This is a genomic window from Novosphingobium sp. BL-S-20, from assembly GCF_055521635.1.
In genome coordinates this window covers 517,702-748,387 of record NZ_CM145493.1, presented here as the reverse complement: position 1 = coordinate 748,387, position 230,686 = coordinate 517,702, and the positions used below count along the sequence as shown (strand labels likewise).

At 65.7% G+C, this 230,686-nt stretch carries 181 protein-coding genes (2 of these 181 running past the window's edge); 83 read left to right on the top strand and 98 right to left on the bottom strand.

Annotation, left to right across the window (positions count from 1 at the left end; translation table 11 throughout):
• The 6 genes in view from ACZ1II_RS03275 to ACZ1II_RS03250 are tightly spaced (at most 26 nt apart) and all read right to left on the bottom strand, a layout consistent with a single transcriptional unit that may run on beyond the window.
• Positions 1 to 427 carry the beginning of a GH35 family beta-galactosidase gene (locus tag ACZ1II_RS03275; RefSeq protein WP_465144371.1) on the bottom strand. The gene continues 1,253 nt to the left of window position 1, outside the view, so 427 of the gene's 1,680 nt are visible here — the first part of the coding sequence; the start codon lies at positions 425 to 427; its stop codon lies beyond the left edge, outside the window.
• Positions 424 to 1,884 (bottom strand): mannitol dehydrogenase family protein, encoded by a 1,461-nt coding sequence (locus ACZ1II_RS03270; RefSeq protein WP_465144370.1) that lies wholly within the window; start codon positions 1,882 to 1,884, stop codon positions 424 to 426. Before ACZ1II_RS03270 ends, ACZ1II_RS03275 begins: the two co-directional genes overlap by 4 nt.
• Positions 1,881 to 3,308: a glucuronate isomerase gene (uxaC, locus tag ACZ1II_RS03265; protein WP_465144369.1), complete on the bottom strand. Its 1,428-nt coding sequence runs from the start codon at positions 3,306 to 3,308 to the stop codon at positions 1,881 to 1,883. The genes ACZ1II_RS03270 and uxaC overlap by 4 nt, the downstream gene beginning before the upstream one ends.
• Positions 3,305 to 4,594, bottom strand: a complete 1,290-nt coding sequence (locus tag ACZ1II_RS03260) for an MFS transporter (RefSeq protein ID WP_465144518.1) — start codon at positions 4,592 to 4,594, stop codon at positions 3,305 to 3,307. The genes uxaC and ACZ1II_RS03260 overlap by 4 nt, the downstream gene beginning before the upstream one ends.
• Positions 4,595 to 4,620: 26 nt before the next feature.
• On the bottom strand, positions 4,621 to 5,832 hold the full coding sequence (gene manD, locus ACZ1II_RS03255; protein ID WP_465144368.1) for a D-mannonate dehydratase ManD: 1,212 nt from the start codon (positions 5,830 to 5,832) through the stop codon (positions 4,621 to 4,623).
• Positions 5,833 to 5,843: 11 nt separating this feature from the next.
• On the bottom strand, positions 5,844 to 8,225 hold the full coding sequence (locus ACZ1II_RS03250) for a glycoside hydrolase family 3 N-terminal domain-containing protein (RefSeq protein ID WP_465144367.1): 2,382 nt from the start codon (positions 8,223 to 8,225) through the stop codon (positions 5,844 to 5,846).
• 243 nt (positions 8,226 to 8,468) lie between these two features.
• Here ACZ1II_RS03250 and ACZ1II_RS03245 point away from each other — a divergent pair, with 243 nt between their 5' ends.
• On the top strand, positions 8,469 to 10,565 hold the full coding sequence (locus ACZ1II_RS03245) for an alpha-glucuronidase family glycosyl hydrolase (RefSeq protein WP_465144366.1): 2,097 nt from the start codon (positions 8,469 to 8,471) through the stop codon (positions 10,563 to 10,565).
• A 108-nt stretch (positions 10,566 to 10,673) separates the two neighbouring features.
• Entirely contained in the window at positions 10,674 to 11,732 is a 1,059-nt protein-coding gene (locus ACZ1II_RS03240) for a LacI family DNA-binding transcriptional regulator (RefSeq protein WP_465144365.1), read from the top strand.
• 101 nt (positions 11,733 to 11,833) lie between these two features.
• Here the strand turns inward: ACZ1II_RS03240 and ACZ1II_RS03235 are convergent, their stop codons facing one another.
• The 6 genes from ACZ1II_RS03235 to ACZ1II_RS03210 form a co-directional block, all read right to left on the bottom strand.
• Positions 11,834 to 13,390, bottom strand: a complete 1,557-nt coding sequence (locus ACZ1II_RS03235) for a sugar porter family MFS transporter (protein WP_465144364.1) — start codon at positions 13,388 to 13,390, stop codon at positions 11,834 to 11,836.
• Entirely contained in the window at positions 13,332 to 14,192 is an 861-nt protein-coding gene (locus tag ACZ1II_RS03230; RefSeq protein WP_465144363.1) for an SMP-30/gluconolactonase/LRE family protein, read from the bottom strand. Before ACZ1II_RS03230 ends, ACZ1II_RS03235 begins: the two co-directional genes overlap by 59 nt.
• Position 14,193: 1 nt before the next feature.
• Entirely contained in the window at positions 14,194 to 14,946 is a 753-nt protein-coding gene (locus ACZ1II_RS03225) for an SDR family NAD(P)-dependent oxidoreductase (RefSeq protein WP_465144362.1), read from the bottom strand.
• Positions 14,947 to 14,959: 13 nt separating this feature from the next.
• Positions 14,960 to 16,063, bottom strand: a complete 1,104-nt coding sequence (locus ACZ1II_RS03220; protein WP_465144361.1) for a fumarylacetoacetate hydrolase family protein — start codon at positions 16,061 to 16,063, stop codon at positions 14,960 to 14,962.
• Between the two features lie 152 nt (positions 16,064 to 16,215).
• Positions 16,216 to 17,421, bottom strand: a complete 1,206-nt coding sequence (locus ACZ1II_RS03215) for a glucose-1-phosphate adenylyltransferase family protein (protein WP_465144360.1) — start codon at positions 17,419 to 17,421, stop codon at positions 16,216 to 16,218.
• 115 nt (positions 17,422 to 17,536) lie between these two features.
• The gene (locus ACZ1II_RS03210; protein ID WP_465144359.1) at positions 17,537 to 18,679 is read right to left on the bottom strand and encodes a glycoside hydrolase family 130 protein; all 1,143 of its coding nucleotides are present in this window, start codon (positions 18,677 to 18,679) and stop codon (positions 17,537 to 17,539) included.
• Positions 18,680 to 18,996: 317 nt separating this feature from the next.
• Between ACZ1II_RS03210 and ACZ1II_RS03205 the strand changes: the two genes are divergently transcribed.
• Positions 18,997 to 20,184 carry a mechanosensitive ion channel family protein gene (locus tag ACZ1II_RS03205; protein ID WP_465144358.1) on the top strand — a complete coding sequence of 396 codons (1,188 nt, stop codon included), beginning with the start codon at positions 18,997 to 18,999 and terminating at the stop codon, positions 20,182 to 20,184.
• Between the two features lie 73 nt (positions 20,185 to 20,257).
• Here ACZ1II_RS03205 and ACZ1II_RS03200 read toward each other — a convergent pair whose 3' ends face one another.
• On the bottom strand, positions 20,258 to 21,292 hold the full coding sequence (locus tag ACZ1II_RS03200; RefSeq protein ID WP_465144357.1) for a class 1 fructose-bisphosphatase: 1,035 nt from the start codon (positions 21,290 to 21,292) through the stop codon (positions 20,258 to 20,260).
• Between the two features lie 360 nt (positions 21,293 to 21,652).
• On the bottom strand, positions 21,653 to 22,129 hold the full coding sequence (locus ACZ1II_RS03195; protein WP_465144356.1) for a MarR family winged helix-turn-helix transcriptional regulator: 477 nt from the start codon (positions 22,127 to 22,129) through the stop codon (positions 21,653 to 21,655).
• Positions 22,130 to 22,241: 112 nt separating this feature from the next.
• Here ACZ1II_RS03195 and ACZ1II_RS03190 point away from each other — a divergent pair, with 112 nt between their 5' ends.
• From ACZ1II_RS03190 to ACZ1II_RS03180, 3 genes are read left to right on the top strand one after another with little or no spacing between them, the layout of a single operon-like run.
• Complete coding sequence (locus ACZ1II_RS03190; RefSeq protein WP_465144355.1) at positions 22,242 to 23,393, top strand: HlyD family secretion protein; 1,152 nt, start codon at positions 22,242 to 22,244, stop codon at positions 23,391 to 23,393.
• A complete protein-coding gene (locus tag ACZ1II_RS03185; RefSeq protein WP_465144354.1) occupies positions 23,390 to 24,937 on the top strand; it encodes an MDR family MFS transporter in 1,548 nt (515 codons plus the stop codon). The genes ACZ1II_RS03190 and ACZ1II_RS03185 overlap by 4 nt, the downstream gene beginning before the upstream one ends.
• Before the next feature lie 8 nt (positions 24,938 to 24,945).
• Positions 24,946 to 26,388: an efflux transporter outer membrane subunit gene (locus tag ACZ1II_RS03180; RefSeq protein ID WP_465144353.1), complete on the top strand. Its 1,443-nt coding sequence runs from the start codon at positions 24,946 to 24,948 to the stop codon at positions 26,386 to 26,388.
• 76 nt (positions 26,389 to 26,464) lie between these two features.
• On the opposite strand, the gene ACZ1II_RS03175 is transcribed toward ACZ1II_RS03180, so the two are convergent.
• Positions 26,465 to 27,769, bottom strand: coding sequence for a methyl-accepting chemotaxis protein (locus ACZ1II_RS03175; protein WP_465144352.1), 1,305 nt, complete (start codon positions 27,767 to 27,769; stop codon positions 26,465 to 26,467).
• A 380-nt stretch (positions 27,770 to 28,149) separates the two neighbouring features.
• Between ACZ1II_RS03175 and ACZ1II_RS03170 the strand changes: the two genes are divergently transcribed.
• The 4 genes from ACZ1II_RS03170 (at position 28,150) to ACZ1II_RS03155 (ending at position 32,922) form a co-directional block, all read left to right on the top strand.
• A complete protein-coding gene (locus ACZ1II_RS03170) occupies positions 28,150 to 29,508 on the top strand; it encodes an amino acid permease (protein WP_465144351.1) in 1,359 nt (452 codons plus the stop codon).
• Positions 29,509 to 29,574: 66 nt separating this feature from the next.
• The gene (locus ACZ1II_RS03165) at positions 29,575 to 30,492 is read left to right on the top strand and encodes a LysR family transcriptional regulator (RefSeq protein WP_465144350.1); all 918 of its coding nucleotides are present in this window, start codon (positions 29,575 to 29,577) and stop codon (positions 30,490 to 30,492) included.
• Between the two features lie 161 nt (positions 30,493 to 30,653).
• Positions 30,654 to 32,003, top strand: coding sequence for an MFS transporter (locus ACZ1II_RS03160; protein ID WP_465144349.1), 1,350 nt, complete (start codon positions 30,654 to 30,656; stop codon positions 32,001 to 32,003).
• 28 nt (positions 32,004 to 32,031) lie between these two features.
• Positions 32,032 to 32,922 (top strand): shikimate dehydrogenase, encoded by an 891-nt coding sequence (locus tag ACZ1II_RS03155; protein ID WP_465144348.1) that lies wholly within the window; start codon positions 32,032 to 32,034, stop codon positions 32,920 to 32,922.
• Positions 32,923 to 33,003: 81 nt separating this feature from the next.
• On the opposite strand, the gene ACZ1II_RS03150 is transcribed toward ACZ1II_RS03155, so the two are convergent.
• Genes ACZ1II_RS03150 through ACZ1II_RS03130 form a run of 5 tightly spaced genes read right to left on the bottom strand, consistent with a single transcriptional unit; the run spans position 33,004 to position 44,022 of the window.
• Complete coding sequence (locus ACZ1II_RS03150; protein ID WP_465144347.1) at positions 33,004 to 34,935, bottom strand: alpha-L-fucosidase; 1,932 nt, start codon at positions 34,933 to 34,935, stop codon at positions 33,004 to 33,006.
• A 24-nt stretch (positions 34,936 to 34,959) separates the two neighbouring features.
• On the bottom strand, positions 34,960 to 36,405 hold the full coding sequence (locus ACZ1II_RS03145; RefSeq protein WP_465144517.1) for a glycoside hydrolase family 125 protein: 1,446 nt from the start codon (positions 36,403 to 36,405) through the stop codon (positions 34,960 to 34,962).
• An 11-nt stretch (positions 36,406 to 36,416) separates the two neighbouring features.
• Positions 36,417 to 39,008: a glycoside hydrolase family 3 C-terminal domain-containing protein gene (locus ACZ1II_RS03140; protein WP_465144346.1), complete on the bottom strand. Its 2,592-nt coding sequence runs from the start codon at positions 39,006 to 39,008 to the stop codon at positions 36,417 to 36,419.
• On the bottom strand, positions 39,008 to 41,551 hold the full coding sequence (locus ACZ1II_RS03135) for a beta-mannosidase (protein WP_465144516.1): 2,544 nt from the start codon (positions 41,549 to 41,551) through the stop codon (positions 39,008 to 39,010). Before ACZ1II_RS03135 ends, ACZ1II_RS03140 begins: the two co-directional genes overlap by 1 nt.
• A gap of 53 nt (positions 41,552 to 41,604) precedes the next feature.
• Positions 41,605 to 44,022, bottom strand: a complete 2,418-nt coding sequence (locus tag ACZ1II_RS03130; RefSeq protein WP_465144345.1) for a beta-N-acetylhexosaminidase — start codon at positions 44,020 to 44,022, stop codon at positions 41,605 to 41,607.
• Between the two features lie 178 nt (positions 44,023 to 44,200).
• Here ACZ1II_RS03130 and ACZ1II_RS03125 point away from each other — a divergent pair, with 178 nt between their 5' ends.
• Together ACZ1II_RS03125 and galA are read left to right on the top strand one after the other, a co-directional pair.
• A complete protein-coding gene (locus tag ACZ1II_RS03125; RefSeq protein WP_465144344.1) occupies positions 44,201 to 44,941 on the top strand; it encodes a GntR family transcriptional regulator in 741 nt (246 codons plus the stop codon).
• Positions 44,938 to 47,868 (top strand): beta-galactosidase GalA, encoded by a 2,931-nt coding sequence (gene galA / locus ACZ1II_RS03120; protein ID WP_465144343.1) that lies wholly within the window; start codon positions 44,938 to 44,940, stop codon positions 47,866 to 47,868. The genes ACZ1II_RS03125 and galA overlap by 4 nt, the downstream gene beginning before the upstream one ends.
• 59 nt (positions 47,869 to 47,927) lie before the next feature.
• Here galA and nagE read toward each other — a convergent pair whose 3' ends face one another.
• The 5 genes from nagE to ACZ1II_RS03095 form a co-directional block, all read right to left on the bottom strand.
• Positions 47,928 to 49,655 (bottom strand): N-acetylglucosamine-specific PTS transporter subunit IIBC, encoded by a 1,728-nt coding sequence (gene nagE / locus ACZ1II_RS03115; RefSeq protein ID WP_465144342.1) that lies wholly within the window; start codon positions 49,653 to 49,655, stop codon positions 47,928 to 47,930.
• On the bottom strand, positions 49,652 to 52,249 hold the full coding sequence (gene ptsP / locus ACZ1II_RS03110; RefSeq protein WP_465144341.1) for a phosphoenolpyruvate--protein phosphotransferase: 2,598 nt from the start codon (positions 52,247 to 52,249) through the stop codon (positions 49,652 to 49,654). Before ptsP ends, nagE begins: the two co-directional genes overlap by 4 nt.
• 28 nt (positions 52,250 to 52,277) lie before the next feature.
• Positions 52,278 to 53,411, bottom strand: coding sequence for an N-acetylglucosamine-6-phosphate deacetylase (nagA, locus tag ACZ1II_RS03105; protein WP_465144515.1), 1,134 nt, complete (start codon positions 53,409 to 53,411; stop codon positions 52,278 to 52,280).
• Positions 53,408 to 54,454: an SIS domain-containing protein gene (locus ACZ1II_RS03100; RefSeq protein WP_465144340.1), complete on the bottom strand. Its 1,047-nt coding sequence runs from the start codon at positions 54,452 to 54,454 to the stop codon at positions 53,408 to 53,410. Before ACZ1II_RS03100 ends, nagA begins: the two co-directional genes overlap by 4 nt.
• 166 nt (positions 54,455 to 54,620) lie before the next feature.
• Positions 54,621 to 55,496, bottom strand: a complete 876-nt coding sequence (locus tag ACZ1II_RS03095) for a copper homeostasis protein CutC (protein WP_465144339.1) — start codon at positions 55,494 to 55,496, stop codon at positions 54,621 to 54,623.
• Positions 55,497 to 55,740: 244 nt separating this feature from the next.
• Between ACZ1II_RS03095 and ACZ1II_RS03090 the strand changes: the two genes are divergently transcribed.
• The 4 genes from ACZ1II_RS03090 to ACZ1II_RS03075 all read left to right on the top strand — a co-directional run bounded on the left by ACZ1II_RS03090 (position 55,741) and on the right by ACZ1II_RS03075 (position 65,318).
• On the top strand, positions 55,741 to 58,425 hold the full coding sequence (locus tag ACZ1II_RS03090; RefSeq protein ID WP_465144338.1) for a TonB-dependent receptor: 2,685 nt from the start codon (positions 55,741 to 55,743) through the stop codon (positions 58,423 to 58,425).
• Positions 58,426 to 58,556: 131 nt separating this feature from the next.
• Positions 58,557 to 60,881 (top strand): GH92 family glycosyl hydrolase, encoded by a 2,325-nt coding sequence (locus tag ACZ1II_RS03085; protein ID WP_465144337.1) that lies wholly within the window; start codon positions 58,557 to 58,559, stop codon positions 60,879 to 60,881.
• 273 nt (positions 60,882 to 61,154) lie between these two features.
• Positions 61,155 to 62,150, top strand: a complete 996-nt coding sequence (locus ACZ1II_RS03080; protein WP_465144336.1) for a N(4)-(beta-N-acetylglucosaminyl)-L-asparaginase — start codon at positions 61,155 to 61,157, stop codon at positions 62,148 to 62,150.
• Between the two features lie 144 nt (positions 62,151 to 62,294).
• Entirely contained in the window at positions 62,295 to 65,318 is a 3,024-nt protein-coding gene (locus ACZ1II_RS03075; protein ID WP_465144335.1) for a TonB-dependent receptor domain-containing protein, read from the top strand.
• 132 nt (positions 65,319 to 65,450) lie between these two features.
• Here the strand turns inward: ACZ1II_RS03075 and ACZ1II_RS03070 are convergent, their stop codons facing one another.
• Entirely contained in the window at positions 65,451 to 66,179 is a 729-nt protein-coding gene (locus ACZ1II_RS03070) for a DsbA family protein (protein ID WP_465144334.1), read from the bottom strand.
• A gap of 690 nt (positions 66,180 to 66,869) precedes the next feature.
• On the opposite strand from ACZ1II_RS03070, the gene ACZ1II_RS03065 reads away from it, so the two are divergent.
• The 3 genes from ACZ1II_RS03065 (at position 66,870) to ACZ1II_RS03055 (ending at position 71,112) form a co-directional block, all read left to right on the top strand.
• Positions 66,870 to 69,269: a DUF3772 domain-containing protein gene (locus ACZ1II_RS03065; RefSeq protein WP_465144333.1), complete on the top strand. Its 2,400-nt coding sequence runs from the start codon at positions 66,870 to 66,872 to the stop codon at positions 69,267 to 69,269.
• 52 nt (positions 69,270 to 69,321) lie between these two features.
• Positions 69,322 to 69,528: a hypothetical protein gene (locus ACZ1II_RS03060; protein ID WP_465144332.1), complete on the top strand. Its 207-nt coding sequence runs from the start codon at positions 69,322 to 69,324 to the stop codon at positions 69,526 to 69,528.
• 144 nt (positions 69,529 to 69,672) lie between these two features.
• Positions 69,673 to 71,112, top strand: coding sequence for an NAD-dependent succinate-semialdehyde dehydrogenase (locus tag ACZ1II_RS03055; RefSeq protein WP_465144331.1), 1,440 nt, complete (start codon positions 69,673 to 69,675; stop codon positions 71,110 to 71,112).
• A gap of 48 nt (positions 71,113 to 71,160) precedes the next feature.
• Here the strand turns inward: ACZ1II_RS03055 and ACZ1II_RS03050 are convergent, their stop codons facing one another.
• Positions 71,161 to 72,114, bottom strand: coding sequence for a MipA/OmpV family protein (locus ACZ1II_RS03050; RefSeq protein ID WP_465144330.1), 954 nt, complete (start codon positions 72,112 to 72,114; stop codon positions 71,161 to 71,163).
• 18 nt (positions 72,115 to 72,132) lie between these two features.
• Positions 72,133 to 73,053 (bottom strand): M14 family metallopeptidase, encoded by a 921-nt coding sequence (locus tag ACZ1II_RS03045; protein WP_465144329.1) that lies wholly within the window; start codon positions 73,051 to 73,053, stop codon positions 72,133 to 72,135.
• Between the two features lie 292 nt (positions 73,054 to 73,345).
• On the opposite strand from ACZ1II_RS03045, the gene rutB reads away from it, so the two are divergent.
• The 4 genes from rutB to rutA are packed head-to-tail and all read left to right on the top strand — an operon-like array spanning position 73,346 to position 76,326.
• Positions 73,346 to 74,080 carry a pyrimidine utilization protein B gene (gene rutB, locus ACZ1II_RS03040; RefSeq protein ID WP_465144328.1) on the top strand — a complete coding sequence of 245 codons (735 nt, stop codon included), beginning with the start codon at positions 73,346 to 73,348 and terminating at the stop codon, positions 74,078 to 74,080.
• A complete protein-coding gene (rutC, locus tag ACZ1II_RS03035; protein ID WP_465144327.1) occupies positions 74,080 to 74,463 on the top strand; it encodes a pyrimidine utilization protein C in 384 nt (127 codons plus the stop codon). The genes rutB and rutC overlap by 1 nt, the downstream gene beginning before the upstream one ends.
• A complete protein-coding gene (gene rutD, locus ACZ1II_RS03030) occupies positions 74,456 to 75,259 on the top strand; it encodes a pyrimidine utilization protein D (protein WP_465144326.1) in 804 nt (267 codons plus the stop codon). Before rutC ends, rutD begins: the two co-directional genes overlap by 8 nt.
• A gap of 2 nt (positions 75,260 to 75,261) precedes the next feature.
• Positions 75,262 to 76,326 carry a pyrimidine utilization protein A gene (gene rutA / locus ACZ1II_RS03025; protein ID WP_465144325.1) on the top strand — a complete coding sequence of 355 codons (1,065 nt, stop codon included), beginning with the start codon at positions 75,262 to 75,264 and terminating at the stop codon, positions 76,324 to 76,326.
• Here the strand turns inward: rutA and ACZ1II_RS03020 are convergent.
• Entirely contained in the window at positions 76,323 to 77,630 is a 1,308-nt protein-coding gene (locus ACZ1II_RS03020; RefSeq protein ID WP_465144324.1) for an N-succinylarginine dihydrolase, read from the bottom strand. The two genes, rutA and ACZ1II_RS03020, sit on opposite strands and share 4 nt — an antisense overlap.
• A 94-nt stretch (positions 77,631 to 77,724) precedes the next feature.
• Between ACZ1II_RS03020 and ACZ1II_RS03015 the strand changes: the two genes are divergently transcribed.
• The 3 genes from ACZ1II_RS03015 to ACZ1II_RS03005 all read left to right on the top strand — a co-directional run bounded on the left by ACZ1II_RS03015 (position 77,725) and on the right by ACZ1II_RS03005 (position 80,105).
• Positions 77,725 to 78,657 carry a LysR substrate-binding domain-containing protein gene (locus ACZ1II_RS03015; protein ID WP_465144323.1) on the top strand — a complete coding sequence of 311 codons (933 nt, stop codon included), beginning with the start codon at positions 77,725 to 77,727 and terminating at the stop codon, positions 78,655 to 78,657.
• A 92-nt stretch (positions 78,658 to 78,749) separates the two neighbouring features.
• On the top strand, positions 78,750 to 79,604 hold the full coding sequence (locus tag ACZ1II_RS03010) for a hypothetical protein (protein WP_465144322.1): 855 nt from the start codon (positions 78,750 to 78,752) through the stop codon (positions 79,602 to 79,604).
• A gap of 225 nt (positions 79,605 to 79,829) precedes the next feature.
• Entirely contained in the window at positions 79,830 to 80,105 is a 276-nt protein-coding gene (locus ACZ1II_RS03005; protein ID WP_147217766.1) for an HU family DNA-binding protein, read from the top strand.
• Between the two features lie 56 nt (positions 80,106 to 80,161).
• Here ACZ1II_RS03005 and ACZ1II_RS03000 read toward each other — a convergent pair whose 3' ends face one another.
• From ACZ1II_RS03000 to ACZ1II_RS02985, 4 genes are all read right to left on the bottom strand, one after another.
• A complete protein-coding gene (locus ACZ1II_RS03000) occupies positions 80,162 to 80,758 on the bottom strand; it encodes a DsbA family protein (RefSeq protein WP_465144321.1) in 597 nt (198 codons plus the stop codon).
• 124 nt (positions 80,759 to 80,882) lie between these two features.
• Positions 80,883 to 82,220, bottom strand: coding sequence for a M1 family metallopeptidase (locus ACZ1II_RS02995; RefSeq protein WP_465144320.1), 1,338 nt, complete (start codon positions 82,218 to 82,220; stop codon positions 80,883 to 80,885).
• A gap of 56 nt (positions 82,221 to 82,276) precedes the next feature.
• The gene (locus tag ACZ1II_RS02990) at positions 82,277 to 83,293 is read right to left on the bottom strand and encodes a LacI family DNA-binding transcriptional regulator (protein ID WP_465144319.1); all 1,017 of its coding nucleotides are present in this window, start codon (positions 83,291 to 83,293) and stop codon (positions 82,277 to 82,279) included.
• Positions 83,290 to 84,549: an MFS transporter gene (locus ACZ1II_RS02985; RefSeq protein WP_465144318.1), complete on the bottom strand. Its 1,260-nt coding sequence runs from the start codon at positions 84,547 to 84,549 to the stop codon at positions 83,290 to 83,292. The genes ACZ1II_RS02990 and ACZ1II_RS02985 overlap by 4 nt, the downstream gene beginning before the upstream one ends.
• Positions 84,550 to 84,749: 200 nt before the next feature.
• On the opposite strand from ACZ1II_RS02985, the gene ACZ1II_RS02980 reads away from it, so the two are divergent.
• Genes ACZ1II_RS02980 through ACZ1II_RS02970 form a run of 3 tightly spaced genes read left to right on the top strand, consistent with a single transcriptional unit; the run spans position 84,750 to position 91,050 of the window.
• Positions 84,750 to 87,215 carry a TonB-dependent receptor gene (locus ACZ1II_RS02980; RefSeq protein WP_465144317.1) on the top strand — a complete coding sequence of 822 codons (2,466 nt, stop codon included), beginning with the start codon at positions 84,750 to 84,752 and terminating at the stop codon, positions 87,213 to 87,215.
• A gap of 17 nt (positions 87,216 to 87,232) precedes the next feature.
• The gene (locus ACZ1II_RS02975) at positions 87,233 to 88,786 is read left to right on the top strand and encodes a tryptophan halogenase family protein (protein WP_465144316.1); all 1,554 of its coding nucleotides are present in this window, start codon (positions 87,233 to 87,235) and stop codon (positions 88,784 to 88,786) included.
• The gene (locus ACZ1II_RS02970) at positions 88,783 to 91,050 is read left to right on the top strand and encodes a beta-glucosidase (RefSeq protein ID WP_465144315.1); all 2,268 of its coding nucleotides are present in this window, start codon (positions 88,783 to 88,785) and stop codon (positions 91,048 to 91,050) included. The genes ACZ1II_RS02975 and ACZ1II_RS02970 overlap by 4 nt, the downstream gene beginning before the upstream one ends.
• A 36-nt stretch (positions 91,051 to 91,086) precedes the next feature.
• On the opposite strand, the gene ACZ1II_RS02965 is transcribed toward ACZ1II_RS02970, so the two are convergent.
• A complete protein-coding gene (locus tag ACZ1II_RS02965) occupies positions 91,087 to 93,258 on the bottom strand; it encodes a putative bifunctional diguanylate cyclase/phosphodiesterase (protein ID WP_465144314.1) in 2,172 nt (723 codons plus the stop codon).
• A 427-nt stretch (positions 93,259 to 93,685) separates the two neighbouring features.
• Between ACZ1II_RS02965 and ACZ1II_RS02960 the strand changes: the two genes are divergently transcribed.
• The gene (locus ACZ1II_RS02960) at positions 93,686 to 94,288 is read left to right on the top strand and encodes a M17 family peptidase N-terminal domain-containing protein (protein WP_465144313.1); all 603 of its coding nucleotides are present in this window, start codon (positions 93,686 to 93,688) and stop codon (positions 94,286 to 94,288) included.
• Between the two features lie 66 nt (positions 94,289 to 94,354).
• Here the strand turns inward: ACZ1II_RS02960 and pyrC are convergent, their stop codons facing one another.
• The 4 genes from pyrC to ACZ1II_RS02940 form a co-directional block, all read right to left on the bottom strand.
• Positions 94,355 to 95,392 carry a dihydroorotase gene (gene pyrC / locus ACZ1II_RS02955; RefSeq protein WP_465144312.1) on the bottom strand — a complete coding sequence of 346 codons (1,038 nt, stop codon included), beginning with the start codon at positions 95,390 to 95,392 and terminating at the stop codon, positions 94,355 to 94,357.
• A gap of 71 nt (positions 95,393 to 95,463) precedes the next feature.
• A complete protein-coding gene (locus ACZ1II_RS02950) occupies positions 95,464 to 96,585 on the bottom strand; it encodes a Ca2+-dependent phosphoinositide-specific phospholipase C (protein ID WP_465144311.1) in 1,122 nt (373 codons plus the stop codon).
• A complete protein-coding gene (locus ACZ1II_RS02945; protein ID WP_465144310.1) occupies positions 96,585 to 99,224 on the bottom strand; it encodes a TonB-dependent receptor in 2,640 nt (879 codons plus the stop codon). The genes ACZ1II_RS02950 and ACZ1II_RS02945 overlap by 1 nt, the downstream gene beginning before the upstream one ends.
• A gap of 157 nt (positions 99,225 to 99,381) precedes the next feature.
• Positions 99,382 to 99,834, bottom strand: a complete 453-nt coding sequence (locus tag ACZ1II_RS02940; protein WP_465144309.1) for a tRNA (cytidine(34)-2'-O)-methyltransferase — start codon at positions 99,832 to 99,834, stop codon at positions 99,382 to 99,384.
• Positions 99,835 to 100,224: 390 nt separating this feature from the next.
• On the opposite strand from ACZ1II_RS02940, the gene ACZ1II_RS02935 reads away from it, so the two are divergent.
• Together ACZ1II_RS02935 and ACZ1II_RS02930 are read left to right on the top strand one after the other, a co-directional pair.
• Positions 100,225 to 102,360, top strand: coding sequence for a TonB-dependent siderophore receptor (locus tag ACZ1II_RS02935; protein ID WP_465144308.1), 2,136 nt, complete (start codon positions 100,225 to 100,227; stop codon positions 102,358 to 102,360).
• Between the two features lie 171 nt (positions 102,361 to 102,531).
• Complete coding sequence (locus ACZ1II_RS02930) at positions 102,532 to 103,461, top strand: 2-hydroxyacid dehydrogenase (protein WP_465144307.1); 930 nt, start codon at positions 102,532 to 102,534, stop codon at positions 103,459 to 103,461.
• Positions 103,462 to 103,529: 68 nt separating this feature from the next.
• On the opposite strand, the gene ACZ1II_RS02925 is transcribed toward ACZ1II_RS02930, so the two are convergent.
• Together ACZ1II_RS02925 and ACZ1II_RS02920 are read right to left on the bottom strand one after the other, a co-directional pair.
• Entirely contained in the window at positions 103,530 to 104,699 is a 1,170-nt protein-coding gene (locus tag ACZ1II_RS02925; RefSeq protein WP_465144306.1) for a M20 aminoacylase family protein, read from the bottom strand.
• Positions 104,700 to 105,000: 301 nt separating this feature from the next.
• Positions 105,001 to 105,366, bottom strand: coding sequence for a hypothetical protein (locus ACZ1II_RS02920; protein ID WP_465144305.1), 366 nt, complete (start codon positions 105,364 to 105,366; stop codon positions 105,001 to 105,003).
• On the opposite strand from ACZ1II_RS02920, the gene ACZ1II_RS02915 reads away from it, so the two are divergent.
• The 3 genes from ACZ1II_RS02915 to ACZ1II_RS02905 all read left to right on the top strand — a co-directional run bounded on the left by ACZ1II_RS02915 (position 105,356) and on the right by ACZ1II_RS02905 (position 108,218).
• Entirely contained in the window at positions 105,356 to 106,690 is a 1,335-nt protein-coding gene (locus ACZ1II_RS02915) for an NAD(P)/FAD-dependent oxidoreductase (protein WP_465144304.1), read from the top strand. The genes ACZ1II_RS02920 and ACZ1II_RS02915 overlap by 11 nt on opposite strands.
• A 152-nt stretch (positions 106,691 to 106,842) precedes the next feature.
• Complete coding sequence (locus ACZ1II_RS02910) at positions 106,843 to 107,511, top strand: haloacid dehalogenase type II (RefSeq protein WP_465144303.1); 669 nt, start codon at positions 106,843 to 106,845, stop codon at positions 107,509 to 107,511.
• Positions 107,508 to 108,218 (top strand): cupin domain-containing protein, encoded by a 711-nt coding sequence (locus tag ACZ1II_RS02905; RefSeq protein ID WP_465144302.1) that lies wholly within the window; start codon positions 107,508 to 107,510, stop codon positions 108,216 to 108,218. Before ACZ1II_RS02910 ends, ACZ1II_RS02905 begins: the two co-directional genes overlap by 4 nt.
• Positions 108,219 to 108,385: 167 nt before the next feature.
• Here the strand turns inward: ACZ1II_RS02905 and ACZ1II_RS02900 are convergent, their stop codons facing one another.
• A complete protein-coding gene (locus tag ACZ1II_RS02900) occupies positions 108,386 to 109,576 on the bottom strand; it encodes an acetyltransferase domain-containing protein (protein WP_465144301.1) in 1,191 nt (396 codons plus the stop codon).
• Positions 109,577 to 110,029: 453 nt separating this feature from the next.
• Between ACZ1II_RS02900 and ACZ1II_RS02895 the strand changes: the two genes are divergently transcribed.
• The 11 genes from ACZ1II_RS02895 (at position 110,030) to ACZ1II_RS02845 (ending at position 122,358) form a co-directional block, all read left to right on the top strand.
• Complete coding sequence (locus tag ACZ1II_RS02895; RefSeq protein ID WP_465144300.1) at positions 110,030 to 111,565, top strand: ABC transporter substrate-binding protein; 1,536 nt, start codon at positions 110,030 to 110,032, stop codon at positions 111,563 to 111,565.
• Entirely contained in the window at positions 111,565 to 112,560 is a 996-nt protein-coding gene (locus tag ACZ1II_RS02890) for an ABC transporter permease (RefSeq protein WP_465144299.1), read from the top strand. Before ACZ1II_RS02895 ends, ACZ1II_RS02890 begins: the two co-directional genes overlap by 1 nt.
• A complete protein-coding gene (locus ACZ1II_RS02885) occupies positions 112,560 to 113,381 on the top strand; it encodes an ABC transporter permease (protein ID WP_465144298.1) in 822 nt (273 codons plus the stop codon). Before ACZ1II_RS02890 ends, ACZ1II_RS02885 begins: the two co-directional genes overlap by 1 nt.
• Complete coding sequence (locus ACZ1II_RS02880; RefSeq protein ID WP_465144297.1) at positions 113,378 to 115,201, top strand: ABC transporter ATP-binding protein; 1,824 nt, start codon at positions 113,378 to 113,380, stop codon at positions 115,199 to 115,201. The genes ACZ1II_RS02885 and ACZ1II_RS02880 overlap by 4 nt, the downstream gene beginning before the upstream one ends.
• Before the next feature lie 126 nt (positions 115,202 to 115,327).
• Positions 115,328 to 116,179, top strand: coding sequence for a GNAT family N-acetyltransferase (locus ACZ1II_RS02875; RefSeq protein ID WP_465144296.1), 852 nt, complete (start codon positions 115,328 to 115,330; stop codon positions 116,177 to 116,179).
• Entirely contained in the window at positions 116,179 to 117,651 is a 1,473-nt protein-coding gene (locus tag ACZ1II_RS02870; RefSeq protein WP_465144295.1) for an NAD-dependent succinate-semialdehyde dehydrogenase, read from the top strand. Before ACZ1II_RS02875 ends, ACZ1II_RS02870 begins: the two co-directional genes overlap by 1 nt.
• A 33-nt stretch (positions 117,652 to 117,684) precedes the next feature.
• A complete protein-coding gene (locus ACZ1II_RS02865) occupies positions 117,685 to 118,758 on the top strand; it encodes a tartrate dehydrogenase (protein WP_465144294.1) in 1,074 nt (357 codons plus the stop codon).
• A gap of 111 nt (positions 118,759 to 118,869) precedes the next feature.
• The gene (locus ACZ1II_RS02860) at positions 118,870 to 120,285 is read left to right on the top strand and encodes an aminotransferase class III-fold pyridoxal phosphate-dependent enzyme (RefSeq protein WP_465144293.1); all 1,416 of its coding nucleotides are present in this window, start codon (positions 118,870 to 118,872) and stop codon (positions 120,283 to 120,285) included.
• A gap of 27 nt (positions 120,286 to 120,312) precedes the next feature.
• Positions 120,313 to 120,801, top strand: a complete 489-nt coding sequence (locus ACZ1II_RS02855; protein WP_207080363.1) for an Lrp/AsnC family transcriptional regulator — start codon at positions 120,313 to 120,315, stop codon at positions 120,799 to 120,801.
• A gap of 317 nt (positions 120,802 to 121,118) precedes the next feature.
• A complete protein-coding gene (copC, locus tag ACZ1II_RS02850) occupies positions 121,119 to 121,499 on the top strand; it encodes a copper homeostasis periplasmic binding protein CopC (RefSeq protein ID WP_465144292.1) in 381 nt (126 codons plus the stop codon).
• A 4-nt stretch (positions 121,500 to 121,503) separates the two neighbouring features.
• The gene (locus tag ACZ1II_RS02845) at positions 121,504 to 122,358 is read left to right on the top strand and encodes a CopD family protein (protein WP_465144291.1); all 855 of its coding nucleotides are present in this window, start codon (positions 121,504 to 121,506) and stop codon (positions 122,356 to 122,358) included.
• A gap of 37 nt (positions 122,359 to 122,395) precedes the next feature.
• On the opposite strand, the gene ACZ1II_RS02840 is transcribed toward ACZ1II_RS02845, so the two are convergent.
• The 4 genes from ACZ1II_RS02840 to ACZ1II_RS02825 are packed head-to-tail and all read right to left on the bottom strand — an operon-like array spanning position 122,396 to position 125,909.
• Positions 122,396 to 122,743, bottom strand: a complete 348-nt coding sequence (locus ACZ1II_RS02840; RefSeq protein WP_465144290.1) for a RidA family protein — start codon at positions 122,741 to 122,743, stop codon at positions 122,396 to 122,398.
• A gap of 23 nt (positions 122,744 to 122,766) precedes the next feature.
• Positions 122,767 to 124,017, bottom strand: a complete 1,251-nt coding sequence (locus ACZ1II_RS02835) for a D-amino acid dehydrogenase (RefSeq protein WP_465144514.1) — start codon at positions 124,015 to 124,017, stop codon at positions 122,767 to 122,769.
• 2 nt (positions 124,018 to 124,019) lie between these two features.
• Positions 124,020 to 125,156 carry an alanine racemase gene (gene alr, locus ACZ1II_RS02830; RefSeq protein WP_465144289.1) on the bottom strand — a complete coding sequence of 379 codons (1,137 nt, stop codon included), beginning with the start codon at positions 125,154 to 125,156 and terminating at the stop codon, positions 124,020 to 124,022.
• 30 nt (positions 125,157 to 125,186) lie between these two features.
• A complete protein-coding gene (locus ACZ1II_RS02825) occupies positions 125,187 to 125,909 on the bottom strand; it encodes a cupin domain-containing protein (RefSeq protein WP_465144288.1) in 723 nt (240 codons plus the stop codon).
• Between the two features lie 383 nt (positions 125,910 to 126,292).
• On the opposite strand from ACZ1II_RS02825, the gene ACZ1II_RS02820 reads away from it, so the two are divergent.
• The gene (locus ACZ1II_RS02820) at positions 126,293 to 127,621 is read left to right on the top strand and encodes an NAD(P)/FAD-dependent oxidoreductase (protein ID WP_465144287.1); all 1,329 of its coding nucleotides are present in this window, start codon (positions 126,293 to 126,295) and stop codon (positions 127,619 to 127,621) included.
• Between the two features lie 71 nt (positions 127,622 to 127,692).
• Here the strand turns inward: ACZ1II_RS02820 and ACZ1II_RS02815 are convergent, their stop codons facing one another.
• The 16 genes from ACZ1II_RS02815 to ACZ1II_RS02740 form a co-directional block, all read right to left on the bottom strand.
• Positions 127,693 to 129,156 carry an aldehyde dehydrogenase family protein gene (locus ACZ1II_RS02815; RefSeq protein ID WP_465144286.1) on the bottom strand — a complete coding sequence of 488 codons (1,464 nt, stop codon included), beginning with the start codon at positions 129,154 to 129,156 and terminating at the stop codon, positions 127,693 to 127,695.
• A 208-nt stretch (positions 129,157 to 129,364) separates the two neighbouring features.
• Entirely contained in the window at positions 129,365 to 130,801 is a 1,437-nt protein-coding gene (locus ACZ1II_RS02810; RefSeq protein ID WP_465144285.1) for a TolC family protein, read from the bottom strand.
• Positions 130,791 to 131,876: an HlyD family secretion protein gene (locus tag ACZ1II_RS02805; protein WP_465144284.1), complete on the bottom strand. Its 1,086-nt coding sequence runs from the start codon at positions 131,874 to 131,876 to the stop codon at positions 130,791 to 130,793. Before ACZ1II_RS02805 ends, ACZ1II_RS02810 begins: the two co-directional genes overlap by 11 nt.
• On the bottom strand, positions 131,860 to 133,584 hold the full coding sequence (locus ACZ1II_RS02800; RefSeq protein WP_465144283.1) for an ABC transporter transmembrane domain-containing protein: 1,725 nt from the start codon (positions 133,582 to 133,584) through the stop codon (positions 131,860 to 131,862). The genes ACZ1II_RS02805 and ACZ1II_RS02800 overlap by 17 nt, the downstream gene beginning before the upstream one ends.
• A gap of 133 nt (positions 133,585 to 133,717) precedes the next feature.
• Positions 133,718 to 134,641 carry a xanthine dehydrogenase accessory protein XdhC gene (gene xdhC / locus ACZ1II_RS02795; RefSeq protein WP_465144282.1) on the bottom strand — a complete coding sequence of 308 codons (924 nt, stop codon included), beginning with the start codon at positions 134,639 to 134,641 and terminating at the stop codon, positions 133,718 to 133,720.
• Positions 134,638 to 136,947 (bottom strand): xanthine dehydrogenase molybdopterin binding subunit, encoded by a 2,310-nt coding sequence (gene xdhB, locus ACZ1II_RS02790; protein ID WP_465144281.1) that lies wholly within the window; start codon positions 136,945 to 136,947, stop codon positions 134,638 to 134,640. Before xdhB ends, xdhC begins: the two co-directional genes overlap by 4 nt.
• Entirely contained in the window at positions 136,940 to 138,364 is a 1,425-nt protein-coding gene (gene xdhA, locus ACZ1II_RS02785; RefSeq protein ID WP_465144280.1) for a xanthine dehydrogenase small subunit, read from the bottom strand. The genes xdhB and xdhA overlap by 8 nt, the downstream gene beginning before the upstream one ends.
• A gap of 1 nt (position 138,365) precedes the next feature.
• Positions 138,366 to 138,698: a hydroxyisourate hydrolase gene (gene uraH, locus ACZ1II_RS02780; protein WP_465144279.1), complete on the bottom strand. Its 333-nt coding sequence runs from the start codon at positions 138,696 to 138,698 to the stop codon at positions 138,366 to 138,368.
• On the bottom strand, positions 138,695 to 140,125 hold the full coding sequence (locus ACZ1II_RS02775; RefSeq protein WP_465144278.1) for an FAD/NAD(P)-binding protein: 1,431 nt from the start codon (positions 140,123 to 140,125) through the stop codon (positions 138,695 to 138,697). Before ACZ1II_RS02775 ends, uraH begins: the two co-directional genes overlap by 4 nt.
• A complete protein-coding gene (uraD, locus tag ACZ1II_RS02770; protein ID WP_465144277.1) occupies positions 140,122 to 140,562 on the bottom strand; it encodes a 2-oxo-4-hydroxy-4-carboxy-5-ureidoimidazoline decarboxylase in 441 nt (146 codons plus the stop codon). The genes ACZ1II_RS02775 and uraD overlap by 4 nt, the downstream gene beginning before the upstream one ends.
• Complete coding sequence (gene hpxZ, locus ACZ1II_RS02765; protein WP_465144276.1) at positions 140,562 to 140,942, bottom strand: oxalurate catabolism protein HpxZ; 381 nt, start codon at positions 140,940 to 140,942, stop codon at positions 140,562 to 140,564. Before hpxZ ends, uraD begins: the two co-directional genes overlap by 1 nt.
• Entirely contained in the window at positions 140,939 to 141,820 is an 882-nt protein-coding gene (gene puuE / locus ACZ1II_RS02760) for an allantoinase PuuE (RefSeq protein WP_465144275.1), read from the bottom strand. The genes hpxZ and puuE overlap by 4 nt, the downstream gene beginning before the upstream one ends.
• Positions 141,817 to 142,998: a pyridoxal-phosphate-dependent aminotransferase family protein gene (locus ACZ1II_RS02755; RefSeq protein WP_465144513.1), complete on the bottom strand. Its 1,182-nt coding sequence runs from the start codon at positions 142,996 to 142,998 to the stop codon at positions 141,817 to 141,819. Before ACZ1II_RS02755 ends, puuE begins: the two co-directional genes overlap by 4 nt.
• Before the next feature lie 43 nt (positions 142,999 to 143,041).
• A complete protein-coding gene (locus ACZ1II_RS02750; RefSeq protein ID WP_465144274.1) occupies positions 143,042 to 144,337 on the bottom strand; it encodes an allantoate amidohydrolase in 1,296 nt (431 codons plus the stop codon).
• On the bottom strand, positions 144,331 to 145,944 hold the full coding sequence (locus tag ACZ1II_RS02745) for a gamma-glutamyltransferase family protein (RefSeq protein ID WP_465144273.1): 1,614 nt from the start codon (positions 145,942 to 145,944) through the stop codon (positions 144,331 to 144,333). The genes ACZ1II_RS02750 and ACZ1II_RS02745 overlap by 7 nt, the downstream gene beginning before the upstream one ends.
• Positions 145,920 to 147,278: an AtzE family amidohydrolase gene (locus tag ACZ1II_RS02740; RefSeq protein ID WP_465144272.1), complete on the bottom strand. Its 1,359-nt coding sequence runs from the start codon at positions 147,276 to 147,278 to the stop codon at positions 145,920 to 145,922. The genes ACZ1II_RS02745 and ACZ1II_RS02740 overlap by 25 nt, the downstream gene beginning before the upstream one ends.
• Positions 147,279 to 147,714: 436 nt before the next feature.
• Between ACZ1II_RS02740 and ACZ1II_RS02735 the strand changes: the two genes are divergently transcribed.
• The 4 genes from ACZ1II_RS02735 to ACZ1II_RS02720 all read left to right on the top strand — a co-directional run bounded on the left by ACZ1II_RS02735 (position 147,715) and on the right by ACZ1II_RS02720 (position 152,236).
• Positions 147,715 to 148,830, top strand: coding sequence for a sialidase family protein (locus ACZ1II_RS02735; protein ID WP_465144271.1), 1,116 nt, complete (start codon positions 147,715 to 147,717; stop codon positions 148,828 to 148,830).
• A 116-nt stretch (positions 148,831 to 148,946) separates the two neighbouring features.
• A complete protein-coding gene (locus ACZ1II_RS02730) occupies positions 148,947 to 149,963 on the top strand; it encodes an LLM class flavin-dependent oxidoreductase (RefSeq protein ID WP_465144270.1) in 1,017 nt (338 codons plus the stop codon).
• A gap of 222 nt (positions 149,964 to 150,185) precedes the next feature.
• The gene (locus tag ACZ1II_RS02725; RefSeq protein ID WP_465144269.1) at positions 150,186 to 151,205 is read left to right on the top strand and encodes an IS110 family RNA-guided transposase; all 1,020 of its coding nucleotides are present in this window, start codon (positions 150,186 to 150,188) and stop codon (positions 151,203 to 151,205) included.
• Positions 151,206 to 151,531: 326 nt separating this feature from the next.
• Complete coding sequence (locus ACZ1II_RS02720) at positions 151,532 to 152,236, top strand: response regulator transcription factor (RefSeq protein WP_465144268.1); 705 nt, start codon at positions 151,532 to 151,534, stop codon at positions 152,234 to 152,236.
• A gap of 6 nt (positions 152,237 to 152,242) precedes the next feature.
• On the opposite strand, the gene ACZ1II_RS02715 is transcribed toward ACZ1II_RS02720, so the two are convergent.
• The 3 genes from ACZ1II_RS02715 to ACZ1II_RS02705 are packed head-to-tail and all read right to left on the bottom strand — an operon-like array spanning position 152,243 to position 153,635.
• Positions 152,243 to 152,413: a DUF1289 domain-containing protein gene (locus ACZ1II_RS02715; RefSeq protein ID WP_465144267.1), complete on the bottom strand. Its 171-nt coding sequence runs from the start codon at positions 152,411 to 152,413 to the stop codon at positions 152,243 to 152,245.
• Positions 152,410 to 153,348 carry a CDF family Co(II)/Ni(II) efflux transporter DmeF gene (gene dmeF, locus ACZ1II_RS02710; RefSeq protein ID WP_465144266.1) on the bottom strand — a complete coding sequence of 313 codons (939 nt, stop codon included), beginning with the start codon at positions 153,346 to 153,348 and terminating at the stop codon, positions 152,410 to 152,412. Before dmeF ends, ACZ1II_RS02715 begins: the two co-directional genes overlap by 4 nt.
• Positions 153,349 to 153,359: 11 nt before the next feature.
• The gene (locus tag ACZ1II_RS02705) at positions 153,360 to 153,635 is read right to left on the bottom strand and encodes a metal/formaldehyde-sensitive transcriptional repressor (RefSeq protein ID WP_465144265.1); all 276 of its coding nucleotides are present in this window, start codon (positions 153,633 to 153,635) and stop codon (positions 153,360 to 153,362) included.
• 140 nt (positions 153,636 to 153,775) lie between these two features.
• On the opposite strand from ACZ1II_RS02705, the gene ACZ1II_RS02700 reads away from it, so the two are divergent.
• From ACZ1II_RS02700 to ACZ1II_RS02635, 14 genes are all read left to right on the top strand, one after another.
• Complete coding sequence (locus ACZ1II_RS02700) at positions 153,776 to 154,759, top strand: MBL fold metallo-hydrolase (protein ID WP_465144264.1); 984 nt, start codon at positions 153,776 to 153,778, stop codon at positions 154,757 to 154,759.
• Entirely contained in the window at positions 154,756 to 155,250 is a 495-nt protein-coding gene (locus tag ACZ1II_RS02695) for a DNA-deoxyinosine glycosylase (protein WP_465144263.1), read from the top strand. Before ACZ1II_RS02700 ends, ACZ1II_RS02695 begins: the two co-directional genes overlap by 4 nt.
• 37 nt (positions 155,251 to 155,287) lie before the next feature.
• Positions 155,288 to 156,403 carry a zinc-binding dehydrogenase gene (locus ACZ1II_RS02690; protein WP_465144262.1) on the top strand — a complete coding sequence of 372 codons (1,116 nt, stop codon included), beginning with the start codon at positions 155,288 to 155,290 and terminating at the stop codon, positions 156,401 to 156,403.
• 40 nt (positions 156,404 to 156,443) lie between these two features.
• Entirely contained in the window at positions 156,444 to 157,352 is a 909-nt protein-coding gene (locus ACZ1II_RS02685; protein ID WP_465144261.1) for a LysR family transcriptional regulator, read from the top strand.
• A gap of 148 nt (positions 157,353 to 157,500) precedes the next feature.
• Positions 157,501 to 158,550, top strand: a complete 1,050-nt coding sequence (locus ACZ1II_RS02680) for an NAD(P)-dependent alcohol dehydrogenase (protein ID WP_465144260.1) — start codon at positions 157,501 to 157,503, stop codon at positions 158,548 to 158,550.
• A gap of 99 nt (positions 158,551 to 158,649) precedes the next feature.
• Entirely contained in the window at positions 158,650 to 159,315 is a 666-nt protein-coding gene (locus ACZ1II_RS02675) for a hypothetical protein (protein ID WP_465144259.1), read from the top strand.
• A gap of 368 nt (positions 159,316 to 159,683) precedes the next feature.
• Positions 159,684 to 160,343 (top strand): hydrolase, encoded by a 660-nt coding sequence (locus ACZ1II_RS02670; RefSeq protein ID WP_465144258.1) that lies wholly within the window; start codon positions 159,684 to 159,686, stop codon positions 160,341 to 160,343.
• Positions 160,344 to 160,467: 124 nt separating this feature from the next.
• The gene (locus ACZ1II_RS02665) at positions 160,468 to 160,740 is read left to right on the top strand and encodes a DUF1427 family protein (protein WP_465144257.1); all 273 of its coding nucleotides are present in this window, start codon (positions 160,468 to 160,470) and stop codon (positions 160,738 to 160,740) included.
• 92 nt (positions 160,741 to 160,832) lie between these two features.
• Positions 160,833 to 162,677: an amidohydrolase gene (locus tag ACZ1II_RS02660; RefSeq protein ID WP_465144256.1), complete on the top strand. Its 1,845-nt coding sequence runs from the start codon at positions 160,833 to 160,835 to the stop codon at positions 162,675 to 162,677.
• A 211-nt stretch (positions 162,678 to 162,888) separates the two neighbouring features.
• Entirely contained in the window at positions 162,889 to 163,809 is a 921-nt protein-coding gene (locus ACZ1II_RS02655) for a glyoxalase (RefSeq protein ID WP_465144255.1), read from the top strand.
• A 3-nt stretch (positions 163,810 to 163,812) separates the two neighbouring features.
• Complete coding sequence (locus tag ACZ1II_RS02650; RefSeq protein ID WP_465144254.1) at positions 163,813 to 164,241, top strand: DoxX family protein; 429 nt, start codon at positions 163,813 to 163,815, stop codon at positions 164,239 to 164,241.
• 208 nt (positions 164,242 to 164,449) lie between these two features.
• Positions 164,450 to 165,784 (top strand): alginate export family protein, encoded by a 1,335-nt coding sequence (locus tag ACZ1II_RS02645; RefSeq protein ID WP_465144253.1) that lies wholly within the window; start codon positions 164,450 to 164,452, stop codon positions 165,782 to 165,784.
• A gap of 118 nt (positions 165,785 to 165,902) precedes the next feature.
• Positions 165,903 to 166,628 (top strand): YoaK family protein, encoded by a 726-nt coding sequence (locus ACZ1II_RS02640; RefSeq protein WP_465144252.1) that lies wholly within the window; start codon positions 165,903 to 165,905, stop codon positions 166,626 to 166,628.
• 114 nt (positions 166,629 to 166,742) lie between these two features.
• Complete coding sequence (locus ACZ1II_RS02635) at positions 166,743 to 169,640, top strand: sensor histidine kinase (protein ID WP_465144251.1); 2,898 nt, start codon at positions 166,743 to 166,745, stop codon at positions 169,638 to 169,640.
• Positions 169,641 to 169,686: 46 nt separating this feature from the next.
• On the opposite strand, the gene ACZ1II_RS02630 is transcribed toward ACZ1II_RS02635, so the two are convergent.
• Positions 169,687 to 170,319, bottom strand: coding sequence for a response regulator transcription factor (locus ACZ1II_RS02630; protein ID WP_465144250.1), 633 nt, complete (start codon positions 170,317 to 170,319; stop codon positions 169,687 to 169,689).
• 109 nt (positions 170,320 to 170,428) lie between these two features.
• Between ACZ1II_RS02630 and ACZ1II_RS02625 the strand changes: the two genes are divergently transcribed.
• On the top strand, positions 170,429 to 171,082 hold the full coding sequence (locus ACZ1II_RS02625) for a response regulator transcription factor (protein WP_465144249.1): 654 nt from the start codon (positions 170,429 to 170,431) through the stop codon (positions 171,080 to 171,082).
• A gap of 58 nt (positions 171,083 to 171,140) precedes the next feature.
• Here ACZ1II_RS02625 and ACZ1II_RS02620 read toward each other — a convergent pair whose 3' ends face one another.
• Genes ACZ1II_RS02620 through ACZ1II_RS02605 form a run of 4 tightly spaced genes read right to left on the bottom strand, consistent with a single transcriptional unit; the run spans position 171,141 to position 174,312 of the window.
• Positions 171,141 to 172,169, bottom strand: a complete 1,029-nt coding sequence (locus ACZ1II_RS02620) for a DUF2891 domain-containing protein (RefSeq protein ID WP_465144248.1) — start codon at positions 172,167 to 172,169, stop codon at positions 171,141 to 171,143.
• Positions 172,170 to 172,180: 11 nt separating this feature from the next.
• Positions 172,181 to 173,131, bottom strand: a complete 951-nt coding sequence (locus ACZ1II_RS02615; protein WP_465144247.1) for a DUF979 domain-containing protein — start codon at positions 173,129 to 173,131, stop codon at positions 172,181 to 172,183.
• Positions 173,128 to 173,796: a DUF969 domain-containing protein gene (locus ACZ1II_RS02610; RefSeq protein ID WP_465144246.1), complete on the bottom strand. Its 669-nt coding sequence runs from the start codon at positions 173,794 to 173,796 to the stop codon at positions 173,128 to 173,130. Before ACZ1II_RS02610 ends, ACZ1II_RS02615 begins: the two co-directional genes overlap by 4 nt.
• Before the next feature lie 6 nt (positions 173,797 to 173,802).
• Positions 173,803 to 174,312 carry a winged helix DNA-binding protein gene (locus ACZ1II_RS02605; RefSeq protein WP_465144245.1) on the bottom strand — a complete coding sequence of 170 codons (510 nt, stop codon included), beginning with the start codon at positions 174,310 to 174,312 and terminating at the stop codon, positions 173,803 to 173,805.
• 104 nt (positions 174,313 to 174,416) lie between these two features.
• On the opposite strand from ACZ1II_RS02605, the gene ACZ1II_RS02600 reads away from it, so the two are divergent.
• Positions 174,417 to 177,992, top strand: coding sequence for a hydantoinase B/oxoprolinase family protein (locus ACZ1II_RS02600; protein WP_465144244.1), 3,576 nt, complete (start codon positions 174,417 to 174,419; stop codon positions 177,990 to 177,992).
• 60 nt (positions 177,993 to 178,052) lie between these two features.
• Here ACZ1II_RS02600 and ACZ1II_RS02595 read toward each other — a convergent pair whose 3' ends face one another.
• The 3 genes from ACZ1II_RS02595 to ACZ1II_RS02585 all read right to left on the bottom strand — a co-directional run bounded on the left by ACZ1II_RS02595 (position 178,053) and on the right by ACZ1II_RS02585 (position 182,960).
• A complete protein-coding gene (locus ACZ1II_RS02595; RefSeq protein WP_465144243.1) occupies positions 178,053 to 180,695 on the bottom strand; it encodes a TonB-dependent receptor plug domain-containing protein in 2,643 nt (880 codons plus the stop codon).
• A 655-nt stretch (positions 180,696 to 181,350) separates the two neighbouring features.
• Positions 181,351 to 182,097 carry a class I SAM-dependent methyltransferase gene (locus ACZ1II_RS02590; protein WP_465144242.1) on the bottom strand — a complete coding sequence of 249 codons (747 nt, stop codon included), beginning with the start codon at positions 182,095 to 182,097 and terminating at the stop codon, positions 181,351 to 181,353.
• On the bottom strand, positions 182,097 to 182,960 hold the full coding sequence (locus ACZ1II_RS02585) for a hypothetical protein (protein WP_465144241.1): 864 nt from the start codon (positions 182,958 to 182,960) through the stop codon (positions 182,097 to 182,099). Before ACZ1II_RS02585 ends, ACZ1II_RS02590 begins: the two co-directional genes overlap by 1 nt.
• A 287-nt stretch (positions 182,961 to 183,247) precedes the next feature.
• Here ACZ1II_RS02585 and ACZ1II_RS02580 point away from each other — a divergent pair, with 287 nt between their 5' ends.
• Together ACZ1II_RS02580 and ACZ1II_RS02575 are read left to right on the top strand one after the other, a co-directional pair.
• A complete protein-coding gene (locus tag ACZ1II_RS02580; protein WP_465144240.1) occupies positions 183,248 to 185,497 on the top strand; it encodes a TonB-dependent siderophore receptor in 2,250 nt (749 codons plus the stop codon).
• A 473-nt stretch (positions 185,498 to 185,970) separates the two neighbouring features.
• On the top strand, positions 185,971 to 186,570 hold the full coding sequence (locus tag ACZ1II_RS02575) for a calcium-binding protein (protein WP_465144239.1): 600 nt from the start codon (positions 185,971 to 185,973) through the stop codon (positions 186,568 to 186,570).
• An 82-nt stretch (positions 186,571 to 186,652) separates the two neighbouring features.
• Here the strand turns inward: ACZ1II_RS02575 and ACZ1II_RS02570 are convergent, their stop codons facing one another.
• From ACZ1II_RS02570 to ACZ1II_RS02500, 15 genes are all read right to left on the bottom strand, one after another.
• On the bottom strand, positions 186,653 to 186,925 hold the full coding sequence (locus ACZ1II_RS02570) for a hypothetical protein (RefSeq protein ID WP_465144238.1): 273 nt from the start codon (positions 186,923 to 186,925) through the stop codon (positions 186,653 to 186,655).
• Complete coding sequence (locus ACZ1II_RS02565) at positions 186,900 to 189,419, bottom strand: calcium-binding protein (protein WP_465144237.1); 2,520 nt, start codon at positions 189,417 to 189,419, stop codon at positions 186,900 to 186,902. Before ACZ1II_RS02565 ends, ACZ1II_RS02570 begins: the two co-directional genes overlap by 26 nt.
• Positions 189,420 to 189,605: 186 nt before the next feature.
• Complete coding sequence (locus ACZ1II_RS02560; protein WP_465144236.1) at positions 189,606 to 191,273, bottom strand: flotillin family protein; 1,668 nt, start codon at positions 191,271 to 191,273, stop codon at positions 189,606 to 189,608.
• A gap of 166 nt (positions 191,274 to 191,439) precedes the next feature.
• Complete coding sequence (locus ACZ1II_RS02555) at positions 191,440 to 192,066, bottom strand: YqiJ family protein (RefSeq protein WP_465144235.1); 627 nt, start codon at positions 192,064 to 192,066, stop codon at positions 191,440 to 191,442.
• Entirely contained in the window at positions 192,059 to 192,787 is a 729-nt protein-coding gene (locus tag ACZ1II_RS02550; protein ID WP_465144234.1) for a hypothetical protein, read from the bottom strand. The genes ACZ1II_RS02555 and ACZ1II_RS02550 overlap by 8 nt, the downstream gene beginning before the upstream one ends.
• Before the next feature lie 18 nt (positions 192,788 to 192,805).
• Positions 192,806 to 194,020, bottom strand: coding sequence for a toxic anion resistance protein (locus ACZ1II_RS02545; protein ID WP_465144233.1), 1,215 nt, complete (start codon positions 194,018 to 194,020; stop codon positions 192,806 to 192,808).
• Positions 194,021 to 194,109: 89 nt separating this feature from the next.
• Positions 194,110 to 194,946: a formate dehydrogenase accessory sulfurtransferase FdhD gene (gene fdhD / locus ACZ1II_RS02540; RefSeq protein WP_465144232.1), complete on the bottom strand. Its 837-nt coding sequence runs from the start codon at positions 194,944 to 194,946 to the stop codon at positions 194,110 to 194,112.
• Positions 194,947 to 194,981: 35 nt separating this feature from the next.
• Complete coding sequence (locus ACZ1II_RS02535) at positions 194,982 to 195,878, bottom strand: formate/nitrite transporter family protein (protein WP_465144231.1); 897 nt, start codon at positions 195,876 to 195,878, stop codon at positions 194,982 to 194,984.
• A gap of 42 nt (positions 195,879 to 195,920) precedes the next feature.
• Positions 195,921 to 196,910 (bottom strand): aldo/keto reductase, encoded by a 990-nt coding sequence (locus ACZ1II_RS02530; RefSeq protein ID WP_465144230.1) that lies wholly within the window; start codon positions 196,908 to 196,910, stop codon positions 195,921 to 195,923.
• Positions 196,910 to 197,866, bottom strand: a complete 957-nt coding sequence (locus ACZ1II_RS02525; RefSeq protein ID WP_465144229.1) for a Gfo/Idh/MocA family oxidoreductase — start codon at positions 197,864 to 197,866, stop codon at positions 196,910 to 196,912. Before ACZ1II_RS02525 ends, ACZ1II_RS02530 begins: the two co-directional genes overlap by 1 nt.
• Positions 197,867 to 197,936: 70 nt before the next feature.
• Entirely contained in the window at positions 197,937 to 198,836 is a 900-nt protein-coding gene (locus ACZ1II_RS02520) for a class III extradiol dioxygenase subunit beta (protein WP_465144228.1), read from the bottom strand.
• A gap of 1 nt (position 198,837) precedes the next feature.
• The gene (gene ligA / locus ACZ1II_RS02515; RefSeq protein ID WP_465144227.1) at positions 198,838 to 199,275 is read right to left on the bottom strand and encodes a protocatechuate 4,5-dioxygenase subunit alpha; all 438 of its coding nucleotides are present in this window, start codon (positions 199,273 to 199,275) and stop codon (positions 198,838 to 198,840) included.
• Positions 199,272 to 200,297 (bottom strand): amidohydrolase family protein, encoded by a 1,026-nt coding sequence (locus ACZ1II_RS02510; protein WP_465144226.1) that lies wholly within the window; start codon positions 200,295 to 200,297, stop codon positions 199,272 to 199,274. The genes ligA and ACZ1II_RS02510 overlap by 4 nt, the downstream gene beginning before the upstream one ends.
• A gap of 2 nt (positions 200,298 to 200,299) precedes the next feature.
• The gene (locus tag ACZ1II_RS02505; protein WP_465144225.1) at positions 200,300 to 201,163 is read right to left on the bottom strand and encodes an NAD(P)-dependent oxidoreductase; all 864 of its coding nucleotides are present in this window, start codon (positions 201,161 to 201,163) and stop codon (positions 200,300 to 200,302) included.
• 224 nt (positions 201,164 to 201,387) lie between these two features.
• Positions 201,388 to 202,542, bottom strand: coding sequence for a LysR substrate-binding domain-containing protein (locus tag ACZ1II_RS02500; protein ID WP_465144224.1), 1,155 nt, complete (start codon positions 202,540 to 202,542; stop codon positions 201,388 to 201,390).
• A 101-nt stretch (positions 202,543 to 202,643) separates the two neighbouring features.
• Between ACZ1II_RS02500 and ACZ1II_RS02495 the strand changes: the two genes are divergently transcribed.
• The 3 genes from ACZ1II_RS02495 to ACZ1II_RS02485 all read left to right on the top strand — a co-directional run bounded on the left by ACZ1II_RS02495 (position 202,644) and on the right by ACZ1II_RS02485 (position 205,011).
• On the top strand, positions 202,644 to 203,717 hold the full coding sequence (locus ACZ1II_RS02495; protein WP_465144223.1) for a 4-oxalomesaconate tautomerase: 1,074 nt from the start codon (positions 202,644 to 202,646) through the stop codon (positions 203,715 to 203,717).
• A 116-nt stretch (positions 203,718 to 203,833) separates the two neighbouring features.
• Positions 203,834 to 204,343 (top strand): c-type cytochrome, encoded by a 510-nt coding sequence (locus ACZ1II_RS02490; RefSeq protein WP_465144222.1) that lies wholly within the window; start codon positions 203,834 to 203,836, stop codon positions 204,341 to 204,343.
• Positions 204,340 to 205,011 carry a cytochrome b/b6 domain-containing protein gene (locus tag ACZ1II_RS02485; RefSeq protein WP_465144221.1) on the top strand — a complete coding sequence of 224 codons (672 nt, stop codon included), beginning with the start codon at positions 204,340 to 204,342 and terminating at the stop codon, positions 205,009 to 205,011. Before ACZ1II_RS02490 ends, ACZ1II_RS02485 begins: the two co-directional genes overlap by 4 nt.
• Before the next feature lie 62 nt (positions 205,012 to 205,073).
• On the opposite strand, the gene ACZ1II_RS02480 is transcribed toward ACZ1II_RS02485, so the two are convergent.
• From ACZ1II_RS02480 to ACZ1II_RS02470, 3 genes are read right to left on the bottom strand one after another with little or no spacing between them, the layout of a single operon-like run.
• The gene (locus ACZ1II_RS02480; RefSeq protein WP_465144220.1) at positions 205,074 to 206,864 is read right to left on the bottom strand and encodes an acyl-CoA dehydrogenase C-terminal domain-containing protein; all 1,791 of its coding nucleotides are present in this window, start codon (positions 206,862 to 206,864) and stop codon (positions 205,074 to 205,076) included.
• 55 nt (positions 206,865 to 206,919) lie between these two features.
• Entirely contained in the window at positions 206,920 to 209,244 is a 2,325-nt protein-coding gene (locus tag ACZ1II_RS02475; protein WP_465144219.1) for a 3-hydroxyacyl-CoA dehydrogenase/enoyl-CoA hydratase family protein, read from the bottom strand.
• Entirely contained in the window at positions 209,241 to 210,377 is a 1,137-nt protein-coding gene (locus ACZ1II_RS02470; protein WP_465144218.1) for a thiolase family protein, read from the bottom strand. The genes ACZ1II_RS02475 and ACZ1II_RS02470 overlap by 4 nt, the downstream gene beginning before the upstream one ends.
• Positions 210,378 to 210,564: 187 nt before the next feature.
• Between ACZ1II_RS02470 and ACZ1II_RS02465 the strand changes: the two genes are divergently transcribed.
• The 5 genes from ACZ1II_RS02465 (at position 210,565) to ACZ1II_RS02445 (ending at position 215,396) form a co-directional block, all read left to right on the top strand.
• Positions 210,565 to 210,999, top strand: coding sequence for a DUF2147 domain-containing protein (locus ACZ1II_RS02465; RefSeq protein WP_465144217.1), 435 nt, complete (start codon positions 210,565 to 210,567; stop codon positions 210,997 to 210,999).
• A 59-nt stretch (positions 211,000 to 211,058) separates the two neighbouring features.
• Positions 211,059 to 212,357 carry an OmpP1/FadL family transporter gene (locus ACZ1II_RS02460; RefSeq protein WP_465144216.1) on the top strand — a complete coding sequence of 433 codons (1,299 nt, stop codon included), beginning with the start codon at positions 211,059 to 211,061 and terminating at the stop codon, positions 212,355 to 212,357.
• Positions 212,357 to 214,066 (top strand): long-chain-fatty-acid--CoA ligase, encoded by a 1,710-nt coding sequence (locus tag ACZ1II_RS02455; RefSeq protein ID WP_465144215.1) that lies wholly within the window; start codon positions 212,357 to 212,359, stop codon positions 214,064 to 214,066. The genes ACZ1II_RS02460 and ACZ1II_RS02455 overlap by 1 nt, the downstream gene beginning before the upstream one ends.
• An 83-nt stretch (positions 214,067 to 214,149) precedes the next feature.
• Positions 214,150 to 214,527 carry a MerR family transcriptional regulator gene (locus ACZ1II_RS02450; protein ID WP_465144512.1) on the top strand — a complete coding sequence of 126 codons (378 nt, stop codon included), beginning with the start codon at positions 214,150 to 214,152 and terminating at the stop codon, positions 214,525 to 214,527.
• A 5-nt stretch (positions 214,528 to 214,532) separates the two neighbouring features.
• Complete coding sequence (locus ACZ1II_RS02445) at positions 214,533 to 215,396, top strand: acyl-CoA thioesterase (protein ID WP_465144214.1); 864 nt, start codon at positions 214,533 to 214,535, stop codon at positions 215,394 to 215,396.
• 3 nt (positions 215,397 to 215,399) lie between these two features.
• Here the strand turns inward: ACZ1II_RS02445 and ACZ1II_RS02440 are convergent, their stop codons facing one another.
• Positions 215,400 to 215,786 (bottom strand): cupin domain-containing protein, encoded by a 387-nt coding sequence (locus ACZ1II_RS02440; RefSeq protein WP_465144511.1) that lies wholly within the window; start codon positions 215,784 to 215,786, stop codon positions 215,400 to 215,402.
• 490 nt (positions 215,787 to 216,276) lie between these two features.
• On the opposite strand from ACZ1II_RS02440, the gene ACZ1II_RS02435 reads away from it, so the two are divergent.
• From ACZ1II_RS02435 to ACZ1II_RS02425, 3 genes are read left to right on the top strand one after another with little or no spacing between them, the layout of a single operon-like run.
• Complete coding sequence (locus tag ACZ1II_RS02435) at positions 216,277 to 219,120, top strand: TonB-dependent receptor (protein ID WP_465144213.1); 2,844 nt, start codon at positions 216,277 to 216,279, stop codon at positions 219,118 to 219,120.
• A gap of 58 nt (positions 219,121 to 219,178) precedes the next feature.
• Positions 219,179 to 220,180, top strand: coding sequence for an alpha/beta hydrolase (locus ACZ1II_RS02430; RefSeq protein ID WP_465144212.1), 1,002 nt, complete (start codon positions 219,179 to 219,181; stop codon positions 220,178 to 220,180).
• A 46-nt stretch (positions 220,181 to 220,226) separates the two neighbouring features.
• Positions 220,227 to 221,870, top strand: coding sequence for a family 43 glycosylhydrolase (locus ACZ1II_RS02425; protein ID WP_465144211.1), 1,644 nt, complete (start codon positions 220,227 to 220,229; stop codon positions 221,868 to 221,870).
• A 46-nt stretch (positions 221,871 to 221,916) separates the two neighbouring features.
• On the opposite strand, the gene ACZ1II_RS02420 is transcribed toward ACZ1II_RS02425, so the two are convergent.
• The 7 genes from ACZ1II_RS02420 to ykgO form a co-directional block, all read right to left on the bottom strand.
• Positions 221,917 to 222,671 (bottom strand): IS5 family transposase gene (locus ACZ1II_RS02420; RefSeq protein ID WP_465144210.1). Its coding sequence is split into 2 segments (ribosomal slippage): positions 221,917 to 222,341 and positions 222,341 to 222,671, totalling 756 coding nucleotides; the frame shifts between segments, so codons are not numbered across the junction.
• Between the two features lie 241 nt (positions 222,672 to 222,912).
• Positions 222,913 to 223,662 (bottom strand): proteasome-type protease, encoded by a 750-nt coding sequence (locus tag ACZ1II_RS02415; RefSeq protein WP_465144209.1) that lies wholly within the window; start codon positions 223,660 to 223,662, stop codon positions 222,913 to 222,915.
• A gap of 60 nt (positions 223,663 to 223,722) precedes the next feature.
• The gene (locus tag ACZ1II_RS02410) at positions 223,723 to 224,586 is read right to left on the bottom strand and encodes a transglutaminase family protein (RefSeq protein WP_465144208.1); all 864 of its coding nucleotides are present in this window, start codon (positions 224,584 to 224,586) and stop codon (positions 223,723 to 223,725) included.
• A gap of 14 nt (positions 224,587 to 224,600) precedes the next feature.
• Positions 224,601 to 225,548 (bottom strand): alpha-E domain-containing protein, encoded by a 948-nt coding sequence (locus tag ACZ1II_RS02405; RefSeq protein ID WP_465144207.1) that lies wholly within the window; start codon positions 225,546 to 225,548, stop codon positions 224,601 to 224,603.
• A 10-nt stretch (positions 225,549 to 225,558) separates the two neighbouring features.
• A complete protein-coding gene (locus ACZ1II_RS02400) occupies positions 225,559 to 226,995 on the bottom strand; it encodes a circularly permuted type 2 ATP-grasp protein (protein WP_465144206.1) in 1,437 nt (478 codons plus the stop codon).
• A gap of 182 nt (positions 226,996 to 227,177) precedes the next feature.
• The gene (locus ACZ1II_RS02395; RefSeq protein ID WP_465144205.1) at positions 227,178 to 227,807 is read right to left on the bottom strand and encodes an HAD-IA family hydrolase; all 630 of its coding nucleotides are present in this window, start codon (positions 227,805 to 227,807) and stop codon (positions 227,178 to 227,180) included.
• Positions 227,808 to 227,904: 97 nt separating this feature from the next.
• Complete coding sequence (gene ykgO, locus ACZ1II_RS02390; protein ID WP_004210176.1) at positions 227,905 to 228,030, bottom strand: type B 50S ribosomal protein L36; 126 nt, start codon at positions 228,028 to 228,030, stop codon at positions 227,905 to 227,907.
• Between the two features lie 232 nt (positions 228,031 to 228,262).
• Between ykgO and ACZ1II_RS02385 the strand changes: the two genes are divergently transcribed.
• The 3 genes from ACZ1II_RS02385 to ACZ1II_RS02375 all read left to right on the top strand — a co-directional run.
• The gene (locus ACZ1II_RS02385) at positions 228,263 to 229,015 is read left to right on the top strand and encodes a DUF4136 domain-containing protein (protein ID WP_465144204.1); all 753 of its coding nucleotides are present in this window, start codon (positions 228,263 to 228,265) and stop codon (positions 229,013 to 229,015) included.
• A gap of 65 nt (positions 229,016 to 229,080) precedes the next feature.
• Positions 229,081 to 229,704 (top strand): DUF4136 domain-containing protein, encoded by a 624-nt coding sequence (locus ACZ1II_RS02380; RefSeq protein WP_465144203.1) that lies wholly within the window; start codon positions 229,081 to 229,083, stop codon positions 229,702 to 229,704.
• On the top strand, positions 229,701 to 230,686 hold the 5' portion of the coding sequence (locus tag ACZ1II_RS02375) for a M14 family metallopeptidase (RefSeq protein WP_465144202.1). 172 nt of this gene lie beyond the right edge of the window; the window shows 986 of its 1,158 coding nt (coding positions 1-986); the start codon lies at positions 229,701 to 229,703; the stop codon falls past the right edge of the window. The genes ACZ1II_RS02380 and ACZ1II_RS02375 overlap by 4 nt, the downstream gene beginning before the upstream one ends.

Sequence of the window (230,686 nt, the reverse complement as noted above, 5' to 3'; positions counted from 1 at the left end):
GCGGGAAGCGCTGCTGGTCGCGCTTCACCCAGGCGGGCACGTAAGTGGACATGGAGTTCTTCCAGGCGCCGAACCACAGGATCACCAGCTTGAGATCGTTCGCCCGTGCCGCCTTGAGCTGCGAATCCACCGAGGACCAGTCGAAGGTGCCTTCGACCGGCTCGATGAGTTCCCACGACACCGGCGTCAGCACGGTGTTGAGGTTCATGTCCTTCAACCGCTTCCAGTGCGGCTCCATGTAGGTCGCGCTGGAGGAGGCGGAATTGCTCAGTTCACCCGCGATCATCAGCATCGGCTTGCCATTGACGATCAGCTGCTGGGTATCGCCTTTGGCCTCCAGACGCGGAGTGTCGGCAAGCGCGGGAGCGGCAAGGCACAGGCTGGCGGAAAGGGCCGAGACTGCCATGAGGGCAGTGCGGAAGGTCATGCGTTCTCTCCCAGGAAGGCTGCGATCGCGGCGCGGGCGCCGGACTCTTCGAGATGGCTCAGATGCGCGGTCACGGCGTCGAGCACGGAAGTATCGGGGGTGAAGCCAAGGACGCCCAGCGCAGCGACCACGCGCGCTCGCGGGCTTTCGGCACCGCGCAGGGCATCCGCCAGCGCGGCGGCAGCGGGATCGTCGACGGTGAAGGTCTCGCCCGCGTCGGTAGTCCCCGCCTGCCAGCGCACCCATGCCGCAACGGCGAGCGCGAGGGCGGCGAAGGAACCGCCCTGCCCGCACACCGCGTCCAGCGGGGCAAGCAGGCGCTGCGGCAGCTTCTGCGAACCGTCCATGGCGATCTGGCGGGTGCGGTGCTGGAGCGCGCTGTTGGCGAAGCGCGCCATCAGCTCGCGGCGATAGGCGGGGATATCCAGCCCGGCAGGCGGATCGAGCGTGGGCGCGACTTCGTCCCATAGCCGCTCGACGAAGAGCAGGCCCTGCGCGGTACCGACGAACTCGTGCACGAATAGGTCTCCAGCCAGACCGCCAAGATAGGCGATGGCCGAATGGGCACCGTTGAGCAGGCGCAGCTTGGCTTCCTCCCACGGGGCGACGGCATCGGTGAGCTGCACGCCGAAGCTTGTGAACTCAGGTCGCTCGCCCGCGAAGCTGTCTTCGATCACCCATTGCAAGAAGGGTTCGGCCTTGACCATCGCCCGGTCCTCGACAGCGATCAGCGCGGCGAGACCGGCAATGTCCTCGTCAGTAGTGGCGGGGACGATGCGGTCGATCATCGTGGCAGGGAACGTGCAGTTTTCCGCGACCCAGGCGGCCAGCGCGGGATCGTGCGCCTCGGCCATCGCGAGCACGGCACCTTTCAGCAGCGCGCCATTGTGCGGCAGGTTATCGCAGGAGAGGATCGAGAGCGGTGCCAGCCCCTCGGCGCGCCGACGCGCGAGCGCGGCGACGAGGAAGCCTGCCGCCGTGCGCGGACGCTCCAGCCCGGCGAGATCGGCGGCGACGTCCGCATCCTCGGCCATGAGCCTGCCGGTCTTGCGATCGAGGCAATAGCCCTTCTCGGTGACGGTCAGGGTGACGAGGTGCGTATCGGAGGAGGCCAGCGCGGCGATCACCGCTTCCGGGTCTTCCGGGGCGACCAGCACCCGCTGCACCACGCCCATGATCTGCGGCGTCTGCTTTTCGCCCTCGCGCACCAGCAGAGTGTAAAGCCCGTCCTGCGGGTTCATCTGATCCTGCACCGAGGCCGAGCGCAGCGAGACGCCGACCACGCCCCAGCGCAAGTCGCCCGAGGCCAGCGCCGCCTCGAAAACGGCGGCCTGATGCGCGCGGTGGAAGGCGCCAATGCCGAGGTGGACGACGCCCGCCTTGACCGCCGCGCGGTCATAGGCGGGGCGAGCGACGGCAGCCGGAACCTGGCCGAGGGTCTCGTTCGAAAGCCTCACAGCTTGTACGCCGCCTTGACCAGATCGTAGGCAAGCGCGCGCGCCACTTCGTGTGCCTCGTCCTCGAGCAGCCGATGTTCGGCCACGAGCTGCGCCAGCCAGGCGCAGTCCATGCGGCGGGCCACATCGTGGCGCGCCGGGATCGAGAGGAAGGCGCGGGTATCGTCGTTGAAGCCCACGGTGTTGTAGAAGCCGCCGGTCTCGGTCGCGCGTTCGCGGAAGCGGCGCATGCCTTCCGGGGAATCGTGGAACCACCAGGGCGGGCCGAGCCGCAGCGAGGGATAGTGCCCGGCCAGCGGCGCCAGTTCGCGCGAATAGACGTCCTCGTCCAGCGTGAAGAGGATCAGGGTCAGGCGCGGGTCGTTGCCGTAGCGGTCGAGCAGCGGCTTCAGGGCCTGCACGAACTCACCCGCCATCGGAATGTCGCCGCCCTTGTCGCGACCGAAGCGATCGAGCACGGCCTGGTTATGGCTGCGGTGGACCGCTGGGTGGAGCTGCATGACCATGCCATCCTCCACGCTCATCCCCGCCATTTCGGTCAGGATCTGGGCGCGGAACAGTTCGGCATCTTCCTTGCCCGCGCCTCCCTCACCCACTCCCGCCAGCACCCGCTGGTAGAGCGCCTCGCAATCCTCCGGCGAAAGATCGGCGGTCAGCGAGCTGGGATGGCCGTGATCGGTCGAAGTGGCCCCGGCCTCGCGGAAACGGGCGCGGTGGAAACGGTGCGCCGCCAGATAGCCCGCGTAAGTCGAGACATCCTCGCCAGCCATCTCGCCGAACTTGGCGACCTTCGCGGCGAAGCCCGGCGTTTCGGGATCGACCACCGGGTCGGGGCGATAGGCGGTGACGACGCGGCCGCTCCAGCCGCTTTCCCGGATCGCGCGGTGATGGACGAGCGGGTCAAGCGGGCCTTCGGTAGTGGCGATCGCCTCGATGCCGAAGCGCTCGAACAGGGCGCGGGGACGGAAGGCCGGGGTCTTGAGCGCGGCGTCGATCACTTCGTAGTATTGGTCCGCCGTGGTCTCATCCAGCAGCACATCGAGGCCGAAGACTTCGGCAAAGACCCAGTCCAGCCACATGCGCGAAGGCGTACCGCGAAACAGGTGGTAGTGCTGTGCGAAGAGGTTCCAGATCTTGCGCGGGTCCTGCTCCACCGGGCTGCCGTCGACGCTCGGCACGCCCAGCGATTCCAGCGGCACGCCCTGCGAATAGAGCATGCGGAACACGTAGTGGTCCGGCACGATCAGCAGCGAGGCGGGGTTGGGGAACGGCTCGTCATAGGCGAACCAGGCCGGATCGGTGTGCCCGTGGGGGCTGACGATCGGCAGGTCCTTCACCCGCTCATAGAGGGCGCGAGCGATGGCGCGGGTGCCCGGATCGGCGGGGAACAGGCGGTCGGGATGGAGTGTGAGAGGACGGGTCATGCTGTGACTTTCTCAGCGTCCGGATCGGCGATCTGGTAACGGGGAAGGATAAGGTGAATGACGGCGAGCGCCACGAGATAGGCGCAGGAGGCGACCACGAAGATCGGCCCGTAGCTGCCCACGCTTTCGAGGATCGCCCCTGCAAACTTGGCCATGAGCATCCCGCCGACCGCGCCCGCGAGCCCGCCGAGGCCGACGACCGAGCCGGTCATCCAGCGCGGCATGGTGTCACCCGGCAGGGCGTAGAGATTGGCGGAGAAGCCCTGATGCCCGGCGCAGGCAAGGCCGACCAGCGCCACGGCCGTCCAGAGGCCCGGCGCATGCGGCGCCATGGCGATCGGCACGGCGCAGAGCGCGGCGAGGAACATCGCCGTCTTGCGCGAGCGGTTGACGCTCCAGCCCCGGCCGATGAAGCGCGAGGAAGCCCAGCCGCCCAGCACCGAGCCAACATCGGCCAGCAGGTAGACCGCGATCAGCGGCGGGCCGAAGTCCAGCATCTTCACGCCGAACTGCTTGTTGAAGAAGTCCGGCAGCCAGAACAGGAAGGTCCACCAGACCGGATCGATCAGGAAGCGGCCCAGCATATAGGCCCAGGTCTGGCGATAGCCGAACAGCACGCGCCACTTGACCGGGCGCGGCTTCTCCACCGGATCGGCCTCGATCCAGGCCAGTTCCTCGGCGCTGAGGCTCTTCTTTTCGCGCGGGCGGCGGTAGAAGCCGAGCCACGCCGCCAGCCACAGGACCGTGAGCAGGCCGGTGAGGATGAAGGCCCAGCGCCAGCCGAGCGTCAGCGCGATCACCGGCACCACCAGCGGCGTCAGGATCGCGCCGACGTTGGAGCCGGCGTTGAAGATACCGATGGCAAAGGCGCGCTCGCGCTTGGGGAACCATTCGTTGGTGGCGGCGATGGCGGCGGGGAAAGTCCCCGCCTCACCGATGGCCAGCGGAATGCGGGCGAGCAGCATGCCGCTGGTGGAGGTGAACAGCGCATGCGCCATATGGCCGACGGTCCAGAGCGTCACCGCCAGCGCATAGCCCGCCCGCGCGCCGATCCGGTCGATCAGGCGGCCGAAGAAGACATAGGCAATGCCGTAGCCCGCCTGGAACCAGATCGCGAGGTCGGCATAGCCGCTCTCGCTCCAGCCGTAGCGCGCCTGAAGCTCGGGCTTGAGCGTGGGCAGGACCAGCCTGTCCACATAGCTCAGCACCACCGCCGCAAAGAGCAGCGCGCAGACGATCCAGCGAATCCGGCCCGAGGGTTTCCCCGGACCGGTCGCGGTTTCCATGGAAGGCGTCACGCCGTGCACCACGCTCACCAGTTGTACATCGTGCCGTCTTCGAGGCGGTTCACCGGCAGGAAGGCGCGGCTATATTCGTAACCGGCGGCCAGTTCCTCATCGATGTCCACGCCCAGACCCGGTGCGTCGCCGGGATGCATCATGCCGTTCTCGAAAGTATAGGCATGGGGGAAGACCGCGTCCGTCTCCGGCGTGTGGCGCATATATTCCTGCACGCCGAAGTTCGGCACCGAAAGGTCGAAGTGCAGCGCGGCGGCCATACAGACCGGCGAGAGGTCGGTGGCGCCGTGGCAGCCGGTGCGGATCTGGTAGAGATCGGCCAGCGCGGCAATGCGGCGCAGATGGGTGATGCCGCCCGCGTGGACCACGGTAGCGCGGATATAGTCGATCAGCTGGTTCTGGATCAGGTCCTTGCAGTCCCAGATCGAGTTGAAGATCTCGCCCACGGCCAGCGGCGCGGTGGTGTGCTGGCGGATCAGCCTGAACGCCTCCTGGTTCTCGGCAGGGGTCGCGTCTTCCAGCCAGAACGGGCGATAGGGCTCCAGGTCCTTGCCAAGACGGCCTGCCTCGATGGGAGTCAGGCGGTGGTGGATGTCATGCAGCAGATGGACATCCCAGCCCAGCGCCTCGCGCGCGGCCTTGAACAGTTCGGGCACCACGCGCAGGTACTTCGCGGTGTTCCAGACGTTCTCGGTGGGCAGGTCAGCGTCGGCGGGCTCGTAGAAGTACTTGTCCTTGGAGACGCCGTAAGTCGAGGCCATGCCGGGCACGCCGCACTGGATGCGGATCGCCTTGTAGCCTTGCGCCTGATACTCGAGCGCGACGTTGACGGTGTCCTCGATAGTCGTGCCGTTGGCGTGGCCGTAGACCATCACGCCTTCACGGCTCGCACCGCCGAGCAGCTGGTAGACCGGCAGGCCCGCGATCTTGCCCTTGATGTCCCAGAGCGCCATGTCGACGGCGGCGATGGCGGTCATCGTCACCGGGCCGCGGCGCCAGTAGGCGCCCTTGTAGAGATACTGCCAGACGTCCTCGATGCGGTGCGCATCGCGGCCGATCAGGCAGGGGATCACATGGTCGGTCAGATAGCTGGCGACCGAAAGTTCGCGGCCGTTGAGGGTCGCGTCGCCAACGCCGGTGGTGCCGTCGTCGCACGTGATCTTGAGCGTGACGAAATTGCGTCCCGGCGAAGTGATGATGACTTTGGCATCGACGATCTTGGGCATTGCGGGAATCCTCAGGCGATTTCGAGAGTGGTGGTCTTGAGATCGGCGCTGCTGGCGCCGACCAGAATATCGAACAGGCCGGGTTCGACGACTTCGCGCATGTCCTCGTTCCAGAGGCTGAAGTCGTCGGGACCGAGGGTGAATTCGATCCTGCGCGTCTCGCCGGGCTTGAGCGTGACGCGGCGGAAGCCGCGCAGTTCCATGACCGGGCGGGTGACGCTGGCGGCCTGGTCGTGGACATAGAGCTGCACGACCTCGTCGCCCACGCGCTGGCCGGTATTGGTCACGTCCACCGATACGGTGACATTGCCCGCCGTGCCGATGCGCGCCGCCGATAGGCTCGGCGCGCCCACGGTGAAGGTGGTGTAGCTGAGGCCGAAACCGAAGGGATAGAGCGGTGCGGTCTCGGCGAAGAGATAGCCGCGCTTGGCCGAAGGCTTGTGGTTGTAGAAGAAGGGCACCTGCCCGACGTCCTTGACCACGGTGACGGGCAGCTTGGCGCCGGGATTGACGTCTCCGAACAGTGCCTCTGCCATGGCAGTGCCGCCTTCCTGCCCGAGATACCAGCATTCGAGGATCGCATCGGCCTCACCGGCCACGGTCGGCCACGAAGGCGGGCGGCCGTTGAGCGCGACGACGATCACCGGCTTGCCGGTGGCCTTGAGCGCGGCGAACAGTTCGTTCTGCTCGCCCACGAGGTCGAGGTCGGTGCGGTCGCCAAGGTGGTTCTTCGCATAGCCTTCGCGACTGGTCTGCTCGGTATCGCCAATGGCGAGCACGATCACGTCGCTGCCCTTGGCGACCTCAACCGCCTCGGCGATCAGCGCGCGGTTCTTCGCCGGATCGGCCAGCAGGACCTCGTTTGCCGAGCGGTCCTCGCTCTGCGTAATGAACACGCCCTGCGCAAAGACGACTTCGGCCTTGCCCGCCACGCGCGCCTTGATGCCTTCGACGAGGTTCACGCTGGAACGCGGCTCGGAGGAATAGCCACCCAAACGGGTGACATTGGCGTTCGGGCCAATCACCGCGATGCGCTTCTGCGCACCCGCCGTCAGCGGTAGAATTCCGCCGTTCTTGAGCAGGCAGATCGACTTGCGCGCCGCTTCCAGCGCCAGCGCGCGGGCTTCGGCATTGGCGGTGAGCTTTGCGGAGGCCCTGGGATCGACCGGCCCTGCCTCGAACATGCCCGCGCGGAACTTCAGCGTCAGCATGTGGCGGCAGGCGGCATCGACGGCGGCAAGCGGCACCAGCCCCTTGCGGACCTGATCGGCCAAAGTGCGATAGGCCTCACCGTCGGGCAAGTCGCAATCGACGCCTGCGTGGAGGGCAAGGCGCGCCGCGCCCTCGATATCGCTGGCGAGGTGGTGGAAGCTCGCCAGTTCGCCGATCGCCGCATAGTCGCTGACCACGGCGCCATCGAAGCCCCATTCGCCGCGCAGCACGTCGTTCAGCAGCCAGCGGTTGGCGTGGCTGGGGATGCCGTCGATCTCGTTGTAGGAGGGCATGACCGCGGCGATGCCGGTACGACGCACCACTTCGCGGAAGGACGGGAAGAAGCTGTCGTAAAGCTCGCGCTTGCCGAGCGGGGCCGGGGCGACGTTGTTGCCTGCCTCGGGCTGGCCGTGGCCGGTCATGTGCTTGAGCGTGGCGAAGACCTTGCCCTCGGCCAGTTCCTTGCCCGGCCCTTGCAGGCCGCGTACGGCGGCGACGCCCATTTCCCCGCAGAGATAGGGGTCTTCCCCGAAGGTTTCCTCGATACGGCCCCAGCGCGGATCGCGGGCGATATCGACGACCGGCGAAAGCGCCAGGGTAGAGCCGTGCGCGCGCACCTCACGGCCGATCACCGACTGGACCCGCTCCACCAGATCGGTGTCGAACGTGCCCGCCATGGCAATAGCCTGCGGGAAGCTGGTCGCCTCGGGCGCCATGTAGCCGTGAAGCGATTCCTCATGGAACAGCACCGGAATGCCGAGGCGGGTCTGCTCGCGCGCCCACTTCTGCGTGGCATTGACGAAAGCGATGGTATCGGCGGGCTTACGCCAGCGGCCGGTCACTTCGGTGCCGGTGTTGTTGGCCGTGGCTGCACCGCCCCGGTCGGAGGGGCGCGCGATCTGGCCGATGCCGTCGGGATGGGCCTTGCTGGCGCGCATCGGATCGAAAGCGCGCGATTCGTCCATGATCTCGCGCTTGCGGGTGGACAGGGTGACGAGCTGGGCCACCTTCTCGTCCAGCGTCATGCGCGCCATCAGGTCCTTGACGCGCAGATCGACGGGAACCTTGGGGTCCTTGTAGATCGGCGTCGCGGCGCGCGCGGAGACCGGCAGGAAGGCCAGCATCGAGGCACCCGCACCCCAACGCAGCAGTTCGCGGCGCTTCACGGGGGCGGCGATCATGCGCACACCGCCGCAGGAATAAGGCGCGATCCCACAAGCGACAGACAAACCGGAAAAATCATCTTCCTCCCCTGCATCCCCAGCCGCTGTTCGGCCCATTTCCCAAACGGGCGGCAAAGTATGTTGCCTGCCCGGAACTTTGTGTGTTAGCGGTATCATGCGCGACAACAAACGGGCTTGTCAATGGCATCGACGCGCTAAATACGTTCGGCCACCGGGCCGTGATATGGGACACAGGGGAGGATGATGAAGAAGCGGCTTCTGACGATCGGCGTATGCGTGACGGCACTGGGCTTCGCGACCGCACCGGCCCTTGCAAACGATGGCTACGACCTCTGGCTGCCCGCTGCGAGCAGCCCTGCCGCCACCGAAATCCGCGTAATCGGCCAGTCGGAAACGCTGGATCGCGCCGCCGGTGAACTGCGCCGCGACCTGGCCGCCTCGCCGCTCCCGGTGGTTCTGGCCAAGGCGGGCGACCCGGCGCTTTCCGCACTGCGCCTGCCCGCGGCATCGCTGGGCGAGGAAGGCTACCTGATCCGCAGCGCCACGCTCGATGGCCGCAAGGTGCTGATCGTCACCGGCAAGACCGACCGCGCCGTGCTCTACGGCGCCTTCGCGCTGATCCGCGCCCAAAAGACCGGCGCCGATCTAGCCGCAATCGATCTTCAGTCCGCCCCGAAGATCGGGCTGCGCGTACTCAACCACTGGGACAACCTCGACGGCTCGGTGGAGCGCGGCTACGCGGGCCAGTCGCTGTGGGACTGGTGGACCCTGCCGGACTTCAAGGACCCGCGCTATACCGACTACGCCCGCGCCAATGCGGCGCTCGGCATCAACGGGATCGTCCTGAACAACGTCAACGCCAAGCCCGAAAGCCTGACCGCGCCCTATATCGCCAAGGCCAAGGCCCTTGCCGAGGTGTTCCGCCCCTGGGGCATCAAGGTCTATCTCTCGGCCCGTTTCTCCGCGCCGATCGAGGTCGGCCACCTCAAGAGCGCCGATCCGCTCGACCCCGAAGTGCAGGCCTGGTGGAAGGCCAAGGCGGACGAAATCTATGCCGAGATTCCCGATTTCGGCGGATTCCTGGTCAAGGCCAACAGCGAAGGCCAGCCCGGCCCGCGTGACTATCACCGCAGCCATGCGGAAGGCGCCAACATGCTCGCCGCCGCCGTCGCGCCGCACGGCGGCATCGTCATGTGGCGCGCCTTCGTCTATGCCGAGACCGACCCGGACGACCGCGCCAAGCAGGCCTATACCGAGTTCAAGCCGCTCGACGGCAAGTTCGCCGACAACGTGCTGGTGCAAGTGAAGAACGGCGCCATCGACTTCCAGCCGCGCGAGCCGTTCCATCCGCTGTTCGGCGCCATGCCGAAGACGCCGATGATGCTGGAATTCCAGATCACCAAGGAATACTTGGGCTTCGCGACCCACCTCGCCTATCTCGGCCCGCTGTTCGAGGAAGTGCTGGAGGCCGACACTCGTGCCAAAGGCAAGGGATCGACCGTGGCCAAAGTCGTCGACGGTTCACTCTACGGGCACAAGCTCAGCGGCATTGCCGGTGTCGCCAATGTCGGGCGCGACCGCGACTGGTCGGGTTCGACGTTCAACCAGGCCAACTGGTACGCCTTCGGCCGCCTCGCCTGGGACCCGACGCTTTCCGCCGATGCCATCGCCCGCGAATGGGCGCAGCAGACCTTCGGCAACGACCCGCGCGTGGTCGATACCGCGGTGAAGATGATGATGGCCTCGCGCGAGGCGGTCGTCGATTACACCGGGCCGTTCGGCCTCGCCCATCTCATGGGCACCGGCCACCATTACGGTCCCGGCCCGTGGATCAGCGATCTCGCCCGTCCGGAATGGAACCCGGTCTACTACCACAAGGCGGACAAAAACGGTATCGGCTTCGACCGTACGAAGAGCGGCAGCAACGCCGTCGCCCAGTACGAACCGGCCGTCGCGAAGATGCTGGCCGATCCGCGCACGACGCCGGAAAGCGAACTGCTGTGGTTCCATCACCTGCCGTGGGACTGGAAGATGAAATCCGGCCAGACACTGTGGCAGGAGATGGTCGCACATTACGATCGCGGTGTCGCCACGGTCGCGCAGATGCAGTCCGAATGGCAGGGCGTGAAAGGCCTCGTCGATGCCGAACGCTGGCAGAAGACCGCCAGTTACCTCCAGATCCAGCACAACGAGGCCAAGTGGTGGCGCGATGCCAGCCTGGCCTACTGGATGTCGGTCAACGGACTGCCTTTGCCCGCAGGCGTGGCCGAACCGGAGCACGATCTGGCCTGGTACAAGGCTCAGGACTTCCCGCTCGCGCCGGGGCATCCTCACTGACCGGCGCCAGAATAGCGCGGCGGTGGTTGCGCTATCAATGCGACTTGTGGTGTTAGCGAACATTTCCCGGCGCCCTTGGTGGGTGCCGGGACTTCACCGGGAAACCAGATGAGCAGCCAGACCAGAGTTCCGCGCAAGCAGCGCGCCAGCGCCAAGATCGACGACGTTGCGCGTCTGGCCGGTGTCTCGCCGATGACGGTCAGCCGCGTCATCAACAAAGGCGCCAATGTCCGCGAGGAGACCCGCCGCAAGGTGGAAGCCGCCATCGCGGAATTGAACTACACGCCCAGCAATGCCGCGCGGATACTGGCAGGCGGCGAGGACATCAGGATCGGCCTGCTCCATTCGAACCCGAGCTTCGCCTATCTCAGCGAGTTCCTGGTCGGCGCGCTGGAGGAAACCAGCACGGCGAACGCCCAGCTTCTGGTCAAGCCCTGCAACGAGGAAGGCGGCGAGGCCAAGGCGGTGGAGAAGCTGCTGCGCACCCGCATCGACGGGGTGATCCTGCCGCCGCCGCTCAGCGATTCTCCTGCCGTATTGGAAGCGCTGCGCCATGCCGACGTGCCGGTCGTGGCCGTCGCCACGGGGCGCGCGCCGGAATGGGCGCTATCGGTGAGCATCGACGACCGTGAGGCAGCTTTCACGATGACCCATCACCTCGCAGCGCTCGGCCATCGGCGGATCGGCTTCATAACTGGTCACCCTAACCAGACCGCCAGCGCCGAGCGCCTCGACGGTTACCGCGAGGCGCTTTCGGCGCTGCACCTGCCGTTCGATCCGGCGCTGGTGGCGCAGGGCTACTTCACCTACCGCTCGGGGCTGGAAGCGGCGACGAAGCTGCTCGACCTCGCCGCACCGCCGACCGCGATCTTCGCCTCCAACGACGACATGGCCGCCGCCGCCGTGACCGTGGCGCACAGACGCGGTCTGGACGTGCCGCGCCAGCTCACGGTCTGCGGCTACGACGATACCGCGCTGGCCATCTCGGTCTGGCCCGAACTCACGACGATCCGCCAGCCCACCACCGACATGGCAAGGCGGGCGGTGCGCCTGCTGATCGGCGAGATACGCTCTCGCAATGCCGGAACATCAGCGGGCGAATATCCGCACGTCGTCGCGGAGTTCAAGCTGATCCGCCGGGATTCGGACGCCGGTCCCGCCGCCTGATCCAACGCTTACGAACGGAAAACGCCCCTTTCGACGGATCGCAAGGGGCGTTTTCCGTATCGCTTGACGATGCGGGAGGCCTCAGGCCTCCCGCGCTCGCTTCAGCCTTCCATCTCTTCCAGCTCCCGGCCCTTGGTCTCATTGACCATGGCGCGGACGAAGAAGAACGACACGGCCGCGAAGAAGGCATAGCCGGTGTACGTAACGGCGAGGCCGGGACTGACGGCCAGTGCCGGGAAGCTCACCGAGACCGCCGCATTCGCGATCCACTGCGCGAAGCCCGCCACCGCGAGGCCGGAGCCGCGAATCTGGTTGGGGAACATCTCGCCGAGCATGACCCACATGATCGGGCCCCAGCTCATATTGAAGAAGATCACGTAGAGATTGGCGGCGACCAGCGCGATCACGCCGTTGTGGCCGGGTAGCGAAACCGCGCCGTCGGCGCCGGTGACGGCGGTGGAGAAGGCATAGGCGACGGTCGCCAGCGTCACGGCCATGCCCGCCGAACCGATCAGCAGCAGCGGCTTGCGGCCGATGCGGTCCACCAGCGCGATCGTCGCGAGGCAGGCGCCGATCGAGAGCACGCCAGAAAGGATGTTCGTCTGCAGCGCATAGTCTTCCGAGAAGCCGACCGCCTCCCACAAGGTAGCGCCGTAGTAGAACACCACGTTGATGCCGACGAGCTGCTGGAACACGGCAAGGCCGATGCCCGCCCAGACGATCGGACGCACGCGGCCGGTGGTCTTCTCGATCAGGTCGGAAAGCTTGGGCTTGTGGTGGTCCGCGGCGAGGCTGGCGCGGATTTCGGCGACCTTGCGGTCGGCCTCTTCGCTGCCGAACAGCTTGGTCAGCACGGCATGGGCGCGCGGTTCCTGGCCTTTGACCACGAGGTAGCGCGGGCTTTCAGGAATGATGAGCAGCGCCAGGAAGTAGATCGCCGCCGGAATAGACTGGAGCCAGAACATCCAGCGCCAGGCCGGAAGGTCGAGCCAGAGCGGCGCGGTGGAACCGCCAGCATAGCGCGCGAGCACGAAGTTGGCGATGAAGGCGCCGGTAAGGCCGCTGATGATCATCACCTGCTGCACGCTCGACAGACGGCCGCGAATGGCGGCGGGCGTCACTTCCGAGATATAGACCGGCGAAATCACGCTGGCCGCGCCCACGCCGAGGCCGCCGATGATGCGGGCGATGATGAACACGGCCGAGGAACCGGCGGCACCGGCCACCAGAGCGCTCACGAAGAACAGCACAGCGGAGAGCATCATCACGCCGCGGCGACCGATCACGTCGGCCATGCGACCGGCGGCGAAAGCGCCGATCGACGAGCCGACCAGAATCGCGCCGACATTGAAGCCGATACCCAGCTTGCCGAGATCGAAGGCGGCCTCAAGCCCCTTCTGGGTGCCGTTGATAACGCCGGAATCGTAGCCGAACATGAAACCGCCGATCGTGGCGACAGCCACGATGGCGACGATGAACGCCATGTTGATCCGGCTTTCCGAACCGATCGCCGGTCCAGTCTGCGCCGCAGTCATTCCTCTTTCCCCTTCATCGAGATGCGCGATATTATTTTTGGCGCCCGAAATCAGTTGCCGGGACTTAGCTGTTTGCGGGGGACACCGGCAAGCCGGAAACACCCGGATCGAAAGCAAAAACATTGCCCGCCAGTGGTTGCTGTTCCAGCTCCGCCGCCGACAGGCCCTTGCGCGCCGTCGTCGCATAGGCGGTGCGCAGGTCCGGGCCACCGAAGGCAATCTTGGTGATATTGGCGACCGGGAATTTCACGGTCTCCATCAGCTTGCCCGCCGGATCGTAACGACGCACGCCCCAGCCGCCGAAAAGGCCGGTCCAGAGGCAGCCCTCGGCATCGATCACGCAGCCGTCGGGCCAGCCCGCACCGTCCTCGATGGTGACGAACAGTTCGGGCTTGCCGAGCGTCCCGTCCTCATCGACGGCGACGCGCCAGATCGTCTTGCCGAGCGTGTCGGTGTGCCACAGCGTCCTCCCGTCGGCGCTGATCGCGGGGCCATTGGTGATGACCACCTCGGCCAGACCGGCGTGAATGCAGTGCCCCCTGTCGAGGCGATAGAGCGCACCCGAAGCCTCGGTTTCCTCGTCGTGCATCGAGCCGAGCCAGATACGGCCCGCAGGATCGGTTGCCGCATCGTTCAGCCGGTTGTCCGGACGGGTCGGCTCCGGGTTGTGCAGCAGCGAGAACGCGCCGGTTTCCGGGCTGAAGCGATGCAGTCCGGTCTTCACCCCGGCGATCATGTCGCCCCGCTCGGTCGGCAGCGCCCAGCCGATCTGGTCGGGCGCATGCCACATGTCGAGCATGCCCGTCGCCGGATCGTGGCGGTAGAGCCGGTGCTCCTTGATATCGACGAACCACAGGCGGTCGCCGGTCCAGACCGGCCCCTCGCCCAGCGTGGCGCCGATGGAGAGGACGGATTCCGGCTTCATCTCAGCGCCACCCGGCATCGACGAAATAGTCGTGCCCCGTGCACATGGCGCCGTCGTCCGAGGCCAGGAACAGGCAGAGCGCGGCGACGTCGGCAGGCTGGATACGCGCCTTCAGGCACTGTGCGGCCATGATCTCGGCCTCGCCCTCGGGCGTGTACCACTGCTTCTGGCGCGGGGTATCGACATTGCCCGGAACGATCGTGTTGACGCGGATATTGTCCGCACCCAGATCGCGCGCCATCGCGCGGGTCATGCCCTCGATGGCCGCCTTGGCGGTCTGGTAGAGCACGAGGTCGGGCAGGCCGAGGTGCCAGCTGATCGAACCGAAGTTCAGGATCACGCCCGAGCCTTGCGCCTTCATGCCGGGGAGCACGGCCTGCGCCACGAAGAACTGGTGGCGCAGGTTGGTGGCCATGCGATCGTCCCAATAGGCGGGCGTCACATCGTCGATCGTATGGCGATCGTCGTTGGCGGCATTGTTGAGCAGCACGTCGACGCCGCCCAGCAGGCCTGAAAGCTCGGCCAGGGTCGCGGCGGTGGCGTCAAGGTCGCGAAGGTCGCAGACGCGGAAATGCGTGCCAGGCAGCGAGGCGGAAAGCGCCTCGCCGGCGGCAGCATTGATGTCCACGAAAGCGACCTGGGCGCCCTGCGCGGCGAAAGCCTCGACAAGGCCCGCACCGATGCCGGTGCCGCCGCCCGTGATGACCACGCGCTTGCCCTTGAGGCTGGGATAGATGGCGGAATGTTTGGTCATGGATGGGCCTTCATCAAGCCTTGAGCAGGCCGCGCGAGAGCAGATTGGCGTAGAGCGCGGTGATGCCGGTGCGCCAGGGCGCGGCGTCGCGCGAGGTGACGACACGGTTCCGAAGCTGGCCGAGCTTGTCGCTCTCGATGGTAACGACGTCGCCCACCTTGTGGGTGAAGCCGCGGCCTTCCTCGTCGCGGTCCTGTACGGGCGCGAAGAGAGTGCCCAGGAACAGCACGAAACCATCGGGATACTGATGTTCGCTCAGCGTCTGGCGCACGAGATCGAGCGGATCGCGGCTGATCTCGGCCATGTTGCTGGTGCCGCGCAGGACGAACTGGTCCTCGCCGGTGATCGAGAGGCGCACTTCGGCGACGCGCACGTCGTCGATGGTGAAGCTGTCGTCGAAGATGCGGACGAGCGGGCCGAGCGAGCAGGAGGCGTTGTTGTCCTTCGCCTTGCCCAGCAGCAGGGCCGAACGGCCTTCGAAATCGCGCAAGTTCACGTCGTTGCCGAGCGTGGCGCCCACGGCCTGGCCGTCGCTGCCGACCAGCAGGGCGATCTCCGGCTCGGGATTGTTCCAGCTCGAATCCGAACGCACGCCGATCTCGGCGCCGACGCCGACGGTGGAGAGCACGGGTGACTTGGTGAAGACTTCCGCATCGGGGCCGATGGCGACTTCGAGATACTGCGACCAGAGGCCGTCCTCTATCAGCGCGGCCTTGAGCGCAGCAGCGCCTTCGGAGCCGGGCACGACCGAGCGAATCTGGCCGCCTATGCGCGATTCCAGACGCTCGCGGATGGCGGCGGCAGCGCTCCAGTCCCCGCGGGCGCGTTCCTCGATCACGCGCTCGATGGCGGACGTGGCAAAGGTGACGCCGCAGGCCTTCACGCACTGGAGATCGACCGGGCTGAGCAGGTTCACCGCTTCCGGATCGAACGCGCCGAGGGGCTTACCGCCAGTGCCGGAAAAATCGCCAGCCTCGACCAGCGCCGAAACAGTGGGCGCCACAGCGGACATGTCGATCAGTTCGCCGCGAACGACGAGAATCGGGCTGGGGCCTTCGCCGAAGTCGGCGCGTCCCAGAAATGTACCGGAAGTCCAGTCGGCAGGCATCAACGACATGCAGTCTCGGGATTCGCCACGGATTCCCCCTCCCATGTTTCTTTGAGTGATAGCGCTACCAATTGTCGGATCGGGGGGCTTTGTCAAGACCGATCGAGCAGGCGCGACACGGCCGGGCGGGGAGGTCGCCGCGACTTATGGAAATAAGGGGTTCAGAGGAAAGAGGGGGGCGAAGCCGCTCTTGCCCGGCGAGACTGCCGATCCGGCTCACTGAACCCGCTGCCCGACAACCGATCGGACCCCCGCCGCCGCGAAGCCAGCCGCTGGAGCGCTCTCGTGGAGATCACCCGGATGCCGCCTTCAGAGATGGCGCACCACGTGCCGTGCTCGGCCAGTTCGGCATCGAGGTCGAAGCCGTCAGGAACCACGGCATCGGCCAGGACGATCGCATCGCAGATCGTCACCCCCCGCCCGATCCTGGCTCCCGGCAACAGCACGACATTGCGCAAGGTCGATCCGAAGCCGATCGCCCGGCGATCTCCCAGGCCATGGAGCACGGGATGTTCGAGCGGCCAGGCAGGATCGAGCGGCAGCGAGCCGTCGAGCAATTGCCGCTGCACGCCGTGATAGGCATCGAGCGTGCCGAGATCACGCCACAACGGCTCCCGCCCCTGCCGTCCGGGCAGGGCATAAGCGAAGGCCGTGCCGCAGGACACGAGCGCGGGAACGATGCGCCTGCCGAAATCGAGATCGGCCACGGTGCCCTCGATTTCCTTCAGCAGGTCCCGCAAGAGCGGCCATGCGAAGACGTAGATGCCCATGGAAGCGAGCGCGAAGCCCGGCCGGCCAAGCGCGGGCGGCGCGGCGAAAGGCTTCTCCACGAAGGCGGTGATACGCCAGGCGGCATCGACTTCTAGCACACCCAGCCCCTTCGCCTGCTCCTGCGCAACGTGAACGACACCCAGCGTCACTTCGGCGCCGGTGGCGATATGGCGGTTCACGAAAGGCCGGTAATCCATCTGGTAGAGATGGTCTCCGGCCAGAATCACGACATGGCGCGGCGCGATAAGATCGATCTCGCCGACTATGCAGGAAATCGCCGCGGCCGTGCCTTCGTAAGGACCATAGTCGGCGCCATCGAGGATCGAGATGCCAGGCTGCGCGGCTTCGGCCTGCCAGCTTTCCAGCAGGTGGCGATGGAGCGTATCGGGCTGATACTGGGTCAGCACCATCGCCTCGCCGAAGCCGGAATTGACGACATTGGCGAGGGTGAAATCGATCAGCCGCGCACGCGGACCGATCGGCAGCGCCGGTTTCGCCTCATGATCGGTCAGGTCGTGAAGACGGCTTCCCCGCCCGCCCGCGAGGATGATCGCGAGGACATTTCCGTTGCGGTCTTCTGAAATGGCACGGCCCATTCGCCCCTCTTCGTCGCAGCACGCCTGCGGTGCCTGACCAATGAGGGCCTAATCGATGAGAAAAGGCCCCGGTTCCGCCGTTCCGCGCACGGTTCGTCGCATTCGCGGCACGCGCTCAGGCGGCGTGGAACCGCGGCTTGGGAACATGGGTGATGCGGCAGGCGAGGTCGGCCTCCCCCGAGGCGACAATGTAGTGGTCTCCGGCATCGGCGATTCCGGTCGTGAAAACAACGTTGTGAAGGTACATCTGCGCCTCCAGCGGGTGGGTGAGCGCCGGGTTCGCCTCGATCAGCGGCCCATCTCCGGAGCGCAGGAGGCGGGAAGGATCGTCGCGGTCGAGGAGCGACCAGTATGTGCGATAGATGCCGACGACGTCCTTCGGCTCCACCCCGTGCCAGAGCGTCAGCCAGCCCTCGTCGGTGAGGATCGGCGGCGCGCCCCCACCCATGCGCGCGGTGGCAAGCGTGTCGGAACGGGGCCGGATGCCGGGCCTGTGACAGGGCTTCCAGAACCGGGCATCCGGCGAGTGGGCGAGGTTGATCGACGGCCCCGCGCACCATTCACTGCCGGGTGGATAGGCGAAGTAGAGGTCGCCCAGGGGCCGCGTCTGCGCCCAATAGTGCCCATCGATCAGCCCCTCGAAGATCAGCATGTCCTTGTTCTGGTGATCGAGCACCATATCCTCGAAGCGCCAGTCCAGCCCGTTGTCGGAAGCGTAGAGCGTCGTCGACTGGCGCTCCGGGCTGACCGAGCAGGTCGTCATCAGCCAGCCTGCACCCACCTTGCTGATCCGCGCGTCCTCCACACCGTAGCATTGCAGGCTGGTGCGCGGCGCCACCGCGCGGTCGTAGTGGACGGCCAGTACCTCCAGCCCCTCTGGATCGAGTTCGACCGGGAGCAGCCAGGACAGCGAGGTCAGCGCCATGACCTTCCAGCCGCCGCCGCGCAGCATGAACTTGCGGGGATCGGCGGTGTCGGCCTGTTCGAGCGGCCAGGCGTCGAGCACATAGCAGCCCTTGGTTCCTTCCTCGCCCTCCCAGCGGATGGCGTGGACATGGCCGTCCCGGATCGGCTCGCGCAGCGCCTCGGCAACGCGGACCAGCATCAGCAGATTGCCGGAAGGCAACCGTGTCAGCCCCGGATTGAACGCACCCAGTACATAAGTCTCGACATCGAGGTGCCCGGCCAGCGGCGAGCGTGCGAGGTCCACGTCATCGGGCACGAAGACGAGGCGATCCTCGGGAAACGGGTCTGCCATCGTCGCGAACGCTCCCAAAGCGGATGGAAGAGTGCATCCGCAAGGCAAACGCGCCAGAACCCGCCCAGTGCCCGAGGGCGATCGGTTCTGCCGATCGATCGCCACCCATGCGAACGGCGAACGGGGTATGATCCGGAACGTTTTACGCTACATCCATCGGGAACAAATTCATCGGCATAGCCATTGATCCGGCTTGCAGGATGTCCGCGCAGCAACCGGCGCGGCATTCGCGCAAGGTCGCTTTGGCGGATCGCCCGACCGGCGGGAGCATGCTCTAAGGGCACCCAGCCGGTAGCACACCAGAACGAAGAGTACCCATGGCTGCAAGCACCCCCTCCCCCACCGGAACTCCCACCTCGCCGCCCCAACCTGCCGCGCCCGACGTGCAGGCGCAGATTCAGGACCTCACCCACTCGACGCTGGGCTGGTTCCAGACCTACTGGCTCCAGATCATCATCGCCGGAGCCATCGCCTTCGGCATCGTCACCGCGCTCTATGCCTTGCGCAGGCTCGGCGCCCGGCTCTGCCGCCCCGAACATGCGCGCGGTGCCTGGCTGACCGTGGTGGGCCGGGTGGCGGCCAAGACAACCAACTATTTCATCATCATGGTCGCCATCAAGGTGGTCGACAACTACGCCCAGACCCCGCCGATGCTGGACAATCTGGTGACCTTCCTGTTCACCGTCGCCGCCGTGCTGCAATGCGCGATCTGGGCGCGGGAGCTGATCCTCGGCGCCATCGAGCACAAGACCGCCAGCGAGCACTTCCAGGGCGAAACGATCATCAACGCGATGGGCCTGATCCGGCTGCTGGTGAGCGTGGTGGTCTTCGCGGTCGCCGCCGTGGTCCTGCTGGACAATCTGGGCGTCAACGTGACGGGTCTCGTCGCCGGTCTCGGCGTCGGCGGCATTGCCATCGGCCTTGCCGCACAGGGCATCTTCGCGGATCTCTTCGCGGCGCTGGCGATCATCTTCGACCGGCCCTTCAGCAAGGGCGACCAGATCAGCTACGGCACCAGCACCGGCACGATCGAGGCGATCGGCCTCAAGTCCACCCGCATCCGCGCCTATACGGGCGAACTGCGCGTGATCTCCAACAAGGCCCTGCTCGACCAGGAACTGCTGAACGTCACCAAGCGCGACCACATCCGCATGCCCTTCACCATCGGCATCGCCTACGAGACGCCGCCGGAAACGCTGGCGCGGGTTCCCGCCATTCTCCGCGAACTGGTCGAAGCCGAGGGTGCCAAGGCCGCGCGGGCCGGATTCGAGACCTTTAGCGCCAGTTCGCTGGACTTCACCCTGCTGGTAGACGTGCCGGGCGCGGACTGGTCCGTCGCCCACCCGCTGCGCGACCGGCTGCTGGTGGCGATCATGAAGCGCTTCGCGGCGGAGGGAATCTCGATCCCCTATCCCACCCAGACCACATACACGGCGGCGCCGGACGGCAGGCTCATCATGCCTTATCTGGACGGCGCCAGCACCCAGCCCGTCGAACGTCCCTGAACGCACGAAGCCCCGGCCGCCATGGCGACCGGGGCTTCGCTTGAACCGGAAAACGGCTCAGGAAACGGCAGAATCAGGAAACGGGCGCGTCCTGACGGTCCAGCGCCAGCGAAAGCTCGCGCACGGCCGCAACTTCCACCGGATCGCCCAGCACGACGCCGACGCGCTGGTGCAGGCCGATCGCCTCGACATCGAGAATCCGGTCACGCCCGTCGGTGGCGGCACCGCCGGCCTGCTCGATCAGCATCGCCATCGGATTGGCTTCATAGAGCAGACGCAAACGCGCCTTGCCCGGCTTGGCATAGTCCGAGGGGTAGAGGAACACGCCGCCGCGCTTGAGGATGCGGTGCACGTCCGCCACCATCGAGCCGGTCCAGCGCATGTTGTACTGGCCTGCCAGCGGCCCTTCCACGCAGCCCACGCGATCGTCGATGTAGCGCGTGATACCGGGCGACCACTGGCTGCGACGCGCCATGTTGATCGCGACCTCAGGCGTGCCGGAGGTAACCTTGAGCGGCCCATCGGTCATGCGCCAGGCGCCGACCTCGCGGTCGAGCGTGAACTCGTAGACGCCGTTGCCGATGGTCAGCACCAGCAGGGTCTGCGGGCCGTAGATGGCATAGCCAGCGGCGACCTGCTCGTGCCCCTTCTGGAGGAAGTCCGCCTCGGTCACTTCACGCCCCGATGCGCCTTCGGGAGCCTTGAACACCGAGAAGATCGTGCCGACCGAGAGGTCGACGTCGATATTGCTCGAACCGTCGATCGGATCGTAGAGCAGCAGGTATTCGCCCTTAGGGTAGCGCCCCGGAATGCGGTGGATGGTCTCCATCTCTTCCGACGCCAGAGCGGCAAGGTGGCCGCCCCACTCGTTGGCATCGACCAGCAGGTCGTTAGCGATGACGTCCAGCTTCTTCTGCACTTCACCCTGGACGTTCTCGGAGCCGAGGCTGCCGAGCACATCGCCCAGCGCGCCCTTGGAGATCGCCTGGGCAATCACCTTGCAGGCGCGGGCAACGGTCTCGATCAGGAGGCGCAGTTCGGCGGGACAGGCGGAATTGGGCTCCCGTTGCTGTTCTATCAGAAAACGGGTGAGCGTAGTCGGCTTCATGGTCGGTTCCCTGCCTGACGGTATTAGAGGCGATTACGGCCTGAAAGTGTGAGACGCGGCGGCCGAATGGCCTCCGGTTCGCCATCCTTAGCCCAAGCCGCGCCGCGCGGCCATCGGCAAACGCCGGAATGAAGGATTAGAAAGACGGACTTTTCGGATCACTCCGCCGGGGCCCGTGCCACGCCCCACTCCGCGCTGGATGTGCGCACCGGCGAGTGGTATCCTCACAACAACCGCCGAAGAGCGGGTAAACAGGAGAGCGCCATGGAACGGTTGGAATCCGTATTCTGCGTCTGCGAGTTCCGGGCCTTGTGCGCGGCGACGTTCTGCTCCGGCAGCCTTGCCCTCGCCACGATCCTGCTACTGACCTGATCTGTCCTCGGGACAGCCGATCCCCAGCGTGCTGGGCGCGCCCATCTCGACGATGCGTGCGTTCAACCGCACCAGAATCGACAGGTATGCCTCCAGATCCTGCTGCGGCAGGCATTCGAAGAATTCCGCCGCGAACACGTCCCGGTAGGGCTCCACTTCGCGGATGACCGCGTGCCCCGCTTCCGTCAGATTGATACGCTTGGCCCGCCGATCGTTCGGGTCGGGGGTCCGCACCACCAGCCCGTCCCGCTCCGCGGCATCCACCGCTTCCGTCACCGTACGCGGCGCCTGGCCGAGCGCATCGGCGATGTCGGTCGAGCGCATCTGTCCGCAGCGCTTTATCAGCATCAGCAGCTTGAGCTGGGCAAGCGAGGCCCCCTGCGCCCGCATCCGGTCGTTGAAGAGCCGGTGCATCCGCATCTGCAGATCGCGCATCTGTTCCAGAATGTCGTTCTGGGTGCTCATGGCAAGAAATGTTGTGGTACCATATTAAATGGCATTGCCATATGCGTCGCGACAGTGCAAGTGCGAGGCTTATCACTGCTGCGACGCAGCAATAAGGCACGAGTAAGAACCGATGGCAGACGACGTGACCGAGTCGCAGGAAAACCCCAAGACGCAAAGCCCCACCACGCAGAAGAGTTCCCGCACACGCTTCGTGCTGCTGGGCGGCGTAGCCGTGGCGATCATCGCCGGCGGCGCCTGGCTGCTGCACTACGAAACCCGCGGCAAATATCTGGAAGACACCAACGACGCCTATATCCAGGCCGATGCGGTCACCGTCTCGCCCCGGATTTCCGGCTATGTCGATGCCGTGCTGGTGGGCGACAACCAGAACGTGAAGGCCGGGCAGCCGCTCGTGCGCATCGACCCGCGCGACTATGACGCGCAGGCCCAGCAATATCAGGCCCAGATCGACGTCGCCAAGGCCAATGCCGAGAACGTCCGCGCCGGTATCAGCGAGCAGGAAGCCGGAATCGCCCAGGCCCGCGCCCAGCTCGCCTCGGCCGAGGAAGATGCCCGCTATGCCGAGCGCGAAGCCGCCCGCTATGCCCCGCTCGCCGCCAGCGGCGCCGAAACGAAGCAGCAGCTTGCTTCCTTGCGCAGCCAGGCTGCCAAGGCCCGCGCCGCTGCCGACGCCCAGCGCGCCGCCCTGCTTTCCGCCGAGCGCCGGATCGGCTCGCTCAAGGCGCAGATCCGTCAGGCCGAGGCTCAGGGTGAAGCCGCCAAGGCCCAATTGGCCGCCGCCCACGTCAATGTCGGCGCCACCGTGCTCAAGGCCAGCGTCGATGGCCGCATCGGCGATCGCACCGTGCGCGCCGGGCAGTTCGTGCAGGCGGGCACCCGCCTGATGTCGGTCGTGCCGCTGAACAAGCTCTACGTCACGGCCAACTTCAAGGAAACGCAGATCGGCCTGATGTACCCCGGTCAGCCCGCGACGATCGAGGTCGACGCGCTGGACGGCACCAAGATCGCCGGTCACGTCGAAAGCATCTCGCCGGGCACCGGCGCGCAGTTCTCGTTGCTGCCGCCGCAGAACGCCACCGGCAACTTCACCAAGATCGTCCAACGCGTGCCCGTGCGCATCGCCATCGACGCCGGGCCGGAAGCCCGCCGCGTACTGGTGCCCGGTCTCTCGGTGACGGTCACCGTCGATACGATTTCGGCCAAGGGCGCGCAGCACAGCATCGCCCGCGAAGAGAAGGCCCTGCGGGACAAGCGCCAGTGAGCACGCCCCCCGCGCTTTCCGGGAGCGCCCCCGTACCGGAACAGCGTGCCGATGCCGCCGCCTGGCTGGCGGTGGCGGCGGGCACGCTGGGCGCGCTGATGGCGACGCTCGACGTCTCCATCGTCAACAGCTCGCTACCCACGATCCAGGGCGAGATCGGCGCCAGCGGCACCGAAGGCACCTGGATCGCCACGGCCTATCTGGTGGCGGAAATCGTCATCATCCCGCTGTCCGGCTGGCTGGAGCGCCTGCTCGGCCTGCGGACGCTGCTGCTGATCGCCTCCGGCCTGTTCACGCTGTTCTCGGTGATGTGCGGGCTTTCCACCACCTTGCCGATGATGATCGTCGGCCGCATTGGCCAGGGCTTCACCGGCGGTGCGCTAATCCCCACCGCGATGACCATCGTGGCGACACGATTGCCCCGCGCGCAGCAGCCGATCGGCAATGCCCTGTTCGGCGCCACCGCGCTGCTCGGCCCGGTGGTCGGCCCGGTGCTGGGTGGCTGGCTGACCGAGAACGTCAGCTGGCACTATGCCTTCTTCCTGAACCTGCCCGTCGGCATCGCGCTCGCGACCCTGCTGCTGGTCGCGATTCCGCACCAGAAGTCCAACCTCAGCCTCATTCGCGAGGCCGACTGGCTGGGCATCGTCGGCCTCGCGCTCGGCCTCGGCGGACTGACGGTGGTGCTGGAGGAAGGCGAGCGTGAACAGTGGTTCTCCTCAGAGCTGATCGTCATGCTCACGGGCGTCACGATCCTCGGGCTGGTCATGATCGGCCTGGGTCAGGTCTTCGCGCGCAAGCCGGTCATCAAGCTCAGGCTCCTGCTGGACCGCCAGTTCGGCAGCGTCGTCGCCATGGTCACCGTGGTCGGCATGGTGATCTACGGGACGTCCTATGTGATCCCGCAGTTCCTCTCGACGATCGCGGGCTACAACTCGCTGCAATCCGGACAAGTGGTGATGCTCTCGGGCATTCCCGTCATGATGATGATGCCGGTAACGCCCTGGCTGATCCGCAATGTCGATATTCGGCTCTCGGTGGGCTTCGGCCTTTCCATGCTCGCACTCAGCGCCTTTCTGGAGACCGGCCTCACACCGCTCTCCGACGGTGCGGACTTCGTGGAATCCCAGCTCATGCGCGGCATGGGCACGGTGTTCTGCATGATGTTCCTGAATCAGGCGGCGATCCGCTCAGTGCCCAAGGAAGAGGCAGGCGACGCCTCGGGCCTCTACAACGCGGCGCGCAACCTCGGCGGCTCCTTCGCGCTGGCGGGAATCGCGGTGATCCAGGACCAGCGGTTGTGGCTCCATGCGCGGCGACTTGAGGAGAGCCTCAACGCCAATTCCGTCGCCGTGCAGGACTATGTCGCCGCGCAAGGCGCCGGAGTCCTGCGCTCGCTCGAATCGACGATCCAGATCCAGTCGCTGACGATGACTTACGCCGACATGTTCTGGATGATGTCGGTGGGCATCGTCTTCGTCATTCCGCTCGTTCTGTTCCTTCGCCCACTGCCCAAGAATGCGCCGCTGGCGACCGGACATTGAGGTATACCATGCGTTCCTATCTCCTGCTGCCCCTGATGACCGGCATTCTGGCGGGCTGCACCGTCGGCCCGAACTATGCCGGTCCTCCCAAGGCCGTTCCCGATGCGGCGACGCCCGCCGCCTTCGTGCGCGCCGATGCCGCTGCCGTGACCGAGGCCCCGCCGGTCGCCGACTGGTGGAAGCCGCTCGGCGATCCGCTGCTGGACGACCTGATCACCCGCGCGCTCGCGAACAACACCGACATCAAGGCCGGTGAGGCCCGCCTGCGCCAGGCCCGCGCCGCGCTCGGCGAGAGCCGCGCCAATCTCGCCCCCAAGGCCAATGCCTCGGCAGTCTACGCCCATGCCCACGTACCGGGTCTCGACCTCGGATCGGGCGACAGCAGCTCGGGATCGGGCGAGGAAAGCGGCGGCGGCAGCAGCGACTTCAACCTCTACAACCTCGGCTTCGACGCCAGCTGGGAAATCGACCTGTTCGGCGGCCAGCGCCGCGCGGTGGAAGCCGCCCGCGCCGGCCTCGAAGGCGCCGAGGCCAGCCTCGCCGACGTACAAGTCAGCCTCTCGGCCAATGTCGCGCAGTCCTATCTGAACTTGCGCGACCGCCAGCAGCGCATTGCGCTCGGCGAACAGTCGATCGCACTTCAGGAAGAAGCGCTCGGCCTCACCCGCCAGCGCTTCGAGCGCGGCACCGCTACCGCCATGGACGTGGCGCAGGCGGAAGGCCAGCTTGCCTCGACCCGCGCGCAGATCGCCCCGCTCGCCGCCGAGCGCGATGCCTACATGAATGCGCTGGCAGTGCTGACCGCGCAGGAACCGGGCGCGCTCGATGCCAGCCTCGCCACCGCCGGAGACATCCCGCTGCCGCCCGCCTCGGTGCCGATCGGCGATCCGGCCCGCCTGATCGCCAACCGCCCCGACATCCGCGCCGCGGAACGCGAACTTGCCGCCGATACCGCCAAGATCGGCCAGGCCGAGGCCGCGCGCTTCCCGCGCCTCTCGTTCATGGGGCTGATCGGCATCGGCGGCACCAAGATCGGCGATCTCGGCAAGCTCGACGATTTCACCGCGATCGCCGCGCCCCAGCTCAGCTGGAGCTTCCTCGATTTCGGTCGCAACAAGGCCAAGGTCCGCCAGTCCGAAGCCGTTCGCGACGAAGCCGAAGCCCGCTATCGCGGCACCGTGCTGACCGCGCTGCGCGATGCCGAGGACTCGCTGGCCCGCTACCGCGAAGGCCGCGTCACCGTCGCCGCCCTCGCCCGCGCGCGGGACAAGGCCGCACTGGCCGAAAGCCTTACCGAGCAACGCTTCCAGGCGGGAACCACCACCAAGGTCGCCTTGCTCAAGGCCCGGGACGACCGCAATACCGCAGAGCAGAACCTCGTCTCCGCCCGCGCGACACTGACAGCGGACTATGTGGCGATCCAGAAGGCGCTCGGCCTCGCTTGGAAATAGTTGGCCTGGAAATAAACGGAAAAGGCTCCCCGGCCAAACCGGCCGGGGAGCCTTCGCGCACCCGCGGTGGAACAGTTCAGCCGTGCCGCGAGATAAGTCGCAGGCCCGGCGTCGCCGGTCCCATCCGGAAACGATCGGCCTCCGCCGCCAGGGCGACGATTTCCGAAGAAAGGTTGCGGGCCGCAGCCGAGGTCTCCTCGACCATCGCGGCATTCTGCTGGGTCGCGTGATCCATCGCACCGACCGCCGTGTTGATCTCGCCAATGGCTGCAGCCTGAGCATCGTTGTCGGCGGCGATCTGCCCGGCCAGCCGCGTCACTTCCTCGCCTGACGTGGAAATCACCCCGAATGCGGAATCGACCTTCCGCACCGCCTCCACCGCCGCTTCTATATCGGTCTGGGTGACCCCGAGCTGGTCGCGCGCGCGCTTCGATTCTTCCTCCGCCCGCATCGCCAGTGCCGAGACGAGATCGGCCACGACGGCAAACCCGCGCCCGGCATCCCCCGCGCGCCCCGCCTCGACGGCGGCGTTCATGGCGAGCACGCGGGTCTGGAAGGCGATCTTGTCCAGCCCTTCGATGACCCCGTCGATACCCTTGGCACTGTCGCTGACGCGGCTCATCGCCTGGACCGCCGCATCGGTGCGCGCGCGCCCTTCCAGCACGGCGCCCATTGCCTGCTCCGAAGTCGCCACCGAGCGCGTAGCCGCCTGCGCGGTGGCCCGCAGCCGGTCGTCGATCTGCTGGATCGCCGCCGCCGTCTGTTCGAGGCTGGCAGCATTGCTCTCGGTCCGCCGCGCGAGGTCTTCCGAAGCTTGCGCGATCTCACGCGAGCCGGTCAGGCTGTTCTGGGTGCTCGCCTTGACCGAGCCGAGCAGCCCCCGCAGGCTGGCCAGCGCCTCGTTGAAGCTGTCCTTCAGCGCCGCATATTGCGCCGGATAATCGGCCACGATGTCCGCCGTCAGATCGCCTTCGGAAAGACTGCGGAAGTTCTCGGCCATGCCCTGCACGACGAGGGCATTGCGCTGGGTCTCTTCGTTGGCGGCGATTTCCGCCTGCGCGGTGGCGCGGAACTGGAACATCGCCTGCGTCAGGCGGCCTACGCAGTCGCGATAGTCGGTGAATTCGATCGGGCTTTCGAGATCGCCTGCCGCCAGCCCTTCCATGCGCACCACGGTCGTGACGTAAGGCCCGGCGATAGCCTCGCGGTAGAGCACTGCGAGAAGCGCCGCCACCAGGGTTGCGCCCAGGGCCACCCAGTGCGCGGCGCTTTCGTCCACGAGCAATCCCGCCCCTCCGGAAATCGCCACAAGCGCCACGAAGCTGCCGAAGGCAATCAGCAATTTCAGACGGATCGGTGCATTGGCCTTGAACCATTCCATTCGGATTTCCCCCACCCCTGAGTTGTTCGACCGTTGGGGCAAAGACCTCCATCCGGACGAAAGTATCCATTCGACATTATAGAGGAAACGCGGTGCTCGGACGCACTTCTTGAAATTTATGTCCAAATATCTGCAATTTTGCACATTAAATCTATATTATTGATATCGTATAAAGTTGACTTATTCCACGCAATCGATTGCTCAATTCACGCCGTTGAAAGAAAATTTCTCTGTTTTCAAAGCAGTATGCATTCACTCGAAGCCGCAGAGCGAAATCACCGTGCATTCGCGCGCGACGCGGAAAGGCCGCCACAAACGAACTTGCGCAGCGCTTGTCGAATGCTAGGGCCGGTCCCGTACCCGAGAGGATAAGAAGCCAAATGACCGCTCCTGCACCGGCTCCGGCCGCCCTTCCCAAGACCCTGTCCTGGCCGCACCTGCTGGCGCTTGGCGTCGGCTCCATCGTCGGAACCGGCATCCTGACGCTGATCGGCGTCGGTGCCGACCGTGCGGGACCGGCAGTGCTGGTATCGTTCGCCATCGCCGGTGCCATCTGTGCCTGCGCCGCACTCGCCTATGCCGAGCTGTCGACGATGATGCCCACCGCAGGCAGCGCCTACAGCTACAGCCACAAGGTGCTGGGCAGCACGGTGGGCTGGATCGTCGGCTGGAGCCTGATCCTCGAATATTCGCTGGTGGTCTCGACCGTCGCGGTCGGCTGGTCGGGTTATGCCGCGCCGCTGCTGCACGGACTGGGCTTCCCCAAAGCACTGACCGAAGGACCGGAGCTGGGCGGCCTCATCAACCTGCCCGCCATCGTCATCATCGCGGTGGTCGCGGGCCTGCTCGCCTTCGGCACGCGGGAGAGCGCGCGGGTCAACACCGTGCTGGTGGTCATCAAGATCCTGACGCTCAGCCTCTTCGTAGCGGTCGCCCTGCCTGCCTTCGACGCATCGCACCTCTCGCCGTTCATGCCCTTCGGCTTCGGCAAGTCGATGAGTCCGGACGGCGTGGAGCGCGGGGTCATGGCCGCTGCCGCGATCATCTTCTTCGCCTTCTACGGCTTCGACGCGATCTCCACCGCCGCCGAGGAAACCCGCAACCCCGGCCGCGATCTGGTGATCGGCATCATCGGTTCACTGGCGATCTGCACCCTCGTCTACGTCCTTGTCGCCGCCGCCGCGATCGGTGCCATGCCCTTCACGCGCTTTGCCGACAGCCCGGAACCGCTGGCGCTGATCCTGCGCCAGATGGACCGTGGCGGCGTGGCGCAAGTCGTGGCGATCGCCGCCGTGATCGCCCTTCCCACGGTGCTGCTGGGCTTCCTCTACGGCCAGAGCCGCATCTTCCTGGCGATGGCCCGCGACGGCTTCCTGCCCGCCTCGCTGGCGAAGCTCTCCTCGCGCGGGACCCCGGTGCGGGTGACGACGATGACCGCGGTGATCGTGGCGACCCTGGCCGGAATCCTGCCGATCTCGGAAATCGCCGCGCTTGCCAATGCCGGAACCCTGATCGCCTTCGCGGCGGTCGGCACCTGCCTGATCGTGCTGCGCAAACGCGAACCGGAAGCGCACCGCCCGTTCCGCGTGCCCGCCGGGATTTTCGTCGGTGCAGCAACCATCCTCGGCTGCCTCTATCTCTTCGCCAGCCTGCCGACCAAGACGCTGGTGGCCTGCCTTTGCTGGAACGCACTGGGCGCGGCGCTCTACCTCGTTCGCGGCCGGCGGCGCGCTGGCTGAGTCCGTCGAAGAGAGCAGCGCAACCGATCAGTTGGCGCGAGGACGGCGGCGTGCTAGCCGCAGGCCATGCTGACCATCAGGCAGATCGAGATTTTTCGCGCGGTAATGATCACCAAGACGGTGAGCGGCGCCGCGCGGATGCTGGGCACCTCGCAGCCGGGTCTCAGCCGCATGCTCGGGCACATGGAGGACAAGCTCCACTTCCGCCTGTTCGACCGCACGCGCGGAAGGCTGGTTCCCACGTCCGAAGCCCGCGTGCTGTTCGAGGAAATCGAGCAGATCTACAAGGGCTTCAGCGACCTCGAACATGTCGTCCGCCGACTGGCCAAGGGCGAGGATCGTACCTTTCGGGTCGGCGCTTCGCCCTCGCTGGGCCATTCGGTGGTGCCGCAGATGCTCTCGCGCCTCACCACCAACTATCCCGACCTGACCATCCAGTTCGACATTCTCTCGGTTGAGCAGGCCGACGACTGGCTGGCGCTCCAGCGCGGCGACTATGCGCTGACGGTATTTCCGATCGACCATCCCAACGTGCTCTCCAGCCGCATCGGCAACGGCCGCATGGTCTGCGCAGTGCCTGCCGGGCACCGGCTGGCCGATCGCGAGCGGATCACCGTGGCGGACCTCAAGGGAGAGCGCATCCAGTCGTTCCGCGAGGACACCCCCCACGGCCGGATCATCGCCCGGATGTATGCCGACGCAGGCGAGGAACTGGAAGTCTCCACCTATATCCGCTTTGCCGAGACTGCCGTGGCCTTCGTAGCCCAGGGCATGGGCATCGCCCTGGTAGACAGCTTCACCGCCATGCAGCCCCATGCCGAGACCGTACGCTTCCTGGAGTTCGAGTCGCCGGGTCTCCTGCCCGTCTACGTCAGCCGGAACCTCGACGTCGCGCGCACTCTTGTCGGCGAAACCTTCGAGGAAATCGCCCGCAACATCCTGATGAATTTGCCAAGAGTTATCACCCATAACATAACGCTATAAGTCACAGTCCCGCAATGTCTGGCAAAGCGCCCCCGGATCAAACACCGTGGTCTGACGAGCAAAGTTTGGCCCGCAAGGTTCAGACAAGTCCCGGCGCCGAACCGCCGGACAACAACAAAGGCGCAGGGCAAGCGCCGCTTGAGGATGTGAAAGGCGTTACCATGGCCAGCTATTCCGCCGCCGGATCGGTTTCCGTGCGTCCTTACGTGACGGTCGGCGAGTCCGCCTCGCAGAATGTCGACGGCTGGACCGCGCGGCAGGTTCTCGTGGTCGCCATCTGCTTCCTGCTCAACATGCTGGACGGCATGGACGTGCTCATCCTCTCCTACGTCGCGCCGGCGCTTTCCGCTGACTGGAAGATCAGCCCCGAGAGCCTCGGCGTCGTGTTCAGTTCCAGCCTTGCCGGCATGGCCGCAGGCGGGCTGCTGATCGCACCGCTGGCTGACAAGTTCGGCCGCCGCAAGCTCATCATCGCCTCGCTGGTGATGATGACGGTGGCGATGTTCGGCTCTGCTATCGCCGGATCGATCGCCGAACTGATCGTTTCGCGCTTCGTCGTCGGCATCGGCATCGGCACCGTGCTCGCCAGCATGGCCGCACTGACCGCCGAATATGCACCGGCCAAGCACCGCACTTTCGCGGTGGGCTTCCTCCAGGCCGGATATCCGGTCGGCGCGACGCTGACCGGCTTCATCGTCGCCCACCAGATCGACACCCACGGCTGGCAGGCCATGCTGCTAGGCGCAGCGACGCTCTGCCTGCTGGCGCTGCCGCTGGTCTGGGCGCTCCTGCCGGAATCGGTCGATTTCCTGCTGGCCCACCAGCCCAAGGGCGCCCTCACCAAGGCCAATCGTCTGCTCGCCTCGCTCGGCCGTCCGACCCTGGAGACCCTGCCCGAGCGCCGCACTGCCGAGAGCCATTCGGTCGGCCTGCGCGGCGTGCTGGGTGAAGGCCGCACGATGGGCACGATCCTGCTCTGGACCGCCACGATCTTCGGCTTCATGACGCTCTACTTCGTCATCAGCTGGATTCCCAAGCTCGCGGTGGAGGCCGGTCTGCCCTCGACCCAGGCGATCTACGCCGGTGCAGTCTACAATATCGGCGCCTTCATCGGCATCACCTCGATCGGCCTGATCGCCAGCCGTATCGACCTGCGCCGCCTGATCCTGCTCTACATGGTGCTGGCAGCCGTCGCTCTCGTCGTGTTCGGCGCGGTCTCGATGACGATCGCCGCGACGCTGGTGACCGCCTTCTTCATCGGCGCCTTCATCCAGGGCGGCTTCAACGGCTGCTACCCGCTCGCCACCAGCTTCTACCCGCCGCAGGTGCGCAGCACCGGCCTCGGCTGGGCAATGGGCGTGGGCCGCATCGGCGCGGTGATCGGCCCGATGCTGGGCGGCGTGCTGCTGGCCGAGAAGGTCCCGCTTTCCGCCATCTTCGCGATCTTCGCCGTGCCCGCCGTCCTGGCAGGCCTGGCAGTCACCCTGATCCGCATGCCCAACCAGCGCTGAGCGCTCTCCCGTTACCAAGGACTTTGACATGACCACGCCCGCGACGGCTCCTTCGCGCCCGTCCATTCCCGGGTCCATCCTGTGCGGCCTTATCGGCTCCGGCATCGGCGGCTCGCGCAGTCCGGCGATGCACCAGACCGAAGCCAGGGCGCTCGGCCTGCCGCTGGTCTACCGCATCCTTGACAGCGACGTGATCGGCTTCGGCGCCGACGACCTGGGCGATTTTCTGAAGACCATGGCCGCGCTCGGGTTCGACGGCACCAATGTCACCCACCCCTTCAAGCAGGCCGTCGTACCGCTGATGGACGAGCTTTCGGAAGCCGCCGCCAAGCTCGGCGCGGTCAATACCGTTCTTCTGCGGGACGGAAAGCTGATCGGCGACAATACCGACTGGTCGGGGTACCGCGCCAGCTTCCTCGCCTCGCTCGGGGTGCTGCCGCGCGCGAAAGTCGCGATGATCGGCGCGGGCGGCGCGGCCTCGGCGGTCGGCTATGCCCACCTCGACCTCGGCGCCCAACGGCTGGCGATCTTCGACCCCGCCGCCGAGCGTGCGGAAGCCCTCGCCAAACGCCTCGCTGCGCTGTTCCCCGAAGCCGAAGTGGTCGCCGCCAGCTCCGCTGCCGAGGCGATCTCGGGCGCGGACGGCGTGGTCCAGTGCTCGCCGGTCGGCATGCTCAGCCACCCCGGCCTGCCCTTCGACCCAGCGCTGCTGACCCGCGACATGTGGGTTTCCGACGTGATCTACTTCCCGCTCGAAACCGAACTGCTCAAGGCAGCAAGGGAAATCGGCTGCGCCACGCTGAACGGCGGGGGCATGGCAGTGATGCAGGCAGCGCACGCCTTCGCGCGCTTCACCGGGCAGGAACCGGACATCGAGCGCATGCTCGCGGACTTCGCCGCGGCCAGCAAGGCCGCCTGACCCACCGATTTCGCACTGGCAGCAAAAAAGCCCGAAGCCCCGTAACGGGACTTCGGGCTTTTTTATGGCGCGTCGATGGCCTTAACGCGCGACGAAACCGCCAATTCCCGCCACCACGAGATTGCCCGCCGGAAGCGCCGTTTCCGCGAAGTTCAGGCGCAGATAGCGCGCATCGACCGGCTTGGCGAAAGCGATCCGCTGGGTAGCCAGAGCATAAGCGATATTGCCGAACTCGCCCGTCCCCGCGCGCGTCCACGTCTTGCCGTCGAGGCTGGTCTCCGCGACGTAGCCCTTGGGCGGCGCGGAATCGGCCATGACCTGCCGCGAGGGCGTCAGCGTGAACCCGGCGAGCGGGGTGCGCGCGCCGAGATCGAGCGTCACGCTTGCCGGCTTGCCCGGCTTGGGCGCGGGCTGCTTCCAGATAGTCGCCGCATCGTTATCGAGCAGGCGCTCGGCACCCGGCGTGCTGGCCGCGACGATCGACCACTTCGTAGTGTCGAGCACGGTCGGGTCGGTCGAGACGATTGCCGGAACATCGACGGGTGCGACGCTGGCAAAGAGTGCGAACTCGGAAATCGCTGGAGCCGCGCTGCCTTCGAGCACGACCAACCGCACCCGGCGCGGCGCGATCGGCTGCGGCAGACGGATGATGCGCTGGGCGCTAATGCACTCCTTCTCGGCCAGACGCTGCCACTGACCGTCGATTTCCGCCTCGACCGCGAAGCGGGTCACGCGGATGCCGAGGGGAAGGTATTCGCGCAGGCGCACGACATCGAAGCGCGTGCCCGGTGCGAGGTCGAGCGTCAGCGTCGGGGTCAGCACGCTGTCGGGCGTCGACCAGTAGGTCTCGCGCTGGCCATCCAGCACGTTGGCGGGCGCGAAGCGGCTGCCGCGCGAGGCGCTGGCATGGGCGACACTGCCCTGCGCGAGGTCCTTCGCGAAGGTCGCGCGGATCGCATCGCCGAACGACTTGAGGATTTTCACGTCCTGATCGGCGATCCGGCCCCGGCGGTCGGGCGGCAGGTTCAGGTTGAGGTTGGTGCCCCGGCCCACGGATTCGTCGTAAAGGCGGATCAGACGCGCCGGGCTCTTGACCTTGGAGTCCTCGTCGGCGTGATAGAACCAGCCGGGACGGATCGAGACATCGGTCTCCGCCGGCCACCAGATTTCGCCGCCGCGCAGACCGGAGTTGCCGACATCCTGTTCATAGGGGACGTTCGGCATCGTCGGCCAGCAGGGATCGCCAGCCACGCCGTCCTCGTTGCCGACCCAGCGCACATCGGCGCCGAGCGGGTCGAAGGTGCAGGCATCGGGCTGGAGTTCGTGGACCAGCTTCACGATCGAGGGCCAGTTGTAATACTTCGGCGCGTCGATTTTGCGCGCCTCGCGGGCGCCGCCGTAATAGCCGTCACCGCCGTTGGCGCCGTCGAACCAGACTTCGAACAGCTTGCCGTAGCGCGTGCAGAGTTCGGTCAGCTGCTTGCGGTAGTAATCGATATAGGCCGGACGGCCGTATTCGGCGTGGTTACGGTCCCACGGCGAGAGATAGAGGCCGAACAGCATGTCCGCCTTGCGGCAGGCTTCCGACATTTCCGCGACAATATCGCCCTTGCCCTGTTTGTAGGGACTGTTGCGGATCGAGTGCTCGGTGAGCTGGGTCTGCCAGAGGCAGAAGCCGTCATGGTGCTTGGCAGTCAGGATGACGCCGCGCATCCCCGCAACTTTCGCCGCCGCGACGATCTGATCAGCGTTGAAGTCGGTCGGGTTGAACCACTTGGGGTCCTCGTCGCCGTAACCCCATTCCTTGTCGGTGAACGTGTTCATCGCGAAGTGCACGAAGGCGTACATTTCGTGAGCATGCCAGTTCCACTGCCGCGCCGAGGGGACTGCGCCCGACGGCAGCGGCGCGGCGGCCTCACCGGCGGCGCGGCGCGCGGCCTGCGCGGCATCGGCGGTCAGCGCAGTCGCCGCGACGGCGGAAGTGGCGAGGAAACGGCGGCGGGAGAAGTCCATCGATAAGTCCTTGATACGCGCGCGTCAGAGCGGCGCGGAAAGCAGTTCGGGCCGGGTATCGGCCAGCTTGACCAGCAGTTCGCCGAAGAGGCCGTTGGCCCAGGCGAACCAGTCGCGCGTGAATTTCGACGGGTCGTTGCTGTCCACCGCCTCGTGGATGAAGCCGGTGCCCGCGTCGGTATCGCGCAGCATGCGCAGCATCGCACGGATCACCTGCGGGTCACTGCTCGACAGCGCGCGCACGATCAGGCTCATCGGCCAGACCTGCCCAAGCCCGACATGCGGCCCGCCGATGCCCTCGATCTTCGAGCCCCGGAAGAAGTAGGGGTTCGCCTCCGACCAGCAGGAATCCGCCGTGGTTTTCCAGAGCGGATCGCTTTCCGGCACGCATTCGAGGAAGGCGAGGCCCAGCAGCGAGGGGACGTTAGCATCGTCCATGAACATCGCGTTGCCGAAACCGTCCACTTCGTAGGCCCAGACCCGGCGACCGTCCGGCAGCAGCATCGTGCCCCACTGGCGCAGCGCCGCTTCCACTTCGTCCGCCAGAGCGCGGGCATCGGCGGCAAGCGCCGTGTCGCCGCGCGCCTGTTCGGCCACGGTCGCCATCTCGCGTAGCGATGTCACCGCGAAGAGGTTGGCCGGGATCAGGAACGGATACGTGCAGGAATCGTCCGAGGGGCGGAAACCGCAGTGGATCAGCCCGACCGACCGGCTCGGTGCGCCCCAGCCGTCGAGCTGCATGGTCTCGGTCGGCCGGTTGCTGGTGCGCAGGAAGCGATAGGGTCCGGGCGATCCCTTGCGCTGCTGTTCGCGCAAAGTGCGCACGCAGGCGCGCGAGGCCTCGGCCCAGGTCTGGTCGAAGGGCAGCTTGTCCCGCGTCTGGCGCCAGTAACGGAAGCCGAGCCGCATCGCGTAGCAGAGCGAATCGATCTCCCATTTGCGCTCGGCGACGCCGGGCTTCATCTCGGTCTGGTCCTTCAGCGCCCACGACAGATTGGTCTTCGCCGAAGGATCGCGCATGAAGGCATTGGCGTAAGGATCGATCATGATGGAGCGCGACTGGCGGGCGATCAGCCCCCGGAACAGCGCGGTCAGCGCCGGGTCCTTGTTCACCAGATGGAGGTAGGGCAGCACTTGCGCGGTGCTGTCGCGCAGCCAGAGGCAGGGGATGTCGCCGGTGATGACGAAAGCATCGGGGCGACCGTCCACGCTGTCCATGTAGACGGTGGTATCGAGCGTGTTCGGGTAGCAGCCCACGAACATCGCGCGCAGCTTGGGATCGGCGATCTTGCGCGATACGCGGTCGATCTCCGCCTCCACCGCGCGGCTGACGTAGCGCCGTTCGGAGACCGGCGGACGGCCTCCGCCTTGCGGCATCGGAATGGTCGCGGCCTGAGCCGTGGCCGGAAGGGCGAACGCAGCGGCGCCTGCCATGGCGCCGGCCAGCGTGCTGCGGCGATCGAGGTTCATCGTGTCATTCTTCACTTCGGCAGCTCCTGCGCCTGTCCGGTCAGGGTGAATTGTACCCATGCGCCCGCGCCGTCACCCGGCTGTCCGCCGCCGATCCACACTTTGTAATCGCCCGGAACGACCTTGCGCGTGCCCCGGCGGTCCACGACCGAAAGGCTGCGCGGATCGATGGTCAGCGAAACTTCCCGCGACTTGCCCGCCGCGAGCGGAACGCGCGTGAAGGCGGCAAGCTGGCGCTGCAATACGCCCTGCGTCATGATCGGACGCGGCTCGATCACCGGCGGCACGACATAGGCCTGCACCACTTCCTCGCCCGCCATGCTGCCCAGGTTGCGCAAGGTCGCCGTGACCGTCACCGGCTGGCCGAGAGCGGGTGCCGATACCTTGGCGCCTTCGTAGCCGTAAGTCGTATAGCTCAGGCCATGGCCGAAGCCCCAGAGCGGTTTGCCTGTGAAGTATCGATAGGTCCGCTCCTTCATCGAATAATCGACGAAAGCAGGCAGGTCGCTGGTGGACTTGTAGAACGTCACCGGCAGGCGGCCCGAGGGATTGTTGGTCCCGGCGAGCGTCTCGGCAATGGCAGTGCCGCCCGCCTCGCCCGGATACCATGCGGTCATCACGGCATCGGCCATGGCCGGATCGACCGAGACCGCGCTGCCGTTCGTCAGCACGACGATCACCGGCTTGCCGGTGGCATGGAGCGCCGCCAGCAGTTCGGCCTGCGGCTCGGGCAGCGCAATATCGCTACGGTCGCCGCCGACGAAGCCCGGCACCTGCACCTGAAGTGCCTCGCCTTCGAGATCGGGCGAGAGGCCAAGCACGGCGACGATCGCGTCCGCTTGCGAAGCCGCTTTCACCGCCTCGGCACGCTGGGCTTCGGCGGGCGGCAGCCACATGAGGCGCAGGCCCTCGTCCTCGCCGTAATGGTCGAGTTCGAGGGTGATCGGCTGCGGCGTGCCGTCGGAGGTAATGTCGAATTCGACCCGCTGCTTGCCGAGCACGCCGCTGTGCAGTGCATTGCCACCGACGCTCAGGCGCACGTCGTCATGACGCGTGCAGTCCTTCCAGCAGGCCGGAATGTCGAGCGCGAGGCGATAGGTCCCCGCTCCCGGCGGCACCAGCGAGCCGCTCCAGCGCACCTTGAAACCCTTCGCATCGAGCCCTTTCGGCGCGGTGCGGGTGAGGTTGAAGTCCACACGGCGATCCTGTCGCACGAGCACGCGCTTGCCCGACATGTCGAGGTATTCGGCGCGCAGGCCCGGCTTGCCGTCCGCGACCAGCGCGGTTTCCGGCACGACCACGGGCGCGCCCTCGGCCAGCACCGAGCCTTGCGCATAAGCGACGTTCGCCGCGCCGAACTGGCGGCGAATGCCTTCCAGCGGCGTCACGGCGTCAGCGGCGGTGCCGTGGTAATTGGCCTCGATCACCGAGAGATCGTCGGCATTGGTGCCGATCACCGCAAGCCGGGTTCCGGCCTTGAGCGGCAGGCGACCGTTCTCGTTCTGGAGCAGGACCACCGACTTGCGCGCGGCCTCCAGCGCGAGAGCGCGATGCGCGGGGGTGTTGACCTCACCCGGCTTGATCTTGCCCCACGGATTCTTCGCACCGAAGGCAATGCCGAGCTTGTAGCGGGCCTCCAGCGAGCGGGCGAGCGCGCGGTCCACCTCGGCCTCGGTCAACAACCCGCGCGCCACCGACTGGGTGAGCGCGGCATATGTCGTCCCGCAGTCGAAATCAGTGCCCGCCTTAATCGCCGCAGCCGAAGCCTCGGCGGCGTCGTAGCGGTAATTGTGGAACATCCAGATGTTCGCCACCGCATCGCAGTCCGACACGACGAAGCCCTTGAAGCCCCAATCGCCGCGCAATGTATCGTTCAATAGCGCGCTATCGGCGCAGACTGGCACGCCGTGGGTCGAGTTGTAGGCGCACATCAGCGAGAGCGGCTTCGCCTCGGTCACGGCCTTGCGGAAGGCGGGCAGGTACGTCGCCTCGCGGTCCTGCGGGCTGACATCCACGTCGAAGCTGTCGCGCCCGGCCTCGGGACCGGAGTGGACCGCGAGGTGCTTGGGCGTCGCGATCACGCGCGGATGGAGCAGATCGGGACCTTGCAGACCCTTGATGAAGCCCACTGCCAGCGAGCCGGTGAGGAACGGGTCCTCGCCATACGTCTCCTGCCCCCGGCCCCAGCGCGGGTCGCGGAAGATGTTGATGTTGGGCGACCAGATCGTCAGGCCCTCGTAGATGCGCCGGTCGGCGTTCACGGGCCTGGCGTTGAACTTGGCGCGCGCCTCGGTCGAGACGACAGTGCCGACTTTCTCCATCAGCGCCGGATCGAAAGTCGCGGCAAGGCCGACCGCCTGCGGGAACACCGTCGCCACGCCATTGCGGGCGAGGCCGTGCAGCCCCTCGTTCCACCAGTCGTAGGCGGGCAGGCCCATGGCCTTGGCGGCGGGCGCGGTGCTCTGGAGCTGGTCGGCCTTCTCGGCGAGATCGGCCTTGGCGATAGCCGCGAGCACGGCGGGATCGGCCTCACCCGCCAGGTCCTGAGCGGCGGCAGGCGCGGCCAGAACCATGGCGAGGGTGATCGGGAACAGCGCCTTCATCACTTGTCTCCCGCGAGGGTACGCAGCACCAGCGCCTTGCGCAGCGCCGCCACATCGGCCTTCGAGGTGATCTCGATCCGCACGCTCTCACCCGGCAACAGGTCGAAGCCATTGTCCGAAGCCTGCGCATCCACCGCACCGAAATCGAGCATGACCGCGCGGGCCAGCGCCTTGGCGGTGATCGTCACCGCCTTGCCGTCCCAGCTCATCGAAAGGCCGGGTGCGGGGTAGGCCATGGCCTTGGGCAAGGCGCGCTCGACGATCTGACGCGAGACGGTCTTGCCGCCGATCACCAGTTCCGCCACCGCATAGCTCGCCTCCGCCGGAGCACTCGCGAAGACTTGCGCGTCCGACACATCGGGAACGGACGTAGCGGTAGTCGGAGCGAGCGTCACCGCCCCGCCCGCTGCGCCCAGCTTCGTGCCGTCCATGGCATAGCCCGTCAGGCGCCACTCCGCCGCGACCGGGCTGGTCGCATCGGACGCAAACGTGACCTTGGTGGCGCCGCCCTTGTGCTCGGCCACCACCGCCTGCGGGGCGAAGAAGCGCCGCGCGGCATAGTGCAGCAGCTTCCAGCGGCCATCATGGTCCACGCTCGCCCACGAGATCGAAGGCCAGACATCGTTGAGCTGCCAGTAGAGCGACCCCAGCGTCACCGGCGCGCAGGCGCGGTGATGGCGCGCGGCCATGTCGATCGCCTGCGCCTGGTTGACCTGCGTGAGATAGACGAAGTCCGCCAGATCCTTCGCCGGGCGCAGCCTTGCGTCGAGGTAGAACTTCAGGCGCTCGTTGCCCTCGCCCGCGAGGAACTTCTGGTGCGCCTTCATCACCGGGCTGTCCGGCGCCTGCGCAGCGTCACCCGCGAAACCGCGGATCGTCGCCATGACCGGCATGGCCTGGAACCCGTATTCCGACATGAAGCGCGGGCAGGACAGCGTGTAGTTCTCGACCGGCTTGGAGCCGGACCAGACATCCCAGAAATGGCGGTCGCCCGCGGCATCGGTATCGACCGGACCTTCGTAATCGGTCGAAGGCGAACCCGGCCAGTACGGCGTCGTCGGCGCGTGATCGGCCACGGCCCCGCGCAGCACGCGGTCGAACAGCACCGTCATCGAGATCGCCGTGCGCTCGTGTTCATCGGCGCCGATGGCCTTCTTCCACGCCTTGCGGTCGCTCCAGTTCTCCCAGCCGGAGAGCACTTCATTGCCGCCCGCCCAGATCACGATGGAGGGGTGCGAGCCGAGCCGCTCGACCTGCTGCTCGGCCTCGATCCGCACGTTCTCGCGGTAGGCCGTGTCGGCGGGCGGCACCGCACCGCCGAACATGAAGTCCTGCCAGACCATCAGGCCCATGCGGTCCGCCATGTCGTAGAAGCTGTCCGGCAGATAGTTGCCGCCGCCCCAGACGCGGATCATGTTCATGTTCGCCGCGCGGGAATCCTCCAGCAGCGACTGCATCTTCGCGTCGGTAACGCGCGAGGGGAACATGTCGAAGGGAATGAGGTTCGCGCCCTTGGCGAAGACCGTCACCCCGTTCACCCGGAAACCGAAAGCCCCCCCTCCGCGCACGAGTTCAACCTCGCGCAGGCCGATATTGCGCGCCGCCTTGGCTCCGGCACCCGCCCCGGAAGCGATCTCGCCCGAGACCTTGTAGAGCGGCTGATCGCCGTAGCCGACCGGCCACCAGCGCTTCGGCGCGGCGACGGTCAGCGGCACGGTGACGACGCTCTCGCCCGCATCGAACGACGCTTCGCGCGAAACCGGGGCGAGCGCCTGCCCGTCCGGTCCGGTCACGCGCGCGGTGAACTGCGCCTTGCCCGGCTTGTCGGCAAAGACACGGAACTTCGCCACGAGCCGCGCCTCGTCCTTGCCGAGCGCTTCCTGCACGACTTCGAAAGCACCGAGCCGCGCCTCGTCCCAGGCCTCCAGACGCACCGGCCCGGAAATGCCCTGATTGACGATGCGCGGGCCCCAGTCCCAGCCGTAGTGGTACTTGGCCTTGCGGATATAGGCGGAGGTCTGCTTGCCCTTCGGCTCGTCCCCGAAGGCGGAATCGTACTCGCCCGGCAGCGGATGCGCCTCGGCCAGGACCATAGGCTGCAGGGTGCGGATCGGCGAGGCAAAGCGCACGAGGATTTCGTTGCGGCCCTGCTTCAGGAATTCCTTGGCAGCGACGCGCCATTGCCGGTGCCCGTTGTCGGCCTTGAGCACCTCCTTGCCGTTGATGAAGACGGTGGCGAAGGTGTCCAGCCCGTCGAACACGAGGTCGAGATGCTCGCGGCCCATGGCCTCGACGCTCACGTCCAGCGAGCGGCGCAGTTCCCAGTCGGTCAGACCCGCCCACTGGATCGCCGCCTCGTTGGTGCCGAGGAAGGGATCGGGCACTTGCTTCGTGGCGATCAGGTCCTGCTGCACCGTGCCCGGGACTTGCGCGCGGAACCAGCGCACTGCCTTGGGGTGAGCCTTGACCGCATCGGCATCGCTCGGCGCGACGCGGACCTGCCAGTCGCCGTCCAGCGAAGTCACCGACGGCGGCGCAGCCATGACCGCACCCGAAACGCCCGCGAGCCAGAGCGCCAAAACCTTGCTTGCGAACTTCACTTCGCCTTCTCCCCGTAAACGACTTTTTCAACCGCGTAGAATGGATCGGACAGCGGCGATGTGAATTGGAAGCAGGCATCCGTCTCGTCCCCGAGTTCGGGGCGATCGGGCAAGGCTGCGGTAAAGGTGAACTGCTGCGGCGCGACCTTGGGGTCGGGCAGCGGGAACGTGGCGAGCACGGTCGCACCCGGCATCGGCGCATGCTCCTTCTGCTTGCGGTCGGCGCTCTTTTCCGCCGCGCGGCAGCCCGCGCTGATGACGAGTTCGCCATGCGGGGTCACGGCATAGTGCCCGATCACCGCCGATTCCTCATGCGCGAGGCCCCAGTTGCGCGGCAGACGGGCAACCGAGACAGTGATCGTCTTCGCATGGGCCAGCGGCGCATGGTCGTCGGCCTGGCAGGTGTCGAAGATATTGACGTTGTAGGCCGGGCCGTTGCTCGTCGCATCGGCGTTCAGCGGGATGCGCAGTCCTTGCGAGCCGCGCGGGCAGGCGGTGAGCGTCGAGGCGGTCGACGTCAACAGCGTCTCGCGCGCGGTATCGTAGCGGCGCGGTGCGGAAAGCGGCGATCCGTCCGGCGCGAAGCTGGCGGCAGTCACGACCGTGCCCGGCTTCACCGCAAGCGCCTTGGCATAAGCGGGAGACTTCGCGCCCGGTGCCTTGCCGTCCAGCGTGTAGCGGATCGTGCCGTAAGGCGCCTGCGTCGCCAAAGTCACACCGATACTCTTCGCATCGAGTGCCGCGCCGCGCGTCTGGGCGGGGGTGAAGGCCACGGCGAAGGCGCTGTCGGAGACTTCGAAACCGTCCTGCTTCCAGCGCCGGATCTGCGGCGTCAGGCGCGCGAGGAAGCCTGCATAGTCCTTCGTGCCCGCGACTTGCGGCGACCATGCGGTCTCGGCAATGGCGCCGACGCGCGGGAACAGCTTGTGCTGCAACTGCCAGGGCGTGACGATGTACTCGCTCCAGGCATTGCCCTGCACGCCCATGACATGCTTGGCCTTGGCCGCATCGATCCCCTTGGGCATCGGATCGTAGCGATAGACCGTCTCCATCGACTGGATCGAGATGCGCCCCGGCGCCTCGTCCGGCAGGCTGGATTCCAGATTGTCGAGATAGAGCGTCGGCGCGGGCGAGAGCACCACGTCGTGCCCGGCATTGGCCGCATCGACCGCGCCCTGCTCGCCGCGCCAGCTCATCACCGAGGCCGAGGCGGGCAGGCCGCCTTCGAGAATTTCGTCCCAGCCGATCAGGCGTCGGCCATGCTGCGCGAGATATTCGCCGAACTGGTCGATCATCCAGCTCTGCATCGCGTTCTCGCTCTTGATGCCGAGCTTGCGCATCTGCGACTGGACTTCTGGCGAACGCTCCCACTGGTCCTTGACCGCCTCGTCGCCGCCGAGGTGAATGTACTGGGAGGGGAAGATCTCCATCACTTCGTCCAGCACATTGCGCACGAACGTCATCCCCGCCTCGTTCGGGTTGAACAGCCAGGGGAAGATGCCCCAGCCGTTCGACACTTCGGGACGCGCACGCGGCACGCCGAGTTCGGGATAGGAAGCGACGAGCGCCTGCGCATGGCCGGGCAGGTCGATCTCCGGCACGACGGTAATGCCGCGCGCGGCGGCATAGGCGACGAGCGCTTTCAGCTGCTCCTGCGTGTAGAAGCCGCCGTTGCGCTCGCCCGGTCCATGGCCGGTGTCGGGGCCATTACGCCAGGCGCCGATACGGGTGAGTTCGGGGTAGCGCTTGACCTCGAAACGCCAGCCCTGATCGTCGGAGAGGTGGAAGTGCAGGGTGTTGAGCTTCACCTCGACCATGCGGTCGACGATGGCATAGATCGATTCGATCGGCTGGAAGTGACGGCAGGGATCGACCATCACCCCGCGCCAGGCGAAGCGCGGCGAATCCTGGATCGTGAGCACCGGAACCGAGACCTGCCTGACCGCCGTGCCGGGTTCGGCCGTGAGCAGCTGCATCAGCGTCATCGCGCCGTAGAGGAAGCCGGACTTGCCCGAAGCGGCAATGACCGCGCCAGTCGGGGTGACAGTCAGCCGATAGGCTTCGGCGCCCGAGATTGCCGGATCGCGTTCGAAGCGGATCGGACCAGCATTCGCCGAAGTGGTCGAAAGCACGAGGCCGTTGGCGCGCTTCGCATGATCGACAAGGAGCTTTGCCGCCTCGGCCGCATCCGCATCGCCGGAGGGCACGGCCACCGCCGATCCCGCCGCGACCAGCAGCTTGCCGCTACCCTGCTCGACCGAAGCGGGCCACGGCGTCAGCAAAGGGGGGGGCGTCAGTGCAAGAGACGAAGATTGCGCCTGCGCGGGCGCCGAAAAAGCCAGCCCGGCAAGGATCGACGCGGTCGCCATGGCCCCTGCGTGAAACGCCCGCTGTCCCTTGGTTCTGGTGCCCATCGCTGCCCCTCATTGTCTTGTACCTTGAGTGGACAGGTAACCAAAATATATCCTTTCTCGCAATAGGTCTTATTCCTTTCCTGCAAATTGAGGTTGAATTGCGACCATTTGCTGCGATTGTCAGCCTGACAGGACCAATGTAAAGCCATTCGCAGGGAATGGGCCGAAGGGGGATCGAATGTCATTTTCCGACCGGATTGGTCGTCTGCGCGAGGACAATGCTGCGCCGCTCTATATCCAGCTCCAGCAGCTGATCCGCGATGCCATATCCGAAGGCGTGCTCAACCAGAACGAGGCGATCCCACCGGAACGCAACCTGGCCGTCGAATACGACGTCTCGCGCATCACCGTGCGCAAGGCTATCGCCGGGCTGGTCGAGGAAGGCCTGCTGACGCGGCGGCGCGGCGCGGGCACTTTCGTCGCCTCCCGCGTGGAGAAGAGCTTCTCCAAGCTGACCTCGTTCAGCGAGGACATGGCCGCGCGCGGCAAGCGCGCCTCCAGCGCCTGGGTCTCGCGCATGACCGGCGCGGTCAACCCGGAAGAATCGATGGCGCTGGGCCTTGCCCCCGGCAGCACGGTGCTGCGCTTCACCCGCATCCGCTATGCCGACGACGAGCCGCTGGCGCTCGAAATCTCGACGATCGCCGGGTATTGCCTCGCCAGTCTCGATGTCGTCGAGGACTCGCTCTATGTCGCACTGGAGAAGAGCGGCAACCGCCCGGTCCGCGCGCTCCAGCGCCTGCGCGCGGTGCCCTTCGGCACAGAGCACGCCAAGATGCTGGGCGTCGAATCCGGCCACGCCGGTCTGCTGATCGAGCGCCATGGCTTCCTGCGTGACGGGCGCATCGTCGAATTCACCCGCTCCTACTATCGCGGCGACTCCTACGACTTCGTTGCCGAGCTGATCGAGGGTTCATGAAAAGACGCGAATTGCTGCTGCGCGGCGCCTCCACCGGCGCCGTCGCCCCCCTGTTACCCGCCCTTTCGACTGCCACTTTCGCGGCATCCAAGCCCGAGTTCGGACCCGGCCTGCCGGACGGACTGCCGATGCCCGCCCCCCTGCCCGGCCCCTCGCCGCGCCTGCCCGAAACCGACCCCTCGCGCACCCTGCTCGAACGCGGCTGGCGCTTCCACGAGGGCGATGTCACGGCCCCCGAACCGGCCGACCACAATGCCACCTACCTCTCGGTCAAGGCCGGCAATGCACGCGGTGCAGCTGCTTTGGCCTTCGACGATTCCGACTGGCAGACCGTCGATCTCCCGCATGACTGGGCCATCGCCCAGGACGTGAGCGAAAGCGCCAATGTCTCGCAGGGCTATCGCCCGCGCGGGATCGGCTGGTATCGCCGCCTGCTGCGGCTGGACGAAAGCCAGAAAGGCCGCCGCCTCGAACTTCATTTCGACGGCATCGCCACCCATGCCACGATCTGGATCAACGGCAGCGAAGTGGCCCATTCGTGGTCGGGCTACAGCAGCGTCATCGTCGATCTTACCCCCTTCGCCCGCTTCGGCGACGAAGTGAACTGGATCGCCGTGCGCGTCGATGCCACGGCACGCGAGGGCTGGTGGTACGAAGGCGCCGGGCTTTACCGCCACGTCTGGCTGGTCAGCCGCCCGGCCCTGTCGATCGAGACGGACGGCGTCTATTGCGACCCGGTCCATCAGGACGACGGCACCTGGCGCGTGCCGGTAGAAGTCAGCCTGTCGAACGTCGGCGAAGAGACCGGACAGGCCGAGATCGCCGCCCGCCTGCTCGACCCCGAAGGCCGCGAGATCCACCGCACGAGTGGCAGCACGGCTGTCGCGCCGTTGGAACAGGCCAAGGTCACTGCCCAGCTCACCCCCGGTACGGTCCAGCTCTGGTCGCCCGACAGCCCGGTGCTCTACAGCGTCGAGGTGGACCTGGTGCACGAAGGCAAGGTCGTGGACACGCGGCGCCAGTTCATCGGCTTCCGCACGGTGCGCTTCGATCCCGTGCGCGGCATGGTGCTCAACGGGGTGGAGACCAAGCTCAAGGGTGTGTGCATCCACCAGGACCACACCGGCGTCGGCACCGCCATCCCGGACGCGCTGGCGCTCTGGCGCCTGCAACGCCTGAAGGCGATGGGCTGCAACGCCATCCGCATGTCGCACAATGCCCCCGCCAAGGAAGTGCTCGACTGGTGCGACCGGCTCGGCTTCGTGGTCATGGGCGAGAACCGCCTGTTCAACCCGGCGCCGGACTATCTGGCGCAGCTCGAATGGATGGTCCGGCGTGACCGCAACCACCCCTCCATCGTGCTCTGGTCGGTGTTCAACGAGGAACCGATGCAAGGGACACACGCAGGCGTGGAAATGGTTCGCCGCATGCGCAAGGCCGTGCGCGAACTCGACACCCAGCGCCCGGTGACGGCGGCGATGAACGGTTCGTTCTACAATCCCGAGAACGTCTCCACCGTCGTCGATGTCATGGGCTTCAACTACTACCAGGCCGACTACGACAAGTTCCACGCGCTGCACCCGGACAAGCCGATCACCAGTTCGGAAGACACCAGCGCCTACGAGACGCGCGGCGCTTTCGAGAGCATTCCGGCACAGCAGATCATCACCTCTTTCGACAAGGAAGCCGCCTCCTGGGGCGCAACCCACCGCGAGACCTGGAAGATGATCGCCGAGCGGCCTTTCGTGGCGGGCGGCTTCGTCTGGACCGGCTTCGACTATCACGGCGAGCCGACGCCTTATGCCTGGCCCTCTACCAGCAGCTTCTTCGGCGTGATGGACCTCTGCGGCTTCCCCAAGACCGCCTTCGGCATCCATTCCGCCCACTGGCGCGACGACGCCCCGGTGATCTGGCTGGCCCCGCACTGGACATGGCCCGAATACGAACAGAAAGGCCGCGAAGGGCAGACGCTGGAGGTCTTCGCGATCACCAATGCCGAGGCCATCGAGCTGCGCCTCAATGGCGAAGTGATCGAGCGCGTGCCCGCCGCCGACCGGATCATGGGCCACACCTTCCAGGTGCCCTATCGCCCCGGCCGGATCGAGGCGCTCGCACTGCGCGGCGGCAAGGTCGTGGCCCGTGCCGTCCATGAGACGGTCGGCGCGCCGGTCGCGCTGCGCCTGACGTCTGCCCGGCAGGCCCTCGCCAGCGACGGCGAGGACGTGCAGGCGATCACCGTCGACTGCGTGGACGCGCGCGGCCGCCATGTGCCGACCGCCAACCTGCCGGTCGATTTCACGATCTCCGGCGGGCGGATCATCGGCCTCGGCAACGGCAATCCGAACGATCACGCGAGCGAGAAAGGCAGCAAGCGCGCCCTGTTCAACGGCCTTGCGCAAGTCATCGTCGAAGGCGATGCCAGCGGCCAGCGGCTGACGCTGGCGGCGAATGCAAGCGGCCTGCGTTCCGCGCGCCTCAGCCTCGCCCGCGCGCCGCGCGAACCGCGCGCGCAAGTCGCGGTCGTCCCGGCGGAAATGCCGATCACCGACTGGCGCCGCTCGGCGCTGTTCCCGCAGAAGCCCGATCCGGCGCTCGCCCCGGTCGACGGCGACAACAACTCGTGGGACTTCGTGCGCTCGGGCGTGGCCGCGCCTGCCGGAAGCGCGGGATGGCGCAGCTATCGCATCCGCTTCACGCCGTGGAAGAAAGTCGCTGCCGAGGGCGGCACCCTGCACTTCGCCGGGATCACCGGCGCGGCGGAAGTCTGGCTCGACGGCAAGCTGGCCGCGCGGAAGACCAATGCCGCTGCGGGCGCTCTGACCGTGACGATCCCTGCGGGCAGCGGTGCGCGCACGCTCGTCGTTCTGGTTCAGGCGGCGGAAGGTCAGCCGAGCGGACTGACGGGCAGGGTCTACGTTTCGACCTGATTGATTAAGCCGCCCGCACTTCGCAGCTAATCGGAGTGCGGGCGGCTCGATAGACTAACTCAGGCAGCGATCCGGTCGAGATCGGCCACGGCGAACAGCAGATGTACCGCCGCGCCTTCGGTCGTACCGACGGCACGGACTCCGGCGGCGGTGAGCGCCGCTTCGTCGATCGCCGTGCTATCCGCCAGTTCGACTCGCAGGCGGTTGCCATAGCGCACCGCGCTGCGCACATTGCCTTCACCGCCAAGCGCCCGCACGATGTTCGCCGGAAGCTGCATCTGCGCCGCGCTCTCGGCAGCAGCCGGTACGGGAGCCGCACGCGGAGCACTCGCCGCCGGACCTGCCGCGATAGCCTCGCGGATTTCCACCGAAACGATATCCGCCACCGGGCCGAGGATCACCTGAAGCGCCTTGTCCGAAGGCCGCACGATGCCCCGCGCGCCGAGCGCCTTGAGCCGCGCCTCATCCACCGCGCCGTGATCGACGATGATGAGGCGCAGGCGCGTGGTGCAGGCGGAGACGTCCACGAGGTTGTCGCTGCCGCCCAGCGCCGCGAGATAGGCATGCCCGCGCGTCACTTCCGCCGATGCCTCGGCCTGTGCGGGGGCGGCGAGATCCTCGTCCTCGCGACCGGGAGTCTTGAGATCGAGCTTGCGGATCGCGAAGGAAAACACACCGTAGTAGACCGCGAAGTAGACGAGCCCCACCGGCACCAACAGCAGCGGGCGCGTCGCCTTGCCGAAGTTCAGCACGTAGTCGAACAGGCCCGCCGAGAACCCGAAGCCCAGATGCATGCCCAGCGCGTCGGTCAGCCACATCGAAGCGCCGGTCAGCACCGCGTGGATCGCGTAGAGCACCGGGGCGAGGAACATGAAGCTGAATTCGATCGGCTCGGTCACGCCGGTCAGCAGCGAGGTCAGCGCGAGGCTGAAGAACATGCCGCCGACCGCCTTGCGCCGCTCCGGCCGCGCCGCGCGGTACATCGCGAGGCAGGCGGCCGGTAGGCCGAACATCATGACCGGGAAGAAGCCGGTCATGAACGGTCCGGCGGTCGGGTCGCCCGCGAAGAACCGGCGGATGTCGCCGTGGGCGCCGTTATAATCGCCGAAGACGAACCAGAACAGGTTGTTGAAGACGTGGTGCAGTCCCGTCACCAGCAGGAGCCGGTTGATGAGGCCGAACAGGAACAGGCCGAAGCCGCCCAGCCCGGTGATGCCGTGGCTCACCCCGTCGATGCCGGTGACGATCGGCTGGAACCCGAGGCCGACCACGCTGGCGATCACCAGACCGGCCACGCCCGAGACGATCGGCACGAAGCGGCGGCCGCCGAAGAAGGCGAGGTATTCCGGCAGCTTCATGGCCGAGAAGCGGTTGTAGAACAGCCCGCCGACAAGGCCCGATATGATGCCGATCGGCACGTCGAGCCGCCCGATGGCCTGGCTCTTGGCCGCCGCCACGGCCGCCGCGAAAGCGTCCTTGGCTAGCGCGGGATCGATCCCCGGCGGCACCGGCATCAGCACTTTGGCGCCTTCGGTGGCAACGAGGAAACAGACGATGCCCGCGAGGCAGGCGGCGCCGTTGCCGTCGCGCGCATAGCCGGTGGCGACGCCGATCGCGAACAGCAGGCCGAGGTGCGAGAACAGCGCATCGCCCGCCGCGCTCAGCAGCGCGATATCCAGCAGGTCCGGCTGGCCGAGCCGCAGCAGCAGCCCCGCCACCGGCAGCACCGCGATCGGCAGCATGAGCGCACGGCCCAGCGGCTGCAACGTTTCGAGAACCCGCCTCATGCCCCCTGCTCCTTCAGAAATTCGCGTACAAGCTCGCGGACTTCCGCCGCCGAGCCGCATTCCAGCGCCTGCGCGGCGAGCGCGCGGCAGCTGTCGATGGTGAGACCCGTCACCAGCGCCTTGATGTCCGGCACCTGGGCAGGCGTCGCGGAAAGTTCCGCCACGCCGAGGCCCAGCAGCAGCGGCACCGCCAGCGGGTCGGAGGCCAGCGAGCCGCAGACGCCGGTCCAGCGGCCATGCCGCGCACCGCCCTCGCAAGTGAGCGCGATCAGGCGCAGCACTGCTGGGTGAAGCCCGTCGATGGCCGAGGCCACCGCCGCATTGCCCCGGTCCATGGCAAGGGCATATTGGGTGAGATCGTTGGTGCCCACCGAGAGGAAATCGGCCTCGCGCGCCAGAATGTCCGCCGTTGCGGCGGCGGCGGGCGTCTCGACCATGATGCCCAGCGACACCGGCTCGGCCAGACCCAGCCGTGCCGCCACGCTATCCACCACCGCTCGCACCGCGCGCAGTTCGGAAAGGCTGGCCACCATCGGCACCATGATCCGGCACTGCCCGACAGGACGAACGCTCAGGATCGCCTCGACCTGGGCTTCGAGAATTTCAGGGTAAGCAAGACCGACGCGGATGCCGCGCAGGCCGAGCGCCGGGTTCTCCTCGGGCGCTATCGGCAGGAACGGCGCGGGCTTGTCGCCGCCGATGTCGAGCAGGCGCACGATCAGCGGTCGGCCTTCCAGCGCATCGGCGATGACCTGATAAGTCTCCAACTGCTGTGCCGCGCTCGGTGCCTGGGCGCGCTCCACGAAGAGAAATTCGCTACGCAAGAGCCCGCTGCCTTCGGCGCCGTTGGCCATGGCCTGACGGGCATCGGCGAGCGAGCCGAGATTGGCGAAGACCTCGATCCGGCTGCCGTCAGCCGTGTGGCACGGCCCTCTGGCTTCGAGCGCGGCGGCGCGGCGGGCGGCCTGGGTGGCCAGCTGCTCGCGAACGCCGTCGATCCGCGCCTGCGAAGCGCCGGTTTCGAGCCGCGCCGCAGCGGCATCGACGACCAGCGCCGTACCCTCGGCGATGTCGTCGAGCGCGGTTCCCATTGCCACCAGCATCGGCACACCGAGTCCGGCAGCGAGAATGGCGACATGCGAAGTCGGGCCGCCGTTGACGAGGCAGATCGCCTCCAGCCGCTCGGGATCGAGCGCCATGAGCTGCGACGGCAGCAGGTCCTCGGCGATCACGACGGCGTTCTCGGGCAGCGCAAAGCCCATGGCGTCGCCGCCGATCAGCGCACAGAGCACCTGTCGTTCTAGGTCGCGCATGTCGTCCACGCGCTCGGCAAGGCGGGCGTCGCCCGAGCGCAGCAGGAGATCGACTTGCGAGCCAATCGCCAACCGCCAGGCCGCCCCGGCGCTCTCCCCCTTCGCCATCGCCTCATGCGCGGCGGCGAGCAGGTCCTCGTCCTCCAGCATGACCGCATGGGCCGCTAGGATCGAAGCCGCATGGTCCGGCGCGCCTTCGCTTTCCTGCGCGATTCTGGCGCGTAGCTGCGCCAGCGTGCCGTCCAGCAAGACACGTTCGATAGCGGGATCGCCCGAACCTTCGGCGATCTCGACTTCGCCAAGCCGGTAATGGACCGCCTGACCCACCGCCACGCCGGGCGCGGCGACGACGCCTGCCAGCGTACCGTCTGCCGCAATCGCCGTGACGCGGCGCGTGACAGGCGCGGGCGTGGCGGCGCGCACCGGCTGCGGTGCGGGCTGTTCGTCGCCATGCGCCAGTTCGCCCATGCCGCTGGCGATCAGGGCCTCCAGCGCATCGAGCACGTCACCGGCCTGCGTTCCGCGCGCGTGGAGCGAGATACGGTCGCCGAGCTTGATCCCCAGCGCCAGCACGCCGACCGGGCTGCGCAGGCTGGCAGACTTGCCCGCGATCTCCATGCGCACCACCGCGTCGAACGACGTCGCCACCTGCCGCAGACGCGCGGCCGGACGGGCATGAATGCCGTGGCGCAGCGGAACGGAAAGTTCGCGCACCAGCTCCTCATCGGGCGATGCCGAGGCTTCCGACGTAGCACCACCTTCGGCGGCCACGCGGCGCAGCGTCATCACCGTATCCCCGACTTTGATCGGGCCGGGATCGCGCTTCGATTCCAGAGCCCATTCCTCGCTGGCGAGCAGGAGCACCGGCGTCATCGCACTGGCCGCCCCCGTCACCACGGCGTCGAGGTCGAAGCGCACCAGCGGATCGCCCGCTGCCACGCTCTGGTCCTGCGCCACGAGGGGCGTGAAACCACGCCCTCCCATCGCCACGGTATCGACGCCGAGATGGACCAGCAGCTCCGCCCCGCCTTCGAGGCGCAGGGTCACGGCATGGCCGGTCGCGGCGAGCGAGGCCACGGTGCCCGCGCAAGGTGCGTGCAGCACCGAGCCGGTCGGGTCGATGGCGACGCCGTCGCCGAGCATCCCCCCGGCGAAGACCGGATCGGGAATTTCAGAGAGCGGCGCCAACCAGCCCTCCAGCGGAGCCTTGATGGCGATAGTTTGCCCGGCGGGTGTCATGGTCCGGTCGGCGGTCATGGTAGAGGAAACGGAGGCAGTCATGATTGTGGCTTGTCTCCAGAAATCGATATCAGAATGCCCGTTCGCCGGCGATCCACGTCGCCTGCGGCGCCATGGCGCGGTCGAGCTGGACGAAATCGGCGGTATATCCGGCGGCGATCACGCCCCGTTCCGAGCCGAGGCCCAGGAATTCGGCCGGTTGCACGCTGGCCATGTCGACCGCCTGCCCCACCGAAAGCCCCGCCATGTCCACGGCATTGCGCACGGCGGCGGCCATGTCGAGCGAAGCGCCCGCCAGCGTCCCGTCCGCGCCGACGCAGCGCCCTTCCGCGACGATTATCTCGCGGCCATCAAGCTCGAAGCTGGTCAAGTCGGAGCCGACGCAGGACATCGCGTCCGTCACCAGCACGAAGCGGTCGAGCGGGCGGCTCGCCAGCGCGACGCGCATCGCGGCGGGGTGGACATGATAGCCGTCGGCGATGATGCCGCACCAGGCCGTCCGGTTCTCCAGCGCCGCACCGACCATGCCGGGGTTGCGGTGATGCAGCGCCGACATCGCGTTGAACAAATGCGTCACGCCCGTCACGCCCATGTCGAAGGCGGCGCGCGCGGTCTCGTAGTCGGCGTCGGAGTGGCCCATCGCCAGCACGACCCCGGCTTCGAGCAGCGCCTTGGCCTGATCGGCGTGGAGATATTCGGGCGCAATCGTGAACAGCACTTTGCCCGCACGAGGCCGCGTCAGCAGGTCGACCATCTCGTCGTCCAGCTTGCGCAAGTTGCCCTCGGAATGGATGCCACGCCGCTTCGCGTTGAGCACCGGGCCTTCGACGTGAATGCCGATGCAGCCGGGCACGCCTGCCACAATCGCCTCATCGGTGGCATCGAGACCGCGCGCGATCACGTCCGGGGTGGCGCTGATGAGCGTCGGCAGCAGCGCGGTCGTGCCGAACCGCGCGTGCGCGGCGGCGATCGTGGCGATGCCTTCGCGAGTCGGCGCATCATTGAGCAATACGCCGCCGCCGCCGTTGACCTGCACGTCGATGAAGCCCGGCACCAGCCAGCCGCCGTCGAGGTCGACGACTTCGTCTGCCTCATCGCCCCGCTGCGCGGTGACGATGCGCCCCTGCTCCACGCTCACCACGGCATCGCGCGCCCAGGCGCGATCGAGATAGACGTTGCCGTTGACGAAAGCGATTTTCATCAGAGAGTCTCTGTTACCTTGCGCAAGTGAGCAGGATTATCCGGGTCCAGGCCACGCGCCAGCGACAGCGCGTTCACTTGCGGATAGAAGGTCTGGATCATCAGCAGCGGCTCCAGCGCGGCATGGCCCGCGAGCGCGGCCAGCGTGCTGTCAGCGAAAGGCTGCTCGGCATCGAGCAGCGCGACTTGCGCGCCGCGACCGGCGAATTCCGCCGCTGCCCCGCGCACGCTTTCACCGCTGGCGTCCGAGGTCGCGAAAGCGACGATGGGGAAGCCTTCGTTGATGATCGTCATCGGGCCGTGGCGCACTTCGGCGGCGCTATAGGCCTCAGCGTGGAGCGCGCAGGTCTCCTTGAGCTTCAGCGCGCCTTCCTGGGCGATGCCGAAACCGTAACCGCGCGCGATCACGAAGAGATTGTTCGCCTGCGACAGCTGGCCGACGAGATCGAAGGGCGCAGTATTCGCGGCCACTTCCAGCCCTTCCGGCAGGCGCTCCAGCGCGAGGCCGAGCTGGGCATCGCCGGTCCAGTGCGCCACCACCGCGGCGACGCCAGCGAGCGAGGCGATATAGGACTTGGTCGCAGCCACCGACTTTTCGGGACCGGCATGGAGCGGCAGCACCCAGTGCGCCAGATCGGCCAACGGCGCGGTCTCGTCGTTGACGAGCGCGACGACGCGGGCGCCCGCCCGGCGATGCGCCTCGACGGCGGCGAGCAGGTCCGGGCTGCGCCCGCTCTGCGAGATCGCGATTACCAGGACCCGGCCCGGCTGCATCTCGGCACCGAATACCGAAGAAACGCTGAGCGCCGACGAAGAAACCGGCACGCCTGCCAGCGTCTCGATCAGATATTTGGCGTAAGTCGCCGCATTGTCGGACGAGCCGCGCGCACAGGTCACCACCACCGAGGGCGGATCGTCGCGCAGTTCCTGGGCCAGCTTCATGAGAACGGTGCGGTTGTTCTGCAGGAAGCTGCGCACGGCCTGCGGAGCCTCGGCGGCCTCACGGGCCATCAGGGAAAGCGAAGGGTTTGCGGCGTCGGACTGCATGTCTGGGACTCTCCTGCATATCGAGGCCGGTCGGCGAAAGGAGCGCCAGACCGGAACGACTGCTTACCAATATCGGCATAAGTTCTATATTGGTATTCCCGAACTCCGGGCGATGCGCAATTGGTTTCGCGCAAACCCCGCTTTTTTCTTTCGGGTCTACCGCGCCTCAGCCCTGCTCGATAGCCGCCTTGAGGCGCGCAACTTCCGCCGCATCCGTCATTGCCCGCAGTCCTTTCTGGAAACCCAGCTCTTCCAGCCGCGCCGCTCCAACGGGATCGGCCGCTTCGCCGACCTTCCGGCAGGACGCATGGAACTCGGCGATCCCGACCGCGCGCAATAGCGGGACGGCCTCCGCAGAGACACCGGAACCTGCAAGAATCACGATTCGGCCCGCTGCCAGTTCGTGAAGATGCGCCAACATGCGGGCACCATCAGGCGCCCGGACGGCTCCACCCGAAGTCAGGATGCGATCGAAGCCCATCGCGACTGCCTGCTCCAGGCCGTTTTCCATGTCATCGAGCAAGTCGAACACCCGGTGCAGCGTCAACGACAGACGCGCGCCCCGCTTAGCGCCGGCATTTCGGGCATGGCCCAGCCATTCGCCCAATATGCCAAGATCGAGTCCACTCGAAGATCCCGCACCGATCACAATTCCCGCCAGCCCCGCCTCTGCCGCCAGATCTATGTCGTCCCGCACCTGAGCGACTTCTCGCGCATCGTAGACGAAGTCGCCTTCGCGCGGGCGGCAGAGCATATGCACTGGAATTGGTACGGCCGCAGCAAGGCGAACCAGCGATCGCGACGGCGTCAGTCCGCCCAGTGCCAATGCACTGCAAAGCTCGATGCGATCGCCCCCACCTGCAACCGCCGCGGCAACGCCCGCAGCATCTTCGACACAGACCTCAAGCACTTCGCCGGTTCCCCCATGATTCCGCCAGCGCATCGCACGACTGTGCGATTCGCGATCGCGCGAATTGGACATACTTTGGCCTGCTACGCCACCCCACAGCCCGCCTTGGGGTTCCTCACCGGTACCCACCACGCCCGAAACCGCTCGATTCCCGCCAACATTTCCTCAATTCAGCGCGCCAAACCACCTCTTCCACAAGAAGGAAAAAATTTCCGATGGACAGGAGGACCTATTTTGGTGACATTCAATTGCGACATTGGAATGATATTGGCATTCAACAGGGAAACTTTCAGGGCACAGGAAGATTTCGGCGCGCCTTCGACAAGCGACAATCGCTGAAGCGCGCATTCGGGTTCGGGTCATGAGGATAACAACGATGAAATTTGTACGCGCGATGTTGCTTGCCACCAGCGCCACGGTGGGCTTTGCCGCCCCGGCGCTTGCCCAGGATGCCGCACAGGAACCCCAGGATCAGGACGGCGCGATCGTCGTCACCGGCATTCGCGATGCCCTGACCAATGCCATCAACGTCAAGCGCAATGCCGACGCCGTGGTCGACGTGATCACCGCCGAAGGCATCGGCAAGTTCCCTGACCGCAACGTCGCGGAATCGCTGTCCCACATTCCCGGCGTCAGCGTCGACCGCCAGTTCGGCATCGGCGAGCGCGTCTCGATCCAGGGTACCGACCCGGCGCTCAACCGCGTCCTGATCGACGGCCACACGATAGCCTCGGCCGACTGGGGCGGCAACTCGGGCGACGTGACCGGCCGCACTTTCAACTACTCGTTGCTGGCGCCCGAAATCGTCTCGCAGATCGAGGTCTTCAAGTCCCCCGAACCGCGTATCGACGAAGGTTCGCTCGGTGGCACCGTGATCGTGCGCACCCGGAAGCCGCTCGATCTTGCCGCCAACACGATCAACGGCTCGATCGGCTACGGCTACAACGACCGCTCGGAAATCGGCAATCCGCGCGGCTCGCTGCTCTATAGCTGGAAGAACGACAGCGCGACCTTCGGCATCCTCGTTGCAGGCACTTACGACAGGGATTCGCTGGCCCGCGCGGGCGTCGAATATTTCGGCTACAACAGTGGCTCGGACTTCACGTCGACCGACGCGGACGGCAATGTCACGCTGAACAACCCGAACGCGGTTCTCACCGGCGGCACCCCCGCAGACCTCGCCAACGCCCGCTATCCCTACGGCATCAACCATGCCTACTTCAAGCAGACCCGCGAACGCATCGGCGGCCAGTTCGCCGTACAGTGGGCGCCCAGCGACCGTCTCGAATTCAACCTGACGGGCCTGCATATCGAAGGCACCTACAACAACTTTAGCCAGTCGATGTACGTGGTGCCGACCTGGGCTGCCGGGTCGCTGGAATCGGCGACGATCGCCAACGGCCTCATCACCAACGCCTCTTTCGGCGCGACCAATCTGCCTTCGACCAGCTCGCAGCTGGACATGAACTACCGCAAGACCAAGGTTCGCACCGACAGCTACAATCTCGCCTCGTCCTGGAAGGCCACCGATCGTCTGACCCTTTCGGGCAACGTCGGCTGGACCAAGGCAACGGGCGGCACCAATCCCGAATACCTGATGAACCTCCAGTCCAACATGCCCTTCAGCTACAGCTACGGGCAGAACCAGACTTCGGTGACGTTCTCGACCCCGCCGACGGACCCCAATGCGTTCTTCCGGTCCGACTTGCGCAATGTCACCCTTCCCGACGGCAGCACGATCCAGGCCTATCAGATCGGCGGCATCGCCACCTCGCGTCAGCGCGACAAGGAATACTACGGCCAGCTGGACGCCAAGTGGGAAGTGGACGACGCCTTCTTCAAGTCCGTTCGCATGGGCGTGAAGGCATCCGATCACGTCAACAGCCTGCGCGCCACCGGCTCGCAGGTATATCTCACCGATCCGACCAGCCTGGCCGACTACAACTACACGCTGACGCCTTCGGGCCTGTTCAGCGGTCTCGGCTCGGGCGGCAATGCCAATCAGTTCGCCACGCTGCGCAGCGGCGATGTTATCAACACGCTGGAGAACGGCATCTACGTCGATACCGGACTTGACGAAGGCACTTCGTTCAAGGTCCGCGAAAAGGCCGCTGCAGCTTACGTCCAGCTCGACTTCGAAACCGGGCCGATCCGCGGCAACGTGGGCTACCGCGCGGTCTACACGCAGGACATCTCGGACTATTACCTCTATACTTCCGAAAGCGACAGCTACGCACCGACCCGCGCGAAGAACGACTATCTGAAGGGCCTGCCCAGCATCAACGTAAGCTGGGACGTCAACGACCAGATCAAGGTTCGCGGCTCGGTTGCGAAAGTTCTCGCCCGTCCGCGCTACGGCCAGCTGGCAGGCGCCTTCAGCCGCAACGACACCCAGCTTACGGCAGGTGGCGGCAACCCCGACCTGAAGCCTTACGCATCGACGAACTACGAGCTTTCGGCCGAATGGTACTTCGGCCACAGCGCGCTGCTTTCGGCTGAGTATTTCCGCCGCGAGATCTCGTCGTACATCGTCACCACCACCAACGAACAGGTGCTGTTCAACAATCTGACCCAACAGAACGAGACTTACATCGTCTCCAGCCCGATCAACGCCTCTAACGCCACCGTCAATGGCGTCTCGCTCGGCTTCCAGACGCCGATCTGGGGCGGTTTCGGCATCCTGACCAACTACACTTTCGCCGATGCCAAGGGCGGCCGGGACGTGGACGGCAACGTGCTCAACCTGCCCTATCTCTCGAAGCACACGATCAACGTGATCCCCTACTTCGAGAAGGGTCCGTTCCAGGCCCGCGTCAGCTGGAACTGGCGCAGCCACTACTTCACCGGCATCGGCCGCCTGAATTCGGTGGATTCGACCGATGGGTATCACCAGCTCGACGCCTCGATCTCCTACAAGATCAACGAGCACTTCACGGTCCAGGCCAATGCCCAGAACCTGCTCGACTCGACGTACTATTCGTATAGCGGCGTGAAGTCGGCGCCGACCGCGTTCTACAAGAACGGCCGCGTCTTCGCCGCGACGGCCCAGTTCAGCTTCTAAGTCCCGTGCAAAAGCGTGTAGGTCCCTCTCCTCCTCATTAAGATCTGCATGCACACGGGCCGGCGCCTGTCCCGAAGGTTTTTGACCTGGCGGACAGGCGCCGTCCTTTTAAATATAAGGGGATGCCAGATATGACCGCCTTCAGCCGCCGCCGCCTGATGTCCGGCTCCTGCCGCCTCGCGCTGCTGGCCGCCGCCGTGCCTGCCGGAGCCACACGCGCGCTCGCCGCCGAGGCCGAACCCGCCGCGAAAGTCGATCCCTTCATCGGTACCGGCGGCGACGGCCACACGTTCCCCGGCGCCACCCTGCCCTTCGGCATGGTCCAGCTCAGCCCCGACACCGACACCGCGCGCTGGGACACCTGTTCCGGCTACCACCACGGCGACGCCTCGCTGCTCGGCTTCTCGCATACGCACCTTTCGGGTACCGGCATCGGCGACATGCTCGACGTGCTCGTCGTGCCCTGCCGGGGCGAAGTGCGCCTCACCCCCGGACCTCTCGACCGTCCGGACGAAGGCTATCGCCTGCGCTACAGCGACGAGGCTGCAGAGCCGGGCTATTACCGGGTCCAACTCGAAAACGGCGTGGCGAGCGAACTCACCACGACGCTGCGGACCGGTATCCAGCGGCACGTCTATCCGGTCGGTAGCGGCCACCTGCTGATCGATCTCTCGCATCTGGTACTGGACTCGTCCGACAAGTACCCGCTGATCGACGATGCCGAAATGACGCTGGATGCGGACGGCACCCTCACCGGCCAGCGGCGGGTGTTCCGCTGGGCCAAGGGCCGCCACATCTATTTCGCGATGCAGTTCTCGCGTCCGCCAAGCCGGGTGGAATTCTTCGGCGACGACGACGCACCCCAGCCGAAAAGCAGCACCGGAGTAAAGGGCCGCCGCCTGAAGGCCGCGATCCATTTCGACGATGCGGGAAGCGCGCCGATCGTGGTGCGCACCGCGGTTTCCGCCGTGGACGTGGCCGGCGCCCGCGCCAACCTTGCCGCAGAGGCCACGCACTTCGACTTCGAGACCTATCGCCAGGCTGCCGCCCGCGCCTGGACCGAGGAACTCTCGCATATCGCCGTGACCGGCGGCAGTGCCGAACAGCGCACGATCATGGCGACCGCGCTCTATCACGCCGCCATCGGGCCGACGCTGTTTTCCGACGTGGACGGGCGCACCATGGGCCTCGACCGCAAGGTGCACCAGCTAGCGCCCGGCGAGAAAGCCTACAGCGCCTACTCGCTCTGGGATACCTACCGCGCCTTCCACCCCCTGCAGACGCTGATCCGGCCCGCGCGGGTCGGGGAATTCGTCGCCGATCTCATCCGCCAGACCCAGCAAAGCCCCTATGGGCCACCCGTCTGGCCGCTCCAGGGCGTGGAGACCGGCTGCATGATGGGCTGGCACTCGGTGCCGGTGCTGGCGGAAGCCATGGCCAAGGGCATTCCCGGTGACTACGCCGCGGCCTGGCCCAATATCCGCCGCCGTTCGTTCGACTTCACGATGCCCGTGCTCGACAATGCGCGCGGCATTCCGGAGTACGACGCGAAGGGCTACGTCCCTGCCGACAAGGTCTTCGAAAGCGTCAGTCGCACGCTCGAATATGCCTATGACGACTATGCCGCCGCACACATCGCCAAGGCGGCAGGCGCCACGGACGATGCCGCGCGGCTGAAGGCCCGCTCGGGCAACTGGAGGAACGTGTTCGACACGCAAACCGGCTTCGCCCGCCCGCGCCTCGACAGCGGCGCCTGGACCGAACCCTACGATCCGGTCGAACTCGGCCATTCGGACAAGTGGCGCGACTTTACCGAGAGCAACGGCTGGCAGGCGACTTTCCTCAACCAGCACGATGTCCACGGCCTTGCCGAGGCGATGGGCGGCCCGGCAGGCCTCGAAGCCAAGCTCGACGCCTTCTTCAACGCACCCTCGACCCTGCCCAAGAACGCCCCGCCGGACATCAGCGGCATGGTCGGCCAGTACGCCCACGGCAACGAGCCTTCGCACCACGTCGCCTATCTCTATGCCTGGACCGGTGCCCACTGGAAGACCCAGGCCATGGTGCGCCGCCTGCTCGCACTGATGTACCGCGACAGACCGGCGGGCGTGATCGGCAACGACGACTGCGGGCAGATGAGCGCCTGGTACGTACTCTCGGCGCTCGGCTTCTATCCGGTCGATCCGGTCAGCGGCATCTACATCTTCGGCAGCCCGCTGTTCGAGGAGGCCCGCGTGCGGCTCGGCAACGGGCGCGAGCTCGTCGTCAGTGCGCCGGGCAACCGTTCGGACCGGCCCTACTACGGACGCGTCGAGTGGAACGGCAAGGCGCACGACCGCTGCTGGATCAGCCACGAGGAACTCATGAAGGGCGGCAAGCTGACCTTCCACATGCAGAACGTGCCGGAACTGTCCTTCGGCCAGGCCCCGCGCAACCGGCCTCCCCGCCAAGGGTAAAACCAAAACACAACCAAATCGAAGAACCCGCGGGGAGGACGCGCCTCCCCGCGGGTTTTTGCTGCATGTGAGCTATGTGTGAGACCAATTAGCGACATATTTGCGCGTCAATCACAAAAATGTAATGCCAATTTGATTTTTGGAATTGAATTTATTTAATACCTATGACAGCCCTGTTGCAGGGCAAGCTTTGGGAAGGGCAAGCCGATTCAACCGCCGAAAACCGCTCCGGCCTGAAATCGAAGCGGTCCGATTGGCTGAGGGAAAATGGGCATGGGAATTTCGCGTCGCGATACCTTGGGGCTTGCCTTGGCCGGAGCGGCCGTCGCCGGAACGGCGCGCGCTGCGGCCCCTGCGAAAAATGCGGGAAATGCGGCTCTCGTGGTCTCAACCTGGGACTTCGGCGCCGCGGCCAATGCCGCTGCCTATAGCCGCTGGAAAGCCGGCGGCACGCTGGTCGATGCGGTCGAGGCCGGCGCACAGGTGCCCGAAGCGGACCTGTCCAACCATTCCGTGGGCATGGGCGGCTATCCCGACCGGGACGGCCATGTCACGCTTGACGCCATCATCATGGACGATCGCGGTCATGCCGGAGCCGTCGCCGCGCTCGAAGGCTATGTCCATGCGATCTCGGTCGCCCGCCGCGTCATGGAGCGCACGCCGCACACGATGCTGGTCGGCGAAGGCGCCGCGCAGTTCGCTCGCGAACAGGGCTTCGCCGCCCAGAACCTGCTGACGCCCGAAGCCGAAGCGGCCTGGAAGGAATGGCTCAAGACCGCGCATTACAAGCCGGTCGCCAATATCGAGAACCAGCGCGGAACGGCGCTCGACCATGACACCATCGGCATTCTCGCACGCAGCCCGGACGGTCGTCTGGCCGGCGCCTGCACGACTTCTGGCATGGCCTTCAAGCTGCGCGGTCGGGTGGGAGACTCCCCGCAAGCGGGTTGCGGCCTGCTGGTCGAACCCGGCGTCGGCGCGGCCACGGCCACCGGCGTGGGCGAGGAAGTGACGCGGATTGCCGGGGCTGCACGAGTGGTCGGCTCGATGCGCATGGGCATGTCCGCCATGGCCGCCTGCCGCGAGGCGGTGGAGCACATCGTCAAGCTGCGCGGCGATGCCGTGAAGGATGCCCAGGTGGCCTTCCTGGCGATCGACAACAAGGGAGAAGTCGGCGCTTTCGCGATCCTGCCCGGCTTCACTTACGCGGTGACCGACGCCAGCGGGCACACCACGGTCCACCCGTCGCAGAGCCTCCGACGCGCCTGAACGAGCGCCTGAACGCAGGGACGCCAATACCCATACCGCAAGAGAACATGCCGGCAACGACCGGCAACGGCTGAGTACAACCTAAATTCGGGCCGAACACGCTTCGAACCGAGAACACATCAGGGAAGAAAAAGGGGTTATCGAATGAGGAAGATTACCAGGATACTGTTGGCGACGACCTGCATTGCAGGCCTTGCCACTCCGGCGCTGGCGCAGGACAATGCACCCGACGATGCCGAAGCGGGCGCAAGCGCCTCCGGCTCGATCGTCGTCACGGGTTCGCGCATCAACCGCCCGAACTCGACGGCTGCAGCACCGATCACCTCGGTCACCAACGAAGCGATCCGCGCCCAGGCCGCGGTCAACATCGAGGAAGTGCTCAACCGCATTCCCCAGATCGCGCCGGACAGCCAGCAGAACTATTCGGACTCCGACGGCCGCCAGCGCATCAAGCTGCGCAACCTCGGCTTCGAGCGCACCCTCACGCTGATCGACGGCAAGCGCGTCGGCACCATGAACGGCGTCGACGCCAACATGATCCCGACCTCGCTGATCAAGCGCGTCGACGTGCTGACCGGCGGCGCCTCGGCGGTCTACGGTTCGGACGCGGTTGCAGGCGTCGTCAACTTCATCATGGATGACGACTTCGAGGGCATCCAGCTCAACGGCAACTACAACTTCTACCTCCACAAGAACAAGCGCACGCTGATCTCGGACGTCGCCAGCCAGTACGGCTTCGACCAGCCCGCGCGCGGCACCGCCATCGACGGCGGACGCAGCGACATCTCGCTGACGGTCGGCAAGAAGCTGTTCGACGGCCGCTTCCACATCAGCGGCTACGTCAACTACCGCGAAGCAGCCCTGGTGCCGTTCTCGGCACGCGAGACGGCAGGTTGCCAGCTGACCGAAACCGTCAAGGACGGCCCGCTCTCCTGCACCACGCAACCCTACACGCCCTATGGCTACATCTCGCCCGGTGCCGGCACGGCCAGCGGCAATCAGTACGTCAACAATCCCGACGGTTCGCGTACTTTCGTTCCGTATAGCGATGCGATGGCCGCCAATCCCTATGACGGATATTCTTTCCAGCGCGCCGACAAGCGCTGGAACGCGGGCGGCTTCACTTCGTTCGAAATCTCCGACGCTGCCGAACTCTACAGCAGCGTCATGTGGTTCCGCGACCGCTCGACCAACCCCTATCCCGCGCGAGTCTTTGCCCCAGGCGCCTACGGCGATGACGCCGAGGGCAATCCACTAAAGTATTATGTAAACTGCAACAATTCTCTGATGTCAGCTTCTCAAGCGCAGACCATCTGCGGTGCGAACGCAGGCACATCAGCGCTTGCGCCAATCGACGTTCGCTACCGCTTCAACAATGCAAACCAGATCGAAGACGTCTACCTTAACAAGGGCCTGCGCGCGACCGCCGGCGTGCGCGGCCAGTTCGCGCAGGGCTGGAGCTACGACGTGGGCGGCGTCTATGCCCGCAACCGCATGGACACGACCTGGGGCCAGCCCGACTACGACCGCGTAAACAACGCGCTCAACGTCGTCAGCGTCAACGGCCAGCTCCAGTGCGCCAGCGGCACGGCAGACGGCTGCCTTCCCTTCGACGCCTTCAGCGCCAATTCGGCAACCAACAATCAGGCACTCTACGACTACCTGACTGCGGGCGGCTTCGGCACCAGCACGACGATCAACTCGCTCTACAACGCGGTTGCCACCGTGCAGGGCGACCTCGCCACTTACGGCATCCAGTCGCCCTGGGCCGAGCAGGGCGTGGCCATCGCCATCGGCGCGGAGTTCCGTGAGGACAAGCTGAAGAGCTATGCCGACGACGTCTGGCGCAACAACGTCGGCGGATCGGACAGCAACCTTTCGCAGCACGTCTGGGAAGGCAACGTCGAACTTCAGGTGCCGATCATCGAGCACAAGCCCTTCGCGGACCTGCTGCAGTTCAACGGCGCATTCCGCATGTCGAAGTACAGCTCGAACCCCGATACCTTCTCGACCTGGAAGGCCGAGGCGATCTGGGCGCCGATTCCGGACATCACGTTCCGCGGCTCGATCAACAAGGCGCAGCGCGCACCGACGGTGGTGGAAGCCTATCAGGGTTCCAACATCAGCTATGACAACATAACTATAGCCTACAACGACATCTGCGCACCGACGGTCACCTACACGACCGATCCAGTCACTGGTCAACGAACTCCGGTCTACGGTGCCCCCGCCGCTTCGCGCGAGGTTTGCACGGCGACTGGTCTTGCAGATAGCCTCTATGGTAGCCCTACCTTGGTCTGCCCCGACGACAGAGGCTGCACGGTTCGCCACGGTGGCTACACGGTCAACCCTGAAACCGCCTATACCAAGACCTTCGGCGTCGTGCTGAAGCCATCGTTCCTGCCGGGTCTCGTCATCTCGGCGGACCGCTTCCTGATCGATCTAAACGACTCGATCGGCTACAACAATTATGACTACTTCTCGAACGGTTGCCTCCAAACTGGCAGCGATTTCTTCTGCTCAGCATTTGTACGCAATGCGGACGGCACACTTTCGAGTCCCAAGGATAGCAACCCGACCACAGGCTATATCCGCGGCGGCACTACCAACTACTACAAGAGCAAGTCGCACGGCTGGGACTTCCAGGGCCAGTACTCGACCGGCCTCGGCAAGTATGGCACTCTCGCGTTGGACTTCGCCGGCTCGCTGACGACGCTGGCGGGCGGCCAGGACTCGCCGATCCTGGCGAAGTACAACTGTGCCGGATACTACGGCGGCACCTGCGGCCAACTGATCCCGAAGTGGACCCACAGCCTGCGCGCCACCTACACGACCGAGGATCGTTTCTTCAACGCCTCGTTCAACTGGCGCTATGTCGGCCCGCTGACCAACGTCAGCAACTCGAACGACCCGGCGCTGGGCGGAACCGCCAGCACCGAGCGCGAAACGTTCTACCGCATCGGCGCGCAGAACTACTTCGACCTCGCGCTGACGTTCCGCGTCGATGCAGCCTATTCGTTCCGCATTTCCGCGAACAATATCTTCGACAAGCTGCCGCCGCTGCTGCCGAACTCGTACGGCTACGGCCTGTCGCGCAGCAACACGCTCTCGGCCCGCTACGACTCGCTCGGTCGCCAGATCGCGGTTGGCGCGACCATCAACTTTTAACATGACACTGCGCCGGAATGCCAAGCGCGTTCCGGCGCAAAAACAACGCCATAATTGCGGCAGTACAGTTCAGATCGAACAAATCACTAATGCGGTCGATCTTATAAACTCAAATTAATTGTAAAATTTTCATTAAGATAGCATTTTTCGAAATGCCTCCTCACTCCAACCTCGCATTATCTTATTATTTATTATTATGGCAGGAGTGCCTTCTATTTTTAAATTTTTTGCAAGATCGCCATCTTTCTTCAGATAATCTCTCACAGCATCACTGTCGCGAAGTTTTATTACAAGCTCTCGACTAAAACCGGCCTTCTCAAGAAAAGCAAAGCCATCCTGCTCATTCGGGTGGGCAATCTCAAGCATTGCAGCTCTAAATCCTCGATAAACTCCTAGACGACTAGCGACAACAGACAGCTTCGCAACATCAATCGAAGATTGTGATATTATCGGCAATTCATGATAAATAATTTTTCTATCCCCTACCAATTCTATAAGACTAGTATGAATAGCCAATTCAGCCGATTTGCAAAACACGCAATTATAATCAGAAAATATTACTATGGGCATCTGAGAGCTTTTGGAATCATTTTCAGAAATTCCTGCAACTATTTCTTTTTTATATTTCTTTATTAGGGCAGTATTTTCAGCTTCATCTGAAGTTGATTTATTTGAATTTCCATTAATAATTGATAAAACAAGCCTAGGATTATTTTTTATATACAAATTTATTCTACTATCTATGTACAGTGGTAGAAATTTTCCCAGCAATATCAAAGAAAATACTAACAGTGCTGCGAAAAACACCCACTCCTTCAGAGATTTATGCACACCAAAGCGTTCATTTTTCAAATGAAACACAACAAACTCCTAAAAACAAACAACACAGACAACTACTAACGTCATTTCACCGCATAATCCGCCCTAACATAAATTTTAATAAATTTTCAATGCCTGCAAAATGTAAATCATATCGTCACGTCATGCGATTAACAATATTTAATTTATAATTAAATCATTGATAATCATCCCCATGTTTGTATTATTGATTCGCACATCAACACTTCATGAAGTGCAAATACAAAGGGATTAAAAAATGAAAATCAAACTTGCATTTTCAGTTTTTGTTGGCGCAGCCTCCTTATCAATAGTAGCACAAGCTCAAACCTCCTCCAACAACTACCAGGCCTGCGTAAATGCATGTCTTAGCCAATATTATGCAGCGATAAACCTTTGCAACCGATCGAGTAATCCTACAGTTTGTACGGAAAAAACTCAGACGGCACTTTCAGAGTGTCGCTACGAATGCGTGCCCGATTAATTAACTAATAATCGGAATCCCTGCTGTCGAATTTAACACAGTGGGGATTCCCTGTAGGCCGAGCCGGAATTTGGCGTAAAATGCTGTTTTGGGTAAGCAAATGAATTTTTCGCCACGCCCGAATGACACCATGTCGTATTGCGCGTTCCGGATGCCCTCTAAGTCTGGTTTTTATTACGCATCCATGCTTTAGCGCCGGTGTTGCAACTTGCCCTAGAGATACTTGTCAGATGCGCTTCCTGTTTCGTGCGATTCTTCTCGTGTTCGCCGCCGCCAGCCTGCCCGCTGCGGCCCAGATCGCGCCGCCCGCCGATCCGGCAACCCAGATCGTGCAGGCCGAAACGGAACTTCGCGCGATCGACCGTGGCCTCGACACCCGGCTCTCTGTCGACGAACGATCGGACTTGCGCGCCAGGGCATCGGCCGCGCAGCAGGCGGCGAAATCGTCCGCCAGTCAGCTCGACGACCAGCTGGCGCTCGTCGATGCCCGCATCGCCGGGCTCGGCCCCGTCACCGAAGGCGTCGCCGAAGCACCCGAAATCCAGCAGCAGCGCAAGCGCCTCGCCAGCGAACGGGCCAAAGTCGATGCCGCAATCAAGCGCGGTCGTCTCGCCGATGTCGAGGCGCAGCAGCTGATCGACGAAATGGATCGCAGCCAGGCGGAACAGCTCAACGAAACGCTGGCCACTCGCCTCGATTCCCCCCTCGCCCCGGCGTTCTGGAGCGAGTTGCTTGCCGCCTTCCCCCGCGATCTTCGCAAGGTGGACCTGTTCCTGTCGCAAGGCGCGGAGCAGATCGCAAAGCACTGGCACGGCGGCCTGCCGTGGCAGGCGCTGCTCGGCATGGTGCTCGCTTTCCTGCTGCTGTTCCCGCTGCGCCTTGCCGCACGCAACCTCGGGCAGCGCCATCTGATCGGCAGCGCGCCGGGCCACCGCATCCGCCGCTCGGTCTTTGCGCTCTGGCGTATCGTCGTCGGCACCATCGCACCGCTGCTCGCAGCCGTGGCGCTCGTGCAGGGCTTCCGCTGGGCAGGCCTATTCCCGGAGCGATGGACCGACCTAACCGGCGGCTTCGTGGCGGCGGCGGGCTTTGCCGCCTTCACCGCCTCTCTCACCGGCGCGCTGCTGATGCGCGGGCAGGCATCCTGGCGCATCCTTCCGATCGGTGACGAGACCGCGGCGAAGATTCGCCCGCTGACCTGGATACTCGCGGGCATCGCTTTCGCGAGCATTCTGGTCGAATCCTTCAACAAGTCCGTCGATGTCAGCCGCGCTACGATCGGCGCCTGGCAGATGGTGGAAGCCCTGCTCCACTTGCTCTGGATCGGCGCCTTCCTGCTGATGCTGGGCCGGATGCGGGCGGCGCGCGCCGCCCGCGAAGAGCAGGGCGACCTGCCGACCGGCGCGGGCCTCGCGATGGTGACGCTGGTGACATGGGCGCTGGTGATTCTCGCCCTGCTCGCGCTTGCGCTGGGCTACGTCAGCCTCAGCCTGTTCACCGCGCGCATCGTCATCTGGCTCGGCATGGTGGGCGGCGCACTCTATCTGCTGCTGGGCACGGCCGACGATGCCGCGACCCTGCTGTTCAACCGCGACAGCAGGCTCGGCATTGCGCTGGTACGCAGCGTCGGCCTGCGCGGCAGCCTGGTCGACCAGTTCGGCGTGCTCGTCTCGGGCGTGCTGCGCCTCACGCTGGTCCTGCTGGCGCTCGCCATGCTGATGCAGCCCTTCGGCGGCGGTGACGGCATCGGCAGCGTCTTCAGCCGTGTCGCCACGGCAGCGCAGGGCATCGACATCGGCGGCGTGGCGATTTCGCCGGGCGCGATCCTGCGTGCCATCGTCGTGCTGACGATCGGCCTAGCCCTCGTCCGCGCCTTCATGAGCTGGCTGGAAAAGCGCTACCTGCCCGCCACCGACCTCGACGGATCGGCGCAGAACTCGGCCAGCCTGGTCGCGCGCTACGTCGGCATTGCCTTGGCAATCATCTGGGCGCTGGCCTCGCTCGGCATCGGCGTGGAGCGCATCGCCCTGCTGCTCTCCGCCCTCTCGGTCGGCATCGGCTTCGGCCTTCAGGCGATCACCCAGAACTTCGTCTCGGGCCTCATCCTGCTGGCCGAGCGCCCGATCAAGATCGGCGACTGGGTCCGCGTCGGCACCGACGAAGGCGACGTGAAGCGCATCAGCGTGCGCTCCACCGAAATCACCCTGGCCGACCACTCGACGCTGATCGTTCCCAATTCGGAACTCATCACCAAGTCAGTGCTGAACAAGACGCTCTCCAGCCCGCTCGGCCGCATCCAGATCCAGTTCTCGGTCACGCTGGGCACCGATATCGACACCGTGCTGGGCATCGTGCTGGGTACATTCGCCGGGGAGAGCGCGGTGATCGAGACGCCCGCGCCTGCCGCCTACATCGACTCCATCACCGACGGACGGGTCTTCTTCAACTGCTTCGCTCATGTCGGCTCCCCGCGCGACGTGTACCGCGCCCGCAGCCGGATCTTCATCGAGCTGCTCCGGCGCTTCGCCAAGGCCGGGATCGATATCGGCACCGCCGCGCAGCGCCTCGAACTTGCGCCGGGCGAGCACTTGTCCTTCGCGCCGCCGGAAGCCGCCGACCCCGCCGGTTGAGGCGGAACCATCGGCCAGTTCGCGCGCTATTTTCGGCAAAGGAGATCACGATATGCTGGGCAAGATCATCGGAGGAATCGCGGGCAAGCGCATCGCCAAACACGTATCGGGCGTGGACGAGACCGGCGGCGCGATCGCCGGGGTCGTGGCCGCGACGGTGCTGCGCCGCTTCGGGCTGGCCGGGATCGCCGCGGCCGCGCTCGGCGGCTATGCCGCGAAGAAGATCGCCGAGAAGCGCCGGGGTGGCAAAGCGCCTTGACGCGTTCGTTTGCATCGAAGCAGATGCAAAAAGCACAATCCCATGAACTCCAATCGCACGGGACCGGCCGGTTGCGGGCGCGCCTCATGGTCCCGATATGACCGGGCCGGCCGGTTCGCCCGCCGCGCGTAAAGGAGTTCTTTGATGGCCTATCCGGATACCCAGCTTTTCATCAATGGCGAATGGCGCGATGCCGCCGATGGTAAAACGCTGGCGGTGGAGAACCCCGCCACCGGACAGGAAATCGGCCGCGTCGCCCATGCCGGTCGCGCCGACCTCGACCGGGCGCTGGAGGCCGTGGATCGCGGCTTCGAGGTCTGGCGCGACTACACCCCCGCGCAGCGCAGCACGATCATGCGCAAGGCCGCCGCCCTGATGCGCGAGCGCGCCGACGAGATCGCCCGCGTGATGACGCAGGAACAGGGCAAGCCGCTGATCGAGGCCAGGGGCGAGGCGATGGCCGCCGCCGACATCATCGAATGGTTCGCGGAAGAAGGCTTCCGCGTCTACGGCCGCCTGGTCCCGCATCGCAGCGACATCACCGTGCGCCAGATGGTCATCAAGGACCCGGTCGGCCCGGTCGCCGCCTTCACGCCGTGGAACTTCCCGATCAACCAGGTGGTCCGCAAGATCGGCGCCGGTCTCGCCGCCGGATGCTCGATGATCGTCAAGGCACCAGAGGAAACCCCGGCCAGCCCCGCCGCCCTGATCCGCGCCTTCCAGGACGCGGGCATCCCCGAGGGCGTGCTCAACCTGGTCTACGGCAATCCCGCCGAGATTTCCGAATACCTGATCGCCAGCCCGGTGATCCGCAAGATCACTTTCACCGGCTCCACCCCGGTCGGCAAGCTGCTCGCCGCGCAGGCGGGCAAGTACATGAAGCGCGTGTCGATGGAACTCGGCGGCCATGCCCCGGTCATCGTCTGCGAGGATGCCAATATCGACCTTGCGGTACGCAGCGCCGGTCGCGCCAAGTTCCGCAATGCCGGTCAGGTCTGCATCTCGCCGACGCGCTTCCTAGTCCACAACAGCGTCAAGGAACAGTTCGCCGAAGCTCTGGCCGAACTGGCCAAGGGCGTCGTCGTGGGTGACGGTCTGGACGAGGGCACGCAGATGGGGCCGCTCGCCAACAACCGCCGCCTTGCCGCCATGGCCGAATTCCAGCAGGACGCCGTGGCGCGCGGCGCCCGCGTGCTGGCAGGCGGCGCACGCATCGGCGAGGCGGGCAACTTCTGGCAGCCCACCGTGCTCGCCGACGTGCCGCTCGACGCCCGCCTGTTCAACGACGAGCCGTTCGGCCCGGTCGCAGGCATTCGCGGCTTCGACAAGCTGGAGGAAGCGATTGCCGAGGCCAACCGCCTCTCGTTCGGGCTGGCAGGCTATGCCTTCATCCGCTCGCTGGCCAATGCCGACCTGCTGACCCGGCGCGTCGAAGTGGGCATGCTCTGGGTGAACACGCCCGCGGCCTCCACGGCGGAACTGCCCTTCGGCGGGATCAAGGATTCCGGCTACGGCACCGAAGGCGGTCCCGAAGCACTAGACAACTACCTCAACACCCGCGCGGTCGTGATCGCGAACGTCTGATTGACAGAAGAGCCGCTCCGCAAGGGGCGGCTCTTTTCCCTCCGCGCATTACCGGAACGTATATTCCAGCCCCACCGCGCCGCTCCACTGATTGCGGTTGCCGACATCGGCAACGAGTGGCGACCGTGCATAAGCGCCGAGCAATCGCTGATAGCCACCGGTAATGAAGACTCCCACGCCGTGGAGCAGGTTGCCGGAAATCGAATGCACGGCCATCGTGCTGAGGTTCCAGTCCTTCCACCCGGCCCGGTCGGCCCCGTCATAGGCCGGAAGCCCGCTCGCCAGACTGCCTGCGTCGTCCACGTCGTAATAATAGCGTCCGAATCCCCGCCCCACATAGTCGGCGGAAGCGGAGAACGAAACGAAGGCATGCTCGGACAGCGGCGTATCGTAATCGATCTCGGGGCTGGCGACATAGCTGGAATGGGCGCCCGCCACATCGTGCTGCCAGGACATGCTGAGCGAGAGCGTATCGTAGGGGCTGGTCAGGACGCCGGTGCGCTGGACGCCGATCGAACCGCCCAGTTCCACCGCCTTGTCGAGCTTGCCCAGCGCACGCACCGCCGGATTGCCGAAGGCCCCGGTCCGCTCCAGCCGCAGCGCCGCCAGCGGGCCGAGTTCCAGCTTCCAGCCGGGCTTGCCGGAAGACGGTACGGCATCGACATAGATCGCCGTCCCCTGGGTATTGAAGCTGATCCCGGAGACTTCCCCCTGCACCGCCGCCATCGGCACGATCCGGGAACTGTCGGAGCCGACATAAGTCGGGGTGGAAGCAATGCCCAGCCCCACCGAGACCCGGTCGCCGCCGATCTTCAGGTCGTCCGGTCGGCCCGACACGTCCTGCGCCGCGGCGGGCCGGGCGCCCAAACCCGTCGCAGCGGCGCAGACCACTAACGCATGAAATGCAGCAATCGCGGTTTTGCGCCGCAGCGGGCGTCTGTGCAGGATGACCATGGCCGCCGCTTTCGCAGGTGGCAGCTTGCCCTTGCGTGGCGGCTCCATGAAATCACCGTAACGAACTCAGGCCCGTGCCAGCGCATGGTCCAGCGCCGCGCAGACCGCCGCGACTTGCGCCGCGTTGCATTCCTCCGGCGTGGTGCGGGGGCTGTCGGGATAGACTTCGGTGGTCGTCGTGAAGCGCGCACCGGTTACCGATGCGCACATGGCGTAGCGCGCCTGCGGATATTCGATCACGCCATGCGCGACCACCGGCGTGCCGATGATATCGCCGTTGCCGTCCGGCGGGGCGATATGCGTGACATTTGCCACCGCCGCGATGATCGCCTGCTGGAACTCCGGCTGCGGGTTTTCGGCATCGTCGACGAGGTAGAAACCGTCGGGCACCACGTCCGGCTCGTAGGCCTTGCCGTCGCGCGCGGAAAGGGCGGGACGGAACTCGCCTTCGTCGCTGTCGGTGGTCTCGTGCAGGTCGATATGGAGCAGGAACGGACCCGGCTGCGCGGCGACGAGATCGATCAGCGCCGCCGCTTCCCCGGCCTCGCTGCCCGCACGGAAGCTGCGATTGGGATCGATCGCATCGTAGTTCCAGCGGTTGATCCGCTCGTAGCCCCAGGGGCTGACGCAAGGCGCAACCAGCAGATTGACCTTGCCCGCATAGTCGCCCCCACGCTTTTCGAGGAATTCGAGCGCGCCCATCACGCCGCTGGTCTCGTAGCCATGGACGCCGCCGGTCACGAGCGCACTCGGCAGGGCGGGATCGTAAGCGGGGCTGCGCAGGGCGAAGAGCGTGTAGCGCTCCCCCGCATAGTCGAGCGCGCCATAGGCGATCCGCTCATAGCGCTGCGCGAGGGCCTCGATGCGCGGCACCACGTCCTCGTCGTAGCGGCGGCGGCGGATTTGCCGCGCGCGCCACTCGTCGCGCTCCACCGCGCCCCAGGGCTGGCCGGGCGTGCCGATCGGATAGAATGCAGTGTCGGTCATGGTGTTCTCGCTGAAAAGGGCAAACGGCGCGGCCTCCCGCTTTCGGAATCGCCGCCGGGCCTGCTCTAGGGCCTGTGGGGATTCAGTCCAGGTGGAGCCGAGAATGGTGGGCTTTCGTGACCCGGAGCGCAGCGTACTTTAGGTACGTGAGCACCGGAAGCGCGAAAGGCCGCCGTTCGCAGGCCCGCATGGGCTGAAGCCCCGCAGGCCCTAGCGGAGATGCCCTGCACTCGGCAAAGACCTTTGCATCCCGCCTCTTGCCATCCTTTTGCAACTGCACAATAGTATCGGCGTGAACGAAGCGATCGTCGATCCCGTCCCCGCCGGCACCGGTCCCTCGGTGACCCTGCCGGCACGCCCCGAACCGATCCGGCTGCACCCGGACAGCACCGCGATCATCGTCGTCGACATGCAGAACGCCTATGCCAGCAAAGGCGGCTATGTGGACGAGGCCGGGTTCGATGTCGGCCCCGCCGCCGAGACCATCGGCAAAGTCGCCGAAGTGCTGGACCTCGCCCGCCGCGCCGGAATGCCGGTGATCTTCCTCCAGAACGGCTGGGACGCGGACTATGCCGAAGCGGGAACTCCGCAATCGCCCAACTGGCACAAGTCCAACGCCCTCAAGACGATGCGCAAACGGCCGGAACTCGCCGGAAAGTTCCTCGCCCGCGGCGGCTGGGACTACGAACTGGTCGAGGCACTCACCCCGCACGAAGGAGACCTGCGCGTCCACAAGCCGCGCTATTCGGCCTTCTTCAACTCGCAGCTCGATTCCGTGCTGCGCGCACGCGGCATCCGCACGCTGGTCTTCACCGGTATCGCCACCAATGTCTGCGTCGAATCCACCCTGCGCGACGGCTTCCACCTCGAATATTTCGGCGTAGTGCTGGACGACGCGGTGCATCACCTCGGGCCGGACTTCATCCGCGAGGCCAGCCTCTACAATATCGAGAAGTTCTTCGGCTGGGTGAGCAACGTGGCCGATTTCCGCACCGCCGTCGGCCAGTTGCCGCCAAAGGAGTCGTGATGCCTTTCGAAGCGATCAATCCGCCGCAGTTCCCCACTCCCATCGCGCCCTATTCGGCAGGCACGAAAGCGGGAAACACGGTTTATGTCTCGGGCATGCTGGCGCTCGGCGAAGGCGGTACGGTGCTGCATGTAGGCGACGCCGCCGCGCAGACGCGCCACATTCTGGAGGCGATCAGGATCACCGTGGAAGCGGCGGGCGGCACGATGGCCGACGTGGCCATGAACCATATCTTCCTGAAGGACTTGGCCGACTATGCCGCCTTCAACGCGGTCTATGCCGAGTATTTCCCCGGCGCCAAACCCGCGCGCTACTGCATAAAGTGCGAGTTGGTGAAGCCGGACTGCCTGGTCGAGATCGCCTCGGTCGCCCATCTTGGCTGAAGCGACTGGGTCCTACGAAGCGGCTGGGCTCTACTACGAAACCCACGGCAGCGCCGATGCCCCGCCGCTGATCCTGTCCAGCGGCCTCGGCGGTTCGGCCGCTTACTGGGCGCCGAACCTTGCCGCCCTCGCCGCCGGGTTCCGCGTCATCACCTACGATCATCGCGGCACCGGACGCAGCGACCGCACCTTGCCGGAAAGCACCTCGGTCGAAGAGATGGCGCGCGACGTCATCCTGCTGATGGACACCCTCGGCATCGCGCGCGCCCATTTCATCGGCCATGCGCTGGGCGGCGCGATCGGCATCGAGACCGCGATCCGCACCGGACGGATCGACCGCCTCGTCGTCGTCAACGGCTGGCGCACGCTCTCCCCGCATACCCGCCGCTGCTTCGCCGCCCGCCTCGCCCTGCTGCACGGCGCCGGACCGCAGGCCTTCCTCGAAGCCCAGCCGCTGTTCCTCTTCCCGCCCGACTGGATCGCCGCGCAAGACAAGGCGCTGGAAGCCGAGCTTGCGCATCATCTCGCCCAGTTCCCCGGCGTGGAGACCACCGAAAAGCGCATCGCCGCCGTACAGGCCTATGCCCCCGATCCTGCCGGTCTCGCAGCGCTGGACAGCCTGCTCGCCATCGCCACCCGCGACGATTTCCTCGTCCCCTGCAACACCGCGCGCGATTTGGCCGCACCCGTGGCCCATGCACAGGTCGCCCTGTTCGACTGGGGCGGCCATGCCTGCAACATGACCGATCCGGAAAGATTCAACCGCCTCGTCCTCGATTTTCTCAGGAGCAGCTAGTCATGCAGGTCGGCGTTTTCGTTCCCATCAACAACAACGGCTGGCTGATCAGCGAGAACGCCCCGCAATACAAACCGAGCTTCGACCTCAACAAGGAAATCGCCCAGCGCGCCGAGAAGTACGGCCTCGATTTCCTTCTCTCGATGATCAAGCTGCGCGGCTTCGGCGGCAAGACCGAGTTCTGGGAATACGGCCTCGAAAGCTTCACGCTGATGGCGGGCCTCGCCGCCGTGACCGAGAAGATCAAGATCTTCGCCACCTGCCCCACGCTCATCATCCCGCCCGCTTTCGCGGCGCGCATGTGCAACACCATCGACAGCATCAGCCACGGCCGCTTCGGCCTCAACCTCATCACCGGCTGGCAGCCGCCCGAGTACACCCAGATGGGCCTCTGGCCGGGCGACGAGCATTTCCGCAACCGCTACGAAGTGCTCGGCGAATATGCGCAGGTCCTGCGCGAACTCTGGGAGACCGGCCGCTCCGACTTCAAGGGGAAGTATTACCAGATGGACGACTGCCTCGTCCGTCCCCAGCCCGAAGCGGACATGAAGATCATCTGCGCCGGCTCGTCGGACGCGGGCCTCGCGTTCTCGGCGCAGTGGGCGGACTATGCCTTCTGCCTCGGCAAGGGCGTCAACACCCCGACCGCTTTCGCCTTCAACAACGAGCGCCTTGCGAAGTTCACGGCGGCGAGCGGGCGCGAAGTCTCGGTCTTCGTCCTCGTCATGGTGATCGCCGCCGAGACCGACGAAGAAGCCATGGCCAAGTGGAAGAGCTACAACGACGGCGTCGATATCGAGGCCATCGCCTGGCTCGCCGACCAGGGTGCCAAGGACACCGTCAACACCGATACCAACGTGCGCCAGCTCGCCGCGCCGGAGGGGGCGGTGAACATCAACATGGGCACACTGGTCGGCAGCTACGAAAGCGTGGCGCGGATGCTCGACGAAATGGCCGAAGTGCCCAATACCGGCGGCGTCCTGCTGACGTTCGACGACTTCATCGAGGGCGTGGAAGCGTTCGGCACCCACATCCAGCCCCTGATGAAAAGCCGCGCGGCAGGTTAAAGCTCGCCCGCCGCGAAGCCCAGCGCGGACAGCAGGGCGGCGCGCGCGCTGCGGCAGCGGTGCCAGAGGTCCGGCTCGCCGAGATCGTCCGGCGCGATGCTTTCCGGCCATTCGCGTTCGATCACCGCCTCGATCCGGTCGCAGGCGCTTTCATCGAGCAGGAAGCGCGGATCGATCGCGGCATGGGCCTCCTCGCTCACCGCGACACGCAGGCGCAGACAGGCCGGACCGCCGCCGTTGCGCATCGATTCCCGCACATCGACGACTTCGAGACGGCGGATCGGATTGCCCTCCGCCGCCCGCACTTCCTCAAGCCAAGTCCACACGGCATGCGCCTCGCGGGCCTCCTGCGGCAGGATCAGCGCCATCTCCCCGCCTACCAGCGTGACGAGCTGCGAATTGAACAGGTAGGTCCGGATCGCAAGGTCGAGGCCGATCCGCGCGGCCGGAGCCTCGACGATCACCGCACCGGGCGCCCGCTGCCGCACGGCGGCATATACGGCATCGCGGTCGGCGAAGGCCTGCTCGTGGGTGAAGAGGACATTCTCGTTGGCGACCGCGACCACGTCGTTGTGGAACGCCCCCGCCGCAATGGCGACCTCGCTCTGCCGCACCAGTTCGACCGCCGACAGACCGTGGCGGCGGGCGACGGCGGCGCTGGCCGCGCGGTGCTGGCGGGCCGGGAAGGGTGTGCCACCGCCTGCCGGTCGCTCGCCATAGACGAAGACCTCCAGCCCGCGCGCGGCATGGTCGGTGCCGAGGCGCATGAAGTTGGCAGCCCCCTCGTCACCGAGACCGGCGGGTAGCGCCGGATGCACAGCGAAGAACCGCTCGTCCGCGAAAGCCAGGCGAAGCTGGCGCAAGGTCTGCGTGTGCTCGATGCTGCGGTGGAGCATCGTCGAAAGGTTGGCGACACTGAAATGGCAGCGTCCGTCGGCGGTGTCCGGCGCGGGTGAGACCGTGGCGGCATTCGCCGTCCACATGGCCGAGGCCGAGAAGGCATTGCGCAGCAGCGCCGGTTCGCGGCTCCAGGCCTCGCGCAGCACGGCATCGTCATCGCCCGCAAAGCCCAGCGCTCGCAGCCACGCGGTATCGGGCCGCTCGTGGGGCAGCAGCAGCCCTTGCGGCAGGCCGAGCGCCAGCATCCGCCGCATCTTGCCCACGCCCTGCAAGGCCGCCGTGCGCGGCGCCGAAACCGCTCCGGCATTGCTGGCCGAAGCGATATTGCCCAGCGAAAGCCCGGCGTAGTTGTGGCTGGGGCCGACCAGCCCGTCGAAGTTGATCTCGCGCATCGGTTCCGCCATTTCCTTCAAGGGCCTTCATGCAGATTTGGCATGATCGGGGATTTTCTTTCGCGTAAAAAGCCCAAAACCGCGCATGAGCTTGTGAGTTTCCGGAATGAACCATGATGACCGCCGCCGCCTTCCGCCGATGGCCATGCTGCACTGCTTCGAGGCGGCGGCCCGGCTCGGTTCGTTCTCGCGCGCGGCGCAGGCGCTGGGCCTCACGCAAAGCGCGGTGAGCCGCCATGTCGCCAACCTCGAACAGTGGCTCGGCGTCACCCTGTTCGACCGCAACGGCCGCCGCATCGCGCTGAATGCCGAAGGGCGGCAGTTCGACGAAGACCTCGCCCCCGCGCTCGACGCCATCCGGCGCGCGACCGGGCGGCTCATGGAACCCGAGCCCGAACATGTCGTCGAACTGGCCGTGCTCCCCGGCTTCGGCATGCGCTGGCTGGCGCCGCGACTGCCCCGCCTCAGCCGCAAGCACCCCGAACTCGTCGTCAACATCACCGCGCGAACCGACATCTTCGATTTCGCCCGCGAACCGTTCCACGCCGCGATCCACGTCGGCGCCCCCGACTGGCCCGGCGCGCAGCACGACCTGCTGTTTCCAGAGAGCGTCGTCCCCGTCGTCTCCCCGGCCCTTCGCGATCTTGAGGGCATCGCCGCGCCGGAGGACCTCCTGCGCATCCCCCTCCTCGTGCAGTCCCTGCGCCGCGATGCCTGGTCGCGGTGGTTCGCGCTGTTCGACTTGCCGGGGCCGGAAATCGGCACCCTACCCAGCATCGACCAATTCCTGATGCTCGCACAGGCCGTGAAAGCGGGCGGCGGCGCTGCCTTGATCCCGAGTTTTCTGATCGAACCCGAACTCGAAAGCGGTGAACTCGTCGTCCCGGTCGATAGGCCTCTAACCGAAGACCGCAGCTACTGGCTGGCCTGGCCCGAAGCGCCTCGTCAGACCCGCGCGCTGGCATGCTTCCGCCAATGGCTGACAGACGAATGTCTATCTGAATGCGCCGGAGAAAGTCATGCAATAGCAGAGATTTAATCGAATTTTCGATCGACAAGTATCCCGGCATCATGAAGATTATTTCTTCGCTCCACGCGATTCGTGTAAATCCTGATCCCGGAGGCTCGGCAATGGCGATTTCTCTCTTTGCGCTTGCACTGTTGCAGGCCGGCGCAGGCGATATCGATCCGGGCATCACCGTGACTGCGGATTCGTCCTGGGAAACCGCGCAAAAGTTCGTGACCCAGATCGAGTCTGTCTCGCAGCTCAATGACGAACCCCTCGCCCGCTATACCGATCCCGTCTGCGTCGGTAGCGCGGGACTTCCCGCTGAAGCGGCGCAGGTCATCGTCGACCGGGTCAGCGAAGTCGCCGCGTCGGTCGGCCTGCGCATCGGCGCCCCCGGCTGCGCGCCGAATCTGATGGTGGTGTTCGACACGGACACGCCTGCCGCGGTGCAACGCCTGAGCGAGAGCCGGTCGCGCGCGGTCGCCAGCCAGTCCCGAGACGACATCCGCCGGATCGTCGATGAGGCAGGGCAGGCCCGCGCCTGGACGGAAGTGGCGGTGCGGAGCCGCGACGGAGATCGTCCAGGCCAGGAAACCCAGGACACTCCAAACCTCCCTCCAACGCTCAAAGTCTCGACATCGACGCGGTTTTCCTTGCCCATCCGGAGCGACATCCTCAGCGCGACAGTGCTGATCGAGCGAGACGCCGTCGCGGATCGCAGCCTGACGCAGATCGCCGACTATGCCGCAATGCGTGCGCTGACCGGCGCCCGCAGCCGCGCCGAACTCGGCGCAAGCTCGATCCTCTCGCTGTTCACGCCGCAAGGCGACAGCCGGGCGCCGGAGGAACTCACCTCGCTCGACCGGGGCTATCTCAAAGGACTCTATTCGGGCCGCAGCGACCTCTGGCCGATGACCAAGCGAGACTATATCGCCCGGTCAATCGTGCGCGAACGCCTGGAAGGTGGCCCGGAATAGGCCCTCCCGACACTGGGGCATGTCCTTAAGGGCCACCGATACGAACCGATCACGGCGCGACGATGCGTTCGGCAGTCCCGATGGAAGGCATCGGAGGGTCGGTCTCCCCCCTTGGCAACCGATTATTCCACAGAAATGGCGCTTTCTGGCGCTCGTTTAAGAAAAAATCGCTTCGTCGCGCCCACCGATCTCGATATGAGGGGGTCCGTCAATTGGAGACCTCGTATGAATAATGCCGATCTGGCCGAAGCACTTGCCACCGAACATGGCCTGACCAAGGCCGACGCCCGCAAGTATGTTGACGGCGTTTTCGCCGCCATCACCGAAGCGGCTGCCAAGGGTGAAGAAGTTTCGCTCAACGGCTTCGGCAAGTTCAAGGTGAAGGACTCGCCGGCCCGCGAAGGCCGCAACCCCGCCAACGGCCAGACCATCCAGATCGCCGCTTCGAAGAAGCTGGCCTTCACGCCTGCCAAGGCCGTGAAGGATCGCCTCAACGGCTGATCGCTCGGTGCCGCTTCCCTCTTCGGAGGGGAGCGGCACAGACGTTTTTCGGGTCCTTAAACAGCACCCGTCGGCGGCTTTCGCGCCATCGCCACTGCCTTGCGCAGGGCATCGACCTCCGGAGCACCTGCCAGGAGGTAGGACCCGACCACTAGCGCCGGGGTTCCCGACAAATCCATCACATCGGCGAACTTCGCCGTCCGGCCCAAGGCCGCATCGATCTCCGCACGGTGTGCGGCCAGATCGGCCTTCAGACGCTTCGCATCCACACCCGCGCGCTGAACCGCCTGCTGGATCGCCTGGGAATCGATACGGCCCGGCGTTTCCATCAGCGCATCGTTGAACCCCGCGTGCTTCCCCTGATACTTCACCGCCAGCGCCGTGCGCGCCGCTTCCACCGAAGCGGGGCCGAAGATCGGCCAGTCGCGGTAGACGACGCGAATCTTGCGATCCTCGCGCAGGACCTGCTTGAGCACGTTATGCAGCTTGCGGCAATAAGGGCACTGGTAGTCCGAGAAGACGACGATGGTCACGTCATAGCCCGCCGGGGCGACCGAGGGCATCGCAGGATCGTTGCGCAGAGCCTCCACGGTCACGCCGCCGTTACCGGGTGCCGCGATCGCACTGCCTAACGACATAGCAAGAGTGGCCATCGCCAAAGATACCGCAAGGGACCGGGCCCACCACTTCTTCATCCAAACACCTTCCGCCTGTCTGCCGGAAATCACCGGCCATCCATTTGTCAGGGAGCGCCTTATCGGGAGAGCCGCAGCGGCGTCACCCCCTTTCTGCCGCATCGTCGCTGCCGAACGCCCATTCCGCGAAAAGCGCGTGCAAGTCCCGGCCGCTCGCCGCTTCCATCGCGCGCTGGAGATCGAGGCTGGTCACGGTGCCCCCGGCATGGCCGCGCGTGTAGCGACGCAGACCCGCCCAGAATGCCGCCTCGCCCAGTTCGCCGCGCAGCCGGTCCATGAACAGCGCGCCCTTGCTGTACTGCACGGCACGCCGCGCACCCAGCGACGGATAAGACCCGCCCCAGGCGAGCGGCTTGTCGAAACCCTTCTCGCGCGCCCGCGTCAGCCGCTGGCGCGCAAGATCGAGTTCGGCCTCATAAGCCGCGCGGCCATGGCGATGTTCCTTCCAGGCCGCCGCCATGAACGTGGTGATCCCCTCGTTGAGCCAGAACTCCCGAAGCGCCGTGCACGTCACGAGATTGCCCCACCACTGATGCGCCAGTTCGTGAGCGATCGCCCAGTCCTCCGCCGGATCGCCCGGCTGATCGGGCACGGCATCGAGACCGAGAACGGAGTAAGTCGCAGCCTCCTGCGCTTCGTCCCCGCGCACCAGAAGCTGGGTATACTCGCCTGCGGGAAGCGGTAGCCCGGCTTTTTCGGAAAAGAACCGGACTATATCCCCGGTTTCGGCAAAGCGCCGCTTCAAGTTAGCGGAATCGGCTACATCGCTGAGCAACCGCAGCTTCTCCGACCGCACTTCAGTAAAGCGGCCAATCGCGAAGCCGTAGAGATAGGCCGGGTAAGGCCGCGCCGCCCGCCATCGATGGATTTCGCTGCCGTCCGGTCCCGCGCGCTTCGCGGTTCGGCGGCCGACCGACAGGCTGTCCATGCCCGCAGGGACCCTCAGGTCGAGCGAGAACGCCGCCTTGTCGCCGAAGCTATCCTGCACGCAGACCATCCAGTCGCAGGCGAAGTAGCTGGTGTAGAGCGCCTTGGCCGATCTCGCGAACCCACGCGCGGGGCGGCCATGGTAGGTGAGTTCCAGCCTGCCCCGGCGACCAAGCGGCAGGGGCTTGTCCAGTTCGAACACGAGCGCCTTGCCCCGCTGCACCGGAACTAGCACCTTGCCGTTCAGCCGGACGCTATCGATGGTGAGCGCATTGCCGGTGAAGACCAGCCGGTCGAGACCGGCCGCCGTCACGCGAAAGGCGATCGTCTCGCGACCCGAAAGCGCGGCATTCGTCAGGTCCGGGGTGAGCGCGAGGGCATAGCGGATCACGTCGAAGCCTTCGCCCGGCAGGTCCTCGGCAAGCGTGGGAACGGCTGACGCCATCACTGCCGTCGCCAAGGCGCCCAGTGCCATCCGCTTGATATTGCGCATCGTTTCCCCCGTTCCGGCAGGCAGGGGATAGGAAACCGCGCGCGGCCCGTCCAGTCTCAGGCGGGGCCAGTGCTGCCCCGCACGACCATTTCATGCGGCAGCATCAGATGCGATCCCTCACCACCGGCCTTTCGGCGGAATTCGGGATCGACCAGAATATCGACCGCCGCCTTGGCCATTTCCGCCTTGGGCTGACGCACGGTGGTCAGTTGCGGCCAGGCCGCGCGAGAGGAAGGCGCATCGTCAAAGCCGCAGATCGACAGTTGCTCGGGCACGGCGATGCCCAGCTTCATCGCGGTGATCAGCACGCCGAGCGCCATGTCGTCGTTGGCGGCGAAGATCGCGGTCGGCCGCTCCGGCAGTGCCAGCAGATGCTCGCCCAGTTCCATACCCGAGCGCGAGGTGAAGTCTCCGCGCATCACGCAGGCCTCGTCGACGGCCAGGCCCGCCGCCGCCATGGCCGCGCGGAAGCCCTCTTCGCGCCGCGCCGAGGCGCTGTGGCTGAGCGGCCCCTGCACGAAGCCGATCCGGCGATGGCCGAGGCCGACGAGATAGTCGGTCATCTCCTGCGCCGCACGCCGGTCGTCCATCCGCACCGTTCCCGATCTCGGCGGCGCCATGCTCGGCGCGACCAGCACGGTGGGAAGCCCCGCCTCGGCGAAAATGGCCATGAGCGCGGCATCGTCGCAGATCGGCGGCGCAACGACGGCGCCGTCGAGCCGCAGCGCGGCGATGCTGGCGCGCACTTCCCCGGCCCAGTCCGGCGCGGTCAGGTCCACCGGCTCGACCACGAGGTGATAGCTGCGCGCGCGGCACCCCATGAGCGCACCATGCTGGACATCGGCGGCATAGCCCGAGACGGGATCGTCGATGAACAGTCCCAGCAGGTAGGAGCGCGAACTGGACAGGCTGCGGGCGAAGGCATTGGGCCGATAGTCGAGTTCGGCGACGACTTTCTGCACGAGATCGCGCACCTCGGGCCGGACATGGGCCTCGCCATTGATGACGCGCGACACCGTCTTCGGGGACACTCCCGCGCGGGCCGCGACATCCTTGATGGTGACGACGCTCATGCTTCCCGTTCCCTTACGCACATCGCCGCGAATGCCGCGATAACGGCATAGCAGAGCGCAGGCAGCAGCAGCGCCGACAGCAGGCCGAAGGCATCCGCCGCCGTCCCGGTCAGGATCGGCACCACGGCGCCGCCGACCACCGCCATGCAGAGCCACATCGACGCCAGCGGCGCGCGGCTTTTGTCCTGCGGCATCGCCAGCGCATAGATCGTCGGGTACATGATCGCATTGCACAGACCCACCGCGATCAGCGCCACGGCGCCCGCCGCGCCGGGCAGCATCACTGCCGCCACGGTCAGCGCCACCGCGCCCAAGGCGGCATAGAGCAGCAGCCGCGCCTCCGGAATCCATGTCATCAGCCAGGCGCCGCCGAAGCGCCCGACCATGGCGCCGCCCCAGTAGAGGCTGACCAGCCGCCCCGCACTCACTGGCTCCAGCGCCAGCCGCTCGGGCAGCATCAGCACGTTGGTCATCAAGGTGCCGATCGTCACTTCCGCGCCGACATAGACGAAGATCGCGACCGCCCCCCAGAGCAATCGCCGGTCGCCCAGCACTGCGAAAATCTGCCGTGACCATCCCTGCGGCAGCCTGTTTCCCGCCCTTTCCGAAGCGCCCGCCAGCAAAGTGCGATGGCCAAGATAGAGCGTGGACAGCCCGGCCAACAGCGCGCCGATGGCGATGAAGGGGATCGAGGCGGTGACTTCCCCCCGCGAACCCGGCGCGATGTTGGCCAGCAGGAATGGCGCGCTCAGCAGCGGCCCCAGCACCGTCCCCAGCGAATTGAACCCCTGAAGCAAGTTGAGCCGGAAGGCCGAGCGACGTGAGGGTCCGATGACAGTGACGACCGTGTTAGCTGCGATCTGAAGCACCGTCTGCCCGGCCGAGAGCAGCAGCAGCGCCGCCAGCACCAGCAGGAATTGCCGCATGCCCTGCGCCAGTGTCAGCGCGAGGCAACCGGCGGTCATCACCGTCAGGCCGATGGCGATCGCCCGCATATAGCCGATCCGCACCACGGCCAGCGCGGCAGGCAGCGCGAAGAGCAAATAGCTGGAGTGAAACGCCAGCTGCACCAGCAGCACCGCCTTGTAGTCCAGCGAGAGCACCGAGCGCAGCTGCGGCACCAGCAGGCTGACCGAGGCGCTCAGGAAACCGCCGATAAAGAAGACCCCGATGGACAACCAGAACAGGCGCCGTGCCACGAATTCCGGCGAGGCGGATGGGCTATCGATCGGCGGGGAAAGCGTCATGGCGGACATCTATGGCACTCGGCAGGTGATGGCAATCGGGGGCAAACGGCCCCGCCTCGGACAGGCTGTGTCACGAAATCCACACTTGGACACCATAATCTGACATCGATGTCAAATCATTGCCGGAATGGTTCCGAACCCGCTTGACATCGATGTCAGATTCTGGCCATCAGCCCTTCACAAGGTACAAAACCATCTGGGAGGATGACATGACGAGGCACGATCTCGTCGCGGGCACAGCGCTCGCGGCTTGCCTATTTTCCATTTCCACCGTCGCTCATGCGCAGGACGCGGCGGCACCCGCCCAGCAGGCTGCACCGGCAGTCTCGGATGGCGACATCATCGTCACCGCCACGCGCCGCGAAACCACCCTGCAATCGACCCCGATCGCGATCTCGGCCTTCAGTCAGGAAACCCTGACCAAGAACGGCGTCAAGGACGTCACCGACCTCGCCCGCTTCGTTCCCTCGCTGCAGTTCAACCAGCAGGGCGACCAGTCGGCGGTGCTGCTGACCTTGCGCGGCATCGGCAACGACAGCGCCTATACCGAAGTGGCCGACCCCGAAGTCGCGATCTATATCGACGGCGTCTACTCGCCGCGCTCGCAGGGCGCCTCGGTGCTGATGTACGACATGGAGCGCGTGGAAGTGCTGCGCGGCCCGCAGGGCACGCTGTTCGGCCGCAACGCCACGGTCGGCGCGCTCAGCCTGGTCTCGGCCAAGCCGAAGCTCGGCGAGTTCTCCGGCAATGTCGAAGTGGTCGGCGGTGCCTACAAACGCTTCGGCGTGCGCGGCGCGATCAACATCCCCGTCACCGACACCCTGGCCTTCCGCGTCGCTTTCGTCAGCGACCGTCATGACGGCTATGCCGACTACCAGGCCGCGCCCGATATTGTCGGCATCAACAAGTCCGCCTTCGTCACTTCGGGCAAGAAATACTACGCCGCCGACCAGCAGTCGGGCCGCGTCTCGATGCTCTGGCAGCCGAGCGACAAGTTCAGCTGGAACCTCTCGGGCGAAGGCTTCCTCGACAATGGCGCGCCGGTGATCGGCCTGCTTCAGACGCCGCGCGCAGGCACCAAGCGCTGGTCCACGCTCAGCGACACCGCGCCCGAGACCGACCGCTACTCGGTCGCCGTGCGCAGCACGATGAACTACGATATCACGGACGGTGTGCAGCTCAGCTACATCGCGGGCTGGTCGCGCATCGGCGGCAGCACCCGCACCGATGCCGACGCGGGCGCCCTGCCCCCGACCGGCCAGAAGGACGCGGACGGCAACGACCTGCCGCTCGGCGCCTTCAACGAGAACGCCACGCTCTCCTCGCGCTACGACTTCCAGAGCCACGAACTCCAGCTCAAGTCCACCGGCGAGAATGACATCGACTGGATTCTCGGCGCCTATTACAGTCACGAGAAGAACAAGATCCGCTTCGATATCGACCAGCGCAACGGCTACCGCGACGGCACCTTCAGCTGGGCGGGCAGCTTCATCCAGGCCAACCGCCAGATCGACAGCCGCGCCGTGTTCGGACAGGCCGTCTGGCATGCGTCGGACTGGCTGCGCTTCACCGGCGGCCTGCGCTACACCTCGGACAAGAAGCAGGATATCGGCGGCCGCAACGTGACCTTCTCGGGCGAAGGCTGCACCGCTGCCGACAAGGCACCCGGCGGCGCCTGCACCGGCGGCATCTTCGGCGCCTATCCGGGTGCCTCAGCTGCGGAACTGGTCGCCCTGCTGCCCGGCTTCTCGATCTCGAACAACGACGTGAAGGGCAAGTGGGACAAGCTGACCTACCTCGCCCGCGTCGATGCCGACCTGGCCGAGGACACGCTGGGCTACGCCAGCATCTCCACCGGCTTCAAGTCGGGCAATATTCAGGACAATGCCGGTCTGACCGATCCCGAGACGCTGACCAACTACGAAGTCGGCCTCAAGACCCGCCTGCTGGGCCGCGCATTGACGCTGAACCTCGCCGCCTACTATTCCGACTTCAAGGGATATCAGGTCAACCAGGCCGTGACCTTCCGCGACGATGACGGCAATGTCGTACGCAGCCAGATCGTGACCCAGAACGCCAAGGGCGCGAAGGCTTACGGTCTGGAAGCGGAAATGAATGCCACCTTCACCCCCGCAGACCGCCTGAACTTCTCGGCCACGCTGCAGAAGACCAAGCTGGACGATCTGGAAAGCGTCGACGGGCGTCTCTACGACGGCGGCAAGGCCTCCTCGATCGTGCAGCTGAGGGGCAACGAACTGGCCCACGCGCCGCGCTTCTCGGCGACGCTCAGCTACGAGCACGACTTCGAACTGGCGAGCGGCGCGCGGATCACCCCGCGCTTCACCACCCATTACGAAACCAAGAGCTGGCTGAGCTACTTCAACGGCGACGCCAACCCCTTCGTGAACGCCAACGACCCGGCCGACAACATGCCCGACCGTGGCACCAACGGCACCTCGTGGGACAAGCAGAAGGCCTACTTCCGCTCCGACGCCTCGATCCGCTTCGAGCCCGCCGACGGCAAGTACTCGGTCGAGGCCTTCGTCCAGAACATCGAGAACGGGCACATCCGGACCGGTGCCGGTGCCTTCGGCGCGCCGCGCTACGATCCGGTGTTCCTCTCGAACCTCCAGCCGCCGCGTACCTGGGGCGTCCGCGCCCGCGCGAGCTTCTGACGAAGGGCTGAAAGACAATGACGACCGACTACCCCTCCTCCGGTCGCGTCGTCATACTGGGCGGCGGCACGGCCGGATGGCTGGCCGCCGCCTACCTTTCCCGCACGCTGAAGATGCGCGATATCACGCTGGTCGAATCCAGCGAGATCGGCAACATCGGCGTGGGAGAAGGCACGTTCCCGACGATCCGCACGACATTGGCGGGCCTCGGGATCAGCGAGGCGGAATTCCTGGTCCGGGCCGACGCCACCTTCAAGCAAGGTGTGCTCTTTGACGGCTGGGCCACCGGCAGCGACAGCTATTTCCACCCTTTCAACCTGCCTGTCGGCGGCGAGGACGAAGCGCTCCTGCCGCACTGGATTGCCGACGACAGCGATACGCGCCTGCCCTGGGCCGATGCCGTCACCGTGCAGGAGCAAGTCATCCGCGCCGGTCGCGCGCCGAAGCGGGCGGAAGACCCCGACTTCTCCGGGCCGATGAACTATGCCTACCACTTCGACGCGGCCCGGTTTGCGGACTATCTGCGCGACATCTCCGTCGCTGCCGGGGTCATGCGCATCGAAGGAACCGTGGCGCAAGTCGAGCAGGCTGAGGACGGCGATATCGCCGCACTCATGCTGACAGACGGTCGCCGCGTGGAAGGCGACTTCTTCCTCGACTGCTCCGGCTTCCGCGCGCTGCTGATCGGCCAGACACTGGGCGCAGGCTTCACCTCCTGCTCGGACAGCCTGTTTAACGACCGCGCGCTGGCCATGCAGGTTCCTTACGCCCAGCCCGGCGCACCGGTTCGGCCCTATACGCTGGCGACCGCGCATGAGGCGGGCTGGACCTGGGATATCGGCCTCAGCGAACGCCGGGGCGTCGGCTATGTCTACTCCAGCCGCCATTGCTCGGACGACGAGGCGGAAGCGACCTTGCGCCGCTATCTGGGCAACGAAGGCGATCACCTCACCCCGCGCCAGCTTCGCTTCGAGACCGGCTACCGCCAGACCCAGTGGATCGGCAACTGCGTCGCCGTGGGTCTCTCCGCCGGGTTCTTCGAGCCGCTGGAATCGACCGGCATCATGCTGATCGAAGCGGCGCTGAAGATGATCGGCGAGTTCCTCGTCCCCGGCGAGCGCAGCGCCCGCGATGCCGCCGCGCGCAGCGTCAACCGGCTGATGGCCGCGCGCTTCGAGCGCATCGTCCATTTCCTCAAGCTCCACTACTGCATCACCCGGCGCACCGACACCGCCTATTGGCGTGACAATGCCGATCCAGCCTCGATCCCGGAAGCCTTGCAGGACATGCTGGCCCAGTGGCGCCAGCGCCCACCCTCGCGGTTCGACTTCGTGGTCGATCTGGAGACGTTCCTGCCGCCCAGCTACCACTACATCCTCTACGGCATGGGCTTCGAGACCCGGCTCGCGGCCGGAATAGAGCGCTATCCCGGCGCTCAGGAAGCTTGCGAAGTCTTCGCCCGCGTCCGCACAGCCCATGCCGGTGCGCGCGGCGCCCTGCCCGATCACCGCTCCCTGCTCGATCACTATCACGCCCGCATGGGCACCGCTCCAGCCAAGGTTTCCCGATGACGATGAAGATTGCCGCCCTGCTTGCCGCCCTGACCCTCGGCACCAGCCTGACGTCGCCGGTTCTGGCGCAACAGGCCGCGGCCCCCACCGCCAGCACCGCGCAATCGGCGGAAGCGCGCGCCGATGCGCTGGTCAGGGCGATGACGCTGGAAGAGAAGCTGCAACTCGTTCACGGCTATTTCCCGCCGCTGGCCAAGCCGGTGCCGCCGATCGCGATGATCCCCTCGGCAGGCCACATCCCCGGCATTCCGCGCCTCGGCATCCCGACCCTGCGGGAAAGCGACGCCAGCCTCGGCGTCGCCAACCAGATCGAGCAGCGCAAGGGCGACGTCGCCACCGCGCTCCCCGCCAGCATCGCCACCGCTGCCACCTTCAATCCGCAGCTTGCCTATGAAGGCGGCGCGATGATCGGCGCCGAAGCGCGCGCCAAGACCTTCAACGTCCTGCTCGCAGGCGGCGTCAACCTCACCCGCGATCCCTGGAACGGGCGCAATTTCGAATACCTCGGCGAAGACCCGCTGCTCGCGGGCGTCATGGTCGGCGAGCACATCAAGGGCGTGCAGAGCAACCACATCGTCTCCACCATCAAGCACTTCGCGCTCAATTCGCAGGAGACCGGCCGCACCGTGCTCGATGCCCGGATCGGCACGGCGGAACTGCGCGAAAGCGACCTGCTCGCCTTCCAGCTCGGCATCGAGGCGGGCCGTCCCGCTTCGGTCATGTGCGCCTATAACAAGGTCAACGGCGACTATGCCTGCGAGAACGACTGGCTGCTGAACAAGGTGCTCAAGCAGGACTGGGCCTACAAGGGCTGGGTCATGTCCGACTGGGGCGCGGTCCACTCGACCGAGAAGGCCGCGATCAACGGCCTCGACCAGGATTCCGGGCAGGAACTGGACGACCAGATGTTCTTCGACACCAAATTCGCCGAAGCCGTGAAGGCCGGGCGCATCCCGATGAGCCGCCTCGACGACATGGTCCGCCGCATCCTCTTCGGCGTGATCGACAGCGGGTTGATGGACAATCCCGTCCCCGAGAGCGCCCAGCCCATCGACTATGCTGCGCATGCCGAAGTCGCCCAGCGCGCGGCGGAGGAAGGCATCGTCCTGCTCAAGAACGAGGGCAACCTGCTGCCGCTGGCGAAGAGCGCAAAGAAGATCGTGCTGATCGGCGCCCATGCCGATGTGGGCGTGCTTTCGGGCGGTGGTTCCTCGCAGGTCCGCTCGGTGGGCGGCGCGCCGGTGGAGATTCCGCTGACCAAGGGCGCCGCCGCTTCCTTCGCGCGGATCACCTGGCATGCCTCCTCGCCGCTGAAGGCGATCCAGGCGCTCGCACCGGGGGCCAGCGTGACCTATGTGGACGGCAGCGATCCCAAGGCCGCCGCTGCCGCAGCCAAAGGCGCGGACATGGCCGTGGTCTTCGCCTGGGCCTGGCGCACCGAAGCGCAGGACCCCGAGAGCATGGCCCTGCCCGACAATCAGGACGCGCTGATCGATGCCATCGCGGGCGCCAACAGGAAGACGCTGGTCGTCGTCGAGGCGGGCGGTCCGGTGCTGATGCCCTGGGTGAACCGCGTGCCCGCGATCCTGCAAGCCTGGTATCCCGGCCAGCGCGGCGGCGAGGCGATCGCCAATATCCTGTTCGGCGATGTCGATCCCTCGGGTCGCCTGCCGATCACCTTCCCGGCCGCCGTCAAGCAGGCGCCGCGCCCCGAACCGCTGGGCCTCGCCGAACTTTACGCCGCCGACGCGCGCCGCGATGCGGGCGACAAGACCGTCTACGGCATGAGCGGCGGCGTCGCGCCCTTCACCGTGGACTACCCGGAAGGCGCCGATGTCGGCTATCGCTGGTACGCCGCGAAGAACGAGAAGCCGCTCTTCCCGTTCGGCTATGGCCTCACTTATACCAGCTTCCGCTATGCCAACCTCAAGGTCTCGGACGGCGCGAAGCTGACTGTGGAGTTCGACGTCACCAACAGCGGCAAGCGCGCGGGTGCCGACGTGCCGCAGCTCTATGTCGAGGCAAAAAGCGCGGCGGGCACCAAAGCCTATCGCCTCGCCGGGTTCGAGAAAGTCCGGCTCCAACCCGGCGAGACCCGCCACGTCACGCTGACCGTCGATCCGCGCGTCATCGCCCGCTTCGATAATGCCGCACCGGGCTGGGTCGTCGATGCCGGCGCCTACCCGCTGCGCATCGGCCATTTCGCCGGTGACGCGGCTCTGGCCGGTTCGGCCAATCTCGACCGGATCACCGCAAGACCCTGATGGCCATAACGGCGGCGGGCATTCCCGCCGCCGAATTCACTGAAGGCCGAGGCGCGGCTCCCCGGTGCGATAGTCGATGATCGAAATCGCCTGGTTTTGCAGGTTGATAAGGTTCTGTGCCGCCACCCGCGCCGGAGCGGGCTTGCCGAACTGATAGCCCTGCGCGAAATCGCAGTCCCATTCGCGCAGGGTTGCCGCTTCGGCAAGGTCCTCGACACCTTCGGCCACGACATCGATGCCCAGCTTGTGGCAGATGTCGATCACGCCCTGCACCAGGACCGCGCTGCGCCCTTCGCTCAGGCGCCCGCCGCGAATGAAGCTCTGGTCCAGCTTCAGACGGTGAATCTCGAATTCAGACAGATAGCTGAGCGAGGAATAGCCGGTACCGAAGTCGTCGAGCGCGATGATGTAGCCGCGCTCGCGCAAGCCCTGGAGATTGGCGTGGACTGTCGCCGACTTGTTGAGCAGCACGCCTTCGGTGATCTCGAAACCGATGGCGCCCGGCGAGACATGGAAACGGGCGCGGTTGAAGTCGATCTGGTCGAGCAGCGCCGGATTTTCCAGCTGGAGCGGCGAAAGGTTGATCGAGGTGCGCAAGTCCGGCCAGCGGCGGCTGTCGCGAAACGCCTGCTGGATGATCCAGGCGCCGAGCTGCGGCATCAGGCCCAGCTTCTCGATCACCGGCACGAAGACCGCCGGGGTATCGGTGGCCCCCTGCTTGAGCCTCAGCAGCGCCTCGACGCCCGAAGGCTTCATCGTGCGCAGGCTGATGATCGGCTGGTAGAACAGCTCGAAACCCTCGTCCTCGATCGCCTTCTTCATGCGCGCTTCCAGACCCTTGCGGCTCATGAAGCTCTCGCCGAGCGCCGGGTTATAGACGACATGGCTCGCCGGTCCGGCCGCCTTGGCCGCGCCCAGCGCGATATCGGCATGGCGCATCAGCGCACCGGCGAAATGGCCGTGCTCGGGTGCCACCGCAATTCCGGCAGAGATCGTCACCGCGATCACCGATTGCTCGCCGCCCTCGCGGCTGATGACTATGCCGGTCGAACGCGGCCCCAGATCGTGGACGTCGGCATTGCCGGCGATCAGCACTGCAAACTCGTCACCGTCCAGGCGGGCCACCAGACAGCGCGGTCCGGGGAATTCGCGGAGCAGGCGCTGTCCGAACTCGCGCACCACCTCGTCGCCGACCTCGTGGCCGAGGGTTTCGTTGATCGTGCTGAAATCGTCGATGTCGAGCAGAACGAGCTGGCAGGGGTGCGATCCTGCAACGTGTTCCAGCTGCTTGATGAACGTGACGCGGTTCACCAGCCCGGTATCCGGATCGAAGCGTTCGAGGAACCGCGCGCGCATGGAACTGGCGTCGGCTTCTGCCCTCAGTGCGTTCGCGCGGTGTGCCAGCATCAGGAACAGACCCAGGACCAGAGCGCCGATCGCCAGCGTGGCCGGAATCACATAGCTGCGGATGGCCTCTCCGGGGTGGGCCGGACGCCAGACCATGCGGCCAAGCGCAGTGCCGTCGTCGGCGGCAAGCTCCACGCTGCGCAGGCCCGGCGCAGGCGTGTCGCGTGGCCCCACGACTCCGAAGCGGTCCAGCATCAGCGTGCTGCCCCAGCGATTCAGAAACGGTTCGTCCATATATGTCATGGTGATGAGTGCCAGCGGCTCACCGGAACCGGGCAAACGCGAGGCCGCGATTATGACAGGCGTTCCGCGCACGGTATTGAGGTCGGATTTCGTCAGCAACGCCTCCCTCGCGGGCGTGGGCTTCGCTTCAGGTCCAGCATCGGGCTTGGCTGCCTGCTTCTCGTCCAGCGACGCGACGAGCCGGGCGGCGGCATCCCGAATCTCGTCGAGGTCCTCCTTATCGGCCCGGCCGCCTTTGGTGTAACCATAGATCGCTTCCGAGCGCGTCATGATCGCCACCGACTTGGTGGTATCGCCGGAGACCGTGGGGCGGCCCAGTTCGTTGTCCAGCCAGGTTGCGGCTTCGTCAGGGCCGAGCTGCGCGATCCGCTGCGCGGGTTCCAGTCTCGCGGCGATGGCCGCGGCCTGTACCCCCGAACCCGAAAGGGTCCGCTCCACGGCCTTCTGCACCTGTTCCTGCTGGCGGTCGGCCGCATTGCGGTCCATCGACTGGGACGTCACGAACAGCGCCGCGGAACCGCCGACGGTCAGTCCGAGCAGACCGACGATCGCAATCACCCCACGGTGTCCCGCTAGTTTCTGGCCAAGAAGCATGTGCGATCCCTAGTTGCTACCGCAGGATCGGGGATCCCTCGGAATGACCTTCACTACGCGGCTTTCCTCTACAAATTGCAACCAAATGGCAGCACGCTCGAAAAGATTGCTCCCGGCGATGCAGCATCTCTTCATTTTAGGAAGAAATTCGGCGTTTCACGGCACCTGACCGCCGCTTCGATACTCTTCGCCCGCATTTCTCGTCCGGCGCGACGCCCCGGCCAGCTTGCTGCGGGAAACCTGGAAACGACCTTTCCATTTATACGAACGAAACCTCGGGATTTATCCAGGTTTGTGGCAAGCGCCGCCTGTCGTAGACCTGTCTCCAAGGCCGGAGGAACGCTCTCCTCAACCCTGCCCACTCCTGAATCGCCAGAGATCGGAACACGAAATGACATCCGCTACACCCGTCGGTTCCGCCTATGGCGTCTCCATCGAAGTGGCGCCGTGGGATGCGGTCGGCGCCGATGTCGACTTGTCCTGTGCCGGGATGTTCGCCCGCGAAGCCGCTCAGGAGCTATCCGGCGGGCTGGCTCATCTCGATGCCGCACTGGAAGGAAAGCTGCTGGACCTGCGCCGCAGCGGCAGCTTCACCGGCGCTCTGGGCGAATGCCTGCTGCTGGACAGCCCGCCTGCAACGGTTCGTGCCCGCGCCTTGCTGCTGGTGGGGCTTGGCGAGCCTGAAGGCTGGTCCACTTCCCGCCTGCACGAAGCCCTCCGCACGGCAGGTGCGTTTGCGCTGGCTCTCGGCGTGCGCAGCGCCGCCTTCGCGCCGGGGATGCTGGACAGCGGCCTTTCACCGGGTCAAACCCAAGGTGCACCCACGAACCTGACCGGCGGGCTTGTGGCGGCCCTGAAGGCCCGAAGCCTGCTTGTCGAGATGGGCCTTGCGCAAGCGCCTCGGCTGGAACGCTGGATTTTCGATGTCGGCGAAGCTCGACTGGCAGCCGCTATCGAGAACTTCCGCGGCGCTCTGTCCGACCAGGACATCTGAAGGCATGCGACCGGCGGCAAGAAACCGCCGATCACATCACTTCGCATCAAAGGTGCAGATGGCGGCTCAGTCCACCAGACGCCACTGGAGCGTCTCGCCTGCATGGAAGGGAACGATGCGCAAGTCGCCTTCGGCGATCACTTCCGGCACGGTCACCTCTTCACGCTTCAGCGTGACGGTGCCCTCGTTCAGCGGCAGACCGTAGAAGCGGGGGCCATGTTCGGAAGCGAAGCCTTCCAGCCGGTCGAGAACGCCTTCCTCGTCGAACACCCTGGCATAGCTTTCCAGCGCGTAGGGCGCATTGAAGATGCCTGCGCAGCCGCAGGCGGATTCCTTGCGGCCGATCGCATGAGGCGCGCTGTCGGTGCCGAGGAAGAACTTCGGCGATCCCGAAACCGCCGCCTTGCGCACTGCCAGACGATGGCGCTCGCGCTTTGCCACCGGCAGGCAATAGGCATGGGGGCGAATGCCGCCGTCGAAAATGGCGTTGCGGTTGATGATGAGGTGCTGCGGGGTGATCGTCGCACCGATCAGCGGACCGCTCGCTTCCACGAACTCGGCGGCTTCCGCCGTAGTGATGTGTTCGAGGACGATCTTCAGCCCCGGATAGTCGCGGACCAGCGGAGCCAGCACCTGCTCGATGAACACCGCCTCGCGGTCGAAGATGTCGATCTCGCGGTCCGTCACTTCGCCGTGGATCAGCAGCGGCATCCCGATCCGCTGCATCGTCTCCAGCAGGCCGGTGAGCTTGCGGATATCGGTGACGCCATGCGCCGAATTGGTCGTGGCATGGGCAGGGTAGAGCTTGCAGGCGGCAAAGACGCCCTGCTCGTAGCCGCGCGCGATCTCTTCCGGATCGGCATCGTCGGTCAGATAGGCGACCATCAGCGGCGTGAAGTCCGAACCGGCGGGCAGCGAATCGAGGATTCGCTGGCGATAGGCCTCGCCCGTCGCCACATTGACGACCGGCGGGGTCAGGTTTGGCATGACGATGGCGCGCGCGAACTGGCGGGCGGTGTAGCCGACGACCGCTTTCAGCATCTCGCCGTCGCGAAGATGCACATGCCAGTCGTCGGGGCGGCGGATGGTGATCTGTGAGGTCATGCGCACCGCTCTAGCCCCCTCGATGCGGGCCGTCGAGACCGACGCGCCCGCATCGCAGGGTCAGATGACTCTCAGGGCGCGATCTTGCAGTCTCCCGCCACACGGACCGGATTGCAGCGCGCCATGGCACCGCCCGGCAGAGTGACGGTGAAATGCAGGCCCACCGGGTCCGGTGCCCCCGGATAGTAGTCTGTACTGACCGCCTGGGCGCCGCTTTCTTCCGCCGCGCGGGCCTTGGAAAGGTCATGCGTCCGTGCTTCGACGGTGTTCGCATCGCTGCGGGTCCGCACGATCACGCCGGATTTCACCAGTTCGCGAATCTTAGCGCCGTCGACCAGCGGGTCCTGCACGATCTGGATCGCGCTTTCCGGTTCGCCGTCGGGATACCAGCCGAACATCGCCCGGCCCCGCAGCGAAGGATGGCCCGCCCTGTAGACGTCCGAGACCGCCGCACGCACGTCGAGCAGGATATAGATCCGCCCCCGCGCCGCATCGAGGCTGGGCCAGCCCCCGGTCTTCACCGCTTCGGCCAGGCTGGCGGCCTTGCCCCGCACTTCGTCCGGCGCGATGAGCCGCTTGCCCGGTAAAGCCTTGCGAATCTCGCCGTCCAGCGCATCGAGCAGCTTTGCATCGGCAAGCGATAGCGGCGCGGTCACTTCGCTGGAATTCGGCGTATCGGCGGCATTGAGCGTAATCATGATCGGCAGATGGCCGGGATGCGCCCGCGACCAGGCATCGACTTCGCCGAGGCAGCGGGCCAGCGTGGCACAGGTCGCCCGGTAGTCGATGTCCGGAATGTGCAGAACCTTGAAGCCCGGCGCCTGCATCGCCGCCTTGTCGAAGCCATGCTTGCCGTCAGAGCCGGTCACGAGCTTCGCGCCCTTGGGGGCGGCATAGCGTCCGCCTTCGGGATCGGCGAAGATATCGATCTCGATCTGCCGGACGCCCGCATCGAGCTGGGCGGCCAGCGGCAGATGGTAATAGTCCAGACCCTCGGCCAGACGTGGATCGCGGCGGCGCAGTTCTGCCATGACTTCAGGCGGAATCTGCGCCTTGAAGCTGTTGTGCGAGCCGACGACCTGGATGTCGTTCATCCGCAGGTTTGCGGCTTGCGGAGCAGGCGGCGGGGACGCCGAAGCGCCCCCATCGAATGCGATTGCCGAAAGCGCGGCGAAAGCGATGGCCCGGCGCATCAGAATTCCGCCCGCGCGCCGAACAGGATCGTCGTGCCGTAGTCGTTGATCTCGCCGAAACGCAGCGGATTGTCGTTGTAGGTATACTGGCGCGCACCGGCGATATTGATCGCCTCCAGGCTCAGGGTCACATTGTCGGTCAGGCGATAGGCGATCGAGCCGTCCAGCGAGCCGAATGCGGCGGTGTAGGTCGGCGCCTGCGTGGTGCTGCCGGTGCCCGAGAGGTAACGATCGCGCCAGACGTAGGACAGCCGGGTCGAGATCGGTCCCTTCTCGTAGAAGCCGACGACGTTGAAGCTGTTCTTCGACAGGCCGATCATCTCGTCCTCGATCGTGCGCGAACCTGCCGTGTAGTCGGCCTTCACCGAAGTGCGGGTATAGGAGGCCTGTAGGCCGAGGCCATCCAGCGGCTGCGGCAGGAAAGTGAAGACCTGGTGATAGGCTGCCTCGAAGCCGTAGACCTTGGCCTTGCCGCCGTTGAGCTGGGTGCTGAGCTGCACGGTACCGCGGCCCGGAATGTCGATGGCGACGTTCTGCTGGGTAATGTAGTCGTCCATCGCCTTGTAGAACACCGCGCCGGTCAGCGAACCCGAGCGGTTGAAGTACCATTCCAGCGAGCCGTCGAACTGGGTGGCGAGGAACGGCACCAGATTCGGGTTGCCGCCGCTGGCCGTCGGCGCGTCGGTGGAGACGGTGATGCGCGGCGCGCTGTCGGTCACGTTGGGACGGGTAAGGACGCGGCTGGCGCCCAGGCGGCCGACCAGCGTGTCGGACAGTTCGGCCCGCAGGTTGAAGCTGGGCAGGACGTTGTTGAAGGTCTTGGGGTAGCTGACCGGGGTGGTCGCATTGCCGCTGCGCAAGTTGCCGCTCGCCACCTGGTCGGTGTGGACGTAGCGGAGGCCCAGGTTGCCGGTGACCGGCACGCCGCCCAGCGAGAAGGCGTAATCGGCGCGGGCATAGGCGCTCCAGATCTTTTCGGTCGTGCGGAACGAGGCGGCCAGATCGGAGGCGGTGAGCGCCGAATTTTCAACCGTCGGCGTGAAGAAGGCGTCGAGATAGGCCTGCGTCACCGGCACCAGGAAGCTGCGCGGGATGTCGCCGCCAAGGCCCTGGAGATAGTCGTCGAAGGGCAACTGCTCATAGGCGCCCGAGCCGAGGCTGGAGAGCGGCGTGTTTGCGGCAGGCGTCACCAGGAAGTCGCGGCGCGAATAGTCGCGCTTGCGGAACTGGTATTCGCCGCCGACCGCGAGCTTGGTGATGAAGCCTTCGAAATCGTGCGCCACATCGGCGCGCGAGTAGAAATTCCAGTCCTTGCTGTTCTTCGGCGCGATGTTGAACTGGTAGAGCTGGTAGTTCGCCGGATTGGTCGCATCGACCGTGGTGTTGAAGGTCGGGACGTTCTTGTAGCCGCCGGTCGCATCATAAGTCAGCGGCGCGAAGAACATCGCACGGCTGCGCACGGTGCCGACATCGTAGCTCGGGTGATAGCTATGCGCGAAGGACCAGTTCGCGGTGCCGGAAACGTGCCAGGCGTCATGGTCCCAGGTCTGGCGCAGGCCGACGTTGATGAGATCGTGGCGGTTGAGGCTGTATTCGCGCGAGGCCATGAAGCGCACGTCGTTGATCGTCGCCTTCACCACAGTATCGCCGTCGAGCACGACACTGTCCGGATCGATCATCGGACGATGGCCGGCGACGCTGGTATCGTCAGGGAAGATGTCGAGACCGAACTCGTCATAGGCGACGTCGAGACGGGTGGCGAGGACGTTGAGCGTCGTCGTCATCTCGGGATTGGGCCGCCACTGCATCGAGAGCATGCCGGAAATGCGCTCGCGCTTCTCGGTCTCCACGGTCGGGCGGGTGCGGGTCGGCAGGTAATAGCCCTCACCCAGCGCCGAGGCGAAGCGGTCCTTGTACCAACCGAAGTTCATGAAGCGGTCGTTGCGCACGTCCTTGGCCCAGTACTGGCCGCCGACGAGCACGCCGAAGGTATCGTCCTTGTTGACCCAGCTGGTGATCAGCGTCGCGTTCGGCTTCACCTTGTCGGTCTGGGTCGTGTAAGTGCCGCGCAGGTTCAGCGTGGTCTTGGTGCCGACGTCGAACGGCTCGAAGGTCTTGACGTTGATATTGCCGCCGAGTGCGCCCTCGGTCATGTCCGGGGTCGGCGTCTTCACCACGTCGATGCTGGACGTGAACTCGGCCGGGAGCATTTCGAAGCGGAACTGGCGACCGGCGGCGCCGCCGTTCTCGATCACTTCGTTGACCGCCACCGGGCTGCCGTTGAGCAGGGTATTCTGGAACTGCGGACCAAGGCCGCGCACGCTGACGCTCAGACCCTCGCCGCGCGGACGGGTGATCGTGACGCCGGTGACAAGCTGCAGCGCCTCGGCGACGTTCTGGGTCGGGAACTTGCCGATATCGGTCGAATTGATCGAATCCACGCCATAGGAAGCATTGCGCTTGGCCTCGGTGGCGGCGCTGAGGCTGCGGGCATAGCTGCCGGTGACGACGATATCCTCGCCGTTCACGCCGTCGTCCCCGGCAGGGACGGGCGCGCTCTGCGCCATGGCGGAAACGCTCGCGCAGGCAAGCAGGACGGTCGACGCTGACGATGCCAGCGCACGCTTGGTGAAACGCATTGAGGTGCTCCCCGAAATCGAACGGCGAATTCGATCGCCAGTTTCAAACGATTGTTCGTGGGGCGCGCACTAGGAAGCCGAGATGACGCTTCGAGGTCTAAGCGATGACGCTTCGATGAATCCTGAAATTAAGGCGAAATATTTTCGGCAGGCCGATTCAGCCGGGCAGGCTCGCCGTCTGCCGCAGGGCTTCGCCCAGCGCGAGCGCGGCGGACGACGCAAGGTTCATCGAGCGCACTTCGGGCCGCATGGGGATGCGCACCCGTTCATCGCATGCCTGCGCGACGGCATCGGGCACACCCGCGCTCTCCTTGCCGAACAGCAGGATATCGTCGGGCCGATAGACGAAATCGAAGGAGGAGCGCTGCGTCTTGGTGGTGAACAGCACCAGCCTCTGCGATCCGATGGTCGCCCTGAACGCATCGAAATCGGCATGGCGCCGGATGACGACGTGATCGATATAGTCCATTGCCGTGCGGCGTACCCTGCGATCGTCCCACACGAAGCCCATGGGCTCGACAATATCCACCGCCGCCCCCATGCACGCGCCGAGGCGCAGGACGGCGCCGACGTTTCCAGCGATTTCCGGTTCGAAGAGAGCAATGCGCATGCCGGCCCCTTGGCCCCGACTCACCAGCCATGCAAGCGCTTCTCGCGCGCCCGGGCCGAACCGCCCCGCGGCACGCCGGGCAAAATCCGAGCGCGCCCAGTCGCAATGTCGTTGCCGCGATATCGATGAAAAGGCCGGAAAACGGCAGATTCCACTGTTTCCGGAGCATTGCCGCACGGCAGCATAATGCGCGGCGGGGTGTCTTTTTTCGTCATAAAAGACCGCGAAGGCACCGCGTTTCGATCAAAGATTCCCAGCTGCCCTCCATACTCTGAGAACAACGAAAAAAGGCCGCCACACAGGAAAAAGGTCCCCCGAAGACCTCAAAAACAGGGCGCGCTGGAAAAAGCAGGCAGGACGAACGAAACGTACCTTATGAGGGGTCACGACATGACACGATGGAAGTCTGCATTTAAGTTCGCCCTCGTCGCCGGTAGCGCGATGGCCGCCATTCCCGCTCTCGCGGCGGAAGCAGAAGCACCCGATGCGGCGCCCGCCGATGATATCGTCGTGAACGGCAAGCGCGAGCAGTACCGGGGCGACGTGCCGCTCAAGGACGTGCCCCAGAGCGTGCAGGAAATCGACGGCAAGATGCTGGCCGATCTCAACATCACCCGCCTCGACAGCGCGCTCGACCTTGCCAGCGGCATTGCCCGCCAGAACAACTTCGGCGGCCTCTGGGACGCCTTCGCCATTCGCGGTTTCGCCGGCGACGAGAATTTCCCGAGCGGCTTCCTGGTCAACGGCTTCAACGGCGGCCGTGGCTACGGCGGCCCGCGCGACGCCTCGAACATCGAGCGCATCGACATCCTGAAAGGCCCCAACGGCGCGGTCTTCGGTCGCGGCGAACCCGGCGGCACCGTCAACATCATCACCAAGAAGGCCACCACCGACGACAGCTTCGGCAGCTTCGCGGTTTCGGGCGGCAGCTATGACACCTACCGGGTGGAGGGCGACTACAACCTGAAGCTCACCGACAACCTGGCAGTGCGCGTCAACGGCGCGGCGCAGGAAGCGGACAGCTTCCGCGACTACATCTGGTCGCGCAAGAAAGTGCTGACCCCCTCGGTCCTGTTCAAGCCCGCCAGCGGCACGACCCTGACTTACGAGATGGAAGTCGTCGACCAGTACGTGTTCTTCGATCGCGGCACGATCGCGGTGGACGGCAAGCTCGGCGTGGTCCCGCGCTCGCGCTTCTTCGGCGAGCCGGGTGACGGCCCCAACCACATCACCGTGTTCGGCCATCAGGCACAGCTCCAGCAGGACCTCGGCGGAGACTGGGTGTTCCTGGCCGGCTTCAACTACCGCAAGACCACCTTCGACGGCTATTCGAGCGATGCCGAACTGGCCGGAAGCCGCCAGACACTGGAAGAAACCGGCAACTATCTGTCGCGCCAGCGCCGCCACCGCGACTACGACACCGATTACATGGCGGGCCGCGCGGAACTCTCGGGCAATATCGAGACCGGCCCCTTCACCCACCACGTCCTGATCGGCGGGGACTGGGACAAGTTCGAGATCGACACGCTCTCGACGCGCTATCGTCCGGTCGCCTATACTGCCGGAGCCCCGATCACCGCAGCCAACAACGCGATCAATATCTACGATCCGGTCTACGGGCAGCTGCCCGCGACCACCGCGGTCGTGCAGAACACCTTCGAGACGCAGCGCGCCTGGGGCATCTACTTCCAGGACCAGATCGACATCACCGACAGTCTGAAGATCCGTGGCGGCGGGCGCTTCGATCACTTCAACCAGAAGATAGACAGCGGGATCGACACCACCAAGACCCGGTTCAGCCCCTCGGTCGGCGCACTGTACCAGATCACCGACACCCTCAGCCTCTATGCCAGCTACGGCACCGGCTTCCGCCCCAACAGCGGCGTCGATGCCTCGGGCAATGCCTTCGGTCCGGAAACCAGCAAGTCCTATGAGGCGGGCCTGCGCTATGTCTCGCCGGACAATGCGATCACCGCCTCGCTCGCGGCCTACCACATGAAGAAGAACGGCGTGCTGACCGCCGATCCGCTCAACGCGGGCTTCAGCCTGGCCGGCGGCAAGGCCCGCAGCCGCGGCATCGAAGCCGACGTCAATGCGAAGCTGCCCGGCGGGTTCACCGTCTATGCCACTTATGCCTATACCGATGCGGTATGGACCCAGTCCGCGCTCGACCCGGCTTTCGGCCTGACGATCAATCCGGGCGATCCGCTCATCAACATTCCCAAGCATGCCGGCAACCTGCTGGTCATGAAGGAATTCGACGCGGGCGACATCGGCACCTTCACCCTGGGCGGCGGCATCAACGCGGCCAGCAAGCGCCTGGGCGAGACCGGCTACGACTTCTGGCTCCCCGGCTATACCCTGGCCCGCGTCAACGCCAGCTACCGCCCGACCGAGCAGATCAAGTTCAGCCTCGATGTGACGAACCTGTTCGACAAGACCTGGTACTCCGCATCCTACCACCGCTACTGGGTCACGCCGGGAACCCCGCGCACCATCACCCTGCGCGCCGACTTCTCGTTCTGATAGACACCATACTACCGCGACCGTCCCCGCCCCCGCCGGGGCGGTCGCGGACTTTTCCATTCCGGCTCGGCACCTGCCGGCTCAAGACCCAGCCCCAAGACTAGGCCCCAAGACTCGGCGAATTGTCGCAAAAGACTGGAAATCGGCGCAGCCGGGGCACAAGGATACCGCATGACCGCCATTCTCCACGTCGGCCCCGATATCCGCGGCCACGCCTGGCAGGCCGAGTTCCGCCGCGCGCTGCCCGAAGTCGAATTCCGCCACTGGCCCGATCTCGGCGATCCGCAGGATATCCGCTATCTCGTTGCCTGGAAGCTCACCGACGAACTGATTGCCGCGCTGCCGCGCCTGGAGGTGCTGTTCAGCATCGGCGCCGGGGTCGACCAGCTCGACATGTCGCGGGTGCCCGATCACGTGCGCATAGTGCGCATGATCGAACCCGGTATCACCACGACCATGGCGCAATATGTCGCCGCCGCCGTACTGGCGCTGCACCGCGATTTTCCCGCCTATCTCGATGCCCAGCGGCGGGGCGAATGGACCCAGCGTCCCACCCTGCTGTGCGAGGAACGCACGGTCGGGATCATGGGCCTCGGCGAACTCGGCCGGGCCTCGCTGGACATGCTGGCCCCGCTCGGCTTCCGCCTGCGCGGCTGGAACCGCAGCCCGCGCCGGATCGAGGGCGCCGAATGCTTCGCCGGAGCCGAGGAACTCGGCGCTTTCCTGGCCGGGACCGACATCCTCGTCTGCCTGCTGCCCTTGACCAATGAAACGCGCGGCATCCTTTCGCACGATCTCTTCGCCGGGCTGCCGCACGGTGCCCGCCTCGTCAACGCGGCGCGGGGCGGCCATCTGGTGGAGGCGGACCTCCTGGCCGCGCTCGAGAGCGGGCAGATCGCCGCCGCCGTCCTCGACGTCGCGCAAGTCGAGCCGCTGCCTGAGAACCATCCGTTCCGCAGCGATCCGCGCGTCTTCGTCACCCCGCATGTCGCCGGGGTGACGCGGATCGAGACGGCGGTCCATTCCCTGATCGGCAACCTGCGCGACGAACTCGCCGGAAAGCCCCTCCCCGGCGAAGTGGATCGCAGCCGCGGCTATTGATCGTTCGTCGCGGCTCCCGGCAAGGACATCCTTCGCCGGGCGCCGCGACCTGCTTCACCCCTCCGGCTTTACCCCAGCGCCTGGCGCACGACATTCGCGAACCAGGCGATGCCGATGCCGCTGACCTCGTCGTTGAAGTCGTAGCGCGGATTGTGCAGCGCCGGAGACTGCGTCCCGCTCCCCTGACCCAGCCAGCAATAGGCACCGGGACGCGCCTGGAGCATGAAGGAGAAATCCTCCGACGTGAACGCCGCTTCCGGCGCCCGTGCCGCCTCGACGCCGGGAATCGCCGATGCCGCCGCAAGCGCGCGCTCGGCGCAGGCCTCGGTGTTGATGGTCGCGGGATAGTACCTGTCGTAGTGAACGGCGATATCCACTTCGTGGCTGCGCGCGGCCCCGGCCGCCATTTCCCGCAGCGAGGCCTCGATGCGGTCTTGCACCGCAGGCGCGAAAGTCCGCACGGTGCCGGTTACCCGCACTTCGGCGGGGATCACGTTATGCGTCGCTCCCGCGTGCAGCATCGTCACCGAAAGCACCGCGGTCTCCTGCGGCGGCACCCGGCGCGCGACGATGGTATTGAGCTGCATGACCAGATCGGCGGCGGCCAGGATCGCATCCGGAGTCTGGTGCGGCAGCGCCGCATGGCCGCCCTTGCCCAGGATCATCAGTTCGAAACGGTCGGCAGCGGCCATGATCGGTCCGGTGCGGGTCTGGAAATGACCTGCAGGCAAGTCCGGCCAATTGTGCACGGCATAGACTTCGTCGCAATCGAAACGCTCGAACAGTCCGTCCTCGATCATCGCGCGGGCGCCGCCGAGACCTTCCTCCGCAGGCTGGAAGATGAAGTGGACCACACCGTCGAAATCCACCGAGGCAGCGATATGGCGGGCGGCGCCCAGCAGCATTGCGGTGTGGCCGTCATGTCCGCAGCCGTGGAACACGCCGGGGACGGTGCTCTGGTGCGCCAGCCCGGTTTCCTCCTGAAAGCCCAGCGCGTCCATATCCGCCCGCAGCCCGACGGAGCGCGCGGACGTGCCCTTGCGCAAGGTGCCGACCACGCCGGTGCCGCCGATCCCGGTCGTCACTTCCAGCCCCAGTTCCCGCAAGGCGCGCTCGACGATCCCCGCGGTGCGGTGTTCCTCATAGGCGAGTTCCGGATGGGCATGGATATCGCGCCGGATCGCAGTGACCTGCGGCAGCAGCGTGGCAATGGCGGCAAGTTCCTCGTGACTATCCATGGGCGGCATCGGTCCTGCATTGTTTCGACTGTCGCGGCGAAGCTAGGGTGTAAACTCATAAACCGCACCATCGAGGTTTGAGGCAAAATGGCTCAGCGCAAGAAGGCAGGACGAAGGAATATGTCGATATTTCAAGTCCTGCCGACGCAGCGCTGGGCCATTTTGGTCAAATCCCGAAGGGACGCCCGAATGGCTTCCATCTCGAACCAAATCGACCTTGGACGGGCAACCAGCCCGCCCGGCGGCCGCTTCGGCCCGAGCTGTTCGCCATTCGAGCGCCTCGATGGTGCGGTTTATGAGTTTACACCCTAGGCCCGCCCGGCACGTCGCGGCTTCCGACCATGACCCGGTCGGCGGCAGCTTCGACCGGGAAGGCGGAAAATTCGGAACATCCTGCCACCGCGCGCCCGTAGCTTGCAATCAGGGGCGAAAGCGGACGATCCTGCCGCCCCGCACGAGAGCCACGGACATGACGAACATCCTTGCCTTCGATCTTACGAACCCCGGAAATGCTGGAAAGTCGAGCATTCTTCTGGCGCGGGTCCTCTTGGGAGACAGCAGCCTTCCTGCCGTGAATCGCCTGTCCGGCGGCATGATCCACTGCGATCGTACCGAGGTGGGATGCAAGCGCCCCATTCATGCGGATGTGGCTCGCGATGAACGTCATTCCACCGATTTCGCCGACTGACCGGCGCCTGGGAGTACCGCAAGACATGCTGCTCAAGCCCTACTGGACCGAGACGCGGGTCCCCTTCTCATCGGCGAAGGAAGGCCGCGTGCCCGAGCGCGCCTCGGTTGTCGTGGTCGGGGGAGGATTCACCGGCCTGTCCGCCGCCCGCAGCCTGGCGATGCGCGGGATCGATACGGTGCTGCTCGAAGCCGGAGAAGTGGCTGCCGCCGCTTCGGGCCGTAACGGCGGGCACTGCAACAACGGCACCGCCGGAGACCTCGGCGGGCTGGCGGCGAAAGTCGGGCTGGCCGAAGCCAAGCGACTCTACGGACTCTACGACGAGGCCGTCGATTTCGTCGAAGCGACCGTGCGCGAGGAAGGCATCGACTGCGACTTCGTCCGCAACGGCAAGATCAAGCTCGCCGCCAAGCCCAGCCATGTCGAGGGCCTCAAGCGCGCGGGCGAATTCCTGGCCCGCGAGGTCGAGCCGGATCTCGTCTTCCTCGACAAGGCGGCGCTGGAAAACGAAGTGAAGTCCGATGCCTTCCATGCCGGCATCGTCATGCCGCGCGGCGCTCATATGCATATGGGCCGCTACGGCGTCGGCCTCGCCGAAGCGGCGGCGCGCCACGGCGCGGCGATCTTCGAGAATGCGCCCGTCACCGGCATCGAACGCCTTCCGGGCGGACGCCACCGGGTGACGACCCCCAAGGGCAATGTCGTGGCCGAGGCCGTATTCCTCGCCACCGGCCCTTCGCTGCAAGGCCCGTTCCGCTGGATTCGCCGCCGCACGATCCCGATGGGCAGCTTCATCGTCGCCACCGCGCCGCTGACCGACGAGCAGGTAGCCGCGACGATGACCGGACGGCGCAATTGTGTGACGACCAAGAACATCGGCAACTACTTCCGCCTCACCGCCGACAACCGCCTGATCTTCGGCGGCCGCGCGCGTTTTGCCCTCTCCGACCCGTCCAGCGACGCCAAGAGCGGCACGATCCTGCGCCAGACTCTGGACGAGGTGTTCCCGGCACTGGCCGAAGTGCCGATCGACTACACCTGGGGCGGCGTGCTCGACATGACGCCGGACCGTCTGCCCCGCGCGGGCGAGCATCAGGGGCTGCACTATGCCATCGGCCTCAGCGGTCACGGCGCGCAGTTCTCCGGCTTCATCGGCGACCGCATGGCCCGCGTCATCGCCGGAGAGGCCGATGCCAATCCGCTGGCGGGCAAGGCATTCGACCCCATCCCCGGCCATCTGGGGCCACCGTGGTTCCTGCCTTTCGTCGGTGCCTGGTATCGCTTCCTGGACTGGAAAAGCTGACCGTGAACGGGGAGATTCGGCCACGGCACGATCTGCCGCAAGCATGCCAGGATACGGCTGGAAGGCCGTTCGATAGCCGGAAAGCCGGTGTCACTCCCCGCCCCCGCTGACGCAATCCTTATCTCACCTGATCCGCAACGAGGAACGCGAAGATGGCCCTGCGCCCGAAATACATTACGTTCGATTGCTACGGCACGCTGATCTACTTCGAGATGGGCCCGGCAGCACGCCGCGCCTATGCCGACCGCCTTCCCGAACCCGAGCGCATGGACGCCTTCGTGCGCGAATTCTCGTCCTATCGCCTCGATGAGGTGATGGGCGCGTGGAAGCCCTATCGCGACGTCGTGGAAGGCGCGCTGCGCCGCACCTGCAAGAAGCTAGGCGTCGAATACCGCGATGCCGACACGGCCGCGATCTACGCCGAAATTCCGCACTGGGGTGCCCATCCCGACGTGATCGAGCCGCTGAAGCGCGTGGCCGAGGAATTCCCGCTGGTGATCCTCTCGAACTCGATGATCGACCTCATCCCCCATGCCGTGAAGACGCTGGAAGCCCCCTTCCACGCCGTCTACACCGCCGAGGAAGCGCAGTCCTACAAGCCGCGCATGAAGGGCTTCGAATTCATGTTCGACAGCCTGAACTGCAATCCGGAGGACGTGCTGCACTGCTCGTCCAGCTTCCGCTACGACCTCATGACCGCCTACGACATGGGCGTGACGATGAAAGCCTTCGTCAATCGCGGGCACGAGCCGCTGAACAGCTACTACGAAGTCAACGAGATACCCGACATTTCCGGCCTGCCGGGCCTGCTCGGGCTGTGACCGGCAGCATCGCCGCCAAAGCTCCCTTCATCGATCTTGGCGCCTTCGCGGCCGCCGCCGGTTCTCCCAACGGGAAGGACTGGCGCGCGGCCCGCGTCGGTGCGCCGGTGCCTCCGGGCGGCATGCGCGTCGACGCCCTGCTGCTTGCCGAAGGCCACGGCATCGCCACCTGTGAACGGAGCGAGATCGTGCTGGTGCGGGAGGGTATTCTCTCGCTCACCGCCAATGCCGTCACCTTGCGCCTGAGCGCAGGCGAGGCGGCGGTCATTCCGGCCGGCACCACTTTCCATTGGCGGGCGACGACGCCGGTCCGCGCGATCGTCGCAGCTGCCGCCAAGGCGGGACCGGAGGGTACACGGCTCACCCGCATCGACTTCGGCGCGGTACATGAGCCTTCCGCCCGGCCCAATCCCGATCTGCTGGTCGGCGACAAGGAACCGGCCTGCGCCCAGCACGTGGACTTCCGCAGCGCCGATACGCTGTTCTATGCAGGCACCTGGAGTTCCACGCCCTATCACCGCCTGCCGATGACGTACGGGCATTGGGAAATCATGCTGCTGCTGGAAGGCGAAGTCGCGTTCGGCGATGCAGAGGGCAACGAAGCCATGGCCCGGCCCGGCGATCTGGTGATCGTCCCGGCCGGTGAGATCGCCTCTTGGCGGGCGATCGGTGCTACCCGCAAGCTCTTCGTGATCCTGCGTTCCTGACACCTCAGACAGCCACCGACAACAGACGAGGCCGGGCCGCATTCCACAGCGGCCCGGCCTTTTTCTCGTCATGGGGCGGCGCTTCAACGGCTCTGCCTGAACGGAAACGGGCCGGATCGCTGGTGCGATCCGGCCCGCTCTGTACGACCCGCGTTGGGGGCTCGGTTTTATAGGTACTTCAGCCACCAGATGTCGCGGCGGCGCTTCTTGAGGTTCGAGAACCAGCGCGTCGGGAAGTAGAGCGGCACGATCAGGCCGACGTACCAGACCCAGACCCACGCCAGATTGTCGACACCGAAGAACTTGCCCTTGTTCGCGCCCCAGATGGCGAAAGCGATCAGGTAGAGCACTTTCAGCACGCAGAGGTGCAGAAGGTAGAAGAACATCGGCGCCCCGCCCATGACCGAGAGCCACTGCGACACGCGCCCGCCGTCGATCTTCTCGAAGGCAGAAAGCAGCACGAGACCGAGGCCGCAGTTGAACAGCAGGTAGAGCAATGAAGGCGGATACTTGGTGAGCGCCATGAAGCTCATGAAAGTGCGCAGTCCGTCGCCTTCCACCACGAAGCGCGGTGCGTCGCCGTAGACGTTGAGGGCACGCAGGGCGACGAAGGCCGCCAGCATGCCGAGGCCGGTCATCGTCATGCGCTTCTGGCGCACTTCCGGCGCCAGATCGCCCGCGAACCACGGCCCCATGCAGTAGCCCAGCGAGATCAGGCCGATCCAGGGCAGTACCGGATAAGTCGTCTTGAACGTGATCCCCGCGAACTCCCAGGCCTGACGCTCGTGCAGCATCGCCCAGGACGTGAAGAACGGGCTATCCGGGGAGACATGCACGCCGTCGAGCAGGTTGTGCCCGCAGACGATGGCAAGGCCGATCGCGAAGATCGCCTTCCTCGGCAGGTGCAGCAGCGCCGCCAGTGCGATCATCGAGATGCCGATGGCCCAGATCACCTGGAACCAGATCGTCTCGGGCGGATACTTGGCGGTCCAGGCGAAGTTCACGAAAGTGAGTTCGAGGAACATCAGGAACAGACCGCGCTCGATCAGGAAGCGCGAGACTTCACCCTTGGTATGGGTGCGGCCGTAGAGGAAGGCGGACAGTCCGGTCAGCCCAACGAAGACCGGCGCGCAGATCGTGCTGAGATAGCGGGTGAAGAACAGCGCCGGCATCACCGTGCGCGCATCGACCGGGTCAGAAACCTGCAAATGCAGGAACCAGGTCTCGCGCACATGGTCGAGCAGCATGATCACCATCACGAAGCCACGCAGGGCGTCAATGCTGGTCAGGCGCCGGGCGGCGGCCTTCAAGGGTGTGGCTGCAGAGCCGAGTGGCTCAGAGCGGGCAATGGTGGCCATGATTGCGAACCTCCTTTTCAGGCATTGGACAGGAGACTCGGTCCGTTCAGCACCCGTTTTTACCTCGCGCGGAGGATTTTCTGACAATTTTCGCGAGTCCAATGGAACAAAGTGCCGCGAGTTCCAATGGGCATTCGGACTGCACGCCGCGCGGTTCCGTGAAGGTTTCCAGGAAATCACAAGGAACGCGCGCGTTGCACGCGTAAGGGCTGCAAGCCGCGCAGCAGACTGTGCTGCAAACGTGCGTGAAATTTCCCGATCTGCGCATTTGGCACCCCACAATCGAAGGCACCTTTCGATCGAAGCGTGATGCTGTAGACCATGAAGTCGGCGTCCTGCCTGCTTCTGCAAAAACGGCACTAGAGAGACGATCACGCCCATGGCCAATTCCCGCTCCAGCTCAGCCCCACACAGCACTTGCGGCGGCCGGGCGGACATGCCGGAAGCCCGCCGATGAGCGGCAGCGGATTCTCCCGCCGCGCGGCGATGGCCGGCGGCCTTGCCGGGGCCGGCCTGCTGGCGTTCGGCCGGGCGCAGGAAGTGCTGGCGGTGCCCCGGCGCGGCGGTTCGATCCGCGTCGCCACCCAGTCCAGCTCGACGGCGGACACGCTCGATCCGGCCAAGGCCTCGGTCTCGACCGACTATGTGCGCATCGGCATGGTCTACGAAGGCCTCACCACGCCCGACGCCCAATTGCGTCCGGTGCCGGATCTCGCCGAAAGCCTCGAAAGCCGCGACCGGCAGACCTGGGTCATCAAGCTGCGGCGCGGCGTCACGTTCCATGATGGCGGCGACTTCACGGCCGACGACGTGGTCTTCTCGCTGCTGCGCCACAAGGACCCGGCCACCGCCTCGAAGCTCGCCGGCATCGCCGCGGACTTCGCCTCGGTACGCGCCAGCGGCCGCCACGAAGTGACGATCCGCCTGACCGCGCCCAATGCCGACTTGCCCGCGATCCTCTCACAGCCGCAGTTCGCCATCGTTCGCAAGGGCGACACCCATCCGCGCGGCAACGGCACCGGCCCCTTCCGCGTCCGCCACTTCCAGCCCGGCGTGCGCACCGTGGGCGAGCGTTTCGCCGACTACCGGATTCCCGGACGCCCCTATCTCGACCGGATCGAGCTGATCGCAATTCCCGACGAAGTCAGCCGCGTCAACGCGCTGCTCGCGGGCGATTGCCACATGGTCAACGCGGTCAATCCCCGTTCGATCCGCCGCATCGAGGCAAGCGGCAGCCACCGGGTGATGGCCACGCCCTCGGGTCTCTATACCGACCTCATCATGCGCGCCGACGCCGCACCCACCGGCAATCCGCATTTCGTGGAAGCGATCAAGCACCTGATCGACCGGCCGCTGGTCAAGCGCGCGCTGTTCCGGGGCCATGCGACGATCGGCAACGACCAGCCGATCCCGCCCTTCCACCCCTATTACAACCCGAACATCCCGCAGACCGCGCTCGATCTCGACCGGGCGCGCTGGCACATCGCCAAGGCCGGTCTCAAGGGTGTGCGCGTGCCGCTCTACTGCTCGCCCGCCGCCGAAGGCTCGGTCGACATGGCCTCGATCCTCCAGGAATTCGGCGCCCAGGCTGGGCTGGAACTGGCGGTCAACCGCGTGCCGGCGGACGGCTACTGGTCGACCCACTGGATGCGCCATCCGATGACCTTCGGCAACACCAACCCCCGCCCGACGGCGGACCTGCTGTTCAGCCAGTTCTACAAGTCCGACGGCGACTGGAACGAGACCGGCTGGAAGAACGAGCGCTTCGACCGCCTGCTGGTCGATGCCCGTTCGCAGCCGGACGAGACCTTGCGCAAGGAAATCTACGGCGAGATGCAGAGGATCATCCACGACAAGGCCGGCACCGCCATTCCCGTGTTCATCAGCCTGATCGACGGCTATGACAAACGGATCAAGGGCCTCCAACCGATCCCGCTGGGCGCCTTCATGGGCTACCGCTTCTCTCGACACGTATGGCTGGACGCCTGATGGCGGGCGCATTCCCCCAAGTGGCCCGCAAGGCGCCGCGCGGCGCCAGCGTGATCCTGCATCTCGTCGCCCGCCGCACCGCCTCGGCGCTGCTGACGCTGCTGCTGGTTTCCATCGTGGTCTTCACCATCAGCGGCCTGCTGCCCGGTGACGCAGCGCAGGAAACGCTGGGCCAGAGCGCGACGCCCGCCCAGGTCGCGGCGCTCCGCCACGAGATGGGCCTCGATCGCCCTGCCCCCGTCCGCTACGTCCAGTGGCTGGGCGGCATGCTCCGCGCCGATCCCGGTCAGTCGCTGGTCGCCAACATGCCGGTGCGCGACATCATCGCCGAGCGGCTGCCCAATTCGCTGATGCTGGCAGGCTTCACCGCCCTGATCGCGGTGCCGCTGGCGCTGGCCATGGGCATCGCCGCAGCCGTCCATCGCGGCGGCAAAGTAGACCGCGTGCTTTCGCTCGCCACTCTGTCGATGGTGGCGGTGCCGGAGTTCCTTGTCGCCACGCTCGGCGTGCTGGTGTTCTCGGTGAAGCTGCTCTGGCTGCCCTCGATCGCGCTGGTTTCCGATGAAGCGAGCCTTGCCGACACCATCCGCTCCTGCGCCTTGCCGGTGATGACGCTGACTTTCGTGGTCGTCGCGCAGATGGCGCGCATGACCCGCGCTGCGATGATCGACCAACTCGACGCCGGTTATGTCGAGATGGCGGAGCTGAAAGGCGTACCGTTCGGCAGCATCGTCCTCTGGCATGTGATGCCCAACGCCATCGGCCCGATCGTCAATGCCGCCGCGCTGTCGCTGTCCTACCTGCTGGGCGGGGCGATCATCGTCGAGACCATCTTCAACTTCCCCGGCCTTGCCAGCCTCATGGTCAATGCCGTCACCAGCCGCGACATGCCGCTGCTGCAAAGCTGCGCGATGATCTTCTGCGCCGCCTACCTGCTGCTGGTGCTCATCGCCGACGTCGTCGCCATTCTCAGCAATCCGAGGCAGCGCGCCTGATGACACCTTTCCTTTCCTTCGCACGGTCGCTGCCACTTCCGGGACGCATCGGGCTGTTCCTGGTCTGCTTCTGGCTCCTCGCCGCGCTCGCCGGACCGCTGCTCGCGCCCTACGCTGTGGGCGCCTTCGTGGACTACGACGTGTTCTCGCCGATGTCGGGCAAGTTCTGGCTCGGCAGCGACTACCTTGGCCGCGACGTGCTGAGCCGCCTGCTCTGGGGCGCACGTTACACCGTGTTCCTCGGCCTTGGCGCCGCGCTGCTGGCCAGCGTGACCGGCACTTCGCTGGCACTGGTCGCTGCCGTCCACAAGGGCTGGGTAGACGAAGTCGTCTCGCGCACGATGGACACGCTGATCTCGATCCCGTCGAAAATCTTCGCGCTGGTCATGGTCGCGGCTTTCGGCTCCTCGCTCTGGCTGCTGCTGCTGATCGCTGCGGTGACCTACGTGCCCGGCAACTTCCGCATCGCCCGCGCCATCGCGCTCGATCTAGCGGCGATGGACTACGTGACGTTCGCCCGCGCCCAGGGCGAATCCCCGATCCGCATCGCGCTGGGCGAGATTCTGCCCAACATGCTGCATCCGCTGCTGGCCGACCTTGGCCTGCGCTTCGTGTTCATCGTGCTGCTGCTTTCGGGACTGAGCTTCCTCGGTCTTGGCGTACAGCCGCCCCATGCCGACCTCGGCTCGCTGGTGCGCGAGAACATCTCCGGCATTACCGAGGGCGCCCCGGCGATCATTGCGCCAGCCCTTGCCATCGCCACGCTGACCGTCGGCGCCAACCTGCTGATCGACGCGCTCAAGAAGGGGAAAGCGGCATGAGCCTGGCCTTACGCGAAACCCACCTGAACCCCGCCCGGCGCGGACAGGTATCGGTCTCCGGCCTGCGCATCGTCGTCGGTCCGCCCGACGCCGAGCGCGCCATCGTCGAGGATGTCAGCTTCACGGTCGAACCCGGCCGGACGCTGGCGCTGATCGGCGAATCCGGTTCCGGTAAATCGACCATCGCCCTCTCGCTTGCCGGCTACGCCCGCCCCGGCGCACGCATTGCAGGAGGGACCATCGAAGTCGGCGGCGAGCGTGTCGACCTGATGGACGGCAAGGCCCTACGCGCCTTGCGCGGACGCCGCGTCGCCTATGTGGCGCAGAGCGCGGCGGCGGCTTTCAACCCCTCGCGCACGATCATGGCGCAAGTGATCGAGCCACTGCTCGTCCACCGCCTTGCCAGCCGCAAGGAGGCGATGGCGCGGGCGCGGAGCATTTTCGCCAGCCTCTCGCTGCCGGACCCCGAGAACATCGGCGAGCGCTATCCTCACCAGCTTTCCGGCGGCCAGCTCCAGCGCCTGATGGCGGCAATGGCGCTCATCACCGGCCCCGAACTGCTGATCTTCGACGAGCCGACCACCGCGCTCGACGTGACCACCCAGGTCGAAGTGCTGAAAGCCTTCAAGGCTGCGATTGCCGAGAGCGGCGCCACCGCCGTCTACGTCTGCCACGACCTGCCGGTCGTCGCGCAGATGGCGGACGAAGTGCTGGTACTCCAGAACGGGCGCACCAGGGAGGCGGGATCGCTCGGCGCCGTTTTCGACAGCCCCACCGATCCCTATACCCGCGCCCTGCTCGCCGCCGCCGACCATGGCGGCCTCACCCGCCTGCCCCGGCCCGAGCAGGAATGCGTGCCCCTGCTGCAGATCGACGGCCTTTCCGCAGGCTATGGCAAGATCCGCGACGGACGGCCCGAAGTGCCGATCCTCGAAGACGTCTCGCTGCTCTGCGGACGCGGCGAGGCAGTTGGCGTCATCGGCGAATCCGGTTCGGGCAAATCGACCCTTGCCAAAGTCGTCGCCGGGCTGGTCCCACGCGCCGATGGCGAGGTGCTGCTGGACGGCACCCCGCTTCCCGCGGGCCTTGGCGGGCGCAGCCGTGAGCAGTTTCGCAAGGTGCAGCTGGTGTTCCAGCATGCCGAAACCGCGCTCAATCCGGTCAAGACGGTGGGCGAACTGCTCGCCCGACCACTGGCGCTCCACCACGGCATTCGCGGCGCTGCCGCGCAGAAGCGCGTGGCCCAGTTGCTCGACCTGATCCAGCTTCCCGCCGCCACTGCCACGCGCAATATCCGCGCGCTCTCGGGCGGGCAGAAGCAGCGCGTCAACCTCGCCCGCGCGCTCGCCGCCGAGCCGGAACTGCTGATCTGCGACGAGGTGACCTCCGCGCTCGACACCATCGTCGGGCAGGCGATCCTCGAACTGATCGACAGCCTGCGCCGTGATCTTGGCATCGCGGTTATGTTCATCAGCCACGATATCTCCACCGTGCGCACCTTCTGCGACCGGATCATGGTGCTTTACGGCGGCCGGGCGGTGGAGAGCGCGACTTGCGCCGCTTTCGCGCGCGGACCACATCATCCCTATACCCGCCTGCTGCTGGAATCGGTGCCGCAGATGGACCCCGGCTGGCTTGCATCGAGCGCCGCCCGCGCCGCCGGGACCGGCCTGCCGCTCGACCGCGAGATCTGCCGGTTCGAGCCGCGCTGCGTCTCGGCCATTCGCGGGCGCTGCAATTGCGAGGCTCCGCCACTGCGGCAGGGCCTGAACCATGCCTGGCTCTGCCACCATCCGGTGGAAGCGCTCGGCACGGAATAATCTACCGTCAAGCGCGCGAGAGCGGCACCCGATGCCACAAGCAGAAGCCTAAGCGCGGCATCACGTAATGAACAGGGCAAGATCAGAAGGCCGGCCACGGCCCTTAAAACTCAAAGGGAACGAGCAATGGCGACTGTGGAAGATACGATTCTGATCCGAGAAATGACTCCCGGCGACATCGAGGGTGCCGTCGAACTTTCCTATGAACAGGAATGGCCCCACCGTCAGGAAGACTGGGAAGCCTATCTTGCCCTGGGCGAAGGGCTCGTCGCCGAACAGGACGGCCGCATCGTCGGCACGACGATGGCCTGGCGCTATGCGCCGACTTACGCGACACTGGGCATGGTCATCGTGGGCAATGCCTTCCAGGGCAAGGGCCTTGGCGGCCGCCTGATGCAGGCCATGCTCGACCGGCTGGAAGGCTGCTCCGTCCTGCTCAACGCTACCGAGGCAGGCGCCCCGCTCTATCGCAAGTTCGGCTTCGAGCAGATCGGCACGATCCACCAGCATCAGGGCACCGCGCCGCTGGTGCCGCTGGCGCAGCTTCGCTCCGGAGAGCGCGTGCGCCCGCTGGGCAGCGCCGACCGGGATCTGGCCGATCTCTACGACCGCGCGACGGGCATGGGCAGAGGCCGGCTGTTCGAAAGCCTCGGCCCCGGCGGCAATGCCGTGGTGCTGGCGCAGGATCATGTGCCGGTAGGGTTCGCCAACATGCGCCGTTTCGGACGCGGCTGGTCCGTGGGCCCGATCGTCGCGCCCGACCTGACCGGCGCCAAGGCGCTCGCCAGCCACTGGATCGGCGCCTACGCAGGCTCGTTCTGCCGTCTCGACGTGCCCGCGGAAGGTGGCTTCTCGCAGTGGCTGGAGGAACTGGGACTGCCCAAGGTCGGCGAGGTCCACACGATGGTGCGCGGCAGTGCCCCGGCCGTCGACGATCATTGCCGCCTGTTCGGCCTCGTCTCGCAGGCGCTCGGCTGATGGCGACGCTCATCCCCTCGCTCGAAGACGCCTCGCTGCTGCGTCAGGCCGCGCTGATCGGCGGTGAATGGCTTGACGCCAAGGCCGTTGCCGGCGCCATGCCGGTCATCGATCCCGCCAGCGGCGAAGCGCTCGGCGCGGTGCCCGATTGCGGCACGGCGGAAACCGAAGCCGCCATCGCCGCCGCCGAAGCCGCATGGCCTGCCTGGCGCGCCCGCACCGCGCATGACCGCGCCAAACTGCTCGAAGCCTGGCACGCCCTCGTCCTCGCCCATGCCGAGGATCTGGCGCGGATCATGACCGCCGAACAGGGCAAGCCCTTGGCCGAGGCACGCGGCGAGATCGCCTATGCCGCCAGCTTCATCAAGTGGTTCGCCGAGGAAGGCCGCCGCGTCGGCGGACGCAATGTCGCCAGCCCGGAAACGAGCCGCCGCGTGCTCGTCTTCGTCGAGCCGGTCGGCGTCAGCGCCGCGATCACGCCGTGGAACTTCCCGGCAGCGATGATTACCCGCAAGTGCGCGCCTGCCCTGGCGGCGGGCTGCCCGGTGGTCATCAAGCCTTCCGACCTTACCCCCCTCACCGCACTGGCGCTGGCCGATCTGGCCCTGCGCGCAGGGATTCCGGCGGGCGTCGTCAATGTCGTCACCGGCCGCCCCGAGGCGATCGGCAATGCCATCTGCGCCAGCCCGGCCGTGCGCAAGCTCTCCTTCACCGGCTCCACCCGCGTCGGCTCGCTCCTGATGAGCCAGTGCGCGGGCACGGTGAAGCGCCTCAGCTTCGAACTGGGCGGCAATGCGCCGCTGATCGTGTTCGAGGACGCCGATCTCGACCTTGCCGTGCGCGCGACGATGGCCAGCAAGTTCCGTAATGCCGGACAGACCTGCGTCTGCGCCAACCGCGTGCTGGTCCATGACGGCGTCTATGACGAGTTCGCCCGGCGGCTCGGCGAAGCGGTTTCCGCACTCTATGTCGCACCGGGCTTCGATCCGGACTCGACCGTCGGGCCGCTGATCAACGCCGCCGCCGTCGCCAAGGTCGAGCGCCATCTCGAAGATGCCCTGTCGCGCGGCGGCAAGGTGGTCGCGCAAGGTTCGGGCCGCGAGGACGCCAACTTCGTGCGCCCGGTGGTGCTGACCGAGGCCGAGACCGGCATGGCCCTCGCCACCGAGGAAACCTTCGGCCCGATCGCCCCCCTGTTCCGCTTCGCCGCCGAGGACGAGGCGCTCCGCATGGCCAACGACACCCCCTACGGTCTTGCCAGCTACTTCTTCACCCGCGACCTCGCCCGCGCCTTCCGCGTGGCCGAGGGGCTGGAGGCGGGCATGATCGCGCTGAACACCGGCTCGATTGCCATGGAAATGGCCCCGTTCGGCGGCATCAAGCAATCGGGCCTCGGCCGCGAAGGCGGACAGGTGGGGATCGAGGAATATCTCGAAACCAAGGCCTTCCACATCGGCGGCCTCGAAGGCTGACCGACAGCAATTCCTGATACGAAAGGTTCTCCCGTGAACGCCAGCCGCCGCTATTCGATTGCCGTCATCCCCGGTGACGGCATCGGCAAGGAAGTCATGCCCGAGGGCGTTCGCGTACTGGAAGCGGCCGCGCGCCGCTTCGGCTTCGCGCTCGACCTGCAATGGCACGATTTCGCCTCCTGCGACTATTACCTGAAGCATGGCGAGATGATGCCGCAGGACTGGAAGGCGCGGATCGGCAAGGTCGATGCGCTGTTCTTCGGCGCGGTGGGCTGGCCGGATACGGTGCCCGACCATGTCTCGCTCTGGGGATCGCTGCTCCAGTTCCGCCGCGAATACGACCAGTACGTCAACTTGCGCCCCGTGCGCCTGATGCCCGGCGTGCCCTGCCCGCTGGCGGGCCGCAAGCCCGGCGATATCGACTTCTGGGTCGTGCGCGAGAACACCGAGGGCGAATACAGCGCCGTCGGCGGCCACATGTTCCCCGGCACCGAGCGCGAAATCGTGATGCAGGAAACAGTCATGACCCGCTTCGGTGTCGACCGCGTGCTGCGTTATGCCTTCGATCTTGCCAGCAAGCGCGAGCGCGGCCACCTCACCAGCGCCACCAAGTCCAACGGCATCGCCATCACCATGCCGTTCTGGGACCAGCGCGTGGAAGCCATCGCCGCCGAATTCCCCGGCGTCACCCATGACAAGTACCATATCGACATCCTGACCGCACAGTTCGTGCTGAACCCGCAGCGCTTCGACGTGGTGGTCGCCTCCAACCTCTTCGGTGATATCCTCAGCGACCTTGGCCCGGCCTGCACCGGCACCATCGGCGTCGCCCCTTCGGGCAACATCAATCCGGACGGCACCCACCCCTCGCTGTTCGAGCCGGTCCACGGTTCCGCGCCCGATATCGCGGGCAAGGGCATCGCCAATCCGGTCGGCCAGATCTGGTCGGCGGCGATGATGCTGGAGCACCTCGGCGAAGCAGAAGCTGCCGCAGCGATCATGGCCGCCATCGAGGCCGTGCTGTCCACCCCGGCAGGCCGCACCGGAGACCTTGGCGGCAGCGCCAATACGCTCCATTGCGGCAAGGCGATCGCCGAATCCATCTGACTTTTGCAGTGCGGCATTAAATGCCGCACTGCCCCCTCCAAATGGTGCGGAAGGCACCGCAAGACCCCAGTTTCAGCGCAACAGACCGATCCTGCGGCATAATCTGTGCCCATGACTGAAGCGCACGATCCCCGGTTCGCCCGATCCCACAACCAGGCCCTGCTGGAACTAGACCGCCGGCACCTGATCCACCCGGTCACCTCCTTCCGAGGGCACGAGCGCCACGGCGCGAAGATTCTCGAATCCGGCGACGGCATGTGGCTGACAGATATCGGCGGTCGCCGCGTGCTCGATGCCTTCGCGGGCCTGTGGTGCGTGAATGTCGGCTACGGCCAGGAAAGCATCGTCGAAGCCGCTGCCGAGCAGATGCGCCGCCTGCCTTACGCCACCGGCTACTTCCACTTCGGCAGCGAACCCGCGATCCGGCTGGCCGACGAACTGACCTCGCTCGCCCCCGAAGGCCTCGGCCATGTGTTCTTCACGCTGGGCGGATCTGACGCGGTCGACAGCGCAGTCCGCTATATCGTCCATTACTTCAATGCCATCGGCAAACCGGAAAAGAAGCAGTTCATCGCTCTCGACTGGGGCTACCACGGCTCCAGCTCGACCGGCGCGGGCCTTACCGCGCTCGCCAACTTCCATCGCGGCTTCGACCTGCCGCGCCCCTGGCAGCACCATATCCCCTCGCCCTATCCCTATCGCCATCCCGAAGGGCATGACGATGCCGCGGTGATCGCCTCCACGGTCGCCGCGCTCAAGGCCAAGGTCGAGGAACTCGGCGCCGAGAACGTCGCCGCCTTCTGCTGCGAGCCGATCCAGGGTTCGGGCGGCGTGATCGTGCCGCCCAAGGGCTGGCTGAAGGCGCTGCGCACCGCCTGCGACGAACTGGGGATCCTGATGCTGGTGGACGAGGTCATCACCGGTTTCGGCCGCACCGGCCCGATGTTCGCCTGCGAGGCAGAGGGCGTGACGCCCGACTTCATGACGCTCGCCAAGGGACTTACCTCCGGCTACGCGCCGATGGGCGCCGTGCTGATGGCCGATCACGTCTACGATACGATTGCCGATGCCGCCCCCAAAGCCCTGCCTATCGGCCACGGTTTCACCTACTCCGGCCACCCGGTCAGCGCCGCCATCGCGCTGGAAGTGCTCAGGCTCTATCAGGAAGGCGGCCTGCTCTCGAACGGCGAGCGGGTGGGTATTCGTTTCGCGCAGCACCTCGAACGGATCAGGGCGCATCCCCTGGTGGGAGACACGCGCGGACGCGGCCTACTGGGCGCGATCGAACTGGTCACGGACAAGAGCACGAAAGCGGGCTTTTCCGCCGATCTCGACGTGGGCGGCAGGCTTTCCGCGCTTACCTGGGAGCAGGGCGTCATCGTGCGCTGCTTCGGAAATGCGGTGATAGGTTTCGCGCCTGCCCTGTGCTGCAACGACGGCGAGATGGACATGATCTTCGAACGTGTGGAAGGTGCTCTCGACGCGCTGCTCGAAATGCCCGACATCCGCGCGGCGATGGGTCGCTGAGACCGGATTGCTGATAAGGAAACATCCATGGCGATAGGCCCCAAACTTGACCGGATCGACCTCAAGATCCTCGCCAAACTGCAGGAAGCTGGGCGTATCACCAACGTCGAGCTGTCGGACGCGGTCGGCCTTTCGCCCAGCCCTTGCCTCACCCGGGTCAAGCGGCTGGAGACGGCGGGCTACATCACCGGCTACGGCGCCCATATCAATCTCAACAAGCTGGGCGAATTCCTGACGGTGTTCACCGAAGTCACCCTCGGCGAACACCGCCGCGGCGACTTTTCCCGCTTCGAGACGCGCATCGCCAAGATCGACGAGATCGTGGAATGCCACCTCGTCAGCGGCGGTTACGACTACCTGCTCAAGTTCGTGGCGCGCGGCGTCACCCACTACCAGTCGCTGATCGAGGAAATGCTCGAAAACGACTACGGGATCGAGAAGTACTTCAGCTACATCGTCATCAAGTCGCCCTTCATCAAGCACCACTTCCCGATCCAGAACCTGTTCGGGGAATGACGGTCCCGCTGCCGCATGGCAGCCTGCGATTTTCCAAGAGCATTTTCTAATCAGATGGAATCACCTGATGACTCGGAAAATGCGGTAAACTAAAATCTGAGAGCAGTTGATCCGATGCAATCGGATCGGAAACTGCTCAAGGCCTGGACGGATATTCCGTCCGGGCCTTTTCCTTGCCCGCCGCGCAGGCGGACCGGGAATTCGCCGGATCGATCGATAAAAACCTCGCAGCGCCCCGAGGGATGCGGCCCCTACCTGCGTATCGACAGGAGTAACCCGGACGGAATGGATCGCCGGGACAACGAACGGAGCCCCCGATGCGTCTCTTTGCCCTTGCCGCCCCCGTTGCCGCCGTCATCCTGGCGGCCATGCCCGCCAGCGCCTTTGCCCATCCCAAGCTGCTGAGCTCCACGCCTGCCGCTAATGCGGCGGTCGCCAAGCCGACCTCGATCACCCTGAATTTCTCCGAAGACCTCGTCGGCCCGCTTTCGGGCATCGATCTGGTGATGACCGGCATGCCGGGCATGGCGAACCACCAGCCCATGCCGATCAAGGGAATCACCGCCAAGGCCAAGGGCAAGACGCTGACCGTCGCCCTGCCCCGCCCGCTGCCCACCGGCTCCTACCAGCTTACCTGGCACGCCGTCGCCGCGGACCAGCACCGCATCGAGGGCAGCTACACCTTCACCGTCCGCTGATCCCATGGAAAACGGCAGCCTAGTCGCCGCACGCTTCGTCAGCTATGCGCTCCTGCTGGCGGCGGCGGGACTGCCGTTTCATGCCCTGATCGACCGCTGTTCCCGGTTCGGCCGGAGCGAACGGCTACTCATCGCCGCCGTAGCGGCGGGTGCGGCGATCGCCTCCCTGTGGTGGTGCATCGCCAATATCGCCGCCATGGCGGGAATTCCCCCGACACAGCTCGACCGCGAGACGTTCTTCGCCGTGCTTGAGGCAACACCCCTCGCTGCGCTGCTGAAACTGCGCCTGGCTGCGCTTGGCCTCATGCTACTCCTGCTCGCCGCCCGGCCGAAGCCGGTGTTGCTGGCACCGATCGGTCTGCTCGCGCTGGCAAGTGCGGCCTGGGCAGGTCATGCGGGCGCAGGCGAAGGCACCGCCGGGATGGTCCTGCGGGTGAGCGACATCCTGCACCTCGGCGCTGCGGCGCTCTGGCTCGGCGCGCTGCTGGCTTTCACGGCCGGATTCTTCCATCTGCGCGACGAGGCCGCCGCGCTGCGCAGTCTTTCCGATTTCGCGCGGGCTGGAACAATATTGGTCGCCATCCTCTTCGCGTCGGGCCTTGGCAATGCCTGGCTGATTTCGGGCGGCATCCTGACGTCGAGCCTGTGGAGCGGACTGATCGGCGTGAAAATCGGCCTTTTCGCCGCCATGCTCGGCTTTGCCGCGCAGAACCGCTGGCGACTGGTGCCCGCCTTCGCGGCAGGCAGGCCCGGAGCGGCAGCCCGGCTGCGGCGCTCCCTCCATCTCGAAACGGCCTGCGGCTTCGCCATCGTCGCGGTCGTGGCCATGGCCGGGCAACTCGCGCCGCAAGGGGCGTAAGGGTGTCGGCGGCATCCGATGCCGCCGACAGGATAATTCACGCCACAGCGGCGACCACGATGATCTCCACCTTGTAGTCCGGCGACGCCAGTCGCGATTCGCCGGTGGCGCGGGCAGGAGCCGGAGCATCGGCGATCCACGCGTCCCACACTTCATTCATTGCCTCGAAGTCCGCTATGTCGGCCAGCCAGATCGTCGCCGAAAGCAGATGGTTCTTGCTGCTGCCCGCCTGGGCGAGCAGGGCCTCGATCTCGGCAAGCGCCGTCCGGGTCTGATCTGCCACGCCGTCGCCCGGCTCACCGACCTGGCCGGACAGGTAGACGGTATTGCCGTGAACTACGGCCTCGCTCATGCGGGCGCCTTGGTCGATGCGGGTAATGCTCATGGAATGCTCCTCGATGGGGGTGTTCAGTATCGCGAGATGGCCAGATCGTCCGCCTGGATGGCCGGACGCTTGCCCCCGATGATGTCGGCTATCACATGGGCCGAACCACAGGCCATCGTCCAGCCCAAGGTGCCGTGGCCGGTATTGAGAAACAGGTTGCCCAGCTTCGTCGCGCCGATCACCGGGGTGCTGTCGGGCGTCATCGGCCTGAGGCCGCTCCAGAACGAGGCCTGCGAAAGATCGCCCGCGCCGGGGAAGAGCGTTCCAAGCGAATGTTCCAGAGTGGTGCGCCGCGCCTGCGGCAGATCGTTCGAGAAGCCCGAAATTTCGGCCATGCCGCCAACCCGGATGCGGTCGCCAAGACGGGTGATCGCCACTTTGTAGCTTTCGTCCAACAGGGTCGAAACCGGCGCGCGGTACGGATCGGCAATGGGAACGGTGATCGAATATCCCTTCACCGGATAGACCGGCAGGCGAATGCCCAGCGGCGCCAGCAGGCGCGGCGAATGGCTTCCCAGCGCCACCAGATAGGCATCGCCGGACAGTCTTCCCGCCGAAGTCTCGACACCGACGATCCTGTCGCCGGATTTCACCAGCCCGGTGATCGCGGTATCGTTGAGGAAGCGTACCCCCGCCGCCTTGGCCATCTCGGCAAGGGCATTGGTGAACAGGAAGCAGTCGCCGGTCTCGTCGTTGGGCAGACGCAGCCCCCCGGCGATCGGCGCATCGCTGGTGGCAAGGCCCGGCTCGGCGGCAAGGCATCCGGCGCGGTCGAGAATCTCGAACGGCACACCGTCGGCCGCCAGCACCGCCACGTCCTTGTCGATCCCCGCCAACTGCGCCGGATCGCGAAACAGCTGCAAGGTGCCCTGGCTGCGCTCGTCGTAGCGGATGCCGGTCGCCTGCCGCAGTTCGATCAGGCGATCGCGGCTGAATTCGGCCAGACGCACCATGCGGCTCTTGTTGATCGCATAGGCGCGCGCGTTGCAGTTCCCCAGCATCGCCGCCAGCCAGCGCAGCATGGCCATGTCGGCGCGCGGGCGCAGGATCAACGGTGCGTGTTCCATGAACAGCCAGCGCAGCGCCTTGCGCGGAATGCCCGGCGCCGCCCAGGGCGAGGCATAGCCGGGAGAAATCTCCCCGGCATTCGCGAAACTCGTTTCCAGTGCCGGACCGGGCTGGCGGTCGACGACGACCACCTCATGCCCGGCCTGTGCCAGATACCATGCGGAAGTGACGCCGATGACGCCGCTTCCCAGAACCACCACTTTCATCGTCATGCCCTCAAGATTTGCCGGTCCGGCATCGCCCGGGCGGTCGCGGGAAGGTATTCGCGCGCGTAGCGCCGACCGAGCTGCGTGAGTATTTCATAGGAGATCGTCCCGGCATCCGCCGCAAGCCGGTCGAGCGATTGGTGCGGGCCGATCAGCTCGACGGGCGCTCCGGGCCGCAGCAGGGCATCGGGCACCTCGGTCACGTCGAGCGTGATGCTGTCCATCGACACCCGCCCGACCATCGCCGCACGGTACCCGCCGATATAGGCGCTTGCCCGGTTGCCGAGCGCGCGGGGCAGGCCGTCCGCATAACCGACCGGAATCGTCGCGATCCGGGTTTCGCGCTCCGCGCGAAAGCTGCGCGCATATCCCACTTCCGCCCCGGCGGGAATCGTGCGCAGCTGGGCAATCCGTGCTTCCAGTGCAATCACCGGATGCATGGGATTTTCTCCGCCATGCGGCGCACCGCCGTAAAGCGCGATACCCGCCCGCACGAGATCGAAGTGCCCGCGCGCCAGAAAGGCCCCGCCGCTGTTGTACAGCGCGCGCGGGACGCCCGGAAAGTGGCTGGCGATGGCTTCGAAACGCAAGGTCTGGTCATGGTTCGCCGGATCGCCGGGATCGTCCGCGCAGGCGAGATGGCTCATCAGCAGCACCAGCTCGACCGGCTCCAGCAGATTCCTCGCCTGCGACAAGGCCACAAGCTCCTCGGGGGAAAAGCCCATCCGCGACATGCCGGTATCCACCTGAAGCGCCGCGGGCAGACGGCTTCCCCAGCGCCGTGCCAGCGCCGACCAGCGCTCCAGCTGGTCCAGCGAATTCAGCACCGGAACGGCGCCCAGCGCCGCGCAGTCTTCCTCCGCTCCCGGTTGCAGTCCGTTGAGCACGAAGACCCGCGTCTCGCCCGGCAGACCCGCCTTGAGCACGGCGGCCTCGTCCAGCACGGCGACGAAGAAGGTGGTGCAGCCCGCCTGCAGCAGCGTCCGGGCCACCCGCACCGCGCCGAGGCCGTATCCGTCCGCCTTCACGACGGCCGCCACCGGCGTGGGCGCGCTCTGCCGGCAGAGCATCTCGTAATTGCGGAGCAGTGCCTCGAAATCCACGCGAAGCACGGCTCCGGCGGTTGCCAGTCTGGTCATGGGTCCACCCGTGCGGAGTGTTCGGCCCGCTCAGTCAAGCGGGCGATAATAGGCGTAGATCTTGGCGACGTTCTCGCGGCTGTCCCACGAGCAGTCCGCGCCGCGTTCGATGATGAACGTATCGCCCTTTCCGAACGTCGCGGTGCCCCCCGCAGCATCGGTGAACGTGACGCTCCCTTCCAGAAGGTGCATGAGTTCGCTGTGGTGGAAGTGGATCGGCAGCCGGGTATAGGGCGTCGAGTCCCAGATGCCGCATTTCAGCACGGTATCGGCCGAGACGAACTGGTTGCCCGAACGGCAGGATGGAACCTCGCTCAGCAGCACGTCGGCCGCGGGGGGATTGGAGGGCGCAAGCGGTGCCGCATTGTCGATCGCGATGATCCCCGCCTGCGTGCCTTTGCCGCCCAGATAGCGCATGCCGACGATGCGGGTATCGCCGCCGACCTGCCATGCGAAGGCGGTCCCGCGAGAAACCACCGCGCTGGAACCCTGCGCAACGGTCAGGCTGCTCTGTTCGTCCGACAGGGTGAGCGCGCCTTCCTGGACGAATATCCAAGTGTCGCCGCGATCCTCGCGGAAGCGCCCCGCACCCACGCCCAGCGCCGTCACGAAGACCTCGCAGTCCCCGGCGCGGACCGGCACGATCTCCGCATCGGCGCCGAAGGGGTCTCCCGCTTCGCGCGGGATGCAGGCCGCCGCGAAAGGCTTGAGGTCGACGAAACTGGGGCAAGTCGTTGTGGATGTGGCGTTCACCGCATTCTCCATTCGGCGCAATCGTGAGGAAAGGACCTGTCGCACTCCGGACGCAGCACACCGGCGACCGCGATCGAGCAGGCCCTTTTCGATGCTGCCATCGTGCAACCCCGCCCACGGCATTAGGTAGGGAACTTGGGTCCAGCAAGAACGCTCGGCCACCGCGCTCCCGGCCCGTACGGTAGAAGCTGCGGCCCGCCTTTCGTCGAGGCCGCCCGCTCCCACGCCGGATCATTGCGGCTGGCACCCAGCCTGTGCCGAATAGCCTGGGGCATTCGGCGGAATCTTCTGCCGCGCCAATGTCATGTCTAAACCGCCATGGATGCGGGGCCAATCCCGCCTCCGCGCTTGCACTCTACGTCCAACCTTCCCATTCGAGGTCCATGTCCATGAACCCTGCCGTGCTTCGCCTGCCCAGTGACGAAAGCCTTCCCGAGGCCGCCGACGTGGTGGTCGTGGGCGGCGGCATCGTCGGCACCTCGGCGGCCTATTTCCTCGCGCGTCGCGGTCTTTCGGTCGCACTGGTCGAGAAAGGCCATGTCGCCTGCGAACAGTCCAGCCGCAGCTGGGGCTGGTGCCGCCAGCAGAACCGCGACCGCCGCGAAATGCCGCTCTCGGTCCTGTCGATGAACCTGTGGGACCAGCTTGCGCCGGAAATCGGCAAGGACCTAGGCTTCCGCCGCAGCGGACTGGTCTATGCCACCGACGACGAAGCGATGCTGGCAGGCTGGGCATCGTGGAAGCCGGTAGCGGAAGAGTTCGGCGTGAACACGACCATGCTCACCGCTGCCCAGGCCGCCGAGCGCATGCCCCAGACCCGCCGCAAATGGGTGGGCGGCCTGCACTCCGTGGCCGACGGCAAGGCGGAACCCTGGCTGGCCTCATCGGTGCTTGCCGAAGGCGCCCGCGCGCTGGGCGCGACGATCCACCAGCAATGCGCCGCCTTCGGCCTCGACGTCACCAATGGCCGGATTGCCGGCGTCCATACCGAGCACGGCACGATCCGCACCGACGCGGTGATCTGCGCGGCGGGTGCCTGGGCCTCGCGCTTCCTGCGCCCGCACGGCGTTCGCTTCCCCCAGGCCAGCGTGCGCCAGACCGCCCTGCGCACCAAGCCCACCGCCAATGTCGGCGAAGTGCTCTATTCGCCCGACTTCGCGATGACCCGGCGCATCGACGGCAGCTATACCCTGGCGATCAGCGGCCGGGCGACACTGGAACTGACGCCGCAGGGAATCCGCTTTGCGCGGGAATTCATGCCGCAGTTCATCCAGCGGCTGAAAGCCGTGCAGGTCGGCCTCGGCCAGTCGTTCGTTTCGGGTCCGGATTCGCTCTCCGCGCTGTTCTCCGACGATCCGGCGATCTTCACCAAGAACCGCGTTCTCGATCCGGCGCCTATCGGCGGCCTCGTCAAGGCGATCCTCGAAAACGTGCGCGGCACTTTCCCCCAGCTTGCCGATATCGAAGTCGACCACGCCTGGGGCGCCTTCGTCGATTGCACGCCGGACGCCGTGCCGGTGATCTCGCCGGTCGATGCGCTGGGCGGCCTCTATCTAGCCGCGGGATGCTCGGGACACGGCTTCGGCCTCGGCCCCGGCATCGGCTATCTCGTCGCGCAGATGGCGGCGAACGATACGCCTGCGGTCGATCCCTCGCACTTCCGCCTGTCCCGCCTAGTCGACGGATCGAAAGTGGCGGTCGGCGCGCTCTGAAATCCGCTGGATATGAAAAGGCCGGAAGCGAACGTCGCTCCGGCCTTTTTCCTTGCGGTCGCTCCCGTGGCTCAGGCCAGGGCGCCGAAGCCGACGACCGCCTTGGTCTCCAGGAACTCCTCCATCCCCTCGACGCCGTATTCGCGCCCGTTGCCGGACTGCTTGTAGCCGCCGAACGGCGCCTGCGGGTCCCAGGCGGGATAGTTGAGATGCACCTGCCCGCTCCGGATGCGGGCGGCGACGGCCTTCACTTGCACCGGGTCACTGCCCTGCACATGGGCGCCAAGGCCGTAGACGGTCGCATTGGCGATCTCCACCGCCTCGTCGACGTCGTCGTAAGGGATGATGCAAAGCACCGGCCCGAAGATTTCGTCCCGCGCGATCGCCATTTCCGGCGTAACCTCGGAAAATACCGTGGGCCTGGCGAAGAAGCCGTGCTCCAGCCCCTCCGGCCTGCCGGGACCGCCCGCCACCAGTTTCGCGCCTTCGGCAATGCCGATATCGATCATCTTCTGCACCCGCTCGTACTGGGCGCGGTTGGCGATCGGTCCATGCGTGGAGGCTTCGTCGGCAGGATCGCCGACGACGAAGCCGGCCACGGTCTCGGCAGCCAGCCGTTCGACTTCGGCCAGATGCGCGCGCGGAACGATCATGCGCGTCGGCGCGCTGCACGACTGCCCGACATTCCGCATGCAGGAGGCAACGCCCGGCGCGATCGCCCGCGCCAGGTCGGCATCGGGAAGGACCAGATTGGGCGACTTGCCCCCCAGTTCCAGCGATACCCGCTTCACGGTCTCCGCCGCCGCCTGGGAAACGAGCACGCCCGCCCGCGTCGATCCGGTGATCGAGACCATGTCGACTTCGGGATGACGCGACAGCGCATCACCGACATCGGCGCCTGCGCCCTGCACCAGATTGAACACGCCCGCCGGAGTGCCAGCATCCTGCATGACTTCGGCGAACAGGATCGCGCTGAGCGGCGACAGCTCGCTCGGCTTGAGCACCACCGTGCATCCCGCCGCGAGCGCCGGAGCGACTTTGGCGGTGATCTGGTAGAGCGGCCAGTTCCACGGCGTGATGAGCGCGCAGACGCCGATCGGCTCGCGCGCGATGGCGGTGGTGCCGCGCATCGTGATGAAGGGGAATTCCACAAGGTTTTCCGCCGCCACCCGCACATGCTCGGCGGCAAAGGGAACTTGCGCGGCGCGCGCGGCAGAAATCGCGGAGCCCATTTCCAGCGAGATGACTTGCGCGAAAAGCTCGGCGCGCTCGATCAGCAGGGCATGGATGCGCAGCAGGAGAGCATGACGCTCGGCCACCGGCGTCTCGGACCAGGCCGGGAAAGCCGCGCGCGCGGCCATGACCGCAAGCCCCGCATCACCCGCGTTGCCCAGCGCGATTTCCGCGAGTGGCACGTCCCGCGCGGGATCGACGACGACGGCACGGCCGGAACCGCGCGGGTTTGTCCACGCGCCATCGATCAGCATCTGGTCGAGATGGCCGGAGGCGCGAAGGCGGGTGATCGGATCGGTCAAATCGGGAAGTCCTTGCCAGATTGAGCGTCCCCGCAATCCGGCGGGACGCGAAACAGGCCCTGCTTCATTCCCGAGGAATCCGGCGACTGCGGGCAGCATAGCCGCCCGCAGTCGCCGGTCCGTGCCGGATCGCCGCAGCGAACCGCACAACCCGCCAAAATCGCCGCCGATCTCGCAATAATCGGCCAGGCGCAGCGATGTACCCGCGTCAAAGACCCAGCGCGGCGGCATTGCCCGAAGCGGCAGCGAGATCGGCGCTCGATGCCAACCGCTTCAACCGGCCGTCGAGCAGGCCCAGTGCGACGCTGGCCGCGGTTTCCTCCCGCGTGTTGACAAGAAACAGGTCGCTGGCGCCCATCTCGAAGCGGCGGCGTTCGGCCACGGCCATCGTATCGGCGCGCTGCTTTTCCTGCTCGGACAGGGCGATAAGCTGCGTGGCGGCATCGAAAGCGATGGCGATCCCGTCCACTTCGGCGCGAATCTGCTCGTCCAGCCAGCGGGCGCGAGTCTGGTTGGCGTCGAGTTCGGCCTGGGTCTGCATCAGCTTGCCGCGCGCCGTGCGCTGTTCGAGCGGAACCGAGAACTTGAGCCCGAAACGCACGTCGTTGCCGCTGCGCGAGGCGCCGCCAGGGCCGATATCGCCAATGTCGCGCGCCACTTCCATGTTGAGGTCGAGGCGCGGCAACAGGGCATTGCGGTCGAGCGCCAAACGGTCCTGCACCAGCCGCGTCTTCAGTTCGGCCACCAGCAGGTCGGGCCGCTGGAGGTCCTGCGGCATCGCGGTCACGACCGGTTCCGGCAGCGCGGCGGGTAACTGTTCGCGGCGCGGGATCGTCGGGTTGCCCTCGCCGTCGCGCCAGTAGAGCGAGAGGGCATTGGCGGCGACGGCCATCGCCTGCTCCGACTGGACGACCATGGCCTGGCGGCGCAGCACCATCTGGTCGTTCTCGGTCAGGACGATGCGCGGGCGCAGTCCGGCCTTGTAGGCACGATCGAGGCCTCGCTGGCGTTCCTGCGCGAAATCGAGGAGATGGCGATAGACCTTGAGCCGCTCGCCGCTTGCCACCCAGTTCAGATAGGCGTCGAGCGCCTTGCGCTGCACGCCGATGGCCACCATCTGCCGCTCGGCATCGGCCACGGCGCGATCGGCATCCGCCGTTACCCGGCCAAACCGGCGGTCGTCGATCATCCGGTCGCGCAGCAGGGAGAACACCGCGCCCGCGCGGATTTCGCCGAACTCGTTGGTGTAGTTCTTGTCCTCGTAGAGCGGGAAACGGCCACTCGACGCGCGGTAGCCGCCGTAGACCTGGCCGCCCCAGTTCTCCAGCGGACGCGCGACTTTCGCATCCGCGTAAGTGCCGCCGTAGTAACCGACCAGCCGCGAACCACCCTCGGCGGAGAAGACCGTATCGAAAGCCCCTTCCGCCGTCAGCCGCTTCGCGTCGGCCACGCGGGTGCGGGCCAGTGCCTCGATGATCTGCGGCGATTGCCGGGCAGAATTGGCGAGCAGGTCGTCCAGTTGCAGCACCGGCGCATCGACCGGCGCGGGCCGGGGCAAGGGCGCGATCTGCTGGGCCGCCGAGGGCACGGCGAGCGCACAGAGGCCAGCCGCCAACAGCGACAGGGAAAGGCGCTTACTTGGCATTGCCGCCTTCCTTCTCGGACGAGCCGCCTTTTTCGTTCACGCTGCCCGCATAAGTGCCCGCCTCCAAGGCACTCACCGGATATTGCAGCGGGAAGTCGTTGAGCAGGCGCCAGAGTTCATAGCCGCTCGAAACGGTGTCCATCATCACCCAGCCGCGCACTTTGGCGCCGAGGCGCACGAAGGGCTCCTTCGGCCAGGGCCGCGCGCCGGGTTTCTGCTCTACCAGCACGCGGAACAGTCCGTTGGCGGAGGCCGAAACGTCGATCGCGCGCACTTGTCCGTCGAACATGCCGACCGCCACCGAGGGCCAGCCGCTGAACTGGATCGCGGGCCAGCCTTCGAATTCCATGCGCACCGGGCGGCCCGGATGGATCAGCGGCACGTCGCGCCCGTCGACGTAGAGTTCCACCACGCGCACCGCCTGTTCGGGCGCGAAAGTGGCGATCACGTCGCCTTCCTTGACCATCGTGGCGCTGTCGCCGCCGAGGATGCGCAGGATGCGCCCGTCGCGCGGGGCATGGACCATCTGCACCGACTGACGGTTGATGTTGATGTCCAGCTGGTTGCGGTCGGCCAGACTCTTGGCGACCTTGGCGCCGTAATCGGCCACCTTGATCTGCGCGAGTTCGAGATCGCGGCGCGGCGCCAGCCCTTCGCCGTAGAGCTGCTGCATGCGCCCGACATCGCGCTGGGCGACGCCCATCGCCTGACGGGTCGCGGCGATCTCTGCATCGACTTGCGCACGCTCGGCCTGGAGGCGGGCGATCAGGTTGGGATCGTTGTCGGCGATGCGGGCGATCCGGTCGCCCTTCTTCACCAGTTCGCCGTCGGTCACATACCATTCCTCGACCCGACCGGGGACGAGCGCGGTGATGTTCTGCACCCGGTCGCGCGGGTCGAGCGCGATGACCGAACCGTTGCCGTTCGAGGTCTGCTGCCAAGGCACCAGCAGCAGGAAGGCGACGACAATGGCCATCGCGATCAGCAGTATCCAGGCGAGCACCCGCGCGGGACACGGCAGGCGCAGGCCCTGAAGCGTCTTGAAATGGACGATATGGTCATCGCGGAAGGGCATGGAAGCCTCCTTTCGCGGCGTTGCGGGCGGCGGCGAAGGCCGCGCGGTCCTGTGTCAGCAATTGGGAATCCCGTCCAAGCCAGAGCATGTGGTCGAACTCGAAAGCATCGGGGCGGCAGGTGAAGACGATGATCGTCGTCTCGCGGTCGTCCAGCCGCTTCAAGGCGGGCCGCAGCTCCTCCACCGGCACCATGTCGAACAGGCCCGAGAGGATGAGCACGCGCGGGCGGGCCAGCAGAGCGCCCGCCAGCTTGAGGCGCATCGTCTCGGCGCGCGTCAACGGCCAGCCGCTGGAGGACAGCAGGCAGTCCATGCCGCCGTCGAGGCTGACGATCCGGTCGCCCAGACCCACGAGGTCCAGCACGTCCAGCACTTGCGCCGGGTCCGCCTGCGGATTGGCAAGGCGCAAGTAGTCGCGGATGGTGCTTTCGACGATGTCCGGGCGGTCGAGCACGATCACGTCGCTTCGCAGGCGGTAGATGTTGAGCGCGGCGATATCTGCGCCGCCCAGGGTGATGAGCCCCTCGTCGGGGCGGTAATGGCGCTTGAGCATGCGGCTGAGCAGCCGGTCGATCCCCGGATCGCTCGCCGCCACCGCATGGGTGCCCGAGGGGATGTCGAGATCGAAGCGCGCCCGGTCGCCCCCGGCGGCGATCGCCACCCGGCGCAGCGACAGACCGCCGTCGCGCGGCCGGGCATCGCCTTCCCCGCGCGGGGCCATGTCCTCGACGGGAATGGCATGGAACAGCGCCAGTTCCTCGACCGCCGCGACGAGATCGTAGAACGTGTCGAGATAAGGCCCGAGCTGCGCGGCGCCGTAGAACACGCTCGACAGGATCAGCTCCGCCGCGACCAGCTGGCCGATCGAGAGCTGGCCGCGAATGACCAGCCAGCCGCCCAGCGCCAGCAGCGCCGCGCTGGCCAGCGCATAGAGCAGCAGCAGCGCCACGCTCTGCGGGAAAGTCGCGCGGAAATGCTCGCGGTGCGCATCGACATAGGCCGCCGTGCGCATCTCCGACATGTCCATCGCATAGTCGAGATGACGGCTCGACTTGTAGAAGCCGTTGGAGGCGCCCACGCTTTCCAGCCAGTGCGCGGCCTCGTACTTGCGGTGGCTCAGCGCCACGCCGCTTTCCATCGCGCTGCGCGCCCAGATCTTCCAGATGATCCAGACCGCCAGCACGAAGAGCAGGTTGAAGGCCAGGAACACCGGGTGATAGAACGAAGTGACGATGAAGCCGATCATCGCCTGGAAGAAGATCGTGAAACCGCCGATCAGCAGTGAGGGCACCGCCTTCTGGACGGTCGCCACCTCGAAGAAGCGGTTGAACAGGTCGCCCCGGCGCTCGTCTTGGAAGAACGGGTTCTGGGCATGGACTGCCTGCAGGGTGATCTCGGCCACCGAGCGCGCGAAGAGGCGGCGGCGGAAAATCTCCATCACGTAGCTGCGCAGGGCGCCGAGCAGAGACCACAGCGCCAGCAGGCCGAACAGCACCGCGGCCAGCGTGAACAGCGGCACCGGCAGGGCCGTGTTGGCCACCGAGTTGATCAGCATCTGCACGGAAATCGGCGTCGCCAGCGAAAGCAGCCCGATCGCGGCGCCATAGATCATCGCCATCGTCATGAAGGCACGGTCGGGCGCCAGCACGCCCCGCGCCCAGCCCATGAATGTGCCCCAGTCGATCCGCTGGGGGGAATGGCCGGCCATCGGTGATTGTCCCTTTTCACTGCCCGCCGCGTCATCGCAACCGGCGCAAGTGGGCGCGGCCTCTACCGAAGAGCGTGTGAAATTGGATGGACTGAAAGTTACATTAGGTTGCCCAGGGTAATCAGTCTTGCAATCAGGTCTGCGGGCGTCCCAGCAAAAGGAGCTGTGCGACGACGGAGATCGCGATCACGTCCGGCTCCTTGCCCATGACGCCGGGGATGCCGATGGGCGCGGTGAGGCGCGCCAGGGCTTCCTCGCCAACCCCGTCGGCCAGCAGACGCGACCGGAAGCGGGCGATCTTGGTACCGGAACCGATAAGGCCGACGAAGGCCAGCGGAGACCGCTTCAGAGCCGCCAGCGTCAGGGCATAGTCGAGCGGATGGTCGTGGGTGAGGATCGCGAGCGCCGCATCCTCGGGCGCTTCCTCGATGCAGCGGGCAATTTCCGCTTCCGGCATCACCGTTACGCCGTCCACCGCCGCCATTTCGTCGCGCGTGTCGAACCAGGCGAGTTGCAGCGGCAGTCCGGTCAGGTGCCGGGCAATGGCCTGCCCGACATGGCCTGCGCCGAACAGGTAGAACGGCCGGGGCCGCTCGCCCACCGGCTCGACGATCCGCGTGCCGATCTCCGGTCGCTCGCCCCGCGCCGACTGGCGCGTCGTCGTCTCCCGCGCGAAGACCGCGCGTTCGATGCGGTCTTCGCCGAATGTCGTTACCAGCAGAAGACCCGGTTCGGCTTCAGCCAGCCAGCCGAGCGCCGCGGGGTCGAGATGTTCGATCAGCAGGCGCACTCGTCCGCCGCAGCACTGGCCCAGCAGCGGCCCCAGCGGATAGTCCTGCACCCGCCATGTCCCCGCCGGACGCTCCAGAATCGCACGCGCCTGCTCGACCGCGCGGAATTCCAGCTGCCCGCCGCCGATCGTGCCTTCCTGGCCCTGCGCCGTCACCAGCATGCGCGTGCCCGCCCCGCGCGGGGCCGATCCTTCGGTCGCCAGCACGGTCACGAGCGCCGCGCGCTCCTGCGGCAATTTGCGCAGCCAGCCGAGCCACTGCGTCATCGCCCAGCGAACTCCGCGATGGCCTTCAGCACCCGTTCCGGCGTCGCCGGGGCATCGAGCAGCGGCATTTCCCGTTTGTCCGGCACGGTCGCGGTAATGGCGCGGTTGATCGCGGAGAAGACCGAGATCGCCAGCATGAACGGCGGTTCGCCCACCGCCTTGGAACGGTTGATCGTCGGCTCGACATTCTCCCCGTCCCACAGGCTGACGGTGAAGTGCTTCGCACGGTCGGAGGCGGTAGGGATCTTGTAGGTCGCCGGGCTGTGGGTGAGCAGGCGGCCCTTGTCGTCGAACACGAGGTCCTCGGTGGTCAGCCAGCCCTGCCCCTGCATGAAACCGCCCTCGATCTGCCCCTTGTCGACCATCGGATTGAGCGAACGCCCGACATCGTGGAGGATGTCGACCGCCAGCACCTTGTGCTCGCCGGTCAGGGTGTCGATGGCGACTTCTGACACCGCCGCGCCATAGGCGAAGTAGTAGAACGGGCGCCCCCGGTGCACCGCGCGGTCGTAGGCGATGCCGGGCGTCGCGTAGAAGCCGGTCGAGGACAGCGAGATGCGGCCCATATAGGCCTTGCGCACGGCATCGGCGAACGTCAGCCGCTGCCCGCCCGCCAGCACGGCTTCGTCCGCGAAAGTGACTTCGTGCTCGGCGCAATCATGGAGATCGGCGAGGAAGGCCGCGAGCCGGTCGCGGATCGTCATCGCCGCATTGTAAGCCGCCATGCCGTTGAGGTCCGCGCCGGAACTGGCCGCCGTCGCCGAAGTGTTGGGCACTTTGTCGGTGCGCGTCGCGGTGGTGCGGATGCGCGACAGCGGCACGCCGAACACGTCCGCCACGATCTGCGCCACTTTCACGTAGAGGCCCTGCCCCATCTCGGTGCCGCCGTGGTTCACCTGGATCGAGCCGTCGGCATAGACGTGGACCAGCGCCCCCGCCTGGTTGAGGAACGTGGTGGTGAAGCTGATCCCGAACTTCACCGGGGCCAGCGCGATGCCTTTCTTGATGACCGGACTGGCGGCGTTGAACGCCGCGATCGCGGCGGCGCGCGCATCGTAATCAGTGTCCTTGCGCAGACGCGCGATCAGCTGCGGCGCGATATTGTCGGCCACGGTCATGCCGTAGGGCGTGATATCGCGGCCCGGCCCATAGAAATTGGCCGCGCGGACCTCCAGCGGGTCCTTGCCCAGCACAAGCGCGACATGATCGATGACCCGCTCGATCGCCAGCATTCCCTGCGGCCCGCCGAAACCGCGAAAGGCCGTGGCCGAGACGGTATTGGTCTTGAGCCGCTCCGAGACGATCTCCACGTCGGGCAGGAAGTAGCAGTTGTCGACATGGAACATCGCCCGGTCGTTGATCGCTGGGGAAAGGTCCTGGCTGGCCCCGCAGCGCGAGGCGAGGTGCAGCGAGAGCGCGAGGATATGCCCCGCCGCGTCGAAGCCGACCTCATAGCCGACCTCGAATTCGTGGCGCTTGCCAGTGAGCACCATGTCGTCGTCGCGGTCGACGCGGAACTTGGCGGGGCGGCCGGTCTTGGCCGCGACCAGCGCGGCGGCGGCGGCGAAGCTGGTCGCCTGCGTCTCCTTGCCGCCGAAGCCGCCGCCCATGCGGCGCACTTCCACGGTGACGTCGGCGGAGGGCACTCCCAGCAGATGCGCGACCAGATGCTGGACCTCGCTGGGGTGCTGGGTGGAGCAAAGGATATGTACCTGCCCGTCCTCGCCCGGCGTCGCAACCGAGACATGGCCTTCGAGGTAGAAGTGATCCTGTCCGCCCATGGCGAAGTGCCCGGAAATCCGATGCGGCGCAGCATCCAGCGCGGCGGCGGCATCGCCGCGGGCCATGCGCTGGGTCGGCTCGATCAGGCTGTCCGCCGCGCGTGCCTCGGCGATGGAAACCGCAGCCGGGCGCGGCTCATAGACCACTTTGCCCAGCCGCGCCGCCTTGCGCGCCGCCTTCTGGCTGGTGGCGGCGACCAGGAACAGCGGCTGGCCCGGAAACAGCACTTCGCCCTCCGCCAGCAGCCCTTCGTCGTGGCGAACCGGGCCGGTGTTGTTCTCGCCGGGAATGTCGGCGGCGGTATAGACCGCGACGACGCCCTCGGCGGCCAGCACGGCGGACAGGTCCATCGAAACGATCCGCGCCGAGGTCTCGCTCGCCTGTCCGAAGGCGAGGTGCAGCATGTCCACCGGCTCCGGCGCATCGTCGGCATAGCGGGCGAGGCCGGTGACGTGGAGATGCGCGGAATCGTGCGGGTTGTCGGGCTTGGAGAGGACCTTCCAGGCGGGATCGCGCTCAGCCATGGGCCATCTCCGGATCGAGCACCGAGATGCCCACGCCCTGCTCGCGCAGCCAGAGGCGGCGCAGCAGGTTGGCGGCGGCATCGCGGCGATAGGCAGAGGAGCCGCGCACGTCGCTCAGCGGATCGAAGTCGCCGCGCAGAGCCTCGGCGGCAGTTGTCATAGTGGCTTCGGTGAAGGGACAGCCAAGCAACGCCTGCTCGCAGGCCTCGGCGCGCCGAGGCGTTGCCGCCATGCCGCCGAAAGCCACGCGCGCGGCGGTAATCGTGCCGTCGATGACGGTGAGGTGAAACGCGCCGCAGACCGCCGAGATATCGCTGTCGAACCGGCGCGAGAGCTTGGTGATGTGGATCACCGCGTCGGGACCGGGGCGCGGGATGCGCAGGCTCTCGACGAATTCGCTCGGTCGCCGGTCCTGCTTGCCGTAGTCGAGGAAGTAGGCCTCCAGCGGCATCGTCCGGCGCCCGGCCATGCTGCGCAGCGTCAGTTCCGCACCCAGCGCGATCAGGGCGGGCGGGCCATCGCCGATCGGCGAGCCGTTGGCGATATTGCCGCCCACGGTCGCGGCGCTGCGGACCTGAAGCCCGCCGATCCGCCGCACCAGTTCGCCGAGGTCGGGATGGAGCCGGGCCATCGCCGCATGGGCCTCGGCATAGCGCACGGCGGCGCCGAGAGTCAGGCCTTCGGCGTCTTCGTCGATGCGGCAAAGGTCGGCCACGTCGCCCAGAAAGATCACGTCGCCCAGATCGCGCAGACCCTTGGTGACCCAGAGGCCCACGTCGGTCGCCCCCGCCACCAGCCGCGCCTCGGGATATTCGGCCAGAAGTCCGGCGAGTTCCTCGCTGCTGCGCGGCGCGAACCACTTGCGGCCCTGCCAGTCTCCCCCGGTGCTTCCGCCCGCGATGTCTTGCAAGCGCGCGGCGAGTTTGCGTTCTTCAGCGGCCTGCGTCGCCACCTGTTCGCCCGCCTCGATGATCGGACCGTAGCCGGTGCAGCGGCACAAGTTGCCCGCGAGCACGTCCGCCACCGGCAAGTCGCAGCCGAGCGCGCCGATCGCCTTGCCGTGCAACGACATGACGAAGCCCGGCGTGCAGAACCCGCATTGCGACGATCCGTTGGCCGCCATGCAGGCCTGCACCGGATCGAGCGTGCCGTCTGCCGAAAGACTCTCGACCGTCTTCAGCGCCTTGCCATGCAGCATCGGCAGGAACTGGATACAGGCATTGACCGCCCGCCAGGCGACATCGCCGCCCTGCGCCTCTCCGACGAGGACGGTGCAGGCGCCGCAGTCGCCCTCGGCGCAGCCCTCCTTGGTGCCGGTGCGCCGCAGATTGTAGCGCAAGAAATCGAGCAACGTCGCGGTCGGATCGACCGCTTCGAGCACGATCGGTTCGTCGTCGAGAAGGAAGCGCACGGTCATCTCAGCTGCCTCGATAGGTCGAATAACCGAAGGGCGAGACCAGCAGCGGCACGTGATAGTGGCCCGCGGCATCGGCAATGCCGAAGTGGATCGGCACCCGGTCGAGGAACGGCGGCTCAGGCAGTTCGGCGCCCTTGGTGCGGAAGTAGTCGGCTACGGCGAACGTCAACTCGTAAGTGCCCGCAGCGAGCGCGGGAATGCCGGGGCAGCGGCCATCGGCATTGGTGGTTCCGGTGAACAGTACCGTGCCCGTCGCGTCGGTCAGTTCGAGCGCGACGCCTTCGGCCGGACAGCCGTGGGCGGTGTCGAGAACATGGGTCGACAGGCTGCTCATGCCGCCTCCACTTTCGGCCACGCGCCGAGGAATTCGTGTTCGTCGTAGGCCATGAAATCGCGCACCAGTTCGTCCCGGTCGTCGAGGAAAAGCTGGTCCGCCACGCCCCGGACCAGACGCGGCAAGGCGTTCTGCAAGCCCGAGAGCGCCGAGGCGGAAAGCCCGAGGCTCACCAGCGCGGAATAGTTGAACGCGAACAGGCCGTGCAGCGGCGCCGGGTCCTCGCCGTCGCGCGCCATGAACTCGAACGCCGGACCAAGATAGGGATGCGCATCGATCAGGGCATTGCGCGGTCCGGCAGGCGTCACCCGCTCGCCCCAGCGCAGGATCGTGTCCGCCACCGCGCCCAGTTCGGGGCGCAGGCCGGGATCGCTGACAAGGCCGGTCGACACGACCACGAAGTCGAATTCATGGAAACCGTGCGGCGACGTCACCCGCACGCGGCCGTCATGTTCGGCCACGTCGAGCCACGGCGCGCCGAGATGCAGATGGAAGCCCGGCCATGCGGCAGCGCGCTCGAACGTGTCGTTGGTCGGCGGCTGGTTGTGGCCGAGGAAGCAATCCATCGCCGCGTACTTGGTCGCATCGTCGAGCGCGGGATAGCGTGCAGTGAAGCCCACGCGCTCCATGAAGCGGATCGGATTGACGCGCGGCAGGTCCTTGCGGCGGATAAAGACTTCCGCCGCTGCCACGCCTTGCGACAGGGCATAGTTGGCATTGTCGAAGGCCGAGGCCCCGCCGCCCAGAATGCCGATGCGCTTGCCGTGGAGCGCATCGAAATCGATCGGCTCGCTGGTATGCGCCCAGAGCGACTTGGGCAGATTGTCCCGCACCATCGCGGGCGTGTACCACTCCCCGCCGCCCTGAATGCCGGTGGCAAGCACGACCTTGCGCGCCAGTTCCACCGCGCCGCTGGCAAAGTGCAGGCGGTGTAGCCCGACCTCAGGCAGCGGCTCGATCCGTGCCAGCTTCGCGCCGTTCTCGACCGGCAGGTCCAGCACCCGGCGATACCAGCGCAGATAATCCATCCAGTCGCCGCGCGCGATCTTGTCCACCGCGTCCCAACCGGCAGCGCCGTGCTGCGCCTCCCACCAGGCGCGATAGGTCAGCGAGGGAATGCCGAAGTCGATGGGATTGAGATGCTTGGGCGTGCGCAGCGTCACCATGCGCGCATAAGTCTCCCAAGGGCCTTCGAACCCGGCCACGTTCTCGTCGAAGACCATGACGTTCGCCACGCCCTCGCGGCGCAGGCCGAAAGCGGCGGAAAGTCCGCACTGGCCGCCGCCGATCACGGCCACGTCGAGGACGCGTTCACCTTCATGCTCACGCGGCCGCACCCATTCCGGACGGAAGAAACCGATCAGATCGATCTCGCGCGCAAGCCGCGCTTCCAGTGCGGGAAGGCCAATGGCGCCTGTAGAAGTCATGCCATGTCCTCGAGACGCAGGCGAACGATCTCGCCGATCTGCTCCAGCGCCGTGGCGACTTCCGCATCGCGCCCGTTTTCGAGCCGACGTTCCATGGCCATGAGAATACCCGCCTTGTCAGTCAGGCGCACGCAGATGATGAAGGGGAAGCCGAAACGGTCGCGATAGGCGGCGTTCAGCGCGTGGAAGCGTTCGTATTCCTCAGGCGTCAGCCGGTCGAGCCCGGCGCTGGCCTGTTCCGCGGCGGAGGCGTCGGTCAGCGTCCGGTCGATCGCCGCCTTGCCCGCCAGTTCGGGGTGCGCGCGGATCAGCGCCAATTGCTCTTCGGCGCTTGCCTCGTGCATCACCGCCAGAAGATCGGCAAGCCGATCCCCCGAGGAAGGCCGCGCATCGGCGCGTTCCTCAACCCAGGGGCTATACTCGAACAGCGCCGTCATCAGTGCGTGTTCCCTTCGAGGCTGACATGGGCGGAAAGCACTTTCCAGCCATCGGGGAACTTCACCCAGCTCTGCGTCTGGCGGCCGCGCCGCTCGCTGTTCTCGCGGAAGAACTCGGCGTCGGCAGTGGCATAACGATCACCGTAGACCGTGATCGCCACGCGGCCGAGCTTGCGCTGCGGAGAGCCGCCGCGCCCCTTGCGGAATTCGCGGATTTCCTCGATCCCGTAGAGCACCTCGCCCACGCCGTAGCGGTTGGTGGTCGGCGCTTCGTGGAACAGCGCGTCCATCGCCGGGATATCGTCCTCCATCAGCGCACGCTCGTATTCCTGGAAGGCTGCGGTCACTTCGGCGAGCAGTTCGGGATCGTCGAGAGTCATGCGGGGTGGACCTCCATCCAGTGGCGGGCGATGTCGATGCGGCGGGCGATCCAGGCGTCTCCGCTGGCGGTCACGTGATCGAGGAAACGGGCGAGCGCGCGGGCGCGGCCGGGCTTGCCGGCGATGCGGCCGTGGAGGCCCACGCTCATCATCCGCCCGCCTTCCTCGGCAAGCTGGTCGAAGGTATCGCGCATGTGGCGGAAGAACTGCTCGCCCTCGGTAAAGCCGTTGAGCGCGACGATTTTCATGTCGTTCACGTCGAGCGTGTAGGGGACGATCAGCTGCGGTTTGCCGTGCTGGCGGTCCCAGTAAGGCAAGTCGTCGGCATAACTGTCGGCATCGTAGAGGAAGCCCCCCTCTTCGGCGACAATCCGCGCGGTATTTGGCGAGGTGCGGCCCTGATACCAGCCGAGCGGGCGGCTGCCGGTGAGCTTTTCGTGAAGCGCGATGGCCTCGGCGATGTGGGCGCGCTCAACCTCTTCGGGAACGTGCTGGTAGTCGATCCAGCGCAACCCGTGGCTGGCGATCTCCCAATCCGCGTCCAGCATGGCGGCGACGGCTTCGGGGTTCATTGCCATGGCTTTCGCCACGCCGAACACCGTCACCGGCAAGCCGCGCTCGGTGAAGATCCGGTGGAGCCGCCAGAACCCGGCACGGCTGCCGTATTCGTAGAGGCTCTCCATCGCCATCGCCCGGCCTGCATGGCTGGCGGCGCCGACCATCTCGCTGAGGAAGGCTTCGGAACGTTCGTCACCGTTGAGGACGGAGTTTTCGGCACCTTCCTCGTAGTTGATGACGAACTGCACCGCCACCCGCGCGCCGTTCAGCCACTGCGGGTCAGGCGGCGTGCGGCCATAGCCGACAAGATCGCGGGTCATTCGCCCCAAGCCTCCAGCGCCGCCGGAACCGCATCGCCCAGCGGTAGCTTGAAGCCCTCCATCCGAAGACACGCCTCCAGCGCTGCCAAAGTCAGCAACACCTTGTGCTTCATGGCATTGTAACCCATCGCGCCGATGCGCCAGATGCGGCCCTGAAGCGGGCCGAAGGCGGTGCCGATCTCGATCTCGAACTGCTCGCGCATGGCCATGCGCACGGCCTCGCCGTCCACGCCCTTGGGGATGAAGACGCCGGTGACATTGGTCATCCGATAAGCATCGTCGCCGAAGACCGTGAGACCCATGGCGCGCAGGCCCGCGGTCATCGCCCGGCCCGCAGCGGCATGGCGGGCGTAACGCGCTTCCAGCCCCTCGCCCAGCACAATGCGCGCGCATTCGCGGGCGGCGTAGAGCATCGAGGTCGCCTCGGTATGGTGGTTGAGGCGCTTGTCCGACCAGTAATCCATGACCATGGCGAGGTCGAAATAGTTGGAACGAATGCGCGGCCCCTGCCCGTCGACGATGTCATCGCGGCGGATGCCTTGCTCCACATGGCGGCGGCGGCCGATATGCTCTGCCGCCTTGTCCGAAATCGTGATCGGCGCGGAGCCCGAAGGCCCGCCCATGCACTTCTGCAAGCCGCCGGTGACGACATCGACGCCCCAGCGATCCGCCGCCAGTTCCATGCCGCCGATGGTCGCGGTGGCATCGACATAGCTGAGCGCGCCGGCCTGACGGCAAAGCTCCCCGAAGCCGTCGAGCGGCTGCGCCATGGTGGTGGAGGTATCGCCGTGGATGGTGGCGACGATCTTGGGGTGGCAGCGGGCGATGGCCTCGGCGATCCGTTCCAGCGGGACGACTTCGCCCCAGGCTGCGTCCACCGTCTCGATCACCGCGCCGATGCGGGTGAGGATCTCGGTCAGCAGCAGGCCGAAGCGGCCGAAGTTCACCACCAGCACCACGTCGCCCGGCGCCACCATGGAGACCAGCGCGGCCTCGATACCGGCGCGCGCGGTGCCGTCCACCAGCATGGTCCAGGGGTTCCGGGTGCCGAAGATCGGGCGGTAGAGCGCCATGACCTGGTTCATGTAGCCGGTCATTTCCGGGTCGAACTGGCCCAGGAGGTCCGCGCTCATCGCCCGCAGCACGCGCGGATGCGCGTTGATCGGGCCGGGGCCCATGAGCAGGCGCTGGGGCGGGTCGATCTCGCCGAAAAGCAGCGGATCAAGGTCGGTCGGCAAAGCTGTCTCCCAATCTTTCTATAACGCCCAGCATCACCCGCAGCGCCGCATCGGCATCGGCGGGTTCGACATGCTCGGCAGGGTTGTGGCTGACGCCGTCCTTGCAGCGGATGAACAACATCGCCGTGGGGCAGAGCGCGGCCATCACCATGGCATCATGCCCCGCGCCCGAAACGAGACGGCGCACCGGCTGCCCGGCCTCGGCCATGGCAGCGTCCATCAGGTCCATCAGCGCGGGATCGCAAGGGCTGGCAGGCAAATCGTGGACCAGCGCCAGATCGAGTACGAGGCCGCGTTTCGAGGCGATCTGTTTCAGCCGCGCAAGGATATCCTGCGCCGCACGGTCGCGCCGGGTGGCGTCGCCGGAGCGCACGTCGATGGTGAAGCGCACTTCGCCGGGGATCACATTGGCCGCGCCGGGCAGAGCCTCCAGCTTGCCGACGGTGGCGACGAGGTCGGAGCCGTCCGCGCGCGCGATATCCTCGATGGCGAGCATCATTTCCGCCGTCCCCGCCAGCGCATCGCGGCGCAGCGGCATCGAGCTGGTGCCCGCGTGGCCCGCCATGCCGCGCACCGTGGCCGCGTAGCGCAATTGCGCGGCAATGCCGGTCACGGTGCCGAGCGCGAGGCCTTCCGCCTCCAGCACCGGTCCCTGCTCGATATGGGCTTCTAGATAGGCGACGATCTCGTCCGGCGCGCGGCGGGCTGTCCGGTAGGTCAGCGTCGAGAGGGTGTTCGTGGGGGTCTTGGCCGTCACCACGTCGTAGTCGGTCTTGAACGAGGCGAGCGCCGCTTCCAGCGACACCCCCTCGGCATCGGCGATCCGGTCGAGATCGGCATCGAGCGTTCCGGCCACCGCGCGGCTGGTCAGCATGGCGGCGGGAAAGCGCGAGCCTTCCTCGTCGCCGAATCCGTAGACTTCGATGGCGAAAGGCAGGCGGCGGCCCTGCTCGTGCAGCGCGGCGACGCATTCGATGCCGAGCATGACGCCCAGCGGGCCATCGTAGCAGCCGCCGTCGCGCACGGAATCGAGGTGGCTGCCGATCACCAGCGCCGGTGCGCCGGGCTCTGCGCCCTCGTAGCGACCACGCAGATTGGCGGCGGGGTCGAGATCGACGTGCATGCCCGCCTCGACCATCCATGCGCCGACAAGGTCCAACGTCGCGTGATAGGCGGGGCTGAGGTAGCCGCGATAGAGGCCCTGTTCGCTCTGGCTGTAAGGCGCGGTGCCCAGCGCATTGCAGCGGGTGACGGCGCGGATGCCGCTGGCCTCTACCATGCCGCCACGCCGCCATCGCTGCGCGGATCGGTGGCACCTTCGAACGACCCATCCGGCAAGCGCACCAAGGCGCCCGCGTGGCCCATCATCGCCGTCAGCGGCCCCACCCGCTCCACATCGTGCCCGGCCTCGGCCAAGGCCGTGTAAAGCGCCTCGTCGAAGCCGTCCTCCAGCTTTAGCGAGGTGGTAACGTCCCCCCAGGTCCGCCCCAGCAGCCAGCGCGGCGCACTGATCGCCTGCTGGAGATCGTCACCGAAGCGCGCATAGCGGCTGAACAGCGCGGCCTGCGTCTGCGGCTGCCCCTCGCCGCCCATGGTGCCATAGGCCATGACCCGGCCATCCTCGAACACCGCAAGCGCCGGGTTCAGCGTATGGAACGGTTTGCGGCCGGGCTTCAGCGCATTCCAGCCCGTCTCGGCAAGGCGGAACGAACTGCCCCGGTTCTGCCAGACGATCCCGGTCTGCGGCAGCACCAGGCCCGAGCCGAATTCGAAATAGGTCGACTGGATCGAGGAGACCACCCGCCCTTCCGCATCCGCCGCGCCGAACCAGCAGGTATCGCCCCACTGCGGCGGCTGCGGCCACCCCAGCGCCTTTGCCGGATCGATCCGCGCCGCCAAAGCATCGAGCACTGCCTCATCGTCCAGCAGGCCCTGAAAATCGTAATCGGTATAGGCCGGATCGCCGACATGCGCATCGCGCAGCAGGAAGGCCTGCTTGGTCGCCTCCACCAGCCCGTGGACATGCGCGAAGCTGTCAGGCGCGTCGGCGGCAAGCCGGTCGAACAGCGCAAGGATCACCAGCGAGGCAAAGCCCTGCGTCGGCGGCGCGCTGTTGTAGAGCCGTGCCCCCCGGATCGGCACCGAAAGCGGCTCTGGCCGTGTGGCCCGGTGCGCGGCAAGGTCCGCCGCCGAAACCGGACTGCCGAGGGCGGCCAGGTCTTCGGCGATCAGGGCCGCAAGTTCGCCGCGATAGAAGCTGTCGAGCCCATCGCTTGCCAGCTTGCGCAACGTCCCGGCCAGCGCCGGATTGCGCAGCACATCACCCTCGGCCAGCGGGCGGCCTTCCGGCTCGAACACCGCAGCATAGGCCCCCGGCGCTCGGCGCAGTTCATCGCCCTTGGCCAGAGCGATAGCCGCGCCGCCTGCGGTGACCGGAACGCCCTCCTCCGCATAGCGGATCGCATCGCGCAGCAGACGTTCGAGCGGCAGCGTGCCCCCCGCACCCTCCAGCGCCGCCGCCCAGCCCGATATCGTTCCCGCCACGGTATTGGCCGCCAGCGCCCCCCGCGTCGGCACCGCGTCCAGCCCAGCATAGAGCGACAAATCCGCCTTGGTAGCCGCGCCACCGCAGCCGTGGATGGAATGGACCCGCCCGTCCGGCTCCCGGATCACCCAGAAGCCATCGCCGCCGATAGCGGTCATATGCGGATAGACCACCGCCAGCGTCGCGGCGACGGCAACGGTCGCCTCCACGGCATTGCCGCCGTCCATCAGCACCGACCGCCCTGCCTCGGCAGCGAGATAGTGCGGGGCGGTGACGATACCGCCTGTCCCTTTGACGGCGAGGCTGTCGACGACGCTCATGCGGCGACCAGCCCGTGCCATGCAGGCATCGCCATGCCGGACGGCGGCGAGGTGCCGATCACGCCTTCCCGCTCCAGGCGGGCGGCGAAGTGCAGGAGGTCAGGCTCTCCGCCGCGCTTGCCGATGAGTTGCAACCCGATCGGCAGCTTACCTTCCCTGCGCAAGGGGACGCTGAGCGATGGCAGGCCGGCAAAAGTGATCGGCTGGGTATGGATACCGAGGTCCGCGCGCGCGGGCGAAAGCGCGCCGTCGATCAGGATGCGCGGGTCTGCGATCGGCGGGGCGGTGCAAGGGGTTGCAGGTGCCAGCAACACGTCGAAATCCTCCATGACCGCGCCGATTTTGTCGAGGAAGGACGCCCGGAACGCCAGCGCCTCATCGTAGAGACCGCGAGGCAGCAGGGCGCCCGCCAGCAGCCGGTCCCGCGTCGCGGGATCGAAAGCCATGGCCTGTTCGGAAAGCGCCTTGCGGTGCAGCGCCCCTCCCTCGCAGGCGGTAATGAGAAACGCGGCAGACCGCGCGCGGGCGATATCGGGGAACTCCAGCAGCGGCGAGCCGGACGCGATAGCATCGATGGCAGTAAGCTGGTCCGGATCGGCATTGTCGCGAAAACGTCCGCCTAGCCGCGCGAGCCGCAGCGGACGATCGCGGGCCTCAGCCTTGCGCCCGGAAAGGACCTCCCAGACGAGCGCCATGTCGGCGGCGCTGGTGGTGAACGGCCCGACATCGTCGAAGCTCTCGGCAAAGGGGAACACCCCCGCCAGCGGCAAGTCACCATGCGTGGGTTTCAGGCCGTAGAGGCCGGTAAGACTGGCCGGAACCCGCACCGAACCATTGGTGTCGGACCCAAGCGAAAAGGGCAGCAGACCGGCGGCAACAACCGCCGCCGAGCCGCCGGACGAGCCGCCCGCCAGCCGGGCGGGGTCATGCGGATTGCGGGTGGTGCCATGGCGCGCATTGATGGTCGCGAAACCATAGGCGAACTCGTCCATGTTGAGCGTCGCCACGAGCACTGCGCCGGAAGCCCGCAGCCGCGCGATCGCTTCCGCATCGGCGGCGGCAGAAGGCGCATCGGCGTAAATTGCGGAGCCTACCGTGGTGGGCAGGCCCGCAACGTCGAACAGGTCCTTTACGCCGTAAGGCACGCCCGCCAGCGGTCCGGGATCGCCTCCCGCAGCGATCAGCGCGTCGACCGCCCGCGCTTCGGCGCGCGCGCGCTCGGGCAAGAGACGGGTGATCGCGGAAAGCGGGTCGGCAGAGGGTTGCGGCAGCGCGGCCAGGCATCGTTCCACCACATCCAGGGCCGTGATGCGCTTCGAACGGACGGCAGAGGAAATTTCGCGAACGGAGGTCAAGGCCTGCTGTCCACCCGGCCCGTGCGCATCGTTGCGACGTGGGCGGCGATGAGGCGCAGATTCGCCCTCAATCCGTCCCGGCATTCTTCCGGAACGGTCATGTTCCGCAGGCTCGCAGCTTCCAGAATCTGTTCATCGCTCAACGGCACCTGAGGCACGGCGGCCTCTCGAACATCGCTTGGTATCGTGTTCATCCCCTATGTCCGGCGGCCGCTGCATCGCGGCCTTCACCAGCAAGTCTTACAGGCGTAAGCCCTAGTCCCATCTAATCTATATCATAATCCCGCACACACTGTTCCAAAAATGTGGGCACTTTGCCATCCTTGCCAATCGCTTGCGAAAATGCATGGAATGGGTGGAATGCCAGCCGCCCATGCGGCACGAGGCCTGCCGTGTTGGCGCGCCCCGCAAGCACCACCAAACGGAGATGAATTTCATGACGAGTTCGCGTGTCCGCCTGCTGATCACGGTTCTGGGCGCCCTGGCGGCATCGCCGGGTCTGGCACAGCCGAACGCAGAGACGGGGACAGCACCGGCGGAAGTGACGAAGCCTGGCGGAGCCATCGTCCTGTCCGAATTCATCGACGCCGATCCGCCCTATCCGCAGGCCCACGCCTCGACGATCGTCGAACTGCCCGATGGGACCCTGGCCGCCTCCTGGTTCGGCGGAACCGGGGAAAGCCGCCCCGACGTGCGCATCTGGTTCGCGCGCAAGGGTGCGAAGGGATGGGACAAGCCAGTCGCGGTCGCCGACGGCGTGGTCGACGCGAAGAACCGCTATCCCACCTGGAATCCCGTGCTGTTCCAGGCGAAGGACGGCCCGCTGTTCCTGTTCTACAAGGTCGGCCCGAACCCGCGCGACTGGTGGGGCATGCTCAAGACTTCCAGCGATGGTGGACGCACCTGGAGCAAGGGCGAACGTCTGCCGGAAGGCGTGCTGGGGCCGATCAAGAACAAGGCCGTCGCGCTGCCCGACGGTGCCTGGCTTGCCCCCTCCAGCCGCGAGGTCGGCACGCCCGAGCAGAACCATTGGTTCCTCCAGATGGAAATCTCGACCGACCGGGGCCGCACCTGGAGCGCCGAAGCACCGATCGCTTCGCCCACGGGGCTTGAGGCGATCCAGCCGAGCGTCCTGACCTTCCCGGACGGCAAGCTGGCACTGATCGCCCGCACCCGGCAGGGCGTGCTCGCCATGAGCTGGTCGAAGGACAGCGGCCGCACCTGGTCCCCGCTGGTCGCCGCCGATCTGCCGAACCCCAATTCCGGCACCGACGCCGTAACGCTGGCCGACGGACGCCAGCTCATCATCTACAACCACAGCGCCCACTGGCCGGACCGCCCCGGCGACGGCCCGCGCTGGCCGCTCAACATCGGCCTGTCGAGCGACGGCATCCATTGGCGCAATGCCCTGACGCTGGAAGACGAGCCCCTGCCCGACGGCTACGCCTATCCGGCAGTCATCCAGACCCGCGACGGCCTCGTGCACATCACCTACACCTACAACCGCACGCGCATCCGCCATGTCGTCGTGGACCCGGCGGCACTTCCCTGACGCGGGTGCCCCTGGCGATGAGACGGCCTGCAAGCGAAGGTCGGGACCCTATCCACCTCTTGCGTTTCAGGGAGCCGGAAACCACGTAGGCTCCGTCAAAGAGGTAGATCATCCCCATGAAGAAAATCGGTTTCCTGTCCTTCGGGCACTGGTCCCCATCGCCCTCCTCGGGCGCCCGCTCGGCCAGCGACGTGTTGCTCCAGTCGATCGACCTCGCCGTCGCCGCCGAGGAACTCGGCGCGGACGGCGCCTATTTCCGCGTGCACCATTTCGCGCAGCAGCTGGCCTCGCCCTTTCCGTTGCTGGCTGCGGTCGGCGCGAAAACGCGCCGTATCGAGATCGGCACCGGCGTCATCGACATGCGCTACGAGAACCCGTTCTACATGGCCGAAGACGCCGGCGCGGCTGATCTCATCAGCCAGGGCCGCCTGCAACTCGGCATCAGTCGCGGCTCGCCCGAGCAGGTGATCGACGGCTGGCGCTATTTCGGTTTCGCCCCCGCCGAGGGAGAGAGCGATGCCGACATGGGCCGCCGCCACGGCGAAGTCTTCCTGGAACTGCTGAAGGGCCAGGGCTTCGCACAGCCCAATCCCAGCCCGATGTTCCCCAATCCCCCCGGCCTGCTCCGCCTGGAGCCGCATTCGGAAGGGCTGCGCGAGCGAATCTGGTGGGGGTCCGGTGCCGATGCCACGGCCGTCTGGGCCGCAAAGATGGGCATGAACCTGCAAAGCTCGACGCTCAAGGCCGACGAGAGCGGCGAGCCGTTCCATGTCCAGCAGGCCCGGCAAATTCGCGCCTATCGCGCGGCCTGGAAGGAGGCCGGCCATGCCCGCGAGCCGCGCGTCTCGGTATCCCGCTCGATCTTCGCGCTGATGAACGATCAGGACCGCGCCTATTTCGGACGGGGGGACAGCAGCGACCAGGTGGGTATCATCGACAACATGCGCGCCGTGTTCGGCCGGTCCTATGCGGCGGAACCGGATCGCCTGATCGAACAGCTTCGCGCCGACGAGGGAATCGCCGAGGCCGATACGCTGCTTCTCACCGTGCCGAACCAGCTCGGCGTCGCCTACAACGCCCATGTACTGGAGGCGATCCTGACCCATGTTGCCCCCGCTCTGGGCTGGCGCTGAGACCGATCGGGCGGTTTCGATACGATGACGCCCGTTAGGACAGTCCGATGCGGAGAGGCGGGGATTGTTTCCCTCGGGAAACGTTTGCACATGGGGTAATCGCGGGAGCGAGTCGCCGGATGTTGTGCCGCAAAATTGAAGCGACAGGTGGCTGCTCCCCGATAAGATGAAAAGACGGGCTCACGATTGGCACCGGGCCCAGGCATCGATCGGAGAACAACCATGGGCGAGTTTATCGGGCTTGATGTGTCTTTGAAAGAGACTTCAATTTCCATCCGACGTTCTGGGAAGCGGGTATGGCGGGGAAAATGCCCGTCAGATCCCGCTTTGCTAGCCGAGTTGATCCGTGAGCGAAGTCCCAATGTCGGGCGGGTTGTTTTCGAGACCGGGCCGTTGTCTGTTTGGTTTTACCACGAGCTCACTCGCCATGGTTTGCCAGCAATCTGCATCGACGCGCGGCATGCAAAGGCAGCCCTCGACATGGCGCCTAATAAGACAGATGCAGACGATGCAGACGGTTTGGCGCATTTGGCGGAGGTAGGGTTCTTCCGCGAAGTTCGCGTCAAGGCATACGACAGCATGCTGATACGTACTTTGGTTGCTGCCAGGACTAAGCTCGTTCGCATTACCACCGATTTGTCGAACCAGATCCGCGGCTTGATGAAAACCTTCGGGTTGGTTGTCCCTGCGGGAAGGGGCGGTGCTTTCGAGGCGCATGTTTACCGGCTTCTCGAAGGTGAGGATGCTCTTGCACGGATTATCTTCCCCATCATCGAGGCGTGGCGTGCTATGCGAATGAGATCTGCCGAGCTCGGACGGCAGCTCTGCGCGGCAGCGCGAGAAAGCCGAGCGTGCAGGCTCTTGATGACCATCCCTGGGGTAGGTGTGGTCACTGCTACCGCCTTCACGACAGCGATCGAGGATCCGACTAACTTCGCCAGATCGCGTTCCGTTGGAGCGTGGGTGGGCCTTACGACCAGGCGTTACCAGTCCGGCGAAGTGGACTATGATGGGCATATTTCCAGGCGCGGCGATGCGAACCTTAGAGCTCTGCTTTACGAAGCAGCCTCTGTAATCTTAACTCGAACTCGCGCGGAAAGTGATCTGAGAACGTGGGGTCTGAGGCTTCGCGAGAAACTTGGCTTCAAACGAGCTGCGGTTGCCGTCGCGCGCAAGCTGGCCGTTATCATGCACGCCATGTTAAAGTCCGGGAAGGAATTCAACGAGCGCGCCGCAGCGTAACTACCAGTTTATTCTGGCGGCGCGACAGCGAAGCGCGGCCAGGCGTCCCTGCCGGGACGTGAGGTGGCCCATTCCGTGAGATGGCGTTGCACCGTCAGCCGAATTGGCGCGTGCGTTTTGCACATTGGAAAGGCCGCTCCGCGAAATACCCATCATGCAGCGACTTGTATCGACTGCGAAGACGACCGTGATCCCGGCAATCGATGCTGAAACCAAAAAAGGCCTTGCCATGAGAGCCGCTATTAGACGACGCCTCTGCCTGATTAGGCCCAACGGCCTGCCGCAAAATCAGCCCGCATCGGCAGCATACCCCCCGAAAGGGGGGCTTGCCGCCTCTGTTCACTATACGTCATTTGCTGCCTTGCCCGGCAGGAGTAACCGCGATTCACCCCCCCGAGACAGCGGCCAGCAAAAGCGCAGGTAAAGGACGGGTCCTCATCGTCGACGACGACGCGGGCGTGCGTGACGCCCTGTTCTCGCTGCTGCGGGTGGAAGGCCATGCGGCCGAGCGCTTTGCCTCCGCAGGCGCGCTGCTCGATTCCGCGCTTCCCGATGCGGCCTGCTGCATCGTCGCCGATATGCGAATGCCCGGAATCGACGGATTGGAACTGCTGGAACGCCTGAAGCATCGCGGCGAGCCGATCCCCGTCATCTTCCTCACCGGCTATGCCGACGTCCCGCTTTCGGTCCGCGCGATGAAGGCGGGTGCTGTCGATTTCCTGTCCAAGCCCTGCAACGAGGACGACCTGCTGGACGCGGTGGAGCAGGCGCTGGAGCGGGATCATGCCCGCCGCGCCGATGCCCGGCTGCGCCGCGCGGTCGAAGAGCGGTTTGACACGCTGACACCGCGCGAACGGCAAGTCATGGCCTGCGTGGTACGAGGGCTGATGAACAAGCAGATCGCCTGGGAGCTGGAGATCAGCGAGATCACGGTGAAACTCCACCGCTCCAGTCTGATGCGCAAGATGCAGCTGCGCTCGGTGCCCGATCTCGTTCGAGCCGCACAGGCGCTGGACCCGGCTGCTGCGTAAGACTCTTTACTTCGCCGCCAGCTTCTGAAGACGCCGGGGCAGTTCCGCGGCCACCTTGCGCTGCTGGTGCGGCTGCGCCTTCTTCCAGGAGCGGCACTCCGCCTTGGTCCTGCCGCAGCCGCGGCACCAGCCGGTCTTGCCGTCGAAAGCGCAGAGTTCGATGCAGGGGGACTTCATGCCGGATGCATCTCCACGGTCAGGTGGCCCAGTTCGTGGACCGGGCGCAGGCGCTGGCGGATCGTCTCGCCCGAGAGGCCTGGCGCGGCGACCACGCTGACGATCCCGGCATGGACTTCCGGCCCGACGCGCCAGACGTGCAGGTCGGTGATCCGCGCGTCGCCCGGCCCTTCGACCAGTTCGCGCATTTCCCCGGCGACATGGGGATCGGCGGTATCGAGCAGGATCGCCGCCGTGTCGCGCAGCAGGCTCCACGACCAGCGTGCGATCACCACGGCGCCGACGATCCCCATCGCCGCATCCATCCAGACCCAGCCGAGATAGCGCCCCGCCAGCAGCGCGGCGATGGCCAGCACCGAAGTCAGGGCATCGGCCAGGACATGGACGTAGGCGGACCGCAGGTTGTTGTCGTGACCATGGCCGTGATGATGATGCCCGCCATGATGATCGTGGTCGTGATGGTGGTGATGGCCATGGGAATGCCCGCCGCCGAGCAGGAAGGCGCTGGCGATGTTCACCAGCAGGCCGACCACCGCGATCCAGGTCGCGGTGCCGAAGGCGACGGTCGCGGGCTGAAGCAGCCGCAACACCGATTCCCCGCCGATGCCGATGGCGACGATGCCCAGCACGAGCGCCGAGGCGAACCCGGCGAGATCGCCCACTTTGCCGGTGCCAAAGCTGAAGCGCGGGCTCTCGGCATGGCGCCGGGCGAACGCATAGGCCCCTGCCGCCACCGAAAGCGCCCCGGCATGGGTCGCCATGTGGAACCCGTCGGCCAGCAGCGCCATCGAGCCGGTCCAGTAACCGGCGGCGATCTCGCCCACCATCATCGCCGCCGTCAGCGCCACGACCCAGAGCGTGCGCCGCGCGTTCTCGTCATGGGCCGAGCCGAGGAACATGTGATCGTGGGTATGGCCCGAGGGATCGATGGTCATGGCAGCCCGTCCTATTTCGCATAGCGGCGGATCACCGCCAGCAGTTCCTCGGCCCCCGCGGCCCGCTCGGCGTCGGTCAGGCTCGGACGCGAGACATGGGCTTCGAGGTGCTCGGCGATGATCTCGTCCATCAGCCCGTTCACGGCGCCGCGCACCGCAGCGACCCGGTGAAGCACCGTCGCGCAGGAGGCGTCACCGTTCAACTCGCGCTCCACCGCAGCGACCTGACCGGCAATCCGGCGCACCCGCGCGATGAGGCTATCCTTCGATTCGTGGAGATGAGACATACCCATACCCCCTACCCCTATTTTTCGAAGCGTCAAGCAAGGCCCGCCAGCGCCGGAACGAAGAATTCCGGCTCGGCAGCGCTTGAATGCCGGATTATCCTTCCGAAATAGGCGGTTCGAACCTGGAGGCCGCATTTCGGATGCCCGCGAAGAATCCCTATTACCAAGGCCCCGTCACCGACCATTTCGACGGCGTGCGCTTCCATAACTTGCGCGATGAACCCGAAACCGACCGCTCGCTCGGCGAGGTCCTCAAGTGGCGGCGCAGCGCGCCCGACAATCCCTGGCCGAAGTCCACGCCGGTCACGCCGGTCGTGCCGGAGGCGCGGGTGGAAGGCCTGCGCGTCACCATGGTCGGTCATGCCACGCTTCTGATCCAGATCGGCGGCTGCAACCTGTTGACCGACCCGGTCTGGTCGAACCGTGCCAGCCCGGTGAATTTCGCCGGACCAAAGCGCGTCAACGTACCCGGCGTCGCGCTGGAAGACCTGCCGCCGATCGATGCGATCCTGCTCTCGCACAACCACTACGACCATCTCGACATCGCCACCCTCAAGGCGCTCCACGCCCGCCACCAGCCGCTGATCGTCACCCCGCTTGGCAACGACGCCATCGTCCGCCGCCGCATTCCCGAGGCACGGTTCGCCACCGGCGACTGGGGCGATGCGATTGCCGTGAACCCTGCCGTGACCGCCCATGTCGTCCCCGCCCTGCACTGGTCCTCGCGCGGACCAAGGGACCGGCGCATGGCGCTGTGGTGCGGCTTCATGGTCGAGGCGGCAGGCAGGCTGGTCTATTTCGCGGGCGACACCGGCTACGGCACCGGCGCGATCTTCCGCCGCCTGCGCGCCCAGTTCGGCCCCGTGGACCTCGCGATCCTGCCGATCGGCGCCTACGATCCGCGCTGGTTCATGGCCGCCCAGCACGCCGATCCCGAAGATGCGATCCGGATCATGCTCGACCTCGACGCCCGCGCCGCGCTTGGCATGCACTGGGGCACGTTCAAGCTGACCGACGAACCCTGGCAAGACCCCGCCGAGCGCCTCCAGGCGGGCCTGCTCGCGCAAGGCATCGATCCGCAGCGCTTTGCCGCCATGCTGCCAGCGCAAGTGGCGCAGTTTTGAGGAAATCCGCCCTCCCGGCCTATGTCGATGCCCGGACGCGGGTGCTCGTGCTCGGCAGCCTGCCGGGGGAGCGCTCGCTCACCGCGCGGGAATATTACGCCCATCCCTCCAATGCTTTCTGGTGGCTGATCGGCGAAGTCCTCGGCGAGAGCGAGTTGCCGCAGCGGCCTTACGAGGAACGCCTACCCCGCCTGCTGGCCCATGGCCTCGGCCTCTGGGACGTGATCGAAAGCGCCAGCCGCAAGGGCAGCCTCGACACCGCGATCCGCGACGCCGAGCACCGCGACCTCGCGCTTTTCGCACGCAGCCTCCCCAACTTGCAGGCCATTGCCTTCAACGGCAAGAGCGCCGCCCAGCGCGGCCGCAGGCAGCTTGTAGGCGAGAGAGCATGGGATCTGATCGACCTGCCCTCTTCTAGCGCCGCCCACGCCAGTCTCGGCCGGGCAGACAAACTCTCCGCCTGGAAGCAGTTGCAAGCCTATCTGGCGTGACTACCTTCGGAGACAAACAGGACAAAGGACGCCAAGGATGACCCTGACCGGACGCGAAATGCGCACCCGCATCGACAAGGACGGAACTCTGACGCTTTCCCTGGAGAACGTCGCGATCGGCGAACCGGGCGACGACGAAGTGATCGTTCAGGTTGAAGCCGCCCCCATCAATCCCAGCGACCTCGGCCTGCTCCTTGGCCCTGCCGACCTCGCCACGCTCGCGGAAGCGGACGGCTCGCTGCGCTTCCAGGTTCCCGAAAACCGCCTGCCGAGCGTGAGCGGACGGATCGACCAGTCGCTGCCGATCGGCAACGAAGGCGCGGGAACCGTGGTCGCCGCCGGGCGCAATGCCAAGGCGCTGGAAGGCAAGCGCGTCGGCATGATCGGCGGCGGCATGTATGCGGACTATCGCAAGATCGCGGCGCGCGATGTCGTGGCACTCCCCGAAGGCGCCGAAGCCGCCGACGGCGCGGCGATATTCGTCAATCCGCTGACCGCACTCGGCTTCGTCGAGACCGCGCGCCGCGAAGGTCACAAGGCCATCGTCCATACTGCTGCCGCCTCGAACCTCGGCCAGATGCTCCAGAAGATCTGCCTCAAGGACGGCATTCCGCTGGTCAACGTGGTCCGCTCGGCGGAGCAGGCGCAGCTCCTGCGCGATATCGGCGCGCAGCATGTCGTCAACAGCCGGGACGCGGACTTCATCGAACAGCTCACCGCCGCGATCCGCGAGACCGGCGCGACGATCGCCTTCGACGCCATCGGCGGCGGCACGCTGGGCAGCGACATCCTGCGCGCGATGGAACACGCCGCCGTCGAAAGTTCGAGCAGCTACAGCCGCTACGGCTCGGATACCTTCAAGCAGCTCTACATCTACGGCGCGCTCGATCTCGCGCCGACGACGCTCAACCGCATGACCTTCGGCTTCCAGTGGAGCGTGAGCGGCTGGCTGCTCTTTCCGTTCCTGCAAAAGGCCGGACCGGAAGTCGCCGCCCGTTTCCGCGCGCGGGTGCTGGACGAACTCACCACGACTTTCGCCAGCCGCTACACGCAAGTCGTCGGCCTTGCACAGGCGCTGCAACCCGATGTCCTGCGCCAGTATGAGCGCAAGGCTACCGGCGAGAAGTTCCTGATCGATCCCCGGCTGGGATAGGCGCTGGACAAGGCGGCATGGAGGATCGAAGACGGCTGCCATGAAATTCAGCCGTTCCGATCTGGCGGACTTCGCCTATTTCCTGGCCATCGCCCGCAACCGCAGCTTTCGCCGCGCCAGTCTTGAACTGGGGATCAGCGCCTCCGCGCTCAGCCATGCTCTGAAGGGGCTGGAAGACCGCCACGGCGTTCGCCTGCTCAACCGCACCAACCGCAGCGTCACCCTGACCACGGCGGGCGAGGCCTTCCGCGACGCCATATCCGAGCACTTCGACGCCATCGACCATGCCGCCGAAGTGCTCAACCGCTTCCGCGACGCCCCCGCCGGACGCATCCGCCTCAACGTACCCGAAGACGCGGCGGAACTGATCCTCGCCCCGGTGCTGCCCACCTTCATCGAGCGCTATCCGGACATCGAGATCGACCTCTCGATCGACAACCGCATGGTCGACGTGATCGAACAGGGCTTCGACGCGGGCATCCGCTATGGCGGCACCGTGCCCGAGGACATGATCGTCCAGCGCATCTCCCCGCCGCTACGCTGGGTCGTGGCCGGGTCGCCCGCCTATTTCGAGCGCTTCGGGGTGCCGGAAATGCCGCAGGACCTTACCCGCCATCGTTGCATGAAAATCAGGCTCGGAAACGAACGCATTTACAACTGGGAGTTCGACAAGGACGACGAGACGGAAGTCATCGCCGTGCAAGGCCCGATCACGATCGGTAACTCCAGTATCGGCCTTCACATGGCCCGCAGCGGCGCCGCGCTGATCTATGCGGCGGAGCCGACGATCGCGGCGGACGTGGCTTCCGGACGGTTGCGGGTGGTGCTGGACGAATGGGGTTCGATGGGCGGCGCTTTCCATTTCTATTACTCAAGCCGCCGCCAGTTGCCCTCCGGCCTGCGCCTGCTGATCGACCTTATCCGCGAGATGCGACCACTTGGGCTTTAAGTAGCTTTGAGCACGGCAATGATGAATTCCGTTCATCGCCTTATTCGACGCGCGCGGGGGTGATCTCCGTTTCCTTCCGGCCTATCTGGGGCTGCGTGGCGGTTCCTCCCGTCTCCTCTTCCTCTCCCCGATCAAGGAACAAGCAACGATGACGAAAGCATATGGTGCCGTCACCGAGAACACGCCGCTCGTGGCGCTGGACATCGAACGCCGCGCCCCCGGCGCGCATGACGTGGCGATCGACATCGCCTATTGCGGCGTCTGCCATTCGGACCTCCACCAGGCGCGCGGCGAATGGGCCGGCACGCTCTACCCCTGCGTTCCGGGCCACGAAATCGTCGGCACGGTCACGGCAGTCGGCGGCGAAGTCTCCGCCTTCAAGGTCGGCGACACGGTCGGCGTCGGCTGCATGGTCGACAGCTGCCAGCACTGCTCGTCCTGCGACGAGGGCCTGGAACAGTACTGCGAAAACGGCTTCACCGGCACCTACAACGGCACAACCACCGATGCGCCGGGCCACACGCTGGGCGGCTATTCGCAGAGCATCGTCGTCAGCGACAAGTTCGTGCTGAAGATCAGCCACCCGGTCGAACAGCTTGCCGCCGTGGCGCCGCTGCTCTGCGCGGGCATCACCACCTGGTCGCCGCTGCGCCACTGGAATGTCGGGCCGGGCAAGAAAGTCGGTATCGTCGGCATCGGCGGCCTCGGCCACATGGGCGTGAAGCTCGCCCATGCCCTCGGCGCCCATGTCGTGGCTTTCACCACGTCAGACAGCAAGCGTGAAGCCGCGCTGAAACTGGGCGCCGACGAAGTCGTCGTCTCGCGCAATGCGGACGAGATGGCCGCTCATGCCAACAGCTTCGACTTCATCCTCAACACCGTCGCCGCCAGCCATGACCTCGACGCCTTCACCGCGCTACTCAAGCGCGACGGCACGCTGACGCTGGTCGGCGTTCCCGAACATGCCCACCCCTCGCCGAACGTCGCCGCGCTGATCTTCCGCCGCCGCGCGATCGCCGGCTCGCTGATCGGCGGCATTGCCGAAACGCAGGAAATGCTGGATTTCTGCGCGGAGAAGGGCGTCGTCGCCGATATCGAGATGATCGACATCAAGGACATCAACGCGGCCTACGAGCGCATGCTGAAGAGCGACGTGAAGTACCGCTTCGTGATCGACAACGCCACGCTGGCAAACTGATCGCTTCCCCTGACGGTTCCGGTGTCCATGACGCCGGGGCCGTCCTCGGGTGCACAGCTTGCGCTTGACGGCGCGGGCCGCCGGTGTTGAATCGCACCCGTGACCGATAATTCCAAGACCGAAGCCAAAGCGAAAGCCGAAGCCCGCGCCGACGAAGCAGCTGCCATCCGGCGCCGCTGGATCACTCTGGGCGAAGTGCTGACGGTCATCGCCGTCACCATTTCCGGCCTGACGCTCTGGAACAACTGGAGCCAACGCAGCGAGACCGAGGCTTCCAAAAGTGCCGATGCCCACCGCGCCTCGACGCGGGCGGCGACCCTCGTCCTCACGACATCCGGCTCCGGCGACGATCTCGTCCTGAAGCCCGCCTCCGCCGACCAGTCCGTCCAGAGCCAGCGCCTGGCCTTCCCGACCGCTCTGTCCATTCCCCCGGCCGAGACCACGGGCGAACCGCGCATCGAATCCTCCTGGTTCGAACACGCGCTCAAAAAAGCCCGCAAGGAAGCGAAGCTGCCCGACGACAGCCGGGGCGATGAGCGCCTGCCGGTACTCATAACCACCCGCTTCCTGATCGACGGCACTTCGCACGAAGACGTGGCGATCTACGATATCGGCTACAGCATCTCGGGTCGCTGGCTGGGCGGACACAGCATAACCCTGCGCGGCGTGTCGCTGGTCTCGCGAGTCGAAGCGCACCGCGGGCAAACTGCCCTGGATGCCCGCTGGAACAGATTGGTCCCCGCAAAGCCCGCTGCCGACAAATAGCGGACTCCCTGCGCCCGGCCATGCCGAACCGCGTAAACATGAAAAGCGATTCCGATCTCCTCTTCCACGGCGAGCACGCCTGATGCTTGCCCGCGGCAGACGCTGGCCGCAACCTTGGATCAAAGCCGGCTCCCCCCATTCGCCCCCCCATTCGAGTGTATACGAATGGTTGGTTTCGCAGACCCGCCGCATGGCCCCATAACACCTCCGCAAGCTCAGCAACCGCTCCCCGCGAACTTGTTCACTCGGCACCGACATTTCTATTTTATAGAAAGTTCGGGTCGATTTTATGCACCTTTCTGGAATACAAGTTTCGCTCCAGAAGGCTTCCACCGGGCCGAGACGCCCAGCAACAGGAGGACCTACCAATGACGCTCACCGCTACCGCAACCCCCGGCAAGTCGCTCATTTCACCTGACAATCACGCGCTTGTCCTGATCGACTTCCAGTCGCAGATGGCGTTCGCCACCAAGTCGATCTCGGCCGAACTGCTCCGCAACAATGCCGCTCTGATCTCGCGCGGCGCCAAGTCCTTCAACGTCCCCACGATCCTCACCACGGTTGCCGAGAAGAGCTTCTCCGGCCCGATGTTCGACGAGATCACCGAAGCCTTCGAAGGCCAGGAATTGCTCGACCGCACCAGCATGAACACCTGGGAAGACGAAGCCGTGATCTGCGAGATCAACCGCATCGCCAAGCCGCGCATCGTCTTCGCCGGTCTCTGGACTTCGGTCTGCATCGTCGGCCCGGTCGCCTCGGCCATCGACCAGGGCTTCGAAGCCTATGTCATCACCGATGCCTGCGGCGACATCTCGACCGAAGCCCACGAGCGCGCCGTCGAGCGCATGATCCAGCTCGGCGCCGTGCCGATGACCTCGCTCCAGTACCTGCTCGAACTGCAGCGCGACTGGGCCCGCACCGAAACCTACGACAGCACCACCGGCATCGCCAAGAAGTGGGGCGGCGCCTACGGCCTCGGCATCAAGTATGCCAAGACCATGTTCGGCGCTTCCGAAGGCGCGCACTGATCTGAAGTTCGGGACCGGGGGCCGATCCCCCCATCCGGCCCTCACCGAAGGCCTCCGGTCCCATCAACCCCGACCTTGTGGCGTTTGTGCAGGGTTGAGGCCGTACCGCCGAGGAGACTGATCCATGAAAGCCTACCTTTTCTCGATTGCCGCCGGGTTGCTGGTGGGCGTGGTCTACAGTCTTCTCGGCGTTCGTTCGCCGGCGCCGCCGATGATCGCGCTGATCGGGCTGCTCGGCATCCTGCTGGGCGAACAGATCGTGCCGCTGGCGAAGAAGATCTGGGCGCACGAGGAAGTCGCCCACTTCGTCCAGACCGATTGCCGCAAGCATGTGCTCGGCCGTCTGCCGGGAGACAAGTTCCCCTGCCGCACCGCCGACCATAAGGCCGAGGCGTGATCACCCGCCGCCAGACTCTTGCAGGAGCGGCGGCCACCTCGCTCCTGCCCTCCCTGCTTGCCAGCCAAACCGCACGTTCCAAGGAAGCCGTCATGACCGATACGATCATCGTCAACGCCAAGATCACCACCCTCGACCGGGAGAACCCCGAGGCCGAAGCCGTGGCGATCCGCGACGGCAAGTTCCTGACCGTCGGCAGCGAACAGGAAGTCCGCGCCGCCGCTCCGCAGGCCGAAGTGATCGACGCCAAGGGGCGCCGCCTGATCCCCGGCCTGATCGACAGCCACATGCACATCATCCGCGGCGGGCTTAACTTCAACATGGAACTGCGCTGGGACGGCGTGACCTCGCTGGCCGAGGCGATGGCGATGCTGAAGAAGCAGGTCGACAACACCCCCGCCCCGCAGTGGGTCCGCGTCGTCGGCGGCTTTACCGAGCACCAGTTCGCCGAGAAGCGCCTGCCGACCATCGCGGAACTGAACGCCGTCGCCCCCGATACGCCGGTGTTCATCCTCCACCTCTACGACCGCGCGCTGCTCAATGCGGCGGCCCTGCGCGTCGTGGGCTATACCAAGGACACGCCGAACCCGCCGGGCGGCGAGATCGTGCGCGATGCCGCCGGCAACCCGACCGGCCTGCTGCTGGCCCAGCCCAATGCGACGATCCTCTATTCCACGCTCGCCAAGGGACCCAAGCTGCCGCCCGAGTACCAGCTCAACTCCACCCGCCACTTCATGCGCGAAGTCAACGCCCTGGGCGTGACCGGCGTGATCGACGCGGGCGGCGGCTTCCAGAACTATCCCGACGATTACGACATCATCGAGAAGCTGCACGCCGAAGACCAGCTCACCGTGCGCATCAGCTACAACCTCTTCACCCAGAAGCCCAAGGAAGAACTGGCCGACTTCGCGGGCTGGGCCAAGCAGGTCACGCCGGGACAGGGCGACGATACCTACCGCCACAACGGCGCGGGCGAGATGCTGGTCTATTCCGCCGCCGACTTCGAGGACTTCCGCCAGCCCCGCCCGGACATGGCGCCCAGCATGGAAGGCGATCTCGAACCCGTCATCCGCCTGCTCGCCGAGAACCGCTGGCCCTGGCGCCTTCACGCCACTTATGACGAGACCATCGGCCGCGCGCTCGACGTCTACGAGAAGGTCAACCGCGACATCCCGCTCGAAGGCATCAACTGGTTCTTCGACCACGCCGAGACCATTTCGGACCGCAATATCGACCGTATCGCCGCGCTCGGCGGCGGCATCGCGGTGCAGCACCGCATGGCCTATCAGGGCGAATATTTCGTCGAGCGCTACGGCGCCAAGGCCGCCGAACGCACGCCGCCGATCGCCCGCATGATCGCTGCCGGTATCCCCGTGGGCGGCGGCACCGACGCTACCCGCGTCGCCAGCTACAACCCCTGGGTCTCGCTCTCGTGGCTGGTCACCGGGCGCACCGTGGGCGGCCTCTCGCTCTATCGCGGCGACAACCGCGTCAGCCGCGAGAAGGCGCTGCGCATGTGGACGCACGAGAACACCTGGTTCTCGAACGAAGTGGGCAAGAAGGGCCAGATCAAGGCGGGCCAGCTGGCCGACCTCGCGCTGCTCTCGGACGACTACTTCAGCGTGCCGGACAATGAGATCGTCCATATCCGCTCGATCCTGACCCTGCTCGGCGGCAAGGTGGTCCACGGTGAGGGCGACTATCACCCGCTCGCGCCGCAGCTGCCGCGCCCGATGCCGGACTGGTCGCCGGTCGCGACCTTCGGCGGCTATTACCAGACGCCGGAAGCCAAGCAGAAGCTCGCCTCCGCCTGCGGCTGCGCCAGTTCCTGCGGCGTCCATGGGCACGACCATGCCGCCGCGCTCGGCGCCAACGTTCCCGCCGCCGATGTCCAGACGTTCTGGGGATCGCTCGGCTGCGGCTGCTGGGCCGTCTGATCCGATGGGGCCCCTTCCGACGCGAAGGGGCCGCATCATCCACATTTCCATAATCTCGAACATGTCGAACGATATTATTCGGATCGATAGCCGTTCGTCTGCGCCCTACACCGTTCCCGGAAGTTCACTCCCGCCCCTCGCTGCGGATGTGGGCACATCCGAGACGACGATGAAACTCGCCCCCCGAGCAATGCCCCCCAGGAGACTTTCGATGAAGCGCTTTGCCTTCCTCTTCGCTACCGCCGTGATCGCCGCCAGCCCGATCGCCGTTCCCGCCGCCATCGCCAAGCCTGCCGCAGCCTCCGCCGACTATTCGGTCGGCGCCCAGTACGACACCACCCACGTCTACGTGCCGCAGGATCAGTTCGACACCTTCGTTGCCAGCTTCGTCGCCACTTTCGGCGGCACCACCAGCAAGCAGGGCGAGTTCCAGGTGACGCCGACCAAGAGCCTCACCAAGTCGCAGCTCGTGCTGACCCCTGCGGGCACCGTCTCGGTCTTCGGCTTCAAGACACCGATCCCGGTCCCCTTCGGCGATGAGCGCACCGGCTATCTGGTCACCGACCTCGACGCCGCCGTGAAGTCGGCCCGGGACCATGGCGCGGTGCGCCGTCTGGAGACCTTCCCCGATCCGATCGGCCGGGATTCGGTGATCCAGTGGCCGGGCGGCGTGAACATGCAGCTCTATTGGCACACCGCCAAGCCCAGCTACACCGCGCTTGAAACCGTGCCCGAGAACCGCGTCTACCTGACCGCCGATGCCGCCGATACCTTCATCAAGGGCTGGACCGGCTTCGCCCACGCCAGGATCACCGCCGACGACAAGGCAGCGAGTGGCGCCGAGATCGGCGAGCCCGGCAAGACCATCCGCCGCGTCGCGCTCACCAGCGGCTACGGCAAGATGGTGGTCTATGTCTCGGACGGCCAGCTGCCCTGGCCCTATGGCCGCGACATGACCGGCTATGCGGTCAGCGACCTTGCCGCGACGCTCGCCAAGGCTTCTGCGGCAGGCGTGGAAACGCTGGTCGCGCCTTACACGACGGGCAAGCGCCAGGCTGCCATCGTCCGCTTCCCCGGCGGCTACATCGCCGAGATCCACTCCGGCGAAGTCAACGCGAACGGGGTTAACTGAGCCATGTCCGGCACCGGTACGCCCAAATTCGTCGCATCGGTGCTGGACTTCGCACCGACGGGGTTCCTCGCCCGCCTGCTGCTGGTGGGCGCCTACCTCGTCGGCGGGCTTACCAAGCTTACCGACTGGCAGGGCGCGGTGGCGGAACAGGTCCACTTCGGCCTGACCCCGCCCGCGCTCTGGGCCGCGCTCACCATCGCGGTGGAGCTGATCGGCCCGCTGCTGATCCTGACGGGCCGTTTGGTCTGGCTGGGCGCGGGCATGCTCGGCGTGTTCACCTTCTTCGCCGCGATGGTCGCCAATGCCTTCTGGGCCATGCCCGCCGGCCCCGAGCGCTTCGCCGCCACCAATGCCTTCTTCGAGCACATGGGCCTCGTCGGCGGCTTCATTCTCGCGGCCATCCTCGCCTTCAAGGCTGAGCGCCGTGTCTGAAGCATGGGCTTTGCCCTCCCCAAACATCCCGTCGCCCCCGCCCTTCGGCTGGCCGGCAGGCCGGCCGCTCAGGATGAACTGCCCAGAGGGCAGGCGGGGGCCCCGCTGCCTTTTTCCGACCTCGCGTATGGCGCAAGAAAAGCGGGATCCCCGCCTTCGCGGGGATGACGGGAGAGGCGCAAAAACTGCATTGTCAGCAGCAGTACTGTTGGCGTCGGCCTTCCTGCCCACTCCGGCACAGGCCGAACCCACCGAAGCCTGGCAGGCGCCCACCCTTTCGATCACCCGCTACGACGAGGACTGGTCGGACCTCGCCGACGCCGAGAAGCGCGCGCACCACTGGACCGGGCAGTTCAAGTACATCCCGATCAGCGATGATGTCTGGCTCTCCACCGGCATCGAACTGCGTGTGCGCAGCGAAAACCTGGAGAACAACCTCTGGGGCGGCGCCGAGGCGCCGAACGACAGCTACGTCTGGCTGCGCGCCCTGCCTTATGCGGACCTGCATGTCGGCAAAGTGCGCGCCTTCGTGCAGCCGATCGCCTCGACTTCGGCCAGCGTCGCGCCGTCGCCCGGCCCGATAGACGGCACCGGCCTCGACCTGCTGCAAGGCTTCGTCGAGGCCGACCTCGGCCCGGTCACCCTGCGCGGCGGGCGGCAGATGCTCTCGCTCGGCACCGAGCGGCTGATCGGCACCCGCTACGGCCCCAACGTGCCGCTCGCCTTCGATGGGGTGCGCGCGAACGTAAAGCTGGGCGCGGCCAGTGTCAGCCTGCTGGCGGTAAGGCCGGTGCAGGCGCGCAAGGGTGACTTCAACGACCGCACCTCGCCCGACAAGTCGCTGTGGGGCGCCTATGCCGCGCTGCCCGACCTCGACCTCTACTACCTCGGTTACCGCAACGATGCCGCCCACTGGGGCACCCGCACCGGCACCGAGACCCGCCACAGCCTCGGCGCGCGCTGGCACGGCACGCAGGATGACTGGCACTGGAACGTCGAGGGCGTCTACCAGTTCGGCCGCTTCGCAAATGGCCCGATCTCGGCCTGGACCTTGGGCACCGAACTCGGCCACGCCTTCCCGGACGCCCCGCTGGCGCCCGATCTTACCGTGCGCGTCAATGTGGTGAGCGGCGACAAGGACAGGTCCGACAACCGCCTCGGCACCTTCAATGCGATGTTCCCCAAGGGCAAGTACTTCGGCGAACTCTCGCCGGTCGGCCCCTACAACATCGTCAACGCCTATTCCTCGCTCGGCATGCAGCTTGCGCCGGATATCTCGGCCAGTTTCGCCGCCATGGCCTACTGGCGCTATTCCCGCGAGGATGGGATCTACGACATTCCCGGCAATCTGATCCGCGATGTCGGAGACAGCCGCGCGAAATTCGTCGGCAAGGAAGTGGAAGCCACCCTCGCCTGGCAGGCGACGCCCGAGCTGGAACTGTCCGCCTCGCTCTCCGCCTTCGCGCCGGGGGCCTTCATCAAGCAGACGGGTTCCGCAAAGACCATCCGCATGCTCGGCCTCGAAAGCAATTTCCGGTTCTGAACCACGTTTCCAATATATCGAACAAACCGAACGATCTTATTCGGATACCTGAGAAAGCAGCCGCCTCCTAAAACAGGACCAAGCCCACCGGCATTCCCCCTATCCCCCGGAGATCGACATGACCGCCACGCCCGCCCCTACGCCCGCCAACGGCCCTGCCACCCCGCTCAAGTCCACCCTGCCGCGCCTGCTGCTGCTGCTTTCCGCCACGACCGGCCTCGTCGATGCTGCCTCGGTCCTCGGCCTCGGCAAGGTCTTCACCGCCAACATGACCGGCAATGTCGTGTTCCTCGGCTTCGCTACGGCGGGAGCGCCAGGCTTCAAGGTGATCCCGGCGGTCATGGCGCTGCTGGCCTTCATGGTCGGTGCCTGGGGCGCAGGCCGCCTCGCCCGCGCCCATGTCGACCTGCCGCTGCGCCGCTGGCTGCTCTGGGCCGCTGTCGCCGAGACCGCCCTGCTGTGGATCGCCGCGGCCATCTCCACGAAGATCGACATCGCCGCCCAGGCCCCCGAGATCGCCGTGCTCTCGGTGATCGTGCTGACCGGCTTCGCCATGGGCCTGCGTAACGCCACCGTCCGCGCGCTCAAGGTCCCCGACCTGACCACCACCGTGCTCACCCTCACCATCACCGGCATCGCCGCCGACCGGACTGCCGGAAAGTCCCCCAACCTCCTGCGCCGCTTCGCCGCCGTCCTCTCGATCTTCCTCGGCGCCGCCATCGGCGCTCTCCTCCTCCTCCACGTCGGCCTCGCCATCCCCCTCATCCTCGCCGGCGCCATCGTCCTCATCGCAACCCTCCTCTTCGCACGCGATCCTCAAGCCGCCATGCCTCATCGCGCTTGAGCGACCCCATACAAACGTTTGCTTGTCGTGGGTGCATTGCCATGCAATGCGCCCACGATGCGTTCGAACCGAGGCCTCCGTCCCGATCTTCCTGGCCTTTCTTCTCTCGGGAAAATGCCTCTCGCCGCCTTTCTCGCAGCGATGGTCGCGATACCGGGCGCCCAAGCCTCTCCGGCAACGGAAATTCCCGGCTATGCCAGCCGCCACTGGTCGCTGGCGGACGGCGCCCCACCCGACATCCGCGCCATCGCCCGCACCCGCGACGGTTTCCTGTGGTTGGGTTCCGGCGACGGCCTCTACCGTTTCGATGGACTGAACTTCAAACGCATCGATCCCGAAGACTTCGACAATTTCCGCGCCCGCCAGATCACGGCGCTGGCCGCAGCACCCGACGGCAGCCTCTGGGTCGGCTATGCCTTCGGTGGCATCGCCCACCTCAAGGACGGCAAACTGCGCGGCGCTAACCCGGAAAAGCCGCGCGGGCGTGTGACGGACATTGCCGCCGCGCCGGACGGCAGCATCTGGGTAGCCGCCTGGAGCGGCTTCGGCTCGCAGATGCGCCATCTGGTGAACGGGCGCTGGGATATCATCGATGTGGACGGCCCGCTGGTTCGCCTGTTCCGCCAGAGCAACGGGACCTTGTGGATCGCCTCCAATCCGGAACTGCGGCGCCTGCGCCCCGGCAGCCGCACTTTCGAGGTCGTGCCGGGACTGATGAACCTCGGCTCCGCCTTCCGCGAGGACCGGGCCGGAACCATGTGGTTCTTTTCCAGCGACGGCCTCCAGCGCCTCGGCCCGCGCGGGTTCGAGCCGACCGGCGTGGCCTTCGGCGAGCCGCTGGGCGGCGGCGACGGCATCCGCAACCTGCTGTTCGATGACGACAACCTGCTGTGGATTGCGGGCAATGCCTCCGGATTGGCGACTGTGCCGGGCAGCATGCCATCGATGAGCCGGGCGGAAACGTATCCCGTCCAGGTCTCCACCCTCCTGCGCGATGCCGAGGGCACCATCTGGGGCGGCGCGCCGGACGGCCTGCATCGCTTCGTGCGAACGCCGGTGGTGCGCTACACCGCGATCAAGGGCGTGCGCACCGGCATCGCGACCGGGCCGGACGGCTCGCTCTACATTGGCGGCGACGAGGGACTGTACCGGATCGTCGACGGCAAGGCGAAGCTCATCCTGCGCTCCGGCCTTCTATCGGAAGTCTGCTCGGTCGCGGGCGTCGGCGCCTACGTCCTCACCTACCGGAACGAATATCTCGTGCGCGGGTCCACCGTCACCCGGATCATCGGCCCGCTCGAACGGGAGCGTCAGTTCGGCCAGGCCTGTGCCTCCGATCCGCAAGGGCATTTGTGGGAATCGGTTTCCGCCTCCGGCATGTTCCGCCTGGACGGCACGCGCTGGGTCAAGGACGAGAGCCTGCCGCCCGCCACCACATTCGTCGCCACCGGGCCGAACACTTTCATCGTCAACCAGCCGCTGCGCCTCCTTGCCCGCGTCCACAACGGCAAGACGACCCCGCTCTGGCCGGGAGACGAAGGCGCAGGCAGCAAGAATGGCGTCGGCTTCGTGCGCATGCTCAAGCAGATGGACGGCCAGACCTGGATCGGCGGTGAGGCCGGCCTGGCCCGCTACGACGGCCGCCACGTCCAGCAGCTAAGCGCTCGGATCTACCCCTGGCTGGCAGGGGTGATGGGCATCGTGCGAGTTTCCGGGCATTACTGGCTGATCTCGGCCGGCGGAATCACCCGCATCGCCGCGAGCGATCTCGACGCCGCCTTCGCACACCCCGGCATCGCGATCCCCCGCGCCCGCTATGGCCAGAACGGCGTCATCCGGGCGCGAACCGAGCCCTATTCCGCCAACGACGCCGCCGTCGATGCCCAGGGACGCCTGTGGTTCGTGACCGGCACCGGCGTGGTGCAGGTCGATCCCGTCCGCATTGCCGCGCAGCAGCCGGACATGCCGGTTCGCGTCTCCGGACTGGACGTGGACGGACGACCCTATCCGCTGACCGGCGCCCGCCTGCCCGCCGGAACCACGCGGGTCAGCCTCTCTTACGTCGGCCTCAGCCTCGCCGATGCGGAAGGCAACCGCTATCGCTACAGGCTGGACGGCGTCGACGAGGGCTGGGTCGATGCCGAAAGCCGCCGCCGCGTCGATTATGCGGGTCTCGGCCCCGGAACCTACCGCTTCCATGTTACCGCCGCGACTGCCGACGGGCCATGGTCGAAGCGGGATGCCGAGATCGCTTTCGTCATCGCCCCCCACTTCTGGCAGACCGTGTGGTTTCGCCTGGCCGTTCTGGTCGGGACGGCACTGGGCATCTATGCGCTGTTCCGCTGGCGCATCCGCCTGGCCATGCAGTCCCTGCGCGACCGCATCGAGGAGCGCGCCTCCGAACGCGAACGCATCGCCCAGGACCTTCACGACACCCTGCTGCAAGGCTTCCAGGGCCTGATGCTGCGCTTCCAGACGGTGCTCCACCTGACGACGCCTGGCACCCCCGCTCATACCGCCATCGAGGAAGCGCTGGAACGCGCCGACGACGTTCTCCTCCACGGACGCGAGCGGGTACGCGGCCTGCGCGAGGATGCCGAGCCGAAGTCCATAGCCGAGACCCTGCGGGCCTGCGCCCAGCGGGTGGTGGGCGATGCGCTCGCATGGGAAATCCGCGTGGACGGTCCAGAACAGCTTGTCCGCGCGCCGGTGGCCGAGGAAATCGAACTGGCCGTGGGCGAGGCGCTGGCCAATGCCGTCAAGCACGCCAGGGCGGAGATGGTGAAAGTGGAGATCCACCACGTCCGCGACCGCCTCTCCCTGCGCGTATTCGACGACGGGACCGGTTTGCCGGAAGAGGTTCATGCGGCAGGCGGACGCGAGGGACACTTCGGCCTGACCGGAATGCGCGAGCGCATCGAGCGCCTGGGCGGCACCTTCGCCATCGCCAATGCCGCCGGTAAGGGCACCTCGATCCGCATGACCCTGCCCGCGAAGATCGCCTATCGCTAGGGCCTGTTCACGTCCGGAAAAGCGCCCGGCAAAGCGGCGCAGCGCGTCAGAGTTCTATCAGCCCGTTGCGCACCGCGATCGCCACCGCATGCGTCCGGTCCATGGCGCCCAGGCGCGCGAAGATCGCCTTCATGTAGCCCTTGACCGTCTCTTCGGAGAGCGCCAGCCGCACGGCGATCTGCTTGTTCGAATTGCCCGCCGCCGCCAGTTCCAGGACGTCGCTCTCCCGTGCCGTCAGCCGCTTGGCCTCGCGGTCCACCGGGCCCATGACCTGGGTGTCGAAGTGCGTTCCGCCGCGATGGATAGATCGGATCGCATCCAGCAGATCGGTGCGCAGGCTGTTCTTGAGCAGATAGCCCGAAGCACCCGCCTTGATCGCCTGGGCCGCGCGCCCATCGCCCGAATAGGTCGTCAGCACCAGGATTCGCGCCTCGGGAAACTCGCTCAGGATGCGCGTCATCGCCTCGATCCCGTCCACGTTGGGCATCTGGAGATCGAGCAGCATCACGTCCGGCCGAACCTCGCGATAGACCCGGACCGCCGCCTCGCCGTCGTCACCCACGGCAACCAGTTCGAGATCGGGCTGGGTCGCGAAAACCGCGATGATCCCATCGCGCAGCAAGGGGTGATCGTCGATGACGGCGATGCGGGCAGGCGGCGTGGCAGGCTGGGATTCCATGGCCTCTCTCTAGGCTCGCGCACCTGACTTAGGCAATTCCCCTCAAAAGAGGGGATTGCCGCCTGTGTGCACTCTGGATCATTTCTGGCGCCGTTACAGGAGTAGTGGAATGACCTATCCCACCCGCCAATCCCTACACGATCTCTCCGACGAAAGCACACCGCGGGGCCGAGTCCTGATCGTCGATGCCGACGGTGAAGCCCGTTCGCAATTGCGCGGCCTGCTCTGCAACGCAGGTTATGCCGCCGAGGCTTTCGCCTGGACCGGAGCCATGCTGGACGCGCCCCTGCCGGAGGCACCGTGCTGCATCGTCGCGGATGTGGGAGCGACTGCCGCAAAAGGCCTGGACCTGATCGAACGGTTGAGGAACCGGGGCGAGCCGATTCCCGTCATCTTCGTCTCCGACCATGCCGACGTGCGGCTTTCGGTCCGCGCCTTCAAGGCGGGCGCCGCGGACTTCCTGCCCCGCCCCTTTGCCAGACACGACCTGCTCGCAGCGGTCGAAGCGGCACTGGAGATCGATGTCCGGCGCCGATCGATCGCCCGTCGTCGCCGTGCCTTCACCCAGCGTTTCGACACGCTCACCCAGCGCGAACGGCAGGTGATGGAAGGTGTCGTGCGCGGGCTGATGAACAAGCAGATCGCATGGGAACTGAAGATCAGCGAGATCACCGTAAAGCTTCACCGCTCCAGCCTGATGCGCAAGATGGCGCTGCGCTCGGTCCCCGATCTGGTCAGGGCATCCCTGGCGATTTTCGCCTGACCGAGGCCGGACAGCCCGCAAAGAGCGCTCCCCTTCACGGTGTCAGGCCTCCGCCCGTTCAGGCAGAGGCGATTTCCGGCTTCTCCGTATTGTCGGTGGTCATGGCCAGCAGCGCGAAAGTCGCCAGCCAGTGCTCGCCCATGTAATCGCCGGACACCGCTTCGATCGAGGCATCGAGATGCGCGTGCGCCGATTCCACAAGGACGCGCCGGGTCTCCGCACAATCGTATTTTTCGGCGATCTGGCGCATGGCCCAGGCCCGGCTGAGGTTCAGGCCATAGAGGTGCGCGATCCGGCCGTCGCTGGCATCGCTGATCTGGGCGGGTGCAAAAAGTTCCGCAGGCTCGCGCCGTGCAAGGCCGCTCAGGAAATCGGCCAGCCACGACTGGAACCTGGCACGCGGCAGCAATTGCGACATGGCGCAGGCTTCGGTCAGGACCGGAGACAGGAAGTCCTCGCCGCCCGGCTCCCAGGTCTGGAGCACCCGGTCTTCGCCGTACCAGGCCATGGCGCGCTGCTCCAGAAGGTCCAGCAGCACCCGATCCTCGTGAACCTCGCCGTAGATTCGGGCCAGGATCAGCGCGAAGGCGGTGTTCGCATGATTGCCGACACGCACGGGATAAGTCAGCGCCGGAAGATAGGCGACGAACTGGTTGCGGAAATCGTCCGCCAGCGGCGCAAGGACAGGCGCATAGTCGCTATTGCCCAGGCGAAGTTCGCTCGCCAGCATGAGCAGCCAGGACCAACCGTAAGGCCGCTCGAACATGCGCGCCCAGCCGCGGGTCAGATAGGCGCGCTCCGCAGCGACATTCTCGGTCGTCAGCGACGATGCGAAAAGATCGTCGATCGCCTCGCATTCCGGAATTTCGGGGAAGAGCCGCCGAATGCGTGCCAGCAGCCAGTAGCCGTGGACGCAGCTGTGCCAGTCGAAACTGCCGTAGAACAGCGGATGGACCTGACGCGGAATATAGGCGTCCGCATCGCTGTCCATGACGTGATCGTCCTTGTGCGGATATTCGCGCGTCACGTGGCCGAGGGCGATGCGGGCGAAGGCACCGGCCAGCTCGGGCGTCAGGTTAGTGGCCATCGAAGGTCCTTTCAGGGGAACGCACACCACGCCATGAGGATGATGTTGAAACAGAGGATGATGAGCGCCGTCGGCGCCTGGGCGCGTATCACGCCGTGCCGGTCGCGCAGTTCGAGCAAGGCCGCCGGCACGATGTTGAAATTGGCCGCCATCGGCGTCAGCAGCGTGCCGCAGAAGCCCGAAAGCATGCCGAGCGCGACGATCGTCGGCGGATTGCCGCCGAACTGGTGGATCAGGATAGGAATGCCGATGCCGACCGTCATGATCGGAAACGCGGCGAAGGCATTGCCCATGATGATCGTGAACAGCGCCATGCCGATGCAATAGGCGGCCACTGCCATGACCGGCACGTCGAGCGGCAGCGCCGACGTGATCCCGCTCGCCACCACCTTGCCGACCCCGGCAAGCGCGAAGATGCCGCCGAGCGCGGCCAGCATCTGCGGAAGCGCCATCGCCCAGCCGATCGTGTCGGACAGACGGCGTGCCTCACCGACCGGGGCAAGACGCGGTGCATGGGTCAGGCGAACGGCGAAAACGATCGAGACCAGCGTCGAGACGGCCAGCCAGACCAGTGTCACCTGCTTGGGGTCGATCAGCGGCATACCAAGAATCGTGCCGTCCGGCGTGGCCAGCGTACCCACCAGCGTGATCGCGGGAATGCAGAGCGCCGGCAGCAACAGGCGCCAACCCAGACGCGCCGCACTTTTCTGCTTGTGGGCCTCGTCGCTCGTCGCCACCGGCTGCGGGCGCAGGCCCATGGCAGCCAGGCCAACCATGCCCAGCACCAGCAATCCGTTCACCAGATCCGGCAGCCATGGCCCGATCGAGAGAGTGATCGAAAACGCCGTCCAGAATGCGACACTGCGCCAGCGCGCCGTGTCCTTGCGGGTGACGAGGTGATGGACCGCAACCCCGGCAGGAAGCAATCCGGCGACGATGCCGAGAACGTCCAGCCCGATCATGCGCGCGCACTCCGAAGGCGGCGATCGATCCAGAGCAACCGGGTGCCGTGAATGACGAAGGCGGTCAGCGCCGTGGGGATCGACCACAAGGCAACATGAAGCGGCGCCACGACGATGCCGTTCTGCTCCATCACCGCGCGGATCAGCAGGATCGAGCCGATCGCGATGAATACGTCCTCACCGAAGAAGGCGCCGATATTGTCGGCGGCGGCGGCATGGGCGCGCAGCAGTTCCCGCTTGTCCTCGTCCAGTCCTTCCGGCGCATCGCGCTCGGCGGCGCCTTCGACCATCGGCGCGACGATCGGACGCACCATCTGCGCCGCGCCGCCCAGCGACATCAGACCCAGTGCCGCCGTCAGCTGGCGGAAAGCGAAATAGCCGAGCAGCACGCGCCCCGCCGTCGCCTTTCTGAGTTTCTGGATCATCGATTTCGCCTGCTGGCGAAGCCCCGCCCGCTCAAGCAGCCCGATCATCGGCAGGGCAAGCCACTGCACCGACATGAAGCGGGCATCGACGAAGGACTTGCCGATCATCTCGATGATCTCGATCGGGTTGAAACCCGCCGCCAGCGCGCTGGCGAAAGCCGCGATCGTCACGACCAGCATCGGGTTGAGCCGAAGCGCGAAGCCGACGACCAGGACGACGATGCCGCAAAGGACCAGCATGGCGGCCTAGAGCGTAGCGGCGGCGCGGGCCGCCTGGTTGTACTGGCCGGAAATCCGCCGGAGCAAGTCTGCTGCTTCCGATAGCGCCTGTTCGCCCGGCCCGTCCGCGGAAAGCGGCGTGGACAGCACCCGCTCGCGGATGACGCGATAAGTCTCGCAGAATTCGCGCCCGGCAGCCGTCACCTCGATCAGCTTTTCCTTGCCCTCGCGCCGGGTGGCGACCAGCCCCGCCTTCTCCAGCTTGCGCAAGGCATAAGTGGCCAGATGGATATCCTCGATATCGAGCACGAGCGCGATGTCGCCAAGGCGCTTGGCCCGGTCGCGATGGCGCACGGAATGAAGAATGAGAACCTCAAGCGGCGAAAGCGACATCCCGGCAGCCTGCGCGCATCGCCCCAGCCAGCGCTGATAGGCGGTCGCGGCAAGGGTCAGGCTGAATTCCAGCTCGGACAGAGCCGGAACGGCGCCGTCGGCCAGATGCGCCGACGAAACGATGGCTCGTTTTTGCTCAACCATTTTCCACCCCGGATCTTTCGCGCAGCCTGCTCGAAGCTGCTGGATCAATCGATAGCGATATGCCTATATGATGTCGACGATTTATTGATAATTTGGAGCGGTAGATGAGCGGCTGGCAGTTTTGGGTGGATCGCGGCGGCACCTTCACGGATATCGTGGCGCGCGCTCCCGACGGAACCCTGAACAGCACGAAACTGCTGAGCGAGAATCCGGAGCGCTATGCCGATGCAGCCATTGCCGGTATCCGCAGCGTCCTCGCCCTGTCGGACGACCAGCCCCTGCCTGAAGGACTCATCGATTCCGTGAAGATGGGCACCACGGTGGCGACCAATGCCTTGCTCGAACGCAAAGGCGCCAGGACCCTGCTGCTCGTCGACCAGGGCTTTGCCGACCTGATCCGGATCGGCAACCAGACCCGCCCCGACCTGTTCGCGCTCGACATCCGCCTGCCTTCGCCGCTTTACGAAGCGGTCGAGGAAGTCGGCGGGCGCATCGACGTCATGGGCAATGCCGTCATCGCACTCGACGAAGCCGCCGTCGCCGCCATGCTGGCCGCGCGGCGCAGCGACGGGTTCGAGGCCGTAGCGATCGCGCTGGCCCATGCCTGGGCATTTCCCGAGGTGGAACGGCGGGTCGCGGCGCTCGCCCGTGCGGCAGGCTTCACGCAAGTCTCCGCCAGCCACGAGGTCAGCCCGCTTGCCGGTCTCGTCGCGCGGGGACGGACCACCGTGGTCGACGCCTACCTCTCGCCGGTTCTGCGGCATTACGTCGATCAGGTCGCGAATGCCCTCGGCGAGACCCCGCTCGAATTCATGCAGTCCAACGGCGGTCTGACCGAGGCCCGGAACTTCCAGGGCAAGGATGCCATTCTTTCCGGCCCGGCGGGCGGGGTCGTGGCCGCCGCACGGACCGGCGAGGCGGCCGGTTTCGAGCGCATCATCGGCTTCGACATGGGCGGGACTTCCACCGATGTCGTCCTCTACGCCGGGCAGTTCGACCGGGTGTTCGATGCCGAAGTCGCCGGGGTCGAGATGCGCGTGCCGATGATGGCGATCGACACCGTTGCGGCAGGCGGCGGCTCGGTGCTCAGCTACGAGGGGGCGCGGCTGCGGGTCGGCCCGGAAAGCGCCGGGGCCAATCCCGGTCCTGCCTGCTACCGGCGCGGCGGCCCGCTCACCGTCACCGACGCCAATGTCCTGCTCGGGCGCATCCAGCCCGGCCTGTTCCCCGCGCTGTTCGGCCCCGACGGCGACCTGCCGCTGGACCGGGCCGTCGTCGAGACGAAATTCGCCGAACTTGCAGCCCGGATCGAGGCGCAGACCGGAATCGCGCAGACGCCTGAAAGCGTGGCCGAAGGCTTCCTGACCATCGCCGTCGCCCACATGGCCGCCGCCATCAAGCGTGTCGCGCTGGAGCGCGGCGAGGATGTCTCCGGTTTTGCGCTCCAGAGTTTCGGCGGCGCGGGCGGGCAACATGCCTGCAAGGTCGCCGAAACGCTCGGCATGCGCACGATCATGATCCACCCCCTTGCCGGCGTGCTGTCGGCCTACGGCATGGGGCTGGCCGACCGGACGGCGATGCGGCAGCAATCGGTCGAGCAACGGCTCGACGCGGCAAGCACCGCCGCAATCACGGACCGGGCCGCGGTTCTGGGCGATGACGCCGCGCGCGAACTCGGCGTCGCGGGCGCGGAGCAGCAGAGGTCCGCCTATCTGCGCTACGAGGGCACGGACAAGGCCCTGCCCGTTCCGCTTGCCGACGCCGTCGCCATGCGCGTCCGTTTCGAGGAAGCGCACAAGGCGCGCTACGGTTTCGCCGATAGCGGACGCCCGATCGTGATCGAGAGCGTGGTTGTGGAGGCGGTGGTCCCCGGCCCCGCGGTCGAGGCTCCGACTTTCCCGCCGCGCGATACCGGCGCCCCGTCGCCGATGACGCATGTGAACCTGTGGAGCGACGGCGCCGCCTGTTCCGCCCCGGTCTACGACCGCGAAGCGCTGCGCCCCGGCGACACTCTCACCGGCCCGGCGATCATCCGCGAGGCGATCGCCACCACCGTCGTGGATCGCGGCTGGCACCTTGCGGTCGGCCTCATGGGCGAACTGCGCCTCACCCACACGGCAACCGCCGCCCTTCCCACGCAGGACCCGGCCATCTGCGATCCGGTGCAGCTGGAACTGTTCAACACGCAGTTCATGAGCATCGCCGATCGCATGGGCGTCGTTCTCCAGAACACGTCGAGCAGCGTCAACATGAAGGAGCGGCTCGACTTCTCCTGCGCCCTGTTCGACGCGAGCGGCAATCTCATCGCCAACGCTCCGCACGTACCCGTCCATCTCGGCGCCATGGGCGAAAGCGTCCGCACCGTGCTGGCCGGGCGCGGAGCGGCCTTGCGCCCCGGCGATGCGATCGTGCTCAACAACCCGTTCAACGGCGGCACCCACCTCCCGGACGTGACCGTGGTCTCGCCGGTCTTCGACGCGGAAGGCACCGAGCTTCGCTTCTTCGTGGCCAATCGCGGCCACCATGCCGACATCGGCGGGATGACGCCCGGTTCGACGCCCCCGGCCTCCGCCACCCTTGAAGAGGAAGGGATCGTCATCGACGATTTCCTGCTGGTAGACGGCGGCACATTCAGGGAAGCAGCTTTCCTCGAACTGCTTGCTGGCGGGCGCTATCCGGCGCGCAGTCCGCAAGTCAATCTGGCGGATATCAAGGCCCAGCTCGCGGCGAACGAGACCGGGATCGCCGAACTCAACGCCCTGGTCGCCGCGCGCGGCTGGGACATGGTCCAGGCCTATATGGGCCACGTCATGGCGCACGGCGAGGAATGCATCCGGCAGGTCGTCAGCAGGCTGTCGGACGGCCGGTTCGATTATGCCATGGACGACGGCGCCTCGCTGGAAGTCTCGGTCGCGATCGATCACGAGACCCGCAGCGCCATCATCGATTTCACGGGCACCGGCGCGACCGACACCGGCAATTTCAACGCCCCCCCGGCCGTTACCCGCGCGACCGTGCTCTATGTCTTCCGCTGCCTCGTCGGAGAGGACCTGCCGCTCAACGAAGGTTGCCTCGCGCCGCTGTCGATCCGGCTTCCGGAAGGCAGCTTCCTCGCTCCGCCGCAGGGCGCTGCGGTCGTCGCCGGCAATACCGAGGTGAGCCAGGCCGTGTGCAACGCCCTGATCGGCGCGCTGGGGGCAGGCGCATCGTCCCAGGGCACGATGAACAACTTCCTGTTCGGCACGAAGCGCTATCAGTATTATGAAACCATCTGCGGCGGCGCGGGCGCGGGGGACGGCTTCGAAGGCGCCTCGGCAGTCCACACCCACATGACCAATACCCGCATCACCGATCCGGAAATCCTGGAAATGCGCTACCCCGTCCGTCTCGATCGCTTCGCTGTCCGCAAGGGTTCGGGCGGCAAGGGACGCAACAGGGGCGGTGACGGGGTGGTCCGCGCCATCACCGCGCTGGAGCCGATGACCGCAACGATCGTGAGTTCGCGCCGGACCGTCGCCCCCTTCGGGCTGTCCGGGGGCGAGGACGGAAGCACGGGCCGGCAATATGTCGAGCGCGCCGACGGCGGGATCCACCTGCTGTCCGGCCGCGACCAGTCCGAATTGGCCGCGGGCGACAGGTTCGTCATCGAAACGCCGGGCGGCGGCGGCTTCGGCGCCTGACCGGAAGGCTGCTCCTTCCCGGCGATGCCGGGAAGGAGCAGCCTCGTTCACACCGATATCTCAGTACTTGATGCGCAGGCGGGTGTAGTAGAAGCCGCCGTTGAAGCCGAAGGGACCGCCGTTTCGGGGATAGACCTGCCCGTCCGCCGTGCCGCCGGTCAGCGGATAGATCGGCACGGTCGATGTCGGAGCCAGTCGATCGGGCTTCTCGTCGGTGAAGTTCTGCGCGCCGATGGCCAGCGTGAAGTGATCGGCGAAAGTATAGCTCAGCTCAAGATCGGTGGTGAACTTGCTGCCGAACACCTGGTTGGGAATTCCATTGGTCTGCCCATAGTCCTGCGCAGATGTCCAGGAACTGTAGTAGTTCTCGCGGACGGTGAAACTGAGGTTGTCCAGCGTCCAGCTGGCATTGAACACAGCGCGATGCTTGGGCGCCAGATTCTCCGCGTCGATCAGCTGTGCGGTGCTGACCACCTTGGTGTCGTAGCCGGTGACTTTCGTCTTGTTGTAGTTGTAGGCCAGCGAGAAATTCAGTTCCGCATCGGAAAGCGTGGTGCGCCATGTCGCGACGGCGTCGATACCGCGGGTACGGGTGCGGAAGCCGTTGGTGAAGTACTGCACCTGACCGCCGACGCCCACCGGCAGCAGCGCGGGCTGCGCGGCAAGGTCTGCTGCAGTGACGGCAAAGGGCTGGGTCAGGCCGATGCGGTCGCGCAAGTTGATCTGGTAGGCATCCACCGTCAGGGTCATTGCAGGCAGCGGTTCGAAGATGAAGCCTAGCCCGTAATTCGTCGATTTTTCGGGCGAGAGGTTCGTCGCCCCGTAATACTGCGCGACCGGATTGTCGGTCGGGTAGGTACCGCTCTGGAAGGCGACGCCGTTGTTGAAGGAAGTCGTCACGATCGACACGTTCGACTGCCCCGGCGAGGGCGCGTGGAAGCCGGTGCCGATGCTGCCGCGGATCGAGAATATCTCGGCCAGCTTGTAAAGCGCGTTGACCTTGCCCACCCAGGCATCGCCGAACGTGTTGTAATGCTCGTAGCGCCCCGCGACGCCGATGGTCAGAGCCTCGGTGATGTCGGTTTCGAGGCCGAGGTAGAGGGCATAGGCCTTCTGGCTGAACTTGCCCGCGGTTTCCGGGCTGGTGCCTGCATAGCCGCTCGCCCCGACGCCTTGCGCCGCGCTCGTGCCGGAGAAGGTATATACGCCGGGAGCCGTCTGGGTGTAGAGTTGCTGGGCGATCGCATATGGACCGGCGCCGTAGGACTGTTCGTCACCGGCGGTCTGCTCGTAGGTTTCCTTGCGATATTCCGCGCCCGCCGAAATGGTCAGCGGCGCGGCCAGCCCCAGGTCCATCGCATAAGTGAAGTCGGCGTTGAAATTGAGTTCCTTCTGGATGAGATCGCCGAAATCGAAGCTCGTCTGCGTGTCCGGCCCGTAGGAGAAGTTCGCCGAATTATACATCGAGAGCGACAGCTTGTTGCGCGCCCAGGTCCCCGAAAGGTCGTATGTGAAGTCGCCCGCCGTTCCCTTGTAACCGGCTACACCGTAGATTTCCTCGGTCTTGCCCACGAAGCGCGGCGTGAACCCGGCGGGATAGAGCTCGGCGAAGCGGAAGGTATTGCCGTCGCGCACGAAGCCGCCCGCCGGGCAGGTCGGATTGCCGGTCGGACAGGGCGTGAGGAAGAAAGTGTTGTTGAAGGCGCCGTTCGCAGACTGATTGCGCACCACGCCGTTGGAATCGACGGCAGTGCTGCTGACCGAAGGACGGTAGTTGAAGCTCTGATCGCCCTTGCTTCTGGCGAAATTGGCGAAGGCATAGATCTTGCTGTCGGACGTGACGTTGAGCGCCGCGTTGACGATCGACTTGAAGCCGTGCTGCGGCGAACTGCCCCAGATCTGCACCGGCTCCGGATAATTGGGAAGCTGCGATGCGAGATTGGGGAATTTGTTCGCGAAGTTCGCCGCCGAGGGACGCTGGCGGCCCCGGCTGGTCTGCCCATCGTCGGTATATTCGCCGGTGACGTTGATGAAGCCCCAATCGCCCTTCAGGCCGGCATTGCCCGCGATCTGATAGCTTTCGCCGTCGCCCGCGTAATATTGTCCGGCTCGCCCGACCAGTTCGATGCCCTGATCCTCACGCAACCCGTAGTTGAGCACGCCGGCGATCGCATCGGAGCCGTATTGCGCGGTCGCGCCTTCGCGCAGGACCTGCACATTGCTGATCGCCAGCGAGGGAATTGCCGAAATATCAGGTCCCTGCGCGCCGCGTCCGAGGCCGGTGTCGCTGCCGCCATAGACCTGCACAAGGGCCGAGCGGTTGTAGCGCTTGCCGTTCAGCATCACCAGGACCTGGTCGCCGGACAACCCTCGTAGCGAGGGCGAGCGCACGAACGTCGATGCGTCCGAGATCGCATTCTGCCCTACGTAGAACGACGGGACGATGTTCTTGAGCGCGTCCATCATATTGGCTGCAGGCTGCGCCGTCAGTTCCTGCGCACTGATGACATCTACCGGAGATGCGGAATTGGTAAGGGTGCGGTCCGTTCGTCGCGTGCCCAGAACCACGATATCGCTGGCAATTGCGGCATCCGTAGCCGCATCCGGCGCGGCCCCGGCTTCCGCCGCACTTTCCGCGAATGCTGTTGTCGATGAAAGGAGTGCGACTGTCAAAGCTACGGTAGAACTCGTATATCTGATCATCCTGTGGCCCTTTTTTCAAAGTGGCCTTCAGTACCCTCTCCGTGGAGGCCCCCTGCTGCAATGCCGCCGTCGAGCGGGCGGATTCAGGGTGTCATGGTAAAAGCGCCCGTACGGCCATGCCGGTTCGCATGATGCGAACGACAGTTGCCGCTTCGAAACCGTCGATATCGAACAGGAATCGATTTATTTTTGTATAAGCAGTAATACGCAAGAAAATACCAGCAGAACAAAAATCGTCCCACTACGATAAAGTAATAACTAAACCGAAATTCTGGTAAATATGCCTAATTACAATCCCAGCGCTCCTCATCGCTAGGATCATGGAATCAAAATCCGTGAATTTTTTCACGCCGAATGATGCCGTTGGAGCGAAACCAACATAGCAGGACGCTCGTGGCAAATGAAAACGAGGAAAGCACGGAAAAATTTCATATATGTTGCAGATTTATCTCACTCGCGGACAGCAAGTGAGAGGGGCAGCACCGCCGCCCAACGCGCTCGAAGGGTCGGAATGCACTGGACCAACCGCGCGAAGATACAGGACGGCCTGCACTGCAATCTCGCATACCCAGATCAGCGGCAAAGCTGCGGAGCGCCCGACAGATTCGCCGCGACGCTCCATTTCAGATGCCGCGAAGGCGGCACAGCCGAAGTCTCAGTTGTCCTTGATCAGACGATAGAAGTAGTAATCGGTGCCGTCGCGCCCGTGCTCGACGAGAATCCTGACATCGATCCGAAGCCCAAGCCTCTCAAAAATGCGCAGAACCACGTCCCTGTCGTGTTGCATCGTATGAGGCGCGTGCGCCTGGGGGTGGCGCAGCAATCGCCTCAAGGATCGCCGTAATGCCAGCAGATAGCGCATGGCGAAACGGCGCGGACCGTTCGGTCCCTTTGACAGCAGGTCCGAGACGGGAACCCAGTGGCGAATTCCCACGATGAGATAGCGGCTTGAAACCCGCTGCAACTCACGCAGCACATCCTCCAGCCCGCGCGCATCCACCCAGTTGAGGAAGCGACTGCTGAGCGCACAGTCATATGTATCGTCACCATCCGGGATATTCCTGATGTCACCGAGTTCGAGCGAGCAGTCGCTCCAACGCGCCGTGCAGTTCCCGCGCAGTTCTTCCAGCTCATCGACTTCGTCCAGCTTGTCCCGCGCGGCCTTCAGCATGTCCACCGAAATGTCGCGACCGACCACCTTGAAGCCGCGCTTGTGATAGAGCTTGAGAAAGCGCCCGGTCCCCACCGGCATGTCCAGCACGGTACCGCCAGAGGGAACCACCCGCAGAAGCTCGCCTACCGCGCTGTCCTCTCCCAGCCATTTCGCGGTAGGAGCGCGGCGTGCATCATATCCTCTCGCCGCAGCGCCGGTATAAGCGGTGCTCAAAGCCTGAAAATCCATCAGCTTATCTCCCGAACAACCCTGTTTTGCAGAAATTCCGCCACTTGCCCCGCAGCATCGGCCAGATCGGCTTCCCCGTCGACTTCCAGAACGGGTACGCCCCGCGCACGCAGCAGATCAGTGGCAAGCTGGAACGCCTCGGCCGCATTCACTGTAGCCGCATGGAGTTCGCTCGCCGTCAGATCGATGTGCGCGTTGATCTGCCGCTCCCGGCCGCGAAGGCGCTCCACGATCACTTCGGGACGCGCCGAAACGACAACCAGGGCGCCGGGCTTCGGCACCGACGAGAAATAGGCTTCCCGCAACTGGCGTGCGCAGATCCAGCCTTTCTGCACCAGGGCATCCTGCTGGAGAATCTGTACTCTGCCGGGAAGGCTGTTCCAGAGATGGAGGTCGCGCAGATGTTCCAGCAGGATCGGCAGCCTGGCGAAGCGGGCAAAAGCATCTCCGAAACCGGTTCGGGCCAGTTCGATGCAGCACTCCAGGAAATCGCCCTGGCCGCGCAACGTATGTCGAAACGAGTGTTCGGTCGACATCACCGCAAGGCGCCGCGCATAGACGCTTCCGATCCGGGGCAGTCGAAAGGCCGACCGATAGGGAATCCGTTGCAGCGGGCTTACCCGGTCCAGGTTGGCGACGGCGGCGAGCAGCCTGCCTTCCTGCACCGTGCGGTAACCATGCCGCCGCCCCAGCCGCGCATAGACCGCATGATAGATGGCGGATTTGCCGACGCCGGGCGGCCCGACGAATTCGACCTGCCGCTCCGATCCGGGGAAAGCCGGAACTCCTGCCTGCGGCATTAGGGCATCGGAACAGGACAGGTGCTTCACCTTCACATCCTTCGACCTGGAGAGTTCGCCCATGGCCTGGCCACGGCTTCGAAAAAGACGCGCTTCCGCAAGCCTCGTCTTTTCAACTAAAAAGGTAGAGAATAAAAACAGAGGGTCAATCCTATCCATAGGAGGTAGGAAACCGGTGCGCCTTAACCCCGTCTGACAACGACGCGGACACCCTGCCCCCGTTTTTCTCGTTCACCCCTCCAATGCTATTGCGACGCGATCTCATTTGTATTAGGCGCCGCGCAAGAATCGCAATGCGCACCCGCCGATCGCGGACATTCTCGAACAGGGGCGCCGAACGGGGAAAGACAATGAGGGACGAAAACACGATGCCGACCAGGAACTGCCGACGCCTCATCCGCGTGGCCGCCGTTCTCACGGCAAGCTGCGCATTACCGCATCTGGCGCTTGCACAGCAGCCCGTCACCGACAAGGACGAGGCGCAGAGCGAGAACAACATCACGGTCACCGGCAAGCGGGCAGACGACGATCCGACTCTGACGGAAGGCAGCGACAGCTATGCCCCGCGCGCCGTCATCATCGGCAAGGCCGCGCAGTCGCTGCGGGAAATCCCCCAGTCGGTCACGGTGATGACCAGTGCCCGGATCGAGGATCAGAATCTGCTCAGCGTCGAGGACGTGATGCAGCAGATGACCGGCGTGACGGTGGACCGGGCCTGGCTTTCCTCGACTTATACCTCGCGCGGCCTGACCATCACCAACTATCGTCTTGATGGCGGCGCCAGTTCGCAGACCTCCTCCACCACCGGCGACCTCGACACCGCGATCTTCGATTCGATCTCCCTGATCCGCGGTGCCGACGGCCTGTTCGGCGCGGGCGAGGCGGGCGGCGTCATCAACTTCACCCGCAAGCGCGCCCTGGCCAACCCGCAGGCCCGCGCGGCGATGACATTCGGAAGCTGGGACCGCGCGCGTGTCGATGCGGATATCACCGGCGCGCTCACCAGCGACGGCAATCTGCGCGCCCGCGCCATCGGCGTCTATGACATCGGCAATTCGTTCCAGGACTTCAAGACCGACGACCGCTGGCTGGCGCACGGCTCGATCGAGTACAATCCCGCCCCCGACACCCTGCTTCTGGCCGGCTTCACCCATCAGACGGACAAGCACGACGGATTCAACGTCAGCCTTCCGCGCTATCGCAACGGCGAGGACATCGGCTTCTCGCGCAGCGCCAATGCAGGGGCGCCGTGGAGTTCGATCGATCGCGACATCGACATCGCCTATGGACGGATCGAGCAGGCGATCGGTCGGAACTGGACGGTCCGCCTCAACGCCAACTACACCCGCTCGAACGACCGCACCAACGCCGCCGAAATGGAAAACGCGGTCGATCCCGTGGACGGTTCCGGCACTGACTGGTGGTACTATCAGGCAGCCTCGAAGGCCCGCGAACTGACGCTGGACTTCAACACGACCGGCAGCTTCGAGGCGTTCGGCCAGAAGCATGACGTGGTCCTGGGCGTCGATTACACCCGCAACCGGACCGACAACCGCAGTCTCTGGACCTATTACGGGCCGGGCAACGTGTTCGATCCCGAATATCCGCCCGAAATCGCCTATCCGCCCGAGTGGAGTCAGGGCTATCAGGGCCGCACCGACACCAAGCGCCTCGGCATCTACGGATCGCTGCGCATCCGGCCCGTCGCCCCGCTCTCGCTTATCGGCGGCGGCCGCCTGGTGCTGAAGGACCGCACGCAGGGCCGCAATCTCGCGACCGGAGCGGTGACCTCGCTGATGGACCAGGACACCAGATTCGTGCCCTACGTCGCGACGGTCCTCGACGTCACGAAAGCGGTCAGCCTCTACGCCAGCTATTCCGAAATCTACCAGTCGCAGGCCAATTACATGTCCGGGCCGCGCCCCGGCACACCGCTCGCGCCGGTTACGGGAACCAATTACGAAGCCGGCGTCAAAGGCGAACTCTTCGCCGGCAAGCTGACCGGCTCACTTGCCGTCTATCGCGTGCGCAAGAAAGGCGCCTACGCTGTCGACCCGAGCAATCCTCCGGCCGGTTCGACCGACAACTGCTGCTACGTCCGCGACGGCTCGCTCCGCAGCCAGGGCTTCGAGGCCGAGATCAACGGCGAGATCCTGCCCGGCTGGCAGCTCTCGCTCGGCTATACCTACAACGAGAACCAGAACCGGCGCGAAAGCGATGCAAGTTTCGCGGAGATCACGCCCAAACACCTGTTCAAGCTGTTCACCGACTACAGGTTCCGCGAAGGTTCGCTCAAGGGCCTGAGCCTCGGTGGCGGCGTCACTGCACAGAGCAGCAATTTCCGCTCGGGCTGGGTGCAGGAACTCAATCCTGCCACCGGACTCTACGACGGTCCGTACTATGAGTACCAGTTCAAGACACCAGGCTACGCGGTCTGGTCGCTGCGCGCGGAATACGAGGTAAACGAGCAGTTCTCGGTGAGTGCAAACCTCAACAACATCTTCGATAAGAAATACTACGTCACCATCGGATACCCCGGTTACGGCAATTTCTATGGTGATCCGCGTAACATCATGGTCTCGCTGCGCGGCAAGTTCTGATCCCGCAGACGTTCTCATCACCAAACGATCGTCATGGGCGGCACCGGCTCATGACGATCGTTCCGTGCGGGATGGGCGGCCCGTCGGAATTCTTGCTCCGATTTGAAACTGACAGGAAAAACAAGCGCCTTGCAACTTATTGATATAGACCCTGCCACGACAGATCCATGCAGAACAACCTAAGTTGATCTACATATGATTGCCTCCATAATGACGAAAAACTCGATAGATCAACACTATCCCTGCAATTACACGATTGCCATAACTCCACTACACAGCTTAGTCTGATACAGCAATTGAGAAAACACTGAAGGATGCTGCACACGATCCGCCACGCGGGAACCGGGCAACAGGGGGCCTTTATCATCTCTCTTGAGCAGGCGTGATTTGCTGAACAGATAAGCGGGAAGCCGGCAAAATCGTCGTCGAATTTTCACAATTCAGGACACCACGATTTTCGGAAGGAACAACCCGTGGCAGTAATCTACGGAACAGCGCTTGCAGACAATATCGCCGGGACCGCGGGTGACGACCGCATCGAAAGCCTGGAAGGCGCCGACATCGTGCACGGCTATGGCGGCAACGACATCATTATCGGCGCCGCCGACAGCGACAATCTCTACGGCGACGAAGGCAACGACACCATTTACGGCGCCGCCGACAGCGACAATCTCTACGGCGACGAAGGCAACGACACCATTTACGGCGGCGGCTCGGCCGACAAGCTGCGCGGCGGAGACGGCAACGATCACCTGGACGGCGGCGGCGGTGCCGATCGCATCTATGGCGGCGCTGGGGACGATGTGATCATCGGCGCCAACGACGACGACGTGCTCTGGGGCGACAATCCGAACGACCTGAGCGAGCACGGTTCCGACATCTTCGTGTTCGACAGGGACGACGGCTCGGACAAGGTCTTCGATTTCGAACAGGGGTCGGACAGGATCCAGTTCACCGAAGGCGGAAGCTATACGATCACGTTCCAGGGCGACAATACGATCCTGTACTACGGTTCCACCACCGTGCAGCTGTACGATGTTCACCTCACCGATGCCGATATCTTCTTTGCCTGAACCGGGTGGTTCGGCTTCGGATCAAACACGCGGCGAGCCGGGAGCGGACACCCCTCCCCGGTTCGCCATCATCCGGAGAAGTTCAAAGCAGCATCACCAGGATGCCGCCCCAGATGGACAGAGATGTCGCCCCGGCAACCAGTAGCCCGAGGATAGGCCGCCGCCCCTCGCCTTCATGCGCAAACACCCGCTCCAGCTCGCGGCGTGACAGCGGTCGGTCCTCACCGGCGCGGGAAGGCAATGCCGTTCCCCAGGGCGAAGCGCCTGTGCGGGCAGCCTGCACGTCTGAAGATTCCGTCCCGTAAGAGGTGCGGGAAGATATCCGGTCGTCATAGGAAAAGGATATCGGCTCCATCGATCATCGGCTTTCCTTGGAGGGAAACAAGGGCAACGGCGCTTTGCGCACCGCTGCCATCGGCATCGTAGTAAAGCGTCCCCAGGGCGGGATCGTAGAACAGCTGCACGTCGGAGGAACTTGCGCTCCGACCGTAAGCAAGCGCCTGCGGCGCTCCCGATCGTTCGTCGGCCAGCGCGCCGAATGCCTGCCGATCGATCGCGATACGGTCGATCCCATGCTCGAAATCCATGATCCTGTCGGCATCGGCCCCGCTTTCGAGGCTATCGAAAACGAAAGTATCCGCGCCTCCCGCACCGTAGAGCTTGTCCGCGCCGCGCCCGCCGGAGAGCACGTTGTCCCCGTCGTTGCCGTAAAGGATATTCGCCAGGGCATTGCCCCAGCCGTCGAGGTCCTCGCTGCCGATCAGGTAGAGCCGCTCGACATTGTCACCCAGCCTGTAGTCGATGCTGGAACGGACAGTATCGATGCCGCCCTGCGGACCATGCTCGATCGCGAGGTCATGGAGGCTGTCGATGAAATAGACATCGTCGCCATCGCCGCCCTCCATCCGGTCAGCGCCCGCACCGCCGTCAAGGCGATCTGCGCCCTTGCCGCCAATCAGCACATCGTCACCTGCAAGCCCCAATAGGCGGTCGTCCCCATCTCCGCCGTCAAGGCGGTTGGCAAGCCCATCTCCCGAGAGCATGTCGTCATGCGCCGACCCGATAGCCGCAAGCACGTCGCCGACGCTCAGCTTGGCCCCTCCGATATTCACCGTCCCTTTCGCAAGGTCCAGTTGCACGCCGGATGTCGCCGCCGAATAGTCGAGCGCGAAGGGAACGGCAGCAGCGGTCGCCACGACAGGCTCGGAGAATATCTGGATATGCCGGGTGGTAGTATCCCCCGCGGCATTCGCGCCGGAGGAAATGACGAAGTCCACTTTGTCACCTGCAGACAACCGCACATGTCCCAGGTTGAATTCGTAGTGATGGCCGTTCGACGAATCGTAGATATGCTGTTGCAGGACCTGAAGGTCGTTCACGCTGACCGTCAGATAGACGCCGTCCCCGGTCTGACCACCGACCTCGTAGCTTCCCCGGATCGTGAACAGCCCGTCCGCCTGCGCCGTATAGCGTTCGACGACCGCATGGCGCGAGGCCGGGTTCGTCCCCGCAGCGAAGTCCGCCGGCGTCAGGGTCGTCGCATTGACTTGAAGCGGCCTCAACCATTGCGACCCCAGGTAAGGCGTCCATGCTTCGCCGCCCTTCATGCCCCCGCCCATTGTCTGCAAGGCAACCGTCTGCCCCGTTCCCGAGCGGGAGAAATAGGACCAGGCGCCTTCGAAACCCGTGCCAGCATTATCGCTGTTGGTCACGTCGAACTGGTCGAAGCTGTCGGCCACCAGAGTGCCGGTATGGAAAACCACCGAACCGGCCTCGATGGCCCTCTCGGATTTCAGAATTATCGGCGTGTCGGCCGATATGCCGCCGTCGAAATCGTCGATCCGCTCGCCCCGAAGCGTATAGGCCGCAATACCCTTGGCAAGGCTGACCGCACCCGTCTGGCCCCATAGCACGGCGGCATGTTCGCCAAGCGTGTAGAGATAAGTGAAATCGTCCGTCTCCACCCGAGCGATCGTATCGCTACTGCCTAGAAGACCGCTCAGGAACTGGAACGCCTCGCCCGCGGGGGTCGCGCTGTCGGTCGATGTGTTCCACAGCTCCATGTTGGGAAAATAGGACTGCCGGGCAAGCGCGTACCAACTCGCGCTTTCGATGCCGGCGGCTCCCATGACACTGAGCATCTTGGCCAGATAGGCCGGCGCATCGTCGAGCGAGGCGAAGTCGCTGCCGAATTCGGTGACCCTGATGGCGATCTCGTTGCCGATCACGCTGCGCAATATACCGATCTGGTCCGCGAACTGCTCGGGCGGCGTCGTATAGGGATGGATCGAAACGGCATCCAGCAGATCGAGCGTTCCCAGCGCCTTCAAGTCCGCGAAATAGTCGACCGGAATGGAATGGGTCGCACCGCAGACGAGATCGACATCGATTCCCGCCTCGTCCAGGGCAGTGCTGACAGCGGTGACGAGCTTCGCGTAATAGTCGTCGCGATTGGCTGCCGACGATGCGGCGACCGGCCCGGTCACATAGGAATTCGAATTGTATTCGTTGCCGATCTCGATCGCGGCAACGCCCGGATAACGACGCAGCGTCTCCACCACGAAATCGGCGAATGCCTCGCGTCCAGCATCGGTGTAGACGGTATAGCCCTTGTCGTAGAGCGCATTCGTGTGCGCGAAAGTCAGCGTCACCGCCAGCCCGCGATCCAGCGCCTGATCCAGCCAGGCGGCTTGCGGCACCGAGAAATCGTAGCGCCCGGCTACCGTTTCAATCGCCGCCCAGGGCAGGCTGTCGCGGATCGTTTCCACACCGATCGCGGTTGCCGCGCCGAGAAGCGACGTGTTCCAACCTTGACTGAAATGCGTCTGTGCGCCGAGAGCGATACTCATAAAGCAACCTCGTGGAGTATTGCCCTCGTAAATACTCCCGAATTCATTCCATTCGGCTGACGGTTCTGGTTATCGCACCTGCAATCTGAATAACCGATCCATCAACAACGATATCGGTATTTATACATAGCCGCATGGAGCGTTTTTCGCTTTGAGTAAAAAACGCTCCATGGGCGACAAGACCGATCAGTCGGCCGCGCCGGGCAAGGCCGCACTGGCATCGTTGGCAGGCACCTGAGCCGCACCCTGCACCAGATTGGCGAGCGAAGCGCCGTCCAGCCCGAGTTCCTTCATCAGCCCATCGATCACCGGGGCCTGCGCACGATAGGCCAGCGCGGCACTGACTGCATCGTTCGCCAGATTGCCCGAACCGCCGACCGAAGCGGTGGACCCTGCCGAGCCGCCCTTCTGCGTAAGGCCGTCCACCTGCACGATCTTGATCGAATCGATAGCCTCCAGCGGCCGCACGCTCTCGCGCACGACTTCGGGCAGCACTTTCAGCAGCGCCATCTTCATCTGCAGCGAGATCTGATCGGACGAGAGCAGGTTCGCCGCCTCGTTGATCGCACGCTGACCGGCAGCCTCGACCTCGAACCGCACGCGCGCGGCTTCGGCGCGCAGCTTTTCGGCCTCGGCCTCACCCTCGGCTTCGAGCCTTGCGGCCTCTGCGCGGTTGGCGGCGGCTTCCTTGTCGGCTTCGGCCTGAACCTTGATGCCGATGGCCTGACGCTCGGCTTCCTTGGTAGCCTCGATCAGTTCGATGCGCTTGGCACGCTCGGCGATCTCGGTCTCGCGGCTGGTGACGACCTGTTCCTCGGCGGCGACCGCCTTGGCGCGGGCCTCGTCCGCCTCGGCCTTGGCCTGGCTTTCCTCGCGGCTCTTGTTCTGGATGGCGATCTGCTGGCCCTGACGTGCCAGTTCCACCGCCTGCGCCTGTGCGATCTTGGCCTGCTGGATGGTCCGATCCGCCTCGATCTGCTGCGAATCAACCTGCTGCTTGGCGATGATCCGCGCTTCTTCGGCCTCGCGGCTGCGCAGCGCCTGTTCGCGGGCCACTTCGGCGGCCTGCTCGGCGCGGCGCATCTCCACCTCGCGCTCCTGCTCCAGACGGGCGAACTCGTTCTCGCGCTGAATCTGCAGCGACTGGCGTTCGGCTTCGAGGTTCTTCTGCTCGATCTGGACGCGGGTGTCCTGCTCGATGTCGTTGCGCGCCTTCTTGCGCAGTTCGATCTGCTCGGTCAGCTTGGTCAGACCCTCGGCATCGAAGGCGTTGTTGGCGTTGAAGTGCTCGATCGAAGTCTGGTCGAGGCCGGTCAGCGAGACCGATTCCAGCTCAAGCCCGTTCATCGCGAGGTCAGACGAGGACACCTGCTGCACCTTCTGCACGAAGTCCGCGCGCTGTTCGTGAAGCTGGTTCATCGTCATGCCCGCCGCGACCGAGCGCAGCGCGTCGACGAACTTGCCCTCGACCAGTTCCTTCAACGCTTCGGGGTGCATGGTGCGCGCACCCAGCGTCTGCGCGGCCATGGCGATCGCGCCCGCATCGGGGCGGACGCGGACGTAGAATTCCGCCTTCACGTCGATCCGCAGACGGTCGAGCGTGATCAGCGCGTCCTGGTTCTTGCGCTCCACCGCAAGGCGCACGGTGTTCATGTTCACCGGCATCGTTTCGTGGAACACCGGCAGCACCAGCGCGCCGCCGTTCATGACGACCCGTTCCCCGCCGAAGCCCGTTCGCACGAAGCCGATTTCCTTCGACGCGCGCTTGTAGAGGCGCGCCAGCATGAGGCCCAGCGCCAGAAACAGGACAAGGGCGATGCCGGCCAGAATTGCGATGCCGACGAGGTCATTCATTTTCCAGTACTCCCCCAGACGCCGTGCACATCCCCGCAGGACACAGCGTGTTGAAACCAGTCGGAGCAATTAGCAGACGGGGCCGCTCACTCCCAAAAAATCCGGTTCCGGAGCCGCCGATTTCAAAGCGTTAACCGCCTTTGTCACGAACCAGGCGGCCGTCACCTCAATCGAGGCGCGGCAGATAGTGGTCGCCGCGCGCGATGGCCTTGAACAGGTCGCCCTCGCGCCGCACCAATAGGACCTTTTCGCCCTGCACGAAGCGCTGATCGATCATATCCGGCTCGACCATGACATTGTGGGCCTGCCCGTAATGGTCGAACACCCGCCCCCGCGCCGGATTGCCCGCCGTCGCGGTGCCGACGAGGATTTCCGCCTCGCGCCCGACCAGCATCGTCACGTCGATGGCGCTCGTCTCGTCCTGCGGGATGATCCGCCCCAGTCCGCGCGATAGTGCCCCGGTGATCGGCAGTGCGGCAAGGCCGACCGCGGGCGCAACCAGCCAGGCGCTCCAGGTATGCCCCGTCAGCGCCAGCAGCAGTTCCTGCGCGGAAATGCCCACCAGCCCGAACACGGTCAGCAGCAGCATCAGCCACATGAGGAACGGCACCCGGCCGATGCCCAGCACCGACAGCAGGCCCGCGTCGATACCGCCATGGGCATGGACGTCAACATCCGCATCACCGCCGAGGAAATCGCCCGCGCCGACGATCTGCAGCAGCGCGAACATGAGCATCAGCGCCAGCGCGACCGAGAACGGCAGGCTCCCCGCGCGGGTCAGCAGTTCAAGCATCGTCGCGGGAATCGATGTACTTGGCTTCGAGGAAGCGACCGCGCGTGGCCAATGCATCGAGGTCGCCCAGCGAAAGGTCGAGGCTCATCGCCTCGATCTGCCCTGCGATCACGTCCAGTCCCTCGACCAGTTGCTCGGACGGTGTGGTGCCGCCCGCATGGGGCTTGTTGCGCAGTTCCGCGGGGATGCGCGTGTAGCTGTCCACCAGCGAGGGCAGATGCTCCGACAGCAGCTTGCGCACTTCATAGGCAGCCGGACCGTTTTCCGGCAGCGCGGCAAGCTGAGGGGCGATCTGTTCGAGGCGGACGCCGATCATGTCCACCGCGTCCACTGCGGCGCTGGGTAGCGCACGGCGGCGGCTTTCCAGCCAGATTTCAGTCGATCCCGCCAGTTCCGGCAGGGTCGAACTGCCAAGGTCCCCAACGCCCAGGCGCGGGCTTGAGGGGTAGATGGAGAGCACGCAGAACACCACGAAAGCCAGCAGCGTGGTCAGCACCGTGGTCGCAAAGGACAGGCCGCCGAGAATCAGCCCGGCGGTCAGCGCGACGATGAAGATGCCCGCCACGGCCAGAAACGCCCGACGGATGCGCCGCCAGCGGAACGCCCAGCGTTCCTTGCGCGCGTTGTAGAGCCGCGCGGCCCGCTGGCGGCGGGCAGCGCGGATGATCTCCTGGTTCATGGCATTGCGCGTGGAAACCGCGCGCGAAGAGGGTTCGGACATGGTGCTAATCTATCAGGCTCAGTCCAGCGCCTCCAGCAGCGCCTTGGCGGCCTTGGTATCGCCCGATGAGGCACCTTCGGCCTGCCCCTGTGCGCGGGCGATATAGGCCTTGGACTTGGTGACCTCGCCTTCCAGCGACTGCACCGTCTGCTTCATCGAATCGAGCGCCTGCATCTTGAAAGTGTCGATCGAATCCATCGTGTCATAGATGTTCTGGAACGCGCGGCTGAGCGTTTCCAGCGGGATCGTCGAGTTCGATGCCTGTTCGTGGATGCGGGCGGTGTTGTCCTTCAGCATCTGGCCGGTGCCATCGATGATCCGCGCGGTGGTGGTGTTGAGCGCGGTGATCTGGTCCAGCACCAGCTTCTGGTTGGCCATCGCCTGCGCCACCGTCACCGCCGTGCGCAGCGCGCCGACCGTGGTGGTGGAGGCACGGTCCACACCCTTGATCAGTTCGACATTGTTCTTCTTGACCAGATCGAGCGCGAGGTAGCCCTGCACCGAAACCGCCATCTGGGTCAGCAGGTCCTGCGTGCGCTGGCGCACGTAGAACAGCGCAGACTCGCGCACGGCCTTGGCCTTGGCGGGGTCGGTATGGTCGAGGTCGTTGGCCTTCTGCTCGAGCGTCTCGTCCAGCGCCTTCGACATGAAGATCATCTGTTCGAGCTTGCCCATGGCCGCCCAAAGATTCTGGCGCTCCACATCGATGGAGGCGTTGTCCATCAGCAGTTCGTCCTTGCCGCCCTGCAGGCGGGCAAGGATCGCGCTGATGTGGCCCTGCGCGCTCTGGTACCCGTCGAAGTAGTTGCGCAGCTTGTTGCCCATCGGGATGATCCCGAAGATCTTGCGCCGCGAGAGCAGGTCGCCCTTGGTCGAGGGGTCGAGGTCTTCCACCGTGCGGCGCAGTTCGGCAAGGTCGGCGCCGACGCCGGCATCCTTGTCCATCGCGCGCACCGGGCGGTCGAGGAAGCGGTTGGACTGGCCCGACGCTTCGGCAATTTCCTTGCGGCCCATGTTGGTGATCTGGTCGACGCGGCGGCCGAACTCGGGCGAATTCACGTCCTGCGTGACAAGATCGTCGACGAATTCATCGACGCGCACTTGCAGCTTGGACTTCTGCTCATCCCCCACCGGCACGAGACCGGCGGCCTTTTCAGGCTGCACCACCGGCACCGGATCGGGAGGCGTCAGCTTCAGTTCGCCTGAGGTCGCCTGATCGGTCGTCGTAGCCATCTAGGAAAATCCCGTCCTTCGAAAGTAGTCGTCTCAGCCAAATCTAGGTCGGGCCGAAAAAACTACAAGCGAAACAGGAACCGCCCGCTTTACGGTTCGACGAGCGGCATGGCCTCTTTGTCGGAAGGCTGGGCAGCGCCCACCATCAGCATGGCATCGTCGCGCGCCACGACGCAGAGCGAAAGCCCCGCCGCCTGTGCCCGGCGCACCGCCAGATCGGTGGGGGCGGAGATCGTCACCAGCAGCGGAATACCTGCGCGCACGGTCTTCTCGACCAGTTCATAGGAGCAGCGCGAGGTCATGACGACGAAGCCCTGCGCCGGATCGATACTGCTGCGGGCCAGCGCACCAATCAGCTTGTCGAGCGCGTTGTGGCGGCCGACGTCCTCGCGGATCGCCAGCAACATGCCCTCTTCGTTGCAGAATGCAGCAGCGTGGGTGGCGCGGGTTTCGCGGCCCAATCGCTGCTTGCCGCCCATGGCATCGAGGCCGCGCCGGATCGTCTCGGGCGTGGCCGCGCTTTGGCGTGAGAGAGGTGGCAGGGGGCGCAAGGCGGCTTCTACGCCCTCGATCCCGCAGATGCCGCAGGAACTGTCACCCGTCCGCCTGCGCGCGCGTTCGACGATCAGCGAGAGACGCTCGGGCGGGAGGTTCACACGGGCGACATAGCCGCTGCCCCATTCGCCATTCTCGACCGGATGGACGGCGACTTCGCCAATCTCCCCCGCCGTCGCCAGCCCTTCGGCCATGAGGAAGCCGGTGACGAAATCCTCGATCTCGATAGGGGTGGCCATCATCACGGCATAGGCGATGCCGTTGGTTTCGATGGCGATGGGTGCTTCGACCGCGACGGCGAGACCCTCCGCCTGGTCCGGCCCTGCGCCGTAATGGCTGCGGGAAACGATGATCTTTCTGGCGCCGTTCATACGGCCGTCCTAGCCCAGCATGCCGTCCCGGTCATTCAGATTTCCGCCTTGATCTGCGCATAGGCCAGAAGCGCGAACAGCCCGGTGCCGCCCAGCACATTGCCGAGCAGCGTCGGCAAAAGATGCAGAGTGAAGGCTTCCGTCATCGCCATTTCGCCGTGAAAGGCCAGCAGGAACATCTCGGTGGACCCGGCCACCACATGGGTAAAGCCGCCCGCCGCGATCAGCCATGTGAACAGCGCGACCACGAAGATTTCGAATCCCTTGGAACTCGGCAGCATCCAGACGAAAGCGGCGATGAAGAAGCCCGCCGGAATGCCGTCGAGCAGGGCCGCCGTGCCGCTCGCCTCCGCCGCCTTTCGCGAAACGGCGAGCATTCCGGCCAAGGTCGGGTGCGCGGGATCGACCAGAAGGTCCAGCAACAGGGCCGTGAGAAACGTACCGACGAGGTTCGCCGCCAGAACCACACCCCATAGCCGTGCCGTGCGCCACAGCCGCTCCCCGTTCGGCCCGGCCAGCAGCGGCAGCACCGCGGTCAGCGTGTTTTCGGTGAAGAGTTGCAGGCGCGAAAGCACCACCAGCACGAAGCCCATGGCATAGCCGAAAGCGGCGATCAGATTGCCTTGAGGATGACGTTCGAATGCATTGTGCAGCAGGCCCTGCGCGAAGACCGAAGTGGAGATGCCGATCCCGGCGGCAATGCCCGACCACCAGAGCGACATCGCCGGACGGTGCAGTTCTTCCTCGCCCTCGCGCCGGATAACCGAGAAGACGGTGCGGGCGGAAAGCCGCAGGTTGTCCTTGATCTGCCCGCGTTCGTGGCGGGTAAGACCGGCCTCGTCCCGCTCGATCTCGCGGTCGCTTTCCCGGCGTTCGGGATCGTCGTGCGCCAGTTCGTCGGAGGGTTCGGGGGCAGTTCGGGCATCGTCCATGCCCTCAGAACCGCCCCCGAGACCGTTGGTTCCGTCACCGGGTCAGACGTAGTCCTCGGTGTCGATTGTCGGCTTGATCGTGTCCGGGTAACGATGTCCCGCAATGGTCTGCTGGTTCATCAGCGCACCCGCCTTTTCCAACACGCCAGCATCGATTTTCAGCGCGGCGGCGGCATGATTCTGGTCGAAGTGCGGGATCGAGCGGGTCCCCGGAATCGCATGGACATGCTCGCCCTGCGCCAGAACCCAGGCCAGAGCAAGCTGCGCCGGGGTTGCCTGAACCGAGGCCGCCAGCGCGTTGAACGCCTCGATCAGCGCGAGGTTGTGCGTCCAGTTCTCGCCCATGAAGCGCGGGAAATTGCGGCGCAGGTCCTTTTCGGTGAGCGTGTTCACATCGCTCAGCTCACCGCCCAGCGCCCCGCGCGCGACCGGCGAGAAAGCGACGAGCGCGATCCCGAGGTCACGCGTGGCGTCCAGCACACCCAGTTCCACGTTGCGGGTCCAGAGCGAATATTCGGTCTGCACTGCCGCCACCGGATGCACTGCGTGGGCCTCGCGGATATGGGCGGTGGACCATTCGGACACGCCATAGGCGCCGATCTTGCCCGCCTCGATCGCGCGCACCATGGCGCCCACCGAGTCGGCAATCGGCACCTTCGGATCGAAGCGGTGCATGTAGAACAGATCGATGTGATCGGTGCCGAGCCGCTTCAGGCTGGCGTCAAGCGAAGCGGTGATGCTTTCCGGCGCGCAGTCGATGCCACGGCGGGCGCCGTCGATCAGGATGCCGGTCTTGGAGGCCAGCAGGAACTCGCCCCGCCGGTCCATGATGGCTTCGCCGAGGATCTCTTCGCTGAGCCCCATTCCGTAGATGTTGGCGGTGTCGAAGTGATCGCAGCCCGCGTCCAGCGCGTGGCAGAACAGGCGGGCCGCCTCCTCGCGAGACGGCGGATTGCCGTAGGCCCAGGCCACATTCATGCAGCCGAGACCGACGGAGTGGACCTGACGGCCCGCGAGGAGGCGCTTCGTCATCAGGACCAGCCGTCCTGCGCTTCGAGGCTCTCGGCCAGTTCGCCGATCACGCGGTAGCAATCGAGCACCTTGCCGACCGACGAGTTGGGCTCACGCCCTTCGCGGATGGCGGCGACGAATTCGCGGTCCTGCAGTTCGATGCCGTTGTTCGACACGGTGACGCCGGTGAGGTCGATGGCCTCTTCACGGCCGTTCACCAGATCGTCGTAACGCGCGATGTAAGTCTCGCTGTCGCCGATGTAGCGGAAGAAAGTGCCGAGCGGACCGTTGTTGTTGAACGAGAGCGAGAGCGTGCAGATAGCGCCGGTCTCTGCCTTCAGCTGGATCGACATGTCCATGGCGATGCCCAGTTCCGGATGCTTCGGGCCCTGCAGCACGTTGGCGGCGACGATCTTGCCCGACTGGTAGGCGAAGAGGTCGATCGTGTGCGCGGCGTGGTGCCACAGCAGGTGGTCCGTCCACGAGCGCGGCTGGCCCTTGGCGTTCATGTTCTTGCGGCGGAAGAAGTAGGTCTGCACGTCCATCTGCTGGACGTTGAACTCACCCGCGGTGATCTTGTTGTGCACGTACTGGTGCGAAGGATTGAAGCGGCGGGTGTGGCCGACCATGCAGACCAGGCCCGTTTCCTGCTGCTTCGCCACCACGGCTTCGGCATCGGCCCAGCTGTCCGACAGCGGAATCTCGACCTGAACGTGCTTGCCGGCGTTCATGCAGGCGATGGCCTGTTCGGCGTGCATCTGCGTGGGGGTGCAGAGGATCACGGCATCGACATCGGGCATGGCCAGCACTTCGGCCAGATCGGTGCCGGAGTGCGGCGCGCCGTACTTGGCGGCGACTTCGGCAGCCTGGTCGGCATTGCGCGAAATGACCGAGGCGATCTCTACGCCGTCGATGTTCTTGAGGCCGTCGAGGTGCTTTTCACCGAAAGCGCCGGCGCCGACTAGGGCAATACGCATGGAAATCTCCTTGGGGTGTCTGTCAAAGACAAAGGGCGTGCCGGCGTCAACCACCGGCACGCGGAATCGATCAGTCGATCTGTTCTTGAGTGGCCGCGCCTTCGACGGTGGCCGAGGGCGGTACATCGCCGTTCACCGGCTCCAGCACGATATGGCCGACCGCCGTGTTGCTGGCGGGCACGTGGTAGAAACGCAGCAGTTCGCGCGTTTCCTTGCCCAGCGCGCCGCGCATGATCAGCCACATGACCATCTCGATGCCTTCGCTGCCGGTTTCGCGCAGGTATTCGATATGCGGAATGCACCGCAGTTCCTGCGTATCACCCGACAGCTTGTCGAGGAACATGTTGTCCCACTCGGCATTGATCAGGCCCGCGCGCGGACCCTGAAGCTGGTGGCTCATGCCGCCGGTGCCCCAGACCTGCACGTTGAGGTCTTCCGGGAAGCTTTCCACGGCGCGCGCGATCGCCTCGCCCAGTGCCCAGCAGCGGTTGCCCGACGGCGGCGGATAGGTGACGACGTTGACCGCCAGCGGGATCACCTTCACCGGCCACTTGGCGGGCTTGCCGAAGATCATCGACAGCGGAACGGTAAGGCCGTGATCGACATCCATCTCGTTGATGATGGTCATGTCGAACTCGTCGAGGATCAGGCTCTGGGCGATGTGCCAGGCAAGGTCCGGATGGCCTTCCACGTCGGGCACTTCGCGCGGGCCCCAGCCCTCGTCCGCCGGCTTGTAGCTTTCGCCGCAGCCGATCGCGAAGGTCGGGATGATCTTCATGTCGAAGGCCGAGGCATGGTCGTTGTAGACCAGGATCACGACGTCCGGCAGGTTCTCCGCTTCCCACTTCTGGGTAGGCGCGAAGCCTTGCTGGATCGGCTTCCAGTAGGGATCTTCCCACTTGTCGAAGTCGGACGCGACGCCCAGCGCCGGGATGTGGCTGCAGGCGATGCCGTGCGTAATGCGGGCCATCTCAGCGGTGCTCCTTAATGGAGCGCTGGCCCTCGGGCGAGCGTCCCCCGGCGATCATCATCGCCTGATAGTCTTCCAGTTTCATGCCGGTCATCGTCGAGACGGCCTGAAGGAAGCTCAGGCCATCGGTCGAGAAGACCTTGGCGAGGAAGTAGATATTGCCGCCAAGGTCCAGCAGGCGGTTGTAGTCGCGGGCGAGAACGCCCTGCTTCTGGTCCTCGGTCATCGGCCATTCGTCGAGATAGGCACGCTCGTCCGCCTTCCAGCGCTCGCGGTTTTCGGCCTTCATCAGGCTCATCGCGAACTGGTTCAGGTGATAGCCCTGCCGTGCGCGCTTTGCGGTGTAGACGCGCGTGCCGGGAATATCGTCGAACTCACCGAGGTAGGCGTGGATGTCGATCGGACCGCCCGCGTTCTCGCAAGGGTTCTTGTTCGTCACAGGCCGCGTTCCTTGAGCTTGGCGTCAAGGCGCGGGAAGACCTTGCGCACATTGCCTTCGAAGATCGCGTGGCGCTCCTCATCGGAAATGTCGAGCGCGTCGACATAGCGCTTGGTGTCGTCGAAGTAGAAGCCGGTCTGCGGGTCGATCCCGCGCACCGCGCCGACCATTTCGGAACCGAACAGGATGTTCTTGTTGTCGATCACGTCGGCCAGCAGGTTCACGCCCGGCTGGTGATAGACGCAAGTGTCGAAGAACACGTTGTTCATGATGTAGTCGTCAAGCGAAGGCTTCTTCAGCATGTCCGCCAGACCGCGATAGCGGCCCCAGTGGTACGGCACCGCGCCGCCGCCGTGCGGGATGATGAAGCGCAGCTTGGGGAACTTCGCGAAGAGATCGCCCTGCATCAGCTGCATGAAGGCCACGGTGTCCGCCGCGATGTAGAAGCCGCCGGTGGCATGCATCGCCGGGTTGCACGAACCCGAAACGTGGATCATCGCCGGAACGTCCAGCTCGCTCATCGCCTCGTAGATCGGGAACCAGTATTCGTCGGTCAGCGGCGGATGCTCGAAGTGGCCGCCGCCCGGATCGGGGTTGAGGTTGCAGCCGATGAAGCCCAGTTCCTCGACGCAGCGGCGCAGTTCCTTCACCGAGGCGGAAAGGTCCACCTTGGGGCTCTGCGGCAACATGCACACGCCCACGAAAGTCTCGGGGAACATGTTCACCACGCGGGCGATAAGATTGTTGCAGTGGACCGCCCATGCCTCGGACACCGCAGAATCGCCGACATGGTGCGCCATGGCGCTGGCACGCGGGCTGAACACCGTAAGGTCGGCGCCGCGTTCCTTGATAAGGCGAAGCTGGTTGTCCTCAATGGTCTGGCGGATCTCGGCGTCCGAGATTTCCGGGTAGGGCGGCGCGGCTTCGCCGGCCTTGAATGCGGCGATCTGGGCTTCGCGCCAGGCGTCGTGCGCCTTGGGCAGGACGGTATAATGTCCGTGACAGTCGATGATGAGCGACATGCTCAATTCTCTCCCTTGAGTACGCGCGCCGCGACGGCTGCCGCAAGCTTGGCTTCGAATCCTTCGGGCGGCGGCACCAAGCCCAGCGCGCCCAGCGCCTGCTGCCAGGCGACCGTATTTTCGGTCATCAGCGGCGGAATGCCCAGCGAACGCAGCATTTCCGCAGCCTCGTCCATCTCGGCGGCGCGGCGGCGGCCGTGGACCAGCATACGGTCGAGATTGTAGTCCGCGCGGGTCGCCCAGGGAATGGTCTTCTCACTGGCGTCGAGCGAGGACAGCACCTCGTCCGCCACGCCTTCGGCATGGGCGGCCATCATCATCTCGGCGGTCAGCGCCTCAAGCCCCTTGACCATGACCGAGCGCACCAGCTTGATCGCCGAAGCCCGGCCCACCGCATCGCCGACGACACGCACATTGGTGAAGCCCACCGCCGTCAGCGCCGCTTCGGCCTCCGCGGCATCGGGGCCGGAAACCAGCAAGGGAACCTTCATCCGCGCGGGGTTCACCGGCGCGAGCACGGCAACATCGACATAGCGGCCCTTGCCCTTTGCGACGGCCTTGGCGGCGGCGCGCTTGGTGCCGGGTGCGACGGAGTTCATGTCGCAGAACAACGCGCCTTCGCCCAAGAGCAGCGCGACCTCTTCTGCCACTTTAGGCGCAGCATCTGCGGTAACGAGCGAAAGCACCAGCGAGGCACCCGCAAGCGCCTGCGCCACGCTGTCGCAGGCGGTGATGCCGAGCTCGGTCATGACGTCACGGCGTTCCGGAAGGATATCGAAGGCACGAGCTTGTCCGGCCCAGTCCCCAGCTCCCGCAAACGTCGATCCGGCCTCTCCGAACCCGATAAGGGCAATAGACCTGTTCATGTTTCCAGTTTGCCCCGATTGCCCGAAATCCGCCAATTGGAACCGCCCGGAAGCTATAAGCTTAGTGTAAAGAGTGGATGGACAACCCCTCACCAAACGCCCGTCATCCTGAACTTGTTTCAGGATCCATTTCGCCGCCGAAACCGCCGTGCAATCGGCAGAATGGATCCTGAAACAAGTTCAGGATGACGTCGCGGAAAGCGGCAAAGCCAAAGCCAAAACCTCTACCGCGAAACCTCACGCGCCGCCCATTCTAGATCGGCAAAGAACTCGCTCTGCACTTCGGTCGGACGCAGCGAGGCGCGGGTCGTCATGCCGATATGGCGGGTGAATTCCGCCGGGAGACGCGATAGCTCGCAGAGCCACCCCGCTTCCACCTCGACCGTCACCTGATCGGGCGACAGCACGGTGAGAAAATCGCCGCCCATCATCACCTGCCGGATCATCATCACCGAACCCGATTCGACCGGCACTTCCGGAAGCGGCACATCGTGGGCCAGAAAATAGCGCTCGAAACTGTCACGCAGCGGCGTGCCGCGCGGCGGCAGGGTGAAGGGATAACGCGCGACTTCGGCAGCACCGGGATTCGTGCCCTCCAGGGGATGCCCCTTGCGGCCATAGACCGCCGGACGGTCCTCGAAGAGCGGATGCTGGATCAGGTCGCCCTCCACCAGCGGCTCGCGCAAAGCGCCGACCATGAGGTCGAGCGTGCCGTTGCGCAGCGGCTCGACGAGTTCGGCGCGCGATCCCTCGACGATGGTGAGCTTGACCTTGGGCCGCCGCGACAGGAACCGCGCCACGGCGGCAGGCAGGATGCGCGCACGGGAGAGCGGCATGGCGCCGATGGCGATCCGCCGCGTCTCCAGCCCGCGAAGCGCCTCGACTTCGGAAAGCCCCGCCTCCAGCTCGACTTTCGCCAGCCTGAACTCGCGGGCAAGCTGGGTTCCCGCCTCGGTGGTGATGACGAACTTGCCCTGCCGCGCCACCAGCGGACGGCGCAGCGCCAGCGCCAGATCGTTGACCGCGCGGTGGATCGAGGGCAGCGACAGCCCGGTCTCCTGCCCGGCCCCGGCATAGCTCCCCGTCTCGGCCAGCGCGAGCAAGGCGCGGAGGCGCGACATGGTGATATGCGGACTCTGGATATGCGACAGCGCGGCACCGATGCGCGGCGCCAGGATTTCTCCGGCGCGTGTCGGAATCATCCCATCGTGGCGACGCTCGAACAGCGGCAAACCGATCATCGCCTCAAGCCGACTCAACGCCTGTGTTATCGCAGGCTGGCTGAGGTTTACGGCCAGAGCCGCCGCGTTCACCGTCCCCAGTTCGGCGATCTTAGCGACCGCGCGCAAGTGCCGGAGGTTGAAATTCCAGATGTCCATGGAATCACTCTTAGCCAAATCCTATGGCAGTTCCAAAGTTTCTCTTTCCCCCTTCACAGGCGCTGCGGCAGCACAAAGGATGCGGGAAAAGGAGAATTTCAATGAGTGCCACCGACGCGAACCAGACCGGCGTACGCTGCATGTGGATGCGCGGCGGCACTTCCAAGGGCGGCTATTTCCTGAAGGAAGACCTCCCAGCCGATACCGCCGCGCGCGATGCCTTCCTGCTTTCCATCATGGGCTCGCCTGACCCGCGCCAGATCGACGGCATGGGCGGCGCCGACCCACTGACCAGCAAGGTCGCGGTTGTCAGCAAATCCGAGCGTGAGGGCATCGATGTCGACTACCTGTTCCTGCAGGTCTTCGTCGATCAGGCGCTCGTCAGCGACCAGCAGAACTGCGGCAATATCCTCGCCGGGATCGGCCCCTTCGCCATCGAGCGTGGGCTGATTGCGGCCAAGGGCGAGGAAACCCCGGTCGCCATCTTCATGGAGAACACCGGCCAGGTCGCCGTCGCCACCGTGCAGACACCGGGCGGAGCGGTCTCCTACAAGGGCGAGGCGGCGATCGACGGCGTGCCGGGGACCCATGCTCCGATCCCGCTCGAATTCCGCGACACTGCCGGTTCCTCCTGTGGTTCGCTGCTGCCCAGCGGCAACCCGGTCGACGAAGTGAACGGCGTGCGCGTGACCCTGATCGACAACGGCATGCCCTGCGTCGTCATGAAGGCCGAGGATGTCGGCGTCACCGGCTACGAGGACCGCGAGAGCCTGGATGCCAATACCGAACTCAAGGCGAAGATCGAGGCCATCCGCCTTGCCGTGGGCGAGCGGATGAACCTCGGCGACGTCAAGGACAAGTCGGTCCCCAAGATGATGCTGGTCGCCCCGCCGAAGCATGGCGGCGCCGTGACCGTGCGCAGTTTCATTCCCCACCGTGCCCATGCCACGATCGGCGTGCTAGGCGCGGTCTCGGTGGCGACCGCCTGCCTGATCGAAGGCTCGCCCGCCGCCGAAGTCGCAAGTATCCCCGAGGGTCGCCGCAAGACGCTGTCGGTCGAACATCCGACCGGCGAGATGTCCTGTGTCCTCGACACGGACGAGGGCGGCGCCGTCAAAAGCGCCGCCCTCCTTCGCACCGCCCGCAAGCTGATGGACGGGGTTGTTTTCGGGTAAGCATCAAAAACCATTCGCTGCATGGCAACAACAGCGGTTATCAAGCGCTTGGGAACAAGGCCGACGGGCAAAATGGACGGCCTCCCGCTCGCAAGACAACTGCCAGGAGCAGCGACATGGCATCGAAGACCATCCTGACGACGACTCTCACCGCAATCGCTCTCGCCACCGCCATGACCGGCTGCAAGGGCTCCGAACCCGCCGCAACGGCCACCAACGCCTCCGGCGAGACCGTGGACGTTGCCGCGACGATCGAGGCTCGCAAGGCCAATTTCAAGGCGATCGGCAAGGCGAACAAGGCCGCCAAATCGGCGCTAGAAGCCGGAACGCCCGAGTTCGCCGCCGTTTCCGCAGCGGCAACCTCGATCCAGACCGACGCCGGGAAGATCGTCGGCCTGTTCCCCAAGGGCAGCGGCAAGGAATCGGGCGAAAAGACCGAGGCGCTCCCCGCGATCTGGGAAAAGCCCGCCGAGTTCAAGACCGCCGCCAACAAGCTGGCCACAGCCGCCGGAGCATTGAAGTCGGCCGCCGATGCCAAGGACGCCAAGGCGGCGACCGCGGCGATGGGCGAGATCGGCGGCGCCTGCAAGGGCTGCCACGACAGCTTCCGCGAGAAGAAACAGTGACTTCCGCGAGGGGTGTGGAGACCGTCCGCACCCCGCTGTGGGATTGGCCGGTCCGCGTCATCCACTGGAGCTTCGCGGCGCTGATCCCGGCGCTCTGGTGGACCGCCGAAAACGGCGAGATGGGCTGGCATACCAGCATCGGCACGGTGCTGATGCAACTGCTGGTGATCCGCGTGCTCTGGGGCTTCGTCGGTGGTTCGACCGCGCGGTTCTCGTCCTTCGTGCGGGGACCGGGCACGGTCTTTGCGCATTTGCGCTCGCCGAGCGAGGAACCTTCGGTCGGCCACAATCCGGCAGGTGGCTGGAGCGTGCTCGCGCTACTCGGCCTGATGGCACTGCAAGTGGCACTTGGACTTGTAGCGGGCGATCCGGACGACGGCACCACCGGGCCGCTGAACCACCTCGTCTCCTCGACGACGGCTGGCCAGGCGACGGAACTGCACGGCGCGGTGTTCTACCTGATCCTGGCGATGATCGCGCTGCACCTTGCGGCGATCGTCTACTACCGTGTCATCAAACGAGAGAACCTGATCGTGCCGATGATTACCGGGTCGAAGCCGCTTCCAGCCAGCGCCGACGGGCTGGTGAAGGCGCCGGTCTGGCGGCTGATCGCCTGTATCGTCACGGCGTGGCTGGTAGGCTGGATCGTCTGGGTCGGGGCGGCCTGATACGAGAACGGGGGCAGGCGCCCGGCGCCCGCCCCCGTTCATCGAGTGTCTGAAACGGAGCTTCAGAACATCTCGACGTCCAGCGCCATCATCGAGGCCTTGCCCGACTTGATCGCCAGGAACGCGGCGGTCGCCTGCGGCAGCAGACGGTCGAAGAAGAACCGCGCGGTGCCGATCTTGGCGGTGTAGAACGCGGCGTCCTCGGTGCCTTCATCCAGCCTGGCCTTGGCGATCAGCGCCGCCTTGGCGAACGTGTAGCCCATCGCGACGAGGCCGAGCAAGCGCAGGTAGTCAGTGGCGGCAGCGCCCGCTTCCTCGGGATCCTTCATGCCCTTCTGGGCAATCGTGCCGGTGGAGAGCTGAAGCGCGCCGAAGGCCTTTTCCAGCCCTTCGATCATCTTGCCAAAAGTCTCGTCCGCCTTGTTCGCCTCGATGAAGTCCGAAACGGGGTGGAAGAACGAGCGGAGATAGCGGCCGGCATGCGCAGGCATCTTACGGCCGACAAGATCGAGCGCCTGAATGCCGTTGGTGCCTTCGTAGATCATGGCGATGCGGGCATCGCGCACGAACTGTTCCACGCCGCTTTCGGCAATGTAGCCGTGGCCGCCGTAGACCTGCACGGCCAGGTTCGCGCTTTCATAACCGCAATCGGTGAAGAGCGCCTTCACCACCGGGGTCATCAGCGCGATGAAGTCTTCCGCGCGGGCCTTCACGGCCGGATCGGTGGCGTGCTTTTCGGCATCGAGCGCGCGGCTGACCCAGGCGCCAACGGCGCGGCTGCCTTCGTTATAGGCGCGCGCGGTCATCAGCATGCGGCGCACGTCGGGGTGGACGATGATCGGATCGGCCGGGCCCTTGGGGTTCTTCACGCCCGAAAGCGAGCGGCCCTGCACGCGCTCCTTGGCGTACCACACGGCCGACTGATAGGCCGCTTCACCCACGCCGAGGCCCTGGATGCCCACCGAAACGCGTTCGGTGTTCATCATCTTGAACATGGCTTCCATGCCCTTGTTCGCGGTGCCGACCAGCCAGCCGACCGAATCGTCGAAGTTGAGCTGGCAGGTGGCGGAGGCCTTGAGGCCCATCTTGTGCTCGATCGCGGCGACCGAAACGCCGTTGGACGGGCCGGGCGTGCCGTCTTCCTTGGGCAGGTACTTCGGCACCAGGAACAGGCTGATCCCCTTCACGCCCTCCGGCGCATCGGGAAGCCGCGCGAGGACGAGGTGGATGATGTTCTCGGTCAGGTCGTGTTCGCCGGCCGAGATGAAGATCTTCGCGCCGGAGATCTTGTAGCTGTCGTCACCCTGAGGAACGGCCTTGGTGCGCAGCATGCCCAGATCGGTGCCGCAGTGCGGTTCGGTAAGGCACATCGTGCCCGACCAGGTGCCCTCGACCATCTTGGGCAGGTAGGCCTGCTTCAGCGAGTCGCTGGCATAGCCTTCGATCGCGGTGGTCGCGCCGTGGGTGAGGCCGGGGTAGAGGCTGAACGACAGGTTGGAGGAGCAGATCATCTCCTCGGTCAACTTGTTCAGCGCTTCGGGCAGGCCCTGCCCGCCCCACTCGGGGTCGGAGGCCAGCGCGCACCAGCCGCCTTCGCGGAACATGTCGTAGGCTTCCTTGAAGCCCTTGGGGGTGCGGACCACGCCGTTTTCCAGCGTGCAGCCCTCGATGTCGCCGCTGCGGTTCAGGGGCAGCAGCACTTCCTGCGCCACCTTGGCGGCCTCTTCCAGCACCGCGTCGACAAGGTCGGGCGTGAATTCGGCCAGAGCTTCGAGATTGCCGAAGCCGTCGTCGTTGTGGAGTTCGTGGAGCACGAACTTCATGTCGCGCAGGGGCGCTTCGTAGACTTGCATGTCACTCTCCTCGCGCGCGCCGCCGGATCACCGACGGGCGCGCATTCATACTTTATCAGTTGCGAAGCGGCTTGCCGGTTTCGAGCATGTGCTCAACGCGGGCGACCGAGCGGTCGTCGCGCAGGCGGCCCATGAAGGCATCGCGTTCCAGCTTGAGCAGTTCGCCCTCGCTCACCGTGTCGACGAGGTCGAACTCGCCGCCGGTCAGCACATCGGCCAGCACACCGGAGACGACCACGTCGTAGTCGGTCGCCATGCCGCGCTTGTGGAAGCCTTCCACCGCAAGGCCAAGCGCGGTGCGGCCACCTGCGCCGGGCAGCTTGAACTCGGGCGCTTCGGGCGGGGTGTAGCCTTCCACCAGCGACAGCGCCTTCTGCTTGGCGTCGTAGAGCAGGCGATCGCGGTTCATCGAGATGCCGTCGTCCTTGCGCAGGATCATCATCTCGCGCGCCTGCTGGGCAGACTTGGAGACCTGCGCGGTCGAGACCATCTCGAACACCTTGGCCACCGCCGGCATCGGGCCCTTGGGCATGCCGGGCGCCTTGCGCCAGCGGTCGATCATCTCGCCATTTCCGCCCCAGCCCGGAACGAGGCCGACGCCGCATTCCACAAGGCCGCAGTAGAGTTCGGCATGGGCCTGGATCGCGTCGCAGTGCAGCAGGATCTCGCAGCCGCCGCCCAGCGCCATGCCGGCAGGCGCGCCGACGACGGGGAACGGGGCGTACTTCAGGCCCTTGTAGGCGAGCTGGCCACCGGCAACGAGCTTCTCGATCTCGCTCCACGCCGCGATGTTCACCGCGAAGAGTGCGAGGCCGAGGTTGGCACCGGCCGAGAAGGTATCGGCATCGTTGTAGACGACGAGCGCCTTGTACTGCGCCGCCACTAGCGGGATGGCCTGCCCGATCAGCTTCATGACTTCGCCGTCGAGCGCGTTCATCTTGCCGGTGAATTCAAGGCAGACGACGCCGTCGCCAATGTCCCAGAGCGCCGCCGAAGCGTTCTTGAGGATCGGCTTGGACGAAAGCTTCACGTCGGCAAGGCGCATCACGCCTTCGGGGCGGACGACGTCGCGGTATTCGCCGTCGAGGCCGAGGAACTGGCGCTTGCCGTTCTCGATCCGGTAGAACGTGCGGTCTCCCGCCACGGTCAGGATCTCCGGCACGGCCTTGCCTTCGGCGGCGAGGCGTTCGGCAAGGTACTTTGCGCCGAGCTTGTCGATCATCTCGAACGGGCCGGCCTTCCAGTTGTAGCCCAGCTTCATCGCATCATCGACGGCGACCACATCATCGGCGGCCGAGGGTACGAGGCTGGCAGCATAGGCCAGCGTGGCGCCGAGCACGGCCCAGGCGTAGGCGCCGATGTCGCCCTTGCTTTCGACCAGCGCCTTGAGGTCGCCCTTGGCAGCGGCGCCGCGCGGGCCCTGTGCGGTGAGGGTCGGACGGTATTCGCCGGTCTGGAGGTCGATGGTTTCCTTACGGCGGCCCGCTTCCTTGTTGAGACGGTAGAAACCACCCTTGCCCTTGCGGCCGGTGTAACCCTCACCGATCATCTTGTTGATCAGCGGAATGTCGCGGGCGATGCCGTGATAGAGGTCGCCTGCGGGCAGCGTCGAGGTGAGGCTGGCCTGCAAGTGCGGCATCAGGTCGATGCCGACCAGATCGACAAGGCCGAAGATGCCGGTCTTGGGCACGCCCATCGGTTTTCCGGCAATGGCGTCGGCCAGTTCGACGGTGATCCCCATGTCGAACGCGGCGTTAAGGCCAAGCTGGATCCAGTAGGTGCCGATACGGTTGGCGATGAAGCCCGGCGTATCCTTGGCCTTGACCACCGTCTTGCCGAGCGACACGTCCGCGAACTGCTCGACCTTGGCGGCGACCGCCGTGTCGGTCGCGGGGCCGGTGACGATCTCCAGCAGGCGCATGTAGCGCGGCGGGTTGAAGAAATGCGTGATCAGGAAGTCGCGCTTGAACGCGTCCGAACGCCCTTCGACCAGATTGGCGAGCGGGATCGTCGAAGTGTTCGACGAAACGGCGGTGCCGTCGCGCTTCACCGCCTCGATCTTGGCGTAGAGGCCTTGCTTGATGTCGAGACGCTCGATCACCGCCTCGATCACCCAGTCGCACTCGGCGATCTTGTCCAGGTGGTCTTCGATGTTGCCGGTCTCGACCAGCTTGGCGGCGGACTTGCTCATGAACGGCGCAGGCTCGGTCTTGAGCATCTTCGCCACGGCGCCCTCGGCTACCACGTTACGATTGGTCGCGTCCTTGGGAACGATGTCGAGCAGCAGCACCGGCACACCGGCGTTGGCGACCTGAGCGGCGATCCCGGCACCCATGGTGCCGGCGCCGATCACACAGACTTTCTTGATGGTGTCGCTCATTCAACCGACTCCAGGATCGTGGCGATGCCCTGACCGCCGCCGATGCACTGGCTGGCGAGCGCGTACTTGCCGCCTTCGCGCTTCAGCAGCGAAGCCGCCTTGCCGACGATGCGCGCGCCGGTGGCGCCCAGCGGGTGGCCGATGGCAATCGCGCCGCCGTCGATATTCACCTTGGCAGTGTCGAGGCCAAGGTCCTTGATGCAGGCCAGTGCCTGCGAGGCGAAGGCTTCGTTCAGTTCCACCACGTCGAGATCAGTGGCGGCGATGCCCGCGCGCTCAAGCGCCTTCTGGCTGGAGAGGATCGGGCCAAGGCCCATGGTTTCCGGCGCACAGCCCGAAATCGCCACCGACTTGATGCGGGCGAGGATCGGCAGGCCGTGGGCGCGGGCATATTCCTCGGTGGTGACGAGCACGGCGCTGGCGCCGTCGGTCAGCGGCGAGGAGGTGCCGGCAGTCACCGAACCGGCCGCGTCGAACGCGGGCTTCAGGCCGGCAAGGCCCTCGGCGGTGGTTTCGCCGCGAATGGTGCCGTCTTCGCTGACGAGGCCGCCCTTGGTCTGGATCGGCACGATCTCGTCGGTCAGCTTGCCGGCGTCACGCGCGGCAGCGGCCTTGTGCTGGCTGGAGACGGCAAGCGCTTCCTGATCGGCGCGCGAAATCTGGTACTTGGTAGCGACGTTCTCGGCGGTTTCGCCCATCGACATGTAGGCCGCGCTCTTCGCCGCCAGCGCCGGGTTGGGCAGCGGGTTGAAGCCCATCATCGGCACGCGGCTCATCGATTCGACGCCCGCGCAGACGAAGACCTCGCCTGCGCCGATGGCGATCTGGCCCATGGCGTAGTGGATCGAGCTCATCGAGGAGCCGCAGAAACGGTTCACGGTCATGCCGCCGACGGAGATCGGCAGGTCCGCCAGCAGGCCAACGAGGCGCGCGATGTTGAAGCCCTGCTCGCCTTCCGGGAATGCGCAGCCGACGACAACGTCTTCGATATCGGCAGCTTCCACGCCGGTCTTGGAGATCAAGCCGCGAATCACCTGGGCGGCAAGGTCATCCGGACGGACCCGCGCCAGCGCGCCCTTGTTGGCCAAGTGGAAGGGCGAACGGGCGTAACCCGCAATCACGACACTCTTCATGCATTCTCTCCGTCGGAGCTTCCCGCCCCACCACCCATCGGGGGGCGTCACCGTTCTTCCCTAAGGGTGCAATTCTTTCCCTATACGTCAAGCAAATTTTGGGTTACGACAAATCAGCATCCCACCTAAGGACCCCGTCCCGCCGGTGAGAAGATGTCCGATTGGAGAGACGATGGAGAGGTCGCTCATGAAAAATTGGAAACCCATGGGGTTGGCATTGGTTGCCGGTCTCGTGTCGATGAATCCGGCATTCGCGGCGGGTAACGATACCGTCGTGGGCAAATGGCGCACGCCTTCCAAGCACGGCGTCGTGGAACTCAGCCGCTGCGGCGAATCGCTCTGCGGAAGGCTGGTCGATTCGGACGGCCTCAAGGCCAATCCCGATCTGCGCGATGCGAACAACAAGGACACCACCAAGCGCACCCGCAAGATCAAGGGCCTGCAAATCGTCGGCGGATTCAAGGCCAAAGGGAACGAATGGGTCGAAGGACAGATCTACAACCCTGAGGACGGCGGCACCTACAAGGCGACGATAACGCCTGCCGGGGCCGACAGTCTCAAACTCAAGGGCTGCATCGTCTGGCCCTTGTGCAAGACCCAGACCTGGACGCGCATCCCCTGAGGCGCACCGGGAAAACGACAAAGGTTCAGGGAACGAAAATGATTTGGGAGATCAGGAAAATGAAACGCACTTCGGGCCGCATTCTTCTCGCGGGCACCGCATCGGCAATCGTGCTCGGCTTCGCCGGTTCGGCCCATGCCCAGGCCTTCTATCTTCAGGAACAGTCGGTACGCGCGCAGGGACGCGCTTTCTCGGGTGAGGCCGCCGATACCGGCGTCGACTCGCTCTGGTGGAACCCCGCCGCGATCGGCGGCCTCGAAGGCGGACAAGCCTCGGTCCACGCCAGCGTCATCATCCCGCGCGGCAAAGTCGTCGACGACGGCACCCTGATCGTCCGCCCCGGACAGGCTCCGGCCCCGGTCGGCGGTAACGGCGTCGCCAGGAATCCGATCAACAAGGGCGTATTGCCCTCCGGCTCGATCGCCTACGGCACCGGCAAGTTCGCCTTCGGCCTGACCGTCACCTCGCCCTATTCCTTCACCACCAATTACGATTCCGATAGCTGGGCGCGCTATTCGGCCGACAAGACCAAGCTGCGCACGATCGATATCCAGCCGAGCGTCGCCTTCCAGCCCTTCGAAGGCTTCTATGTCGGTGCCGCCGCCAACGTGGAATACGTGGACGCCGCTCTCGGCAACTACCTGCCCAATCTCTCGCCGCTGCTGGCCGATGGCCACCAGAACCTCAAGGGCAACGGCTGGGATGTGGGCTGGTCGGTCGGCGCCCAGTATCACAACGGTCCGGCCTCGATCGGCGTCGCCTACAAGTCGGCGGTCAAGCACAAGCTCAAGGGCACGCTGACCATCGACGGACTGCTCGGCCCGCTCGCCGCTCAGAACCGCACGCTCGATGCTACCGCCGAATTCACCACGCCGTGGCAGGCGATCATGTCGGGCCGCATCAAGGCGACCAAGCAGCTCACCCTGAACGCCCAGGTCGTGGCCTATGGCTGGAGCAAGTTCGACGCGATCGACCTCGGCGCGCCGATCAACCAGTCGATCCCCGAAAACTACAAGGACGGCTTCTCCTACGCCTTCGGCATCGACTACGACGTGAGCCCGAAGTGGACGGTACGCAGCGGCATCCAATACGGTGAAACCCCGACCCAGAACGGCGACCGCGACGCCCGCGTGCCGGACAGCAACCGCTGGAACTTCTCGGCCGGCACCACCTACAACATGAGCGAGAAGATCGCGATCGACGCGGCCGCCTCGTACATCACCTTCAAGGACACCACGATCGACCGGGTGACCGCCGCCTATGCCGGTACGGCAGCGCAGACGCCGATCATCACCGATGGCCGTCTGACAGACGCTTCGGCGCTGGTGTTCTCGCTCGGCGCGCGGGTGGCCTTCTGATGGGCGCCGCGGCGACGATCGGCGGCCATTCCGCCCCGGAAACCTCCTCCCAACACCCGGAAGAGATGCCGCCGATCGCGCCGCGGTTGCTCACCGACCTGCTCGATCATGCCGTGGAAGCCCACGGCACCTGGCCGGCGATCGACTTCATGGGCCGCAAGTGGACCTATAGGGAGATCGGCGAGCTGTCCCGCCGCGCGGCGCGAGGGTTCCAGGACCTCGGCGTCAAGCGGGGGACGCGGGTGGGCCTGTGCCTGCCCAACACGCCCTATTACGTGATCTGCTATTTCGCGATCCTGCGCATCGGCGGGATCGTGGTGAACTTCAATCCGCTCTATACCGAGCGCGAGATGGCGCATCTGGTCGACGATTCCGGCGCGGAATTCATCGTCGCCTCCGACCTTGCGCTGTCGCTGCCCAAGATCGAGCCGCTGGTCGGCAAGGGAGCGCTGCGCCGGGTGATCGTGTGCCCGATCGCCGACGCCCTGCCCAAGCTCAAGGGCCGCGCCTATCGCCTGCTCAAGCGCAAGGACATCGCGCACGAGCCGCACGACCTTCGCTTCCTGCGCTATGCCGACCTTATCGCGCGCGACGCCGATCCCGATCCGGTCGAGCGCTCGCCTTCGGACCTTGCGGTGCTCCAGTATACCGGCGGCACCACCGGCGTCCCCAAGGGCGCGATGCTCAGCCACGCCAACCTCGCGGCCAACTCGGCGCAGATGATCGCCCATGTCGGCCACATGCCGGAACAGCAGGAGCGCACGCTCGGGGTCTTGCCGCTGTTCCACGTCTTCGCGCTGACGACGGTGCTGAACTACTCGGTGGACACCGCCGCCGAGATGATCCTGCTGCCCCGCTTCGAGATGAAGTCGTTCCTGGCCACCGCCAAGCGGACGAAGCCGACGCAGTTCTTCGGCGTGCCCACGCTCTACACCGCGCTCAACAACAAGGACCTGCACGGCGAATTCGACAATGTGCGCGTCTGCATCTCCGGCGGCGCGCCGCTGCCGCTGGAAGTGCGTCAGAAGTTCGAACAGCGCACCGGCGTCAAGGTGGTCGAGGGCTACGGCCTCTCCGAAGCCTCCCCGATCATCGCCTGCAATCCGCTGGAAGGCGAAGTGAAGAGCAATTCCTGCGGCCCCGCCTTCCCCGGCACCGTGCTGGAAATCCGCGATCCCGACAATCCGCACCGCGTCATGCCCCAGGGCGAGCGCGGCGAAGTCTGCGCGCGCGGCCCCCAGGTCATGTCCGGCTACTGGAACCGGCCCGAGGAATCGGAAAAGACATTCATCTTCGGCGCCCTGCGCACCGGAGACGTTGGCTATCTCGACGAAGACGGCTATCTGTTCCTGGTGGACAGGATCAAGGACATGATCCTGTGCGGGGGGTACAACGTCTATCCGCGAACGATCGAAGATGCGCTCTACGAGCATCCCATGGTCCACGAGGCGATCGTGATCGGCGTGCCCGACGCCTATCGCGGCCAGGCTCCCAAGGCCTTCGTCGCGCTGCACCCGGGGGACGTTCTGGACGAGGATACACTGATGGCCTTCCTCAAGGAGCGGCTCAACAAGATCGAGATGCCGAGCAAGATCGAATTCCGCGACAGCCTGCCCAAGACTCTCGTCGGCAAGCTCTCCAAGAAGGAGCTGGTCGAGGAAGAGGCCGCGCGCCGCGCCGCGGGGCAGCCTCAGGGACAGGCCGAGTGAACCACACGGAAGCAGCCCTGACTCCCGACGAGGCCCGAGCGGAGGCGACAGCGGGAGCGCTTGCGCCTGCGCCGGGCGGCGACATGCTCGGCATCCAGGAAGCCGCCACCGAACTCGGCGTGACGATGCGCACCTTGCGCTTCTACGAGGACAAGGGCCTGATCGCGCCGCAGCGCGTCGGCACCACGCGCATCTATTCAAAGCGCGAGATGGGCCGGATGCAGCTGATCCTGCGCGGCAAGCGGCTCGGCTTCTCGATCCGCGAGATCAAGGAATTCCTCGACCTCTACGAAGTCGATCCCGAGCACCACGAGCAGGTCCGCACCCTGCTCGCCAAAGTCACCGACCGCATCGGCGAACTGCGCCAGCAGAAGACCGCGATCGAGCAGACCCTCGAGGAACTGCTGTCCATCGAACGCCAGTCGCTCGACTGGCTCCAGGGCATGCCCGACGGAAAATAATACCGATGACCGAAACCGCCCGCATCGCCGTGGGGCAACTCCGCGACCTCCTCACCGTCGAGGAGATCGACACCGGCATCTTCCGAGGCCCGGCTTCGGCCGAACAGTCCGGCCGCGTCTATGGCGGGCAAGTGGTCGCCCAGGCGCTGGCGGCCGCCGCGCGGGGTGTCGATCCCGAACGGCAGGCGCACTCGCTCCATGCCTACTTCCTGCGCGCAGGCGATTCCGGGCGCCCGATCATCTACCGCGTCCTGCCCGATTTCGACGGTGGCAGCTTCTCCAACCGCCGGGTCGTCGCCATGCAGGGCGGCAAGCCGATCCTGAACCTGGCAGCCTCGTTCCACCGGCATGAGGAAGGCCTGTCCCACGCCGTCGCGATGCCCCCCGTCCCGGCGCCCGAACAGTGCCCGGATTTCCGCGAAGCGCTTGCCGCCTCGGGTCAGCGATTGCCGCCGTTCCTGATCGACCGCCTCGCCTCGTTCGACATCCGTCCCTGCCCGCCGGTGCGCGGCGGCGACCTGCCCCAGCGCCACCAGTGGTTCCGCCTCGCCCATCCGCTGGACTCGGATCCGGTGATGCAGCGCGTGATCCTCGCCTATGCCAGCGACTTCGCACTCGTCTCCACCGCACTGATGCCGCACGGCCTCGGCTTCTTCTCGCCGGGCGTTTCCGGGGCCAGCCTCGACCATGCGATCTGGTTCCACCAGACGCCCCCGATGGATGACTGGCTGCTCTACACGATGGACAGCCCCTGGTCCGGCCACGCCCGCGGCTTCGCACGCGGTGCGATCTACACGCGCAGCGGTGAACTGGTGGCAAGCGTGGCGCAGGAAGGCGTGCTGCGGGTCAAGCCGCAAGACCGGGAATGAAGGCTATTTCGTTGCCGGTGGATTGGGATAGGAAATGATCAGCGAGAGCGGCTCCTCGCCCCTCTGCCAGATGCCGACCACCGCACCGTTGTAGAGATAGGCGGTCATGCCCGGCCGCAGCGCCGCGCGCCTGCCGTCTGATACCACTTCGCCCTCGCCCGAGAGCACGTAATAGACCTCGTCGTGCGCGATCGGATGCTCGCCGATGGCCGCGCCCTTGTGCAGCACGCGGCGGCGGAACTCCATCGCCCGCGGCGCCGGAGCCGCATCGGAAATGCGGTAGGCCGTACTCATCCCGATGGCGCCATGCGGCGGCGCTTCCTCGCGCACGGTATCCTTCTCGTCGATCACGGCCATCGGCGGGGCGGGCGAAGCAGGCGTGACAGCCATCAGCAGAAGCGCCGCGATCACTGCGCCGCGCCTTCAGGCATGGGCAGATCGGCCCTTTCACATGCCCCCACGATTCGCGCGCTGCTCCCCATTAGGAGCGACGGCGCCGCCTTCGAGGATACCCGTCCGACTCCAGCGCAAGTTGCCGGAAACAGGACCGGAAATGCATCGTAACGGCGGAAATTGCGTCCCTCTTGCGGCATTGTACTCTCCCTTTGGCTCTGGTTCTTGACAGGCCGCCATCGCTGCGGCAATAAATGATGACACCGGTTACCAAGACCGGCAAGAACGAACTGACGATCGCGCAGCGACGACGAGACGAAGGTTTAAGAAACAAGCGCCGAAAGGCGTTGGGAGCAGGTGCCGGGAAAAGGAAGCGCTACAGGCGCAAATTCCTCTGACACCGGTATCAATTGGCTAAAAAAGGCCGAGAGGGCCAAAAAAGGCTGAAGGGGGAGTGATCATGCAAAGGCATGTTTCCAGGATTTCGATGTTCAAGGCCGCTCTGGTAGCGGGCAGCGCAATGGCCTTGCCGCAGGGCGCCTTTGCGCAGGATGCCGGCGCCGATCAGACTGCCGTTTCGGAAGGCCTGGCGGCAGAGGAAATCATCGTCACCGGCTTCCGCAAGTCGCTGGAAGCCGCACTCAACGTGAAGCGGGAATCGGTCAGCGCGGTGGATGCCGTCGTCGCCGAGGACATGGCCAAGTTCCCCGACCAGAACCTGGCGGAATCGCTCCAGCGCATTCCCGGCATCTCGATCCAGCGCGACGGCGGCGAAGGCCGCGCGATCACCGTGCGCGGCCTCGGCGCCCAGTTCACCCGCGTCCGCGTGAACGGCCTCGAAACGATCGCCACCAGCTCCGACGGCGCTTCGGCCAACCGCGACCGCGCATTCGACTTCAACGTCTTCGCCTCGGAACTGTTCAGCAGCCTCGTCGTCCACAAGACCGCCGAAGCCAGCCTCGACGAAGGCTCGCTGGGCGCGGTGGTCGATCTCAACACCGGTAACCCGCTGGCAGGCAAGGCGGGCCTATCCGCCGTGCTCAACGTGCAGGGTTCCTACAACGACCTGTCGAAGAACGTCGGCCCGCGCGTGGCCGGGCTGCTGTCCTGGCGCAACGATGCCGGAACCTTCGGCGTCAATCTCTCGGCCGCCTATTCGCACACCGATACGCTGGAGACCGGCAACAATTCGGTGCGCTGGGCGCAGGCCTATTTCAACTCGGTAAACGGCACGCCGTGCTTCTATTCGGTTCCCGGCGCGACCGGCGGCAACCCGGTCGGCACGGGCGGCAGCTATCGCCCTTCGGCAAGCTGCGATGCCGCCTCGCTCTCGTTCCACCCCCGCATCCCGCGCTATGGCGTCGTCGAGCATGACCGCCGCCGCCTCGGCCTGACCGGCTCGGTCCAGTTCGAACCCAGCGACCGGACCAAGTTCTCGATCGACGGTCTCTATTCCTCGTTCAAGGAAGACCGCGCCGAACAGTGGCTCGAAGTGCTTGCCCGCTCGAACGAGCGCCGCTTCGATGTGGTCAACCCGACGTACGACGACAACGGCAACATGGTCAGCGCGACCTTCAACAACGCCTACGTCCGTACCGAAAGCTACCTGCGCAAGTCGGAAACCGAATTCTGGCAGGTCGGCGGCACCTGGGACCAGGACGTGGGCGACAGCTTCCGCTTCACCCTGCTGGGCGGCATGTCGCAGTCCAACGCGGACATTCCGGTAGAAACCACGTTCGCCTACGACAACCGCAACGCCAACGGCTTCAGCTACGACTATTCCGACATGAAGTCGCCGGTGCTGAGCTATGGCCTCGACGTGACCAATCCGGCGAACTTCCAGCTCGCCGAAATCCGCGACCGTCCCTCCTACGTCAAGAACCGCTTCAAGACCGCGCAACTGCGCACCGAATGGGACCTGACCGACGGCTTCACGGTGAAGACCGGCGCTGTCTGGCGGCGCTACAACTTCCGTACCCAGCTGTTCCAGCGCGACACAGCCGCTTGCGGCGCCAACGGCACTCGCGACCTGATCCTCGGCCAGGTCACCTGCTCCGCCTCGGTCTACGGCCTGCCGGTCACCTCGGACATCTCGCAGATCGTCAATCTGGGCGATGCCGGCCAGCCGGGCGGTACCACCAGTTCCTGGCTGGTCGCCGATATCGACAAGGCGGCGGACTATACCAACCTCTACAACCGCACCGCCATCCAGGATCTCGGCTCCAATCGCCGCGTCCAGGAAACGACCTCGGGCGGCTATCTCCAGTTCGACGTCAAGGGCGAGATCTTCGGTCTCGAATATGCGGGCAACGCGGGTATCCGCTATGCCCACACCGACCAGAAGTCGACCGGCTACACGGCAGGCGTCGCCGCCACCGTCCAGCGCAGCTACGACGACTGGCTCCCGGCCATCAACCTCGCGTTCTACCCGCGCCACGACGTGATCCTGCGCGGCGCGGTAGCCAAGGTCATCACCCGTCCCTCGCTGGGCAACCTCAACCCCGGCGGCTCGGTGGACGGCTTCAACTACCGCGTGACCTTCGGCAACCCGTTCCTCGATCCCTACCGCGCGACCAACTTCGATCTTTCGGTGGAATGGTACTTCGCTCCGCAGGCCCTGTTCTCGGTGGCGGGCTTCATCAAGAAGATCGACAGCTTCCCGGTGGCGGGCACTTACGTCGCCACGCTGCCGCAGCTCGGTTTAGGCCGCGACGTGCTGGGGCAGAGCACGCCCGCCTACATCAACTACGATCCCAACCAGGAATACGTGGTGTCCTCGCAGGTCAACGGCGCGGGTGCGACGCTCAAGGGCGTCGAAGTCGCATTGCAGATGCCCTTCACCTTCCTGCCGGGGCTGCTCAGCCACACGGGCTTCCAGGGCAACGCCACCTTCATCAAGAGCAGTGCCGACTACACGATCACCGGCCCCGCGACTTCGGCCTGCACCCGCAACGCCACGACCGGCGCCTGCGCCCTCACCGGCGTCTCGGCGGTCTATAGCCAGACCCTGCTGGGCGTCTCGAAAAAGGCTGCCAACGCCACGCTCTATTACGACGACGGCAAGTTCAGCATTCGCGGATCGGTCAGCTATCGCGGTCCCTTCGTGGACGGCACCAGCGCCACCGGCAACGTGTTCGAAGGCTACGGTTCCTACACCAGCATCGATGCGGCGATCCGCTACAAGGCGACCGAATGGCTGGAACTGTCGATCGACGGCAACAACCTGACCGACACCTACCGCTACCGCTTCAACGACGTCTTCTCGGAGCGCAATTACGAGAACAATCACTTCGGCCGCACCATCCTGTTCGGAGCACGTGCAAAGTATTGACGCGGCGCCGATAAATCGGCCGAATGGCCTGAACTGAAATAACGAAGAGGAAGCCGCCATGACCATCGACCGCCGATCGTTCATGGCGGCTTCCCTTGTTTCAGGGCTGATATCCAGCGAAGCGCTTGCCCAGAGCGCCCCGCCTTTCGACGCGGCGAAAGCACCGCCCGCAGGCCTGCCGGAGCCGACGGAGACGATCGACCTCTGGCCGAAAGGCGCGCCGGGCCTGCCCGCCAGGCCCACGGTCGAGACCGTCACCGAACGCTCCACCACGGCGCAAGTCAACGACCGCTCCGTCACCGGCACCACGCGCCCGCGCCTGGTCGTGTTCCGGCCCGACCGCCCCAACGGCGCCGCCGTGCTCATCGCGCCGGGCGGCGGCTACCGCCTCGTCGTGATCGACAAGGAGGGCTACGAGATGGCCCGCTGGCTGACCGCGCGCGGCTTCACCGCCTTCGTCCTGTTCTACCGCCTGCCCGGCGAGGGCTGGGCAAATCGACAAGACGTGCCGCTGGCCGACGCCCAGCGCGCCATGCGCCTGATCCGCCACCGCGCGAAGGACTATGGAATTCAGCCCGAACGCGTCGGCGCCATGGGCTTTTCGGCGGGCGGCCATGTCTGCTCCAGCCTCTCCACCCGCTTCGGCGCCAAAGTCTATGCCCCGGTCGATGCGGCGGACAAGCTCTCCGCCCGCCCGTTCTGTGCGGCACCGATCTATCCGGTGGTCTCGATGGACCCCGCCATCGCCCACGCCGGTTCGCGCGACCTGCTGCTCGGCCCCTCGCCCACGGCGGAGCTGGAGGCCACCCATTCTCCCGACCGCACCGTCCCCAAGGACGCGCCGCCGCATTTCCTGCTCCACGCCGAGGACGATCCCGCCGTCCCGGTCGACAACACCCTGCGCCTGCGCGCCGCGCTGAAGGCGCAGGGAATTCCCGTGGAAACCCACCTCTTCGCGCAGGGCGGCCACGGCTTCGGCCTGCGCGGCACCATCGGCAAACCCGTGGAGGCATGGCCCGAACTCTGGCGTGCCTGGGCGCGCTCGGCCGGGCTTGGCTGATCGGGCTAGGCTGATCGAACTGGGCTGAAAGGACGCGAGAGACAGAATGACTTTCGACAGACGCGATGCACTCAAGACCGCCCTGCTGGGCGGCATCGGCCTTGCGGCGCCGGCTCTCGCGGGGGGAGACGCGGCCGCAAGGGAGCCGGGGACGGGGAAACCTCCTCCACCCCCCGCCCCGGCTCCCGCCCGCCACTGGCGGCGCGGCTTCGACGGGCAGCGCATTTCCGATCTCGGGAACGGGACGATGCTCAACCCCGTCCTCTCCGGCGACCGACCCGATCCCGCGATCCTCAAGGACGGTGAGGACTACTACCTCACCTTCTCCAGCTTCGATTCCTATCCCGGCCTCACCATCTGGCACAGCCGCGACCTGGTGAACTGGCAACCGCGAAAGTCCGCGCTCACCCGCAATATCGGATCGGTCTGGGCAGTCAGCCTCGAAAAGCACAAGGGCCGCTACTTCCTCTACATCCCGGTCAAGGCCGAGCCCAACGAGATCTACGTGATCTGGGCCGATCACATCGATGGCCCCTGGAGCGACCCGAAGCCGCTCGGCCTCCACGACCATATCGACCCCTGCCACGCCGTGGGCGAGGACGGCTCGCGCTGGCTGTTCCTCTCGGGCGGAGACCGCGTGCGCCTCTCCGACGACGGCCTCTCGCTGGCGGGCAAGGTCGAGCACGTCTACGACCCCTGGCACTATCCGGACGACTGGGACGTCGAAGGCTTCTCGCCCGAAGGCCCCAAGATCCACCGCCACGGCCAGTGGTTCTACATGCTCACGGCAGTCGGCGGCACCGCCGGTCCGCCGACCGGCCACATGGTGATCGCCGCCCGCGCCCGCTCGATCCACGGGCCGTGGGAACAGCACCCCGGCAACCCGTTGGTGCGCACCGAAAACCAGTCCGAAGCCTGGTGGTCGCGCGGCCACGCCTCGCTGGTCGAGGGACCCGACAAGCGCTGGTACACGCTCTACCACGGCTTCGAGAAGGGCTACTGGACGCTCGGCCGCCAGTGCCTGCTCGATACCATCGAATGGACCGACGACGGCTGGTTCCGCATGACCGGCGGCGACCTCTCGCAGCCTCTGCCGGTGCCGAAAGTCGCCAAACCCGTACCCCACGGCATGCCGCTGTCGGACGACTTCTCCGCACCGCTGGCGCTGGGATCGAAATGGTCGTTCTTCCGTCCCGCCCCGGACGAAGCCTCCCGCCTACGCGTGGCAGACGGCGCACTCCACTTCGCAGGCAAGGGCCTCGCCCCGTCGAGCGGATCGCCGCTGCTGCTGATCGCGGGCGACACCAGCTACCAGCTCGAATGCGACGTCGAGCTGGCCCCCGGCGGCACCGCCGGTCTCGTGCTGTTCTACGACGACAAACTCTACGCAGGCCTCGGCTTCGACGAGACCCGCTTCGTCACCCATCAATACGGCATCGAACGCGGCCGCCCGGCCAACCCGCACGGCCGCCGCATGAAGATGCGCCTGACCAACCGCCGCCACATCGTCTCCTTCCACACCTCGGGAGACGGCGGGAAGACCTGGAAACGCTTCGACCGGGGCATGGAAGTCTCCGGCTACCACCACAACGTGCGCGGCGGCTTCCTGATGCTGCGCCCCGGCCTCTACGCCGCCGGGCCGGGGGAGGCGACGTTTCGCGATTTCCGGTTCACGGCGTTGGAAGATTGATTTGAAGAATAAGGAATAAGCAGGGGCCATGGGTTCGGACTCATAATCAGATCCAGAACATGACGATGGCGGCGATGGTTACGGTAGCGATGAAGATAGAAGCCTTTCTGTCGTAGCGAGTAGCTAGACGCCGCCAGTCCTTGAGGCGGCAGAAGAGGCGTTCGATCACATTTCGTTTTGCATAGACGCGCTTGTCATATGGATATTGGATGCGGCGATGACGCATGGGCGGGATGACGGCGGTGGTTCCGCGCAGTCGCAGCCATTTACGCACGACATCGGCATCATAGCCCTTGTCAGCGACCAATTCGGCAGTTGGCGCCAGACTGCCGATACATTGCTGGGCAACGGCAACATCCGGGATATTTCCGGGCGTTAGGACGAGTGTCCAGGGTCGGCCCTTTTCATCACATAAGGCGTGGATCTTGCTCTGACGTCCGTGCTGGGTACGGCCGATACCATGGGCCAGAGCCCCCCTTTTGCACCACCTGCAGTGCGGTGCGCCTTGATCAGTGTCGCGTCTATGAACAGCCTGGACGGTAAATCCTCATGCTGCGCCAAGGCATGGAACATGCGTTCCCAGGTCCCATTGTCAGCCCAACGAACAAACCGATTGTAGAGTGTTTTCTTCGGGCCATAATCCGCCGGGCTATCGCTCCAGCGTCCACCAGAGCGTAGGACATGGACAATTCCGGAGAGTACACGGCGATCATCCACGCGGGGAACCCCGCGCGGCTTATTGGGCAAAAGAGGTGTGATCTTCGCCCATTGCTCGTCTGAAAACCAAAACAGATTAGACATATCACTGCCTCCAGATGGAGGCAGTGAATCACAACATTTGCTGACAGGAAATCCTGTTTATGGGTCTGAACCCATCGCCCCTGCACCCCGTTACTGTCGAGGTCAGGCGCTACCTATCCGTTGCGCGCCCATGGCTGCGTCGGGAGACATATTGGCTGCGCCGCAAGGAGCGCACAACGGATAGGGTGCGCGGAAGGTCGACATTCCGAGGGTCTGGGGGATCATCCCCCAGGACTTCCCCTTAGTTCGAACTCTTCATCTCATAATCCGGCAAGGCATCCAGAGCCTTCCGCAAAGCCTCCCCCCAGCCTTCCGAAACCGACTGAAAGTAGGGATCCCCCGCCTCGATCCGCCGTTCGTGGAGCGGTGTGAAGCGATCCTGCTCCAGCACCAGCAGATCGAGCGGCAGCCCGACCGAGAGGTTCGCTTTCACCGTCGAATCGAACGAGACGCAGAGCAGTTTCACCGCTTCCTCGAAGGTCATGTCCGGGTCGTAGCCGCGGATCAGGATCGGGCGGCCGTATTTGGTTTCGCCGATCTGGAAGAAGGGCGTGTCGAAGCTGGCCTCGATGAAGTTGCCTTCGGGGTAGATCAGGAACAGACGTGGTTCCATGCCCTTGATCTGGCCTGCGACGATCATCGAGGCGCTGAAGGTGCCGGAGGCGGCGTTTTGGCCGTTGTCGCTCGCGCGTTCGCTGATGATGTCCTGGAGCAGGTTGCCAACGAGCGTGGCCACCTGGAACATCGTCGGCGCTTCCAGCAGGGTGTTATGCCGATCGGCGGGGGCCTTGTTGCGTTCCTCGAGCTGGCTGACGACCGCCTGGGTGGTGGCGAGATTGCCTGCCGTCATCAGGGTGATGATGCGTTCGCCGGGGATTTCCCAGTGGTACATCTTCCGGAAGGTCGAGATATTGTCGACGCCCGAATTGGTGCGGGTGTCGCTCATCAGCACGAGCCCGCGATCCAGCATCATGCCCACGCAATAGGTCATGGAACCTGTAACCCCTGAAATCCTGTACCCCGCGCGACCGTTTGCGGGGCTGCGGCCTGTTCAGCCGCCTTGCATCTGTTGCTGTCCGCCACTTGCGGACTGCTGTTGCTGTTGTCCTAGCAGGTTCTCGCCCACGGACAAATGCACGTCCAGCCGGGTTTCCCCCGCTCCCGTCGCCACACCGGTTATCGGCGCGGCTTCCGCATAGTCGCAGCCGCTAGCAACGCGGATATAGCGCTCGTCCGGGCAGATCGCGTTGGAGACGTCGAAACCGACCCAGCCGAGGCCCGCGACATGCGCCTCTGCCCAGCCGTGCCCGGCTTCCTGCTCCACCCGGTCGTTCATGCGCAGGTATCCGCCGACGTAGCGCATCGGGATATCGAGCAGGCGCCCGGCGCTGATGAAGATATGGGCATGGTCCTGGCAGACGCCCTGCCCCGCCGCCAGCGCCTGCTCCGCCGTGGTGCCCACATGGGTCGTGCCGGGGGCATATTGGACATGGGCAGCCACCGCGTCGGACAGGGCATGGAGGAACCCCAGCGGGTCCGAACGATCTGCATCGACCGAGGCGAGCAGCGCGCGCACGCCGGTATCCGCGCGGGTCAGCGGGGTCGGGCGCAGGAAGCACCAGAGCGGCGTGTGCCCGGAATGGGCGCCGGTTATGCCGTTGTTGTCCATCGTGCGCACCGTCCCGGTGCAGGTGACGGTGACTTCGCCGGCCCCCGGCTCGATCGAAACGAGCGCCGTGTGGTTATGGTGCTGGTCGTCGTATTCCGCTTCGTGGCGGGCGCCGGTCAGGTCCATGCGCCAGTCCAGCACTTCCTGCCCGTGGGTGGTCTTGGGCCGCAGCCGCAGCCGCTGCAAACCGTGCGCGACCGGGGCGGCGAAAGCATAGCGGGTGGTATGGGTGACGGTTAGCAGCATGGGAAAGCCGTCCTCTATTCGATGAAGCGGTAATCGGCGGCGATGGCATTGCCGAGGCTGCTGGTCTTGCCGATGAAGTCCTGCAGGAATTCGTGCAGGCCCATATCGAAGATCGCCTCGATCGAAGTTTCGTGCAGGGCCTTGCCGGTGGCGCGCAGGAGGTCGTGCGCGGGTGTCTCGCCGCCATATTGCTTGGCGAGACCGGCCATGTTGCTGCGAATCTTGTCGTAGCAGAACACCAGGCTGCGCGGGAACTGCCCATCGAGGATCAGGAATTTCGCGATCCCACGCGAATCCATCGCCCCGGCATTGAGCCAGGAATAGGCCCGATTGCCCGCCACCGAGCGCAGCAGCGTATCCCACTGCACGTTGTCGAGGCTGGACCCGACCCAGGCCGCCGAGGGCAGCAGGACATAATACTTCACATCGAGAATGCGCGCTGTGCTGTCTGCCCGCTCGATGAAGGTGCCGATGCGCGAGAAGTTGAACACCTCGTTGCGCAGCATCGTGCCTTCCAGCGCGCCGCGCACCAGGGTGCCGGTGCGGCGGATCGTTATCAGCACCTCGCCCAGATTGGTTTCGCGGACCGGACGCGCGAGCAGGTCGCGCAAGTGCATCCAGCCCTCGTTGGTGGTTTCCCAGACCGCATTGGTCAGGCTGTTGCGCACCATGCGGGCATTGGTCCGCGCATTCTCGACCATGGAAAGGACGGAACCGGGATTGTCCTTGTCGCGCAGCAGAAAGTTGAACACCTGCGCCCCGGTGAACTCGCCATGCGCGCGGCAATAGTCGCCCACCTGTCCGGTCGTCGTCAGGACCGACTTCCATTCCTCGTCCTGCGAATGCTTGTTGCCCCGCGTCAGGGCGAGGTGGAACCCCACGTCGATCAGCCGCGCGGTATTCTCCGCGCGTTCGAGGTAGCGGCTCATCCAGTATACGCCGTTAGCGGCCCGTCCCAGCATCAGCGCGCCCTCACTCGTCCAGTACCCACGAATCCTTGGTGCCGCCCCCCTGCGACGAATTCACCACCAGCGATCCTTTCTTGAGCGCCACGCGGGTCAGCCCGCCGGGCGTGATGTCGATGCCTTCGGGCGAGACCAGCACGAAAGGCCGCAAGTCCACATGGCGCGGCGCGAGGCCTTCCTTGGTGAAGATCGGCACCGTGGAGAGCGAGAGCGTCGGCTGGGCGATGTAGTTGTCCGGCCGCGCCCGCAGCTTGGCCTCGAAATCGGCCAGTTCCTTCTTCGAGGAGGTCGGCCCGATCAGCATGCCGTAGCCGCCCGAACCGTGGACTTCCTTGACCACCAGTTCCGACAGGTTGTCGAGCACATAGGCCAGCGCGTCCGGCTCCGAACAGCGCCAAGTCGGCACGTTCGAGAGGATCGGCTTCTCGCCGGTGTAGAACTCGACGATCTCGGGCATGTAGCTGTAGATCGCCTTGTCGTCGGCGATGCCGGTGCCCGGCGCATTGGCGATGGTCACGCCGCCCGAGCGGTAGACGTCCATCATCCCCGCCACGCCCAGCACCGAATCGGGCTGGAAGCTAAGCGGATCGAGATAGTCGTCGTCGACCCGGCGATAGATCACGTCGATCGCCTTGAAGCCGGTGGTCGTGCGCATGGCGACCCGGCCGTCGACCACGCGCAAGTCGCTGCCTTCCACCAGTTCCGCGCCCATCTGGTCGGCCAGGAAGGCATGTTCGAAATAGGCCGAATTGTAGATGCCCGGCGTCAGCACCGCCACGGTCGGGCGCCCGGAACCGTTGAACGCGGGCGGCGCACAGGCCCGCAGCGAGCGGGCGAGACGGCGCGGATAGTCCGAGACCGGACGCACCGGAATCCGGGTGAACAACTCCGGGAACATCGCCATCATCGTCTCGCGGTTCTCGAGCATATACGAGACGCCGGAGGGGGTGCGGGCATTGTCCTCCAGCACCATGAATTCTTCCGGCCCGGTGCGGACGAGGTCGATGCCGACGATATGGGTATAGACGCCGCCGGGCGGGGTCATGCCGATCATCTGGCTGAGGAAGGCCTCGTTATCGCGCAGCGCGCTGATCGGCAGGCGGCCTGAGCGGATGATCTCCTGCCGGTGATAGAGGTCCTGGAGGAAGGCGTTCAGCGCCCGCACCCGCTGCTCGATGCCGCGCGTGAGTTTGCGCCATTCGCGCGCGGTGATGATGCGGGGGATCATGTCGAAGGGGATGAGGCGCTCTTCGGCGGCATCGTCCCCATAGACGTTGAAGGTGATGCCGATGCGGCGGAAGAAGCGCTCGGCCTCGGCATCCTGCCGTTTCAGCCAGCCCTTGTCCTGCGAGTCGTACCAATTTCTGAAATCTGCATAGGCAGGCCTCACCGACCCGTCCTCGTTGAGCATTTCGTCGTAGTTGGTTCTGCCCGCAGCCGTCATTGTGACTCCCGTTTGTCCATGTGATGCAACATGGAAACGGACTTGCCAAGCGGCTACGCTGCAACTGCGAAAGAAAAATTCCTGCGCGGATCGGCGGAAATCGGACCGATTTGGTCGGATGCAGCGCGGTTCAGGCAATCACCCGCAAGCCGCCGCCTGCTGCAAATGCTAAGTGCGGTTGGCTAATCGATCAGCCCCCGCGCGCCGAGATCGGCCCGCAGGGCATCCGCGCCGTGGAAGTGATGCACCTGCCAGCCGAGATCGCGCGCGGCGGCGATGTTCGCCGCATTGTCGTCGATGAACAGCATCGCCTGCGGGGCATGGCCGAAGCGGCGCGCGGCGAGGTCGAAGATGCGGACATCGGGCTTGGCCAGTTTCTCGTCGCCGGAAACGACGATATCGCCAAACAGGTCGAACAGCGGTTCGGTGGCGCGATATTCCCGCCAGAACGGGCTGGCGAAGTTGGTGATCGCGAAGAGCGGCATGCCGCCCGCCGCAAGCGCGCGCACGATCTCGTGACTGCCGGGCACATTGCCGGGAATCGTTTCGAGGAAGCGCGTGGCGTAGGCGTCGATCAGCGCGTCGTTGCCGGGGAACTCGGCCTTCCGCTCGGCCACCATTTCGGCAAGGTCGCGCCCGGCGTCGTGCTGGAAATGCCACTCTTCGGTGATAACATGGGTGCAGAACCAGTCCAGCCGCTCCGCCTCGGGAATCAGCTTGGCGAAGAGCAGCCGCATGTCCCATTCGACGAGCACGCGCCCGACATCGAAGACAACAGCCTGAACCGGACGATTTGCGTGCACAGCAGACATGACAAGACCCCCGCGAATGGCGGGGGCCTTATGTCATCAGACGTAATCGCCCGTCCGCCTTGTTATCCCCGCCGGATAGCGGGGACAGGCAGACGAATCAGCCCTGGCGGGCCTTGAAGCGACGGTTGGTCTTGTTGATGACGTAGGTACGGCCGCGACGGCGGATCACGCGGTTGTCCCGGTGACGACCCTTGAGCGACTTCAGGCTGTTGCGAATCTTCATGTCTTGTCTCGTCTGCGTGGTCCGGCGGTGGGCCCGGAAGGGCTGGCCGCCTGAAAATTGAAGTGGCGCCGTTACGGGTCACGGCTTGCAAAGTCAAGCACAAGAGGCCATTTCTCGTGGCCTGACCCGTGCTTTTCCCGTTCATCCACGGGCAATCGCAGCGGCTCATAACCCAAGTTCGGGTGCGACCCAACTGATTCCCGGCCAATCGATTCTTCGGACCCTGAACACCATGAAAACGCTCAAAGCCGCGATTCTCGCCACCGGCATCACCGGGGCCCTCCTCGTCGCACCCGCTCTCGAAGCCCGTCCCGGCTGGGGTTCGCCCTGGGGCGGCGGATATGGCGGTTGGGGTAGCGCCTGGGACGATCCGCTGATGGGCGGCCCGATCGGTTCTCCGATTTCCTCGCGCAATCGCACCCAGGATTCGCGCGAAGGCCGAGTCGAAGTCAGCCGATTCGTGGCGCAGGGTCCCGAGGCCGCCGAACTCGGCAAGGGCATCGTTGCGGTGCAGTCCGATTCGGGTGAAGGCCAGTGGGTCCCCGGCGCCGAGCGCGCCGCCTACGAAGCCGCCATCGTCGAGGCGCTGGTCGGCGCCGGCTACGACACCCAGCACAAGGACGACAACGGCGGCCAGGTCGCCGAACTCAAGATCAGCCGCCAGGTCCTCACCCCCGCCGAGGAAAAGCGCAGCCCGGTCAGCGGCACCGCCGCGATGGGGGTCAGCAATCGCGGCTCGGCCTATGGTCTGGCGGTGAACGTCGACCTCACCAAGCCCCGCACCGCGCTGATCGGCACCCGCCTCGACACGCGGATCGTCGACAAGGTGAGCGGCAAAGTGTTGTGGGAAGGCTACGCCACGATCGCCACGCGGGAAGGCGACGACAAGTGGCCCGACTACCGCATCGCCGGAAAGCTCGCCTCTGCGCTGTTCGACGGCTTCCCCAAGGCCGATCCGGTAGGTCTGGAAGCGGCCCAGAACTGAGAGGTTCTGGCGGGCACGCGCAATAAGGTCTATCGTGCAGACACTTGCCTTCCGGAGAGCCTGAAATGACCCGCCCCCTCATGGCCGGAACGGCCCGTTCGATCCTCCTCACCCTCGGCGGCGCGCTGGCCCTCGCAGGCTGCGCCGCGCAAGTCGGGCCTGTCGAAGTGACGCGCTTCAGCGCCCCGGATGCCCCGACCCTCGGGCGCGGGGTGATCCGCATCGATCCCGCCAAGCCGCAGGATGCCTCCAGCCTCGAATTCCGCACTTACGCCGCCGCCGTGGCGCAGGAGCTGGCCAAGGTCGGCTACCGGCAGGCACTCCCCGGCGAGACCGTGCGCGATACGCAAGTCGCGGTGCTGTCGATCGACCGCCAGGTCTACCAGCCGGGACGGCAGCGCAGCCCGGTCTCGGTCGGCGTGGGCGGCAGCACCGGCAGCTACGGCTCCGGGCTTGGTCTCGGCCTCGGGATCAACCTCGCGGGCAAGCCGCAGGACCAGATCGAAACCCGCATGCAGGTCATGATCAAGGACCGCCCCGAAGGCCGCACGATCTGGGAAGGCCGCGCCGCCTTCACTGTCGGCTCGAAGTCGCCGATGGCGCAGACCTCGCTCGGGGCCGCAAAAATGGCCGAGGCGCTGTTCAAGGGCTTCCCCGGCAAGTCGGGCGAAACTATCACCGTGAAATGACCAGCATCCAGATTTCCTCCGCTTTCGATTCCGGCAACATCGAAGTCCTCTCCGCCGAAGGCACCACGGCCCGTCTCGCCATCCGGCGCGACCACGAGTCTGACTTCTTCCAGTGGTTCCACTTCCGCGTCAGCGCTGCCCCCGGCCAGTCCATCGCCGGGCAGGAACTGACCCTGAAGATCACCGGCCTCAACGGCTCTGCCTACCCGATGGGCTGGCCCGGCTATCGCGCCTGTGCCTCGGAAGATCGCCAGTTCTGGGGCCGCACCGACACCACCTGGGATGGCGGCAAGGACGGCGGCACGCTCACCATCCGCCACACCCCCGAAGGCGAACTGGCATGGTTCGCCTATTTCGCGCCCTATTCGATGGAGCGCCACCATGACCTCGTCTCCTCGCTCGCGGGACTTGAGGACGTGGAATACCGCCTGCTCGGCACCACGCTCGACGGCCGCCCGCTCGATTGCCTGTCGATCGGCGACGGCGAAGCGCAAGTCTGGCTCTACGCCCGCCAGCACCCCGGCGAATCGATGGCCGAATGGTGGATGGAAGGCGCGCTCGAAGTGCTGGCCGACCCCGCCGATTCGGTCGGCCGCGAACTGCGCAAGCGCTGCACCTTCCACGTCGTGCCCAACATGAACCCGGACGGCTCGGCCCGCGGACACCTCCGCACCAATGCCGCAGGCGTGAACCTCAACCGCGAATGGGCCGCCCCCAGCGCCGAAAAGTCGCCCGAAGTGCTCGCCATCCTCACCGCCATGGACGAAACCGGCGTGGACTTCGCGATGGACATCCATGGTGACGAAGCCATCCCCGCCGTGTTCATGGCCGGGTTCGAAGGCATCCCCTCGCTCACGGCCGAACAGAAGCAAGGCTACGATCGCTACACCGCAATCCTCGACCGCCGCACGCCGGACTTCCAGACCAAGCTCGGCTACGGCCTCTCGCAGCCGGGCAAGGGCAACCTGTCGATGTCCACCAA

Coding starts and splice junctions, on each gene's coding strand:
- uxaC (WP_465144369.1), bottom strand. CDS start 3,308: ATGACCCGTCCTCTCACACTCCATCCCGACCGCCTGTTCCCCGCCGAT.
- ACZ1II_RS03260 (WP_465144518.1), bottom strand. CDS start 4,594: ATGGAAACCGCGACCGGTCCGGGGAAACCCTCGGGCCGGATTCGCTGG.
- manD (WP_465144368.1), bottom strand. CDS start 5,832: ATGCCCAAGATCGTCGATGCCAAAGTCATCATCACTTCGCCGGGACGC.
- ACZ1II_RS03250 (WP_465144367.1), bottom strand. CDS start 8,225: ATGATCGCCGCCCCCGTGAAGCGCCGCGAACTGCTGCGTTGGGGTGCG.
- ACZ1II_RS03245 (WP_465144366.1), top strand. CDS start 8,469: ATGATGAAGAAGCGGCTTCTGACGATCGGCGTATGCGTGACGGCACTG.
- ACZ1II_RS03240 (WP_465144365.1), top strand. CDS start 10,674: ATGAGCAGCCAGACCAGAGTTCCGCGCAAGCAGCGCGCCAGCGCCAAG.
- ACZ1II_RS03235 (WP_465144364.1), bottom strand. CDS start 13,390: ATGTTTTTGCTTTCGATCCGGGTGTTTCCGGCTTGCCGGTGTCCCCCG.
- ACZ1II_RS03230 (WP_465144363.1), bottom strand. CDS start 14,192: ATGAAGCCGGAATCCGTCCTCTCCATCGGCGCCACGCTGGGCGAGGGG.
- ACZ1II_RS03225 (WP_465144362.1), bottom strand. CDS start 14,946: ATGACCAAACATTCCGCCATCTATCCCAGCCTCAAGGGCAAGCGCGTG.
- ACZ1II_RS03220 (WP_465144361.1), bottom strand. CDS start 16,063: ATGTCGTTGATGCCTGCCGACTGGACTTCCGGTACATTTCTGGGACGC.
- ACZ1II_RS03215 (WP_465144360.1), bottom strand. CDS start 17,421: ATGGGCCGTGCCATTTCAGAAGACCGCAACGGAAATGTCCTCGCGATC.
- ACZ1II_RS03210 (WP_465144359.1), bottom strand. CDS start 18,679: ATGGCAGACCCGTTTCCCGAGGATCGCCTCGTCTTCGTGCCCGATGAC.
- ACZ1II_RS03205 (WP_465144358.1), top strand. CDS start 18,997: ATGGCTGCAAGCACCCCCTCCCCCACCGGAACTCCCACCTCGCCGCCC.
- ACZ1II_RS03200 (WP_465144357.1), bottom strand. CDS start 21,292: ATGAAGCCGACTACGCTCACCCGTTTTCTGATAGAACAGCAACGGGAG.
- ACZ1II_RS03195 (WP_465144356.1), bottom strand. CDS start 22,129: ATGAGCACCCAGAACGACATTCTGGAACAGATGCGCGATCTGCAGATG.
- ACZ1II_RS03190 (WP_465144355.1), top strand. CDS start 22,242: ATGGCAGACGACGTGACCGAGTCGCAGGAAAACCCCAAGACGCAAAGC.
- ACZ1II_RS03180 (WP_465144353.1), top strand. CDS start 24,946: ATGCGTTCCTATCTCCTGCTGCCCCTGATGACCGGCATTCTGGCGGGC.
- ACZ1II_RS03175 (WP_465144352.1), bottom strand. CDS start 27,769: ATGGAATGGTTCAAGGCCAATGCACCGATCCGTCTGAAATTGCTGATT.
- ACZ1II_RS03170 (WP_465144351.1), top strand. CDS start 28,150: ATGACCGCTCCTGCACCGGCTCCGGCCGCCCTTCCCAAGACCCTGTCC.
- ACZ1II_RS03165 (WP_465144350.1), top strand. CDS start 29,575: ATGCTGACCATCAGGCAGATCGAGATTTTTCGCGCGGTAATGATCACC.
- ACZ1II_RS03160 (WP_465144349.1), top strand. CDS start 30,654: ATGGCCAGCTATTCCGCCGCCGGATCGGTTTCCGTGCGTCCTTACGTG.
- ACZ1II_RS03155 (WP_465144348.1), top strand. CDS start 32,032: ATGACCACGCCCGCGACGGCTCCTTCGCGCCCGTCCATTCCCGGGTCC.
- ACZ1II_RS03150 (WP_465144347.1), bottom strand. CDS start 34,935: ATGGACTTCTCCCGCCGCCGTTTCCTCGCCACTTCCGCCGTCGCGGCG.
- ACZ1II_RS03145 (WP_465144517.1), bottom strand. CDS start 36,405: ATGAACCTCGATCGCCGCAGCACGCTGGCCGGCGCCATGGCAGGCGCC.
- ACZ1II_RS03140 (WP_465144346.1), bottom strand. CDS start 39,008: ATGAAGGCGCTGTTCCCGATCACCCTCGCCATGGTTCTGGCCGCGCCT.
- ACZ1II_RS03135 (WP_465144516.1), bottom strand. CDS start 41,551: ATGGCTGCGCCGCCGTCGGTGACTTCGCTGGACGGCGACTGGCAGGTC.
- ACZ1II_RS03130 (WP_465144345.1), bottom strand. CDS start 44,022: ATGGGCACCAGAACCAAGGGACAGCGGGCGTTTCACGCAGGGGCCATG.
- ACZ1II_RS03125 (WP_465144344.1), top strand. CDS start 44,201: ATGTCATTTTCCGACCGGATTGGTCGTCTGCGCGAGGACAATGCTGCG.
- galA (WP_465144343.1), top strand. CDS start 44,938: ATGAAAAGACGCGAATTGCTGCTGCGCGGCGCCTCCACCGGCGCCGTC.
- nagE (WP_465144342.1), bottom strand. CDS start 49,655: ATGAGGCGGGTTCTCGAAACGTTGCAGCCGCTGGGCCGTGCGCTCATG.
- ptsP (WP_465144341.1), bottom strand. CDS start 52,249: ATGACTGCCTCCGTTTCCTCTACCATGACCGCCGACCGGACCATGACA.
- ACZ1II_RS03100 (WP_465144340.1), bottom strand. CDS start 54,454: ATGCAGTCCGACGCCGCAAACCCTTCGCTTTCCCTGATGGCCCGTGAG.
- ACZ1II_RS03090 (WP_465144338.1), top strand. CDS start 55,741: ATGAAATTTGTACGCGCGATGTTGCTTGCCACCAGCGCCACGGTGGGC.
- ACZ1II_RS03085 (WP_465144337.1), top strand. CDS start 58,557: ATGACCGCCTTCAGCCGCCGCCGCCTGATGTCCGGCTCCTGCCGCCTC.
- ACZ1II_RS03080 (WP_465144336.1), top strand. CDS start 61,155: ATGGGAATTTCGCGTCGCGATACCTTGGGGCTTGCCTTGGCCGGAGCG.
- ACZ1II_RS03075 (WP_465144335.1), top strand. CDS start 62,295: ATGAGGAAGATTACCAGGATACTGTTGGCGACGACCTGCATTGCAGGC.
- ACZ1II_RS03065 (WP_465144333.1), top strand. CDS start 66,870: ATGCGCTTCCTGTTTCGTGCGATTCTTCTCGTGTTCGCCGCCGCCAGC.
- ACZ1II_RS03060 (WP_465144332.1), top strand. CDS start 69,322: ATGCTGGGCAAGATCATCGGAGGAATCGCGGGCAAGCGCATCGCCAAA.
- ACZ1II_RS03055 (WP_465144331.1), top strand. CDS start 69,673: ATGGCCTATCCGGATACCCAGCTTTTCATCAATGGCGAATGGCGCGAT.
- ACZ1II_RS03050 (WP_465144330.1), bottom strand. CDS start 72,114: ATGGAGCCGCCACGCAAGGGCAAGCTGCCACCTGCGAAAGCGGCGGCC.
- ACZ1II_RS03045 (WP_465144329.1), bottom strand. CDS start 73,053: ATGACCGACACTGCATTCTATCCGATCGGCACGCCCGGCCAGCCCTGG.
- rutC (WP_465144327.1), top strand. CDS start 74,080: ATGCCTTTCGAAGCGATCAATCCGCCGCAGTTCCCCACTCCCATCGCG.
- rutA (WP_465144325.1), top strand. CDS start 75,262: ATGCAGGTCGGCGTTTTCGTTCCCATCAACAACAACGGCTGGCTGATC.
- ACZ1II_RS03020 (WP_465144324.1), bottom strand. CDS start 77,630: ATGGCGGAACCGATGCGCGAGATCAACTTCGACGGGCTGGTCGGCCCC.
- ACZ1II_RS03015 (WP_465144323.1), top strand. CDS start 77,725: ATGAACCATGATGACCGCCGCCGCCTTCCGCCGATGGCCATGCTGCAC.
- ACZ1II_RS03010 (WP_465144322.1), top strand. CDS start 78,750: ATGGCGATTTCTCTCTTTGCGCTTGCACTGTTGCAGGCCGGCGCAGGC.
- ACZ1II_RS03005 (WP_147217766.1), top strand. CDS start 79,830: ATGAATAATGCCGATCTGGCCGAAGCACTTGCCACCGAACATGGCCTG.
- ACZ1II_RS03000 (WP_465144321.1), bottom strand. CDS start 80,758: ATGGCCACTCTTGCTATGTCGTTAGGCAGTGCGATCGCGGCACCCGGT.
- ACZ1II_RS02995 (WP_465144320.1), bottom strand. CDS start 82,220: ATGCGCAATATCAAGCGGATGGCACTGGGCGCCTTGGCGACGGCAGTG.
- ACZ1II_RS02990 (WP_465144319.1), bottom strand. CDS start 83,293: ATGAGCGTCGTCACCATCAAGGATGTCGCGGCCCGCGCGGGAGTGTCC.
- ACZ1II_RS02985 (WP_465144318.1), bottom strand. CDS start 84,549: ATGTCCGCCATGACGCTTTCCCCGCCGATCGATAGCCCATCCGCCTCG.
- ACZ1II_RS02980 (WP_465144317.1), top strand. CDS start 84,750: ATGACGAGGCACGATCTCGTCGCGGGCACAGCGCTCGCGGCTTGCCTA.
- ACZ1II_RS02975 (WP_465144316.1), top strand. CDS start 87,233: ATGACGACCGACTACCCCTCCTCCGGTCGCGTCGTCATACTGGGCGGC.
- ACZ1II_RS02970 (WP_465144315.1), top strand. CDS start 88,783: ATGACGATGAAGATTGCCGCCCTGCTTGCCGCCCTGACCCTCGGCACC.
- ACZ1II_RS02960 (WP_465144313.1), top strand. CDS start 93,686: ATGACATCCGCTACACCCGTCGGTTCCGCCTATGGCGTCTCCATCGAA.
- pyrC (WP_465144312.1), bottom strand. CDS start 95,392: ATGACCTCACAGATCACCATCCGCCGCCCCGACGACTGGCATGTGCAT.
- ACZ1II_RS02950 (WP_465144311.1), bottom strand. CDS start 96,585: ATGCGCCGGGCCATCGCTTTCGCCGCGCTTTCGGCAATCGCATTCGAT.
- ACZ1II_RS02945 (WP_465144310.1), bottom strand. CDS start 99,224: ATGCGTTTCACCAAGCGTGCGCTGGCATCGTCAGCGTCGACCGTCCTG.
- ACZ1II_RS02940 (WP_465144309.1), bottom strand. CDS start 99,834: ATGCGCATTGCTCTCTTCGAACCGGAAATCGCTGGAAACGTCGGCGCC.
- ACZ1II_RS02935 (WP_465144308.1), top strand. CDS start 100,225: ATGACACGATGGAAGTCTGCATTTAAGTTCGCCCTCGTCGCCGGTAGC.
- ACZ1II_RS02930 (WP_465144307.1), top strand. CDS start 102,532: ATGACCGCCATTCTCCACGTCGGCCCCGATATCCGCGGCCACGCCTGG.
- ACZ1II_RS02925 (WP_465144306.1), bottom strand. CDS start 104,699: ATGGATAGTCACGAGGAACTTGCCGCCATTGCCACGCTGCTGCCGCAG.
- ACZ1II_RS02915 (WP_465144304.1), top strand. CDS start 105,356: ATGAACGTCATTCCACCGATTTCGCCGACTGACCGGCGCCTGGGAGTA.
- ACZ1II_RS02920 (WP_465144305.1), bottom strand. CDS start 105,366: ATGACGTTCATCGCGAGCCACATCCGCATGAATGGGGCGCTTGCATCC.
- ACZ1II_RS02910 (WP_465144303.1), top strand. CDS start 106,843: ATGGCCCTGCGCCCGAAATACATTACGTTCGATTGCTACGGCACGCTG.
- ACZ1II_RS02900 (WP_465144301.1), bottom strand. CDS start 109,576: ATGGCCACCATTGCCCGCTCTGAGCCACTCGGCTCTGCAGCCACACCC.
- ACZ1II_RS02895 (WP_465144300.1), top strand. CDS start 110,030: ATGAGCGGCAGCGGATTCTCCCGCCGCGCGGCGATGGCCGGCGGCCTT.
- ACZ1II_RS02890 (WP_465144299.1), top strand. CDS start 111,565: ATGGCGGGCGCATTCCCCCAAGTGGCCCGCAAGGCGCCGCGCGGCGCC.
- ACZ1II_RS02885 (WP_465144298.1), top strand. CDS start 112,560: ATGACACCTTTCCTTTCCTTCGCACGGTCGCTGCCACTTCCGGGACGC.
- ACZ1II_RS02880 (WP_465144297.1), top strand. CDS start 113,378: ATGAGCCTGGCCTTACGCGAAACCCACCTGAACCCCGCCCGGCGCGGA.
- ACZ1II_RS02875 (WP_465144296.1), top strand. CDS start 115,328: ATGGCGACTGTGGAAGATACGATTCTGATCCGAGAAATGACTCCCGGC.
- ACZ1II_RS02870 (WP_465144295.1), top strand. CDS start 116,179: ATGGCGACGCTCATCCCCTCGCTCGAAGACGCCTCGCTGCTGCGTCAG.
- ACZ1II_RS02860 (WP_465144293.1), top strand. CDS start 118,870: ATGACTGAAGCGCACGATCCCCGGTTCGCCCGATCCCACAACCAGGCC.
- ACZ1II_RS02855 (WP_207080363.1), top strand. CDS start 120,313: ATGGCGATAGGCCCCAAACTTGACCGGATCGACCTCAAGATCCTCGCC.
- copC (WP_465144292.1), top strand. CDS start 121,119: ATGCGTCTCTTTGCCCTTGCCGCCCCCGTTGCCGCCGTCATCCTGGCG.
- ACZ1II_RS02845 (WP_465144291.1), top strand. CDS start 121,504: ATGGAAAACGGCAGCCTAGTCGCCGCACGCTTCGTCAGCTATGCGCTC.
- ACZ1II_RS02840 (WP_465144290.1), bottom strand. CDS start 122,743: ATGAGCATTACCCGCATCGACCAAGGCGCCCGCATGAGCGAGGCCGTA.
- ACZ1II_RS02835 (WP_465144514.1), bottom strand. CDS start 124,017: ATGAAAGTGGTGGTTCTGGGAAGCGGCGTCATCGGCGTCACTTCCGCA.
- alr (WP_465144289.1), bottom strand. CDS start 125,156: ATGACCAGACTGGCAACCGCCGGAGCCGTGCTTCGCGTGGATTTCGAG.
- ACZ1II_RS02820 (WP_465144287.1), top strand. CDS start 126,293: ATGTCCATGAACCCTGCCGTGCTTCGCCTGCCCAGTGACGAAAGCCTT.
- ACZ1II_RS02810 (WP_465144285.1), bottom strand. CDS start 130,801: ATGCCAAGTAAGCGCCTTTCCCTGTCGCTGTTGGCGGCTGGCCTCTGT.
- ACZ1II_RS02805 (WP_465144284.1), bottom strand. CDS start 131,876: ATGCCCTTCCGCGATGACCATATCGTCCATTTCAAGACGCTTCAGGGC.
- ACZ1II_RS02800 (WP_465144283.1), bottom strand. CDS start 133,584: ATGGCCGGCCATTCCCCCCAGCGGATCGACTGGGGCACATTCATGGGC.
- xdhC (WP_465144282.1), bottom strand. CDS start 134,641: ATGACGCAGTGGCTCGGCTGGCTGCGCAAATTGCCGCAGGAGCGCGCG.
- xdhB (WP_465144281.1), bottom strand. CDS start 136,947: ATGGCTGAGCGCGATCCCGCCTGGAAGGTCCTCTCCAAGCCCGACAAC.
- xdhA (WP_465144280.1), bottom strand. CDS start 138,364: ATGACCGTGCGCTTCCTTCTCGACGACGAACCGATCGTGCTCGAAGCG.
- uraH (WP_465144279.1), bottom strand. CDS start 138,698: ATGAGCAGCCTGTCGACCCATGTTCTCGACACCGCCCACGGCTGTCCG.
- ACZ1II_RS02775 (WP_465144278.1), bottom strand. CDS start 140,125: ATGACTTCTACAGGCGCCATTGGCCTTCCCGCACTGGAAGCGCGGCTT.
- uraD (WP_465144277.1), bottom strand. CDS start 140,562: ATGACGGCGCTGTTCGAGTATAGCCCCTGGGTTGAGGAACGCGCCGAT.
- hpxZ (WP_465144276.1), bottom strand. CDS start 140,942: ATGACTCTCGACGATCCCGAACTGCTCGCCGAAGTGACCGCAGCCTTC.
- puuE (WP_465144275.1), bottom strand. CDS start 141,820: ATGACCCGCGATCTTGTCGGCTATGGCCGCACGCCGCCTGACCCGCAG.
- ACZ1II_RS02755 (WP_465144513.1), bottom strand. CDS start 142,998: ATGGGCCCCGGCCCGATCAACGCGCATCCGCGCGTGCTGCGGGCGATG.
- ACZ1II_RS02750 (WP_465144274.1), bottom strand. CDS start 144,337: ATGGTAGAGGCCAGCGGCATCCGCGCCGTCACCCGCTGCAATGCGCTG.
- ACZ1II_RS02745 (WP_465144273.1), bottom strand. CDS start 145,944: ATGGCACGGGCTGGTCGCCGCATGAGCGTCGTCGACAGCCTCGCCGTC.
- ACZ1II_RS02735 (WP_465144271.1), top strand. CDS start 147,715: ATGACGAGTTCGCGTGTCCGCCTGCTGATCACGGTTCTGGGCGCCCTG.
- ACZ1II_RS02730 (WP_465144270.1), top strand. CDS start 148,947: ATGAAGAAAATCGGTTTCCTGTCCTTCGGGCACTGGTCCCCATCGCCC.
- ACZ1II_RS02725 (WP_465144269.1), top strand. CDS start 150,186: ATGGGCGAGTTTATCGGGCTTGATGTGTCTTTGAAAGAGACTTCAATT.
- ACZ1II_RS02715 (WP_465144267.1), bottom strand. CDS start 152,413: ATGAAGTCCCCCTGCATCGAACTCTGCGCTTTCGACGGCAAGACCGGC.
- dmeF (WP_465144266.1), bottom strand. CDS start 153,348: ATGACCATCGATCCCTCGGGCCATACCCACGATCACATGTTCCTCGGC.
- ACZ1II_RS02705 (WP_465144265.1), bottom strand. CDS start 153,635: ATGTCTCATCTCCACGAATCGAAGGATAGCCTCATCGCGCGGGTGCGC.
- ACZ1II_RS02700 (WP_465144264.1), top strand. CDS start 153,776: ATGCCCGCGAAGAATCCCTATTACCAAGGCCCCGTCACCGACCATTTC.
- ACZ1II_RS02690 (WP_465144262.1), top strand. CDS start 155,288: ATGACCCTGACCGGACGCGAAATGCGCACCCGCATCGACAAGGACGGA.
- ACZ1II_RS02685 (WP_465144261.1), top strand. CDS start 156,444: ATGAAATTCAGCCGTTCCGATCTGGCGGACTTCGCCTATTTCCTGGCC.
- ACZ1II_RS02680 (WP_465144260.1), top strand. CDS start 157,501: ATGACGAAAGCATATGGTGCCGTCACCGAGAACACGCCGCTCGTGGCG.
- ACZ1II_RS02670 (WP_465144258.1), top strand. CDS start 159,684: ATGACGCTCACCGCTACCGCAACCCCCGGCAAGTCGCTCATTTCACCT.
- ACZ1II_RS02665 (WP_465144257.1), top strand. CDS start 160,468: ATGAAAGCCTACCTTTTCTCGATTGCCGCCGGGTTGCTGGTGGGCGTG.
- ACZ1II_RS02660 (WP_465144256.1), top strand. CDS start 160,833: ATGACCGATACGATCATCGTCAACGCCAAGATCACCACCCTCGACCGG.
- ACZ1II_RS02655 (WP_465144255.1), top strand. CDS start 162,889: ATGAAGCGCTTTGCCTTCCTCTTCGCTACCGCCGTGATCGCCGCCAGC.
- ACZ1II_RS02650 (WP_465144254.1), top strand. CDS start 163,813: ATGTCCGGCACCGGTACGCCCAAATTCGTCGCATCGGTGCTGGACTTC.
- ACZ1II_RS02640 (WP_465144252.1), top strand. CDS start 165,903: ATGACCGCCACGCCCGCCCCTACGCCCGCCAACGGCCCTGCCACCCCG.
- ACZ1II_RS02635 (WP_465144251.1), top strand. CDS start 166,743: ATGCCTCTCGCCGCCTTTCTCGCAGCGATGGTCGCGATACCGGGCGCC.
- ACZ1II_RS02630 (WP_465144250.1), bottom strand. CDS start 170,319: ATGGAATCCCAGCCTGCCACGCCGCCTGCCCGCATCGCCGTCATCGAC.
- ACZ1II_RS02625 (WP_465144249.1), top strand. CDS start 170,429: ATGACCTATCCCACCCGCCAATCCCTACACGATCTCTCCGACGAAAGC.
- ACZ1II_RS02620 (WP_465144248.1), bottom strand. CDS start 172,169: ATGGCCACTAACCTGACGCCCGAGCTGGCCGGTGCCTTCGCCCGCATC.
- ACZ1II_RS02615 (WP_465144247.1), bottom strand. CDS start 173,131: ATGATCGGGCTGGACGTTCTCGGCATCGTCGCCGGATTGCTTCCTGCC.
- ACZ1II_RS02610 (WP_465144246.1), bottom strand. CDS start 173,796: ATGCTGGTCCTTTGCGGCATCGTCGTCCTGGTCGTCGGCTTCGCGCTT.
- ACZ1II_RS02605 (WP_465144245.1), bottom strand. CDS start 174,312: ATGGTTGAGCAAAAACGAGCCATCGTTTCGTCGGCGCATCTGGCCGAC.
- ACZ1II_RS02600 (WP_465144244.1), top strand. CDS start 174,417: ATGAGCGGCTGGCAGTTTTGGGTGGATCGCGGCGGCACCTTCACGGAT.
- ACZ1II_RS02595 (WP_465144243.1), bottom strand. CDS start 180,695: ATGATCAGATATACGAGTTCTACCGTAGCTTTGACAGTCGCACTCCTT.
- ACZ1II_RS02590 (WP_465144242.1), bottom strand. CDS start 182,097: ATGGATTTTCAGGCTTTGAGCACCGCTTATACCGGCGCTGCGGCGAGA.
- ACZ1II_RS02585 (WP_465144241.1), bottom strand. CDS start 182,960: ATGGGCGAACTCTCCAGGTCGAAGGATGTGAAGGTGAAGCACCTGTCC.
- ACZ1II_RS02580 (WP_465144240.1), top strand. CDS start 183,248: ATGAGGGACGAAAACACGATGCCGACCAGGAACTGCCGACGCCTCATC.
- ACZ1II_RS02570 (WP_465144238.1), bottom strand. CDS start 186,925: ATGGAGCCGATATCCTTTTCCTATGACGACCGGATATCTTCCCGCACC.
- ACZ1II_RS02565 (WP_465144237.1), bottom strand. CDS start 189,419: ATGAGTATCGCTCTCGGCGCACAGACGCATTTCAGTCAAGGTTGGAAC.
- ACZ1II_RS02560 (WP_465144236.1), bottom strand. CDS start 191,273: ATGAATGACCTCGTCGGCATCGCAATTCTGGCCGGCATCGCCCTTGTC.
- ACZ1II_RS02555 (WP_465144235.1), bottom strand. CDS start 192,066: ATGCTTGAACTGCTGACCCGCGCGGGGAGCCTGCCGTTCTCGGTCGCG.
- ACZ1II_RS02550 (WP_465144234.1), bottom strand. CDS start 192,787: ATGTCCGAACCCTCTTCGCGCGCGGTTTCCACGCGCAATGCCATGAAC.
- ACZ1II_RS02545 (WP_465144233.1), bottom strand. CDS start 194,020: ATGGCTACGACGACCGATCAGGCGACCTCAGGCGAACTGAAGCTGACG.
- fdhD (WP_465144232.1), bottom strand. CDS start 194,946: ATGAACGGCGCCAGAAAGATCATCGTTTCCCGCAGCCATTACGGCGCA.
- ACZ1II_RS02535 (WP_465144231.1), bottom strand. CDS start 195,878: ATGGACGATGCCCGAACTGCCCCCGAACCCTCCGACGAACTGGCGCAC.
- ACZ1II_RS02530 (WP_465144230.1), bottom strand. CDS start 196,910: ATGACGAAGCGCCTCCTCGCGGGCCGTCAGGTCCACTCCGTCGGTCTC.
- ACZ1II_RS02525 (WP_465144229.1), bottom strand. CDS start 197,866: ATGCGTATTGCCCTAGTCGGCGCCGGCGCTTTCGGTGAAAAGCACCTC.
- ACZ1II_RS02520 (WP_465144228.1), bottom strand. CDS start 198,836: ATGGCCCGCATTACGCACGGCATCGCCTGCAGCCACATCCCGGCGCTG.
- ACZ1II_RS02510 (WP_465144226.1), bottom strand. CDS start 200,297: ATGTCGCTCATCATCGACTGTCACGGACATTATACCGTCCTGCCCAAG.
- ACZ1II_RS02505 (WP_465144225.1), bottom strand. CDS start 201,163: ATGAACAGGTCTATTGCCCTTATCGGGTTCGGAGAGGCCGGATCGACG.
- ACZ1II_RS02500 (WP_465144224.1), bottom strand. CDS start 202,542: ATGGACATCTGGAATTTCAACCTCCGGCACTTGCGCGCGGTCGCTAAG.
- ACZ1II_RS02495 (WP_465144223.1), top strand. CDS start 202,644: ATGAGTGCCACCGACGCGAACCAGACCGGCGTACGCTGCATGTGGATG.
- ACZ1II_RS02490 (WP_465144222.1), top strand. CDS start 203,834: ATGGCATCGAAGACCATCCTGACGACGACTCTCACCGCAATCGCTCTC.
- ACZ1II_RS02480 (WP_465144220.1), bottom strand. CDS start 206,864: ATGCAAGTCTACGAAGCGCCCCTGCGCGACATGAAGTTCGTGCTCCAC.
- ACZ1II_RS02475 (WP_465144219.1), bottom strand. CDS start 209,244: ATGAGCGACACCATCAAGAAAGTCTGTGTGATCGGCGCCGGCACCATG.
- ACZ1II_RS02470 (WP_465144218.1), bottom strand. CDS start 210,377: ATGAAGAGTGTCGTGATTGCGGGTTACGCCCGTTCGCCCTTCCACTTG.
- ACZ1II_RS02465 (WP_465144217.1), top strand. CDS start 210,565: ATGAAAAATTGGAAACCCATGGGGTTGGCATTGGTTGCCGGTCTCGTG.
- ACZ1II_RS02460 (WP_465144216.1), top strand. CDS start 211,059: ATGAAACGCACTTCGGGCCGCATTCTTCTCGCGGGCACCGCATCGGCA.
- ACZ1II_RS02455 (WP_465144215.1), top strand. CDS start 212,357: ATGGGCGCCGCGGCGACGATCGGCGGCCATTCCGCCCCGGAAACCTCC.
- ACZ1II_RS02450 (WP_465144512.1), top strand. CDS start 214,150: ATGCTCGGCATCCAGGAAGCCGCCACCGAACTCGGCGTGACGATGCGC.
- ACZ1II_RS02445 (WP_465144214.1), top strand. CDS start 214,533: ATGACCGAAACCGCCCGCATCGCCGTGGGGCAACTCCGCGACCTCCTC.
- ACZ1II_RS02440 (WP_465144511.1), bottom strand. CDS start 215,786: ATGGCTGTCACGCCTGCTTCGCCCGCCCCGCCGATGGCCGTGATCGAC.
- ACZ1II_RS02435 (WP_465144213.1), top strand. CDS start 216,277: ATGTTCAAGGCCGCTCTGGTAGCGGGCAGCGCAATGGCCTTGCCGCAG.
- ACZ1II_RS02430 (WP_465144212.1), top strand. CDS start 219,179: ATGACCATCGACCGCCGATCGTTCATGGCGGCTTCCCTTGTTTCAGGG.
- ACZ1II_RS02425 (WP_465144211.1), top strand. CDS start 220,227: ATGACTTTCGACAGACGCGATGCACTCAAGACCGCCCTGCTGGGCGGC.
- ACZ1II_RS02415 (WP_465144209.1), bottom strand. CDS start 223,662: ATGACCTATTGCGTGGGCATGATGCTGGATCGCGGGCTCGTGCTGATG.
- ACZ1II_RS02410 (WP_465144208.1), bottom strand. CDS start 224,586: ATGCTGCTAACCGTCACCCATACCACCCGCTATGCTTTCGCCGCCCCG.
- ACZ1II_RS02405 (WP_465144207.1), bottom strand. CDS start 225,548: ATGCTGGGACGGGCCGCTAACGGCGTATACTGGATGAGCCGCTACCTC.
- ACZ1II_RS02400 (WP_465144206.1), bottom strand. CDS start 226,995: ATGACGGCTGCGGGCAGAACCAACTACGACGAAATGCTCAACGAGGAC.
- ACZ1II_RS02395 (WP_465144205.1), bottom strand. CDS start 227,807: ATGTCTGCTGTGCACGCAAATCGTCCGGTTCAGGCTGTTGTCTTCGAT.
- ykgO (WP_004210176.1), bottom strand. CDS start 228,030: ATGAAGATTCGCAACAGCCTGAAGTCGCTCAAGGGTCGTCACCGGGAC.
- ACZ1II_RS02385 (WP_465144204.1), top strand. CDS start 228,263: ATGAAAACGCTCAAAGCCGCGATTCTCGCCACCGGCATCACCGGGGCC.
- ACZ1II_RS02380 (WP_465144203.1), top strand. CDS start 229,081: ATGACCCGCCCCCTCATGGCCGGAACGGCCCGTTCGATCCTCCTCACC.